Origin of the sequence: Thioclava pacifica DSM 10166 (genome assembly GCF_000714535.1) — a bacterium.
Classification (GTDB): Bacteria; Pseudomonadota; Alphaproteobacteria; order Rhodobacterales; family Rhodobacteraceae; genus Thioclava; species Thioclava pacifica.
The window spans coordinates 56,599-285,310 of sequence record NZ_AUND01000034.1 but is presented as its reverse complement, the minus strand read 5'-3'; the positions used below and the strand labels follow the sequence as shown (position 1 = coordinate 285,310).

At 63.0% G+C, this 228,712-nt stretch carries 208 protein-coding genes, 2 tRNA genes, 1 other RNA gene, 1 pseudogene and 1 riboswitch (2 of these 213 running past the window's edge); of the genes and pseudogenes, 110 read left to right on the top strand and 102 right to left on the bottom strand.

Going from position 1 to position 228,712, the window contains the following annotated elements; translation table 11 throughout:
• Window positions 1-1,030: the 3' end of a sensor histidine kinase NtrY-like gene (locus TP2_RS13405; protein ID WP_038078345.1), read on the top strand. It extends 1,250 nt beyond the left edge of the window; the window shows 1,030 of its 2,280 coding nt (coding positions 1,251-2,280); its start codon lies beyond the left edge, outside the window; it ends in the stop codon at window positions 1,028-1,030.
• Window positions 1,027-2,427 (top strand): nitrogen assimilation response regulator NtrX, encoded by a 1,401-nt coding sequence (ntrX, locus tag TP2_RS13400; protein WP_038078343.1) that lies wholly within the window; start codon window positions 1,027-1,029, stop codon window positions 2,425-2,427. The genes TP2_RS13405 and ntrX overlap by 4 nt, the downstream gene beginning before the upstream one ends.
• Window positions 2,428-2,526: 99 nt before the next feature.
• On the opposite strand, the gene TP2_RS13395 is transcribed toward ntrX, so the two are convergent.
• From TP2_RS13395 to TP2_RS13370, 6 genes are all read right to left on the bottom strand, one after another.
• The gene (locus TP2_RS13395; RefSeq protein ID WP_038078341.1) at window positions 2,527-3,855 is read right to left on the bottom strand and encodes a branched-chain amino acid ABC transporter permease; all 1,329 of its coding nucleotides are present in this window, start codon (window positions 3,853-3,855) and stop codon (window positions 2,527-2,529) included.
• Window positions 3,852-4,859 carry a branched-chain amino acid ABC transporter permease gene (locus tag TP2_RS13390; protein WP_038078339.1) on the bottom strand — a complete coding sequence of 336 codons (1,008 nt, stop codon included), beginning with the start codon at window positions 4,857-4,859 and terminating at the stop codon, window positions 3,852-3,854. The genes TP2_RS13395 and TP2_RS13390 overlap by 4 nt, the downstream gene beginning before the upstream one ends.
• A 3-nt stretch (window positions 4,860-4,862) precedes the next feature.
• Window positions 4,863-5,567 carry an ABC transporter ATP-binding protein gene (locus TP2_RS13385; protein ID WP_038078336.1) on the bottom strand — a complete coding sequence of 235 codons (705 nt, stop codon included), beginning with the start codon at window positions 5,565-5,567 and terminating at the stop codon, window positions 4,863-4,865.
• On the bottom strand, window positions 5,564-6,424 hold the full coding sequence (locus TP2_RS13380; RefSeq protein WP_038078691.1) for an ABC transporter ATP-binding protein: 861 nt from the start codon (window positions 6,422-6,424) through the stop codon (window positions 5,564-5,566). Before TP2_RS13380 ends, TP2_RS13385 begins: the two co-directional genes overlap by 4 nt.
• Window positions 6,425-6,528: 104 nt before the next feature.
• On the bottom strand, window positions 6,529-7,713 hold the full coding sequence (locus TP2_RS13375; protein WP_038078333.1) for an ABC transporter substrate-binding protein: 1,185 nt from the start codon (window positions 7,711-7,713) through the stop codon (window positions 6,529-6,531).
• Between the two features lie 191 nt (window positions 7,714-7,904).
• On the bottom strand, window positions 7,905-8,933 hold the full coding sequence (locus TP2_RS13370) for a GlxA family transcriptional regulator (protein WP_051692610.1): 1,029 nt from the start codon (window positions 8,931-8,933) through the stop codon (window positions 7,905-7,907).
• Window positions 8,934-9,171: 238 nt separating this feature from the next.
• Between TP2_RS13370 and TP2_RS13365 the strand changes: the two genes are divergently transcribed.
• Window positions 9,172-10,542, top strand: coding sequence for a class II 3-deoxy-7-phosphoheptulonate synthase (locus tag TP2_RS13365; protein WP_038078330.1), 1,371 nt, complete (start codon window positions 9,172-9,174; stop codon window positions 10,540-10,542).
• 75 nt (window positions 10,543-10,617) lie between these two features.
• Here TP2_RS13365 and TP2_RS13360 read toward each other — a convergent pair whose 3' ends face one another.
• Window positions 10,618-11,751: an esterase-like activity of phytase family protein gene (locus tag TP2_RS13360; protein WP_084714265.1), complete on the bottom strand. Its 1,134-nt coding sequence runs from the start codon at window positions 11,749-11,751 to the stop codon at window positions 10,618-10,620.
• Window positions 11,752-12,267: 516 nt separating this feature from the next.
• On the opposite strand from TP2_RS13360, the gene TP2_RS13355 reads away from it, so the two are divergent.
• Entirely contained in the window at window positions 12,268-15,156 is a 2,889-nt protein-coding gene (locus TP2_RS13355; protein WP_038078687.1) for an Rne/Rng family ribonuclease, read from the top strand.
• Window positions 15,157-15,224: 68 nt separating this feature from the next.
• On the opposite strand, the gene TP2_RS13350 is transcribed toward TP2_RS13355, so the two are convergent.
• Together TP2_RS13350 and TP2_RS13345 are read right to left on the bottom strand one after the other, a co-directional pair.
• Complete coding sequence (locus tag TP2_RS13350) at window positions 15,225-15,659, bottom strand: 6,7-dimethyl-8-ribityllumazine synthase (RefSeq protein ID WP_038078322.1); 435 nt, start codon at window positions 15,657-15,659, stop codon at window positions 15,225-15,227.
• A 79-nt stretch (window positions 15,660-15,738) separates the two neighbouring features.
• Window positions 15,739-15,895: riboswitch (FMN riboswitch) on the bottom strand.
• 42 nt (window positions 15,896-15,937) lie between these two features.
• Window positions 15,938-16,165 carry a sulfurtransferase TusA family protein gene (locus tag TP2_RS13345; RefSeq protein WP_038078319.1) on the bottom strand — a complete coding sequence of 76 codons (228 nt, stop codon included), beginning with the start codon at window positions 16,163-16,165 and terminating at the stop codon, window positions 15,938-15,940.
• A gap of 94 nt (window positions 16,166-16,259) precedes the next feature.
• On the opposite strand from TP2_RS13345, the gene TP2_RS13340 reads away from it, so the two are divergent.
• Entirely contained in the window at window positions 16,260-17,003 is a 744-nt protein-coding gene (locus TP2_RS13340; protein WP_038078316.1) for a cytochrome c biogenesis CcdA family protein, read from the top strand.
• Between the two features lie 187 nt (window positions 17,004-17,190).
• On the opposite strand, the gene typA is transcribed toward TP2_RS13340, so the two are convergent.
• The 5 genes from typA to TP2_RS13315 all read right to left on the bottom strand — a co-directional run bounded on the left by typA (window position 17,191) and on the right by TP2_RS13315 (window position 21,386).
• A complete protein-coding gene (gene typA, locus TP2_RS13335) occupies window positions 17,191-19,011 on the bottom strand; it encodes a translational GTPase TypA (RefSeq protein WP_038078313.1) in 1,821 nt (606 codons plus the stop codon).
• A gap of 85 nt (window positions 19,012-19,096) precedes the next feature.
• Window positions 19,097-19,432, bottom strand: a complete 336-nt coding sequence (locus tag TP2_RS13330; protein ID WP_038078310.1) for a DMT family transporter — start codon at window positions 19,430-19,432, stop codon at window positions 19,097-19,099.
• Between the two features lie 46 nt (window positions 19,433-19,478).
• Window positions 19,479-19,952, bottom strand: a complete 474-nt coding sequence (locus tag TP2_RS13325) for a YbjN domain-containing protein (protein ID WP_157617130.1) — start codon at window positions 19,950-19,952, stop codon at window positions 19,479-19,481.
• 121 nt (window positions 19,953-20,073) lie between these two features.
• Window positions 20,074-20,694, bottom strand: a complete 621-nt coding sequence (locus TP2_RS13320) for a YitT family protein (protein ID WP_051692608.1) — start codon at window positions 20,692-20,694, stop codon at window positions 20,074-20,076.
• 74 nt (window positions 20,695-20,768) lie between these two features.
• A complete protein-coding gene (locus TP2_RS13315) occupies window positions 20,769-21,386 on the bottom strand; it encodes a YitT family protein (protein WP_038078307.1) in 618 nt (205 codons plus the stop codon).
• 427 nt (window positions 21,387-21,813) lie between these two features.
• On the opposite strand from TP2_RS13315, the gene TP2_RS13310 reads away from it, so the two are divergent.
• Window positions 21,814-22,035, top strand: a complete 222-nt coding sequence (locus TP2_RS13310) for a hypothetical protein (protein WP_157617129.1) — start codon at window positions 21,814-21,816, stop codon at window positions 22,033-22,035.
• 54 nt (window positions 22,036-22,089) lie between these two features.
• Here the strand turns inward: TP2_RS13310 and TP2_RS13305 are convergent, their stop codons facing one another.
• From TP2_RS13305 to TP2_RS13270, 8 genes are all read right to left on the bottom strand, one after another.
• The gene (locus TP2_RS13305) at window positions 22,090-23,304 is read right to left on the bottom strand and encodes an NADP-dependent isocitrate dehydrogenase (RefSeq protein WP_038078301.1); all 1,215 of its coding nucleotides are present in this window, start codon (window positions 23,302-23,304) and stop codon (window positions 22,090-22,092) included.
• Window positions 23,305-23,419: 115 nt separating this feature from the next.
• The gene (locus TP2_RS13300; RefSeq protein WP_038078298.1) at window positions 23,420-25,624 is read right to left on the bottom strand and encodes an NADP-dependent isocitrate dehydrogenase; all 2,205 of its coding nucleotides are present in this window, start codon (window positions 25,622-25,624) and stop codon (window positions 23,420-23,422) included.
• Between the two features lie 109 nt (window positions 25,625-25,733).
• Entirely contained in the window at window positions 25,734-26,159 is a 426-nt protein-coding gene (locus tag TP2_RS13295; protein ID WP_038078294.1) for a hypothetical protein, read from the bottom strand.
• Entirely contained in the window at window positions 26,156-26,725 is a 570-nt protein-coding gene (locus TP2_RS13290) for a hypothetical protein (RefSeq protein WP_038078291.1), read from the bottom strand. Before TP2_RS13290 ends, TP2_RS13295 begins: the two co-directional genes overlap by 4 nt.
• Window positions 26,701-27,294 (bottom strand): HD domain-containing protein, encoded by a 594-nt coding sequence (locus TP2_RS13285; RefSeq protein ID WP_038078288.1) that lies wholly within the window; start codon window positions 27,292-27,294, stop codon window positions 26,701-26,703. Before TP2_RS13285 ends, TP2_RS13290 begins: the two co-directional genes overlap by 25 nt.
• A complete protein-coding gene (locus TP2_RS13280; RefSeq protein WP_038078285.1) occupies window positions 27,291-27,728 on the bottom strand; it encodes a hypothetical protein in 438 nt (145 codons plus the stop codon). The genes TP2_RS13285 and TP2_RS13280 overlap by 4 nt, the downstream gene beginning before the upstream one ends.
• Complete coding sequence (locus TP2_RS13275; RefSeq protein WP_051692606.1) at window positions 27,725-28,021, bottom strand: hypothetical protein; 297 nt, start codon at window positions 28,019-28,021, stop codon at window positions 27,725-27,727. Before TP2_RS13275 ends, TP2_RS13280 begins: the two co-directional genes overlap by 4 nt.
• On the bottom strand, window positions 28,021-28,698 hold the full coding sequence (locus tag TP2_RS13270; RefSeq protein ID WP_038078283.1) for an alpha/beta hydrolase: 678 nt from the start codon (window positions 28,696-28,698) through the stop codon (window positions 28,021-28,023). The genes TP2_RS13275 and TP2_RS13270 overlap by 1 nt, the downstream gene beginning before the upstream one ends.
• A gap of 231 nt (window positions 28,699-28,929) precedes the next feature.
• Here TP2_RS13270 and iscR point away from each other — a divergent pair, with 231 nt between their 5' ends.
• The 11 genes from iscR (at window position 28,930) to TP2_RS13215 (ending at window position 38,618) form a co-directional block, all read left to right on the top strand.
• On the top strand, window positions 28,930-29,388 hold the full coding sequence (gene iscR / locus TP2_RS13265) for a Fe-S cluster assembly transcriptional regulator IscR (RefSeq protein ID WP_038078281.1): 459 nt from the start codon (window positions 28,930-28,932) through the stop codon (window positions 29,386-29,388).
• A gap of 145 nt (window positions 29,389-29,533) precedes the next feature.
• The gene (locus TP2_RS13260) at window positions 29,534-30,577 is read left to right on the top strand and encodes a cysteine desulfurase family protein (protein ID WP_038078278.1); all 1,044 of its coding nucleotides are present in this window, start codon (window positions 29,534-29,536) and stop codon (window positions 30,575-30,577) included.
• Between the two features lie 18 nt (window positions 30,578-30,595).
• On the top strand, window positions 30,596-32,116 hold the full coding sequence (gene sufB, locus TP2_RS13255) for a Fe-S cluster assembly protein SufB (protein WP_038078276.1): 1,521 nt from the start codon (window positions 30,596-30,598) through the stop codon (window positions 32,114-32,116).
• 102 nt (window positions 32,117-32,218) lie between these two features.
• Complete coding sequence (locus TP2_RS13250) at window positions 32,219-32,749, top strand: hypothetical protein (protein ID WP_038078275.1); 531 nt, start codon at window positions 32,219-32,221, stop codon at window positions 32,747-32,749.
• A gap of 46 nt (window positions 32,750-32,795) precedes the next feature.
• Window positions 32,796-33,110 carry a heavy metal-binding domain-containing protein gene (locus TP2_RS13245; RefSeq protein ID WP_038078274.1) on the top strand — a complete coding sequence of 105 codons (315 nt, stop codon included), beginning with the start codon at window positions 32,796-32,798 and terminating at the stop codon, window positions 33,108-33,110.
• A 9-nt stretch (window positions 33,111-33,119) separates the two neighbouring features.
• Window positions 33,120-33,893, top strand: a complete 774-nt coding sequence (gene sufC / locus TP2_RS13240; protein WP_038078273.1) for a Fe-S cluster assembly ATPase SufC — start codon at window positions 33,120-33,122, stop codon at window positions 33,891-33,893.
• Complete coding sequence (sufD, locus tag TP2_RS13235) at window positions 33,893-35,170, top strand: Fe-S cluster assembly protein SufD (protein WP_038078271.1); 1,278 nt, start codon at window positions 33,893-33,895, stop codon at window positions 35,168-35,170. The genes sufC and sufD overlap by 1 nt, the downstream gene beginning before the upstream one ends.
• A 1-nt stretch (window position 35,171) precedes the next feature.
• Entirely contained in the window at window positions 35,172-35,663 is a 492-nt protein-coding gene (locus TP2_RS13230; RefSeq protein ID WP_038078269.1) for a Yip1 family protein, read from the top strand.
• The gene (locus TP2_RS13225; protein ID WP_038078267.1) at window positions 35,663-36,256 is read left to right on the top strand and encodes a YIP1 family protein; all 594 of its coding nucleotides are present in this window, start codon (window positions 35,663-35,665) and stop codon (window positions 36,254-36,256) included. Before TP2_RS13230 ends, TP2_RS13225 begins: the two co-directional genes overlap by 1 nt.
• Before the next feature lie 9 nt (window positions 36,257-36,265).
• Window positions 36,266-37,486: a cysteine desulfurase gene (locus TP2_RS13220; protein WP_038078265.1), complete on the top strand. Its 1,221-nt coding sequence runs from the start codon at window positions 36,266-36,268 to the stop codon at window positions 37,484-37,486.
• A gap of 94 nt (window positions 37,487-37,580) precedes the next feature.
• On the top strand, window positions 37,581-38,618 hold the full coding sequence (locus tag TP2_RS13215) for a patatin-like phospholipase family protein (protein WP_038078263.1): 1,038 nt from the start codon (window positions 37,581-37,583) through the stop codon (window positions 38,616-38,618).
• Here TP2_RS13215 and TP2_RS13210 read toward each other — a convergent pair.
• The 8 genes from TP2_RS13210 to TP2_RS18675 form a co-directional block, all read right to left on the bottom strand.
• Window positions 38,600-39,310 (bottom strand): DUF502 domain-containing protein, encoded by a 711-nt coding sequence (locus tag TP2_RS13210; RefSeq protein ID WP_038078261.1) that lies wholly within the window; start codon window positions 39,308-39,310, stop codon window positions 38,600-38,602. The two genes, TP2_RS13215 and TP2_RS13210, sit on opposite strands and share 19 nt — an antisense overlap.
• A gap of 85 nt (window positions 39,311-39,395) precedes the next feature.
• Window positions 39,396-40,319, bottom strand: a complete 924-nt coding sequence (locus tag TP2_RS13205) for a pseudouridine-5'-phosphate glycosidase (RefSeq protein ID WP_038078260.1) — start codon at window positions 40,317-40,319, stop codon at window positions 39,396-39,398.
• A complete protein-coding gene (locus TP2_RS13200; RefSeq protein WP_038078258.1) occupies window positions 40,316-41,218 on the bottom strand; it encodes a PfkB family carbohydrate kinase in 903 nt (300 codons plus the stop codon). The genes TP2_RS13205 and TP2_RS13200 overlap by 4 nt, the downstream gene beginning before the upstream one ends.
• A 234-nt stretch (window positions 41,219-41,452) precedes the next feature.
• On the bottom strand, window positions 41,453-43,018 hold the full coding sequence (gene guaA, locus TP2_RS13195) for a glutamine-hydrolyzing GMP synthase (RefSeq protein WP_038078255.1): 1,566 nt from the start codon (window positions 43,016-43,018) through the stop codon (window positions 41,453-41,455).
• Between the two features lie 140 nt (window positions 43,019-43,158).
• Complete coding sequence (locus tag TP2_RS13190) at window positions 43,159-44,469, bottom strand: HlyC/CorC family transporter (protein ID WP_038078250.1); 1,311 nt, start codon at window positions 44,467-44,469, stop codon at window positions 43,159-43,161.
• A gap of 33 nt (window positions 44,470-44,502) precedes the next feature.
• Complete coding sequence (locus TP2_RS13185; protein WP_038078246.1) at window positions 44,503-45,468, bottom strand: site-specific tyrosine recombinase XerD; 966 nt, start codon at window positions 45,466-45,468, stop codon at window positions 44,503-44,505.
• A complete protein-coding gene (locus TP2_RS13180; RefSeq protein ID WP_038078242.1) occupies window positions 45,465-47,024 on the bottom strand; it encodes a hypothetical protein in 1,560 nt (519 codons plus the stop codon). Before TP2_RS13180 ends, TP2_RS13185 begins: the two co-directional genes overlap by 4 nt.
• Window positions 47,014-47,181, bottom strand: a complete 168-nt coding sequence (locus tag TP2_RS18675) for a hypothetical protein (protein WP_169739536.1) — start codon at window positions 47,179-47,181, stop codon at window positions 47,014-47,016. The genes TP2_RS13180 and TP2_RS18675 overlap by 11 nt, the downstream gene beginning before the upstream one ends.
• Before the next feature lie 147 nt (window positions 47,182-47,328).
• Between TP2_RS18675 and TP2_RS13175 the strand changes: the two genes are divergently transcribed.
• The 5 genes from TP2_RS13175 to TP2_RS13155 all read left to right on the top strand — a co-directional run bounded on the left by TP2_RS13175 (window position 47,329) and on the right by TP2_RS13155 (window position 51,091).
• The gene (locus tag TP2_RS13175; protein WP_420804616.1) at window positions 47,329-47,940 is read left to right on the top strand and encodes a shikimate kinase; all 612 of its coding nucleotides are present in this window, start codon (window positions 47,329-47,331) and stop codon (window positions 47,938-47,940) included.
• Between the two features lies 1 nt (window position 47,941).
• A complete protein-coding gene (gene aroB, locus TP2_RS13170) occupies window positions 47,942-49,051 on the top strand; it encodes a 3-dehydroquinate synthase (protein ID WP_038078240.1) in 1,110 nt (369 codons plus the stop codon).
• 48 nt (window positions 49,052-49,099) lie between these two features.
• Window positions 49,100-49,176: transfer RNA gene (locus TP2_RS13165), tRNA-Arg, on the top strand.
• A gap of 76 nt (window positions 49,177-49,252) precedes the next feature.
• The gene (gene dusA / locus TP2_RS13160) at window positions 49,253-50,251 is read left to right on the top strand and encodes a tRNA dihydrouridine(20/20a) synthase DusA (RefSeq protein WP_038078238.1); all 999 of its coding nucleotides are present in this window, start codon (window positions 49,253-49,255) and stop codon (window positions 50,249-50,251) included.
• A 24-nt stretch (window positions 50,252-50,275) separates the two neighbouring features.
• Window positions 50,276-51,091, top strand: coding sequence for a sulfite exporter TauE/SafE family protein (locus tag TP2_RS13155; protein WP_038078237.1), 816 nt, complete (start codon window positions 50,276-50,278; stop codon window positions 51,089-51,091).
• 32 nt (window positions 51,092-51,123) lie between these two features.
• On the opposite strand, the gene mazG is transcribed toward TP2_RS13155, so the two are convergent.
• Window positions 51,124-51,966: a nucleoside triphosphate pyrophosphohydrolase gene (mazG, locus tag TP2_RS13150; RefSeq protein WP_038078236.1), complete on the bottom strand. Its 843-nt coding sequence runs from the start codon at window positions 51,964-51,966 to the stop codon at window positions 51,124-51,126.
• A 63-nt stretch (window positions 51,967-52,029) separates the two neighbouring features.
• Here mazG and TP2_RS13145 point away from each other — a divergent pair, with 63 nt between their 5' ends.
• The 5 genes from TP2_RS13145 to TP2_RS13125 all read left to right on the top strand — a co-directional run bounded on the left by TP2_RS13145 (window position 52,030) and on the right by TP2_RS13125 (window position 56,758).
• Window positions 52,030-53,193, top strand: coding sequence for a M20 aminoacylase family protein (locus TP2_RS13145; protein ID WP_038078235.1), 1,164 nt, complete (start codon window positions 52,030-52,032; stop codon window positions 53,191-53,193).
• Window positions 53,194-53,402: 209 nt separating this feature from the next.
• Window positions 53,403-54,530 (top strand): peptide chain release factor 2, encoded by a 1,128-nt coding sequence (gene prfB, locus TP2_RS13140; protein ID WP_038078234.1) that lies wholly within the window; start codon window positions 53,403-53,405, stop codon window positions 54,528-54,530.
• A 4-nt stretch (window positions 54,531-54,534) separates the two neighbouring features.
• On the top strand, window positions 54,535-55,080 hold the full coding sequence (locus TP2_RS13135; protein ID WP_038078233.1) for an AAA family ATPase: 546 nt from the start codon (window positions 54,535-54,537) through the stop codon (window positions 55,078-55,080).
• Window positions 55,081-55,128: 48 nt separating this feature from the next.
• Window positions 55,129-55,866 carry an SDR family NAD(P)-dependent oxidoreductase gene (locus tag TP2_RS13130; protein WP_038078232.1) on the top strand — a complete coding sequence of 246 codons (738 nt, stop codon included), beginning with the start codon at window positions 55,129-55,131 and terminating at the stop codon, window positions 55,864-55,866.
• A gap of 118 nt (window positions 55,867-55,984) precedes the next feature.
• Window positions 55,985-56,758, top strand: coding sequence for a DUF2189 domain-containing protein (locus tag TP2_RS13125; protein ID WP_038078231.1), 774 nt, complete (start codon window positions 55,985-55,987; stop codon window positions 56,756-56,758).
• A 102-nt stretch (window positions 56,759-56,860) separates the two neighbouring features.
• Here the strand turns inward: TP2_RS13125 and htpX are convergent, their stop codons facing one another.
• The 5 genes from htpX to TP2_RS13100 form a co-directional block, all read right to left on the bottom strand.
• On the bottom strand, window positions 56,861-57,805 hold the full coding sequence (gene htpX, locus TP2_RS13120; protein ID WP_038078230.1) for a zinc metalloprotease HtpX: 945 nt from the start codon (window positions 57,803-57,805) through the stop codon (window positions 56,861-56,863).
• 97 nt (window positions 57,806-57,902) lie between these two features.
• On the bottom strand, window positions 57,903-61,043 hold the full coding sequence (locus TP2_RS13115) for an efflux RND transporter permease subunit (RefSeq protein ID WP_038078229.1): 3,141 nt from the start codon (window positions 61,041-61,043) through the stop codon (window positions 57,903-57,905).
• The gene (locus TP2_RS13110) at window positions 61,040-62,392 is read right to left on the bottom strand and encodes an efflux RND transporter periplasmic adaptor subunit (RefSeq protein WP_038078228.1); all 1,353 of its coding nucleotides are present in this window, start codon (window positions 62,390-62,392) and stop codon (window positions 61,040-61,042) included. The genes TP2_RS13115 and TP2_RS13110 overlap by 4 nt, the downstream gene beginning before the upstream one ends.
• 191 nt (window positions 62,393-62,583) lie before the next feature.
• Window positions 62,584-63,327: a triose-phosphate isomerase gene (gene tpiA / locus TP2_RS13105; RefSeq protein WP_038078227.1), complete on the bottom strand. Its 744-nt coding sequence runs from the start codon at window positions 63,325-63,327 to the stop codon at window positions 62,584-62,586.
• 86 nt (window positions 63,328-63,413) lie between these two features.
• Window positions 63,414-63,791 carry a HesB/IscA family protein gene (locus tag TP2_RS13100; protein WP_038078226.1) on the bottom strand — a complete coding sequence of 126 codons (378 nt, stop codon included), beginning with the start codon at window positions 63,789-63,791 and terminating at the stop codon, window positions 63,414-63,416.
• A 173-nt stretch (window positions 63,792-63,964) separates the two neighbouring features.
• Between TP2_RS13100 and TP2_RS13095 the strand changes: the two genes are divergently transcribed.
• Window positions 63,965-65,617, top strand: coding sequence for a SulP family inorganic anion transporter (locus TP2_RS13095; protein WP_038078225.1), 1,653 nt, complete (start codon window positions 63,965-63,967; stop codon window positions 65,615-65,617).
• A 73-nt stretch (window positions 65,618-65,690) separates the two neighbouring features.
• Here the strand turns inward: TP2_RS13095 and TP2_RS13090 are convergent, their stop codons facing one another.
• From TP2_RS13090 to TP2_RS13080, 3 genes are all read right to left on the bottom strand, one after another.
• Window positions 65,691-66,761 carry an alkene reductase gene (locus TP2_RS13090; protein ID WP_038078224.1) on the bottom strand — a complete coding sequence of 357 codons (1,071 nt, stop codon included), beginning with the start codon at window positions 66,759-66,761 and terminating at the stop codon, window positions 65,691-65,693.
• A 191-nt stretch (window positions 66,762-66,952) separates the two neighbouring features.
• On the bottom strand, window positions 66,953-67,318 hold the full coding sequence (locus TP2_RS13085) for an SUF system Fe-S cluster assembly protein (protein WP_038078223.1): 366 nt from the start codon (window positions 67,316-67,318) through the stop codon (window positions 66,953-66,955).
• Window positions 67,319-67,462: 144 nt separating this feature from the next.
• Window positions 67,463-67,888, bottom strand: coding sequence for a rhodanese-like domain-containing protein (locus tag TP2_RS13080; RefSeq protein ID WP_038078222.1), 426 nt, complete (start codon window positions 67,886-67,888; stop codon window positions 67,463-67,465).
• A gap of 154 nt (window positions 67,889-68,042) precedes the next feature.
• Between TP2_RS13080 and prfA the strand changes: the two genes are divergently transcribed.
• From prfA to TP2_RS13065, 3 genes are all read left to right on the top strand, one after another.
• Window positions 68,043-69,098: a peptide chain release factor 1 gene (gene prfA, locus TP2_RS13075; RefSeq protein WP_051692637.1), complete on the top strand. Its 1,056-nt coding sequence runs from the start codon at window positions 68,043-68,045 to the stop codon at window positions 69,096-69,098.
• Window positions 69,095-69,952: a peptide chain release factor N(5)-glutamine methyltransferase gene (gene prmC / locus TP2_RS13070; RefSeq protein WP_038078221.1), complete on the top strand. Its 858-nt coding sequence runs from the start codon at window positions 69,095-69,097 to the stop codon at window positions 69,950-69,952. Before prfA ends, prmC begins: the two co-directional genes overlap by 4 nt.
• A 260-nt stretch (window positions 69,953-70,212) precedes the next feature.
• On the top strand, window positions 70,213-70,833 hold the full coding sequence (locus TP2_RS13065) for a DUF4167 domain-containing protein (protein ID WP_038078220.1): 621 nt from the start codon (window positions 70,213-70,215) through the stop codon (window positions 70,831-70,833).
• Between the two features lie 75 nt (window positions 70,834-70,908).
• Here TP2_RS13065 and TP2_RS13060 read toward each other — a convergent pair whose 3' ends face one another.
• The 7 genes from TP2_RS13060 to lptF form a co-directional block, all read right to left on the bottom strand.
• Window positions 70,909-71,358: a GNAT family N-acetyltransferase gene (locus tag TP2_RS13060; RefSeq protein WP_038078219.1), complete on the bottom strand. Its 450-nt coding sequence runs from the start codon at window positions 71,356-71,358 to the stop codon at window positions 70,909-70,911.
• Entirely contained in the window at window positions 71,355-72,200 is an 846-nt protein-coding gene (gene rsmA, locus TP2_RS13055) for a 16S rRNA (adenine(1518)-N(6)/adenine(1519)-N(6))-dimethyltransferase RsmA (RefSeq protein ID WP_038078218.1), read from the bottom strand. The genes TP2_RS13060 and rsmA overlap by 4 nt, the downstream gene beginning before the upstream one ends.
• 1 nt (window position 72,201) lies before the next feature.
• Window positions 72,202-73,200, bottom strand: coding sequence for a 4-hydroxythreonine-4-phosphate dehydrogenase PdxA (pdxA, locus tag TP2_RS13050; RefSeq protein ID WP_038078216.1), 999 nt, complete (start codon window positions 73,198-73,200; stop codon window positions 72,202-72,204).
• On the bottom strand, window positions 73,197-74,426 hold the full coding sequence (locus TP2_RS13045; protein ID WP_038078214.1) for a peptidylprolyl isomerase: 1,230 nt from the start codon (window positions 74,424-74,426) through the stop codon (window positions 73,197-73,199). Before TP2_RS13045 ends, pdxA begins: the two co-directional genes overlap by 4 nt.
• Before the next feature lie 65 nt (window positions 74,427-74,491).
• Complete coding sequence (locus TP2_RS13040) at window positions 74,492-76,729, bottom strand: LPS-assembly protein LptD (protein WP_051692605.1); 2,238 nt, start codon at window positions 76,727-76,729, stop codon at window positions 74,492-74,494.
• Window positions 76,729-77,847, bottom strand: a complete 1,119-nt coding sequence (gene lptG / locus TP2_RS13035) for an LPS export ABC transporter permease LptG (RefSeq protein WP_038078211.1) — start codon at window positions 77,845-77,847, stop codon at window positions 76,729-76,731. The genes TP2_RS13040 and lptG overlap by 1 nt, the downstream gene beginning before the upstream one ends.
• A complete protein-coding gene (gene lptF / locus TP2_RS13030; RefSeq protein ID WP_038078208.1) occupies window positions 77,844-78,968 on the bottom strand; it encodes an LPS export ABC transporter permease LptF in 1,125 nt (374 codons plus the stop codon). Before lptF ends, lptG begins: the two co-directional genes overlap by 4 nt.
• A 184-nt stretch (window positions 78,969-79,152) precedes the next feature.
• Here lptF and TP2_RS13025 point away from each other — a divergent pair, with 184 nt between their 5' ends.
• Genes TP2_RS13025 through TP2_RS13015 form a run of 3 tightly spaced genes read left to right on the top strand, consistent with a single transcriptional unit; the run spans window position 79,153 to window position 81,645 of the window.
• Entirely contained in the window at window positions 79,153-80,622 is a 1,470-nt protein-coding gene (locus TP2_RS13025; protein WP_038078206.1) for a leucyl aminopeptidase, read from the top strand.
• 14 nt (window positions 80,623-80,636) lie between these two features.
• The gene (locus TP2_RS13020) at window positions 80,637-81,092 is read left to right on the top strand and encodes a DNA polymerase III subunit chi (RefSeq protein WP_038078203.1); all 456 of its coding nucleotides are present in this window, start codon (window positions 80,637-80,639) and stop codon (window positions 81,090-81,092) included.
• A 37-nt stretch (window positions 81,093-81,129) separates the two neighbouring features.
• On the top strand, window positions 81,130-81,645 hold the full coding sequence (locus TP2_RS13015; protein WP_240473766.1) for a GNAT family N-acetyltransferase: 516 nt from the start codon (window positions 81,130-81,132) through the stop codon (window positions 81,643-81,645).
• A gap of 3 nt (window positions 81,646-81,648) precedes the next feature.
• On the opposite strand, the gene TP2_RS13010 is transcribed toward TP2_RS13015, so the two are convergent.
• Entirely contained in the window at window positions 81,649-82,464 is an 816-nt protein-coding gene (locus TP2_RS13010) for an MBL fold metallo-hydrolase (RefSeq protein WP_038078200.1), read from the bottom strand.
• A gap of 193 nt (window positions 82,465-82,657) precedes the next feature.
• Here TP2_RS13010 and TP2_RS13005 point away from each other — a divergent pair, with 193 nt between their 5' ends.
• Window positions 82,658-83,791 (top strand): sugar-transfer associated ATP-grasp domain-containing protein, encoded by a 1,134-nt coding sequence (locus TP2_RS13005; RefSeq protein WP_038078199.1) that lies wholly within the window; start codon window positions 82,658-82,660, stop codon window positions 83,789-83,791.
• A gap of 71 nt (window positions 83,792-83,862) precedes the next feature.
• Here the strand turns inward: TP2_RS13005 and TP2_RS13000 are convergent, their stop codons facing one another.
• Window positions 83,863-85,437: a hypothetical protein gene (locus TP2_RS13000; RefSeq protein WP_157617128.1), complete on the bottom strand. Its 1,575-nt coding sequence runs from the start codon at window positions 85,435-85,437 to the stop codon at window positions 83,863-83,865.
• 216 nt (window positions 85,438-85,653) lie between these two features.
• On the opposite strand from TP2_RS13000, the gene tgt reads away from it, so the two are divergent.
• On the top strand, window positions 85,654-86,781 hold the full coding sequence (tgt, locus tag TP2_RS12995; RefSeq protein ID WP_038078193.1) for a tRNA guanosine(34) transglycosylase Tgt: 1,128 nt from the start codon (window positions 85,654-85,656) through the stop codon (window positions 86,779-86,781).
• Here the strand turns inward: tgt and TP2_RS12990 are convergent, their stop codons facing one another.
• The 8 genes from TP2_RS12990 to TP2_RS12960 all read right to left on the bottom strand — a co-directional run bounded on the left by TP2_RS12990 (window position 86,782) and on the right by TP2_RS12960 (window position 94,519).
• The gene (locus TP2_RS12990) at window positions 86,782-87,672 is read right to left on the bottom strand and encodes an SRPBCC family protein (protein ID WP_038078190.1); all 891 of its coding nucleotides are present in this window, start codon (window positions 87,670-87,672) and stop codon (window positions 86,782-86,784) included.
• Window positions 87,673-87,749: 77 nt separating this feature from the next.
• Window positions 87,750-88,394 (bottom strand): PAQR family membrane homeostasis protein TrhA, encoded by a 645-nt coding sequence (gene trhA / locus TP2_RS12985; RefSeq protein ID WP_038078188.1) that lies wholly within the window; start codon window positions 88,392-88,394, stop codon window positions 87,750-87,752.
• 103 nt (window positions 88,395-88,497) lie between these two features.
• A complete protein-coding gene (locus TP2_RS12980) occupies window positions 88,498-89,718 on the bottom strand; it encodes a multidrug effflux MFS transporter (protein WP_038078187.1) in 1,221 nt (406 codons plus the stop codon).
• 110 nt (window positions 89,719-89,828) lie between these two features.
• Complete coding sequence (locus TP2_RS12975) at window positions 89,829-90,476, bottom strand: DsbA family oxidoreductase (protein WP_038078186.1); 648 nt, start codon at window positions 90,474-90,476, stop codon at window positions 89,829-89,831.
• Window positions 90,473-91,993 carry a class I adenylate-forming enzyme family protein gene (locus TP2_RS12970; RefSeq protein ID WP_038078185.1) on the bottom strand — a complete coding sequence of 507 codons (1,521 nt, stop codon included), beginning with the start codon at window positions 91,991-91,993 and terminating at the stop codon, window positions 90,473-90,475. The genes TP2_RS12975 and TP2_RS12970 overlap by 4 nt, the downstream gene beginning before the upstream one ends.
• A 130-nt stretch (window positions 91,994-92,123) precedes the next feature.
• The gene (locus TP2_RS12965) at window positions 92,124-92,447 is read right to left on the bottom strand and encodes a hypothetical protein (protein WP_038078184.1); all 324 of its coding nucleotides are present in this window, start codon (window positions 92,445-92,447) and stop codon (window positions 92,124-92,126) included.
• Window positions 92,448-92,585: 138 nt separating this feature from the next.
• Complete coding sequence (locus TP2_RS18345) at window positions 92,586-92,702, bottom strand: lipoprotein (protein ID WP_084714259.1); 117 nt, start codon at window positions 92,700-92,702, stop codon at window positions 92,586-92,588.
• Window positions 92,699-94,519 (bottom strand): extracellular solute-binding protein, encoded by a 1,821-nt coding sequence (locus TP2_RS12960; protein ID WP_038078183.1) that lies wholly within the window; start codon window positions 94,517-94,519, stop codon window positions 92,699-92,701. Before TP2_RS12960 ends, TP2_RS18345 begins: the two co-directional genes overlap by 4 nt.
• Before the next feature lie 324 nt (window positions 94,520-94,843).
• Between TP2_RS12960 and TP2_RS12955 the strand changes: the two genes are divergently transcribed.
• Complete coding sequence (locus TP2_RS12955; protein ID WP_038078177.1) at window positions 94,844-95,617, top strand: 3-hydroxybutyrate dehydrogenase; 774 nt, start codon at window positions 94,844-94,846, stop codon at window positions 95,615-95,617.
• Window positions 95,618-95,775: 158 nt separating this feature from the next.
• On the opposite strand, the gene TP2_RS12950 is transcribed toward TP2_RS12955, so the two are convergent.
• Window positions 95,776-96,264 carry a disulfide bond formation protein B gene (locus TP2_RS12950; protein WP_051692602.1) on the bottom strand — a complete coding sequence of 163 codons (489 nt, stop codon included), beginning with the start codon at window positions 96,262-96,264 and terminating at the stop codon, window positions 95,776-95,778.
• A gap of 8 nt (window positions 96,265-96,272) precedes the next feature.
• Window positions 96,273-96,851, bottom strand: coding sequence for a YqaA family protein (locus TP2_RS12945; protein ID WP_038078175.1), 579 nt, complete (start codon window positions 96,849-96,851; stop codon window positions 96,273-96,275).
• 136 nt (window positions 96,852-96,987) lie between these two features.
• Between TP2_RS12945 and ypfJ the strand changes: the two genes are divergently transcribed.
• On the top strand, window positions 96,988-97,851 hold the full coding sequence (gene ypfJ, locus TP2_RS12940; protein ID WP_038078172.1) for a KPN_02809 family neutral zinc metallopeptidase: 864 nt from the start codon (window positions 96,988-96,990) through the stop codon (window positions 97,849-97,851).
• Window positions 97,852-97,897: 46 nt separating this feature from the next.
• A tRNA-Leu gene (locus TP2_RS12935) sits at window positions 97,898-97,981 on the top strand.
• 33 nt (window positions 97,982-98,014) lie between these two features.
• On the opposite strand, the gene TP2_RS12930 is transcribed toward TP2_RS12935, so the two are convergent.
• The 4 genes from TP2_RS12930 to TP2_RS12915 are packed head-to-tail and all read right to left on the bottom strand — an operon-like array spanning window position 98,015 to window position 101,938.
• On the bottom strand, window positions 98,015-98,788 hold the full coding sequence (locus TP2_RS12930) for an SDR family NAD(P)-dependent oxidoreductase (RefSeq protein ID WP_038078171.1): 774 nt from the start codon (window positions 98,786-98,788) through the stop codon (window positions 98,015-98,017).
• On the bottom strand, window positions 98,785-99,723 hold the full coding sequence (locus TP2_RS12925) for an SDR family oxidoreductase (RefSeq protein WP_038078168.1): 939 nt from the start codon (window positions 99,721-99,723) through the stop codon (window positions 98,785-98,787). Before TP2_RS12925 ends, TP2_RS12930 begins: the two co-directional genes overlap by 4 nt.
• On the bottom strand, window positions 99,720-100,622 hold the full coding sequence (locus TP2_RS12920) for a bile acid:sodium symporter family protein (RefSeq protein WP_038078162.1): 903 nt from the start codon (window positions 100,620-100,622) through the stop codon (window positions 99,720-99,722). The genes TP2_RS12925 and TP2_RS12920 overlap by 4 nt, the downstream gene beginning before the upstream one ends.
• Complete coding sequence (locus TP2_RS12915; protein WP_038078159.1) at window positions 100,619-101,938, bottom strand: flavin-containing monooxygenase; 1,320 nt, start codon at window positions 101,936-101,938, stop codon at window positions 100,619-100,621. The genes TP2_RS12920 and TP2_RS12915 overlap by 4 nt, the downstream gene beginning before the upstream one ends.
• 64 nt (window positions 101,939-102,002) lie before the next feature.
• Between TP2_RS12915 and TP2_RS12910 the strand changes: the two genes are divergently transcribed.
• The 4 genes from TP2_RS12910 (at window position 102,003) to TP2_RS12895 (ending at window position 108,277) form a co-directional block, all read left to right on the top strand.
• Complete coding sequence (locus tag TP2_RS12910; RefSeq protein WP_157617127.1) at window positions 102,003-102,683, top strand: TetR/AcrR family transcriptional regulator; 681 nt, start codon at window positions 102,003-102,005, stop codon at window positions 102,681-102,683.
• Window positions 102,677-103,417, top strand: coding sequence for a sulfite exporter TauE/SafE family protein (locus TP2_RS12905; RefSeq protein WP_038078157.1), 741 nt, complete (start codon window positions 102,677-102,679; stop codon window positions 103,415-103,417). The genes TP2_RS12910 and TP2_RS12905 overlap by 7 nt, the downstream gene beginning before the upstream one ends.
• A gap of 865 nt (window positions 103,418-104,282) precedes the next feature.
• Window positions 104,283-107,315 carry a Hint domain-containing protein gene (locus tag TP2_RS12900; protein WP_051692599.1) on the top strand — a complete coding sequence of 1,011 codons (3,033 nt, stop codon included), beginning with the start codon at window positions 104,283-104,285 and terminating at the stop codon, window positions 107,313-107,315.
• 194 nt (window positions 107,316-107,509) lie between these two features.
• Entirely contained in the window at window positions 107,510-108,277 is a 768-nt protein-coding gene (locus tag TP2_RS12895) for a Hint domain-containing protein (protein WP_051692597.1), read from the top strand.
• 154 nt (window positions 108,278-108,431) lie between these two features.
• Here TP2_RS12895 and TP2_RS12890 read toward each other — a convergent pair whose 3' ends face one another.
• On the bottom strand, window positions 108,432-108,620 hold the full coding sequence (locus TP2_RS12890) for a DUF1127 domain-containing protein (protein WP_038078156.1): 189 nt from the start codon (window positions 108,618-108,620) through the stop codon (window positions 108,432-108,434).
• Between the two features lie 87 nt (window positions 108,621-108,707).
• On the opposite strand from TP2_RS12890, the gene TP2_RS12885 reads away from it, so the two are divergent.
• The 9 genes from TP2_RS12885 to TP2_RS12845 all read left to right on the top strand — a co-directional run bounded on the left by TP2_RS12885 (window position 108,708) and on the right by TP2_RS12845 (window position 121,179).
• Window positions 108,708-110,126 (top strand): aminotransferase-like domain-containing protein, encoded by a 1,419-nt coding sequence (locus TP2_RS12885; protein WP_038078154.1) that lies wholly within the window; start codon window positions 108,708-108,710, stop codon window positions 110,124-110,126.
• A gap of 129 nt (window positions 110,127-110,255) precedes the next feature.
• Entirely contained in the window at window positions 110,256-111,152 is an 897-nt protein-coding gene (locus tag TP2_RS12880; RefSeq protein ID WP_038078152.1) for an ABC transporter permease, read from the top strand.
• A gap of 7 nt (window positions 111,153-111,159) precedes the next feature.
• A complete protein-coding gene (locus tag TP2_RS12875) occupies window positions 111,160-111,969 on the top strand; it encodes an ABC transporter permease (RefSeq protein WP_038078150.1) in 810 nt (269 codons plus the stop codon).
• An 11-nt stretch (window positions 111,970-111,980) separates the two neighbouring features.
• Window positions 111,981-113,057, top strand: coding sequence for an ABC transporter ATP-binding protein (locus TP2_RS12870; protein WP_038078149.1), 1,077 nt, complete (start codon window positions 111,981-111,983; stop codon window positions 113,055-113,057).
• 77 nt (window positions 113,058-113,134) lie between these two features.
• Window positions 113,135-114,556, top strand: coding sequence for a glycogen synthase GlgA (gene glgA / locus TP2_RS12865; protein ID WP_038078143.1), 1,422 nt, complete (start codon window positions 113,135-113,137; stop codon window positions 114,554-114,556).
• Window positions 114,553-116,571 (top strand): glycogen debranching protein GlgX, encoded by a 2,019-nt coding sequence (glgX, locus tag TP2_RS12860; protein WP_051692595.1) that lies wholly within the window; start codon window positions 114,553-114,555, stop codon window positions 116,569-116,571. Before glgA ends, glgX begins: the two co-directional genes overlap by 4 nt.
• On the top strand, window positions 116,568-118,193 hold the full coding sequence (locus TP2_RS12855) for an alpha-D-glucose phosphate-specific phosphoglucomutase (protein WP_038078141.1): 1,626 nt from the start codon (window positions 116,568-116,570) through the stop codon (window positions 118,191-118,193). The genes glgX and TP2_RS12855 overlap by 4 nt, the downstream gene beginning before the upstream one ends.
• A 47-nt stretch (window positions 118,194-118,240) precedes the next feature.
• A complete protein-coding gene (locus tag TP2_RS12850) occupies window positions 118,241-120,319 on the top strand; it encodes a 4Fe-4S binding protein (protein WP_038078140.1) in 2,079 nt (692 codons plus the stop codon).
• Window positions 120,316-121,179 carry an FAD:protein FMN transferase gene (locus TP2_RS12845; RefSeq protein WP_038078138.1) on the top strand — a complete coding sequence of 288 codons (864 nt, stop codon included), beginning with the start codon at window positions 120,316-120,318 and terminating at the stop codon, window positions 121,177-121,179. The genes TP2_RS12850 and TP2_RS12845 overlap by 4 nt, the downstream gene beginning before the upstream one ends.
• Before the next feature lie 30 nt (window positions 121,180-121,209).
• On the opposite strand, the gene TP2_RS12840 is transcribed toward TP2_RS12845, so the two are convergent.
• Entirely contained in the window at window positions 121,210-122,088 is an 879-nt protein-coding gene (locus tag TP2_RS12840) for a transporter substrate-binding domain-containing protein (protein WP_240473764.1), read from the bottom strand.
• 26 nt (window positions 122,089-122,114) lie between these two features.
• On the bottom strand, window positions 122,115-122,792 hold the full coding sequence (gene pedF / locus TP2_RS12835; RefSeq protein WP_038078137.1) for a cytochrome c-550 PedF: 678 nt from the start codon (window positions 122,790-122,792) through the stop codon (window positions 122,115-122,117).
• A 191-nt stretch (window positions 122,793-122,983) separates the two neighbouring features.
• Between pedF and TP2_RS12830 the strand changes: the two genes are divergently transcribed.
• Genes TP2_RS12830 through TP2_RS12820 form a run of 3 tightly spaced genes read left to right on the top strand, consistent with a single transcriptional unit; the run spans window position 122,984 to window position 125,413 of the window.
• Window positions 122,984-123,973, top strand: coding sequence for an ABC transporter substrate-binding protein (locus TP2_RS12830; RefSeq protein ID WP_038078129.1), 990 nt, complete (start codon window positions 122,984-122,986; stop codon window positions 123,971-123,973).
• A gap of 4 nt (window positions 123,974-123,977) precedes the next feature.
• Window positions 123,978-124,802: an ABC transporter permease gene (locus tag TP2_RS12825; RefSeq protein ID WP_240473763.1), complete on the top strand. Its 825-nt coding sequence runs from the start codon at window positions 123,978-123,980 to the stop codon at window positions 124,800-124,802.
• A complete protein-coding gene (locus tag TP2_RS12820) occupies window positions 124,799-125,413 on the top strand; it encodes an ATP-binding cassette domain-containing protein (protein ID WP_038078126.1) in 615 nt (204 codons plus the stop codon). Before TP2_RS12825 ends, TP2_RS12820 begins: the two co-directional genes overlap by 4 nt.
• Here TP2_RS12820 and TP2_RS12815 read toward each other — a convergent pair.
• The 5 genes from TP2_RS12815 to TP2_RS12795 are packed head-to-tail and all read right to left on the bottom strand — an operon-like array spanning window position 125,383 to window position 129,469.
• The gene (locus TP2_RS12815; protein ID WP_038078123.1) at window positions 125,383-126,162 is read right to left on the bottom strand and encodes an ABC transporter permease; all 780 of its coding nucleotides are present in this window, start codon (window positions 126,160-126,162) and stop codon (window positions 125,383-125,385) included. The genes TP2_RS12820 and TP2_RS12815 overlap by 31 nt on opposite strands.
• Complete coding sequence (locus TP2_RS12810) at window positions 126,159-126,884, bottom strand: ATP-binding cassette domain-containing protein (protein WP_038078118.1); 726 nt, start codon at window positions 126,882-126,884, stop codon at window positions 126,159-126,161. The genes TP2_RS12815 and TP2_RS12810 overlap by 4 nt, the downstream gene beginning before the upstream one ends.
• A complete protein-coding gene (locus TP2_RS12805; protein WP_169739534.1) occupies window positions 126,877-127,323 on the bottom strand; it encodes a cupredoxin domain-containing protein in 447 nt (148 codons plus the stop codon). Before TP2_RS12805 ends, TP2_RS12810 begins: the two co-directional genes overlap by 8 nt.
• Before the next feature lie 11 nt (window positions 127,324-127,334).
• Window positions 127,335-128,297 (bottom strand): YVTN family beta-propeller repeat protein, encoded by a 963-nt coding sequence (locus tag TP2_RS12800; protein ID WP_038078117.1) that lies wholly within the window; start codon window positions 128,295-128,297, stop codon window positions 127,335-127,337.
• A complete protein-coding gene (locus tag TP2_RS12795; RefSeq protein ID WP_240473762.1) occupies window positions 128,294-129,469 on the bottom strand; it encodes an ABC transporter substrate-binding protein in 1,176 nt (391 codons plus the stop codon). The genes TP2_RS12800 and TP2_RS12795 overlap by 4 nt, the downstream gene beginning before the upstream one ends.
• 151 nt (window positions 129,470-129,620) lie before the next feature.
• Here TP2_RS12795 and TP2_RS12790 point away from each other — a divergent pair, with 151 nt between their 5' ends.
• The 6 genes from TP2_RS12790 (at window position 129,621) to TP2_RS12765 (ending at window position 136,976) form a co-directional block, all read left to right on the top strand.
• Window positions 129,621-130,166, top strand: coding sequence for a tetratricopeptide repeat protein (locus TP2_RS12790; protein ID WP_038078116.1), 546 nt, complete (start codon window positions 129,621-129,623; stop codon window positions 130,164-130,166).
• Between the two features lie 189 nt (window positions 130,167-130,355).
• A complete protein-coding gene (locus TP2_RS12785; RefSeq protein ID WP_038078113.1) occupies window positions 130,356-130,736 on the top strand; it encodes a c-type cytochrome in 381 nt (126 codons plus the stop codon).
• Window positions 130,737-130,882: 146 nt separating this feature from the next.
• Window positions 130,883-132,649 carry a PQQ-dependent methanol/ethanol family dehydrogenase gene (locus TP2_RS12780; RefSeq protein ID WP_038078111.1) on the top strand — a complete coding sequence of 589 codons (1,767 nt, stop codon included), beginning with the start codon at window positions 130,883-130,885 and terminating at the stop codon, window positions 132,647-132,649.
• 217 nt (window positions 132,650-132,866) lie between these two features.
• A complete protein-coding gene (locus tag TP2_RS12775) occupies window positions 132,867-133,574 on the top strand; it encodes a response regulator (protein WP_038078103.1) in 708 nt (235 codons plus the stop codon).
• 22 nt (window positions 133,575-133,596) lie between these two features.
• On the top strand, window positions 133,597-134,766 hold the full coding sequence (locus TP2_RS12770) for an FIST N-terminal domain-containing protein (protein ID WP_157617125.1): 1,170 nt from the start codon (window positions 133,597-133,599) through the stop codon (window positions 134,764-134,766).
• The gene (locus tag TP2_RS12765; protein ID WP_038078102.1) at window positions 134,763-136,976 is read left to right on the top strand and encodes a hybrid sensor histidine kinase/response regulator; all 2,214 of its coding nucleotides are present in this window, start codon (window positions 134,763-134,765) and stop codon (window positions 136,974-136,976) included. The genes TP2_RS12770 and TP2_RS12765 overlap by 4 nt, the downstream gene beginning before the upstream one ends.
• Window positions 136,977-137,060: 84 nt before the next feature.
• Here TP2_RS12765 and TP2_RS12760 read toward each other — a convergent pair whose 3' ends face one another.
• Both TP2_RS12760 and cbbR read right to left on the bottom strand, forming a co-directional pair.
• Entirely contained in the window at window positions 137,061-138,032 is a 972-nt protein-coding gene (locus tag TP2_RS12760) for a quinone oxidoreductase family protein (protein ID WP_038078101.1), read from the bottom strand.
• Between the two features lie 45 nt (window positions 138,033-138,077).
• Window positions 138,078-139,007 carry a LysR family regulator CbbR gene (gene cbbR / locus TP2_RS12755; protein WP_038078100.1) on the bottom strand — a complete coding sequence of 310 codons (930 nt, stop codon included), beginning with the start codon at window positions 139,005-139,007 and terminating at the stop codon, window positions 138,078-138,080.
• A 106-nt stretch (window positions 139,008-139,113) separates the two neighbouring features.
• Between cbbR and TP2_RS12750 the strand changes: the two genes are divergently transcribed.
• The 19 genes from TP2_RS12750 (at window position 139,114) to TP2_RS12660 (ending at window position 158,905) form a co-directional block, all read left to right on the top strand.
• Window positions 139,114-140,109, top strand: coding sequence for a class 1 fructose-bisphosphatase (locus tag TP2_RS12750; RefSeq protein ID WP_038078099.1), 996 nt, complete (start codon window positions 139,114-139,116; stop codon window positions 140,107-140,109).
• 2 nt (window positions 140,110-140,111) lie between these two features.
• Entirely contained in the window at window positions 140,112-140,984 is an 873-nt protein-coding gene (locus tag TP2_RS12745) for a phosphoribulokinase (protein ID WP_038078098.1), read from the top strand.
• A 17-nt stretch (window positions 140,985-141,001) separates the two neighbouring features.
• Entirely contained in the window at window positions 141,002-142,975 is a 1,974-nt protein-coding gene (gene tkt, locus TP2_RS12740) for a transketolase (protein WP_038078097.1), read from the top strand.
• Window positions 142,976-142,988: 13 nt separating this feature from the next.
• Window positions 142,989-143,990, top strand: coding sequence for a type I glyceraldehyde-3-phosphate dehydrogenase (gap, locus tag TP2_RS12735; RefSeq protein WP_038078096.1), 1,002 nt, complete (start codon window positions 142,989-142,991; stop codon window positions 143,988-143,990).
• Window positions 143,991-144,016: 26 nt separating this feature from the next.
• Window positions 144,017-145,081 carry a class II fructose-bisphosphate aldolase gene (gene fba / locus TP2_RS12730; RefSeq protein WP_038078095.1) on the top strand — a complete coding sequence of 355 codons (1,065 nt, stop codon included), beginning with the start codon at window positions 144,017-144,019 and terminating at the stop codon, window positions 145,079-145,081.
• Window positions 145,082-145,146: 65 nt separating this feature from the next.
• The gene (locus tag TP2_RS12725) at window positions 145,147-146,577 is read left to right on the top strand and encodes a form I ribulose bisphosphate carboxylase large subunit (RefSeq protein ID WP_038078094.1); all 1,431 of its coding nucleotides are present in this window, start codon (window positions 145,147-145,149) and stop codon (window positions 146,575-146,577) included.
• 40 nt (window positions 146,578-146,617) lie between these two features.
• Window positions 146,618-146,983, top strand: coding sequence for a ribulose bisphosphate carboxylase small subunit (locus TP2_RS12720; protein ID WP_038078093.1), 366 nt, complete (start codon window positions 146,618-146,620; stop codon window positions 146,981-146,983).
• 77 nt (window positions 146,984-147,060) lie between these two features.
• Window positions 147,061-147,897: a CbbQ/NirQ/NorQ/GpvN family protein gene (locus tag TP2_RS12715; RefSeq protein WP_038078092.1), complete on the top strand. Its 837-nt coding sequence runs from the start codon at window positions 147,061-147,063 to the stop codon at window positions 147,895-147,897.
• A gap of 13 nt (window positions 147,898-147,910) precedes the next feature.
• Window positions 147,911-150,238 carry a nitric oxide reductase activation protein NorD gene (locus TP2_RS12710; protein ID WP_038078091.1) on the top strand — a complete coding sequence of 776 codons (2,328 nt, stop codon included), beginning with the start codon at window positions 147,911-147,913 and terminating at the stop codon, window positions 150,236-150,238.
• Window positions 150,239-150,253: 15 nt separating this feature from the next.
• A complete protein-coding gene (gene rpe / locus TP2_RS12705) occupies window positions 150,254-150,955 on the top strand; it encodes a ribulose-phosphate 3-epimerase (protein WP_038078090.1) in 702 nt (233 codons plus the stop codon).
• A gap of 98 nt (window positions 150,956-151,053) precedes the next feature.
• Window positions 151,054-151,962: an MBL fold metallo-hydrolase gene (locus TP2_RS12700; RefSeq protein WP_038078088.1), complete on the top strand. Its 909-nt coding sequence runs from the start codon at window positions 151,054-151,056 to the stop codon at window positions 151,960-151,962.
• 2 nt (window positions 151,963-151,964) lie between these two features.
• On the top strand, window positions 151,965-152,921 hold the full coding sequence (locus TP2_RS12695; RefSeq protein ID WP_240473761.1) for an MBL fold metallo-hydrolase: 957 nt from the start codon (window positions 151,965-151,967) through the stop codon (window positions 152,919-152,921).
• Between the two features lie 8 nt (window positions 152,922-152,929).
• A complete protein-coding gene (locus TP2_RS12690) occupies window positions 152,930-153,484 on the top strand; it encodes a thioredoxin family protein (protein WP_038078085.1) in 555 nt (184 codons plus the stop codon).
• A complete protein-coding gene (locus tag TP2_RS12685) occupies window positions 153,481-154,140 on the top strand; it encodes a phosphoglycolate phosphatase (RefSeq protein WP_038078645.1) in 660 nt (219 codons plus the stop codon). The genes TP2_RS12690 and TP2_RS12685 overlap by 4 nt, the downstream gene beginning before the upstream one ends.
• On the top strand, window positions 154,134-154,835 hold the full coding sequence (locus TP2_RS12680) for an HAD family hydrolase (RefSeq protein ID WP_051692589.1): 702 nt from the start codon (window positions 154,134-154,136) through the stop codon (window positions 154,833-154,835). Before TP2_RS12685 ends, TP2_RS12680 begins: the two co-directional genes overlap by 7 nt.
• A gap of 48 nt (window positions 154,836-154,883) precedes the next feature.
• Entirely contained in the window at window positions 154,884-155,747 is an 864-nt protein-coding gene (locus TP2_RS12675) for an MBL fold metallo-hydrolase (protein WP_169739538.1), read from the top strand.
• A gap of 70 nt (window positions 155,748-155,817) precedes the next feature.
• On the top strand, window positions 155,818-156,258 hold the full coding sequence (locus tag TP2_RS12670; protein ID WP_038078079.1) for a protein tyrosine phosphatase family protein: 441 nt from the start codon (window positions 155,818-155,820) through the stop codon (window positions 156,256-156,258).
• Window positions 156,259-156,267: 9 nt separating this feature from the next.
• A complete protein-coding gene (locus TP2_RS12665) occupies window positions 156,268-158,019 on the top strand; it encodes a SulP family inorganic anion transporter (protein WP_051692588.1) in 1,752 nt (583 codons plus the stop codon).
• A gap of 151 nt (window positions 158,020-158,170) precedes the next feature.
• Complete coding sequence (locus TP2_RS12660) at window positions 158,171-158,905, top strand: helix-turn-helix transcriptional regulator (RefSeq protein WP_240473760.1); 735 nt, start codon at window positions 158,171-158,173, stop codon at window positions 158,903-158,905.
• Between the two features lie 93 nt (window positions 158,906-158,998).
• Here TP2_RS12660 and tsf read toward each other — a convergent pair whose 3' ends face one another.
• The 5 genes from tsf to TP2_RS12635 form a co-directional block, all read right to left on the bottom strand.
• Window positions 158,999-159,880, bottom strand: coding sequence for a translation elongation factor Ts (gene tsf / locus TP2_RS12655; protein ID WP_038078076.1), 882 nt, complete (start codon window positions 159,878-159,880; stop codon window positions 158,999-159,001).
• 68 nt (window positions 159,881-159,948) lie between these two features.
• Complete coding sequence (gene rpsB / locus TP2_RS12650) at window positions 159,949-160,725, bottom strand: 30S ribosomal protein S2 (RefSeq protein ID WP_038078074.1); 777 nt, start codon at window positions 160,723-160,725, stop codon at window positions 159,949-159,951.
• A 311-nt stretch (window positions 160,726-161,036) separates the two neighbouring features.
• The gene (glgC, locus tag TP2_RS12645) at window positions 161,037-162,308 is read right to left on the bottom strand and encodes a glucose-1-phosphate adenylyltransferase (RefSeq protein ID WP_038078073.1); all 1,272 of its coding nucleotides are present in this window, start codon (window positions 162,306-162,308) and stop codon (window positions 161,037-161,039) included.
• A gap of 22 nt (window positions 162,309-162,330) precedes the next feature.
• Window positions 162,331-164,481: a 1,4-alpha-glucan branching protein GlgB gene (glgB, locus tag TP2_RS12640; RefSeq protein ID WP_038078071.1), complete on the bottom strand. Its 2,151-nt coding sequence runs from the start codon at window positions 164,479-164,481 to the stop codon at window positions 162,331-162,333.
• A 7-nt stretch (window positions 164,482-164,488) separates the two neighbouring features.
• Window positions 164,489-166,924, bottom strand: a complete 2,436-nt coding sequence (locus TP2_RS12635; RefSeq protein ID WP_038078064.1) for a glycogen/starch/alpha-glucan phosphorylase — start codon at window positions 166,922-166,924, stop codon at window positions 164,489-164,491.
• Between the two features lie 132 nt (window positions 166,925-167,056).
• On the opposite strand from TP2_RS12635, the gene TP2_RS12630 reads away from it, so the two are divergent.
• The 3 genes from TP2_RS12630 (at window position 167,057) to TP2_RS12620 (ending at window position 169,788) form a co-directional block, all read left to right on the top strand.
• Complete coding sequence (locus TP2_RS12630; RefSeq protein WP_038078063.1) at window positions 167,057-168,643, top strand: alpha-amylase family glycosyl hydrolase; 1,587 nt, start codon at window positions 167,057-167,059, stop codon at window positions 168,641-168,643.
• A gap of 326 nt (window positions 168,644-168,969) precedes the next feature.
• The gene (locus TP2_RS12625) at window positions 168,970-169,404 is read left to right on the top strand and encodes a DsrE family protein (RefSeq protein ID WP_038078059.1); all 435 of its coding nucleotides are present in this window, start codon (window positions 168,970-168,972) and stop codon (window positions 169,402-169,404) included.
• 108 nt (window positions 169,405-169,512) lie between these two features.
• Window positions 169,513-169,788, top strand: coding sequence for a putative quinol monooxygenase (locus TP2_RS12620; RefSeq protein ID WP_038078057.1), 276 nt, complete (start codon window positions 169,513-169,515; stop codon window positions 169,786-169,788).
• Here TP2_RS12620 and aroQ read toward each other — a convergent pair whose 3' ends face one another.
• The 7 genes from aroQ to TP2_RS12585 all read right to left on the bottom strand — a co-directional run bounded on the left by aroQ (window position 169,789) and on the right by TP2_RS12585 (window position 178,251).
• Window positions 169,789-170,226: a type II 3-dehydroquinate dehydratase gene (gene aroQ, locus TP2_RS12615; protein WP_038078055.1), complete on the bottom strand. Its 438-nt coding sequence runs from the start codon at window positions 170,224-170,226 to the stop codon at window positions 169,789-169,791. It lies immediately after the preceding gene.
• Between the two features lie 96 nt (window positions 170,227-170,322).
• Window positions 170,323-171,879: a trimethylamine methyltransferase family protein gene (locus TP2_RS12610; RefSeq protein WP_038078054.1), complete on the bottom strand. Its 1,557-nt coding sequence runs from the start codon at window positions 171,877-171,879 to the stop codon at window positions 170,323-170,325.
• Between the two features lie 71 nt (window positions 171,880-171,950).
• Window positions 171,951-173,036, bottom strand: coding sequence for an ABC transporter ATP-binding protein (locus TP2_RS12605; protein ID WP_038078052.1), 1,086 nt, complete (start codon window positions 173,034-173,036; stop codon window positions 171,951-171,953).
• Between the two features lie 9 nt (window positions 173,037-173,045).
• Window positions 173,046-174,686, bottom strand: a complete 1,641-nt coding sequence (locus TP2_RS12600) for an alpha-glucosidase family protein (RefSeq protein ID WP_038078049.1) — start codon at window positions 174,684-174,686, stop codon at window positions 173,046-173,048.
• Window positions 174,686-175,840 (bottom strand): carbohydrate ABC transporter permease, encoded by a 1,155-nt coding sequence (locus TP2_RS12595; protein ID WP_038078048.1) that lies wholly within the window; start codon window positions 175,838-175,840, stop codon window positions 174,686-174,688. Before TP2_RS12595 ends, TP2_RS12600 begins: the two co-directional genes overlap by 1 nt.
• Window positions 175,840-176,817 carry a carbohydrate ABC transporter permease gene (locus TP2_RS12590; protein ID WP_038078047.1) on the bottom strand — a complete coding sequence of 326 codons (978 nt, stop codon included), beginning with the start codon at window positions 176,815-176,817 and terminating at the stop codon, window positions 175,840-175,842. The genes TP2_RS12595 and TP2_RS12590 overlap by 1 nt, the downstream gene beginning before the upstream one ends.
• 69 nt (window positions 176,818-176,886) lie before the next feature.
• Entirely contained in the window at window positions 176,887-178,251 is a 1,365-nt protein-coding gene (locus TP2_RS12585) for an ABC transporter substrate-binding protein (protein ID WP_038078043.1), read from the bottom strand.
• A gap of 257 nt (window positions 178,252-178,508) precedes the next feature.
• Here TP2_RS12585 and TP2_RS12580 point away from each other — a divergent pair, with 257 nt between their 5' ends.
• The 11 genes and pseudogenes from TP2_RS12580 to TP2_RS18925 all read left to right on the top strand — a co-directional run.
• Window positions 178,509-179,540, top strand: coding sequence for a LacI family DNA-binding transcriptional regulator (locus TP2_RS12580; RefSeq protein WP_038078042.1), 1,032 nt, complete (start codon window positions 178,509-178,511; stop codon window positions 179,538-179,540).
• 13 nt (window positions 179,541-179,553) lie between these two features.
• Window positions 179,554-180,879, top strand: coding sequence for a GH1 family beta-glucosidase (locus TP2_RS12575; protein WP_038078036.1), 1,326 nt, complete (start codon window positions 179,554-179,556; stop codon window positions 180,877-180,879).
• Entirely contained in the window at window positions 180,879-181,838 is a 960-nt protein-coding gene (locus TP2_RS12570; RefSeq protein WP_038078035.1) for a glucokinase, read from the top strand. Before TP2_RS12575 ends, TP2_RS12570 begins: the two co-directional genes overlap by 1 nt.
• A gap of 114 nt (window positions 181,839-181,952) precedes the next feature.
• On the top strand, window positions 181,953-182,228 hold the full coding sequence (locus TP2_RS12565) for an STAS domain-containing protein (protein WP_038078034.1): 276 nt from the start codon (window positions 181,953-181,955) through the stop codon (window positions 182,226-182,228).
• Window positions 182,225-182,590, top strand: coding sequence for a response regulator (locus tag TP2_RS12560; RefSeq protein ID WP_038078029.1), 366 nt, complete (start codon window positions 182,225-182,227; stop codon window positions 182,588-182,590). Before TP2_RS12565 ends, TP2_RS12560 begins: the two co-directional genes overlap by 4 nt.
• Before the next feature lie 10 nt (window positions 182,591-182,600).
• Window positions 182,601-184,817 carry a chemotaxis protein CheA gene (locus TP2_RS12555; protein ID WP_038078027.1) on the top strand — a complete coding sequence of 739 codons (2,217 nt, stop codon included), beginning with the start codon at window positions 182,601-182,603 and terminating at the stop codon, window positions 184,815-184,817.
• A gap of 3 nt (window positions 184,818-184,820) precedes the next feature.
• Window positions 184,821-185,291: a chemotaxis protein CheW gene (locus tag TP2_RS12550; RefSeq protein ID WP_038078026.1), complete on the top strand. Its 471-nt coding sequence runs from the start codon at window positions 184,821-184,823 to the stop codon at window positions 185,289-185,291.
• Window positions 185,288-186,163 (top strand): CheR family methyltransferase, encoded by an 876-nt coding sequence (locus TP2_RS12545; protein ID WP_038078024.1) that lies wholly within the window; start codon window positions 185,288-185,290, stop codon window positions 186,161-186,163. Before TP2_RS12550 ends, TP2_RS12545 begins: the two co-directional genes overlap by 4 nt.
• On the top strand, window positions 186,154-186,540 hold the full coding sequence (locus TP2_RS12540) for a response regulator (protein ID WP_038078022.1): 387 nt from the start codon (window positions 186,154-186,156) through the stop codon (window positions 186,538-186,540). The genes TP2_RS12545 and TP2_RS12540 overlap by 10 nt, the downstream gene beginning before the upstream one ends.
• On the top strand, window positions 186,537-186,923 hold the full coding sequence (locus tag TP2_RS18560; RefSeq protein ID WP_157617124.1) for a hypothetical protein: 387 nt from the start codon (window positions 186,537-186,539) through the stop codon (window positions 186,921-186,923). Before TP2_RS12540 ends, TP2_RS18560 begins: the two co-directional genes overlap by 4 nt.
• A 96-nt stretch (window positions 186,924-187,019) precedes the next feature.
• Window positions 187,020-187,288: pseudogene (locus tag TP2_RS18925) on the top strand (transposase family protein); the annotation flags it as partial.
• An 80-nt stretch (window positions 187,289-187,368) separates the two neighbouring features.
• Here TP2_RS18925 and TP2_RS12535 read toward each other — a convergent pair.
• The 10 genes from TP2_RS12535 to recA form a co-directional block, all read right to left on the bottom strand.
• Window positions 187,369-187,893 carry a chemotaxis protein CheD gene (locus TP2_RS12535; protein WP_038078020.1) on the bottom strand — a complete coding sequence of 175 codons (525 nt, stop codon included), beginning with the start codon at window positions 187,891-187,893 and terminating at the stop codon, window positions 187,369-187,371.
• Window positions 187,890-188,939 (bottom strand): protein-glutamate methylesterase/protein-glutamine glutaminase, encoded by a 1,050-nt coding sequence (locus TP2_RS18340; protein ID WP_084714253.1) that lies wholly within the window; start codon window positions 188,937-188,939, stop codon window positions 187,890-187,892. The genes TP2_RS12535 and TP2_RS18340 overlap by 4 nt, the downstream gene beginning before the upstream one ends.
• Before the next feature lie 42 nt (window positions 188,940-188,981).
• Window positions 188,982-192,089, bottom strand: a complete 3,108-nt coding sequence (locus TP2_RS19025) for a methyl-accepting chemotaxis protein (protein ID WP_051692586.1) — start codon at window positions 192,087-192,089, stop codon at window positions 188,982-188,984.
• Window positions 192,090-192,231: 142 nt separating this feature from the next.
• Window positions 192,232-192,996, bottom strand: coding sequence for a squalene/phytoene synthase family protein (locus tag TP2_RS12520; RefSeq protein ID WP_038078017.1), 765 nt, complete (start codon window positions 192,994-192,996; stop codon window positions 192,232-192,234).
• A complete protein-coding gene (gene cimA, locus TP2_RS12515) occupies window positions 192,993-194,615 on the bottom strand; it encodes a citramalate synthase (protein WP_038078016.1) in 1,623 nt (540 codons plus the stop codon). Before cimA ends, TP2_RS12520 begins: the two co-directional genes overlap by 4 nt.
• Before the next feature lie 130 nt (window positions 194,616-194,745).
• Window positions 194,746-196,146, bottom strand: a complete 1,401-nt coding sequence (gene cysS, locus TP2_RS12510) for a cysteine--tRNA ligase (protein ID WP_038078015.1) — start codon at window positions 196,144-196,146, stop codon at window positions 194,746-194,748.
• Between the two features lie 141 nt (window positions 196,147-196,287).
• Complete coding sequence (locus TP2_RS12505) at window positions 196,288-197,118, bottom strand: class II glutamine amidotransferase (RefSeq protein ID WP_051692583.1); 831 nt, start codon at window positions 197,116-197,118, stop codon at window positions 196,288-196,290.
• A gap of 28 nt (window positions 197,119-197,146) precedes the next feature.
• The gene (locus TP2_RS12500; protein ID WP_038078014.1) at window positions 197,147-197,452 is read right to left on the bottom strand and encodes a DUF1330 domain-containing protein; all 306 of its coding nucleotides are present in this window, start codon (window positions 197,450-197,452) and stop codon (window positions 197,147-197,149) included.
• On the bottom strand, window positions 197,452-200,106 hold the full coding sequence (gene alaS, locus TP2_RS12495; RefSeq protein ID WP_038078013.1) for an alanine--tRNA ligase: 2,655 nt from the start codon (window positions 200,104-200,106) through the stop codon (window positions 197,452-197,454). Before alaS ends, TP2_RS12500 begins: the two co-directional genes overlap by 1 nt.
• Window positions 200,107-200,230: 124 nt before the next feature.
• Window positions 200,231-201,298, bottom strand: coding sequence for a recombinase RecA (recA, locus tag TP2_RS12490; protein ID WP_038078011.1), 1,068 nt, complete (start codon window positions 201,296-201,298; stop codon window positions 200,231-200,233).
• A 217-nt stretch (window positions 201,299-201,515) separates the two neighbouring features.
• On the opposite strand from recA, the gene TP2_RS12485 reads away from it, so the two are divergent.
• Entirely contained in the window at window positions 201,516-202,112 is a 597-nt protein-coding gene (locus tag TP2_RS12485; RefSeq protein ID WP_038078009.1) for a hypothetical protein, read from the top strand.
• Window positions 202,113-202,118: 6 nt separating this feature from the next.
• Here the strand turns inward: TP2_RS12485 and TP2_RS12480 are convergent, their stop codons facing one another.
• On the bottom strand, window positions 202,119-204,560 hold the full coding sequence (locus TP2_RS12480) for an ATP-binding protein (RefSeq protein ID WP_084714248.1): 2,442 nt from the start codon (window positions 204,558-204,560) through the stop codon (window positions 202,119-202,121).
• A gap of 74 nt (window positions 204,561-204,634) precedes the next feature.
• Complete coding sequence (locus TP2_RS12475) at window positions 204,635-205,801, bottom strand: RsmB/NOP family class I SAM-dependent RNA methyltransferase (RefSeq protein ID WP_038078007.1); 1,167 nt, start codon at window positions 205,799-205,801, stop codon at window positions 204,635-204,637.
• Window positions 205,802-205,999: 198 nt separating this feature from the next.
• On the opposite strand from TP2_RS12475, the gene TP2_RS12470 reads away from it, so the two are divergent.
• From TP2_RS12470 to TP2_RS12450, 5 genes are all read left to right on the top strand, one after another.
• Window positions 206,000-206,389, top strand: a complete 390-nt coding sequence (locus TP2_RS12470) for a TadE/TadG family type IV pilus assembly protein (RefSeq protein ID WP_038078006.1) — start codon at window positions 206,000-206,002, stop codon at window positions 206,387-206,389.
• Window position 206,390: 1 nt separating this feature from the next.
• Window positions 206,391-207,707: a pilus assembly protein TadG-related protein gene (locus TP2_RS12465; protein WP_051692582.1), complete on the top strand. Its 1,317-nt coding sequence runs from the start codon at window positions 206,391-206,393 to the stop codon at window positions 207,705-207,707.
• 142 nt (window positions 207,708-207,849) lie between these two features.
• Window positions 207,850-208,536: a sulfotransferase gene (locus TP2_RS12460; protein WP_038078005.1), complete on the top strand. Its 687-nt coding sequence runs from the start codon at window positions 207,850-207,852 to the stop codon at window positions 208,534-208,536.
• A gap of 9 nt (window positions 208,537-208,545) precedes the next feature.
• Window positions 208,546-209,310 carry a sulfotransferase family protein gene (locus TP2_RS12455; RefSeq protein WP_038078004.1) on the top strand — a complete coding sequence of 255 codons (765 nt, stop codon included), beginning with the start codon at window positions 208,546-208,548 and terminating at the stop codon, window positions 209,308-209,310.
• Between the two features lie 65 nt (window positions 209,311-209,375).
• Window positions 209,376-210,188, top strand: a complete 813-nt coding sequence (locus tag TP2_RS12450) for a hypothetical protein (RefSeq protein ID WP_038078003.1) — start codon at window positions 209,376-209,378, stop codon at window positions 210,186-210,188.
• Here TP2_RS12450 and TP2_RS12445 read toward each other — a convergent pair.
• Both TP2_RS12445 and TP2_RS12440 read right to left on the bottom strand, forming a co-directional pair.
• Window positions 210,185-211,090, bottom strand: coding sequence for a glycosyltransferase family 92 protein (locus TP2_RS12445; RefSeq protein WP_038078001.1), 906 nt, complete (start codon window positions 211,088-211,090; stop codon window positions 210,185-210,187). The two genes, TP2_RS12450 and TP2_RS12445, sit on opposite strands and share 4 nt — an antisense overlap.
• Window positions 211,091-211,198: 108 nt before the next feature.
• The gene (locus TP2_RS12440) at window positions 211,199-212,617 is read right to left on the bottom strand and encodes a mannose-1-phosphate guanylyltransferase/mannose-6-phosphate isomerase (RefSeq protein ID WP_038077998.1); all 1,419 of its coding nucleotides are present in this window, start codon (window positions 212,615-212,617) and stop codon (window positions 211,199-211,201) included.
• A 251-nt stretch (window positions 212,618-212,868) separates the two neighbouring features.
• Here TP2_RS12440 and nusG point away from each other — a divergent pair, with 251 nt between their 5' ends.
• Window positions 212,869-213,375 carry a transcription termination/antitermination protein NusG gene (nusG, locus tag TP2_RS12435; protein ID WP_038077996.1) on the top strand — a complete coding sequence of 169 codons (507 nt, stop codon included), beginning with the start codon at window positions 212,869-212,871 and terminating at the stop codon, window positions 213,373-213,375.
• Between the two features lie 15 nt (window positions 213,376-213,390).
• Here the strand turns inward: nusG and TP2_RS12430 are convergent, their stop codons facing one another.
• Complete coding sequence (locus TP2_RS12430) at window positions 213,391-214,803, bottom strand: cryptochrome/photolyase family protein (RefSeq protein ID WP_038077989.1); 1,413 nt, start codon at window positions 214,801-214,803, stop codon at window positions 213,391-213,393.
• A gap of 209 nt (window positions 214,804-215,012) precedes the next feature.
• On the opposite strand from TP2_RS12430, the gene TP2_RS12425 reads away from it, so the two are divergent.
• Complete coding sequence (locus TP2_RS12425; RefSeq protein ID WP_157617123.1) at window positions 215,013-216,065, top strand: ABC transporter substrate-binding protein; 1,053 nt, start codon at window positions 215,013-215,015, stop codon at window positions 216,063-216,065.
• Window positions 216,066-216,172: 107 nt separating this feature from the next.
• Window positions 216,173-217,354, top strand: a complete 1,182-nt coding sequence (locus tag TP2_RS12420) for an APC family permease (RefSeq protein ID WP_038077988.1) — start codon at window positions 216,173-216,175, stop codon at window positions 217,352-217,354.
• Here TP2_RS12420 and TP2_RS12415 read toward each other — a convergent pair.
• The 3 genes from TP2_RS12415 to TP2_RS18065 are packed head-to-tail and all read right to left on the bottom strand — an operon-like array spanning window position 217,351 to window position 221,029.
• Window positions 217,351-218,364, bottom strand: a complete 1,014-nt coding sequence (locus tag TP2_RS12415; RefSeq protein ID WP_038077987.1) for a sulfotransferase family 2 domain-containing protein — start codon at window positions 218,362-218,364, stop codon at window positions 217,351-217,353. The two genes, TP2_RS12420 and TP2_RS12415, sit on opposite strands and share 4 nt — an antisense overlap.
• Window positions 218,364-219,512 carry a glycosyltransferase gene (locus TP2_RS18070; protein ID WP_051692580.1) on the bottom strand — a complete coding sequence of 383 codons (1,149 nt, stop codon included), beginning with the start codon at window positions 219,510-219,512 and terminating at the stop codon, window positions 218,364-218,366. The genes TP2_RS12415 and TP2_RS18070 overlap by 1 nt, the downstream gene beginning before the upstream one ends.
• A complete protein-coding gene (locus tag TP2_RS18065) occupies window positions 219,509-221,029 on the bottom strand; it encodes a glycosyltransferase (RefSeq protein ID WP_051692579.1) in 1,521 nt (506 codons plus the stop codon). The genes TP2_RS18070 and TP2_RS18065 overlap by 4 nt, the downstream gene beginning before the upstream one ends.
• A gap of 80 nt (window positions 221,030-221,109) precedes the next feature.
• On the opposite strand from TP2_RS18065, the gene ssrA reads away from it, so the two are divergent.
• The 7 genes from ssrA to TP2_RS12375 all read left to right on the top strand — a co-directional run.
• Window positions 221,110-221,464: a transfer-messenger RNA gene (ssrA, locus tag TP2_RS18335) on the top strand.
• 93 nt (window positions 221,465-221,557) lie between these two features.
• Window positions 221,558-221,983, top strand: coding sequence for an ester cyclase (locus TP2_RS12400; protein WP_038077986.1), 426 nt, complete (start codon window positions 221,558-221,560; stop codon window positions 221,981-221,983).
• A 214-nt stretch (window positions 221,984-222,197) separates the two neighbouring features.
• A complete protein-coding gene (locus tag TP2_RS12395) occupies window positions 222,198-222,659 on the top strand; it encodes an SspB family protein (protein ID WP_038077985.1) in 462 nt (153 codons plus the stop codon).
• 217 nt (window positions 222,660-222,876) lie between these two features.
• Window positions 222,877-224,271, top strand: coding sequence for a class II fumarate hydratase (gene fumC / locus TP2_RS12390; RefSeq protein ID WP_038077984.1), 1,395 nt, complete (start codon window positions 222,877-222,879; stop codon window positions 224,269-224,271).
• 189 nt (window positions 224,272-224,460) lie between these two features.
• Window positions 224,461-227,256, top strand: a complete 2,796-nt coding sequence (gyrA, locus tag TP2_RS12385; protein WP_038077983.1) for a DNA gyrase subunit A — start codon at window positions 224,461-224,463, stop codon at window positions 227,254-227,256.
• 572 nt (window positions 227,257-227,828) lie between these two features.
• Window positions 227,829-228,587, top strand: coding sequence for a hypothetical protein (locus TP2_RS12380; RefSeq protein ID WP_038077982.1), 759 nt, complete (start codon window positions 227,829-227,831; stop codon window positions 228,585-228,587).
• A 108-nt stretch (window positions 228,588-228,695) separates the two neighbouring features.
• Window positions 228,696-228,712: the 5' end (the start) of a DoxX family protein gene (locus TP2_RS12375; RefSeq protein WP_051692577.1), read on the top strand. 388 nt of this gene lie beyond the right edge of the window; 17 of the gene's 405 nt are visible here — the first part of the coding sequence; it begins with the start codon at window positions 228,696-228,698; the stop codon falls past the right edge of the window.

Here is a 228,712-nt window from a genome sequence, read left to right as displayed (position 1 = left end):
GAACCGCGCTGCGATGCAACTTCTTGAACTCGATAGCATGCGCGATCACTCGCGAGAACTTGCGAATGCTGTTCCGGAGTTTGATAATCTTTTCCGTCGCTTGCAGGACGGTCTTAATGAGGTGGCTCAGGAAGAGGTGCGCGTGTCGCGCGGCGGGCGGCTGGAGAGCTTGCTCGTGCGCATGGCAGTGCGGCGCAACGATCTGGGAGCGCCCGAAGGCTATGTTGTCGCCTTCGAGGACGTGACGGAACTTGTGTCGGCGCAGCGCATGGCGGCCTGGGGTGATGTGGCACGGCGTATCGCACATGAGATCAAGAACCCGCTCACCCCGATCCAGCTCTCGGCTGAGCGGATCAAGCGCAAGTTCGGCAAGATCACCGAGGGCGAGGACGCCGAGGCGCTGGAGCAACTCACCGGCGTCATCGTGCGCCAGACCAATGATCTGCGCCGCATCGTGGATGAGTTCTCGCGGTTCGCCCGGATGCCCGAACCCAACCGCGCCGATCACGATCTCGCGCAACTGGTGCGTGACTCGGTGACCTTGCAACAGGACGCACTGCATGGAGCGGAGCTGATCTCCGACGTGCCGAGCGAGCCTGTGATCGTTGAGCTCGATGCGACGATGATCTCGCAAGCGGTGACAAACTTGATCAAGAACGCGGGCGAAGCGATTGAATCCTATGTCGAAAAAGGCGCAGAGGACGGGTTCTCCCCACAGGTGCGCCTCACGATGGAGGTCACCCCGGAGCAGGTCACGATCCGCATCGCTGATAACGGGATCGGCCTGCCGCCGGATCGTGCGCGACTGTTCGAGCCTTACGTGACGACGCGCGAAAAAGGGACCGGTCTGGGGCTTCCCATCGTGAAGAAGATCATCGAGGAACATGGCGGGACATTGTCCCTCAGCGACGCGCCCGCCTTCACAGAGGGCGCCCATCGTGGGGCGCTCGCCGAAATCAGGCTACCGCGCGCGCGAGCCGCATTGCGGGCCATCAAGGAGAGGGGCGAGGCCCCCGGGGAACTGACATGAGCGACATTCTGATCGTCGACGACGAGAAAGACATCCGCGAGCTGATCGCCGATATCCTTAGAGACGAAGGCTTCCAGACGCGTCTGGCAGCGAATTCCAACGAGTGCATGGACGAGATCAACGCGCAGGAACCGGCGCTGATGATCCTCGATATCTGGCTAAAAGACAGCAAGATGGACGGGATCGACATCCTCAAGACGGTGAAGCGCGACAACCCCGACGTGCCGGTCATCATCATCTCCGGCCACGGCAATATCGAGATCGCGGTCGCGGCGATCAAGCAGGGCGCCTATGACTTCATCGAGAAGCCCTTCAATATCGACCAGCTGATGGTGGTGATCGCCCGCGCGATGGAGACCGCCCGCCTGCGCCGTGAAAATTCGACGCTCCGGCGTCGCGACATGTCCTCGGGCGAGATGATTGGGGATTCGGCGGCCTTCCGGCGGCTGAAGGACCAGCTCGATAAAGTGACGAAATCCAATGGCAGGGTGATGCTGACCGGCGAGCCGGGTTCGGGCAAGGAGATGGCCGCGCGCTACATCCACCAGTTCTCGACCCGTGCCGCCGGGCCCTTCATCACGGTTGCCTCGGCTTCGATCGAGCCCGACCGGATGGAAGAGGTGCTCTTCGGGCGCGAAACACCGGAGCGCGGCGTCGAGAAAGGCCTGTTGGAGCAGGCCCATGGCGGCGTGATCTATTTCGACGAGGTGGCCGAGATGCCACTGGGGACCCAGTCGAAGATCCTGCGTGTGCTGACCGAACAGCAATTCCTGCGCGTGGGCGGGGCCGACAAGGTGCGCGTCGATCTGCGCGTCATCTCCTCGACGACCCGCGACCTGACCGCGATGATCCGCGAAGGCGGGTTCCGTCAGGAACTCTACGACCGGCTGAACGTGGTGCCGATCGAGGTGCCGCCGCTCTCGGAACGGCGCGAGGATGTGCCGCTTCTGGCGGCGCATTTCCTGCGTGGTTTCAACGAGACGCAAGGCCTGCCGCTGCGCGATGTCTCGGAAGAGGCCGCTGCGCTGATGCAGACGATGGACTGGCCCGGCAATGTCCGCCAGCTGCGCAACGTGATCGAGCGGGTGCTGATCCTCGGTGAAGGCACGGGCCCGATCGAGGCGCGCGAGCTGCCCGGTCAGGAGGCGCCCGCTGAAGAGGGGCGCATCGTGCTGGGCGGCGCGCTCGCCACGCTGCCTCTGCGCGAGGCCCGCGAGCTGTTTGAGCGCGAATACCTCCTGACGCAGATCAACCGCTTCGGGGGCAATATCTCGCGCACCGCGAATTTCGTCGGCATGGAGCGCTCGGCCCTGCACCGCAAGCTCAAATCCCTCGGCGTCGTCACCACGAACAAGGCTGGCGCCCGCGTCGCGCAATTCGAAGGCGACGACGAGTAACGAAAAACGCGCGGGTCTCAGCCCGCGCGTTTCGTCTTCTTCTTGATCCAAATATCTCGGGGTGAGCCCGGAACGGGCGAGGGGCAGCGCCCCTCACGCTCATTTCTCGGGCAAGAGCCCGCGTGGACTGAAGCGCAGCACGCCCAGCAAGATCGCGCCCATCACCAGCATCCGCATATGCGGGGCCGATTGGATCAGGTGCTCCTTGAACCCGCCCTCGGGGAAGGGGGAGGCCAGCGCCGCCATGATATCGGGGCCCCAGTCGCCCGCCTTGACCCAGACATACCAGATCAGCACGCCACCGAGGATCGAGCCCCAGTTGTTCCCCGAGCCGCCCACGATCACCATCACGAGGATCAGGAAGGTGTAGCGCAGCGGGTTGTAGGAGGTCGGCGTCATCTGCCCGTCGAGCGAGATCATCATCGCGCCGGCCAGGCCGATCACTGCCGAGCCCAGCACGAAGATCTGCAAATGGCGGCGGGTGACGTTCTTGCCCATCGCGGCCGCCGAGATCTCGTTGTCGCGGATCGCGCGCATCATCCGGCCCCAGGGCGATTTGAGCGCCTTCTGGGTGAGCCAGATCAGCACCGCGAGCACGACCACGAACAGCAGCAGGTAGGCCAGCTTCACGGTAATCGTCGAGGCAAGCTGCGGATCCATGCCCCAGCTTTGCGCCTTGGCGACGAAGTCGGGGCTGTTTTGCAGGTCGATCTCGTAGGGGACGGGCCAGGGGCGCGGGATTCCGTTCACGTTGAGCACGCCACGGTCGAGCCATTGCTCGTTCTTGAGCACCGCGACGAGGATCTCGGCGATCCCGAGCGTCGCGATGGCAAGATAGTCCGAGCGCAGACCCAAAGCCGTCTTCCCCACCAGCCAGGCCGCACCGGCCGCCAGTACCGCACCGACGGGCCAGGAGATCAGCGTCGGCAGGCCGAGCCCGCCGAGATTGCCTTGTGCCGAGGGGTTGATCGCTTCGATCGCCGCGACCGCCGGATCGAAAGCCCAGCGATAGACGAAGAATCCCACGATCAGCACGGCTGTCACCGCAAGCCCGCGCAGCCGTCCGGTAAGGTTGCGCCAGATCCAGACCGCTGCCAACACCGCGACAATGGCGATGAAGAACGCGAGCATGATGCCGGGCCCACCCGCCTTGAACGCACCGGGCGTGGGCGGCATCGAGATCAGCACGGGCGCCAGGCCGCCAAGCGCGAGGAAGCCCATCGCACCTGCGTTGAACAGCCCCGCATAGCCCCATTGCATATTCACCCCGAGCGCCATGATAGCGCTCAGAAGCCCCATGTTCAGGATGCCAAGCGCCGAGTTCCAGCCCGAGGAGAAGCCCTCGAACAGGATCAGCACAGCCATGATGGCGAAGAAAAGCGGCGCGCGGATTGCGCTCGATCCACCGGGTTGTCGTGTGGTGCTCATACGATTTTCCCCTTGAAGAGGCCGGTCGGCTTGAAGATCAGCACGAGGATCAGGATCGTGAAGCTGACCGCATATTTGTAATCGGTGGACAGAAGCTGGACGAGCCCGTCAGGTTGCCAGTTCGGGATCAGGTAGGTCACGACCTTCTTCCAGGCATAGGTGAGGCCGACCTCCGAGAAGGAGATCACGAAACCGCCTGCGATCGCACCCACCGGGTTGCCGATACCGCCGACGATGGCCGAGGCGAAGATCGGCAGTAGCAGCTGGAAATAGGTGAAGGCCTTGAAGCTCTTGTCGAGCCCGTAAAGCGTGCCGGCGATGGTCGCCAGCGCCCCGGTGATAATCCAGGTGACGGCCACGACACGGTTCGGGTCGATCCCCGACAGCAGCGCCAGATCCTCGTTATCGGAATAGGCCCGCATGGATTTGCCGGTGCGGGTCTTGCCGAGGAACCAGAACAGGGCTGCCACGGTGATGATCGCGGTGACGACGGTGATCACCTGCGTCGAGCGCAGCGTGAGCGGCTCGGAGAGGCCCGTCATTTCGCGCCACTGCCGTGCATTGATGACGAAACGCGCGCCATCGTCGAAATTGATCTGGTCGACGCCGATCAGGAAACGGGTGAGCGCGTTCATCACGAACATCACGCCAACCGAAACCATGACCATGACCACAGGCGCGGCCCGCACCTTGCGGTAATATTGATAGACGACCTTGTCCGTCCCGAGCATGAGCGCGGCGGTGACGATGATGCCGAAGGGCAGGGCGAGCAGCGCGGTCGGCAGCGGGCCGAGGCTGATCCCCATCGCCTGGAAGCCCCAGGTGATCAGGATCACGATCCCGGTTCCGAAGGCCATCGTGTCGCCATGGGCGAAGTTCGAAAACCGCAGGATCGAGTAGATCAGCGTGACCCCGAGCGCGCCAAGCGCAAGCTGCGCACCATAGGCAGTGGCGGGGATGATAACGTAATTGGTGATCGCGACGAGCGCGTTGATGAGATCCATTGCTCAGCCCCCCAGGAAGGTACGGCGGACTTCCGGATCGGCCAAGAGCGCCTGTCCGGTGTCGGTATATTTGTTGGCGCCTTGCACGAGGACATATCCTTTATCCGCGATTTCAAGCGCTTGGCGGGCGTTCTGTTCGACCATCAGGATCGAGATGCCGGTGCGGGCGACTTCGATGATGCGGTCGAACAACTCGTCCATCACGATCGGCGAGACGCCTGCGGTGGGCTCGTCGAGCATCAAAAGCTTCGGTTGCGTCATCAGCGCGCGGCCCACGGCCACCTGCTGACGCTGCCCGCCTGACAATTCGCCTGCGTTCTGGCGACGCTTCTCCTTCAGGATCGGGAACAGCTCGTAAACCTGTTCCATGGTGCCGGCGAAATCGTCGTCGCGGATGAAGGCGCCCATTTCGAGATTTTCCTCGACCGTCATCGTCGGGAAGACGTTGTTGACCTGCGGGACGAACCCCATGCCTTTCTTCACCCGGTCCTGCGGCGAGAGCCCGGTGATGTCGACCCCGTCGAGCGTCACCTTGCCTTCGCGCAGCGACAGCATGCCGAACACCGCCTTCATCGCGGTGGATTTGCCCGCGCCGTTGGGGCCGACGATCACGGCGATCTCGCCCTTCTCGACGGTCAGCGTGCAGGAGTGAAGGATATCGGCCTTGCCGTAGCCGCCGGTCATCTCCGAGGCGTTCAGATAGCTCATTGCGCCTCTCCCTTGCCAGCTTCGTCGCCCAGACCCGGCTGCGCGCCGTGGTCTTCATGCGCGGCGGCCTCGGCCGTTTCCTCGGCCTTGACCTTGTTCTTGAGGCCCGTACCCAGATAGGCCTCGATGACGGCCTCGTTTTCCATGATGTGATCGGCGGAGCCTTCGGCCAGAACCTTGCCCTCTGCCATCACGATCACCGGGTCGCAGAGGCGGCCGATGAAATCCATGTCATGTTCGATCACGCAGAAGGTGTAGCCGCGCTCCTTGTTGAGGCGCACGATCGCATCGCCGATCGTGTTCAGCAGCGTGCGGTTCACACCTGCGCCAACCTCGTCGAGGAAGACGATCTTGGCTTCGACCATCATCGTGCGACCAAGCTCCAGAAGCTTCTTCTGGCCACCCGAGAGATTGCCTGCCTTCTCGTCCTTCAGATGCGAGATCGTCAGAAAATCAAGCACTTCGTCGGCTTTCTTCAGAAGCGCCGTTTCCTCTTCGCGGATCCGTCCACGGCCGAACCAGGTGTTCCAGAGCGTCTCGCCTGCCTGGCCCGAAGGCACCATCATCAGGTTCTCGCGGACGGTGAGCGAGGGAAACTCATGCGCGATCTGGAAGGTGCGCAGCAGCCCCTTGTGGAACAGCTCGTGCGGTGCGAGCCCGGTGATGTCTTCGCCATCCATCGTGACGCGGCCCGAGGTGGGGGCATGCACACCGGCGATGACGTTGAAAAGGGTGGATTTTCCGGCACCGTTCGGGCCGATCAGACCGGTAATCGAACCGGTCGCGATTTCGAGACTCGCACCATCGACGGCGCGAAAGCCGCCGAAGGATTTTACTAGATTTTCAACCCGGATCATGGGGTCCCCTGACTTCATGCTTTGCGCGAACATCGCGCCGCAAGGTCTTGTTCTAATTGGAAACAGCCCGGATCTCTCCGGGCTGTTTCGCGTCTTTGCTCAGATCAACGGTACTGGACCGTTTCCATCTTCCCGTCCTTGAACTCGATCTCGCGGAAGGTGCCCGAAGCTTCGCCATTGCCGATCAGGTGAACGGCGGTTGCGCCTTCGTAGTTGATCGGCTTGCCTTCCTTGATCAGCTCGAGACCCTTGGCCAGCTCACCGGGATAGATCTTTTCGCCATCGCCGTTGGCGATGTCCATGATCTTGTCCTTGTAGACCTTCGGATCGGTCGAGTTCGCAGCTTCCATCGCGAGCAGCATCAGAGCTGCCGCGTCATAGGCTTCGCCCGAATAGACCGAGGTGCCGTCGAAGCCGGCGGCCGTGGCCAGTGCGAGGAACTTGTCATGGCCTTCGCCTTCCGAAGCGGGCATCTGACCGAACGAGCCGTTCACTTCCGAGCCGAAGTTGTCTTCGAGGGTCTGGCTGACCATGCCGTCGGGGAAGACGAACTTTTCGAAGGCGCCGGTGTCGAGCGCGCCGCGCAGGATGCCCGAACCGCCCTGGTCGATATAGCCAGCGATCACGAGCGCATCGCCACCGGCCGAGGCCAGCGAAGCCACTTCGGCCGAGTAGTCACCCTTGCCATCTTCGTGGGCTGCCGAGATCGTCACGGTGCCGCCCTTGGCCTTGTAGGCCTTCTCGAAGCTGTCCGCGAGACCCTTGCCGTAGTCGTTGTTGGTGTAGGTCAGCGCGACGGATTTGATACCTTTTTCAAGGATCTCGTCAGCCATGACTTCACCCTGACGCGCATCAGAGGGCGCGGTGCGGAAGAACAGGCCGTCATCGGGCAGGGTCGAAAGCGCCGGCGAGGTCGCCGAGGGCGAGATCATCACCATGCCATTCGGCATCGCCACGTTTTGCAGAACGGCGGTGGTCGCGCCCGAGCACATCGCGCCCATGATGCCCGACACCTTGTCCGAGGTGACCAGCGTTTCGCCCGCCGCGGTCGCGGCCGCAGCATCGACGCAGGTCGAGTCGCCGCGCACCGGGGTCACGGTGTCGCCGCCGAGCAGCTTGCCGGAGTCCGAGACTTCCTTGATCGCAAGCTCGGCGCCCTGCGCCATCGCCGGTGCAAGGGATTCGAGCGGGCCGGTGAAGCCCAGCAGGACCCCCATCTTCACATCGGCGGCGTAAGCACCGGTCGCGGCAAAGGCGATCGCGGCCGAGGCCAGAAGAATTCTTTTCATTTATTCACTCCCGTGTTGGAACTCGCGTTCTGGCGCGAGGTTAGTGCGCGGTTTTGAAAATGTGAAGAACCGCTGGCGAGGCGATCACGCGAAAAACCGACCCAAAGGTCAAGACTGCCCGAATTCGACGTAACGGCAATGTAAGGGGTCGTGCAAATTCGTGAAAAATCGCGCCTGGTTTTGCGTAATTTTCAGTCTTCGGCGAAATCGGTTTCCGTATCTGCGGTTGTATCGAAATTTCCCTGCTCGCCCATCGCGGAAGTGCCGCGTTCACGATAGGGAGTCGTCTGGTAATGCGCGCGGTAGCATTTCGAAAAATGCGACGGGCTCGCGAAGCCGCAGGCCATCGCGACATTGATCACGCTCATCTCGGTCTGCATCAGCAGGTTGCGCGCCTTTTGAAGCCGCAGTTCCATGTAATAGCGCTTCGGGCTGCGGTTGAGATACCGGCGGAACAGGCGCTCGAGCTGGCGCGCCGACATGCCGACTTCAGTGGCGAGCTGCGCGGGGCTGATCGGGTCCTCGATATTGGCCTCCATCCGCCCGATGACTTGCGCGAGCTTGGGATGACGCACGCCGATCCGGGTCGGGATCGAGAGCCGTTGCGTGTCGCGATCGGTGCGGATCGTCGAATGGATGAGCTGATCGGCAACGGTATTGGCCAGCTCCTCGCCATGATCCCGCGCGATCAGCCGCAGCATCAGATCGATCGAGGCAGTGCCGCCCGCGGTCGTCACCCGGTTGCCGTCGATGACGAAGACCCCCTTGGTCAGTTCGACATCGGGGAAATCCTCGGTGAAGGAATCCGTGTTCTCCCAATGAATCGTGGCCCGCTTTCCATCAAGCAGCCCGGCCTTGGCCAGTGCATAGGAGCCGGTGCACAGCCCGCCCATCACCGCGCCACGCCGCGCCTCGCGCCGCAGCCAGCTCAGAACCGGTTTCGTCACCGCCTCGACCACGTCGATGCCGCCACAGACGAGAACCATCGTGTCGCGTCCAAGATCCTCAAGTCCGATGTCGGTGCGAAACACCGTGCCATTCGAACAGGCCACGTCCCCCCCATTCTCAGCGGCGAGTTTCCACGAATAAAGGGTACGTCCCGAGACCTGATTGGCGAGACGCAGCGGCTCGATGGCGCTGGCGAAGGCCATCATGGTGAAGCGATCGAGCAGCAGGAATACGACCGAACGGTGCCGGCTGTCATCCGCGAGGCGGATCATTCCCTGCGAAGGCGCGGGGCGGCGGGCAGGGCGGGACGTGGAACGGTCAGACATGGGCGATCTCTTTGGAACCTCACGGCTTCTCACGAAAAGCCGAAATTTCTTCGGGGCGCAAGGGGCCGATCCGTCAGGACCGAGGGCGGGACTTCGTGCTGTTAGCGTTAAATTCGGGTTTGTTCTTGGCCGCCCGCGAGTCTATAAGCGCGCCCGGACACGATACCATGCTTTGGAGGATCAGATGGGCAAGGGTTGGAGCAAATCGGACTGGCGCGCGAGACCGCGGGTTCAGATGCCCGACTATCCCGATCAGGCGGCGCTGCACGCGGTGGAGGAAACCCTCTCGCGCATGCCCCCTCTGGTCTTCGCGGGCGAGGCGCGCAAACTCAAGGCGCAGCTTGCCAAGGCCGCCTCGGGCGAAGCCTTCCTGTTGCAGGGCGGCGATTGCGCAGAGGCCTTCGGGGAATTCTCGGCGGACAATATCCGCGACACGTTCAAGGTCATGCTGCAGATGGCGGTCGTGCTGACCTGGGGCGCGAAAGTTCCGGTGATCAAGGTCGGCCGCATGGCGGGCCAGTTCGCTAAACCCCGTTCGGCGCCGACCGAGGTGATCGACGGGACCGAACTGCCCAGCTACCGCGGTGACATCATCAACGGCTTCGACTTCACGACCGAAGCACGCCTGCCCGATCCCAATCGCATGCTGCAGGCCTACACGCAGGCCGCGGCCTCGCTGAACTTGCTGCGCGCGTTCTCGACGGGCGGTTATGCCGATATCCATCGCGTGCAAAGCTGGATCGCGGGTTTCACCGATGCCGAAGAGGCCGAGAAATACCGCAAGGTGGCCGAGCAGATCTCGGATGCGATGGAATTCATGCGCGCCGCCGGCGTGACCTCTGAAACCGCGCATGAGCTGGGCTCGGTCGATTTCTACACCAGCCACGAGGCCCTGCTGCTGGAATATGAAGAGGCGCTGTGCCGGATCGACTCGACCACCGGTCTGCCGGTTGCGGGCACGGGCCACATGCTCTGGATCGGTGACCGTACGCGTCAGGTCGATGGCGCCCATGTCGAGTTCTGCCGTGGGGTTCAAAACCCGATCGGCCTGAAATGCGGCCCCACCACCACCGAGGAAGACCTCAAGGTTCTGATGGCCAAGCTGAACCCGGAAAACGAGGCGGGCCGCCTCACCCTGATCGCGCGTTTCGGCGCGGGCAAGGTCGGCGATCACCTGCCGCGCCTGATCCGCACCGTCGAGGCCGAGGGGGCCAATGTCGTCTGGTCCTGCGATCCGATGCATGGCAACACGATCAAATCGGCGTCGGGCTTCAAGACGCGCCCCTTCGATAGCGTGCTGCGTGAAGTCCGCGAGTTCTTCGCGATCCACAAGGCCGAAGGCACGATCCCAGGCGGCGTTCATTTCGAGATGACCGGCAAGGATGTTACCGAATGCACCGGCGGCGTGCGGGCCGTGACCGACGAGGATCTCTCCTCGCGCTATCACACCGCCTGCGATCCGCGCCTGAACGCCTCGCAATCGCTGGAACTGGCCTTCCTTGTCGCCGAGGAACTTCAGGACCGCCGCAAGCTGGCGAAAGCCGCGTCGCAGTAAGCGTCGCTCCAAGGAAATACGAAAGGCCCGGGATCGCCCGGGCCTTTTTCGTTGCGTCCGGCGAGACGCCGGGCCTCAATCCATCGGCTGCGGCAAGTCCACCGTAAAGAGCTTGAACCGCGTCGCCTGGTGGCGGTTAAAATTGTTGTCGCTCGCGGTGAGCATCGTCTCGCGCCCGCCGATCACCGGTCCGAAGGCGATATCCTCAAGATCATCCACCGCGATTCCGGGCATGCCGGGGGACAGGGCGAACCATAGCGCCTTGTGCACCGGGCGGTCACGGATGCGGTCGATCCGATCCTCGCCCGCGACATTGCTCGCGCCCTTTGTCGAGACGATATAGAAGCGCACCGAATTGCCGACACCGGCGGCATAGCCGCGCTCGACCGTCACGAGCCGCCCATCGGGCAGCGCAGCCAGAGCCGTCAGCCCGTTCGAGGCAGGGCCGTCGAACTTTGTCGGACGGGCCGGGATCGTATCGGTGTAATAGATGTATTCGGCGCGAGGCTGCCCGGTCTCGGAATCGAGCATCAAGAGCCGCACCGGGCTTTGCTCGGAATAGCTCGCGACGGGGCCATCTTGCGCCAGGGCCTCCTCGGTCGCCGCGATCAGCGTGTGACCGTCGGGGCTGAGATCAAGCGCGTCAATCGGGTGTTCCGAGCGGACCCCGTGATCGGGACGCCCTTGCGAGGCGTAGGACGGGGGCAGGGGGATGGCGCGCGCCGCGCCGCCCCCGTTCTGAGCGACAAAGAGCCCGGCGCCCGCGCCCGCATCATCCTCGGCACTCCAGAAAATGCGGTCATGCGCGGGGTCGACCACAACACCGCCTGCGTGGGTCTGCGCCCCGAAGTCCGCGCCCTCCGGGCCGCTCAATGGTTGCATGGAAAGGATGTCGAGCCCTGAGAACCGGCCATTCTCGACCGCGATGCGCAGGTCATAAATCCGCGGTCGACCGGCGTCGCCATGCGCATCTGAAATCGCCACGAATTGGCCCGACCGGGCATCATAGGAGAGATCGGAAAGCCCACCGAACGGCACCCCCTGGATCGAGAGGCCTGTGGGCAGGGTGATCTCGCCGATGAGTTCGGGCGCGGGTAGCGGACCGGCAAGCGCGGGCAGTGGGGCGAAGGCAAGGGCGCAGAGCAGCAGGGCAGGGCGCATCGGTCGGGCTCCTTTCGGGTCGATCCAATGGTAGAGCCACCGTCTCATCTGTCTGCCGACATTCTCCTAACGAAGCTTCACTTTGGCGTGGCGGGTGCGTGTCCTCACGTGAATGAAAACCTGTCGAATGAGGGTGCAATTCACCCTTCCGCAACGAAAATTCGATTGTGTTTCATCCACCCGTGACGCTATTGTCACGGATAGTCGGCTTCGCGCAAAGCGTGCGGGGTCCACGGAATTCGCTGAGATCGGGGCAGAGAACTCGCGCATGGCGCGAAGCAGCCCGGGCTCAACCGATTGGCCGAAAGGCCGCAAGTTTGTCTCCCTCTGCCGCAGTGCGTGGCATGGAGGCCGTCAATTGGATCCGCCCCGCCTGTAAAGGCGACAGGATCTTGGAAAGAACCGCGATGATGCGTGACAGGATTTCGCTGATGGAGACGGGTAGGCCTCGGGCCACCGCCATCTGCGCGCATGTCCGCATGCTCGCCTCAAGGACAGTCCCGGCCCTGCATGCCGCTTCGCCCCCGGGCAGGCGGTCGTCACGGGTCGGCCTATTGGATTTACATGGCAAAGAAGATGCTCATCGATGCCACCCACGCGGAAGAGACCCGCGTCGTGGTGGTGGACGGCAACAAGGTCGAGGAATTCGACTTTGAAACCATCAACAAACGGCAGCTCGCCGGCAATATCTACCTCGCTAAGGTAACCCGCGTCGAACCGTCGCTTCAGGCGGCGTTCGTCGATTACGGCGGAAACCGTCACGGTTTCCTCGCCTTCGCGGAAATCCACCCCGATTATTACCAGATCCCGGTCGCCGATCGCGAGGCGCTGCTCGAGGAAGAGCGTCAGCTCGCCGAGGCTGCTGCCGAGGAAGAGGACAAGCCGAAATCCTCGCGTCGTCGTCGTTCGCGCCGGTCTTCGGCCAAGGCCGAAAAAGCGACGCAGGATGATGCGGTGATCAGCTCGGAAGAAATTCCGGGCATGGCCGTTGTCGATCTGACCGAAGGCGAGGAAGCTCCGGCTGACGACGCTGAGGCCGCGACCGCCGAGGCGGAGACGCCGGTTGACGAAGCAGCGCCCGTTGAGGCCGCTCAGGCTGAAGAGGCTCCGTCCGAAACCGAGGAGGTTTCTGCGGACGAGGCGTCCGACGCGACCGAGACTTCGGAAGAGGCCGACGAGGCGGAAACCACCGACGAAGACGAGGCCGTTTCCGAAGACGAGGCCGACTCCGACGAGGAGACGGACGAGGACGCATCCGACGCCGATAACGGCATCGAATCGGTCGCCGAGGAAGACGTTCACGAGGAAATCCGCCCGGCTCGCAAGCCGCGTCCGCGCCGCTACAAGATCCAGGAAGTGATCAAGGTGCGCCAGATCATGCTGGTGCAAGTCGTCAAGGAAGAGCGCGGCAACAAGGGCGCGGCGCTGACCACCTATCTCTCGCTCGCGGGCCGTTACTGTGTGCTCATGCCCAACACCGCGCGCGGTGGTGGCATTTCGCGCAAGATCACCAACGCCGCTGATCGCAAGAAACTCAAGGAAATCGCAGGCGAGCTCGATGTGCCGAAAGGCGCGGGGCTGATCGTGCGTACCGCTGGTGCACAGCGCACCAAGACCGAGATCAAGCGCGACTACGAATACCTGATGCGCCTGTGGGAGCAGATCCGCGACCTGACGATGAAATCCATCGCGCCGGCGCCGATCTACGAAGAGGGCGACCTGATCAAGCGCTCGATCCGCGATCTTTATTCGAAGGATATCGACGAGGTTCTGGTCGAGGGCGAGCGCGGTTATCGCGCGGCGAAGGACTTCATGCGGATGATCATGCCGTCCCACGCCAAGAACGTGAAGCATTATACCGAGTCGCTGCCTCTGTTCGCGCGCCATCAGGTCGAAAGCTATCTCGGTGCGATGTTCAACCCGACCGTACAGCTCAAATCGGGCGGCTACATCGTGATCGGTGTGACCGAAGCCCTTGTCGCGATCGACGTGAACTCGGGGCGTGCCACGAAGGAAGGCTCGATCGAGGAAACCGCGCTCAAGACCAACCTGGAGGCTGCCGAAGAGGTTGCCCGCCAACTCCGCCTGCGCGATCTGGCCGGTCTGATCGTGATCGACTTCATCGACATGGAGGAGCGCAAGAACAACTCCGCCGTCGAGAAGCGTCTCAAAGACAAGCTGAAAACTGACCGTGCGCGGATCCAGGTCGGCCGCATCTCGGGCTTCGGCCTTCTGGAGATGAGCCGCCAGCGCCTGCGTCCGGGCATGATCGAATCGACGACCCAGCCCTGTCCGCATTGCCATGGCACGGGCCTCATCCGCTCGGATGACAGCCTCGCGCTGACGGTGCTGCGTGCGATCGAGGAAGAGGGCACGCGCAAACGCGCCCGTGAAGTTCTGGTACGCGCGCCGGTGGCGGTCGCTAACTACCTGATGAACGCCAAGCGCGAACATGTCGCAGGCATCGAGGCACGTTACGGTCTGTCCGTCCGCATCGAGGCCGCGCCGGAGCTTGTGTCTCCCGATTTCACCATCGAGAAGTTCAAGACCGCGACCCGCGTCGTGCCGGAAGTGACCAGCCCGGTCGTTTCCGCCTCCGCGAGCCTGATGGCCGAGATCGACGAGATGGAGGACGAGGTCGAGGAAGAGGACGAGACTGAGGCCGAGGCCGAGGTGGAAACCCCGGAATTCGAAGCCGATTCCGATGACCAGCCGAAGAAAAAGCGCCGCCGTCGTCGTCGTCGCAAGAAGACGAACGGCGATCAGGCCGATCAGAACGGTGCCGATGAGAGCTCGGACGAGGAGGCCGCTGAGGGCGCTGTCGCGACCGAAGAGGCTGCCGAAATCACACCTGCTGCGGATGCGGCTGAGGTGAGCGAGACCGCCCAGCCCGAGGAAGAGGCCCCCAAGCCCAAGCGCCGTTCGCGCTCGCGCAAGAAAGCCGAGTCGACCGAGGCCGAAGCAACGGAAACCGCTTCCGAAGAGGCTCAGGCCGAGACCGAGGAAAAGCCCAAGCGCCGGACTCGCTCGCGCAAGAAAAAGGAACCCGAGGCCCAGGCCGTGGTCGAGGGGACTGATGCGCCGGCGGAACTGGTCGCCGAGGAGGCTCCGAAGCCCAAGCGTCGCACGCGTTCGCGCAAAAAGGTCGAGGAGCCCGTTGCCGAGGCAGAGCCCGAGACGCCCGCACCCGACGCGCCGGTCGAACCGGTCGAGGCGCCTCAACCCGACGCCCCGGTCGAGACCCCCGAGCCGAGCCCGGAAGAGACACCCGATGTGACCCCCGAGGAGACGCCCGACGCCCCGGCACCGGAAACACCCTATGAAGAACCCTATGAGATGCCAGAACCTGATGCGCCGGTGGAAATCCCGACGATGAGCGGGGATGGTGAGGGCGAGGTTCTCGTCGAAGACGACACCAAGCCCAAGCGCCGTGGCTGGTGGAGCCGGGGCTGAAGGCTCTGACAGGCTGAAAATGACGAAGGCCGGGCAAAGTGCCCGGCCTTCGCGTTTCGTCTCCCCGATCAGGCGGCTTGCGCCACGCGCGCCGCAGTCTGCTGCAAGGCCGCCCGCGCAGCCTCTCGGCCCTTCTCGATGAAATGGGCGCGAAAGATTCGGGTGTGATGCGCGGTTTCCTGGAACTGATGCGGCGTCAGCGAAACCGAAAGAACCGGAACGCCGGTCTCCAGCCCGACTTGCATCAACCCACTGACGACGGCCTGTGCGACGAAGTCGTGGCGATAAATGCCGCCATCGACCACGAAGGCGGCCGCGGCAATTGCGCCATAGCGGCCCGAGCGCGCCAGCTCCTGCGCCTGCAAGGGCAGCTCGAAAGCTCCGGGAACGTCGAAGATATCGACCTGTTCGGCCGGGATCTCCTGCAAGAAACCGACCAACGCCTGATCGACGATATCGGAATGCCAATTGGCCTTGATGAAAGCGTAACGGGTGTGTGCCATCGTGATCTCCTCTGGTTGCGACACGTCACCCAAGGCGATCACAGGCAGACCTGCCCGCCCGCATCGCGGGCCGGCCGGCTGCTGCTCTCTTCCATCCGGACTATGACCGTCGGCTCAGGCCTCGCACCTGATCTGCTGACCCTTCCGCCAAGAGGCGCAAGGCGCTCGCGGGCTCGCGAAGGGGCATCCCTCCGCATACCGCCGGTGGGGAATTTCGCCCCGCCCTGAGAGTGATGCGAAAGTTTCACGCAAACGCGGATAGCGCAAGGGGGCGCGGCTCAGGCCTTGCGCACGTAATAGACCTTGAGACCTTCCCAGTCTTCGGCCTCAAGCAATTGATGGCCCGTTTGCGCGCAGAAATGCGGGACATCCACCCAGGACGCACCATCGGTCGCCTCGAGCCGCACAACCGTCCCCGAGACAGCCGTTTCCAGCGCCTTGCGCAACCGCAAGACGGGCAGGGGGCAGAGCAACCCCCGCGCGTCGATATCGATGTCAGCCTGCATGTTCAGCGCTTTAGGCCCGACGCGCGGATTTGTCCACGCGGATGTTATCTCACAACCCGGTGACCGCGCCCGCGCAATCGGCTAGAGGAGAGATATGTTTGGAATCGATCTCGTCTCCGCCGCCTTCCTGCCCGCCGCCTTCGTGGCGCTGTTCGCGGGTCTTTTGTCCTTTCTGAGCCCCTGTGTGCTGCCGATCGTGCCGCCCTACCTGGCTTATATGGGCGGGGTCACGATGGGCGATCTGCGCGAGGGCAAACGCTCGGCCGTCGTACCGGCGATCTTCTTCGTACTCGGCCTGTCGACGGTCTTTTTGTTCATGGGATTCGCCGCGTCGACTTTCGGACGGTTCTTCTTGACCAATCAAGTGCTGTTCGGACGGATCGCGGGCGGGGTGATCGTGATCCTCGGCCTGCATTTCCTTGGACTCTTCCGGATCTCGATCCTCGATCGCGAGGCACGGCTCGACGCGGGCGATCGCGGCGGCTCGAGCCTGGGCGCTTATGTGCTTGGCCTCGCTTTCGCCTTCGGATGGACGCCGTGTATCGGCCCGCAACTCGGCGCGATCCTGTCGCTCGCGGCACAAGGCGGCGACCAGATGCGCGGTACGGCCCTTCTGGCGGTCTACGCAATGGGGCTCGGCATTCCCTTCCTGCTTGCGGCCATCTTCATCCAGCGCGCGATTGGCGTGATGAACCGGCTGAAGAAATATATGGGGGTGATCGAGAAGACGATGGGCGCGCTTCTCGTCATCGTCGGCCTTCTGCTTTTGACCAACGCCTTCTCGGCGATCAGCTTCTGGCTGCTCGACACCTTCCCCGGTCTCGCGAAGCTCGGGTAAGCCGGAGAGGCAAGGGGTCTCTGCCCTTGTCTCCTGCGCCGTCTCCCGCGGGAGATTGGATGCAGTTGAAGGGGGAGCAGCAGCGCCCGAACCACCGACGCGCGGTCCACCTCCAACTGCTTGAAATATCCCGGGGGTGAATTTTCCTGAAAGGAAAAGAGGGGGCAGCGCCCCCTCTCTTTTTTTCTCAGCCTTCGGCGCGCGAGGCGCGTTTGCGCTCATGCGGGTCGAGGTGGCGCTTGCGCAGGCGGATCGCCTTCGGCGTGACCTCGACCAGCTCGTCATCGTTGATATAGGCGATGGCCTCTTCGAGCGACATCCGCACCGGCGGGGTGAGGCGGACCGCTTCGTCGGTGCCCGAGGCGCGCACGTTGGTCAGCTTCTTGCCCTTGAGCGGGTTCACTTCGAGATCGTTGTCGCGCGAGTGCTCGCCGATGATCATGCCGGTATAGACCTGCTCCTGGGCGCCGATGAAGAGCTTGCCGCGCTCTTCGAGGTTCCACAGCGCATAGGCCACCGAGACGCCGTTCTCCATCGAGATCAGCACGCCCTGGCGGCGACCCTCGATCGGACCCTTGTAAGGGGCCCAGCCGTGGAAGATGCGGTTCAGGACGCCATTGCCGCGCGTGTCGGTCATGAACTCGCCCTGATAGCCGATCAGGCCGCGCGAGGGGACATGGGCGACGATGCGGGTCTTGCCGTGGCCAGCCGGGCGCATCTCGGTCATCTCACCCTTGCGCGCGCCGGTGAGCTTCTCGATTACCACGCCCGAGAATTCGTCATCCACATCGACGATGACTTCCTCGATCGGCTCCATGCGCTGGCCGTCTTCTTCGCGGAAGATCACGCGCGGGCGCGAGATCGACAGTTCGAACCCTTCGCGGCGCATGTTCTCGATCAGAACGCCCATCTGGAGTTCGCCACGGCCCGAGACCACGAAGGCTTCGCCACCGGGCGTGTCCTCGATCTTGATCGCGACGTTGCTTTCGGCCTCTTTCATCAGGCGGTCGCGGATCACGCGCGACTGGACCTTGGAGCCGTCCTTGCCCGCCAGCGGGCTGTCATTGATGCCGAAGGTCACCGAGATCGTCGGCGGGTCGATCGGTTGCGCGGGGATCGCGGTGTCGACCTCGGGGGCGCAGAGCGTATCGGCCACGGTGGCCTTGGTCATGCCGGCGATGGTCACGATGTCGCCTGCCTCGGCCACGTCGATCGGTTGTTGGCCGAGGCCGCGGAAGGCGAGGATCTTGGTGCAGCGGAACTGTTCGATCCGTTCGCCCTTGCGGCTCAGTGCCTTGAGCTGGTCGCCGACCTTCAGGCGTCCGGCCTCGACGCGACCTGTCAGGATGCGGCCGATGAACGGGTCGGAGGAGAGCGTGGTGGCGAGCATCTGGAACGGCTCGTCGGCGCGGAATTCCTGCTTGGGCGGTTCGACATGCTCGAGGATCAGGTCGAACAGCGCCGAGAGATCCTTGCGCGGCCCGTCAAGCTCGAGATCGGCCCAGCCGCCGATGCCCGAGGCATAGACATGGGGGAAATCGAGCTGCTCGTCGGTGGCGCCGAGATTGGCGAAGAGGTCGAACACTTCGTTGAGCGCGTTGTCGGGGTCGGCTGCGGGTTTGTCGACCTTGTTGAGCACGACAATCGGCTTGAGGCCGAGCGCGAGCGCTTTCGAAGTCACGAACTTGGTCTGCGGCATCGGGCCCTCGGCGGCATCCACGAGCAGGCAGACGCCATCGACCATCGACAGGATGCGTTCGACCTCGCCGCCGAAATCGGCGTGGCCGGGGGTGTCGACGATATTGATGCGCGAGCCTTTCCACTCGACCGAGGTCGCCTTGGCGAGGATGGTGATGCCGCGTTCGCGTTCGATGTCGTTGCTGTCCATCGCGCGCTCCGCGACGGCCTGGTTTTCACGGAAGGCGCCCGATTGGCGCAGGAGCTGGTCCACGAGCGTCGTCTTGCCGTGGTCCACGTGAGCGATGATCGCAATGTTGCGAAGGTCCATGGGAGGTCGTCCTGTTCTTGAGTTGCCCCGCCCATAAGGGAAAAAAACGGGCGCGGCTAGCCCCAGAGGTGCGACTTCGCGACCTTCAGTGGAAATGGGATCGCGAAAAAAGGTTGATGACCATAATTCCGGCAAGGATCAGACCGATCCCGATCAGGGCGGGCGCATCCAGACGCTGGTTGAACAGCAGCCAGCCCACGCCCGCGATCAGCACCATCCCGATCCCCGACCAGAGCGCATAGGTGATCCCGAGCGGCAGAACCTTGAGCACGAGGGTGAAGAAGTAGAGCCCGCCGATAAAGCCGACCGCGACGCCGACGGTCGGCCAGAGCTTCGTGAATTGCTGGCTCGCTTGCAAGCAGGCGGAACCGAAAGTCTCGAAGGCCACGGCGACCAGCAGAAAGAAATAGGTCTTGATCATGGCGCGTACTCTGGACGATCGGTTCGGGACTTGCCAGAGGCGACGATCAGTCGAGAACCTCTTCCTCGAATTGGCTCAGCACGAGGCGCCAGAAATCAAAGGTATCGTCGAGATTGTCGCGGCTCACCCCGAAATCGAGATTGACGTTCATCTCGATCGTCGGGTCGCCATCCTCATCGAGATAGGCCTTGCCGAACCGCATGCCGCTGTTCCAGCCGTTGATCTGAGAGAGCGACACCGCCACGCCCGACCAGCCCGCGGTGAGCTGGATCGAGTTGCAGTTCGCGCCATTGGTGCAGCCGTAGAAGAGAACGATATATTGCGTGCCGTCGATGCGCCCGACGATCTGCGGATCGCCCTCGGAATCGGTCTCCAGCGTGGCAGATCCGTAACCGCTCGCGATGGCGCGGATCGCTTCGGGATCGGAGCCGTCGATCAGGGTCTCGGCCTGAGCCATGGGGGCCCCGAAAGCGAGGGGGGTGGACAGGCACAGGGCTGCAAGTCGGGCGCGCATCGTCATCTCAATCTCCACAATATGTCGAGCGATCAGCTGATCACCCGACCGTGAGCCTAGAGAGAGAAAGGTTCCGCGCCTAGGGCTTGCGGGACGCGTGAGGCGATGCAGCGCATGCGCTGCGCGCTTACTGCGCCACGTACCAGTCGCGGCGGTGGTTCATCGCGATGACGAAATTCAGGATCAAGGCGCCAAGGAGCGACCAGAGAACCAGCGAGGGTTCGAGCACGAAGCTAGCAATGACAAAGAGGCACAGGTCGTGGATCAGCTGCGTCCAGCCAGCGCGGAAACCGAATTTGTCCTGCAAGATCACCGCGACGATGGAGACACCACCAAGCGATCCCTGGTGTCGAAAGAGGCCCAGAAGGCCGACACCTGCCGAGACCCCAAAGAGGGCGGCGGCGACGGCCGGATGGATATGATCGACATGCAGGACCGGTTTCAGCGCCTCGGCCATCAGCGAGACGAGCGTGACGGTGACGAGGCTTTTCAGTGCGAAGCCTGCGCCGCGCGCATAATATGCGAAGGCATAGAAGGGGATGTTGATCGCAAAGAACACCACGCCGAAGCTGAAGCCCGTTACGTAGGACAGGATCAGCGCTGCACCTGCCGTGCCACCGGTTACCAGCCCCGCTGCGCGCAGAAGATGGATGCCAAGCGCGGCTTGAGCCGAGGCCACGACGAGGCCTTGCAGGTCCTCGAAATGGGAATAGTGCGGGCGGTCCGGAATATGAGCGTCAGTGGTCATGACCTAAAAATAGGGCAGAATCACTGACTTTCCAAATCGCTGCGTGCAGAGCCGCCTTGCGCTGCTGGAAAGGCTCAGGTGGCGATATAGCGGTCGCGGCGGTGGTTGATGAGGATGATCACGTTGAGCACCATCGCGCCCAGCAGCGACCAGAGCACCTTGTCGAGCGGCAGCACGAAGAACGCGAAAAGGAACACGCCGCAATCGAAGAGGATCTGCGTGCGACCCGCTTTGAACCCGGTCCTGTCCTGCAAGTAGAGCGCCACGATCCCGACACCGCCGAGGCTCGCCCCGTGCCGGAAAAGCGCCAGCAAACCCGCGCCCGCGGTCACGCCGGCCAGCACGCCTGCCGCGCCGGGATGAAGCGTCGCGAAGCTCAGGAGATGCGGGAAGAGCTCTGTGAAGCTCGAGAGCAATGCGACCGCGAGCACGGTCTTGACCGTGAACCGCTTGCCCATCCGGCGGAAAGCCAGCCAGTAGAAGGGCAGGTTGAGCGTGAAGAAGATCGCGCCGAAGCTCCAGCCGGTTACATATGACAGCACCAGCGACAGCCCCGCGATCTGGCCGGTGAACAGCCCCGCGCCATGCAGCAGCGAGACCGAGAGCGCCACCAGAAGCGTCCCCGAAAGGAGCCCCTGAGTGTCCTCGGGCAGCGTGTGTCGATGCGGGTCTTTGATGCGCGTCTCAGCCATGTGCGCCAGATGCCATGGGTCCGGGTGGGGCGCAAGCACTGCGATGTATGGGCAACAATCCGGGATCAGATCGCTCCGTCACAGTCGCGTGACTTGCTTCATCGGTGGGCATCACGCCAAGTGACGCCATCCGAAACGCCCAATTCAGGAGGAGGGCTCGCATGATCCATCAGCACCAAGCCACCGCCTCGCGTTGCGGATATTTCGTCAGCACCCAAGCTACCGCCATTCGCGTCGCACGACGCCAAGGCTGATCGCTCCCGCTGACACCTCCGGGGCCTAGCCCCATCCCGCAAACCGACCCGATCTGCGCCCCGATTTTCTCGTGACGCCTTCGCCGCCTTCGCGCGGTGCCGTTCGGGTCGTCTTTTCAAACCGACTGAAGGAAAGGCCGGTTGCGGGCGAGGTCCCGTGCCGGAAGATGACGATGACCCAGACTCTTACGCATCCCACGGATGCTTTCACCCTCGACGCCGCGATCGCCAAATATGGCGCGGCCAAAGTTCTGCGCGCGGCGCTGTTTGCGCTGATCACGCGTGGGCCGAAGCCGCGCGCGTTCGATGTCGATGCGCTCAGCGATCACCTGCGGGCCGATATCGGCCTGGGGCCCGCCGAGCCCCCGCCAGAGCCGTGGAGCCTGCTGCGGTAAGAGAAAGGGCCGGGCGTGTGATACGCCCGGCCCCCTCAAACCTCTCTGCGCCGATCAGAGCGTCAGCGACTTGTTGAGATACTCGTCGATCTTCTCGAGGAAGCCCATCGTGGTCAGCCATTTCTGATCCGGGCCCACGAGCAGCGCGAGATCCTTGGTCATGTGGCCGTCCTCGACCGCCTTCACGCAGACCTTCTCGAGCGTTTCCGCGAAGGTCTTGAGCTGGTCGTTGCCATCGAGCTTGGCGCGGTGCTTGAGGCCCCCGGTCCAGGCGAAGATCGAGGCGATGGAGTTCGTCGAGGTCTCCTTGCCCTGCTGGTGCTGGCGGTAGTGGCGCGTGACGGTGCCGTGCGCCGCCTCGGCCTCGACGGTCTTGCCATCGGGCGTCATCAGGATCGAGGTCATCAGGCCGAGCGAGCCGAAGCCCTGCGCCACGGTGTCGGACTGCACGTCGCCATCGTAGTTCTTGCAGGCCCAGACATAGCCGCCCGACCATTTCAGCGCCGAGGCCACCATGTCGTCGATCAGGCGGTGCTCATACCAGATGCCCGCCTCCTTGAACTTCTCGGCAAACTCTTCCTCGTAGACCTTCTGGAACAGGTCCTTGAAGCGCCCGTCATAGGCCTTGAGGATCGTGTTCTTGGTCGACAGGTACACCGGCCAGCCCTTGACGAGCCCGTAGTTCAGCGAGGCCCGCGCGAAGTCGATGATCGACTTGTCGAGGTTGTACATGCCCATCACGACGCCTGCGTCGGGGGCCTGGAAGATCTCCTTCTCGATCACCTCGCCGTCGTCGCCCACGAATTTCAGCGTTAGCGTGCCCTTGCCGGGGAAGCGGAAATCGGTGGCCTTGTACTGGTCGCCGAAGGCGTGACGGCCGACGACGATCGGCTTGGTCCAGCCCGGCACGAGGCGCGGCACGTTGCGGCAGATGATCGGCTCGCGGAAGATCACACCGCCGAGGATGTTGCGGATCGTGCCGTTGGGCGAGCGATACATGCGCTTGAGGTTGAACTCCTCGACGCGGGCCTCGTCGGGGGTGATCGTCGCGCATTTGACGCCGACACCGTATTGCTTGATCGCCTCGGCCGCATCGACGGTGATCTGGTCGTCGGTGCGATCGCGCTCCTCGATGCCGAGGTCATAATATTTCAGGTCGATATCGAGATAGGGCAGGATCAGTTTCTGCTTGATGAAGTCCCAGATGATCCGGGTCATCTCGTCGCCGTCGAGTTCGACGACCGGGTTTTCAACCTTGATCTTGGTCATGCGCGTTCCTTCCTGGTCTTTGGTCCGGATCTGGGGCCCGTTCACGCATCCGTGTTTGCGGCGGGCCGGGAATCGAAAGGGGCGGCTCGGTGCCGCCCCTTCTGTCTCAGTGCTCTCAGCCGATGATGGCGTTGAGCGTTTCGCTCGGGCGCATCACCGCGGCGAGTTTCGCCGGGTCTGCGTGGTAGTAGCCGCCGATATCGGCCGGCTTGCCCTGTACGGCGGCAATCTCCGCCACGATCTTCGCCTCGCCCTCGGCCAGCGCTTTCGCGACGGGCGCGAATTCGGTGGCCAGATCGGCGTCGTCGGTTTGCGCAGCCAGCGCCTCGGCCCAGTAGCGGGCGAACCAGTAATGGCTGTCGCGGTTGTCGGGCTGGCCGACCTTGCGCGAGGGCGAACGGTCATTGTCGAGGATGCCTTGGGTCGCGACATCTACCGCGTCTCCCAGCACCTTCGCCTTGGCGTTGCCCTTGGTCTCGGCGAGGAAGCGGAAGCTTTCACCGAGCGCGCAGAACTCGCCGAGGCTGTCCCAGCGCAGGTGGTTTTCTTCCAGCAGCTGCTGGACGTGCTTGGGGGCCGAGCCACCCGCGCCGGTCTCGAACAGACCACCGCCCTGCATCAGCTTCACGATCGAGAGCATCTTCGCCGAGGTGGCCAGTTCCAGGATCGGGAAGAGGTCGGTCAGATAATCGCGCAGCACGTTGCCGGTGATCGCGATCGTGTTCTCGCCCTTGGTGATGGTCTCGAGCGAGGCGATGGTCGCTTCGCGCGGGGCCATGATCTCGAACTTGTCGGCGACGCCCTTGGCTTCGAGGATCGGCTTCACATAGGCGATCAGCTCCGCGTCATGGGCGCGATTTTCGTCGAGCCAGAAGATCGCGCGGTAGCCGGTCAGGCGCTGGCGGTCGATCGCGAGCTGCACCCAATCCTCGATCGGCGCCTTGCGGGCCGAGGCCGAGCGCCAGATGTCGCCCGCTTTCACCTCATGCGAATGCAGCACCGTGCCGTCGTCGAGCACCATCTTCACCGTGCCATCGGCCGGGATCTCGAAGGTGGTCGGGTGCGAGCCGTATTCCTCGGCCTTCTGCGCCATCAGGCCGATGTTCTGAACGGTGCCCGCGGTGGCGGGGTTCAGCTTGCCATTGGCTTTGAAGAACTCGATCGCGGCATCATAGACGGGCGCATAGGAGTTGTCCGGGATCACGCAGACGCAGTCATGTTCCTGACCATCCGGGCCCCAGCCCTTGCCGCCAGCACGGATCAGCGCGGGCATCGAGGCGTCGATGATGACATCCGAGGGGACATGCAGGTTGGTGATGCCCTTGTCCGAGTTCACCATATACATCGGCGGGCGCTCGGCGCGCACGGCCTCGATCGCGGCCATGATCTCGGGCTGATCCTTCACGCGGGCCAGCAGGTCGCCCATCCCCGAATTCGGGTTCACGCCAAGCGCCTTCATTTCGTCGCCGTATTTCTCGAAGACGGGCTTGAGCCATTCCTTCACCGCATGGCCGAAGATGATCGGGTCCGAGACCTTCATCATCGTCGCCTTCATATGCAGCGAGAACAGGACGCCCTCTTCCTTGGTCTTCGCGATTTCCTCGGCGAGGAACGCATCGAGCGCGTCGGCCGACATGTAGGTCGCGTCAACCACGGTGCCTTCGGGGTAGCTCACAGCTTCTTTCAGGACGGTTTCGCCACTGGCGTTTTCCAGAACGATCTTCGCGGTCGCGGCTTTCGGCAGGGTGGCCGAGGTCTCGTTCGAGAAGAAATCGCCGCCCGACATCGCCGCCACGCGGGTTTTGCTGTCCTTGGTCCACTCGCCCATGCGATGCGGGTTGGCCTGAGCGAATTTCTTCACCGCGGTCGCGGCGCGACGATCCGAGTTGCCCTCGCGCAGGACCGGGTTCACCGCCGAGCCCTTGATCGTATCGTATTTCGCGCGCACGGCTTTTTCGGCGTCGGTCTTCGGCTCTTCGGGGTAGTCGGGCAGGGCGTAGCCTTGCGATTGCAGTTCCTTGATCGCGGCCACGAGCTGCGGCACCGAAGCGGAGATGTTCGGCAGCTTGATGACATTCGCCTCGGGCGTCTTCACCAGTTCGCCCAGCTCTGCCAGGTCGTCCGAGATGCGCTGCTCTTCGGTCAGCGCTTCGGGGAAGGTGGCGAGGATACGGCCCGCAAGCGAAATATCCTTCGTGCCGACCGAGATCCCGGCGGCCGAGGCGAATTTGCGGATGATCGGCAGCAGCGACGCGCTCGCCAGTTCCGGGGCCTCGTCGACCTTGGTGTAAATGATATCAGGAGTGTTCGTATCGGTCATGGCACAGCCCTCTTCGGTTGAAGCCTCGGGATTTGCCGCGTCATACCTGATTCAGATGCGCTTGGCTAGACGGTATGCGATTGTATACGGACGTTCTTCCCTGAGAATTTCAACGCCGCGGCGGACGCATCCTGCATTGATCGGGACCGCTGAGCCTCAGCGCGGTTGCGAAAAGGCACAGTAGGGTCAGGAGGATCAGCAGGAACGGCACGTTGCGCGCCGCGATATTGGCCGGGATCGTCGCGCAATCCGGGATCAGAATGAGAAAGGCGAAGAAAGGTGTGGCCGCGAGGATCAGCACGACCCATTCGAGCCAGTTGAACCAGAGCCCGTTGCGAAACAGCCGGATCAGCGCCGGGATCAGGAGCAGCACGAGAGAGAAGGGGATCGTGTCGTCATCTCCGCCCGAAGACATCGCCTCGCGACACGGCGTGCCCGCGCTGCCCACAAGCGGCGCATCGAACTGAATGAAAAGCGCACCAAGCAGGACGGCGGCAACAAGGAAGGCAAAGAACAGGATGTTCCAGCCGCTCATCGCTCGCCCGGAGCTGCACGCGCCGCCTCGAAAATCGCGAATGGGACGCGAGCCAAGAGTGCGAGACCAGCCCAGCAACCAGCGAGGAACGGCATCGCGAATATGAAAAACCCGGCTTCTGGCCCCTTCCTGTCGCAATCATGCACTGCGTCGGGAGGAAGCAAGATCCACGCCATTGTCCCGAGTAATCCGAGCAACGCAAAGCCAAAGACAAGGCGGGTCCAGCGGGTCGTACCGAAAGACGCGGGCAGGGCAAGAAGAAACGGCGGCAAATAGAGCAGAGCGAAAAGCGCCAGCAACCATTCGGGCGAGCTCATGCCTGTGCCCTGATGGAGCGTGGAAAGTATCTGGGATATAAAACTGTGGTTCCAGACCCCGTCCTGGAAGATCGTAAAGATCTGGCGAAAAGTCATCGTGTCGATTGTGCCCGTCGGCATGCCGGGGGCTGCCTGATATCCGATGCAGGCGCGCCAATCGGCGTCGCTGAGCGCGACCAGCCCATCATAGACCACACCGCAGAGCGCGGCATAAAGGACTGGGACTACAAACCGCGCCGTTCGAACCATGACTCGACCCTTGCGCGCACCCAGTCCCAGACCGCGGGCGCACCGCGCGAGATCTTGGTGCCGATGCGCTCTTCGAGTTGCGGGAAGGTCACGTCATATTCGATCCAGGACCCGCCGCCCGACTGGTGGTTGAGCAGCACCGGCTGCACCCGGTCGAGCGATTTCGCGAAGATCGCGTCGGGGCTCTCATTGGCCTCGAACTCGCGCCAGAGCGCGAGCAGTTCTGCCCCCTGATCCTCGGGCAGCAGTCCGAAGATCCGCTCGGCCGCCGCCGCCTCGGCCTTGAGGATCGCCTCGGCCCCATGCGCCGTCCCGCCCTGCGAATGGATCGGTACATCGCCCACGTCGATCTCGACGAGATCATGGAGCAGCAGCATCCGGATCACCCGGTCGATCGTGACACCCTCGGGCGCCTGATCGGCGAGCGTCAGCGCATAAAGGGCAAGCGACCAGCTATGTTCGCCCGAGTTTTCCGGCCGCGAGGCGTCATGGATCGGCGTTGCGCGCGTGACCGATTTCAGCTTCTCGGCTTCGGCGAGAAAGGCGAATTGGCGATCAAGGCGAGTCACGAGCGTCTCCAGAGTTTCGGCAGCAACAGCAGGAAGGCCACGAAGAGGAACAACCCGCCGATCCGCCACATCATCGCCCGATCCGAAAAGTTCGCGCAATCGATACGTGGAACGGCAAACGCATAGAAAAAGAGCGTGCCGAGGATCGACAGGAGTACGGTGCCAAGCCCCACCACCGGCGGGATCGCACGATTGGCCGCCGAGAGCAGCAACAGCGTCCAGCCGATCCAGAGTGGAAGAACGGAAATCAACAAATGGAACGGGCTGCTCAGGAGACCCGCAAAGCCGCGGATCATCGCCTCGCCGCGCGTGGCAGCTCCGGTCCAGTCGCCCTCACAGAGCATGTGAGTGGCATGGAAGGCCGTGGCGATGACAAGCGACAGGCCGAGCGCGAGCGCCGCGGCATAGAAGGCCGTCATCGCCGGACGGCTCACGCCTCGTCCTCGGGTTTTCCGGGCGTCTTGGCCTGCGCCTCGGCGGCAGCCGCTGCGATTGCAGCCTTGCGCGCATTGGCATCAAGCTCGCGCAGACGTTTCTCGAAATATGTACGCCCGCGCTGCTCGGCCATATGAAGGCGGCAGGCGGTCATGAAGGCCTCCTGCAAGGAGGGTGACGATGTGCCAATATAGTCGCCGACCTCCATGAAGAGGCGGTCGTTGCCATATTTCCGCATCGCCTCCATGGTCTCGGCGGCAAGTTTTTCGGCCAGCTCGTCGATCAGCGCCATCAGCGCGTACCCTCGGTCAGGCGGCGGCGCACATAGGTCTGCACGGTCTCGATCATCGGCTTCATATGGGCTTCTTCGTTCTTGAAGAAGTGATCCGCGCCCTCGACGACCTCATGGGTGATCGTGATGCCCTTCTGCTCTTGCAGCTTGGCGACGAGCTGATCGGTCTCTTTCGGCTGCGCGATCCGGTCGTTCGAGCCGTTGATGATCAGGCCCGAAGAGGGGCAGGGCGCGAGGAACGAGTAATCGTAATTGCCGGGCCCGGGCGACGAAGGGCCGGGCGGCGCGACCGAGATGAAACCAGTGATCTCGGGGCGGCGCATCAAAAGCTGCATCCCGATCCAGGCGCCGAAGGAGTGACCGGCAACCCAGCAATGTTTGGAGTTCGGGTTCATCGCCTGAAGATAATCAAGCGCCGAGGCCGCGTCGCTGAGCTCGCCAATGCCCTGGTCATATTCGCCCTGGCTGCGACCCACGCCGCGGAAATTGAAGCGCAGCACCGTGAAGCCCATCTTGAAGAAGGCATAATGCAGGTTGTAGACGACGCGATTGTTCATCGTGCCGCCGAATTGCGGATCGGGATGAAGGATGATCGCGATCGGTGCGTCGGGAGCGGGCTGCGGATGATAACGGCCCTCAAGGCGACCTTCGGGACCGGGGAAAATGACTTCGGGCATCGTCTCTCGTTTACTGTTGCCAGCTTGGCTCCTGGGCGCGCGCTGCGACCTCGCGTTTCTTGACGGGTCGGCACGTCTGGCCTAGGAGGAAGCCACCCCCGGCGCCATGCCGGGAGATCGGGTATGGGTGGAGGTAATCGGCCCTCGCGCTTGCGTCAATGCTTTCAGCGGTTTTTGCGTGCGTTAGGGGTCGATTTCGGTCAGCTTTAGGGCTCCAGGCGGGAGGGTCGCATGAAACTGTCGACGAAAGGGCGTTACGCGATGGTCGCGCTGGTGGATCTGGCGCTGGCGGGCGAGGGCAGCCGGACCTCTCTGGCCGCGCTCTCGGAACGCCAGGACATTTCGCTGCCCTATCTCGAACAGCTCTTCGTGCGGCTGCGCCGCGCCGGCCTGGTGAATTCGGTCCGCGGGCCGGGAGGCGGCTATCGCCTCGCGCGCTGCCCGTCGGAAATCCGTATCTCCGAGATTTTCGAAGCCGTGGACGAGACGGTCTCGGCGATGCATGTGGGCGCAGGCGCCTCGGGGGCGATCTCGGGCTCGCGGGCACAATCCATGGCGAACCGGCTCTGGGAGAGCCTTTCGGCTCAGGTCTTCGTTTTCCTGCATCAGACGACGCTGGACGACGTGGTGAAGAACCGCCTCAAGCCTTGCCCGGCCGTGCCGAGCCTGTTCTCGGTCGTGGACGAGTAACCCCGGCCGTCGCTCGGGGCTGGCAAGACGCGGACGCTCCGCGGGGGATATTTGATGCAGTTGGAATGTGAGGGTTTGCGTCTTCCAACTGCTTCAAATATCCCCGCCGGAGGCATCCGACCTCTCAACCAAGCGGAGCGCAGGCATGGCGCGAACCTATCTCGACTGGAATGCGACGACCCCTTTGCGGGCCGAGGCGCGCGCGGCGATGATCGAGGCGATGGATGTGGTGGGCAACCCGTCCTCCGTCCATTCCGAGGGCCGCGCGGCCAAGGCGCTGATGGAGCGGGCGCGCGCGCAGGTGGCGGCGGCGCTTGGGGCCGAGGGGCAGGATGTGATCTTCACCTCGGGTGCGACGGAGGCTGCGGCACTGGCGCTAGCCGGGCAGGGGGTGCATTGCGCGGGCGTCGAGCATGACGCGGTGCGCAGCTGGTGCGCCGAGGATCTGCCCGTGGACCGCGCGGGGCGGATTTCGGTTGAGGATCCGGGTCATGCAGCGGTGCAGCTGGCCAATTCCGAGACTGGCGTCGTGCAGGACTTGCCCGAGGGTCTCTATTTCAGCGATCTCACGCAGGCGTTCGGCAAGATCCCCTTCGCTTTCAACTGGCTCGGCCTGACTTGCGGTATCGTCTCGGCGCATAAGCTGGGCGGGCCGAAGGGGGTCGGCGCGCTGGTGGTCAAGCGCGGCACGGATATCGCGGCGCAGCTGAAGGGCGGCGGGCAGGAGATGGGTCGGCGCGCGGGCACCGAGAACCTGATCGGCATTGCCGGTTTCGGAGCGGCCGCCGAGGCCGCCTCGCGCGATCTTGAGCGCGGGAACTGGGATCAGGTGGAAAAACTTAGAAACATTCTAGAGAACGCCATTGCGGATCGGGCAAATGAGACTATTTTTGTCGGGAATGAATCGCGCAGGCTTCCGAACACCTCCTGCTTCCTCACGCCCGGATGGAAGGGCGAGACGCAGGTGATGCAGATGGATCTGGGCGGTTTTGCCGTTTCGGCCGGCTCGGCCTGTTCGTCGGGCAAGGTGAAAAGCTCTGCCGCGCTGGTGGCGATGGGCTTTAGCGAAGAGGAAGCCGGCTCTGCGCTGCGGGTCTCGATCGGGCCCGACACGCGCGAGGAAGATGTGATGCGTTTCGCCGAACACTGGCTGAAATGCGAAGGGAAACACCGCGCGCGGCGCGGGTGAGCGACAGGAGAGGCCGATATGGCGGGTGCGGATCAGGTGGAAGTGCGCGAAGGCGTGGATCGCGAGACGGTCGAGACCGTCCAGAACATGGGCGCCTATAAATACGGCTGGAACACCGAGATCGAGATGGAATACGCGCCCAAGGGCGTGAACGAGGATATCGTCCGCCTGATCTCGGAGAAGAACAACGAACCCGAATGGATGACCGAGTGGCGCCTGAAGGCCTTCGCGCGCTGGCAGGACATGAAGATGCCCGACTGGGCGCTCCTGAACATCCCCGAGATCGACTTCCAGAATCAGTATTATTACGCGCGTCCGAAAAGCATGGTGGAAAAGCCCAAGTCGCTCGACGAGGTCGATCCCAAGCTGCTGGCCACCTATGAAAAGCTTGGCATTCCGCTGAAGGAGCAGATGATCCTCGCCGGTGTCGAAGGCGCCGAGGATATCGACCTCAACGACCGTCAGGTCGCCGTCGATGCGGTGTTCGACTCTGTTTCCGTGGGCACGACCTTCAAGGACAAGCTGGCCGAGGCAGGGGTGATCTTCTGCTCGATCTCGGAGGCGATCCAGGAACACCCGGAGCTGGTGAAGAAATATCTCGGTTCGGTCGTGCCGCAGGCGGACAACTTCTATGCCGCGCTGAACTCGGCGGTGTTCTCGGACGGCTCCTTCGTCTACGTCCCGCCGGGCGTGCGCTGCCCGATGGAACTCTCGACCTATTTCCGCATCAACGCGGAAAACACCGGGCAGTTCGAACGCACCCTGATCATCGCCGACAAGGGCTCCTATGTGAGCTATCTCGAAGGCTGCACCGCGCCGCAGCGCGATGTCGCGCAGCTGCACGCCGCGGTCGTCGAGATCATCATCGAGGAAGACGCGGAGGTGAAATACTCCACCGTGCAGAACTGGTTCCCGGGCGACGAGAACGGCAAGGGCGGCATCTACAACTTCGTCACCAAGCGCGCGGATTGCCGCGGCGACCGCGCCAAGGTGATGTGGACGCAGGTCGAGACCGGCTCGGCGATCACCTGGAAATACCCGTCCTGCATCCTGCGCGGCGATGACAGCCAGGGCGAGTTCTACTCGATCGCCATCGCCAACAACTACCAGCAGGCCGATACCGGCACGAAGATGCTGCATCTGGGCAAGAACACCCGCTCGCGCATCGTCTCGAAGGGTATCTCGGCGGGCAAGGCGCAGAACACCTATCGCGGCCAGGTCTCGATGCACCCGAAGGCCACCGACTCGCGCAACTACACGCAATGCGACTCGCTGCTGATCGGCGATAAATGTGGCGCGCATACGGTCCCGTATATCGAGGTGAAGAACAATTCGAGCCGCGTGGAACACGAGGCGACCACCTCGAAAGTCGATGACGATCAGCTCTTCTATTGCCGCGCGCGCGGGATGGACGAGGAAGAGGCCGTGGCCCTTGTCGTCAACGGATTCTGCCGCGAAGTGCTGCAAGCGCTGCCGATGGAATTTGCCATGGAAGCCCAAAGCCTTGTCGCGATTTCGCTGGAGGGCAGCGTCGGGTGATTTGCACACGTGTAAATTGCGAAATGGCCTTGGATGCGCCCCAATTCGGGCACATTGCTTTAGCATGTCTTATCCCGCCTAGAAGACAGATCGAGGTGGGCCATGACCATATCCAGCACAAGCTTCAACGACCGTCTGATGCGGATCGAAAAGATCTCCGCCAAGAACAAGGGTCGGGTGGTGCTGCATGTGGGCGATCGCGAGATGAACGTGCGCGCGGATTCCGAGATGCTGCGTGGCGCGATTGCCGAGCCGCGAGCCAAGCGTCGCTTCTTCGCCTTTATCCCCGCGCTTGCAACGGGCATGGCTGGCTTCGTGCTCGCCTCGGCGCTGCGCGAGCATTTCATGACGCCGCAGATAGCGGACGCGATCGGCACGCATGCGGATCTCGCGCTCTTCGGGGCAGCGCTTTTTGCCGCCTTCGTGATGGGGCTGTTCTTCAAGCTCCTGTCGAAGAAACTCTTCGTGCTGCAGGCTATCGGGGTCGTCATCGCAATGGCGGGGATTCACAACCTCGCGTTCTGGCAGCCCACCATCGCCTCGTCGGTCTTTTCCGACGCCTGGGTGCAGCAGAAGATGGCCGAGACCGAGCCGGGCACGCTGGCCTATGCCGGGGCCGTGATCCACTTCTGACCTGCGGCGGTGCGGCCCCGCTGGGTCGCTCCATCGGAGGTCGCGCATGATCGTCACCACTACCCCTACCATCGAAGGCCGCCCGATTGCGGCCTATCATGGCATCGTCGTGGGCGAGGCCATCATGGGCGCCAATGTCGTGCGCGACATCTTCGCCTCTGTCACCGATATCATCGGCGGCCGTTCGGGGGCTTACGAATCCAAATTGCAAGACGCGCGCTCCACGGCGCTGCGTGAACTTGAAGATCGCGCCCGCGAACTGGGCGCGAATGCCGTTGTCGGCGTCGATCTCGATTACGAGGTCGTCGGCCAATCCATGCTGATGGTGTCGGCCTCCGGCACCGCTGTCACCGTATCCTGAGGAAGAACCATGCTTGAGATCAAGAACCTGCACGTCAAACTGGAAGAAGAGGACAAGCAGATCCTCAAGGGCGTCAACCTGACCGTCGAGGCCGGCAAGGTCCACGCGATCATGGGGCCGAACGGCTCGGGGAAATCGACGCTGAGCTACGTTCTGTCGGGTCGCGACGGCTACGAGGTGACCGAGGGCGAGGCGGAACTCGACGGGATGGACCTGCTCGAAGCCGAGCCCGAAGAGCGCGCGGCGGCGGGCCTGTTCCTCGCGTTCCAATATCCGGTCGAAATCCCGGGCGTGGGCAACATGACCTTCCTGCGCACCGCGCTCAATGCGCAGCGCAAGGCGCGCGGCGAAGAAGAGATCTCCGCCGGTGATTTCCTCAAGCTCGTGCGCGAAAAGGCGAAATCGCTGAAGATCGACGCCGATATGCTCAAGCGCCCGGTCAATGTCGGCTTCTCGGGCGGCGAGAAAAAGCGTAACGAAATCCTTCAGATGGCGCTTCTGGAGCCGAAGATGTGCATCCTCGACGAGACCGACTCGGGCCTCGACGTGGACGCGATGCGCCTGGTGGCCGAAGGGGTGAACGCGCTGCGCGACGAGAAGCGCTCCTTCCTCGTGATCACCCACTACCAGCGCCTGCTCGACCACATCAAACCCGATGTCGTGCACATCATGGCCGATGGCCGCATCATCGAAACCGGCGGGCCGGAGCTGGCGCTTGAGGTCGAGAAGAACGGCTATGCCGATCTGCTGGCCAAGCACGGGATCTCGGAGGTGATGGCGTAATGTCGGCTGTCGAGAAAATGACCCCCGCCGAGGCGCGGCTTGCCCGCGTCACGCTGCCCGAGGGTTTCGGGCCGCAACGCCGGGCTGCGCTCGAGCGTCTGACCGCGATGGGCCTTCCGGGCCGTCGCGACGAATACTGGCGTTGGACCAACCCCACCGATTTCATCGCGCCCGAGCCGGTTGCCGCAGCACCTTTCGTCGATGACGAGCCGGAACTGTTCGGCGAGATCGACCGTCTGAAGATCGTGTTCCGCGATGGTGTGTTCGATGCAGAGGCCTCGGACGATCTGACCATGTCGGGCGTCGAGATCCTGCGTTTGGCCGAGGCGGGCGATGTGAACTGGGCAAGTTCGCTCTATGGCACGCTGGAGGCCAACGGCCAGAAACCGGTCGTGCGTCCATTCGCGGCGCTCAACACCGCCTCGGCCACCGACGGCGTGCTGATCCGCGTCACGGGCAAGGCCGAAAAGCCGGTGAGCTTGATTTATACTCATGAATCAGAGGCTTCCGACCCAATCTTGCACCACCTCGTGAAGCTCGAGGAGGGTGCCGAGATCACCGTTCTGGAAAACGGCCCGGCCGGTGCGCGCTTCAACAAGCTGATGGAAGTCGATGTCGCCAAAGGCGCGCGTTTCCACCATATCCGCGTGCAGGGCCGCGATCACGAGCTTCGTGCGGTGACCGGCATCTTCGCGCGTGTCGCGGAAGAGAGCCTGTTCAAATCCTTCACCCTGACCTCGAACGGGGTCCTGACGCGCAATGAATGCGTGATCGACATCGTGGGCGACGACGCCAATGCCCATGTCGCGGGCGCGGCGCTTGGCGACGGCAAGACCGGCGCGTTCCACCACGACGACACGATCTTCATCACCCATGACGCCGAACGCTGCGAGAGCCGCCAGGTGTTCAAAAAGGTACTGAAGAACGGCGCGCAGGGCGTGTTCCAGGGCAAGATCCTTGTGAAGCCGGGCGCGCAGAAGACCGACGGTTACCAGATCAGCCAGTCGCTGTTGCTCGACGAGGACAGCCAGTTCCTCGCCAAGCCGGAGCTGGAAATCTACGCCGATGACGTGCAGTGCTCGCATGGCTCGACCACCGGCGCGATCGATGAGACCGCGCTCTTTTACCTGCGCTCGCGCGGGGTTCCGGTCGAGGAGGCAACCGCGCTTCTGGTTCTCAGCTTCGTGGCCGATGCCATTGAAGAGATTGAAGAAGAGCGGTTCCGTGACGCGATTCTGACGCGGCTCGAAGGCTGGCTTTCGCGGCATCGCGGCTGAGATGGCGGCCAGCGACGACATCCTGCGGACCTATCGGCGTCCGCGTGTGGTGATGCGTGAACATCTGGCGCGTCCAGCCTCCGAGCCGCGCGCGCTGGTCTTCTTGCTGCTGGCCCTGACGGTGATCTTCATCGGTCAGTGGCCGCGCCTGTCGCGGGTGGCCCATGAAATGCCCGATCAGCCAATGGTCGGCTTGATGATGGGGACGATGCTTGCGCTTCTGGCGACCGTCCCCATCTTCTACCTGATTGCGGCGCTCGGTCATCTGGTCGCGAAAGTTATGGGCGGTCAGGGTAGCTGGTACGGTGCGCGGCTTGCGCTGTTCTGGGCGCTGCTCGCCGTCTCGCCGATGATGCTCCTGCAAGGGCTTGTCGCAGGTTTTATCGGGATCGGGCCGCAGCTCTCTCTGGTGTCGGTTCTGGTCGGGGTGGCGTTCTTGCTGTTCTGGGTTGCGGGTTTGCGTGTTTCGGAATTCGAAGGAAAAACAAACTGATGCAGGTCGATCTTAAAGACTGGCTGATGCGCAGCTTCACCGAACCTCGTGCGGTCGCGCGCGAGCTCATGGCGCTCAACCTGCCCAACGAGACGCGTTTTCAAGCGATGGTGCTTGTCGTTGTGATGAGCGCGATCCTCGGTACGCTGGCGCAGATGGTCTTCACCGTCATCACCAAGCTCGACCTGGGAGAGTTGACCTCGCCGCTGATGGTGGTCGGGCTTCAGGCCTCGCTGCTGCTCTATGGCGCCTTTGCCATGTCCTTCGTGGGGCAGCGCGCGGGTGGCAGCGGAAGTTATTCCGATGCGTTGCTGCTGCTCACCTGGATCGAGTTCGTGCTGATGATCGGGCAGGTGATCCAGGTCGTTCTCATGGTCTTCTTTCCGATCTCAGCGACGATCATGTCGCTTCTTCTGGTCGGCCTGATGTTCTATCTGCTGGTACAGTTCACGATGGAACTGCACGGCTTCACCAATCCTTTGGCGGTCGCAGTCGGGGTCATCCTGACCTTCCTCGGGTCCGCCCTGATCGCCGGGATCGTGCTGGTCTCGACCGGGCTCGTGCAGATGCCCGCCGCCCCCATGCCGAGCTGAGGTAGAGACATGTATGACATCGCGAAAATCCGTTCGGATTTCCCCATCCTGTCGCGAGAAGTGAACGGCAAGCCCTTGGTTTATCTTGATAACGGGGCCTCGGCGCAGAAGCCGCGCGTGGTGATCGACGCGATGACCCGGATGTATGAGGACGAGTATTCCAACGTCCATCGCGGGCTGCATACGCTCTCGAATATCGCGACCGAGAAATACGAGGGGGTGCGTGCGATCGTCGCCAAATTCCTGAAGGTGAAGGACGCGGATGAGATCGTTTTCACCACCGGCTCGACTGAAGGGATCAACCTGATCAGCTATGCCTGGGCCGCGCCGCGGCTGCAGCCGGGCGACGAGATCGTGCTCTCGGTATTGGAGCATCACGCGAATATCGTGCCGTGGCATTTCCTGCGCGAGCGTCAGGGGGTGAAGCTGGTCTGGGTGGAGCCCGAGGCCGATGGCTCGCTGCCGCCCGAGAAGGTGCTCGAGGCGGTCACCGAACGCACCAAGCTGATCGCGATCACCCATATGTCGAATGTGCTGGGCACGCTGGTCGATGTGAAAACCATCGCCCATGCCGCGCGCGAGAAGGGGATCGCCACTCTGGTCGACGGCTCGCAAGGCGCGGTTCACGGGCCGGTCGATGTCGAGGATCTGGGCTGTGACTTCTATGCGATCACCGGACATAAGCTATATGGACCAAGCGGTTCCGGGGCGATCTTCATCCGAAAGGAGCGGATGGCCGAGATGCGTCCCTTCCTTGGCGGCGGCGATATGATCGACACCGTGACCCGCGACAGCGTCACCTATAACAAGCCCCCGATGAAATTCGAGGCAGGCACACCCGGCATCGTGCAGCAGGTGGGGATGGGCGTGGCGCTCGACTACCTGATGCAGATCGGGATGGAGAATATTGCGGCCCATGAGCGCGGCCTGCGGGATTACGCGCAGGAAAAGCTGACCGGGCTGAATTGGCTCAACGTTCAGGGCAATGCGCCGGGCAAGGGGGCGATCTTCTCGCTCACGCTCAACGGGCCCGCGCATCCCCATGATATCTCGACCATTCTCGACAAGCGTGGCGTTGCCGTGCGCGCAGGCAGCCATTGCGCGATGCCGCTGATGGAGTGGCTCGGGGTGTCCGCGACCGCGCGCGCGTCCTTCGGGATGTATAACACCCGCGAAGAGGTCGATGCGCTCGTCTCGGCGCTCGAACTTTGCCACGAATTGCTGAGCTGACGCGGCGCGCACGGTTTTGAGACGCTCTGTGCGCTTGCCATTGCTGCGATGCAGCATAACTTCTTCACGGTAGGACCGACGAAGAAGGTAAGAGATGAAACGCAAGACCATCAACCTCGCCCTTCAGGGCGGCGGCGCACATGGTGCCTTCACCTGGGGCGTTCTCGATCGTTTTCTCGACGAGGATTGGCTTGATTACGCCGCAATATCGGGGACATCGGCGGGGGCGCTGAACGGTGCGGCGTTTAAGGCGGGCTATGCGCGTGGCGGTCGTGATGGAGCACGTGCCGAGCTTGACCGACTCTGGGGCCAGGTTTCCGAAAGCGTTGATCTCCGTCTCAACCGCATCCTTCCCTCGGAACTTCCCGGCGTAGAGGCGCTCACGCGCTGGTTCGACGCCTTCACCCCGGCCGCCTTCGTCGACGGCATCTCGCGCGTCTTCTCGCCCTATGATTCAGGCCCGTTCTACGTCAACCCGCTGGCCTCGGTGGTCGAGAAATTCCGCTACGAGGATGTCTGCGGTGCGGAAGGCCCGGAGCTGTTCGTTTCGGCCACCAATGTGCGTACCGGCAAGATCCGCGTCTTCGCCCATGAAGAGATCACCGCCGATGCGATCCTCGCCTCGGCCTGCCTGCCCGAGATCTTTCGCGCGGTCGAAATCGACGACCCGAAGACGGGCCGGACCGAAGCCTATTGGGATGGCGGGTTTACCGGCAACCCGCCGCTTTTCCCGCTCTTCGAGCCGCAATATCCGCGCGATGTGGTGATCGTCTCGATCAACCCTCTGCTGCGGGATGAAATCCCGAAGACGCCGGCTCAGATCGACGAGCGGATCAACGAGATCAGCTTTAATTCCTCGCTCCTGCGAGAGCTGCGCGCGATCAATTTCGTGCGCCGGCTGATCGCCGAAGGGCGTTTCCCCGAAGGCGCGATGAAGGATGTGTTGATCCACGTGATCGCGGATGATGACATCATGACCCAGCTCAGCACGAAGTCGAAGATCATGCCCGAATGGGGAATGCTGCAAAAGCTCAAGGATGCCGGGAGGGCGGCGGCCGATCGCTGGCTCGAGGCCCATGCCGACAAGATCGGTAGCGAGGCCTCGACCGATCTTCACTCCTTGTTCGACTGAATCTTCGCCTTGATTTTGCGCCCGTCCTTGCCCTTCGCCTCTTTGGGCTGCGGATAGACGAGGCCGGCCGAGATGATCAGCTTCGCTGCATCCTCGACCGACATGTCGAGATAGGTGACCTGCGATTGCGGTACGAACAGCAGGAACCCCGAGGTCGGGTTCGGCGTGGTCGGCAAGAAGACAGAGATCAGCGGATCGTCATCGTCGGCCTTCGCCGCGATCTCGCCTTTCGCGGTGGAGGAGACGAAGGCGATCGCCTTCAGACCCTCGCGCGGATAGTCGATCATGCAGGCGCGGTCGAACTTGGCCTCCGACTGGCTCAGCACCGTCTCAGCGATCTGCTTGAGCCCGCTATAGACCGTGCGCACCAGAGGCAGCCGGTCGACGATGCTCTCGCCGAAACGGATCATCGTGCGCCCGAAAAAGCCCTTGGCGAGCCAGCCCACGACGACGGTGAAGATCAGGAAGATGATCACGCCGATGCCGCGCACATTTACGCCGATATAGCGTTCGGGGCGCAGTTCTGGCGGCACGAGCGGCAGCACCCAGCCATCGACCCAGCCCGCCATCGTCCACATCAGCCAGATCGTCAGGCCGATCGGCGCGACCACTATCAGCCCGGTGAAAAACGAGGCGCGCAGGGCGGCAAAGCGCGAACGGCGGCGCGGCAACTGATCTTCGGGTTTGGTCATGGGCCTCTCGCGGGCACGGGCGCATCTGGCGCGGGATCTGCCTGCTATCTAGGCACCGCCCGCGCTTTCAGCAATGGCAAAGGTGTCAGCCGCGGCGCGCCGCTGTGATTTCGCCCGCGATTGCAGCAGCCAGGCGAGCGTTGTTCAGAACGAGGGCGATATTGGCCTCGAGCGAGCGGCCTTCGGTCAGCTCGAAGATGCGCGACAGCAGGAAAGGCGTGACCGCCTTCGCGGCGATGCCTTGCGCCTCGGCCTCGGCCAGAGCGGCTTCGATCACCGGCACGATCTCGTCTCGGGCGATCTCGGCCTCGTCGGGGATCGGGTTCGCGATCAATTGCCCGCCGGGCAGGCCAAGGCTGGCGCGGGCCAGCTGCGCCTGTGCGATTTCACCCGCCGTATCGGCCCGCAGCGGTGCGGGCAGGCCCGAGCTGCGCGACCAGAAAGCGGGAAAGTCATCCTGACCGAAGGCAATCACCGGCACGCCATGCGTTTCCAGAACTTCCAGCGTTTTCGGAAGGTCGAGAATGGCTTTGGCGCCCGCTGCCACCACGCTCACCGGGGTCTGCGCCAGTTCCAGCAGATCGGCGGAGATGTCGAAGCTTTCCTCGGCCCCGCGATGAACGCCGCCGATCCCGCCGGTCGCAAACACGTCGATCCCGGCCAGATGCGCGCAGATCATCGTCGCGGCCACGGTGGTCGCCCCGCTCGCACCCTTGGCAAGGCACACCGCCAGATCGGCGCGGCTGACCTTCATTGCATCATTTGTACGTGCGAGCCGCTCGAGCGCGTCCTGTTCGAGGCCAATATGGATGAGCCCGCCCATCACCGCGATGGTTGCAGGAACCGCGCCGGATTTGCGGACTTCCGCCTCGACGCGCTGTGCGGTTTCGAGATTCTGCGGATAAGGCATCCCATGAGTGATGATCGTCGATTCCAGCGCGACGATCGGGCGGCCAGCGGCTTTCGCCTCGGCGACCTCGGCGGAATAGGTGAGGGGGGCGGTCGTCATGTCGCAAGCTCTCCGGAAACATAGCGGGCGGCGGCGAGCAGTGCGCGGTCGAGCGCCTCCGCCCGGGTTCCGCCCTGGCGCTCGGCCACGAGATGCGCGGCCATGAAAGTATCGCCCGCGCCGGTGACGCGGGTCACGAGAACGGGGGGCGGGGCGGCCGAAATCACGCCGCCTGCCGTCGCGCATCCATCGGCAGCCGCCTTGCCGCCATCGGTGACGAGCACCCGATGCGCGCCGCGCGCGAGCAGGGTTTCGGCGGCCGTCTCGGCGCTCTCGAAGCTGCGCTGGCACAGGATGCCCGCCTCTTCGAGATTGACATAGAGCGTGGCGGACGGGTGCGCGAGCAGCGGCATCAGGCGCTCGGCCTTGCCGGGGCTGGCGGGCGCCACGCGCAGATCGGATTTGGCGAAAAGCGGCGAGCTTGCGATCTGGCTCAGCAGCGCCTCGGTCAGGTTGCCGTCGAGCGCCACGGGCCCATCCCAGGGGGCGTCCTCGGTCCCAAGCCGCCCGTCGGACAGCGGCGCCAGGATCTTGTCGCCCGCCGCTTCCAGAGAATGTGCATCCGCGATCGCCGCGATCAGCCCGTTCGCGCCCTCGATCGCCATGTAACGGTCCGTTGGCAGATCGTCCGAGCGATAGAGATAGCGGCAATCGATCCCGAGCACTTCCGCAGCCCGGATCAGATCTTCGCCCTGACTGTCTCGCCCTAGGGCGGTCAGCACCGCGGGCTTGAGACCAAAGCGGCGCAAAGTCATCGCGATATTCATCGCAACGCCACCCGGCAAACGCTCGATCCGGCCCGGCACATCGGCGCCCGCGCGCATGTGCAGGCTGGCGCGCCCGATGATATCCCAAAGGACCGAGCCGATGCAGAGAATGTCAGGACGGGTTTCTGTCATGATCCCTCTGTGGCGCGGTTTGTGAGGCGGGGCAAGGGGGGCTCTTCGCCCGTCGCCGCGGCGCGACAAATAATGGTCGAGCCGGGGTCTCAGAGACGCCCACGGTTTCATGCAGTTGAAAGGATGGAGGCGGCGCCGGGATGGGCCCTGCGCGTATCTGCCTTCAACTGTTCGAAATAGTCTTGGGGAGAGTCTTCCTGAAAGGAAAAGAGGGGGCAGCGCCCCCTCCCGATGTCATTCCCACTCGATCGTGCCGGGCGGCTTCGAGGTGATGTCGTAGGTGACCCGGTTGATCCCCTTCACCTCGTTGATGATCCGCGTCGCGGTCTCGCCCAGGAACTCATGGGTGAACGGGTAGTAATCGGCGGTCATCCCATCGACGGAGGTCACCGCGCGCAGCGCACAGGCATAGTCATAGGTGCGCCCGTCGCCCATCACGCCCACGGTGCGCACCGGCAGGATCGCAACGAAAGCCTGCCAGATCTCGTCATAGAGCCCGTGCTTGCGGATCTGGTCGATATAGACCGCATCCGCCTTGCGCAGGATCTCCAGCTTTTCGCGGGTGATCTCGCCGGGGCAACGGATCGCGAGGCCGGGGCCGGGGAAGGGGTGGCGGCCGATGAAGGAGGCGGGCAGGCCAAGCTCGTGGCCCAGTGCGCGCACTTCGTCCTTGAACAGCTCGCGCAACGGCTCGACCAGTTTCAGGCCCATCTTCTCAGGCAACCCGCCCACATTGTGGTGCGACTTGATCGTGACCGAGGGGCCGCCAGAGAAGCTCACCGATTCAATCACATCGGGGTAGAGCGTCCCTTGCGCGAGGAATTCCGCATCCTCGATCTGGTTGGCGTATTTCTGGAACACGTCGATGAAGAGCCGACCGATCGTCTTGCGCTTCACTTCGGGGTCGGTGACGCCTTCCAGCTCGCCGAGGAACAGTTCGCTCTCATCGGCATGGATCAGCTTGATGTTGTAATGGTCGCGGAACATCGTGACCACTTCCTCGGCCTCGTTCATCCGCAGAAGACCGTGATCGACGAAAACGCAGGTCAGCTGGTCGCCGATCGCCTCATGGAGCAGGATCGCGGTGACCGAGCTGTCGACGCCGCCCGACAGCCCGCAAATGACGTGGGAATTGCCCACCTGTTCGCGGATCTGGCGGATCGCCTCGTCGCGGTAGCCCGCCATCGTCCAGTCGCCGGTGAACCCGGCCATCTGCACGAAGTTCTCGTAAAGCGTCTTGCCATTGGGCGTGTGATGCACTTCCGGGTGGAACTGCACGGCGTAGAAATTGCGGCTCAGATCGGCGGTGATCGCATAGGGCGCGCCCGGCGAGGTTCCGAAGACCTCGAAGCCCGGCGCGAGCCTGGAGACATGATCGCCATGGCTCATCCACACCTGCTCGCGGCCCGTGCCATCCATGAACCAGCCGTTCAGAAGGTCGATGCGCGTCTCGGTCGGCGTCACATAGGCGCGGCCGAACTCGGCGGTGTGGCTCTGACCGGCTTCCACCAGACCGCCCAGATCCTGCATCATCACCTGCTGGCCATAGCAGATCCCGAGGATCGGCACGCCAAGGCTGTAGGCGCTGGCCGGCGGGCGCGGCGATCCCTCGCGGGTGACGCTGTCGGGGCCGCCCGAGAAGATGATCGCCTTGGGGGCGAACTCCTTAAGGAAGGCATCCGTCACGTTCTGATAGGGATGGATTTCGCAATAGACATTGAGCTCGCGAAGGCGACGCGCGATCAGCTGCGTGACCTGAGAGCCGAAGTCGATGATGAGGAGGCGCTGGTGCTGTGTCATGGCTTTGCCATTAGGGCCGGCGCGCCTTCTTGGCAAGAGGGCAGCATATCAGCCGCCCGCCTCGACGCGGAATTCCTTTGCCAGCGCCCTTTGAATTGGCAATTCGCCCCTCCGGGGCGGCTGCGACGCCAGAGCCTTACTCAGGCGTCGGGGATCAGCGGGCGGATCTTGATCCGGGTAAGGCGGTTGTCCTTGCGCGTGAGTACCTCAAAACGGAAGCCATGGAAGGAGAAGACCTGGCCTTCGGTCGGGATCGTCTGAGCTTCGTGAATCACCAGACCCGCGATCGTGTTGGCCTCGTCATCGGGCAGGCTCCAGTCGGTCTCCCGGTTGAGGTCGCGGATCGTCATCGCACCATCGACGATGTAATCACCGCTTTCCGTGGGTTTGAGGCTGCGCTCGGCCTTGGGGTCGAACTCGTCCGTAATTTCGCCCACGATTTCCTCGAGAATATCTTCGAGCGTCAGCAAGCCGCGCAGATCGCCATATTCGTCCACGACAAGGGCGAAATGCGTGCGGCGCTTGAGAAATTCCTGCATCTGCTCGTCCAGCGGCGTCGTCTCCGGGACGAAATAGGGCTTCATCATTACCTTGGTGATGTCGAGGTCGGAGACGCTCTCGAGCGTACCGTCGCCACCGCGCACGACCTTTTCCACCGCGCGCAGCAGGTCCTTGGAGTGGATCACGCCGACGACGTTCTCGCGCTCGCCGCGATAGAGCGGCAGGCGCGTATGGGGCGAGGAGAGCACTGCCGTCAGGATCGAATCCGGATCCTGTTCGATGTCGAGCATCTCGATCTGCGAGCGATGCAGCATGATCTCCTCGACCGTGCGATTGCCCAGATCGAGAGCGCCCAAAAGGCGATCGCGGTCTTCCTTGTCGACCGTTCCCTCGGACTGACCCAGTGCGAGCGCACCCGCGATTTCCTCGTGGATCGAAAACATGTGGGTGTTCTTGTCGGTGCGCATCCCGAACGCGTAAAGGATCCCGCGCACGATCATCCGTACCACCGCGACGATCGGGGCGAGCACGAATGTCACGACGCGGATCGGACCGGCGACCTTGGCGGCGACCTTCTCGGGCAGGGTGATTGCATAGGTCTTCGGCAGAACTTCGGAGAAGATCAGCACCAGCAGCGTCATCACCAGCGTCGCCAGCGCCACGCCCGATTGCCCGAAGATCCGGGTCAGCAGCGCCGTGGCCAGCGAGGCGGAGAGGATATTGACCACGTTATTGCCCAGCAGGATCGCACCGATCAGCCGCTCGCTATCCTCGGTGACCTCCAGAGCGGTCTTCGCGCCCGTCTCGCCCTTGTCGGCCTGCGCGCGCAGTTTGGCGCGGCTCGCCGCCGTCAGTGCTGTTTCAGAGCCCGAGAAAAAGGCCGAAAGCGCCAGAAGCAGTACGATCGCACCGGCGGTGATCCAGAACGCAATATCGAGAGAGTTTTCCATGGGCTTAGGTTATGGGGGCGCGCCGGGGCGCATTCAAGCGTCCCCATGACGTTTGCCGCGACCTTTCGCAAGCGGGTGGTGTTGAAGCACCAATTCCTTGAGGCGTTCATCAAGCACATGGGTGTATATCTCGGTGGTCGAGAGATCGGCATGGCCCAGAAGCATCTGGATCGCACGCAGATCGGCGCCGCCTTGCAGAAGATGCGTTGCGAAGGCGTGGCGCAGGACGTGGGGGGTGACCTTTGCCGGGCTGATCCCCGCATTCACCGCGATATCCTTCAGCAGCCGATGAAAGGCCTGCCGGGTCAGGTGACCCTCCTTGCCGGGCGAGGGGAAGAGAAACCGTGAGGGCGGGGCCCGATGCTGGAGTCGCGCCTCTTCCTCAATCGCATCGCGCGTGCGAAGCCAGTCGGTCAGTGCCTCACGCGCAGGCGGCGAGAGCGGGACCATGCGCTCCTTGTCGCCCTTGCCGCGCACCAGGAGCATGCGCGGATCGCCCCGCGCGGCGGAAACTGGCAGCGAGACGAGCTCTGACACCCGCATCCCTGTCGCGTAGAGCAGTTCCATCAGGCAACGGTTTCGGATTTGGTCTTTCTGCGACCGGCCCTGATCGCGGGCGGCCTCCAGCAATGCCTCGACCTCTTCGAGCGAAAGTGTCTTGGGCAGCCGTTGCGCACGCCCCGGGCCGGAGATGCGGATCGCAGGATTGTCGGCACGCCAGCCTTCTTCATAGGCGAAACGGAAGAGTTGGCGGATCGCGCTCAGGCGCCGCGCGCGGGTCGATTTCGCGAGCCCATCCGCTTCGCATCGGATCAGGTAAGTCTCGATGTCCTCGCGGGTGAGGGTCGCATAACTCAACCCTTTTTCCTGAAGAAAACCTGCGAAGTCATTGAGATCGCGCCCATATCCGAGAATGGTATTGCGTGCGGCCCCGGCCTCGGCGGCTTGTGCCTCGAGAAAGGCGGGGAGCCAGCGTGGGTCGGATGGCGCCTCGCTCATCCGCGCCGCTCCAACACCAACAGCTCGATCGCTGCGCGTCGCGCCGTCGATTCCAGACCGACGAAGCGGAGCAGACGCAGCCCGTCCTGCACTCGCGGATAATCACCCTTCGCGCCTTCGGTGACATCGCCGATCGCCTCGATGATCGCAAGACCGAGCTGGTCGGGCAGAAGCCCCTCATAACGGTCTGCGGCGGCGGTGGGCGGGGTGTCGAACACGTCCTTGAGGGCGCGGCCCAGACTGCTGCGGGCACGCGCCTGCGACGTATCGCCCTGCGCCAGTCCCGCAAGCAGATCGCCGCGCGGATCGGCCTCGGCGCCGGTGCGGGCGTTTTCCTCGTAAGCGGGGGTGAGCAGGCTCAATTCGAATGCCAATCGGGCGGCTTTGCCCGACAGTGCCATGCCCGAAAGCTGATCGCCAAACAGCGCGGCGAGAACCGGTTCAAGCTCTTCCTCCGCCATTGCAGTGTAGGCGCGGGGCAGAGCGCGCGAGACAGCTTTTGCATCGCCCGCGGCCAGCGCCTTGTCGAGGTCTGAAACCGCCGAGACCCGGTCCCAGAGTGCGCCCGACGCGGCCGCCTTGCGTTCCGTGTAGAGCCCCAGCAGGCGGTTCGGATCGAGCACGCCCGCGCGCGCCAAACGCTCTGCCGCCTCAAGCTGCGATTTCCAGCCGTTATTCTCGGTGAGATCGGCCTGCGCGAAGGCCAGCGGCAAGACCGAGGTCGGCAGCGGTTGGCCGATTGCTTCCATCATCTTGTAGCTCAGCGGCGTGACGGGATCGGGCGGCGTCATCTCTTCGGCGCTCTCGGCCAGCATCGGGTCGAGAAACTGCTCCAGGAGGCTCACTTCAGAGGCCGGAATTTGCCCGAGTACCTTTCCGGTGCCGAACGTCAGCTCGGCGAGATCCCATTGCCCGTTGCGTGCAAGACAAAAGATCCGCGCTGCGTAGGAGGGCGCAATCGAGGGGCTGCGTTCGATGATCTTGCAGGCCCGGCGCTCCTGCCCCAGCAGCAGCGCCACGTCGAAACTGCGCCGGAAGATCTCGGGATTGTTCGTCCCGGCCTGCGAGAGTAGCGCATGGGCCTGATCGAGCGCACCCATGTCGAGAAGCCTGTCCACGCGCGCCAGAAAAAGCTGGTTGCGCTGCGACGGCTCGGCGATTTCGGGCGGGTTCAGCTCGGCCAGGAGGAGTGTCATCGTCAGGCTTTGCAGCGCGGGGAGCTGATCGAGCGGCATCGCTCGCAATGCCTGTGCCAATTCGGGCTCGGGCGTCTTGCCCCAGAGCGTGCGCGGCAGCCCGGTGCGTTCGGCCGGCAACAACCCCAGCGTATCGGCCGAAGGCGCATCGAGCGAGAGCACCGCGATATCCTCGATCCCCCCCGTGCCGGTAATCGTCTCATCGGGGATCTGGCCGCTGCGCGGCGCGTTGGCCACGGAATGCGAGAGCCAGTCGATCGCGGACATGGGTTGAGAGACCTCGGCGCGCGGCGCGCTGGCCGTCGCGAGGATCAGGAGACCGGCAAGGCTCGCCGCGAGCGCGCGGCGCTCAGTTCCCACCCGTTCCCCCGCTGCCTGCGCCGATCCCGCCGGGCAGGGTGACTTCGATACGCTGCTGCTGGCTGTCGGGGCTCATGTCTCCGAGATAGGCGAAGCCGATCACGCCGATCGTGCCAAGGATCAGGAGGATGACGATGAGCTTGAAGATGCGCCCCATTTTCTCTCTTTTCTGCCGTCTGTCGCGGCCCCTTCCCGGTCAGGCGGGCCGTTCTTGGTTGCGGTTTCGCATTGATCATATATGGCATTTCAGGGAAGTTCACGCCATTCAAGGGGGTCCGCGTCACGTTTGTGCAAGGCTCCGCCGATGCGCGAGATGGGACCGGAAGACGGGATTGACAAGGTGAGAGCCGGGGCAGAGCAGGATCAACCGGTGCTGGGGCATCTGACGCGCTCTATCGTGCTGGTGGGCATGATGGGCTCGGGTAAGACGGCCGTCGGCACTGCGGTGGCGCGCTTTCTCGGTGCGCCCTTCCTCGATAGCGACCATGAAATCGAACGCGCGGCGCAGATGACGGTGGCGGAAATTTTCGCCCGCGATGGCGAACCGTTCTTCCGTGCACGCGAATCGGAAGTGTTGGAACGGCTTCTGTCCGGGCCACCCGGTGTGATCTCGACCGGAGGCGGGGCTTTCCTGTCGGAGACCAATCGAGAGATGATCGCGCGGCTTGGGGTTTCGGTCTGGCTCAAGGCCGATCTGGAGCTGCTCTGGAACCGGGTGCGCCACAAGAATACCCGACCGCTCCTGCGCACGGCTGATCCGAAGAAGACGCTGACCGATCTGCTCGCGCAGCGCCTGCCGCATTATTCCAAAGCGCAGGTCGTGGTCGAGGCAGAGCAGGGGCTTTCGGTGCCGGATATGGCGCGCAAGGTGATCGCGCATCTGCGCGTGGTCGATGGTTTGATCGAAGAGGTGTAAGATGCGTGAGATCGTTCCGGTCGAGTTGGGCGAGCGGTCCTATGAGGTGCGCATCGGCACCGGGCTGCTGGAGAACGCGGGCGCCGAGATCGCGCCCTTGCTGCGCCGTCCGCGTGTCGCGGTCGTCGCTGATCAGACGGTCGCCGATCTGCATCTGGAAACGCTGCGCCAGGGGTTGGGCGATATCGAGATGGTCGCGCTGACCCTTCCGCCGGGCGAGGCCACGAAGAGCTGGCCGCAGTTCACCCGCACCGTCGAATGGCTGCTGGAACAGAAGGTCGAGCGCAAGGATATCGTCATCGCCCTGGGGGGCGGCGTGATTGGCGATCTGGTGGGCTTTGCGGCGGCCGTGCTGCGCCGGGGCGTGCGGTTCGTGCAGATCCCGACCTCGCTTCTGGCGCAGGTGGACAGCTCCGTGGGCGGCAAGACCGGGATCAACGCGCCGCAAGGCAAGAACCTGATCGGCGCCTTTCATCAACCCTCGCTGGTGCTGGCCGATCTCGGCGTTCTGGGCACGCTGAAGCCGCGCGATTTCCTCGCTGGCTATGGCGAGGTGGTGAAATACGGGCTGTTGGGAGATGCTGCGTTCTTCGATTGGCTGGAGGCCAATGCGCCGGCAATGGCCGCAGGCGATATGGACAAGCGCCTACACGCGGTAAAACGCTCGGTCGAGATGAAAGCCGAGATCGTGGCGCGCGACGAAACGGAAGAGGGCGACCGGGCGCTGCTGAACCTTGGCCACACCTTCTGTCACGCGCTCGAGGCCGCAACGGGCTTTTCGGACCGGCTGTTGCATGGCGAGGGCGTCGCGATCGGGTGCGCGCTGGCCTTCGAACTCAGCCAGCGCCTCGGCCTGTGTTCACAAGAGGCCCCAAGCCGCGTGCGCGCCCATCTGCGCGACATGGGCATGAAAGTCGATCTGGCCGATATTCCGGGCGCATTGCCCGATACCGAAGGTCTGATCGCGCTGATGGCGCAGGACAAGAAGGTGCTCGACGGAAAACTGCGCTTCATCCTCGCACGGGGCATCGGTGACGCCTTCGTCACCTCGGACGTGCCGCGCGATGTCCTGGCGGGCGTTCTTGATGACGCGCTGGCCGCGAAGGGCTGAGAATTCGCAGTTGCGGCGCGCGCACGGCTTCTCTATATCCGCGCTCAGGCACCCGTAGCTCAGCTGGATAGAGCGCTGCCCTCCGAAGGCAGAGGCCACAGGTTCGAATCCTGTCGGGTGCGCCACCTCCCTCTCATCGGTAGACTTTTCGCCTTGGGGGCGGGGGCGACGCATTAACGACGGTCCACGAGGCAAGCCGCCATGACGACATCCGACGCCCTGACCCGTGCCGCGCGCCTGTCCGTCGCGCCGATGATGGACTGGACGGATCGGCATTGCCGCTATTTCCACCGTCAGATCAGCTCTCAGGCGTTGCTCTATACGGAGATGGTTACGGCGCCTGCGGTCATTCATGGCGATCGCGAGCGGCTTCTGGGATTTGATGCCGCCGAGCATCCGGTCGCGCTGCAGTTGGGCGGCTCGGACCCGGAGGAGCTTGGTGCGGCGGCGCGCATCGGCGCGGATTTCGGATATGACGAGATCAATCTCAATTGCGGCTGCCCCTCGGATCGCGTGCAATCGGGCGCGTTCGGGGCTGTTCTGATGAAAACGCCCGATCTCGTGGCCGACTGCGTCGCAGCGATGATCGCCGCGCAACCCGTAGAGGTGACGGTGAAATGTCGGATCGGCGTCGATGATCAGGACCCGCAGGAGGTGCTGCCCGCGTTTCTGGAAAAGATCGCCGCCGCCGGCGTGACCCGCGTCACGATCCACGCACGCAAGGCCTGGCTGCAAGGTCTCTCGCCGAAAGACAACCGCGAGATCCCGCCGCTCGATTACCCGCTCGTCCACGCGATGAAGGCAGCGTTCCCGCAGCTTCATATCTCGATCAATGGCGGGATTGCCGATCTGGCTGGCGCCGAGGCGGAACTGGCACAGGGGCTCGACGGGGTGATGGTGGGACGCGCCGCCTATCACCAACCGATGGAGGTTCTGGGCGCGGCCGATGCACGGCTCTGGGGGCAGGGTGCGCCGCGAGATGCGTTCGAGGTGGCGGAGGCGATGATCCCTTATATCGCAGATCACCTCGCAAAAGGTGGTCGCCTGCACCAGATCACGCGCCACATGCTCGGTCTCTTCCATGGAAAACCGGGCGCGCGCCGCTATCGCCAGATCCTCTCGGAAGGGGCCACCCGCGATGGTGCCGGGGTTGAACTTTTCGAGAGCGCGTTGTCACCGCTGCGTGAACGGGGTAACTGAGCGGAAATCAAGGAGTTTCCGCGCATGCCCGATCTGTCCACCCTCGTGCCCCTCGTGCTGATCCTGATGGGGGTCGGCGCATTCGCCGGGGTTCTCGCGGGCCTTCTGGGTGTCGGGGGCGGGATCGTCCTCGTGCCGGCCTTCTTCTATCTTTTCAAAGGCCTGGGCTATGCGTCCGACGATCTGATGCAGGTCTGCGTCGCGACGTCGCTGGCGACGATCATCGTGACTTCGATCCGATCTGTGATGGCACATAACCGCAAAGGCGCGGTCGACTGGGTGATCCTCAAGCAATGGGTGGTGCCGATCGTGATCGGTGCGGTGATCGGCGTTCTGGTGGTGCATCAGCTGCGGTCGTCCACCATGCAGATCATCTTCGCGGTGATGGTTATGGTGATCGCGCTTTACATGATGTTCGGCAAGTCGAGCTGGCGGATCTCGGACGGTCTGCCGGGCGGGGTGTTCCGCGCCTGGTTCGGGCCGCTGATGGGGTTTCTTTCGGTGCTTCTGGGGATTGGCGGCGGGTCGATCGGTACGCCGATGCAGACGTTGCACGGTATCCCGATCCACCGCGCGGTGGCAACTTCGGCGGGCTTCGGCGTGACCATCGCGCTACCCTCTGCGATCGGGTTCCTGCTGACGCCGGTGGCCGACGCGCCGCCCTATTCGATCGGGGCGGTGAACATCCCGGCCTTCCTGATCGTCATTGCGATGACGACTTTCACCGCGCCGCTCGGGGCCGCGCTGGCGCACAAGCTTGATCCGAAGAAACTCAAGCGCGTCTTCGCGGTTTTCCTGATGCTCGTCGCCCTGAACATGCTGCGCAAGGCGTTCCTCTAAGAGCCTTGCCGCTTGGGTGAGTAGCCCAGGGCCTATTTCACACCCTTCGTCTTCGCTTCCTCCCAAAGCGCATCCATCTCGGCCAGATCGCTTTGGGCAGGATTCTTGCCGCGCGCTTCAAGCGCGGCCTCTATATAGTTGAACCGGTTTGTGAATTTCAGGTTGGCCGCGCGGAGCGCACCTTCCGGGTCGAGCCCCAGATGGCGTCCGAGATTGACCATCACGAAAAGCAGATCGCCATATTCCTCGGCCAGTTCCTCCGGTCCCAGCTGATCGCGCGCCTCTTCCAGCTCGCGCGCCTCCTCGACGATCTTCTCCAGAACCTCATCCGTCGTGGGCCAGTCAAACCCGACCCGCGCCGCGCGGTTTTGCAGCTTGATCGCCCGGGTCAGCGCGGGCAGCCCCAACGCGACACCATCGAGAACCCCGACGCGCTCGGTCTTGCCCGCCGCGGCGCGCTCGGCCGCCTTGATCTTCTCCCAATCCGCGGTTTGCTGTTCGGCAGACTTGTTGCGGCTCTCATTGCCGAAGACATGGGGGTGGCGCGCCACCATCTTGGCGTTGATCGCCCGCAGGACATCGGCGATGTCGAACCGATCCTCCTCCGAGGCCATCTGGGCGTGATAGACCACCTGCAAGGCCAGATCGCCCAGCTCGCCGGGCAGTTCCTCCCAGGCCTGCCGCGCAATCGCATCGGCAACCTCGTGAGCCTCTTCGATCGTGTAGGGCGCGATCGAGGCGAAATCCTGTTCGAGATCCCAGGGACAGCCCGTCTCCGGGTCTCGCAGACAGGCCATGATTGCGATCAATCGCTCGAACTGATGCGCCGCCTCCCCGGTCTCGTCAAAGATCAGCGCGTCATCGGGTTTGGCCATTGCAGCGTGCCTCCTGCCATGCGATTGCCTCTGGCCTAACCATCCGCGCGAGGGAAGTCCACCATGCCCGTCATCAATCGAATCGCCGCTCTCGGAGAGCAGATGACTGAATGGCGGCGCTGGCTGCATCGCCATCCCGAGCTGGAATTCGACCTGCCGCAGACCTCTGCCTTCGTGGCCGAGCGTCTGCGCGAGATCGGTGTCGACGAGATCCATGAAGGCATTGCCCAAACCGGGATCGTGGCGCTGATCAAGGGGCGCGCTTCGGGCCCGGTGGTGGGCCTTCGAGCCGATATGGACGCGCTGCCGATCACCGAGGAAACCGGGGCGGACTATGCTTCTGAAACCCCCGGAAAGATGCATGCCTGCGGCCATGACGGCCATACGACGATGCTTCTGGGCGCAGCGGCTTACCTTGCCGAAACGCGCAATTTCGCGGGCACCGTCGCGCTGCTCTTCCAACCTGCCGAGGAAGAGGGCGGTGGCGGCGAGGCGATGGTCCGCGAGGGCGTCATGGACCGTTTCGACATCTCCCGCGTCTTCGCGATCCACAACGCGCCGGGTCTTCCCTTTGGCCATTTCTACACCACGCCGGGGCCCTATATGGCCTCTGTCGATACCGCCTGGGTCACGGTGCGCGGCAAGGGCGGGCATGGCGCCACGCCGCAAGATTGCATCGACCCGATCGTCGCGATCACCGGCATGGTCAATGCGCTGCAAACGGTGGTCGCGCGCAACATCGGCGCGGGCGACGAACTTGTCGTCTCGGTCACTCAGATCCATGTCGGCTCGGCCTCGAACATCATCCCCGAAGAAGGATGGTTCTGCGCCACGATCCGCGCCTTCGATCCCGCCATCCGCGACCTTGCAGAGACGCGCTTCCGCGAGATCGTTGCGGGGCTCGCGGCGGCGCATGGTGTCGAGATCGAAATCACCTATGAGCGTGGCTACCCGCCCACGGTCAATGATGCCGAAGAAGCGGAATTCGCCGCCACAGTGGCCGAGGAGATCGCGGGTTCAGGCCGCGTCGAGCGGCGTGCCGCCCGCGAAATGGGTGCGGAGGATTTCTCCTACATGCTGGAAACCCGCCCCGGCGCCTATCTCTTCATGGGGACGGGTGAGGGCGCGGGCCTCCATCATCCGCGCTACGATTTCAACGACGAAGCCGCCCCGGTGGGCGCGTCCTTCCTCGCGCGGCTGGCCGAGCGCGCGCTGCCGATCGGTTGAAGGGGGCGCTGCCCCCATCCGCTGACGCGGATTCCCCGAGATATTTTCGTCAAGAAGAAGCAGGCGCGATTTTGCCTTCTTCTTGATCTAAATATCTCGGGGGAGTCTGCCGATAGGCAGGCGGGGGCAGAGCCCCCTCCGACGCCGGTGCTTGCGGGCGGGCTGTCGATTTCGTATCACCCGCAGCAAGATATCACGAAGGACGACACATGCGCGCCGAGACGCAGAATATCGTGGAGCAGATCCGCAAATCGCTGGCCTTGCTGGGGCAGCGCATGGATCTCGAAACCGCGCCGCACCGGATCGAGGAATTCAACGCGATGATCGAGGACCCCACCTTGTGGGATGATCAGGCGCGCGCGCAGAAGCTGATGCGGGACCGCCAGCAGCTGATGGACAAATTCGAGACCTATCAGCGCATCGATCAGGAACTCACCGACAATGTCGAGCTGATCGAACTGGGCGAGATGGAAGACGATGCCGAGATCGTTTCGGAGGCCGAGAAATCGCTCAAGGCGCTGAAAGAGGAGGCCGCCGCGAAGGAACTCGAGGCGCTTCTCGATGGCGAGGCCGACGGCAACGATACCTACCTCGAGGTTCATTCTGGCGCGGGCGGCACGGAGAGCTGCGACTGGGCGTCGATGCTCGCGCGGATGTATGTGCGTTGGGCTGAGAAGAAGGGGTACACGGTCGAGCTCGAATCCGAGAGCCCGGGCGAAGAGGCGGGGATCAAATCGGCGACCTACAAGATCTCTGGCCCCAATGCCTATGGCTGGTTGAAATCGGAATCGGGCGTACACCGCCTCGTGCGGATTTCGCCTTACGATTCGGCGGCACGCCGGCATACGTCTTTCAGCTCGGTCTGGGTCTATCCGGTGGTGGACGACAACATCGACATCGTGGTGAACCCCTCCGATATCCGCGTCGATACCTACCGGTCCTCGGGTGCGGGCGGTCAGCACGTGAACACCACCGACTCGGCTGTGCGGATCACCCATATCCCCACCGGAATCGTGGTTACTTCATCGATGAAGTCGCAGCACCAGAACCGCGAAATTGCGATGAATGCGCTGAAATCGCGCCTCTACCAGATGGAGCTCGACAAGCGCACGGCTGCGATCAATGAGGCGCATGAAAACAAGGGCGAGGCGGGCTGGGGCAACCAGATCCGGTCCTATGTTCTGCAGCCCTACCAGATGGTGAAAGACCTCCGCACCGGCTTCGAGACCTCCGACACGCAGGGCGTGCTCGATGGCGATCTCGACGGCTTGATGGCGGCGACGCTGGCCATGGGGGTCGAGGGCAAGTCGCGCGCCGACGCACAGGCAGCGGACTAAGATCATGGCGGCGCGGGTTCATATCACCGGCGCCGCAGGGTCCGGAACCTCGTCTCTGGGCCGCGCGCTGGCCGAACGTCTGGATGTGCCGTTTCTCGACACAGATGCCTTTTACTGGGCAGTGAGCGATCCGCCCTATACCGTCAAGCGCCCCCCCGAAGAGCGTCTTGAGATGATGGAAGAGGCAAAATCGTCCGAGGGTTGGGTGATTTCCGGCTCGCTCGATGGCTGGGGAGAGCCTGCGATCGCCGGGGCCGATCTGATCATCTTTCTCAGCGCGTCGACACCGATCCGACTGGCCCGCATCCGCAAGCGCGAGGCGATGAAATTCGGCGACCGGATCCGGGCGGGAGGCGATTTCTTCCACAACCACGCCTCCTTCCTGAAATGGGCGTCGAGCTATGACGACCCCTATTTTTCGGGGCGGTCTCTGTCGCGCCATCGCGAATGGCTGGCAGGACGATCGGAGCCGGTGCTGAACCTCTCGGGCGCGCGCCCGGTGGAGGATCTGGTGGGCGAGGCACTCTCGGTGCTCGGGATGAAACCATAAGCGATCCGCACGCGTAGTCCTTCGGAAACGAAAGGGCAGGACGGGCGCATGGAGTTCAAAGACAAGCGGATCTGGATCATCGGGGCGAGTTCCGGGATCGGGCAGGCGCTCGCACGGGAACTGGCGGCACGCGGGGCACGGCTGGTGCTTTCGGCGCGCTCGGTCGATCCGTTGCAAGACCTGGCGAGCGACCTGGGGCAGGGTGAGGTTGTCCCCGTCGATATTTCCGATCCCGAGAGCCTGGCCGATGCGCGCGCCGAGATCCTTCTGAAAGGGCCGCTCGATACGATGATCACGACCGCCGCGCTCTACGATCCGGGGCGTGTCGACGAGATCGAACGCGATGCGGCGCGCAAACTTATCGAGGTGAATCTGCTTGGAACGCTGTGGTTTGCGCAGGCCGCGCCGGGGCTGTTGCGTGAGGGCGGGAAGCTGGTGATCTTCGGTTCGGTTGCGGGCTATTTCGGATTGCCGAAGGGTCAGCTCTATTCCGCCTCCAAGGCTGCGGTAATCAACCTCGTCGAGAGCTTGCGCGTCGAATATGCGCCGGGGATCGATGTACGGCTGATCTCGCCGGGATTCGTGAAAACGCGGCTCACGGAAAAGAATGATTTCGACATGCCCTTCGTGCTCGAACCCGCAGAGGCCGCGCGTCGGATTGCCGACGGACTGGCCTCGTCCCGGTTCGAGACGCATTTTCCGCGTCGCCTGACCTGGCAACTCAAACTGTTGAAACGATTGCCTTACGCGATCTCGCTTTGGATGACGGGCCGTCTCGGCGGCTGAAGCTTGCGGCAGCGCAGCGAGGAATTCTCTGGACAGCTCACGAGAGCGTGACGCAACGTTATCACGTGAGAGATCACACGGGCCTTGGGGAGAGGGCCTGTCTGTCAGGGAGAGAAGAATGCAACAAGTGATGTCTGAGCCGTCCGAGCTGCCGCATTTTCGCGACATGCCGGTCTCGGCAATCCCGGAGGTTCTGCGCGAGGGCTGGCGCGATTTTCTGCGCGCCCCCGCGTTCGGGCTGGTGTTTTCGGGCTTTTACGTCCTCGGTGGAATTGTGCTGTGGATGGTGTTCTCGGCACGTGGCGAGGAATGGTGGCTCATTCCCTTCGCGCTCGGTTTTCCGCTGCTCGCGCCTTTCGCGGCCATCGGGCTTTACGAGATCAGCCGCCGGATCGAGGGAGGGGAGCCCTTGGTCTGGGGTGAGGTGATGGCCTGCTGCATCTCGCAGAAAGATCGGCAGATCCCCTCGATGGCGATGCTGATCCTGATGATGTTCATGTTCTGGGTCTTCGTGGCCCATACCACCTTCGCGCTGTTCATGGGGCTGTCGGCCTTCACCAATGTCAGCTCTTCGCCGGAGATCCTGTTCACCGGGAACGGTCTTGCGATGCTGGCGATCGGGTCCCTCATCGGTGCGGTCTTCGCTCTAACGCTGTTTTCCTTCACCGTCGTCGGCTTGCCGCTTCTGATGGAGCGCGAGATCGACATCATCACCGCGATCCTGACCTCGATGCGCGCGGTGATCGCGAACCCGGTTTCGATGGGAGTCTGGGGGCTGACGATCGCGGCCAGCCTGTTCATCGGGATGATCCCGATGTTCCTCGGGCTTCTGGTGGTGCTGCCAGTGCTTGGCCATGCGAGCTGGCATATGTATCGCCGTCTCACTTACTGACGCCGAGGCGACCTTGCGTCCCCCGCCTGTGTGTCGCCTCTGCGGCCCGGGCCGCGCCCGACCGTTCCCGCGGTCGGGCGCTCTAGCTACTGGTCGCCGGGATCAGCCCCAGGGGCCCGAGCGATCCTTGCGCCGCACCGGCGGCACGGAACTGTCGCGGAAGCCTCTCATCTCGGTTTGCGGTGCCGGACGGGCTGGGATCGGAACAGCGCCGGACCCGCCTGCCATCTGGCGCAGCGCGGCGACGCGGTTTGCGGTCGATGGATGCGTGGCAAAGAGCTTGTCCGCACCCTGACCGTGCAGGGGATTGATGATGAACATATGCGCCGTCGCCGGATTGCGTTCGGCCGTGAGGTTGTCGACGCGCGCAGCCCCCGCCTCGATCCGTTCAAGCGCGGATGCGAGCCAAAGCGGGTTCCGGCAAATCTCCGCGCCCGCCTTGTCGGCGGCATATTCTCGGGTGCGCGAGATCGCCATCTGCACCAGTGCCGCCGCCATCGGCGCGAGGACCATCATCGCGAGTGTGCCAACGATCCCCATCCGTTCGCGTGAGCCGCCGAAGAACAGTGCGAAATTCGCGAGCATCGAGATCGCACCGGCAAAGGTCGCCGTGACCGTCATGATCGCCGTGTCGCGGTTGCGGATATGGGCGAGCTCATGGGCGATCACGCCCGCAAGCTCCTCGCGCGAGAGGTTGTGCATCAGGCCCGTCGTCACCGCGACGGCTGCGTTTTCCGGGTTCCGGCCCGTGGCGAAGGCATTGGGCTGGGGTGTGTCGAGCAGATAGACCGCGGGCATCGGCAGACCGGCGTTGCGCGCGAGTTGCGCGACCAGCTCGGACAGGCCCGAGCGGTCATTTGGCCCCACCGGATGGGCGTTGTGCATCCGCAGGACCATCTTGTCGGAATTCCACCACGAAAAGGCGTTCATCCCGGCGGCCACGACCAGCGCGATCATCATCCCGCCGGTGCCGCCCAGCAGGTAGCCCAGCCCCATGAACAAGGCCGTCATCGCGGCCATCAGCATCCCGGTCTTGACGTATCCCATGCGCTCTCGCGTCCTTTCACCTGAGGTGATCCAAGCGAGGCAGATATAGGTGACGCGCGGCGCCATGCAATCGGCGCCGCGCGCAGAAGCGCAGGGTTCAGGCCTTCGTGACAGGGTCGGGCAGCGGCGGCGCGGTGTCGTCGTCCTTATCCTTCGCCGCCAGTTTCACCCCGAAATCCTCGAGGATCGCCAGCAGCGCTGGGGTGACGAAGAGCGACAGGATCGTCGCCGCCGTCAGGCCGAAAGCGAGGCTCGCAACGATGGGGCGCAGGAATTGCGCCTGCGTGCTTTGCTCGAAGAGGAGCGGCCCGAGACCGACGATCGTCGTCAGCGAGGTCAGGAAGATCGCGCGGAAGCGATCGCGCACGGCCTCGCGGCCTGCCTCGATGATATCGGCCCCGGCGGCGCGCCGCTCGCCGATGAAAGCGTCGAGCAGGATCGAGTTGTTCACCACGACGCCGGCGAGTGTCGCAAGTCCCACGAGGCTCGGCAGCGAAATCTGCATGCCAAGGGCCATATGTCCCCACATCACGCCCACGAGGCTCAGCGGCACTGCCGCAATGACCGCGATCGGGCGGATGAAGCTCGACATGTAGAAGGCCAGCAGCAGATAGACGCCCACCACGCCTGCCGTCATGTAGCGCGCCAAAGAAGCCCCGGTCGTTGCCGTGTCCTCCTCTTCGCCCAGAACGAGTACCTTGATGCCGGGACGTTTCTGCGCCAGTTGCGGCAGGTAATCGGCACGCATCGCCGCCATCAGTTCACGCGCATTGGCGACCGCCGGATTGATCGAGCCTTGCACAGAGACCGCGCGCTGTCCGTTCACGTGGGTGATTGTGTTGAACCCGCGCGTTTCGGTGACATTGGCCACCGCCGAAAGCGGCACCAGCGCACCATTCGCGCCCGGTACGCGCAGCGCCAGCACGTCGCTCAGCGTCTGACGCTCGGACGGTGCCAAGCGTGCCACGACATCGACCTGCCCATAGGCATCGGCAAAGCTCACCGCGCTGTCGCCCCGAAAAGCCGCGCGCAGCTCGGTCGCGAGCGCCTGTGGCGTCACGCCCAGGAGGTTCGCAGCCGCCGGACGCATCCGCACCACGATCTCGGGTTTGCCGGGTTGCAGATCGAAAGTCACATCGCGCACGCCATCGAAGCCCCGGAAGAACTTGCGCAACTCGCGTGCGGTGATCGCGAGATCATCAAGGTTATCGCCCTCGAGCAGAAGGTCGATCGGCTTGCCGCCCGCGCCGCGTTCCTTGTCGGTGATCCGGAAGGCGGCCATGTCGGGCATCTGCCCCACGAGCTTCTTCCAGGTGTCGAGGATCTTGCCCACCTCGGTCGTCCGCGTGCCCGCTGGCAGCAGCGCCGCGCTGACGGTGGCCATATTGGGCCCGCTGCTCGGGCTGTCGGCATTGACGCCATAGGTGATCGTATAGCTCTGCACCAACTGCTGGCCATCGGGCTGCTCGGGGGTGAGCTCTTCATTGAGCTGTTCGAGCGCTTTGACCACCTTGGCGACCCGCGCCTCTGTGCGGACGAGCGGCGAGCCTTCGGCCAGAAGCAAGCGCGCCTCGACCGTGTCGCTTTCCAGTGTCGGGAAGCTCTGGAACTTGATGAAGCCCCCGGTGAACGGCGCGACCGAGAGGGAGACGACCAGGATCGCGAGCCCGATCGTCAGGTAACGATAGCGTAGTGCGCGTTCGGCCAGTGGCACGATGATCCCGTCGCGCAGCTTGTCGAAGGCGCCATTGACCGCACGGTTGACCCGGCCCGGACGCAGATCGCCATGCAGCGAGTGGCGCATATGGGCCGGCAGGATCAGGAAGGCTTCGATCAGCGAGATCGTCAGCGTCAGCAAGAGCACGATCGGGATGTATTTCAGAAGCGCCCCGATATTGCCCGACAGGAAGCTCAGCGGGCCGATGATCATCGCGGTCGTCAGGAACGAGGCCAGCACGCCGGGCCCCACCTGCATTACCCCGTTGACCGCGGCCTTTTGCGCGCTCTCGCCCATTTGGCGCCGGCGCACGATGTTTTCCGAGATCACGATCGCATCGTCCATCAACAGACCCGTCGCAACCAGAAGCGCCACCATCGTCATCATGTTGATCGTGTAGCCCAGCATCTGCATCGCGAAGATCGCGCCGAGGAAGCTCACCGGCAGGCCCATTGCGACCCAGAAGGACATGCGCAGCCCGAAGAAGAGCCACATCGCCACCAAGACGAGGATCAGACCCTGAAAACCGTTCGTGCCGATGATGCGAAGGCGCTCGCGGATGTTCTGGGTGGAATCCTGCGAGATCGAGAGGGTGATATTGCCAGGCGCCTCGGCGCGGGCCTTGTCGAGCTGCCGATCGAGGGCGGCTTTCACCTTCAGCGCATCCTGCGAGGCGGTCTTCGACACCGCCACGATCGCTGCGCGCTGGCCATCGAAATAGGTGGCCTGCGCGGGGTCGGAGAACCCGGCGGTGATCTTGGCCACGTCGCCCAGGCGCACTTCGCCGCCCGTTGCGCTGCCCGCGATCGGGATTTGGCCCAACTCCTGCGGGGTGCGTTTTTCACCAAGGAAGCGGATCGCGGTGTCACCCGAGCGCCCCTCCAGTGTACCCGCGGGCATATCGAGGCTGTAGCGCGCGAGCGCTGTGCCGATCTCGGTCATGTCGAGGCCGTAGCGCTCCAGTGCCGCGCGGTCGAACTCGATGGCGATCTCACGATCGGAGAACCCGTTCACGTCGACCTGCGAGATCGCGGGATCGGCGCGTAGCTGATCGGCGAGATGCTGGGCATAGGCGTAAAGAACCGCCGGATCCTTCGGTCCGGTCACTGCGACAGAGGACACCGAGGCCACCCGCTCGACGATCTGCGTCACCGGATCATCGACCTTCGCGGGGAAGGAGGTCACCCCGTCCACCGCATCCTTGATGTCGTTGTAAAAGCGCGTCATGTCCGCGCCTTCGATCATCTCGGCGGTGACCTGGGCTGCGTTTTCGCGTGCGAGACATGTCAGCTTGGCGAGGTTCTCGACCTTCATCAGCACCGGATCGAGCACGGTACAGATCCCGGTCTCGACCTCGGCCGGGGCCGCGCCCGGATAGGTGATGCGCACCGAGACATCAGAGGGCGGCGTCTCGGGGAAGGTGTCGCGCTGCATCAACGGCAGGGCAAGCAGCCCCAGCCCCGAGATCGCGATCATCAGGATATTGGCCGCCGTGCGGTGGCCCGCAAACAGACGGATCATTGCGCGGCCTCTTTGTTCTTGCCGCCGCCTGCGCCGCCGCCCGAGCCGGGCTTGGGCGCCTGCGCTGCCTGTCCCAACGCCTCGGCAATGATCTCGGCCTTGCGCGCATCATCCTCGAGCGGCTTCACCGCCATGCCCGGGACCGCTATCGACGGGTCGGTTACGACAAGCTGATCGCCCGGCTTGAGCCCGTTCGTCACCACCGCGATATCGCCCGAGACGAAACCGGTCGTCACAGGGCGCTTCTCCAAAACACCTTCAGCCGAGACGACGAGCGCCATGCCGTTTTGCACCGCTTCGACCGGGACCACGAGCGCCTTGCGCTTGGGGGCGGAAAGCTCGACCTCCATGACCATGTTGCGGCGCAGAGGAGGGCGCTCGCCCGCCACGCTCTGGCTCTGCGGGTCTTCGACACGGACGACGACAGGGGCGCTTTGCGTGCGCTCATCAATTGCTTCGCCCATCCGCTCGACTTTTGCATGCCAGACGACCTGATGCTCGGGCGCGGGAAGTTTCACCTTCGCCTTGAGATCCGTGACTTCGGTTCCCTCACCGGCAAGCCGCAGCAGTGGGCCGATCCGACCAATCGGGAATTGCGCCGAAATATCAACGGCCTCGGTGCCTTCGCCGGTCATCATGACCTGACCGCGACTGACATATTGCCCCAGATCGGCGCTGATCGAGGCCACGCGCAGATCATAGGGTGCGCGGATCTCGGCAAACCCGATCGAGCGTTCGAGAGAGGCGCGTTGGGTGCCCAGAACCTCGCGTTCGGCACCGTTCAGGGTGATCTGGTTTTCAAGTTCGGTAACCTTGGTGCGGGCGGTCAGTTCCTGCCGGCGCGTGGCCTCCAGTGCGGCTTGGGTCACCACGCCCTGGCTGTTGAGCCGCTCTTGACGCTTGAGATCTTCCTGCACCAGCGCGAGATCGGATTGCGCCAGCGCGAGGCTGGCCGTGACCGTGTCATCCTTCACCTTCGAGGCAGCCAGTTGCGCGTCGATATTGGCCAGATCGAGTTTCAGATCGCTGTCGTCAATCCGAAACACGAGCGTTCCGGCCGGCACGATATCTCCGGGCGCGAGCGGATGGGCGACCTCGGTCACCTCTCCCTCGATCCGCGCCACCGCGCGCCATTCGCGCACCGGCGCGATCGTGCCATAGCCGCTGACACGCGGCACCAGATCGATCGGTTCGAGCGTGATGACCCGCACCGGCGTCGGATTGCGCTTCACCTCGGTGGGTTCGGGCAAGCTCTTGAGATTGCCCGCGTAATAGATCGCGACCACGCCAAGTGCCGCCGGCACCGCCACCATCAAAGCCCGCCGAACGAATCCGCCCGCTGTCGTCATCTGTCTTGTCCGCCCTGTTGCATGTCCTTGCCGGCACTATGGTCGAAGAGATCCCACTTGGCGACCCCGATATGTGCTTTGACATGATCGCTCAAACCCGAGTTGGACTGACCCAAATATGGCTACGGCAACAAAAAACCGCCCGGCCTGAAGACCGGGCGGCAAGACGTTGGTCGGGTGTAAATGCCCGGTCAGCTGGCCGAAAGCGCCTCGATGATGGCGCCGAAATCTGCGGCCTTGAGCGAGGCACCGCCAACCAGCGCGCCATCGACATTCGAGACCGCGAAAATCTCGGCCGCGTTCGACGGCTTCACAGAGCCACCGTAGAGCAGCCGCATCCCGTCACCCTCCGAGCCGAAGCGTTTGATGAGTTGTTCGCGCATGAAATCATGGACTTCCGCGATCTGTTCGAGCGTCGGGGTGCGGCCAGTGCCAATCGCCCAGACGGGCTCGTAGGCGATGACGGTATTGGCGGCGGTCGCGTGATCGGGCAGCGAGCCCTTGAGCTGGTTGCCGATCAGGGTCAGCGTTTCGCCCGCATCGCGCTGTGCCTCCGTTTCGCCCACACAGACCACCGCGACGAGTTCCGCCTCGATCGCGGCCTCGGTCTTTGCACGCACGATCACGTCGGTTTCATGGTGATCGGCACGGCGCTCGGAATGGCCCAGGATCACGTGGGAGCCGCCCGCATCGCGGATCATCTGCGCGGAAATGTCGCCCGTATGCGCGCCCGAGCTGCGCATGTGGCAATCCTGGCCGCCCACCGCGATCCGGCCCGCCGCCGTCATCGACATCCCCGCAATAAGGGTCGCGGGCGGGCACAGCAGCACGTCGCATTTCGGGTGGGGATGGGCTTCGATCAGCGCCGAGACCTCGTGCAGGTCGGCCTTGAGCCCGTTCATCTTCCAGTTGCCGGCAGCAAGTTTCTTGCGCATGTGGTCTCTCTCTCCCTGATATCGTTACGCGGGAGATTAGGACAGGGCGCGTCCGCTCGCAAAGGGCAAATTGGCGCGGGCGCGGATCAGCTCTCTTGCGCCGTCTCGTCCGCTTCCATGTCGCGGAACTTGATCGACTCGCCACAGCCGCAGGCTTCGACCACGTTCGGGTTGCGGAACTTGAAACCGCTCTCCAGCAGACCGGTCTCGTAGTCGATCTCGGTGCCGAGCATGAACATCTGCGCCATCGGCGCGATGAGAACCCGGGCGGGCCCTTTCTCGACGACGATATCCATGGGCCCGGCCTCGGCCGCGACTTCCATCGTGTATTCCATGCCCGCGCAGCCGCCCTTTTTGACGCCGATGCGGAAGCCGGCCGCGTTTTCACGCGACATGAGCTTGGCGATCTGCGCGACGGCGGCATCGGTCAGGGTGACGGGATCTTGTCCGGGAACGTTGAACATGGGGCGCGGTCTCCTTCGCCCCCAAACCTAATGCGCGCAGAGGGAATTTCCAAGGGTCGCTCTGCGTGCGGGGTTGCACAGGCAAGCTGAGCGCGGTGAGGCGATGGACCGATCCTGCGCGATGGCCTAACACGTCATGAAGACCCCCGGTTTTTGCGGAGCCCTGCCGAAAGATGCGCCCGAGCCTGCCCGTTTTCCCGAGCCTGCGGAGCTTTGCGCCGCGCGCGGATCTGTTCGCCGCGCTGACACTGGCCGCGATCGCGATCCCCGAACAGCTCGCCACCGCGCAGCTCGCGGGGCTTCCCGCAGCGCAGGGGCTGATCGTCTTCGCCGTGGCGTCCGTGGTGATGGTGCTGGTCGGGCGCAACCCGACGCTCTCCGTCGGCGCGGATTCGACCATCGCGCCGCTCATCGCCACCGCGCTCGCCACGATAGGCGCGCTTCCGGGCGATGCGGCGCTTCTGGCAGGTATGGTGGGGGCAATGTTGCTCGCGGTCTGGCTTTTGCGCCTCGAATGGGTGGCAGAGCTGTTGTCGAAGCCCGTGACCGCCGGGATGCTCGCCGGCATCGCGGTGCATATCCTGGTGGGCCGTCTGCCGGTGGCGCTGGGGCTGTCGCTGCCGCCCGGAAGCCCGATCGAGACCATGCGCGCGCTTTGGCACGCCTTCGGTGAAGCCCGGCTCGCGCCCTTCGTCATGGCTGCATTGATCACGCTGGCCTGCGTCATCGGCGCCTCCGTGAACCGCCGGTTTCCTGTTCCGCTGATCGCTTTGATCTGTGCGATCGCCGTTGCTATCTTCGCCGACCCGACGGGCGAGATCTTCCCTCGCATCCGCGGCGTTGCGGGCGATGCGGGGCTGCATTGGCCCTCTTCGTCCGCCGCGCGTGCAATCGACCTGCTGCCCGCGGCCATCTCCATCGCGTTCCTGTGCCTGTCGCAGACCACGGTCGTGCTGCGCGCGAGCGGCGCCGATTCCCCGACCGAGAGGCGCAACGCATTCGGCGCATTGGCACTTGCCAATCTGGCGGCGGCCGGGGCAGGCGGGTTCGGCGTCAATTCGAGCCCGCCGCGTACCCAGATCCTGCGCGAAAGCGGCGCGGGCTCGCAGCTCGCAGGGCTCGCGGCGGCGGTGATCGGCGTGGTGCTTCTCGTCTTCGGCGCGGGGATACTCAGCGATCTTCCTGCCGCCGCCCTCGCAGGTGTATTGAGCTATATCGCGCTGCATCTGCTGAGCTCGGCGCATTTGCCCGACCTGATCCGGCGCAGTTCCTCGGAAGGGGCGATCGCGGTGGCGACAACTTGGCTCGTCATCCTTCTGCCGCTGCAATACGGCCTGCCGATCGCGATCCTGCTGTCGCTCGTCTATGCCTCGATGCCGCTCTTCCAGTCGCAGGTGGTCGAACTGCATAACGTGCCCGGCACGACCGTCTGGTGGCGGCGCCCGGCAAGCGACGAAGAGCCCGAGCGCTATGAAGGCGTTCTGGTCCTTGGCATCACCTCGCCGATCAATTTCGCCAATGCTTCGGGCATCATGAGCGGGATCCGTCGCCACGTTGCGGCGATGCCGGGGGCGCATCTCGTGGTGCTGGAATGCGCGGGCGTGCTCGCGGTAGACCTGACCGGCGCGGACCGTCTTCGTGCCCTGATCGAGGAGTTGCGTGGGCGCGGTCTTGTTGTCGCCTTGGCGCGGCTCGAAGCGCCCCATGCGCAAGAAGACCTCGCCCGGAGCGGATTGCTGACAAGCCTCGGCGCGAAATTCGTCTTTCAATCCGTGGATGAGGCAATCGGACTGCTGGGCGGCCCGGCGGATAAACCGCTTTCCTGAGCCGATCGATCAACCGGCTCGGAAACGAAAATGCGGGCCCGAAAGCCCGCATTCATCGAGACGTTCAAGCGTGTCAGTCGAGGAAAGGATAATCCGTATATCCTTCGGCCCCGCCACCATAGAAGGTCGCCGGGTTCGGCTCGTTGAGCGCGGCGCCGGTCTCGAAACGCTTCGGCAGGTCCGGGTTCGCGATGAAGAGCTTGCCAAAGGCCACCGCCGTGGCCCCGTCGGCCAGCGCCGCTTCGGCCATCTCCTTGGTGAAGCCGTTATTGGCGATGTAAGGCGCCTTGATCTGGGCGCGCAGCGTCTCGATCCCGCCCTCCGGCCACTCGCGCGGGCCGCCGGTCTGGCCTTCCACGAGATGCACGAAGGCCATATCCTGCGTATTGAGGAAATCGACCACCGCCGCGAACAGCGCGGGCGTATCGCTGTCGATGCCGACATTGTTGGCATTTGACCAGGGCGAGAGACGGATACCGACCCGGCCCGGACCCCAGACGCCCACGACGGCCGCAACCGCTTCGCGCAGGAAACGCGTGCGGTTCTCGATCGACCGGCCATATTCGTCCGCGCGCGTGTTCGAGGTGTCGCGCAGGAACTGATCGATCAGGTAGCCATTTGCCGCGTGGATCTCGACCCCGTCGAAGCCCGCGGCTTTCGCGTTCTCGGCCGCCTTGCGGTACTCCTCGATCGTCGCCGCGATTTCCTCGACGCTCAGCGCATGGGGCGTGGTCGTTTCGACGAAGCCTTCACCGTCAAAGGTCTTGGCGCCTGCCGAGATTGCCGACGGCCCCACCGGGTCACGTCCGTTCAGCAGCTGCGGCACCGAGATCCGGCCGACATGCCAGAGCTGCGCCACGATCTTGCCGCCCGCGCCATGCACGGCCTCGGTGACCTTCTTCCAGCCCGCGACCTGGTCGTCGTTGTAAATCCCCGGCGTCCAGGCATAGCCCTGACCCATCGGCGAGATCTGCGTCCCCTCGGTGACGATCATCCCGGCGCCAGCGCGCTGACGATAATATTCGACCGTCAGATCGGTCGGGACGAGATCGGGCGCGCGGTTGCGGGTCAGCGGCGCCATCACGAAACGGTTCGCGATCTCGATCGCGCCGAGCTTGGCGGGGGTGAAAAGCGTATCGGTCATGCAAGTCCTCTCATTGGGTTTGCGCATCGGCACGTTGAAATGGGGCGGGACGGGCGACGGACAAGCGCACCCGCGCGCGACCCCTTGTGCGAAAATGCAAAAAGGGAGCGCGACCGCCCCCTTCTTCTTGATGAAAATATCTCGGGGGGGCTCGCGGCACGCGAGCGGGGGCAGAGCCCCCACGCCCCAAGTCACATGAAGCCCAGCTCCAGACGCGCTTCGTCCGACATCATGTCCATGCCCCATTGCGGATCGAAGGTCATCTCGATGTCGACATCACGCAGCCCCTCCACGCAGGCCACCGCATCATGCACCCAACCCGGCATCTCGCCCGCCACCGGGCAGCCCGGCGCGGTCAGTGTCATGATCACCTTCGCGTCATTCTCGGGGCTGATCTCGATCGTGTAGACAAGGCCCAGATCATAGATATTCACCGGGATTTCCGGGTCATAGACCGTGCGGCAGGCCTCCACGACCTTCTCGTAGAGCGGGTGATCGGTGGTCGAGGGCTTGATCAGCGGCGTGCCTTCGAGCGGCTCTTCTGGCGTGGCGGTCATCGGGGCCTCTTTCGCGGTTTGCGCCCGGTGCAATCAATCGGGGCGCCTATTTCTCGACTGTTTATCTAGGTCATTGCGCGAGAAGCGTAAAGGGAGGCGCGGTCGCTGCCCGTCGAGATGTGATCGCAGGCAAGGCAAACCGCCTCACTCGGGCTTGTAGGCGGCCCATTCCTTCCAGCCGTCAAAGCCGTTCTGCATCACGACGACATTCTTACGCCCTGCCACGCGCAACGCGAAAGTCGCCTGCGACGAGCGCGCGCCGGTATTGCAGAACACGATGGTCTTTTGCGTTTCCGGGATCTCATCGATCCGGTCGAGAACTTCGCGCCAGCCGATATTGACCGCGCCGGGGATGGATCCGGTCTCGAATTCGTCGGGGGTGCGCACGTCGATGAATTGAACGCTGTTGAAAATCGCCTCGTCGATCTGTTCGGGCAGGATGATCCCGTCGAATTCTTCCGAGAACATCAGATATTCGTTCATCGCCTCGATGGCGGCCAAGTTATCCTGCGCAAGCGCGGGCGTCGCGGTGAGCGCGAACAGGCTCGCGGCGATCAGGTTGCGGATCATCTCATTCCCCCCTCGGATCTTTCCCGGTGGCGGTGTAGCAGAGGGCAGGGGGCTGCGTCATCTCTTTGTTACGCGGTGGCTCCCGCGAAAGGCTCGTGCCCCGTGACGCCATCGCGGCTTGACGCCCCCCGCGCTTCGCGCCAAACCGATGCCCATGTTGCCTGAAGAGAAACTCGACCAGATCCTCATGCGCTTCGAGTACCTCGAGGCGCAGCTCAACGCGGGCGCGGATCCGGGCAAGATCGCCGAAATCAGCCGCGAATATTCGGAACTCAAACCGGTCGTGACCGAGATCGAAGCCTGGCGACAGGCACGGGCCGATCTGGCCGAGGCCGAGGGCTGGCTCGCCGATCCAGAGATGCGCGATCTCGCCGAAGAAGAACTGCCGCGCCTCAAATCTCGCATCCTTGAGATGGAACAGGCCCTGCGCCTTGCGCTCTTGCCGAAAGATGCCGCGGATGCGCGCCCCGCCATTCTCGAAATCCGGCCTGGCACGGGCGGCGAGGAAGCCGCGCTCTTCGCAGGTGACCTGCTGCGGATGTATCAGAAATATGCCGAGAAACATGGCTGCCGTTTCGACCTGATGGAGCTGACCGAGACAGAGCTGGGCGGCGTCAAGGAAGCGGTGGCCCGGATCGAGGGCGAGGGCGTCTTTGCACGCATGAAATTCGAGAGCGGCGTGCACCGGGTTCAGCGCGTGCCCGAGACCGAAGCCGGGGGACGGATCCACACCTCTGCCGCTACCGTGGCGGTTCTGCCCGAGGCCGAGGACGTCGATATCGAGATCCCCGCCTCCGATATCCGGATCGACACGATGCGGGCGTCCGGGGCGGGTGGCCAGCACGTCAATACCACCGACTCGGCGGTGCGGATCACCCATATCCCGACCGGGATCGTCGTCACCTCTTCCGAGAAATCCCAGCACCAGAACCGCGCCAATGCGATGGCGGTGCTGCGCGCGCGGCTCTTCGAGGCCGAACGCGATCGCGCGGCCTCCGAACGCGCCGAGACGCGCAAGTCGCAGGTCGGCTCGGGGGACCGTTCGGAACGCATCCGGACCTATAATTTCCCGCAAGGCCGGCTCACGGATCATCGCATCAATCTCACCCTCTATTCCCTTGATAAAGTAATGGAAGGCGAGATCGACGAGGTGATCGATGCACTGATTTCGGACGATCAGGCGGCCAAGCTCGCGGAGATGGAAGGGTGAAGGCGCAAGAGGCGCTGATCGCCGCGACCCGACGCCTGAAAGAGGCGGGGATCGAGGGCGCGCCGGGCGATGCCCGCAGGCTGTTGGCGCATGCGCTTGGCATTGGGCCCGACCGCCTGACACTTGCGTTGCACGATCCGATGCCCGAGGACGCCATTGGCCGCCTCGATCTTGCGATCGCCGCGCGCGAGGCCCATCAACCCGTTGCCCAGATCACCGGCAAACGCCTGTTCTGGGGGCATGAATTCCGCGTGACCCGCGATACGCTCGACCCGCGTCCGGAGACCGAAATCCTCGTTCAGGTGGCGCTCGAACGACCTTTCGTCCATGTGCTCGATCTGGGAACCGGTACCGGCTGTATCCTGATCTCGCTCCTGAAATCCATGCCCTTCGCCGCGGGCACCGGCATGGATCTTTCGCCCGCAGCGCTCGACGTCGCGAGAGAAAACGCCACCGCGCTTGGGGTTGTGAAACGCGCGAAGTTCCAGCAATCCGACTGGTTTTCCGCCGTGCCCGGACGGTTCGACCTGATCGTGTCGAACCCACCCTATATTGCGCAAGCCGAGATGGACGGGCTTTCGCGCGATGTGCGCGAGTGGGAGCCGCACTCCGCGCTGACCCCCGGCGGTGACGGTCTCGATGCCTATCGCGCGATTGCGCGCGGCGCGCCGGCGCGGCTCATGGCGGGCGGGCGGATCGTGCTCGAGATCGGCCCGACGCAGGCGGCCGCAGTCACCGACCTTCTGGCCGAGCAAGGGTTTGAACAGATCGAGACGCGGAAGGATCTCGACGGGCGCGACCGCGTCATCTTGGCGCACAAGCCCGGCAAGACCGACGATTGTGGTGCCAGTTGAGCGCAAATTCGCGCAAAACCTATGGAAATCCGGGGAAAACGTGGAATTGACACATTTTCCGACTTGAAAGCCCACCCTACGCATGTTTAGTCAAAACTGTGCAGCGTGGATTGCTATCCCCCGCACAGCTCAGCTTCACAGCGCGGGTGACGATGCCAAACCGGGCAATATTGCTCAGGACGGCGCGCCCTCACGCAAGGCCAGTTTCCTTCGGCCAGATTCCTCAAGCCCGGCGTAACCGGGCCAGAAAAACGAAAGCCATGAGATCTTCGAAATCCCGTTCGCGTAACAAGTCGAACCGTCAGCGGTCGATGGGCAACATCGTCAACCGGGTGTTTGACAGCTCCGGTCCCGAGGGGAAAGTGCGTGGCACGCCCCAGCAGATCATCGACAAATACCTCGCGCTCGCCCGTGACGCGCAACTTGGCAACGACCGCGTGGCCGAGCAGAACTTCCTTCAGCATGCCGAACACTACACCCGCATGCTCGGCGAGGCCCAGAAAGAGCAGGCCCGCGAACAGGAAGCGCGTAACCAGCAGCGTCAGCAGAACCAACAAAACCACCAGAACAACGGTCAGGGTGGCAACGGCCAGGACGGCCATCGCAACGAGCGCCCCGAGCGCGAGGAGCGGAGCCAGGAGACCGCTGATCAGGGCGCCTCGATGATGCCGCCGATGCCCGAGCCCGAAGAGGATGGCTCGAGCCTCGTCGAGACCCCCGAAAGCCGCGCCGAAGCCGCTCCGACAGAGGCTCCCGCCGAGAAGGCGGAAAAAGCCGAGAAGCCGAAACGCCCGCGCGCACCGCGCAAACCGCGTGCGCCCAAAGCTGAAAAGGCTGAAGTGGCAGTGGAAACCGCGCCCCCCGAGGCATCGGGCGAATAAGCGGTTTCCCTGACGAACGAGATAAAAGGCCCGCCGGACTGGCGGGCCTTTTTTGATGTCGTAACTCGCCTTGGGTCACCGAGGCAGGGCTTTTTCAAGAAAGACCCGGTCAAACCCGTCTTCCACACGGCGATCGGTCTCGAGAAAGCCGAGATGCGCATAGAGCGCGCGGCTCTCGCTCATTGCGGCATTGACGTACAGCATCAAGCGGTCGGCCCCGAGTGAAAGAGCGTGCGCCTCGGCGAAGGCCATCATCTTCCCACCGATCCCTTGCCCCTGCTTCGCAGGATCAACAGCAATTGGCTCGATCTGCAAGGCGACACGCGGCCCGTCCTGGGCGATCAGGCCGACATAGCCAACGATTTCATCGGCATTTTCGCAGACCCAGAGATGCGCAAGCTCAGAGCGACGATCGGCCAACATCGGTGCGGGCGGGCGACCGATGCGCGCAATATAGGGGCGAAAGGCTGCTTCGGTGATTACCACGATGCGATCTAGATCTTCCGCACGAGCCGCGCGGATCATTCCTGACCGTCGACGATCCGCGCCAGTCGGCAGAATTGCTCCAGTGTCACCTTCTCGGCCCGCTCCGTGGGCGCGATCCCGGCTTGCTCGAGTTTCGCCTCGATATCCGGTGCCACGCCCTTGAGCGAGGCGCGCAGCATCTTGCGGCGCTGATTGAAGCCCGCGGCCACGACGCGGCTCAGGGTCGCGGCATTGGCCGGGTAGCGCGGCTCGGGCAGGGCGCGCAGATGCACCACCGCCGAATGGACCTTTGGCGCCGGGGTAAACGCCTCGGGCGGCAGGCTCATCACGATCTTCGCCTCGGCACGCCACTGCGCGAGGATCGCAAGGCGGCCGTAATGGTTGGTGCCGGGTTTTGCGACGATCCGCTCGGCCACCTCTTTCTGGAACATCAGCGTCAGGCTCTCCCAGAAGGGCGGCCAGTGTTTCGGCGTTAGCCAACGCACCAAAAGCTCGGTGCCCACGTTATAGGGCAGGTTCGCAGCGATCTTGATCGGGGGCGTAAGATGGGCGAGCGGGTCGACCTCCAGCGCATCGCCATTGATCACTTCAAGACGACCCGGATAGGCGGCCGCGATTTCGGCCAGCGCGGGCAGGCAGCGGCTGTCCTTCTCGATCGCGAGCACCTTGCGTGCCCCCTCAGCCAGAAGTCCACGCGTCAACCCGCCGGGGCCGGGCCCGATCTCCAGCACATCCGCGCCCGTCAGATCGCCCGCCGAGCGCGCGATCTTTGCCGTCAGGTTCAGATCCAGCAGGAAGTTCTGCCCGAGGCTCTTCTTCGCCACGAGATCATGCGTTTGCAGAACCTCGCGTAGCGGCGGCAGCCCGTCGATCGTGGCCATCTCAGCCCCTCCGCGCCGCGCCCATGCGCGCGGCCATTTCGAGCGCCGCAATCAGCGAGGCGGGGTTCGCACGCCCCTGACCGGCGATATCGTAGGCCGTGCCGTGATCGGGGGAGGTGCGGATGAAGGGCAGGCCAAGCGTGACGTTCACGCCGCCATCGAAATCGAGCGTCTTGATCGGGATCAGTGCCTGGTCGTGATAAGCGCAGATCGCCGCGTCATAGCCCTGACGCGCGCGCTCGTGGAACAGCGTGTCGGCGGGCAGCGGCCCTGCGAGCGCATAACCCTCTTCACGCAGCCCCGCGATCGTGTCGGCGATCCAGTCGCGCTCCTCGCATCCCATCGCACCGCCTTCTCCGGCATGGGGGTTGAGCCCGGCAATCGCGATGCGCGGCGTCTGGAGCCCGAAATCGCGCCGCAATCCTTCGGCGGTGATGCGGACGGTCTCGCGCAGCAGAGCCGGGGTGAAGGCCTCGGGCACATCGCGCAAAGCGATATGGATCGTGGCGGGCACGACCCGAAGCGGCGGCGTGCTGCGCGAGCTGGCGAGCATCATCACCACGCGGTCGACCCCTGCGAGATGGGCGAGAAATTCTGTGTGACCGGGAAAGGCAAAACCCGCCCCGTCATGCAGCGCCTTCTTGTTGATCGGTGCGGTGGTGAGCGCCGCGCCCTCGCCACGCATCACCAGATCGACACCACGCGCGATCACGTCGACGACCGATTTTGCATTGGCGGGATCGGGCTGACCGGGAATGGCGGCGGCGGGAAAGGCGTGCGGCAGCACGGGCAGGCCCGCGCTGGCATGGGTCACGGCGTCAGAGACGCGCTCGATCTCGCGGATCTTCGTGCCGCGCGGCAGGTGAGAAGGGTCACCGATCCAAACGAAAGGCAGACGCGCACCGAAATGCTCCCAGGCGCGCGCGGCCAGTTCCGGGCCAACCCCGGAGGGGTCACCGCAGCTCAGGATGACCGGGCGGTCTGTGTCGCGCGGGCTCATTTCCGCACGATCACCGCTTCGGCCTCGAGATCAGCGAGATAGCCCGTCGCGTAAGCGCCGAGCGCCTGATCCTCGAGCGAGGCGCGAACCTGCTTGCGGTCGGGGGCGGGCGCGTCCTTGGTGTCGGCCACGTTGCGTGCGCACAACATCACGAGCACATCGCTGCCACCGCGCTTCAGGATCTGGGTCTCGCCCGGATCGAGCTGAGCGAGGGCAAGCGCCTCATCGGTCGGGATCTCCGATTGCGCTACCTTCGCATGCAACGTGATCGCGGTTTCGGGCAGGCCTTTCGCGACGGTGTAAAGCTGGTTGCACACGCGCGCATCGGCAGCGGCCTGCGCGGCGAGCTTCGCCGCCTGCGCGCTGCCCGAGGCGCCGAGGTTCAGCGTCATGTAGCTCAGGTCCTGCGGGGCGGAGGGCGCATCGCCATCGCCGATCGCGCGCAGCATGAACACGGCCACAGCCCCGTTGAGCTGGATCGGGCCAGTAGCATTGCCGGGCTTGAGCGCGAGGACAGGACCGCGCAGCTGCGCGGGCAGCTTGTCGATCGGCATCCATTCGAGGCGCCCGCCACGATCGCGCGTCGGCGCAGCCGAGTATTTCCGCGCGAGCGCAGCGAAGGCGCCATCGCCTTTGGCCGCCGACAGCTCGCGCGCCTGCGCCATCGCCGCCGCTTCCTGACCCGGCGGGGCGGGGATGATCGCTTCCGAGATCAGAACCTTCACGCCCTTGCCGGTCTGGCTTTCGGGCATCATGGCGCGATCCACTTCGGCCGAGGTGACATTGATCAGCGGTGCGAAACGCGCACGCACCACTTCGCGCCAGATCACCCCGGCGGACACGAAATCGCGGAAGGTGTTCGGGTCGATGCCATTCTGGCCAAGCAGCGTGATGAATTGTTCGGTCGAGAGTTTGCCCCGGCTGGCAAACTCGGCCATCCCGCGCGTGAGCGCCTCGTCATTCATTTTCATGCCAAGCTGCTTGCCCGCCCACATCCGCAGCCGATCCTCGATCAGTGCCTTCTCGGCATCCTCACGGGTCGATTGGGGCGTGCCGAGAAGCTTGAGGAATTTCTCGCGCTGGTCGATCTCGTAATCGGTGATGCCAAGGCCGTTCACGGTGATCACCGGGGTGTAATTGCCCGCTTGCGCCATTGCGACACGCGGCGCGAGTGGCAAGGTCAGTACCAGAGCCAGAAGGGTGAGCAGTCGGGTCATCATCGTCATCGCGTGCCTGTCCGTTTCGTCTCGTTCATTCGCGGCCTGGCCGGCCTGTTGTCTTCTCGTTCGCCTCAGCGTCCGCAGGTCTGGCGCACCGGACCGCCGTCGCCCGCCCCGAAGCCAACCAACTGGACCGAGAGTCCGAATGCGGTCTCGGGGCTTACACTAGTAGAGGAAGTGAAGCGGCGCGAGAGGGAAAGATCAACCGCGAGGCATTCATTGGTGTAGCGCAGGCCGAGGTTGGCCTTGGCCGCACGCTCTGCGGTGAAGTCGTAGCGGGTGCCGAATGTACCCGACCAGCCATTGCCCCAATTCCAGCCGGTATCGAGCATCAGTTCGGACATGTCGGTGTCGCGCCCCTCGGCGGGGTTTGCCTCGAGCCAAAGATAACCCGCAGCGATATCGTACCGATCCGTTGCCCAGGCGAGGCGCAACTCGTCTCGCGACATTGTGAGCGTGTCGTCGAACAGCGCCCGGTTCGAGAGCGTCAACCCGTTCGCGGTGCTCAGATGGGTCGAGAGAAGCCAATCCGAACGAATTCCGGCGAGACCGGTGCCGGGGGTGAACTGGTCAAGATCGCGCTGGCGAAAGACACGCCCCGCCGCGATGCCCAGCGACCAACCCGAGCTGTCATAACGGGTCCAGCTCAGACCAAGATTGGCGCGCAACCCCGTCTCGCGCAGATCCTCGCCGGGAAAGCGGGTAAGCGAGAACAGGTTGCCTTCGTCGAATTCGGGCAACTGGCTGTCCTCGTTGGGCGAGGCGCTCAATCGGTTCGGCGCCCAGACGACCTGCGCGATCGGCTCGATCACGTAGGCGGCGCGCCCGCTCGTCTTCACCCAGGGCCAGCGCAGCTCGGCCGCAAGCGTCGGCTGTCCGCGCAGCACGGTTTGCGGATAAGCGGGATCGTCGTTGGTCTCGATGATATCGCCTGCAAACTGCGCCTCGATCGAGCCGAGCATCCCCGGTCCGAAAAGCCAGTTGCGCCGCCAGTCGGCGGTGAGCGAGCCGCGCAGCACATCACGCCCGTCCGGGATGCCATCGCCATCGGTATCGAGCACGCTCGAGGCCGCGCGCCGGCTGCCGAGCGTCGAAAGCCGCAGCGTGGCGATCCCGCCGAGCGCCGCCGGCTCGAACCGCTTTACCCATTCTGCGGTGCCGCTCAGCATCGGCTGCGTCGCATTGCTCTCGCCATCGCGGATCGAATGGGTGTTGCCGAAGCGCGCCCAGATCATTTCGTCGGCGCGGATCCGTTCCAGCGTGACGCCCGACCAGAGACGATCCTCGTCGGAGATGCCGTAATTGAGCAGGTAGGAGCGATCGCTCACCAGTCGCAGCTGCGCGGTCAGTTTGAAATCGCGGGGCAATTGCGCCTCGAGATCGGCAAAGAGATAGCCGCGGGTCTTGTCGGCGATGATATCGTCTTTGCTCAGTGCGCCCGACCATTCCATCTTGCCCCAATCGAAGGCCTGCCGATACCGCAGTTCGAGCGTGCGGGTGCGCGAAGCGGCCACGTAAGGCGTGATCGTCAGGTCACGGCTGGGCCCGAGCGCCAGGAAATACGGGAGCTTGAGGCCGGGGCCGAGGCCGGTGGTGGTCCGAAACTCGGGTTGAAGGAAGCCCGACATGCGCTTGACGCCCGGTTCCGGCATGCGCAGACGCGGAATATAGGCAATCGGCACGCCCATTGCGCGCAGTTGCGCATCGCGAAAGACGATCTGGCGGGTCTGTGCGTCATGGATCACGCGGCTCGCGCGGATCTCCCAAAGCGGGGTCGGGTTCGTTGCGCAGACCTGGCAGGAGGAGGCGACGACCTTGTCCATCACGGTCAGTCGCCCGTCGCGCCGTTCGATCTTCGCGGCCGCCAGCTGCAATTCGCGCGCCATCACCATTCGTGCGCTCAGCAGCAACCCGTTTTGCAGATCGGTCGACAGTTCGGCCGAGGAGGCGAGGATCACCGCGCTCGATTGTCCCGGCTGCACCAGCCGGATCGGACCGTCGAGATAGAGCTTGTCTTCCTTCTGGTCGTAGATCACCCGCGTCGCGGAAAGCCGGTTCGATTTGTAGAAAACCTCGACATTGCCCTCGGCGACCAGCTTGCCGCCGTCCTCGATGCGCACCCGATTGGCCAGCAGCGTCGCAAGCTCCTCGCTTGCGGGAATCGCGTTAGGATCCGCCACGTCCTGGGCGGCCGTTGTTTCGGTGACCTGCGCGGGGGCGGGATCAAACCCGACAAGCCCGAGCACGCAGGCCAGCGCCAAGGCACTGACACGCCCAGCCCAGGGCTCAGAGCGCAACCGCCGCCGCATCAACCATCCTCCCGGTGCAAGAGCCGCGCGAGCGGCAGCATCAATCCGATCACCGGCGGCGCCCAGGCCGCCAGCAGGATCGGAATCTGTCCGTTGTCGCCCAGAACTTGCGCGATATTGCGCAGGAAGAACAAGCCCAGACCGGCAGCCAGAGCCAAAAGAACTTTCGTCCCCGTGCCGCCGAAGCGCGCATGATCCATCGTGAAGCTTGCCGCGATCATCACCATCGCCACCAGCAGTACCGGTAGCGCCAGCTCCATCTGGAACCACATGATATGGCGGCGCGCCGAGAAACCCGCCTCTTCGAGGGAGGCGATGAAACCGGGCAATTGCCAGATCGGCACGGAGGAGGGCTTGCCGAAACTGTCACGGATACGCGCCACCGTCAGATCCGAAGGCAGCGTGAGGCTTGCGACTGCCTTGGCGTCCCGCTCGGGATTAGTCGAGGCGCCCAGCGCCCAGTCCTTCGCATCCGTCAGCACCCATTGACCGGGTTCCAGAACGGCCTTTTTCGCGTCGATCCGGCGCACGGGACCGCGCTCGGGGTCGAAAATCAGAAAGGTCACGTCGCGCAGTGTGGTCGCATCGCCATTGGCGCTTTCGGCATGGATCACGGCTTGGGCGAGCGATTTGCCATCCGAGCCCAAGCCCGCGCTCTGACGCATCCAGACGCCCTCACGCCCGATCGAGACGGTGGAATTGCCGCCCGACGTGTAGTGGTCGACGAGGCTCTCATAGCGTTTCGAGGTGGCCGAGACGAGTGGATTGCCGACGAAGAGCGCAAGAAGCCCAAGGATCAGCGCGACCCCCAAGGGGGCGGCGAGCATCCGCAAGGCCGAGCGGCCCGCCGCGCGGATCACCACCAGCTCGGAGCTGCGCGCGAGCGCGATGAACAGCGCCACCGCCGAGAGCATCACGATCAACGGCAGGATGTTGTAGACGGTGGAGGGAATGTTGAGCGCCGAGAGCACGGCAAGCTGCACCAGCGTCAGACCCTCGTCGGAAAAGCGGCGGATTTCCTCGACGATATCGATCAGGAAAAGAATTCCCCAGAAGCTGCCGGCAACGACAAGGAAGCTCTTGGCGAAGCGCCGGGCGAGGTAGAGCGCGATGGTCATGCCGCGCCCTCCCGTAGCGTCCGGACGCGCCGGGGTCGCCCTGACCACCAGAGCATGAAGAGCGCGATCACCGCGCCACCCACCGCGGGCACGTAAAGCAAGGGCCAGAGCGTCGGGTCACGGTTGGCCGCGCTTTCGGCCGCGTTTTGCAAGACCTGCACGAAGATCAGTCCGCCGATCGCGAGCGTCATCTGACGCCACATCCCGAACCGTGAAAACGTTCCCATCATCAGCGCGGCAAACCCGATCAGCGCTGCAATCGGTGCGAGCAGCGGCTGAGCGATGCGCCGCGCCAGTTCGAGCCTGACGCGTGGTTCCACGCCTTCGCCAAGCGCCGCAATGGCCGCGCCACCCTTGATCAGCTCGGGCGTCATCATCTCTTCTAGGCTCGGCTTGCGGGCCTTGCCACCGCTCAGGAAACTGCCGATGTCATAGGTGAAATTGGAAAACCGCGTCACGTCGAGTCGACCCGTGTCGGGGCGCAGCGTTTCGGCCATACCCTCGAACATGATCAGCTTCGGTCCGGTTTCGGTCTTCACGATCAGGGCTTTTTCCGAGGTGTAGATCGTATGCGCCTTCGGGTTGCGGCGATCCGAGAGGAACACATCGTAAAGCTCACCCAGATCCGAGATGCGCCGGATATAGATCGTGATGCCGCTCGCCGGATGCTGGAAGGTGCCCTCGGTAAGGAATTTCGCCGTCATGTTCTGCGACACCTGCTGCTGGCGATCGGCCAGCCGGGCCTTGGCCGCGGGCACGAGGAAATTCACCAGAACCGCCATCATCAGCGACACGATCAGCCCGAAGACCAGCACCGGCCGCCCCAGCCGCCAGTTCGAGGTTCCGGTTGCGCGCATCACGACAAGCTCACTGTCCTGATCGAGCCGGTTGACCGCGTAGATCGTGGCCGCGAAGGCCGCGACCGGCAGCACGATGCGGATCACGTAAGGCAAGGTGAGGGCGGTGAATTCCAGAACGACCGCTGCCGTCTGCCCATCCGAGATCAGGCTGTCGAACATCAACACAGCCCGGTTCACCCAATAGACCGACACCAGCACGAGCGCGAAGAACCCGAACAGAGCCATCAGCTTTGACAAGACATATCTGTCCAGCCGCGTCACTTGTCTTCCCATCCCCCCGGAGGTTTCCCCTCTCTCTAGCCTGTCGGATCGGGTGAGGGAAGACCACGTTCGGAGCGCTTTTCATTTTCCGGGCGCCCCGTTAGGCTCGCGCGCAATTTGATGCCAATCGCGGGCGCCTCCAGAGTGCAAAACGCACCGGTTCGGCCCGCCAAGGGAGAGCTCCATGACCCAACCTGTCGCCATCGCCTTCAAGGAAACCGATCCCGAAGTGTTCGCCACCCAAACCGGGCGGATCGCTCTGATCGTGGGCGGGGATGGCAAGCTCGGTCCGGCGGGGCGCAAGCTCGACCGGGCGATGAAGGGCGCTTTGAGCCGCGCGGTCGGCTCGGAGGCGTTCAACGGGCTGGGGCAGGGGGATGCGATGGAGCTGAGCTGGCCTGCCGGGATCGAAGCGCAGGCGGTGCAGGTGGTGCGACTCGATCGCAAATCCACCGCCGATGAGGCGCGCAAGGCAGGTGCTGCGATCGGCGCAAAGCTGGGCTCGGAAGGCGCACTCGTCGTCGCGCAGGGGCATCCGCGCGCGGCGGATCTCTCTCTTGGTCTTGCACTGCGCGCGTACCGGTTCGACTACCATACCGGCGAAGACAAGAAGGGTTACGGCCCGGTTACGATCATGGTCGCCAAACCCGAGGAGGTCGCCGCGGCGGCCGCTCCGCACGCAGCACTGGCCGAGGGCGTATTCTTCACCCGCGACCTGGTGAACGAGCCCACCAACATTCTGACCACGGACGATTTCGCCGCGCGCCTCGCGGCGATGCACGAATTGGGCCTCGACGTGGAAATCCTCGAAGAAGAGGACATGAAGAAGCTCGGAATGGGCGCGCTGCTGGGCGTCGGTCAGGGCTCGGAGATGCCGTCGAAACTCGTCGTCATGCAATGGAACGGCGGCGCGAAGGACGAGGCGCCGTTCGCGCTGGTCGGCAAGGGCGTCGTCTTCGATACCGGGGGGATTTCGCTCAAGCCCGGTGCGGGCATGGAAGAGATGACGATGGATATGGGCGGCGCGGGCGTTGTGGCGGGCGTGATGCGCACGCTGGCACTGCGCAAGGCCAAGGCGAATGTCGTGGGGCTGGTGGGGCTCGTCGAGAATATGCCCGACGGCAAGGCTCAGCGCCCCGGCGATATCGTGACCTCGATGAAGGGCGATACGATCGAGGTAATCAATACCGATGCCGAAGGCCGCCTCGTGCTGGCCGATGTGCTATGGTATGCGCAGGACCGGTTCCAGCCCAAGGCGATGGTGAACCTCGCCACGCTGACCGGCGCGATCATCGTCGCACTCGGACATGAGAATGCGGGACTTTTTGCCAATGACGACAAACTCGTAGCGGACATTCTTGATGCGGCGAAGGTCGAGGGCGAGGGCGCCTGGCACATGCCGCTCCAGCCCGCCTACGACAAGCTGATCAAGTCGCGGCTGGCGGATATGAAGAATGTCGGCGGTCGTTGGGGCGGCTCGATCACCGCCGCGGCCTTCCTCAAGCGCTTCGTGAAACCCGAGGTGCCGTGGTGCCATATCGATATCGCGGGCGTGGCGCTGCCGCCTTCGGAGACCACGCTCGCGCCGAAAGGCCCGACCGGCTGGGGCGTGCGTACGCTCGACCGGCTGATCCGTGACAAGTTCGAAGCCTGAGACGGGGGCCCGAGATGGGGCAAGTCAATTTCTACCATCTGACCCGGTCGAGCCTCGAGGAAGTGGTTATGAACCTCTCGTCGCGCGCGCTTGAGCAGGGCTGGAAGGTGGAGTTGCGTGGCAACAGCCCCGACCGGCTCGACTGGCTCGACCAGAAGCTCTGGCTGATGGGCGATGAAAGCTTTCTGCCGCATGGGCTCGCAGGCGGGCCGCATGACGCGCTGCAGCCGATCCTGCTCAGCACCAGGCCCGCTGGCGATGGACGCCAAGCGATGATGGCCGTGGACGGGGCCGAGGTGGCCGCAGAGGAAACCGACGCGCATGAACGGGTCTGGATCCTCTTCGACGGTAATGATCCCGGCGCTGTGAACCACGCGCGCGGCCAGTGGAAAGCACTGACCGGAGCCGGGGCGAAGGCGATCTACTGGTCCGAGGAAGGTGGCCGCTGGGAAAAGAAGGCGGAGAGTTGAGCGATTGGGGCAAGTGATTTTCCAAACGGGCAGGGGTGTGGACGACAACGCCTTCGTGACCCTGTTCGAGCAGGTTTTTACAGCCTCGGAAGGTACTGAGGAGGGTCGGCTTCTCGGCGATCTCGTGCGCGCGATCCTAGACACGACCTCGCAGGACGATCTCCATGTATTCTGTGCGCTCGATGGGCGTGAACTCGTCGGTGCGGTCTGTTTCTCCCGGCTTCTTTATTCGGAAGACCTGCGCACCGTGTTTTTGCTATCTCCGATGGCGGTGCATGCGGATCGACAAGGCGAAGGGATCGGGCAGGCGCTCATCCACCATGCGCTCGAAGCGTTGCGATCCGCAGGCGTCGATGTCGTCCTGACCTATGGCGATCCGGCTTTTTACAGGCGGGTCGGATTTTCACCAATCACCGAGGCAATCGCCGCAGCGCCCTATGATTTGTCGATGCCGCAGGGCTGGCTTGGGCAATCGCTGAGCTCAGCCGCGCTGGAGCCGCTCAAGGGCGAAGCGCATTGCGTGGCGGCCTTTGCGCGTCCGGAAATCTGGTAGCTCTCAGCGCAGCCGTTCCGGTTCCAGCACCACCACCGTCGGCTGACGCGGCAGTGTCTTCAACGACACGACGAGATCGCTCGACAAGGGGCGCTCGATCTCGAACGTGCCGCGCATCCCGTCGAGGAAGCTTTGCAAGGTCGGCTCACCGAACCAGTGGACCGGGATCACGACGCGTGAGCGCAGCCGGTCGAGGATACGGATCATCGTCGGCTGATCGACCGTCATCGACCCGTCCACAGCGGCCATCACAACATCGAGCCGCCCGAGTGCCGCGTATTGCGCGGCATTCGGTTCGTGATGGAGGTGCCCGAGATGGCCAATACAAAGCCCCGCGACCTCGAAAACGAAGATCGAATTGCCGTTCTCTTCGACCCCGCCAAAGCTGCGGATCGCGGTCGGCACATTGCGGATCAGCAGCTCGCCAAGATCGAGGTAATGCTCGGCGGCGATGCCGAATTGGTCCGACCAACCCTTCAACGCCACCGTCCCTTCGGGAACATCCTCGCTCATATGGCTCGAATGGGCGTGGTTCATCGTGACGTAATCGGGCGCAAAGCGCGATCCGCCGACCCAGCCATTGTAATCGGTGATCACGGAGATCCCGCCCTCGGTCTGAAGCAGCACCATCGAGTGGTCGATGTAATGCAGTCGCACCGATTGCTCGGGGACGGGATCCGTCCAACTGGCCTTGTGCAGGTATTCGATCCCAGGGGCGGATTGCGCGATCGCGATGCAATGACTGATGCGCGGGCTTTGCGCGAGCGTTGGCAGCGGCGCGAACAGGGCGAGCGTCAGGGCGAGGAAAGCACGGAACATGACGGGTCTCCTTTGACCCAGCGTAATCGCAAAAACCGATTCCGGTCCATCGGGCACATGACAAACCGGTCACGCCTGCGCGAATTGAGACGGTCAAACGGCAAAATGACACCGGCGCGCCCAATTTCTGCCGTGTTTCGCATTAGGATCAAATCAACTGAAAACCCAGCTGATTGTTTCTATCGGAGCCGACATGTCCCTCGCTACCCTCGATGAAACCAACTACACGGCCGCGCGCGACAGTTCCACTCAGGATCTTCTCGTTTATGCGGCGAAGAAGTCCGGCCGCTCCGTTCTTCAGGTCCTGCGCGATTACCGCCAGATGGCGAAATCGGAAACGCGGATCAACCTCGTGGAATACGTGCGCTTCGGTCTCTACGATCAGGCGCGGTTTCAGGCGCAAGAGCGGGCCGCGTTTTTGTCCAACGACCTTCACTGGCCGATCGCCAACAAGGTGAACAATCGCGGGTGGTACAGCGCGGCCGAGGACAAATCGGTCGCGACCACGCTCCTGAGCGCGGCTGGCGTGCCGGTGCCTGAGATCGTAGCGGTGCTCGACAGCTCGCAACGGATCTATCCCGGCGACGGGGAACGGATCACCTCGGCTGACGAACTCCGCGCTTTCCTGCTTGCCCGTCCGGGCCAGCAGTTCTTCGGAAAAATCAACGACGGCATGGTGAGCTTCGGCGCGTTCCGCATCGAGAGGGCCGACGCGGAAATGATCTCCTGCTCCGGCCATGACCCGATGAGCTACGAGGATTTCGCGGCGCAAACGCTGGCGCAGAATGCTTATATCCTTCAGCCGGTGATCGAGAACCACAGCGCGCTGAAACCCTTCGCCTCGGCGCTGGCGACGATCCGCATGGTGAACCTGATCACCGATGACGGGCTGCGCGTGCCGATGGCCGCGATCAAGCTGCCGCAGGGCGACAATATCGCGGATGCGTTCTGGCGTCCGGGCAACCTCGCCTGCGCGATCGACGTCGAGACCGGCCGGATCCGCACGGTCGCGCGGCGCGGGATCGAGGTGGAGTTCCTCGAAGATCACCCCGATCAGGCCGGGCTCATGGGGATGATTCTGCCGTTCTGGTCGGAGGTGCTCGAGATCAACGAACGCGCGGCGCGCAGCTTTGCTCCGATCCGCTACCAGTCGACCGATATCGCGATCACCGAGACCGGGCCGGTCGTGGTGGAAATCAATGCCGGTGGCGGCTTCGATCTGCCGCAATATTCAAACGGGAAGGGCATGCTCACCCCCGAGGTCCGCGCCTTCTTCGAAAGCTGCGGCGTCGAGTTCAAGCCGAAGAAATCGCTCCTGCCGTTCTGAGTAGCGAACTCTGAAATCGCGATCCGAAATGACGCGCCCCGGCGGCCTGACTGGCTCCGGGGCGCGTTGTCTCATTCGGCGGCATCCTCGCTGATCGCGGTCTTTGGGGCCCACTTGCCCGCCTTGATCAAATCGCGCACGCCGCCGCGATAGGGCTGGTTCGCAAGCCGCGGATCTGCCGCTTCGAGGAACATCTCGTTGAGGGTTCCGGCGAAACGAACCTCGACCGGGAAGCGCAGCGAGGTCTCGATCAGTTTCCGGTCGGAGAAGGGGCAGATGTAGAAATTGCGCTCATAGCCGTAATATTTCGCGCTCGATACATGCAGGAACAGCTCAAGGAAGATGAAGTCATAGACCAAAGCCTGTGCGTTCTCGGGCAGCGTCAGTTTCCAGCGGATATATTCTTCGGCCCATTTTGCGATGACCGCCTTGGAGGGCGACCCCGTCAGGAAGAGCGAGCCGATCTCCTGTTCAAGATTGAGGCTCACCATTTCGCCACGGTTGGCGAAGCTGCCCCACCAGACCCCGCGCATCACATCCATCACATTGCCGCGCAGATGCAGGTGGCCGGGCGGGGTGAGATCGGTCAGACCCCGGCTGTGCTCGTTCGGGGGCGGTGCAACCGAGGAGGTTCGCATCCAGAAGAGCCGCTTGGCCTGCCGTTTCTCGAAGGGGCGCTTGGCAGCGTGTTCGACGGCATCGAGCTCGGTATAGCGCCGGAAGGGTTTGCCAAGCAGTTCGGTGACGACATATTCGCCCGCCGTCGCATCGAGATCGGCATAGCGGGTGTGCTGGAAGGCGAAGAGCTCACCGATCTGGTCGAGCTTGTCCGTGACGCAGGCGACGAGCTTGCGTGAATCCGTCCCGCCGGAGATCGGCATGATCGAGGGGTGATTGTCCACGAGCGCATGCAAGATCGCACGAAGCCGCTCGACCATCTCACCCACGAGCGGTTCATGGTCTTCCGGCGCGCAGGGCGGAAAACTGTCGGGCAAGGGCCAGATCCGCTCGGGTGTGAAACTGTCGAGGTTCAGCCGGTGGTTCGGCATGCAGAACTTCACCTGCGCGTCACGGCTATGCCCGAGCAGATAGGCGATTTCCGTATCGCCCCGCGCGCGCCCGTTGCCGATCGCGGTGGTGTCGAATAGCTGGTTCTCGATGATCGGCCGGGTCAGCGCGAGCATCACCGAGGAAGCCGCGCGCCGGGTCTGCGGATCATAGACCGTACTCAGATGAGCCACCGGATCGAACAGCATCTCATGGGCGCGCGGGCAGTCGATGACGACGGCATAGCGCCCCGCAGTATAGGCGATATAGGCCTCGAGATCGGTGACGAAGCTCTTCGCGTCGAGATTAAACCGCGCGAAACTCTCTTCGGTGATCAGGGTGCCATCGGGGTCCACACCGATGCCCATGAACACGCCAAAGATCCGCCCCTTCTTGTCGCGCATTTCGACCCGCGGCATCTCGCGGCCGAGCTGGAGCGTGAAACGATCAAGCGCGATCGTTTCGAGGCCGGGCACCGGGTCGGTCGGGTTTTCACTCAGAAGGAACTGCGTGCTGAGCGCATCTGCCGGGTCGAACCCCTGCTGGGCACAGATTTCATGCGCCTGGGTCGGCGTGTCGGGAGGGGAGGTGTCTGCCATCATCTGCTCGTGAGAAGGCGTCGGGAAAAGCGAATATCCGGAATGGAAATCAACGGGAGGACCAACGCGCAGGTCAATTGTTATGACGGCATTGTCGGAACGCTCCTCTGAACTGTCAATTGACTTCGCGCTGTGGAATGCCGCAATCCGCGCCGGTGCTTTTCTTTCGCATCACTTCGGTCTAAACCCGCGCCCTGACCGCTCAGGAGCGCCCGGATGACGAAATTCAGTTTCACCCTCAAAGCGACCGATGGCCGAGCCCGTACGGGCACGATCTCGACACCGCGCGGCGAGATCCAGACGCCCGCTTTCATGCCCGTGGGCACAGCTGCGACCGTGAAGGCGATGATGCCCGAGAGCGTGGCCGCGACCGGGGCCGATATCCTGCTGGGCAACACCTATCACCTGATGCTGCGACCGGGCGCCGAGCGGGTGGCGCGTCTGGGCGGGCTGCACAAGTTCATGAACTGGAACAAACCGATCCTGACGGATTCGGGTGGGTTCCAGGTGATGAGCCTTTCGAGCCTGCGCAAGCTGACCGAAGAGGGCGTGACCTTCGCAAGCCATGTCGATGGCTCCAAGCACATGCTCAGCCCCGAACGCTCGATGGAGATCCAGAAGCTTCTGGGCTCCGACATCGTGATGTGTTTCGACGAATGCCCCGCGCTGCCGGCGACCGAAGACGAGGTCGCCAAGTCGATGCGGCTTTCGATGCGGTGGGCGCAGCGGAGCCGCGATGCGTTCGGTGATCGTCCGGGCCATGCGCTTTTCGGCATTCAGCAGGGTGGCGTGACGCGTGAGCTGCGCGAGGAAAGCGCCGAGAAACTCAAGGAAATCGGGTTTGACGGCTACGCGGTCGGCGGTCTCGCCGTGGGCGAGGGGCAGGAGGCGATGTTCGGCGTGCTCGATTACGCCCCCGAAATGCTTCCCACCGACAAGCCGCGTTACCTGATGGGCGTCGGCAAGCCCGACGACATCGTCGGCGCGGTCGAGCGCGGTATCGACATGATGGATTGCGTGTTGCCCTCGCGCTCCGGGCGGACCGGGCAGGCCTGGACGCGTCGCGGTCAGGTCAACATCAAGAACGCGCGCCATGCCGATGACCCGCGGCCTCTGGACGAGGCTTGCACCTGCCCCGCCTGCCAGAACTATTCGCGCGCCTATCTGCACCATGTCTTCCGCGCGGGCGAGATGATCTCGGGCATGCTGCTGACTTGGCACAACCTGCATTACTATCAGGAACTGATGGCAGGTCTGCGCGCGGCGATCACCGAGGGTGAGCTTGCGCGTTTCGTGGCGGAGTTCCACGAAACCCGCGCGATGGGCGATATCGAACCGCTCTGATCAGGCCGGAAAGGGCGTGGCTTTCGTGCCCACTCGCTTGCCTTTGCGGATCTGACGGCCGAGCATCGAGAAGTCGCGTTTTCCGTCGAGGCGCGCTTTGAGACACATCGCAAGGTCGCGGTGGATCGAATAGAAGCTCAGGTGCTTCCACGTTCCAAGCGTGATCCCCTCGTAGCGGATCGTCAGAGTGACTTTGCTGCCGTGGCCCTCGGGCGTGATCTCGTAATCTATGATCTCGCGCATCGTCTTGTCTTGATTGTGCAGCGTATCCTCGACGACGCGCGCGCGGTGGGGGGCTTCGAGCAGCGGGCGGTGCACCAGCGCGGTTGTGTCGGAATAGCCCTGACGGCGGGGGCTTGCGAGGATGAACTCGGCGTCGCTGCCTTCGGGCGGCGGCAGGATGAGCGAGCCGGGCTGGTAGTAACGCCCGATCGTGGCCGGGTCCGGTACGATCCGCGCCCAGACCTCTTCAGGTGGGTGCGAGGTGTGAAACTGCACCCGGCGCGGGCCAAGGCTCACCGTGGGCAAAAGATGGGCCAGCCGCCCATTCAGCAAGTGCTCCAGCGCCATGAACACGACGAGGAATATCAGGGCATTTGCGAAGCCCGATACTCCGAGGCCTTGCGCGAGTTTCAGCAGCGGTGCGCTGAGGATCATGGTGGCGGGCGTCAGCTCGATCAGTGCGAGCAGAGACGGCAGGAACAGGGTGAAGATCACAAGGGGCACGCCGACGAAGATCGCGCAGGCAAGCACGAGACTGACCCACCCCAATGGCGTCGAGAGCAAGGTTTGAGCCTCGGGAATCCGTGTGACATTGATGAGCATCGCGCCCAACAGAAGCACCGTTCCTGCGACGAAGCGGGGCCATTGATTCATCAACCGGCGCAGCATGGCGGCTCCTCTCGGGCAACATCCTCTTACCTAAGGTCAATACCGCGAGATTCGGGCCGAAAAACGACCGGGACCGTTCAGTTGTGCGAAATCAAGATGACGGCGGCATAATGGGTGGCGGCGGCCGCCAGCACATGCGTATGCCAGATTGCGCGCGAGAAGGGGATGCGCTCGACATGGTAGAAGATCACGCCCACCGTGTAGGTCAGCCCGCCCACGACCAGAAGGATCAGCGCCGGAAGCGGCAGGGCCGAGACCAGCGGCCAGACCGCGATCATCCCAAGCCAGCCCATCGCGAGATAGAGCCAGAACCCCGCGCGCTCGGAGCGGTGGAAGAAGCCGAGCTTCATCACGATCCCGACCGTCGCGAGCCCCCAAACCGTCGCGGTCAGCACCCAGCCCGCAACGCCGCCGAGCCCGATCAGAGCCATCGGCGTATAGGTGCCCGCGATCAGCAGATAGATAGCGGCGTGATCGAACCGCCGGAGCACGGCCCGGGTCGGGGCATGCAACGTGAGGTTATAGGCCGCCGAGAGCGAGAAGGACGCGACGAGCCCCACCGAATAGATCGCAAGCGGCCAGATCCGCCCCGCAGGCGCCGCGAGCGACGCCCAGACGATCAGCGCGCTTACACCCGCCACGGCGAACGCAACGCCGAGCACATGGACGATGCCGTCGGCAAAATGCTCGCGAAAACTGTGGCTCAGGTGGTGGCGCGTCATGCTTGGATCTCCGGTCTCCCTTCATCCAAGATAACAACGATCGGTGGATCTCCCAAGTCTGCGGCGGATTTGACGCAGGGTCAGAGACCGCAGCAGGGCCTTCTTAGCTGTCGCGGCTGGTGTTCCGCATCAGCCACCACGCCAGCGCCGAGCACAGGAAGGTCGCGACCACGATCGGCAATGCCGTGCCGTTGAAGGCCAGACCCACGGGGGCAGCGATCAGAACCGCGCCGACTGTCGCGATCGCGGTCACGATCGAGGCCGCCATACCTGCGATATGGCCCATATGCTCGAGCGCCAGCGCATTGAGATTGCCGAAGGTCACGCCCGCCATCCAGAACACGCTCACGGTATAGAGAAAGATCAGCGGAAAACCCGCCCCGCCATCAGTCATCCCGGTCACCACCAAGACCAGCATCACGCCCGAGACGATGATCTGCATGATGTAGCTGCCCTTGACGATCTTGCGCATGCCCAGATGCATCACGAACCGCGCATTGAAGATCGACCCGGTCCCGGCCATCAGCGCGCCGACCGCGAACCAGATCGGAAACGTGTCGGTCACGCCATGGACCGCGTAGAACTGCTGCGCCGAGGACAGGAGCGCGAACATCTGCCCGAAACCAAGTGTCATCGTGATGATGTAGAGCCGCACATCCGCGTGCGAGAGAACTTCCCGCGCGGCCGCGCTCAGCTTGCTCACGCTCAGCGGGCGACGATGTTCAGGCGCAAGCGTTTCGGGCTGACGGATATTGAGCCAGCTCACCCCGATCAGGCCAAAAACCATGAAGGCCCAGAACACGCCGCGCCAGCCGGCAAAGCTGATGACGACAGCGCCGATCGACGGGGCGACCGCCGGCACGAGGATGAAGATCATCATGATGAAGGAGGTCACGCGCGCCATCTCGCGACCTGCGAACAGATCACGCACCAGCGCCATCACGGTGATGCGCGGCCCCGCCGCCCCGATCCCTTGCAGGAGGCGCGCGGCCAGAAGCGCCTCGAGGCTCTGTGCATGGGCCGCGACGAAGGCGCCCACAAGGTAGATCGCGATCCCGCCGGTGATCGTCTTCTTGCGACCGATCGCATCCGAGATCGGGCCTGCGAAAAGCGTGCCCACGCCCATACCCAGCACGAAAGCGGTCAGCACCAGCTGCGCTCGGTTGATCGCGTCAGGGCTCAACTCGGCCGCGATCTGCGGCAGCGCGGGCAGCATCGCGTCGATCGAAAAGGCGACCGTCGCGGTGAGCGAGGCCAGCATCACCGTGAGTTCAGGCAGCGAAAGGGGCGTGCGCGCACGCGGCGCGGCGGACATCTGGGCCATGACGGGGGGCTTTCCGAAAGACGGAGTGGTACGGGCGCGACAATACGGAAAACGCGGGCAAAGGCCAGAGGGCAGGGCGCGCAGAGCCATGTGCGCTCACGCGGAGGTGATCAGTGTCGGGTGGCCTCGGGCGGGGCGCCGGAAAGCTCGTCGATCACCTGCAACCACAGCTCGGTCGGCTGCGCGCCGCTCACCAGATGGGCATTGGCGACGATCACGCTCGGCACGGCGGTGATACCATGCTCGCGCGCGTACGCTTCCTTGGCGATGATCGTGTCGCGATCGGCATCCGAGGCGAGCAGGCGCTGCACGAGCGAACGGTCCATCCCCGCAGCCTCGGCAATCGCGCCGAGCGTCGCGTGATCGCCGATATTGCGCCCCTCCTGCCAATGGGCGTTGAGCAGGCCTTCCATCACGGCCTCCTGCGCCTCCTCGATCCCGGCCCAGTAGAGAAGGCGATGCGCATCGCGCGTGTTGGGCTGGTGGGTGACGCGTTCGGGGTGGAAATCGAACCCTTCGGCCTCGGCGATCTCCAGAAGCTGCACATGCATTTTCGCGGCCCCGTCCTGTCCGAATTTCGCCTGCAGATAAGCCGCGCGGGACATGCCCTCGGCATGCATCGTCGGGTTGAGTTCAAACGGCTGCCAGGCGCGCACGAAGGGATGGCCGGGGCGTTGCGCGAAAGCGCGATCCAACCGTGCCTTGCCAATGAAGCACCACGGGCAGACGGGATCGGCAAAGATATCCAGCGTGATCATGGCGTCACCTCCTCTTGCAGCCGCGCACGGATTTCCGAGCGCAGGATCTTACCGTTGCGGTTGCGGGGCAGGGCGTCGATATGGCGAAACATTCGCGGCTGCTTGTACCGCGCCAGCACCTGTTGCGCGTAGGCCTCCAGCGCCTCGGGCGAGGCGTCGCCGGTATAGGCCAGCGCGATCACCGTCGCATCCGCCTTCACCGCCACTTCAACCGCGGCCACATCGCCCGCGCCGGGACAATCATGCATCGCGTCCTCGACCTCGATCGGCGAGACCCGGAAGCCGCCCGCATTCATCATATCATAGCCGCGCCCGAGATAGGTGATCGCGCCATCCTCGGCCATCGACACCGTGTCGCCGGTCACGAACCATTCGCCCAGACGCCGTGCCGCCGTCTCCTCGGGGGCGTTCCAATAGCCGAGATAAAGCCCCGGATCGCTTGCTTGGATCGCAAGCTGCCCTGGTTCCCCGCGCGAAACGGGCAGGCCATCCTCTCCCAGCACCGCAACAGTGCGCCCGTCCTGCGGATAGCCGGTGGTGCCGGGGGGCGCAGGATGATCGGGGCTGCCCGAAATGAAGGTCGAGCATTCCGACATGCCGAGCGCCTCGTAAATCTTCGTCCCGGTCGCCGTATTCCACGCCGCGCGCGTCGGCTCGGGCAGGGCCTCGCCCGCGCTGAGCCCGTGGCGCAGCTTCGGCAGAGACAGGACCTCGTGATGCTTCAGGATCTGGCGGTAAACACCGGGCGCGGCGGCAAAGATCGTCGCATCGAAGCGCTTGAGCAAAAGCGGCAACGCGCGCGCCTCGACCCCCTCGGCGGGGATCAGCGCGCTGGCACCCAGCGTCCACGGGTCCATCAACCCGGTCCCGAGCGTATAGGTCCAGTTGAACGCGCCAGCATGCATCAGACGGTCTTCCGCGCCCATCCCGTACCAGCCGCGATACATCATCTGCCGCGCCCAGATCGCACGATGGGCATGCATGACAGCGCGCGCCGATCCGCCCGTACCCGAGGTGAAGATCATATAGCCAAGACGGTTCGGGTCGCCGAGATCGAACGCGCAAGGCTCGACCTCCTCGGCATTTCGCAGCGCCTCGGCACCGATCACACGCGCGGGATGATCGGGCAGGGCAATGCCTTCGCCCGCCACCACGGCAGAAGGGGCGAGATCGCGCGCAAGTTTGGAGATCTCCGTCTCGGTCAGTTGCGACGAGGACGGCACGGGCACCAACCCCGCCGCGATCGCGCCCAGAAACGCCACCGGAAATTCCGGCCCGTTGCCGAGCCGCAAAAGCACACGATCCCCCGGCACAAGCCCCGCGCGCAAAAACACCGAGCCTGCCCCGCGCACCGCCGCCGTCAGCCGCGCGTAGGACCAGCGTTCCGCCCCAGAGGGTTTCACGATTTGCATTGCGAGTTTGTCGGGCGTGGAAGCGCCTGCCGCCAGAACATGAGCCGCCATGTTAAAGGCTGCCGGCGGGGCGGGGATCGGGTCGGTGCGATAAAGCGAGTTCATGCCGTCTAGCTAGGCCGCCGCGCGCGTCCGAGCAAGACCGAACCCCTCCCCTTCTTCTTGATGAAAATATCTCGGGGGGCGGCGAAGCCGCGGGGGCAGCGCCCCCTCGACCTCTCAGCCGAGACGCCGCTCACTCCTTTTCATCATCCCCGAAGCGGGCATCGTCGTCGTATTCATCCTCGCCTTCGCCGACATATTTCGCGGAAAGGGCGATCGAATGCCCGTCATGGCCGGGATCCATCACGACATCGGAGGGCAACTCGCCGCGCATCCAGTCGAGGATCTCCTCGCGCGCATCGGCTGGCTCCTGCTCGGTCAGTTCGGCGATATATTTCACGAAAGCACGCTGGTCACCGTCGATCTCGTCCAGCTCGGCCTCATCGGCCTCGGGCCATTTATCGACGATCGCCTCGTAGAAGGCCGCCCAGTTTTCTTCGATATGGTGCCATTTCATCAGTCTTCTCCATCCTGAGCGCAGAACGCTTTTGCCGCGTGCTCCTTTTTACGAGAAAGGATCGCGCGGGCAGGTTTGCAAGGCAAAAGGAAATTTTCCGGTCGGCGGTTCCGTCACACGCCTTTCAGCGGACCGTGATCAGAACCAGCTTTGCACCGTGCGAGCGCCCGAGGAGACATCGTCGCCCACGCCTGCAACCGTATTACAGCCTGCCAATGCCGCAGCCAGCGCGGCGAGAAGGACCAGTTTCTTCATTTTCCTGCCTCGTCATACCACCAAACATCGGGTTGGAACCCGGGCCAAGCCCCGTAGAGCGGGGTCTTCTCCGGGAAACGAAGTTGCTTGATATGGGCGATGCGGTCAACCGGTGGATACCACATCGGGATCACGTACCGACCCGACGTGAGTATCCGATCGAGCGCGCGGGTCGCGGCCACGAAATCCTCGTGGCTGCGCGCATTCAGCATCGCCTGGATCATTGCCTCCGCCGCCGGCGAGTTCATGCCCATCCAGTTGCGCGAACCCGGTTCCGTCACCCCCTTCGCCCCCCAATACAGCATCTGCTCGTTGCCGGGGCTTAGCGAAAGCGCGCGCCAATACCAGGCCATGTCGAAATCATAGGCGTTTGTGCGCTGCGAATATTGCGCATCGTCGATCACCGTGACTTTCGGGAAGATGCCGAGCTTCTTCAGCGCCTCGACATAGATGTCGACGATGCTCTGGGTCTCGGCTGCGCCCTGTTGCAGCACGATCTCGAAGCTGAAGGGCTGACCATTCTTCTTGAGCACTCCGTCGCTGTCGACCTGCCAGCCCGCGTCTTCGAGCAGTTTCGTCGCCGCGCGCATGTTCTTGCGGTTGCGCACGCCTCCATCCGATTGCGGCAAGGCGTATCCGTCGATCGTGCCGGGCGGGAGCTGACTTGCGAAAGGCTCCAGCAGCGCCTTGACCTTGCCCTCAGCGGGGCCGGGCTTCATGCCCAGCTCCGAGTTCGAGAAATAAGAGGTGATGCGCGGCTCGGCCCCGCCATTGATCGTGGTGTTGATGAATTCGAAGTTGAACGCGTCGATCATCGCCTGACGCACCCGCCAATCCGCGAAGATCGGGTTGCGGGTGTTCATCACCAGCCCCTTGATCCCCGAGGGTCGCCCGTTCGGGATCTCGGATTTCACGACCTCGCCGGATTGCACCGCCGGAAAATCATAATTGCGGCCCCAATCAGCGGCGTTCCATTCGGTATAGCTGTCAGTCTCGCCGCCCTTGAAGGCCTCGAACACCACGCCGCCATCGCCGAAGAAATCATAGCGGATCACGTCGAAATTGTTCCGGCCCTTGTTGAAGCCCAGATCGCGCCCCCAGTAATCGGGGTTTCGCTTGAGTTCGATGAACTTGCCCGGATCGACGCGACCTACCGTGTAAGGCCCGGATCCGATCGGCACGATATCGGTGGTCGAGGCGAAATCCTTGTCCGCCCATTGCGCCTTTTCCAGGACCGGGCGCATCCCCATGATCAGCGCCAGCTCACGATCAGGCACCTTGAAAGTGATCCGCAGTTTGCGCGGCCCGGTCTGCTCGATCTTGGCGACCTTCGACCAGGCATTCTGGTAACGCGGATGGCCCTGCGTGCCGAGCGTCTCGTAGGACCAGATCACGTCTTCGACCGTGACCGGATTGCCATCGGAGAATTTGGCATCCGGGCGCAGCGTGAACTCGACCCAGCTGCGCGCGTCGTCCGTTTCGACCGATTCCGCGAGGAGCCCATAGAGCGTGAAGGGCTCGTCCATCGACCGGCCCATTAGCGATTCGGTCACATAGCGGCTGATTCCCTCCGCCGGGCGTCCGTTCAGGATCCAGGGATTGAGCGAATCGAACATTCCCGAGACCCCGAATCGGATCTCGCCCCCCTTCGGGGCGTCAGGATCGGCATAGGGAAGATGGGTAAACCCCGCGGGCAGGGCCGGCTCGCCATACATCGCAATCGCCGGTTGTGGCTCGGCCCAAGCGCGGCCTGTAAATACAGGGGCGAGCCCCAATGCCAGCGCCGCGACGCCGTGGAAAAACATCGATGCCCGCATGTCAACAATTCCCCGTCTGCCCGTATTTTATGACGCCAAGCTAGCGAGAGGTTTGAAACTGCGCAAACTTTTCCCTTGGAGAGTGGCACGCGATTGCTTATAAAGGGGGCACTGCTCGATAGGTTTCTTGCCTGTATGAAACCTGCCTCATGACTTGACGCCCGCTTTGCGCGGGCGTCTTTTTTCTTTCCGCTCACCGTTTTTGCAAGCTGCCCCGTCACCGCTTCACACGCATGTGCACGTGCAGCATGGTCTTTGCGCTGGCCGCGCGCCATGATCGCGCCAAATCGAGACTCAGTATCCAGTCACCAGGAAGGAGAGGACATGTCGCTCAAGGGAAAAACCGCCGTCATCACCGGCTCGAATTCGGGGATCGGCCTCGGCGTCGCACGCGAACTGGCCCGCGCAGGCGCGGATGTGGTGCTCAATTCCTTCACCGACCGCGAGGAAGACCACCAGCTCGCCGCCGATCTGGGCAAGGAATTCGGTGTCACGGCGCGCTACATCAAGGCGGACCTGTCGAAAGGGGCCGAGGCGCGCGCGCTGATCGAACAGGCGGGCAAATGCGATATCCTCGTCAATAATGCGGGCATCCAGCATGTCTCGCCGATCGACGAATTCCCGGTCGAGAAATGGGACGCGATCATCGCGATCATGCTGACCTCCGCTTTCCACACCACCGCCGTGGCGCTGCCGATGATGCGCAAGGCGGGCTGGGGGCGCGTCGTCAATATCGCCTCCGCTCACGGGCTGACCGCCTCGCCCTATAAATCGGCCTATGTCTCGGCCAAGCATGGCGTCGTGGGCCTGACCAAGGTCACCGCACTCGAGACCGCGAAGGAAGACATCACCGCGAACGCGATCTGCCCGGGTTATGTGAAAACCCCGCTCGTCGAGGCGCAGATCCCCGACACGGCGAAGGAATACAACATGACCGAGGAAGAGGTGATCGAGAAGGTCATCCTCGCACGCCAGCCCTCGAAGGATTTCGCCACCACCGAGCAGATCGGCGGCACGGCGGTCTTCCTGTGCTCGGATGCGGCCGCGCAAATCACCGGCACCACCATTTCGGTCGATGGCGGCTGGACAGCGCTCTGATCCCTGGCGGGCGCGGGGGACAATCCCCCCGCGTTTCCGCGCGCCCCCGCAATACTAGGCGCAGTGGACCGAAAGCGATCTGCCCTTCAACGGCATGAATTTTCTCAGGGGTGAATGGCCGAAGGCCGAAAGGGGGCAGCGCCCCCTTTTTCATGGCTTCAAGCGGCGCTGCGGCGCGATTTCAGGAAGGCCCAGAACCAGATCCCGGCCAGGACCAACGAGCCCACGGCATTGAGGTTGGCCATGGTGATGCCGAAGATGTCCCACGGAATCTCGTCGCACCGCACGAGCGGGGCATCGTTGATCTGCTTCATCAGATCGGCTGCCGAAAGCGTCGTGTTCACCGCGCCGGAGGTGCAATCGACCGGGCCGGCGAAAATCTTGCGCTCGACCCCGGAGTGGTAGAAGCCGAGACCGGAGGTGGTCAGCGCCGCGACCATGCCCAGAAGCGCGGTCCAGCCGGGCAGGCGGAAGGCAAGGATCGCGAGCCCGATCAGTGCGGCGGCAAGGTGCGGCCAACGTTGCAGCAGGCACAGGTGACAGGGCGCATAGCCTATCGCCTGAAACATCAGCGCCCCGGCAAGGACGAATGCGGAGCCAGCGGCGGCGTATCCAACGAGCATACGGAAATCGAGCCGGGTTTGCATGAGCGTCCTCAGAGATATTTCAACAGGTAGAATCCGCCGATTAGCAGAACGACGAAAAGCGTGAAGAGCAGGCCGAGCCAGCGCTCGATGAAGACTTTGATCGGCGCGCCGAATTTCCACAAGAGCGCAGCCACGACGAAAAAGCGCAGAGCCCGTGCGATGACGGACACTCCCAGAAAGAGCGCCGGATTGAGATGGGTCGCGCCGGAAAAGATCGTGATCACCTTGTAGGGGAAAGGTGTGACCCCGGCGATCAGCACCGCCCAACCGCCCATTTCGTTGAACCGTGCGGCCAGTTCGTCGAAGGCGCCCGCCTTGCCGTAGAACTCCAGTACAGGCTGACCGATCGCATCCATGAACCCGTAACCGATCAGGTAGCCCAGGCAGCCTCCCAAAACTGAGCCGAGTGTCGCCACCAGCGCGATGCGCCAGGCCGCCCAGGGCCGCGCGAGGATCATCGGGATCATCAGCACATCAGGTGGGATCGGGAAAACCGAGGCCTCGATGAAGGCGACGGCGGCCAGAAACCACATCGCCTTTGGATGGCTCGCGCGGGCCATCGTCCAGTCATAAATACCGCGGATCATCGGCGCCTCATCTGTCCTGCTCGGCTGCTTCGTGCCTCTCCTGCGCGCCGAGGTCAAGCCGGAGGGGGCGCTCTCGGCCTTTGCTTTTGTCTCGCTTGCGCTAATCTGCACGAAAGTGAGACGGGAGGTCGGGGCTATGCAATGGCGTGGACGGCGGGGCAGCCGCAATATCGAGGACCGGCGCGGGCAGCGATCTGCGGGTGGCGGCGCGATCCGGCTCGGGGGCGGCGGACTTGGGGTGCTGGCGATCGTCGTGATCGGCTATTTCCTTGGCGTCGATCTGACTCCTCTTCTCGAGGGCACGACATCGTCCGGCCCGGTCGTGACTCAATCGGGCGAGCTGAGCGAACGCGAGAAGGCGATGGGGGATTTCGTCTCCGTGACGCTGGCTGATACCGAAGATGTCTGGGACGGGATCTTCCGCGACCAGCTTGGGCGGCAATATCATCCGGTGACGCTGGTTCTCTATAGCGGCATCACGCGTTCCTCTTGCGGCAATGCAAGCGGGGCGACGGGTCCGTTTTACTGTCCGGGCGACAAGAAGGTCTATCTCGACACTGCCTTCTTCGACACGCTCAGCCAGCAGCTCGGGGCCAAGGGCGATTTCGCGGCCGCCTATGTCGTGGCCCATGAGGTCGCGCATCACGTTCAGGACGAGCTGGGCATTCTCGGCAAGGTCAACCAGATCCGCGCGCAAAGCTCGCAGGCGCAGTCGAACGCGCTCTCGGTGCGCATCGAGTTGCAGGCCGACTGCTTCTCGGGGATCTGGGCGCGACAGGCGCAGGAGCAATTCGGCTCGATCGAGCCGGGCGATATCGGCGAGGCGATGAATGCCGCGGCGCGGATCGGGGATGATACGCTGCAGCGCAATGCAGGCCGGGTGCCGATGCCCGACAGTTTCACCCATGGCAGCTCCGCCCAGCGTCAACGCTGGTTCGAGCGTGGCTATCAAAGCGGCGATCTCAAGCAATGCGACACGTTTTCTGTGCGCAACCTCTGAGGGCGCTTGCCAGCGCCGAGACGGCGCGCTAGAGGACGGGAACTGGGCCCGAGTGGCGGAATGGTAGACGCAGCGGATTCAAAATCCGCCGCCGCAAGGCGTGTCGGTTCGAGTCCGACCTCGGGCACCAGTCATCCTTACATATCAGACGCGACGGTCGATCCTAACCCTGACCCGAGTTCGCGATCGAGCGCTCCATCAACCGCTGAAACAGTCTTGGAGAAAGGCTGTTGATCCACCATGCCAGTCGCGCCACGCGACCCACCGGGATCATTGGCCGGCTGGATTTCAAACCTTTCAGGATTTCGCGTGCGGCGTTTTCGGGCGTCATGTAATCCACGCCGTCCGGGGCCGATCCCGGTCGGGCAATGCCGCCCGATGCAGGTGCTTCACGGCCGATATTGGTCGCGACGAAGGATGGGGCCGCGATCTGAACACGCACGTGATGTGGGGCTTCCTCCGAACGCAGCGACTTGAAGAACCCTTCGAGCGCGTGTTTCGACGCCGCATAAGCCGTTCGGTGGTAGAGCGGCGAAAACCCCGCGACCGAGGAAATCGCCAGATGCGTCCCGTGGCTTTGCCGGAGCGGCTCGAGAAAGTGTCGCGCCATTGCGGTTGCCGCGAAATAGTTGATTTCGAAGACTTTACGATGCGCCGCCTCGGTCAGGTCGGAGAATGCTCCGATCTGGGTGACGCCTGCATTGTAGATAACGAGGTCGATCCGGGGATGGCGGGCGAGGATGTCATTGCACGCCCTCTCCAGTTGCAGGGGATCGGTGAGATCGCAGGCGAAAGCCTCTTCATCGGGCGCGTCCGCAAGCCCTGAGAAATCGAGGTCGAGCAGAACCACATGCCAACCCTCGGCCCGCAGCGCCGCCGACAAAGCCCGGCCGAGCCCCCCGGCACCGCCTGAAATCACCGCAACCCGCGCGCTCATAGGCCTGCCTCGCGGGCCCAGAGGTCGAAAACCTCGGCGCTGGTCAGCTCGGGCGTGTACCCGAATTCCGCTTTCAGCGCGTCATTTGCGAGCACGGGGCGGTATTGCAGGAAGCGCACCTGCTCTGGCCCGTAGCGGCTCAGCCCCAGCGGATGGGCGAGGGCCAGCGCCGCCTTGATCCCAAGCGCGGGCAGGCGGCGCACCGGTTTGCCCAGACGACGTGCGAGATCCGTAACCCCCAGCGCGCCGTCGCCCGCGACATTGAAGATGCCGGGCGGCCCATCGGTCGCCGCGCGGATCAGGATGCGCGCGAGGTCGCGGGTCCAGATAAAGACGAAGGGGCTCTCGCAGCCCCGGATCGCGAGCAGGCGCGGCTTGTGGAATAGCGCGGTGATCTGGTTCTCCGTGCCTTTTCCCAGCACCGTGCCGACCCGCAGAACGACCTGCTCGAGGGCAGGGTGGGAAGCGCGCGCCTCGGCCAGCATCTCCTCGACCTGCCGCTTGTGATCGGCATAGGCAAACTCGGGATTGCCGCGCACCGGATCGTTTTCGCGCAGCGGCACGGGATTGTCTGCGTGATAGCCATAGGCCGCGCCCGACGAGGTCACGACGAGCCGCCGCACGCCGTTTTCCAGCGCCGCCTCCAGCACTTTTCGCGTGCCCTCCACATCGACCTGGTAGGCCAGCTCGCGCCCCATGCCGGGGCCGGGGGTCACGATGGAAGCGAGATGCACGATGACCTCGGGGCGCTCCTGCGCGATGACCTTGGCGGGGGCGTCACTCGTCACATCCATCGCCACGAAGCGCACGCCCTCGGGCAGCGCATCCGGGGCCGCGAGATCGGTCGCGATGACCTCATGGCCGCTTTCGGCAAGCTCGGTCGTGAGCACGCGGCCGATCATGCCGCTAGCACCGGTGATCAGGATCCGGGTCATCGGGCGGCCTCCTTTCTGCTCATGACAGTCGAGATCGTGAACCCGGCGATGATGTGCCAGATCCCCCAGAAGGCCGCGACGATCGCCATACCGCCCAGCCCTCCGAAGAAGGCGAAGATCAGCACGAGGCCGAGGCCCGAATTCTGAATGCCCGTCTCGATGGTGATCGCCCGCCGGTCGAAGGGCGAAAGCCGCGCGAGCGTCGCCGTGCCGTAACCGCCCGCGAAGGCCAGCGCGTTGTGCATCACCACCATCCCCGCGATCAGCCCGACGAACTGAACGAAATAGGACCAGTTTGCACTGAGCGAGAGCGCCACGAAGGCCACGAAAATTGCCATCGACACCCATTTCAGCGGGTCGCGAATGCGCGTGGTCAGGTCATAGCGGTAATGGTTCAGCGCAATCCCCGCGATCAGCGGCAGCAAAAGCATGACGCCCACGGTGATCGCCACGCTCACCGGGTCGATATGGGTCGCGTGCAGCAGCGTCCGCGTCGGCGGATAGAGGCTGCCCCAGAACGCGATATTGAGCGGCGTGAGCACGATCGCGGCCACCGTGGCGAAGGCGGTCAGCGAGACCGACAGCGCCGTGTTCCCGCCCGCCCGATGGGTGAAGAAGTTCGAGACGTTCCCGCCCGGGCAGGCCGCGACGAGGATCAGCCCGAGCGCGATCGAGGGGCTGGGCTTGAGCGCCAGCACCAGCCCGAAGGTCAGCGCCGGAAGCACCAGGAATTGCGAGGCGAAGCCCACGATCAGAGCCCACGGTCTGCGCACCAGCGGACGGAAATCGCGTGGGGATAGGTCGATCGCGACCGAGAACATGACGATGCCGAGGATCGCGTTGAGCAGATGCAGGGCGCCGGGGCTGAAATTCAGCCGAACCGCGTCGAGCCCGGTCATGCGGCAGCCTTCCCGCCTAGCGCCTTGATCCAGCCGGTGACCGCCTTGCGATAGGTCGCCTTGTCCACGTAATAGGCCATCCGTGCGAGCTTGAGATATCCCATGCCGCCGGTCGCGCGCTCGAACCCAGAAGATTTCTGTGCTTTCAGGCGCTTCGCGGCCTCGGCGCCGTCGCGCAGTCCGCGAATGTAGCGCGCCACCATTTCGGCCTGCTCGTGACGGCCCTGCCAGCCGAGCCCGCTCGCCTCCAGCATGCCCAGCACGAAGAGATCGTCGCGCTTGGGATGCATCGCGTTTAGATAGAGATGCGGCGCATCGCCCTGCCAGTTCAGCAGCTCGGGCGCGATGAACGGGTAGTGCAGCTTGTAGCCGGTGGCCGCGAGGATCATGTCATACTCCGCCTGCGAGCCATCCTTGAAATGAACGGTATGGCCGTCGAGCCGTTCGATGTCCGGGCGCACTTTCAGATCGCCATGACCTGCGTGGAACAGCACCAGCGAGTTCACGACCGGATGGCTCTCGTAGAGTTTGTAGTCGGGCTTGGGAAAGCCGTATTTCTGCGGATCGCCCACGAACCATTTCAGCAACGCCCCGTCGACCTTGCGCTTGAGCCACATCGGCAGCTTGACCGCGCCGCCCAGCGTGTCGGCGGGTTTGCCGAAGACGTATTTCGGCACGAAGTAATAGCCGCGCCGCATCGACAGATCGCAGCTCTTGCCGTGATGGATCGCGTCCACCGCGATGTCGCAGCCCGAATTGCCCGCGCCGACGACGAGCACCCGCTTGCCGGTGAATTGCGACGGATCGCGATAGGCCGAGGAATGGATCTGCTCGCCGTCGAACTGGCCCGGGAAGTCCGGCATGTTCGGCTCGGAGAGCGTGCCATTGGCGATCAGCACGCCCGCATAGATCTCCGAATGCTCGCCCTCGGCATCGCGCCAGCTCACCCGCCAGCCCTCGCCATCGCCGCCGAGCGGTTCCACTTTCGTGACCTCGGCGCCGAAGTGGTAATGGCGGCGAATGTCGAAATGGTCGGCGAAATCGCGGAAATACTGGGCCATCTCGCGGTGGCTCGGGTACTCCGCCACGTCGTCGCGCATCGGAAAATCGGCGAATTCCGTCATCCGCTTCGACGAAATCAGATGCGCACTTTCATACATCGTCGAGCGCGCGCCCTCGATGTCCCAGAGGCCTCCGACATCGCTGTGCAGTTCGAAACCCTGATAGTCCACTCCCTGTTCGCCCAGCACCTTGGCCGCGGCCAGACCCATCGGGCCTGCACCGATCAGGGCGAACGTGCCCTTCGTATTTGTCATGTTGCGTCTCCTCCCAGACGCCCTTAAATTGAACCATTGTTCAAAATAAGCAAGCCCCGATCTGATGACGAAAAAGACGACAGAGAAACAACGGCTTAGGGCGCCATCCAAGCGATCCCTCGCGAGTCGCTCACGGATTCTCGATGCGGCCGAAACGGTGTTTGCGCGAGATGGATTCGAGGGCGCAAAGGTTCGCGACATCGCCGCACTCGCCGATGTGCCGTTGGGGTTGGTGAACCATCACGGGGGCTCGAAAGAGGCTCTGTTTCGCGAAGTCGTGGAGCGGCGCGCGGAGGAGCTGACCCAGCTTCGTCTTGAGGCGCTTGCGCAGGCGAAAGGGCAGGGGGCGCTCGATCTCAAAGCGATCCTTGATTGTTTTTTCCGTCCCTATCTGGCGAAAGCCGCGGGCAGCGATCCGCAATGGTTGGCCTATGCACGTCTTGTGGCGATGGTCTCGGCCGATCCGGCCTGGGCGGATATCTCGGCCGATCTTTTCGACCCGACCGCACAACTGTTCATCAAGGAGATTTCTGCGCTTTATCCAGGAGTGCGCTCTTCAGTCGTGGCGGAAGGGTTCGTCTATTCGGTCGCCGCACTTCTCGCCTTTCTGACCTCGGAGTGGCGTGTCGCCGCGCTGGCCGGAACGACGGGCCGGCAGGCGTCCGTCGAAGGGTTGATCGCCTTTTGCGCCTCGGGATGCGCGGCAAGGATCGCACAAGCCGAGGCGGAGGCGCGGCAATGCTGAGCACGACCACGGCGCTCGTCATCGGAGCGGTCTTCTTTTCGGCTTTCCTGCGCGGGGTCGCGGGGTTCGGCTTCGCGCTTGCCGCAGTGCCGATTGTTTCGCTTCTGTTGCCACCGGTCGAGGCGGTCGCACTGGCGGTCTTGCTCCAGGTGGTGGTGGGGCTGCGTGATATCTTCACGCTGCGGGGCGATGCCCATATGCCGTCGCTGATGCGATTGAGTGCGGGCGCTGTACTGGGCACGCCGCTGGGGATCTTTGCATTGACCGCGCTGAGCCCGGATGGCGCGCGGGTGATCATCGCGGCAGTCGTTTTGGCGGGATTGGTGGTGCTGGTGCGCTACCGGCCGACCCACGCGCATCCCCATGGCGGACTGGCCGTGATCGCTGGCATCGCCTCGGGCGCATTTTCGGGCCTTGCGGCGATGCCCGGTCCTCCGGCGGTGGCCTATTATCTGGGGGGCGGGACGAGCTCGGTGCAGACCCGCGCCTCATTGCTTTTGTTCTTTTTTTTCGCTTCGCTGATGGCGACGCCGGGGCTTGCACTGGCCGGAGCGATCGACGCAAAGACGCTGTGGCTGACCGTCGTGTCGATCCCGGCGCTGGCGCTTGGAACCTGGGTGGGAACGCGCGCCTTCGCGCGGCTCGATCATGGGCAATACCGGATGCTGGCGATCGGGGTCATGGCCTTTTCGGGCCTGCTCGCAGGTTGGCGCGGGCTTTCGGCTTTTCTCTGAAGTTTGCACCGCAAGATCACGCGCTCTCACGGATCGTGAGCCCCCGCGAGGACGGGCCTTCAGGGGCATGCTCCCGGTTGAGGCGGTCGCGGCCCGGCACACTGCGCGTCACATTTGCCTCAATTGTGGTTACCAAATGGTGATTCGAGCCGGCGCGGCGAATGAGGCCGGAACAAAATGCGTATCCCTATGATTTTGGTGCGTGTTCGAGAACAATCTGGGCGGATTGATGGCGAGAATAAGGCAGGCCATTGGTCGCAGTCTGGAAACGATGTCATCAGCTAATTGTTTCGGTTTTGCGAACAACCGCGCCCATAATTGTCTCGCATTTTGAAAAGATCCGCAGACACCGCGAGCGCCAGCCCTGTTTTTCGGCACATTCCAGAGCGGCCGTTCGGTTTTCGCGGTTGCAGTTTCGAAACAATTCGCCTTTTCAATCACTTTCCGCATCGCAGCGATTACTGCTCAATTAGCAGGCAATTTCCGCAAATGCGGCAGGAACGTGGCAAATTCCCCTTTCTTTGTGGCAAAGCCGCGGGCAAATTGTGTTCATGCCCGACTGGGGGGGCAACTCGGCCATGGGGGTGGCCAGTGAAAGGGGACTTCGGCGCAAGACCTCACCCGGTGCTGCCAGGATGACGCGGGGACAAGCCGTCAATCCGACCGACAGATGGGAAAACATCGGAGCGATCCGAACCCGCCAGTCAGCGGCCGCACCGGTGTGAGCGCGTCACATCTCATTTCACGAAACATCATCGGATCGCGAGGTCCGCAAACCATTTGGGCGCTGCCACTTCGCGCCGTGAAATCGGGAAACCAAGGCGCAGCGGCCGGGACAGCGGCGGGCGGCGAAGGAGAGTTCGGGATGACGTATTATACGACCTGCAATCATGATCCCTATGCCAAGGACGACTCGGCAACGGTGAGCTACAACAGCTCGGTCGTGATCAATGTGCTGGCCAATGACAGCGATCCCGATTGCGATCCGCTCAAGGTTTGTCAGGTGACCGATCCGGCGCATGGCTCGGTGACGCTCAATGCCGATGGCACCATCACCTACACGCCCGATCCCGACTACTACGGTTCGGACACGTTCTATTACCAGATCTCGGATGGCCATGGCGGCTATGACTGGGCGACCGTCACGATCAACGTCGAGGAGCCCGAGCTCGACGGGATCGTGGAAGGCACCGCTGGCGACGATCTGATCGATGTGGCCTACACCGGCGATCCGCAGGGCGACATGGTCGACAATAACGACGCGATCCTGCCAGGCCAGGTCGGCGATGACGACATCATCCTCGCGGGCGACGGCAATGACACCGTCTATGCCGGTGCGGGCAATGACTCCGTCGACGGCGGCGAGGGCAATGACCTGCTCTATGGCGAGGGCGGCAGCGACACGATCAATGGCGACGCGGGCAATGACACGATCTGGGGCGATGGCAATACCTCCGACGGTCCGGTCGTCGATCCGGTATCGCAAACTGTCGACTGGGGCGACTTCCAGGACGATTGCGGCAAGCTGACCGATCAGACCGTCGATCTCGGCGACACCAAGGTGACGTTCGACTTCACCTCGCAGGACTACGGTGCGACCGCGAAATTCGTCACCTCGACGCAATATGTTGCCCCCGGTGAGACCTTCGACAGCCATTCCGCGCTGGAACTTTACGGGTGCGGCGGGGAAGGCGGGATCGACCCGACCTCGACCACCACTCTGAGCTTCGCCTCGGACAATCCCGATTACACGGGCGAGGTGCAGAACGTCTCCTTCCGGATCAATGATATCGACCGTTCGGACAGCTGCGATGACCATGTCGATGTGGTGACGCTCTCGGCGCTCGATGCCGATGGCAATCCGGTCGACATCACGATCACGCCCTCGGGCAACCAGACCGTCACCGATAATGGCGATGGCACCTATACGATCACCGCGGGCGATCAGGATACCGGTTATCTTGGGTCCGATGACGCGATCGGTTCGGTGCTCGTCGAGATCGCGGATCCGACCGCGAAGATCACGATCGCTTATGCCAACGGCGGCGATACCGATCAGAAGATCACCGTGACCGACATCCAGTGCGAGACCGTTCCGGTCTATGACGGCACCGGCGAGCCCGGCGATGACAGCCTCGACGGCGGGCTTGGCGATGATGTGATCTATGGCCAGCAGGGCAATGACACGCTGGCCGGTCGCGAAGGCAATGACGACCTCTATGGTGGCGAGGGGGATGACTACCTCTCGGGCGGCGAGGGCGATGACACGCTGCATGGCGGGGACGGCAATGACACGCTCGATGCGGGTCAGGATGGCGACACGCTTTACGGCGATGCGGGCGATGACCGCCTGCTCGGTGGTCCGCGCGAAGATCTGCTCGATGGTGGTGACGGCAACGACACGGTCATCGGGGGTAATGCCGCGGATTCGATCATCGGCGGTGCGGGCAATGACTATGCCGAAGGCAATGACGGCAATGACCTGATCGACACCGGCGACGGCACCTTTGCGCCTGATCGCGGTTATCCCGGCGTCTTCGCGGGCGATACCGATCCGAACAATGACCTGGACACCGTTTATGGCGGCGCGGGCAATGACACGATCTCGACCGGCGACGACCGCGATTTCATCGACGGCGGTACCGGCGATGACAGCATCGACGCGGGCTGTGACGATGACACCGTGATTGGCGGCGACGGCAATGATTACATCATCGGCGCCGAGGGCTCGGACAGTATCGACGCGGGCGCAGGCGACGATACCGTCTATGGCGGCCTCTCGCCGATCTATCCGGATGCGCTCAACATCCCCGACTCGATCGACCTCGTGCCCGATAACGGCATGGACACGATCTATGGCGGCGACGGCAATGACGTGATCTTCGGCGAAGATGACGATGACTGGATCTCGGGCGGCAACGACAATGATACGCTCGATGGCGGCATCGACGACGATACGCTGATGGGCGATGCAGGCGATGACAGCCTGCTCGGCGGCGACGGCTCGGATAGCCTCGACGGCGGCACTGGCAGCGATACGCTGCTCGGCGGCACCGGCGAGGACTATGCCTATGGCGGCGACGATCGCGACTTCTTCTTCGTCGATGCGCCCGAGAACGGCACGGGCGATACGCTCGATGGCGGCGAGGGCGGCGACGACTGGGATACGCTCGATCTGCGCGGCGCCGGCCCGCTGCGCGTTGACAGCTACATGACCGACCCGACCACCTATGCGGGCACGGTGAGCTTCCTTGATGGCGACGGCAATGTGACCGGCACGCTTGAATTCTCGAACATGGAGCAGATCATTCCCTGCTTCACCCCCGGCACGCTTGTCGCGACACCGAAGGGCGAGGTTCCGGTCGAGCTTCTGTGCGAAGGCGACAAGGTGCTGACCCGCGACAACGGCATTCAGGAGATCCGCTGGGCTGGTCGCGCCGACATGACTCGCGAGCAACTCGCCCATGCCCCGCATCTCAAGCCGGTGCTGATCAAGGCGGGGTCGCTCGGCAATGATCTCCCCGAGCGCGACATGCTGGTCTCTCCCAACCACCGCATGCTGGTCGCCAATGACAAGACCGCTCTCTATTTCGAGGAGCATGAGGTTCTTGTCGCGGCCAAGCATCTGGTCGCGAATGAAGGGGTTTCGACCGTCGAGACGCTGGGCACCAGCTACCTTCACTTCATGTTCGACCGTCACGAGGTCGTCCTCGCCAACGGCGCCTGGACCGAAAGCTTCCAGCCCGGCGATCAGACGCTCGGTGGCATGGGCAATGCGCAGCGTCAGGAGATCTTCGAACTCTTCCCGGACCTGCAGACCGCGAAGGGGCGCGCCGATTACCAAGCCGCCCGCAAGACGCTGAAGCGCCACGAGGCTGCGGTGCTGCTGCGCGGCTGAGCAAAATAGAGAACGGCCCGGGAGATTTTCCCGGGCTGTTGTCTTCCGACGGGACAGAGTGTTTCGCAACACGAAACCTACTGTTTCCTGCCATTCGGTCTACGATCGGATCTATTTACGTTTCTTTATAGATCGATGCGCCATACCATGGCTGAGTGGATGTCCACACAGGCCACTGGCCCGGCGAGGACCGAATGACAACGCAAACCCGAGAGATCTTCGACACGGCAATTCGGTGTTTTCCTGCGCCGGCATTCGCGCGGCGCATACGGGAGCGTCTGAACGACCTGCGTCTCGAATTCTCGGATTACGACTCCGCGAATGGGCAGATGACGGGGTTCGATGCGCAGGGAGAGGCGCTGTTTGCCGGAGCGATCAGCGATTTCGTCGCCGCAATCCCCTGCTTTACGCTCGACACTCTCCTGACCACTGAAAGCGGCCCTTGCCGCGTGGCTGATCTTGCGCCCGATGCGCGGCTCGTCACCCGAGACAATGGCATACAGCCCCTGCGTTGGATTGGCGAACGGGTCTTCGCCGCGCGCGATCTGGCACTGAACCCGCTGTTGCGACCGGTGCGAATCCGCGCAGGGTCGCTTGGTCCGGATATCCCGCAAAGCGATCTGGTCGTATCGCCCAACCATCGCATTTTGTCGCTTGGCTCTGACGGTCAAAGAGAAGCCATGGTCATGGCGCGCGATCTCGTGGGGAACGACGGCGTGGAAATCATCGCACCCACAGATGGGGTACGCTACCTGCAACTGCTTTGCGATCATCACGAGATGATCATGGGGGAGGGCGCCTGGGTCGAGACATTCCGTCCGACTCCCGACAGCCTTGCCGCGCTTGAGCAAGGTTCGCGTGCCGAGTTGCTCGCGCAACGGCCCGACCTGTTCGAGACCTCCGATTACCGCCCGGTCCGCCACGATCTTTCAGCGCCTCAACGGATCCTCCACGACGCATAGGGCTGAGCGGTACTCGCCGGTCGTTTGTCTGGTGAACAACGCGAAGCCCATTGCGTTTGCGCCTGTCCAGTTCGCGACGCGCGCAACAAAAAAGGCCGGGCGCACGGCCCGGCCAGATAACGATCCGTTCAGGGGAATGACCGGATCGCCCGCGTCACAGGAAGCGGCGCTCCTCTTGCCGGGCGGTGCTCCGGCTGATTCCGATATCGTCCAGCAGGCGAGCGTCGAGTTTCCCCAGCGCCGCGCGAGTGCGACGGGTTTCGAGGACGCGCGCGACGCGCGCAATCAGGCTGAGCGAGCCGTGACGGGCGATGGCGGGACGGGTCCGCGACAGGGTCAACATTGCAGTGCCTTTCTGTATTGATACAATCTGTGTTTCCTTGGTATAAGCGTGATACATTGTGTCGATTTTCGCAGCTAGAGAAATATTGTGACTGATACAAGCTGGTCTCCTGAACTCGCCAAACTGAGCGGCCCCAAATATCTCGCTCTCGTGCGCGCTCTGCGCGAAGGGATCCGGCGCGGGGATCTTCCGCCCGGAACAAAACTCCCTACTGTCAGAGACTTGGCTTGGAAACTCGGGGTAACTCCGGGCACCGTTGCCCGCGGATATCAGATCGCTACGCAAGAAGGGTTGCTTGAGGCGCAAGTCGGGAGGGGTACATTTGTATCGACACAAAACCAGCGACTCGGCCCCCGCGAGCCTTTGTATCGCCAGACGGGTGAAGAGGTCGAACGCGCGCCCGACAGCGTGGTCGACCTGCGCTCGCCGCAGCTCCCGGATGTCGGCCAGACCAAGGCGCTGGCCTGGGCGATGCAGGAAGCCGCACGCGATATCGGCAAGACCTATCTGCAATATCCGGGCCTTCGCCGCGACGCCTATTGCCGCGAAGCCGTGCTCGACTGGTTCCCGAAGGATTGCTCGCTCCATGCCGAGCTGACCGCCGATGATCTCGTGTTGACCCATGGCGGGCAGAATGGGATCAACCTCGTAATGCAGACCTGCCTGCGCGGCGACCGGCCAGGCGTATTCATCGAAGAGCTCGCCTATCCCGGCTTTCGCCATGCCGCGCGGCTCAACCGCGCCGAGATCCATCCGGTCGCAATCGACGAGCAGGGGATGATCCCCGAGGCGCTCGATGCCGCGTGCCGCCGCCATCGTGGTCAGATCGTCTGCATCACGCCCGATGCGCAGAACCCGACCGCCGGGCGGATGGACGAGGCGCGCCGGGTGGCACTGGCCGAGGTCGCGCGCCGCCATGACCTCCAGATCATCGAGGATGACTGTTACACGGCCCCCGTGACCGGCCTGCCGAGCCTGCGGGTGATCGCCCCCGAACGGTGCTGGCACGTCACCTCGCTGTCGAAGACGATCTCGGCCGGGATGCGGTTCGGGATCGTCGCGGCGCCTGAGGGGATGGGCGAGGTGGGGCGTCTGGCCGCCCAGCACAGCTTCTTCGGCCTTGCGCGTCCGATTACCGACATGGTGGCGCGTCTGTTCGAGAGCGGTGAGGCGATGCGCCTGCGGTATGCGGCCCAAGAAGAGATGGGGCGCAGGCTTCAGATGACGGTCCAGGCGCTTGGCGGGCAGGATATCTCCTGGCTTCCGGGGCTGAGTTTCCTCTGGCTCAAACTGCCGATGGGCTGGCGCGCCTCGACCTTCGCGCGCATGGCCGAGGCCGAAGGCGTGCTGCTGCGCTCGGCGGATGAATATGTCGTGCAAGACGGGCAGGCGCCCAATGCGGTGCGCATCGCGATGGCGGGCTCGGCCCCGGAAGAACGGTTCCGCTCTGCATTGCGCACGCTCACCGGATTGCTCGAGCGGATGCCGGACGATCTGCCGGTCTGATTGCGTAAAATTAGGGCAACTGCCCGCCTCGCACGCGCGTGATGGGGATGGCCTCTTTTCACGCCCGCGCCCATGTGCTTTCGTGGCCTCAAGGCAGCGCCGAACACAGGTGCGAATTGGGAGACAGGCATGGCCACGAAAGGTGAGAGCTGGTTGCGCAGCGAGTCGGCGCAAGGCTATGCGCTGATTTCCCCACCGGCGATCTACGCCCTTCTTTTATTGGCCGCGCCGCTCGCGACGATCCTCGCCTATTCCTTCTTCAAGGATGGCTATCTCACCGTCATCCACGAATTCACCCTCCAGAATTACGTCGCGACCTGGTCCGACCCGATCTTTCGCGTGATTCTGATCCGTTCGCTAATCGTGGCAGGGCTGGTGACGCTGGTCACGGTGGGTCTGGCCTTCCCGATTGCCTATTATCTGAGCTTCGGCCTCGCGCCGAACCAGAAGGCGCGCTGGATCTTCCTGATCACGATTCCCTTCTGGACCTCCTATCTGATCCGCGTGTTCCTGTGGAAAGTGATCCTGGGCTATAACGGCGTGATCAACTCGGCGCTGGAGGGGATCGGGATCATCGGCCCGAACGGGTTGATCGCGGACCCGCTGCAGATGCTCAATTCCGTGGGGGCGATCGCGCTGACGCTGGCCCACGCCTATGCGCCTTTCGCGATCCTGCCGATCTTCGTGAGCCTCGAAAAAATCGACCGCTCGCTGCTGGAGGCGGGGCAGGATTTGGGGGAAAGCCGCTGGCGCACCTTCCTGCGCGTGACCCTGCCGCTGGCGATGCCGGGTGTGGTCGCTGCCACCTTGATCGTCTTCATCCCCACCGTGGGCGATTACGTCACGCCCGAACTGATCGGGGGCGGCAAGATGCCGATGGTGGCGAACCTCATTCAGGCGCAGATGCTGCCGCTGGACAACCGGCCCATGGGCTCGGCCATCGCGGTCAGCTCGCTTCTCGTGGTCGCCGCGCTGTCGCTGGTCTTCCTGTGGCTCAACCGCCGCTTCCTCCGGGTCGGAAAGTGAGCCGCGCATGAAGATCTCCTCGCTCAAACTCTATGCGCTGGCCTATCTGGTCTTTCTTTACGCGCCGATCTTCCTGCTGCCGCTCTTTGCCTTCAATGACGGCACGATCATCGCCTTCCCGCTGAAGGGCTTCACGACCGACTGGTTCGCGAAGATGGCCGAGAATGACACGCTGCGCCATGCGCTGACGAACTCACTGATCATCGCGGTGACCTCGTCAGCCGGGGCCACGATCCTCGCGGTCTTCGCCGCCCGCGCCTCGACGCGCTACAAGTTCAAGGGCAAGGGCGGGATCATGGGGCTGATCATGCTGCCGATGGTGCTGCCCGATATCCTGATGGGCATGTCGCTGCTCTTGGTGATGCTCGAAGTGCTGCGGGTGAACCTCTCGATCGCGACGGTGATCCTCGGCCATGTGATCATCTCGCTTCCTTACGCGATCGCGGTGCTGCAAACGGCGTTTGCAACGCTCGATCAGTCGCTCGAGGAGGCGGCAGTGGATCTGGGCGAGACGCGGATGTCCACCTTCCGCCTGATCGTGTTGCCGCTGGTGATGCCGGGCATCATCTCGGCCTTCCTGATCTCCTTCACGATCTCTCTGGATGAGTTCATCGTGGCCTTCTTCCTCGCGGGCAACCAACCGACACTGCCCACCTACATCTTTTCCCAGCTGCGTTTCCCCTCAGCGATCCCGGTCATCATGGCGCTTGGCACCTGCCTCGTCGCGGCCTCGATCCTGCTGCTGAGCGTGGCCGAATTCTTCCGCCGCCGCGGTATCAAGCGGACCGGCGCAAAGGATACCGGAGGTTTCCTGTGACAGATAACCCGATGATCGCCTTCCGAGACGTTCAGAAATATTACGGCGATTATCACGCGCTGCGCGGCATCTCGGCCGAGATCCGCGCGGGCGAGTTCTTCTCGCTTCTCGGCCCCTCGGGCTGCGGCAAGACCACGCTTCTGCGCACCATCGCGGGGTTCGAGGATATTTCCTCGGGCGCGGTGCTGATCGACGGCAAGGACATGGCCAACGTGCCCGCGAACAAGCGGCCGACGAACATGGTGTTCCAGTCCTACGCGATCTTCCCGCACCTGACGGTGGCGCAGAACGTGGGGTTCGGGTTGCGGCGCGATCCGCGCTCGAAGGCGGAGAAAGACAAGCTGGTCGAGGAATCTCTCGAGATGGTCGGCCTCACGGGCTATGGCGCACGCGCCGCCCATGCGCTTTCGGGCGGTCAGCGCCAGCGTGTGGCTCTGGCCCGCGCGCTGATCCTCAAGCCCAAGGTGCTGCTGCTCGACGAGCCGCTCTCCGCGCTTGATCGCAAGATCCGCGAGCAGATGCAGGTCGAGCTGATCAAGCTGCAGCGCGAAGTGGGCATCACCTTCGTGCTCGTGACCCACGATCAGGAAGAGGCGCTGGTCATGTCGGACCGGATCGCGGTGATGTTCGAGGGGGAGATCGCCCAGCTCGCCGACCCCGAGACACTTTACCGCCGTCCGAATTCGCGCCGCGTCGCGGATTTCATTGGCGTGATGAACTTCCTGCCCGCAAAGGTGACGGGCGAAAGCGGCGACACGATCACGGCCGAGGTGGCGGGTCTGGGCACGCTCGACGTCGCCACCTCGCAGGTCTCGATGGCGCCTGCCGGAGACAATGCGGCTGTCGGTTTCCGCCCTGAAACCCTCACAATTCTCTATGAAGGCCAGCAGGCCACCGATCGCGAAGCGCCCGGAACGATCGATGAGGTCGTCTATTATGGCGACATGACCTATTATGATGTACGTCTCGACGGGATGGAGAAACCGGTGCGCATCTCGATGCGCAATGTCTTTGGGCGTCCGGTACTCGATGTCGGCACGCGTACCCGTGTTTCCTGGTCACCAGGTGCATTGGTTCTATTTCGGTAACGGGGCAGGGAGAACGTCCCCGTAACTGCATCGCGCCCCCGCGTGCACCCCGGATTGGTTTGAAGAAGGGGAAGGTCATGAAACATGTTCTTTCGGTCGCCTCCGAAGCGGTGCCGCTGGTCAAGACCGGCGGGCTGGCAGATGTCGTAGGCGCGCTGCCTGCGGCGCTGGCCGAGCAGGGCTGGAACATGCGGGTGATGATCCCGGCCTATCGCGGTATTCTGAAAAAGCTGAAATCTCCGAAAAAGGTTTGGGAAAGCGCCAATCTCTATGGCGGTCCGGCACGGCTGATGCTGGGCAAGGCGGCCGGGATGGAGGTCTTGGCGCTGGTGGCCGATCACCTCTTCGACCGCGATGGCGGCCCCTATTCCCAGGACGGCAAGGATTACGGTGACAATGCCGAGCGCTTCGCCGCGCTGAGTTTCGTCGCCGCCGAGATCGCGCGCGAAGGTCTGGGCAAATGGCGCCCCGATCTCTTGCATTGCCATGATTGGCAGACGGGGCTCGTGCCTTGGTATCTCCGTGGCTCGGGCATCCCGACGGTGATCACGATCCACAACATCGCCTTTCAGGGGCGCTTCGGGCGCGACAAGCTCGCGGCGCTCGGCCTTCAGGCCTGGGATTTCAACCGTGACGGGGTGGAGTTCTGGGGCGATATCTCGACGCTCAAGGCCGGTCTCGTGGCCGCCAATGCGATCACCACGGTCAGCCCGCGCTATGCCGAGGAACTGATGCGCGGCGAATTCGGGCTGGGGCTGGAGGGGCTTTTGCAGATGCGTGCAGGCGATTTGCACGGCATTCTCAACGGCATAGACGCAAGTGTCTGGAACCCCGAGGCCGACCCCGAGATAACGCCGTTCGCAGCGAACAAGATGGGTGGTAAATCCAGCAATCGCAAAGCATTGGAAGCCGAGTTTGATCTGGATGTGCCGGGTCCGCTGGCGATCCTGATCTCGCGTCTGACCTCCCAGAAGGGGATCGACCTGATCGCACCCGCGTTGGGGCCGTTTCTTGCGGCGGGCGGCGGATTGGCTGTGCTCGGATCGGGAGATGGTTGGGCCGAACACGCCATGCGCGAGCTCGCCGCGCAGAACCCCGGCCGTGTCGGGGTGAAGATCGGCTATGATGAGGCGCTCAGTCACCGGATGTTCGCGGGTGGCGATGCGGTTCTCGTGCCTTCACGGTTCGAGCCCTGCGGGCTGACCCAGCTTTACGGGTTGCGCTACGGTTGCCTGCCGGTCGTGGCGGCCGTGGGTGGTCTTGCCGACACGGTGATCGGGTCGAGCCCTGCGACCGAGGCCGCCAATGCCTCCACCGGCGTCGTCTTTCACCCGGTCGACGATCTCGCGTTGAGGCAGGCGCTCATGCGGCTCGTAACGCTCTACGAGGATCGCAAAGGGTGGAGCGCGATGCAGCGTCGCGCGATGAAAACCGACTGGGGCTGGGCGCGATCTGCCGAACGCTACGCAGCCCTTTACGACCAGCTTTGCGTGCAATGAAGATCGAGTCCGGACGCCCAGATCCGCTCGGCGCGACCCCCGGCGATGGCGGTGTGAATTTCGCGCTCGCCTCGGCCCATGCCGAGGCGGTGGAGCTGTGCATCTTCACCAAGACCGGCGAGACGCGTCTGGAGTTACCCGGGCGGGCGGGACCGATCTGGCATGGCTTCGTGCCCGGCCTGAAACCGGGGGCGCGTTACGGATATCGGGTGCATGGCAAATGGGCACCGGAAGAAGGCCATCGTTTCAACCCCGCCAAGCTGCTGATTGACCCCTACGCCCGCGCTCTCGACGCGAAGATCACCTGGCAAGCGCCTATGCAGCCGGGAAAAACCAAACCCGACCGGCGCAACAGCGCGGAGGTTATCCCAAAATCGCTGGTGTCCGAAATCGTGCAACCAGATTGGCAGCGCCCGCGTCATTCCTGGACCGAAACGGTGATCTACGAGGCCCATCCCAAGGGCCTGACCATGACCCATCCGGATGTTCCCGCCGAGCTGCGCGGACGGTGGACGGGGCTTGCGTCGGAGCCGATCCTTGCGCATCTGCGCAATCTGGGCGTCACTGCGATCGAGTTGCTGCCGACCTGCGCCTATCTCGACGATCGTTTCCTCGTCGAGAAGGGTCTGTCGAATTATTGGGGGTATCAGCCGATCGGCTTCTTTGCTCCCGAACCGCGCTATTCCGGCGCAGATCCGCGTGAGGAATTTCGCGAGATGGTGCGGCGTTTTCATGCCGCCGGGATCGAAGTGATCCTCGACGTGGTCTTCAACCATACGGGCGAGGGTGATACGCGCGGTCCGATGCTCAGCCTGCGCGGGATCGACAACGCGAGCTATTACCGGCTTGGCCCCGAGGGCGCGTATATCGACGAAACGGGGACCGGCAACACGCTCAACCTCGCAAATCCACTCGCGCTCCGGCTCGTGATGGATTGCCTGCGCCACTGGGTCGAGGAGATGGGGGTGGACGGGTTCCGCTTCGATCTCGCGGCGACGCTGGCACGTGGTGCATCCGGCGCGGTCGAACCGCACGCGCCTTTCCTGACCGCGATCGCGCAGGATCCGGTGCTGCGTGAGGTGAAGCTGATCGCCGAGCCCTGGGATATTGGACCGGGGGGCTACTACCTCGGCGGCTTTCCTCATCCGTTCAGCGAGTGGAACGATCGGTTTCGCGATGATGCCCGGCGGTTCTGGCGCGGCGATCGCGGCATGACGGGGGATCTCGCACGCCGGGTCGCTGGCTCGGCGGAACTATTCGACCAACACGGGCGCCCGGCAACAGCCTCGGTGAATTTCATCACCGCCCACGACGGCTTCACCTTGCAAGATCTTGTATCCTTTGGCGAAAAACACAACCACGCGAATGGCGAAAACAACCGCGACGGCCATGATGCGAACTATTCCGAAGCGCTCGCGGATCCGCAAGCTCAGGCCGCGCGCAAACGCGCCTTGCTGGCCACGATGATCCTTAGCCAGGGCGTTCCGATGCTTCTGGCTGGCGACGAGATCGGCAATTCACAGAGCGGCAACAACAACGCATATGCGCAGGATAACGAGATCGGCTGGATCGATTGGACCGCACCTGACGAAGGTTTAATTTCCTTCGTCAAGCGTCTGATACAGATAAGAAAAGATCACAAGGTTCTTCGTCAGTGCCGGTTTCTTCACGCCTTGGAACGCAAACAGGACGGCATTCGCGATCTGATCTGGCGGCTCTGCCCCGGAGGAGAGCCGCAGCCCAATGACTGGAACGATCCGGAGCTGCGCTGCATCGGGGTCGAGATCCGCGGGGCGGCCGAGGGACCGGCAGGCGATGCGGGCTATGAAGCGGTCTATCTGCTTCTCAATGCCGGCCCGACTTGTAAGGCAGCGCTGCCGAACGGGCAATGGACGCTGCTTCTCGACACGGCGCGACCCGAGGCCGCGGAGGAGCAATTCTCCGCTGCCGAGACTTGCCTTGCCGCCCAATCCGTTCAAGTCTTCACCCGCGCGACACCGCAGGAGACATCATGACCCGCCACGCCACCCGACCGATCGACGGCCAGAAACCCGGCACTTCCGGCCTGCGTAAGAAAACCCGCGTCTTCATGCAGCCGGATTTCCTCGAGAATTTCGTTCAGGCGACATTCGATGCGGTTGGCGGTGTGAGGGGCAAGACTCTGGTTCTTGGCGGCGACGGGCGCTACTTCGGGCGCGAAGCCGCGCTGACGATCCTGAAGATGGCGGCGGCGAATGGCGCTGCGCGTGTCATTGTCGGGCAGGGCGCCTGGCTCTCGACCCCTGCCGCCTCGAACCTGATCCGCCAGCGCGCCGCAGATGGCGGGGTGATCCTTTCGGCCAGCCATAACCCCGGCGGACCGGACGAAGATTTCGGCGTGAAATACAACATGTCGAACGGCGGGCCTGCGCCGGAATCCGTGACCGCTGCGATCTACAAACGCACGCAGGAGATCACTGAATATCTCAAACTCGACGCGCCCGATTCCGACCTCGACAGGCTGGGTGAGAGCACACTTGGCGATATGGTTGTCGAGGTCGTCGATCCGGTTTCCGCCTATGCGGAGCTGATGGAATCTCTTTTCGATTTCAAAGCCCTGCGCGGCCTATTTGATGCTGGCTTCCGGATGCGGATGGATTCGATGTGCGCAATCACCGGGCCTTATGCGGTCGAGATTTTCGAAAACCGCCTCGGCGCACCGAAAGGCACGGTGACCCATGCAACGCCACTGCCGGATTTCGGCGGCATGCATCCCGATCCGAACCCGACTTGGGCGCATGAACTGATGGACGAGATGATGGGCGAGACCGCGCCCGATTTTGGCGCTGCCTCCGACGGCGATGGCGACCGGAACATGATCCTCGGCGCGGGCACCTATGTCTCCCCCTCGGACAGCCTCGCAGTGCTGGCGGCGAATGCGCATCTCGTGCCGGGGTACAAGGACGGGCTGAAGGGAGTTGCGCGCTCAATGCCGACTTCGGCTGCAGCGGACCGCGTCGCTGAGGCGCTGGGGCTTGATTGCTACGAGACGCCGACAGGCTGGAAATTCTTCGGCAATCTGATGGATGCGGGCCGCGTGAGCCTGTGCGGTGAGGAGAGTTTCGGGACCGGCTCTGACCACGTGCGCGAGAAAGACGGGCTCTGGGCGGTCCTGATGTGGCTGAATATCCTGGCCGTGCGCAAGATGTCGGTGGCCGAGATCCTGTCCGATCACTTCGCACGCTATGGTCGAAACTACTATTCGCGCCATGATTACGAGGCACTGCCTATCGATGTTGCCGAAGCCATGCTGGGCGATCTTCGTGGTAAGCTCGGGACTCTGAAAGGTACGCAAACCGAAGGGCTTACGGTCGAAAGCTCAGACGAATTTTCCTATACTGACCCGGTCGACGGTTCGATCTCCGAGGGTCAGGGTTTCCGTATTCTCTTCGAGGGAGGCTCTCGCGTCGTGCTCCGTCTCTCGGGCACCGGCACGGAAGGGGCGACGCTGCGCGTCTATCTTGAACGTTACGCTCCCGGACCCGATGGACTCGACCACGATCCGCAACAGGCGCTGGCTCCGATCATCGCTGCAACCGAGGCGCTGGTGGGCATCCGTGCCCGCACGGGCCGTGCAGGTCCCGACGTCATCACCTGAGACCAAGGTCGAATTTCGCCGCGCCGTCCATCCGCTAGGCTGGGCCCATGTTACGCGCGGCATTTTTCTGGTTGATGACGGCTTTTCCCGCACTCGCGGCCAGCCTGACGCATGACCAGGTCGCCGATATGGTCGTCGCCCCCTATGCGGTCGGCGACGAGATTAACGACAAGGGTGTCTGGCAGCTATTGAACTCGGGTGGCGGCGAGGCCGGCTACGTGTTCGAGACCGGAGAGCTTGCGCCGCTTCCGGGATTTTCGGGCAAGCCGATCAACATGCTGGTGATGCTCGATCTCGAAGGCCGGTTCATTGCGGTCAAGCTGATCAACCAGCACGAGCCGGTCTTCGTGTCGGGCCTTGGGGAGGCGCCGTTTCGCGATTTCCTCGAACAGTATCGCGGTCACTCGATCAATGAACCCCTCGTCGTCGGAACGCCCTATGGGGGTGCTGGCTCTGGCTCGGATCTGGTTTATCTCGACGGGGTGACGAAGGCGACGGCGAGCGTGCGGATCGCCCATGAGTCAATTCTGGCCGCAACCTTGGCCGTGGCACGCGAGAAGATGCAAGGGATCCGCGCCGGGCCACCGCCAAAGCCCGACCCGGACCATGCCGAGGAACTGGACTGGCAAGGGCTGGCTGACGCGGGGTTGATCGGGCGGCTGCGGATCACGAACGCGCAGGAGGATGCCGCCTTCGAGGGCACGAAATGGGCCCATGATGATCCCGAAGGGGCTAACGATCCCAATGGGATGTATCTTGACCTTTACGTGATTGATCTCGGCCCGCCATCGATTGCGAAAGCCGCGCTTTCGCCCGAGACCTATGCCGAGACGCGGCGCTTTCTATCGCGTGCACCCGATGACGAGCTGTATCTCCTGATCGAGGCTGGGCGGCAGGGGCTGGTGAGCGAGGATTTCGTGCGCAACACCGCGCCGGATCGGATTTCGGCGCAGCAGGACGGGCTACCGCTGGCGCTGCGCGATGCGGATATCCTTGCACATCTCTCGAAGGGCGCCCCGGAAGGTCTTGACGATGCGACAAAACTCGTTGTCCGCCTTGATCGGAGGCTGGGCTTCGATCCGACCCGAGATTGGTCGCTTTCAGCCCAGGCCGTGCGCCTGCACGGAATGTTCCAGCCGGAGGCGGGCGAGGCGCATTTCACGCTCAACCTCAAAACGCCGCAGCGGTTCTTCAGCTTCCCCGAAGCACCTGAGGCCCTGCCGCCCTGGCGTGAGGCATTGCGCAATCGCGCGACGGATATCTGGGTTCTGGCCGGGTTTCTGACTCTGCTGTTTGGCGCGCTCCTGATGCAGTCGAAACTGGCGGCGCTGAAGCTTTTCACGCCGGTGCGGCTTGGCATCCTCGCGATCACCATCGGGTTTGTGGGCTATTGGGGGCAGGGACAACTCTCGATCGTCACGCCGCTTGCGGTACTCCGGGCACTGACCGGGAACGGCTCTCTGGAAGTGCTGCTATATGACCCGTTTTCGCTTCTGATCTGGGCTGCAACACTCCTCGGGTTCATCCTTTGGGGGCGCGGTTTTTTCTGCGGCTGGCTTTGCCCTTACGGGGCGATGCAGGAATTTGCCCATCACATCGGGCGCTTCTTGAACTTGCCGAAATGGGAGCCGCCGCGGTCGCTGGCGCAGGCGCTGCTATGGACGGGGCCACTCGCGCTTGTCGCGTTGGTCGGCATTGCACTTCTCGCGCCCGATCACACGGAAAAAGCGGTCGAGATCGAACCCTTCAAGACCGCCATCACCACCCATTTCGACCGCCCCTGGCCCTATGTGCTCTGGGCCGGCGGATGGATTGTGGTGTCCGCAGTCTGGTTCAAGGGGTTCTGTCGTTCGGTCTGTCCGCTGGGAGCGGCGATGCGGCTCGGGGGGCTGTTGCGCATGCGCAGATGGATCCCGCGGCGTCAGGACTGCGGCTCGCCCTGTCAGCTGTGCAAGGTACGGTGCAATTACGGTGCCATCGCGAAAACCGGCGAAATCAGGTATTCAGAATGTTTTCAGTGCCTTGATTGCGTCAAAATTCATGACGACCCGGCGCTGTGCGTGCCGCTGGTACTTGAGGCGAAACGCGCGCAGCGGGCACAGGTGATCTCGGAGGCGGCGGAATGAAACGGCGGCGGTTCTTGCAGATTTCGGCAGCGGCGGCGTTTGCGGGACGCCCGGTGCATGCCGCCCGGTGGCAGGGGCAAGCCTTCGGGGCTGAAATCGGGATCGACATACGCGGCGCGGAAACGAAAGAGCACGATATCAATAGGCTACGTGCCGATATTGAGATGATCGAAGCCACATTTTCTCTGCATCGCCCATCAGAGCTGACCGCCTTGAATGCCAAAGGGTCGGCACGACCGTCAGAGGCGATGCGCGAAGTTCTGGACCTGGCCCGCCGTGTCCATGCCGCGACGGCGGGGGCTTTCGATCCGACGGTGCAACCGCTTTGGCAGGCCTTGGCCGAGGGGCGAGCCGGGGCTGATATGCGCCCCAAGATCGGCTTCGAGCATGTTGAAATAAATTCGGAAATTCGCCTTGGTGCAGGGCAGGCCATGACCCTCAACGGAATCATTCAGGGCTATGCCGCCGATCGCATCCGCGCGCTTTTGATCGCGCGTGGCTATCGCGATGTGCTGGTCGATATGGGCGAATTCGCAGCGATTGGGGGGCCGTTTACGCTTGGGGTGGCCGATCCGGTGGCGGGACTGCTCGGACGGCTAGTGCTTCGAGACGGGCAGGCGGTCGCGACGTCGTCGCCGGGGGCACTCGCGCTGCCCGGCGGCAGCCATATCCTCGGGCCGCAGGGGCAGCCGCCGCTCTGGTCGACCGTCACCGTCGAGGCGTCGAGCGCAGCACTTGCCGATGCGGCCTCGACCGCGTTCGTGCTCATGGACCGGAACGCGATTGCCCGCAGCGCGAAGACGCTCGGGCTGTCGGAGGTTCATCTCGTGGATTTTGAGGGAAATTACGGGCCGCTCTGACCTGGGATCAGCGCGGCCCGATTTGCCGTTTCACTGCGTGGGTGGGGTAAACTCCACGCCATATTCGGCAAAGGCCGTGGCGATCCGGCCATCCTGAAGCGCCGCCGCGATTGCATCGTCAACGGCATAGGCAAGGGGGCGATGCTGCATCGAGAGCGCTACGCCGATCACCCATTTCGAACGCGGCAGGCCCAAGGGCGGCTCGTGGATCTTGATCCCCGGCGCCATCGCCGCTTCCAGTTCGGCGCGCGGCCCCATTACAGCCATGACCTCGTGATCGGCCAAGGCCTGCATCGCGAGCGCCGTTGTGCGAAAGCGATGAACTTTGTCAGCAGAGGGACCACGCGTCACATCGCTCATGTAGAAATCCGAGATCGAGTCATTCTCGACCCCGATCGGATCGTAGCGAAACACCGCCGGCGTCGGCCCCTTGTCGGGATAGCTAGCGGCATCATAGGCGATGGCGATATGCTCCTCGCCATAAAGCCCTGTGAAAACCACCTGATCGAAGCGACAGGCATAATCCACATCATAGGGCACATGCAGCATGACATCCGAGACACGCCCATTCACCACCGCGCCCTTGTAGACGTAATTGCGCAGATCCGCATCGAGCGTCTCGCCCGCACTCACCAGCCGGAAACGGGGCTGTACCCCGAGATCCTCGGCGATGATCTTGCCGATCTCGACGTCTATGCCCTTCGCCTTGCCACCCTCTTCATAGGACCAGGGTGCGTAATCCTCGTAGAGGGCAAACTCGATGTAGCCATCCGCGATGATCCGGTCGAGGCCACGCCCGATATCCTGTGGCGCGGTGTTCTGGAGTTTCTGCTCGGGCGCATAGCCCTCACAGGCCGAAAGGGCGGGTGTGGCCAAAGCCACCCCGCCCAGAAGCGCCAGGGTCAGCACCCCGGTCCTTATCCGACGCACAAGCATCACTCGGCCGCCGAAATGCCGATCGACAGCATATCGGCCGCTTCCTTCTGCTTGTCGGGGCTCTTTTCGAGCTCATGGGCCGCGCGCGAAACCGCGCTGTCAGCAACAGGCGCGCCCGATGCGGTCTCGACCTTGCCCGCGATATCTTCAAGCGTCGCGATCACGGTCGGCACATCGGCGTCGCCCTCAGCCAGTTGATCGCGGATCGTGTGGAGTTGGTCGGAATAGGGATCAAGCGCCCCGTCATCGGGCCGCGTCTCGATATAGGTGCGGATCGCCCAAGCCGCTTTCTGACCGAGGATATCGCCGAAAGCGGGCATCTTGGTAATGCCGTTCTGGGTCATGCCATGGCGGAAACGTTCGACGAACCACTCGTCGCCATATTCCTCGGCCTCGAGATAGCGCAGGTCAGGGGCGAGACCGCCCGAGACCGCGCCAAGCCCGTGACAGCGCGCGCAGTTCTGGTTGAAACCGCTATCGCCAATCTGCACGGCCTTCGCCCAGACCTCTTCGCCCGCAGTCGCGGCCCGATAGGGGTTTTCGCTAAGCCACTCCTCGCCCACATCGGGCAGAGCATCGGTATTGACCGGCTGCGGGGTCACATCGCCATGGGCAAAGGCAACCGCCGGGGTCAGAGCGCAGAGCGCGGCCAACAGGGTCTTGCGGGTGTCGAGCATCTGAACCTCCCAAAAAGATCTCGCTTGCTCTCTGGATAACGCGGCGGTGCAGCACGCCACCATTCGACCTTGGTCTTGGTCAGGCCCGGATCGGCGGGGTTCGGCATTGTCCTTTGGTCGAATAGGCGGGCGCGAGCGGGCTGCTACTCTGATCGCGGAGGCGTGATCGCGATTGCGCAAGGGAGGATGAGATGGCGTTTGAAGGATGGGCCCGCTTGGCGGGCGCGGCGTTGGTTTCGGTCGTGATGGGGCTTGCGGGCGCGGGCGCCACGGTGGCCGGTGATCTGCCGGTGTTGAAAGTGGCGGCGCTCGAGGGCGGCACGGTCAATTGGGAGCTCGACACGATCCGCCATTACGGCCTCGACCGCGCGAACGGATTTACCCTGGAAGTCGTGCCGGTCGCGGGCAAGTCGGGCTCGGACATCATGCTTCAGGGCGGCGCGGTGGATGCGATCGTGACCGATTGGTTCTGGGTCGCGCGGATGCGCGCAGCCGGTGAGGATTACCGCTTCATCCCGTACTCGAAGGCCGTGGGCGGGCTGATGGTGAAGGCCGACAGTCCCGCGAAACGCCTTGCAGATCTGAAAGGCAAGAAAATCGGGATCGCGGGAGGGCCGATCGACAAGAGCTGGCTGATCCTGCGGGCCTATGCGCAAAAGTCCGAGGGGATCGATCTGGCTGCCGAGACCGAGCAGGTCTTTGGCGCACCGCCCCTGATCATGAAGGCCGCGCTCTCCGGCGAGGTCGATGGGGCGATCAATTTCTGGCATTTTGCGGCAAAGATGGAGGCGGCGGGCATGGTGCCGCTGGTTACCGTCAGTGAGGCGGCGCGCGAACTGGGCCTTTCACCCGAAACGCCGCTGCTGGGCTATGTGCTGCCCGGTGATCTGGTCGACACGAGGCCCGAACTTGCGCAGGGCCTGGCAGTGGCCTCACGCGCGGCGAAGGAAAAGCTCGCGACCGACGATGCGGCTTTCGTACGGCTGCGCCCGATCATGCGCGCAGGCGATGATGCGCAATACGCAGCCCTCGTCGCGGGGTTCCGCGCGGGTATTCCCGCCCCCGGTCCGGTCGATGAAGACGCCGCCGACCGGATGTTGCGCCTGATGGCGGAGCTGGGCGGCGCGAAACTCGTGGGCGGGGCGACCTCGCTGCCCAAGGGCACTTTCCTGTCGAACTGAACCGATGATGCGAGCAGGCGTGATTACACAGGGACATGAGCGCGAACAGGTCGAGCGGCGACCGGAGCAGGAGGCCAATCGGCGTCCCGACGTGCCGGTCGCGCTGGCCTCGCTGATCGCGCTGGTTCTGGTCTGGGCGGGCGGGGCATGGCTCCTGAACGACCCGCGCCTCGCTCCCGGACCGCAAATCGTCTTCCCGACACTCTGGGAGGCTCTTGTCTCAGGCCAGCTCTGGCCCGACCTGAGTGCGACGCTGATCCGTGTTCTCTTCGCCTTCACCCTTGCTATGGGGATCGGCGCGGCCATCGGCATCGCACTTGGTGCGAGTGAGCGCGCGGATCGTTGGTTCGGACCCTGGCTGACAGTTGCGCTCAATGTCCCGGCGCTGGTGACGATCGTGCTGTGTTATCTCTGGATTGGCCTTAACGAGTGGGCCGCGATCGCCGCCGTTGCGGTCAACAAGATCCCGATGGTCGCGGTGATGCTGCGCGAAGGGATGATCGCACGCGATCCGGACCTCTCCGACATGGCACGGCTTTACCGGATGGGGGTGGTTGCACGGCTGCGTCACATACTGATCCCACAACTTGCGCCGCAGATCATGGGAGCGGCGCGGGCGGGGCTCGCACTGATCTGGAAGATCGTGCTCGTCGTGGAATTTCTCGGTCGGTCCAATGGGATAGGCTTTCGTATTCATCTGGATTTTCAAATGTTCGATATCGCAGGCGTGCTGGCCAATGCGCTGGCTTTCGTGGCGGTGATGCTTGCCGTGGAATGGGGCATCCTCGCCCCCCTCGCGCGCCGCGCCGCAAGCTGGAGGCAGAGATGATCCGGCTCGATCTGTCAGAAAAAGGCTATGGCGGCGTGCCGGTTCTGGGACCGATGCAGCTGCGCGTCGGTCGCGGCGAGGTTCTGGGCCTGTCGGGGGCCTCCGGAGCGGGCAAGACGACGCTGTTGCGCATTCTCGCGGGGTTGGACAGCCGGTTCGCAGGCACGCTGGAAATCGATGGGCGCAGCGCGATGGTGTTCCAGAACCCGACCCTGATGCCCTGGCGACGCGTGATCGACAACGTGACGCTGCCGACCTCGGCCACCGAGGAACAGGCGCGAGCGATGTTGGCGCGGGTCGGGCTCGAAAGCGTCGCGGACCACTGGCCGGGCCAGATCTCGGTCGGGCAGGCGCGCCGGGTTGGCCTCGCACGGGCCTTCGTCACCAAGCCCGACGTGTTGCTCATGGACGAACCCTTCGCCTCTCTCGACGGCGCGCGAGTCGGGGATCTGTTGGAGCTGACCGCAGCGCTGATCGCCGAGACCAATGCTGCCGTGGTCATCGCAAGCCATGCGGCGGGCGAACTCGACGCCCTGGCGACGCGGTTTGCCCGTGTGGATGGCCGTCCGGCGCGGCTCTTTCAGGAAGAGCGGGTGCGGGCGGGTTCGTAACCCCTAAGGGCGGCTACGAAAAACACGACTGTCGCAAGCGCCGTCCAGCCAAGCGCCTCGAGGTTCAACTGGCCATAGAACGCGAAGCGAACCAGTTCAACTGCATGCGTGAAGGGATTGATTTCGCATAGCTTTGCAAGAAGAGGCGAGCTCTCCTGCATCTTCCAGATCGGATAGAGCGCCGAGGAACAGAAGAACATCGGGAAGATCACGAAATTCATCACCCCGGCAAAATTTTCGAGCTGCTTGATCCGCGCCGAGAGCAGCAGACCGAGCGCCCCGAGCATCAGTGCCGAGAGCAACAAAGCCGGCAGGGCCGTCGCATAGCCGGTGGCGGGAACGCGCAGCCCGAATAGCGCCGCGATGACCAGAAAAGCCGCGACCTGCACAAGACCGACCAACGCCCCGGCCAGCAGTTTCGCGCCCAGCATGAACCAGCGTGGCAAGGGCGCCGTCAGCATCAGACGCATCGCCCCGTTTTCGCGGTCATGCACGAGGCTGAGCGAGCTTTGCATGCCCGAAAACAGCAAGATCATCGCGCAAAGACCCGGCAGGATATAGGTCTCGTAGGAGATATAGGTCTTGTAGGGCGCGATAATCGACAGGCCCAGAGCGGCCCGGAACCCGGCGGCGAAAATGAACAGCCAGACCAGCGGACGCACGAGCGCGGCGAGGAAGCGCTCGCGTTGCGTGACGAAGCGGGCCAGTTCGCGTGTGGCGATGGCCGAGGCGGCGGAAAGCGCGCTCATGCCGCCTGCTCCATAGCCACGTTAAACCAATCGGTTACGGGTCTTCCTTCAACCAACGTCCTGACCTCGCCGCTTGCCATCACGACGCCCTTATGAAGCAACACAACCTGATCTTCAGCGCGCAACTCATCTGCCAGATGGGTTGCCCAGAGCACGGTAATCCCCTCGCGGGCAAGCTGATGAACATGCGCAGTGATCGCGCTCCGGGCAGGCGCATCAAGGCCGACGGTCGGTTCATCGAGCAACAACAGGCGGGGGCGATGCAGCAACGCGCGAGCAATTTCCATGCGCCGCCGATGGCCGCCATTGAGCGCTCGAAGTTTCTCATCTACCCGTTCGTCCATGCCCAGGAGCTCGAGCGCTTCTGCGATCCGCGCATCTGCCCGCTTGCGGCCCAACCCGTGCAGCGCCGCGAAATAGCGCAGGTTTGCACGCACCGAGCGATCGAGATCGAGCGTCGGCTGCTGGAACACCACACCGATCTCGGCCAAAGCCGCACGGCGGTTGCGCGCCATATCATGCCCTGCGACCGCGACGACGCCCGGGGCGGGGCGGATCAGCCCCGTCAGCACCGACATCAGCGTGGACTTGCCCGCGCCATTCGGCCCAAGAAGCGCGCAGAACCGGCCCCGCGCGACGGTGAAGCTCACATCGCGCAGGGCAGGCTTGCGGCCCCAGTCATGGCTGAGGCCTCGGACCAGAAGGGCGGGCGCGTCACTCAATCACGATCTCCAGCCTTTGCGTGGAGCCGGTCGCGCCGGGGATATGCAGGTCGTAGCGGCCCGGCTTGATCGCGATGAAGCCGATCTCCATCGTGCCTGCGCGGTCGAACTCGATCGAATGAAGCCCCATCGGACGGACCTCCAACCCGCGGATCACCACCTCGTCGACCCAGATCGCCCGAAAGAAGCCTGCGCCTTCCAGCCCGATCTCGCCCGAGCCATCGGCGGTGATCTCGACCTCGTAGTACCGGCCCGATTTCAGATGCCACGGTTCCCCGAGCGGTTCCCCCACCGACAAGATCACGTCGGGCAAGTCTTCCTTATTCTTCCCCGCGAGCAATCCCGCCGGAGGTGATGCGTCATCGCCATCGTCATCGGCCCATGCAGGGCCCGCGCAAAGCGCCGCGAGAAGGCTAACTTTCAGGATTTCGGAAAACACTGGAAACCTCGTTAGTTTTGCGTCGGTCGTGCCGCGGCGCCCCAGGGAAAGCGGCCGACCTTCACGGTGTCGATGGGATTGAGCGAGGCAATGTCGATAACCGTCACATCCCCCGAAACCCCGTTGGTGGTGAATAGCCGGGTCTGGTCGGGCGAGATCGCCATATGCCAGACCCGGCGCCCGACGAGGATGTATGTCTCGACCTCGAAGGTTTTCGCATCGACCACCGCAATATGGTTCGCGGGGCCAAGCGCGATGAAGACCTTCGAGGCATCGGGAGAAAATCGCATCCCGACCGGCTGGATTTTCTCGGGGCGCACGCCCTTGAGCTGGAAGGAAATCTTGCCGATCTGGCTTTGATCCGTCGTATCGAAGATCGCGACCGTTCCTCCGATCTCGGAACTGACCCACAGCTCTTTGCCGTCAGGGCTGAACTCGGCATGGCGGGGGCGCGGATCGACCAGCGAATTCGCGATGATCTTGTGCGTTTGCGTGTCGATCCAATGCGCCATGTTGGTCGTTTCGGAGGTCGTCACCTGCACTTTTCCGTCCGGTGATATCCCCATACCCTCGGGCTCCACACCCACGTCGATCTGCGAGACGACCTTACGGGTCTGGGTGTCGACGACCGTGGTGATCGCGTCATCTTCATTGGCGATGTAGAGAAGGCGATCATCCGGCGCGATCACGAATTGCTCGGGGTCTTCGCCAGAGGGCAGGTCATGCAGGATCTTGCCGGTATCGGGGTCCATCACCTGCACCGCATCGCTGTCTGACGCACAGATATAAAGGCGCTTGAAATCGCGACTGAAAGTGATCCCGCGCGGGCGCTCGCCGGTCTCGTAGGTATGCAGCACCTCAAGCGTCTGCGCGTCGATCACGCTGACCGTATCGTCCATCTCATTGGTCACCCAGATCTCGTCCGCCATCGCGGGCGAGACAAGCAGGGTCGTAAGCAGTAACGCGCGGATCATTTGGCGTCTCCGAAAGCGGTGCAGGGGGACTCGGGCGCATCCACGCCCAGAGTGTCGAGTTCGTTGGCCTGGTGCAGGAAGCCTTCAAGCGGCGCGAGGGCGGCCACTGCGCGCTCGGTCACGAGCGGGATAGGCTGGCGCAGCTGTCCGTTCCAGTTACGGAAAGACAGGGGACGGCCAAGGAAACCCGCGAGGCGAAATTCGTCTGACAGCATATAGGCGCGAAGCGTCGCCGGATCGGTCGCTTGCGTGCGGGTGAAAGCCTCACCAAGGGCTGCGACGGCGATCCAGGCGGCAAAATCGGCCTGTTGCATTTCGCGACCCGCCGCCTCGCGAAAGCGGTTTTGTAGCTGCGCCGCGCCATATTGCTCGACCACGCCCGACCAACCCACGGGTTTGAGCCCTTCCGAGCCAGCCAACGGGCGCGCAGTCCAGGTGTTATAGGCGATGTAGCGGGCGAAATCGCCGGGCTCATCCGAAACGAGCAGCAGATCATGGGCGGGCAGGTCTTGCGTGAATAGCGGGACCTCGGCGGCGGCGGCACGGCGCATATTGGCGTCGAAATCCCAGGTTTTCTCGCCCTCAAGGCTCAGGCCGAACTTCGCCAGCGAATGTTTCAGCGCCGCGGTGAAAGCCTGATCTTCGGGCAATTGTCCCGCGATCAGGGCCAGTTTGCGCCATTGCTTCTTGAGCAGGAACTGCGCCAGCGCATCGGTGCGCATCGCATAGCTCGGCGCGGTATGCAGCACATTCGCGCGGCAGTCGGCGCCCCGCAGCGCATCGTCTTGCGCATAGGCATCGAGGATGAGCGCGCCTTGCGCATCGGGCAGATCGGCGAGGTCCAGAAGATCCGGGGCAGGGGCCTTGACCACCAGAACGCGCGCACCCTCTGCCAGCGCGGATTTCGCAGCTTTCAGAAAATCCGCATCGGGAGAGACGACGGTCTCGTGCAGATCATAGCTTTGCCCGGTAAAACGCCCTGTCGTTGCGATGTCACGCTCGGCCAGCCGCGCGCCGTCGAGACCCAGCGTCGGGGGAATCGCCGCCATGTTGGACAGGACCGGTGGCGGCGTGACTTGCCGCTCGATCCAGTCGATGCGCAGCACCTCCGCCTGCGATTGGGACGCAAGCGCAAGCGCGGCGCAAGCGCCGATGAGCCATTGAAAAGCCAAAGAATTCCTCCCGCACCGGAACTTTTCCGATCCACTCATGCTGCGAATGCGGGGTCGTATGCGCAATACGACCAATGTCTAGGGGGGCCGGCGATCCATTGAACGCGCGCGCGTGATAGGCTGATTTCGGACGATCGAGGGAGGTCAGAGGATGCGTAAGACTACCATCATCGCTGCGCTGGTGGCGGCACTACCCGTTTGCGGCGCCGCTCAGGACGCCGAGAGCTATGGCGATCTGAACCCCGAAGAGCTGTCGCTTGATCGGGCGCTGCGCGATGTCGGGCGCGGCGAGACCTCGATGACGAATTGCGCGATGGGATATCTGATCACGAAGTCTGGCCGTCATGCCGAGGCGCGGATGCTCTTCGAGCGCTGCTCGCAAGATGGCTGGACCGGCGCGATGACCTGGATGAGCCAGCTTGAGGATAACGGGCTGGGCGGGCCGCTCGAGCCCGGTGCCGCGGCCGATTGGGACAAGCGCGCGGCGGATCTGGGCGATCCGGTGGGCATGTTCAACCGTGGGCTCGACCTTATGCGCGGACGCGGCGTGGCCAAGGATGAGGCCGCGGGCAGGGCCCTTGTGGACCGCGCTGCCGAGGCTGGCCTGCCAACCGCGAAACGTTTGCAGGGCGCGGGTTACGATCTCGATGAGGTCACGCCCGACGCCGACAACTGGAAATACGCGCCTCTGTCCTGAGATCGCGTATCAGGCGGCCGGGGGTCCTCTCTCTCGTCTCGGCCCGGCCGCCTCCATTTTTCCCGTGACCGCGGCAGTATTCATCCCGAATTACGACCAAGGTCGGGGGGGGAGCTTGATCCGTGTCAAGCCCCTCTCGCCCGTGCGGAGGCAGTCTCGCCGGTGACATTCGCCACAGGAGACAAGCCAATGATCCGCCCGATCTTTTCCGCCCTCGCCCTGATCTGCCTGAGCCTGCCCGCGCAGGCCGAGACCTTCGAAAAGGTCAAGGTCGATGCCGGGGCCGAACTGTTCGAGACCGCCTGCAAGCGCTGCCATTCCGTCGATGCCGACAAGGCGAGCTACGGCCCGCTCCTGAACGGTGTCGTCGGGCGCAAAGCCGGCACCAAAGACGGGTATCCCTATTCTGAAGCCCTTGAAAATGCAGGTTTCGTCTGGACGCCGGGGGCGTTGCGCGCCTGGATGGAAGACAATGACGCATTCGTTCCCGGCACCAAGATGCGCCATGTCGGGATCGAGGATCCGACCGTTCAGGACTTCATCGTAAGCTATCTCACGACCCTGCATTGAGGCCCGCCTCCCGCATCTGCGGCAGGGTCGCATGGGGCGTAAGACCAATGGACAATATACGCCACGAGCCTGCCGTCGATACTTGATCCGTGATGCACCGTGAGCCGGAGGTGAGCCCACGGTGGGGAGATCAACGGGAGGACATGATGAACAGATTCGTACTGGCCGCCGTCGTTGCCATCTCCTGCCTCGGGACCGCCGCCACGGCGGGCGTGACCGAGCAGGATCTGGCCAATGACCAGAACAGCACCGGTGATGTGCTGACCAACGGGATGGGCCGCCATCTCCAGCGCTATTCGCCGCTCGACACGCTCAACAAGGACAATGTGAAAAACCTTGTCCCGGCCTGGGCCTTCTCGCTTGGTGGCGAGAAACAGCGCGGCCAGGAGAGCCAGCCGCTCGTCTATGACGGCGTGATGTATATCACCGGCTCCTATTCCCGGATGTGGGCGGTCGACGTGAAAACCGGCGAGGAGCTCTGGCAATACGACGCGCGTCTGCCCGAAGGCATCCTGCCCTGCTGTGACGTGATCAACCGCGGTGCCGCGATCTATGGCGACAACGTCTATTTCGGCACGCTCGATGCACGCATCGTCGCGCTCGATCGCAAGACCGGCAAGGTGAAATGGAACAAGAAGATCGCCGATTACAAGGAAGGCTATTCCTACACGGCGGCCCCCCTGATCGTGAACGGGCTCGTCATCACCGGCAATTCGGGCGGTGAATTCGGGATCGTCGGCGAAGTGCAGGCGCGTGATGCCGAAACCGGCGAGCTGGTCTGGACCCGTCCGACCATCGAAGGCCATATGGGCACGCTGAACGGCAAGGAAAGCACGATGACCGGCACGCTGAATGCGAGCTGGCCGGGCGATATGTGGAAGACCGGGGGCGGGGCGACCTGGCTCGGCGGCTCCTATGATGCCGATACCGACACGCTGATCTTCGGTGCGGGCAACCCGGCGCCGTGGAACTCGTGGCTGCGCAATGCGGGCGAGAAGAACGACGGCACCGGTGACAACCTCTATGCCGCCTCGCGTCTGGGCATCGACCCGAAGACCGGCGAGATCAAGTGGCACTTCCAGACCACGCCGCGCGAGGGCTGGGACTTTGACGGCGTGAACGAGGTGATCGCCTTCACCGACAAGGACGGCAACAAGCGCTTCGCCACTGCCGACCGCAACGGCTTCTTCTACATCCTCAACCGCGACGACGGGAAATTCATCGCAGCCTATCCGTTCGTGAAGGATATCAGCTGGGCCAAGGGCATCGATGAGAACGGCCGCCCGATCTACAACGAGGACAACCGTCCCGGCGCGCCCAATGCCAGCTCGGATGACGGCAAGGGTCAGCAGGTCTTCGCGGTGCCCTCCTTCCTGGGCGGTAAGAATTGGATGCCGATGAGCTACAGCCAGAAGACCGGCCTGTTCTACGTGCCCTCGAACGAATGGGGCATGGATATCTGGAACGAGCCGATCTCCTACAAGAAGGGCGCGGCCTATCTGGGTGCGGGCTTCACCATCAAGCCGCTGTTCGAGGATTACATCGGTTCGCTCAAGGCGATGGACCCGAACACCGGTGAGGTGAAGTGGGAGTACAAGAACGACGCGCCGCTCTGGGGTGGCACGATGGCGACCGCTGGCGGACTGGTGTTCTTCGGCACGCCCGAGGGCAAGTTCATCGCGCTCGACGACGAGACCGGCGAAGAGCTGTGGTCCTTCCAGACCGGCTCGGGCATCGTCGGCCAGCCGATCACCTGGGAACAGGATGGCGAGCAATACGTGACCGTGATGTCGGGCTGGGGCGGCGCGGTTCCGCTCTGGGGCGGCGAGGTGGCCAAGCACGTCAACTACCTCAACCAGGGTGGTATGGTCTGGACATTCCGCCTGCCCAAGCAGCTTGCCTCGGCGAACTGATCCTAAACTGAGAGATACGAAGGCGCGTGGGAAACCTCGCGCCTTTTTCTTTGGGCACGGCAAGAGCGGGCCAAGTGACTCGACCGATCCGGACGCGAGGATGAGCCTCGCGGACCTCCATATCCTACTTTTTGCCAGTATCCCTCGCACCGCCACGCGCGTTAGGCTGGGAGAAAGCGGGGCCTTAACCCTCGCGATGCAGACCGAAGGACGCCCCATGAAGGATCGCGCAGCTCCGCAGCACCGAACCGAGTTCACCTCGGCCCTCATCGTCGAGGATCACCCGCTCTTTTGCGATGCGCTCGCGATGACCTTGCAGGCAGTGGCGGGGATCGAAACGGTGATCCATGCCGAACGGCTCGCCGAGGCGCTCGACAAGATCGAAGAGGGTGCCACCCCCGATGTGATCGTGCTCGACCTCAACCTGCCGGATGTGAACGGGCTCGACGGGCTGATGCGGCTCAAGCAGGCGGCGCCCGAGCTGCCGATCATGGTGGTTTCGTCGCTTGATGAGCCGCGGGTGATCCGCTCGGCGATCCTTGCGGGCGCCGCAGGTTTCGTGCCCAAACATTCGCGCCGCGAGCTGTTCCGCGCCGCCTTCGCCGCAATCGGGCGGGGCGAGGTCTTCGTGCCCGAAGCCAATGGCGAGGCGCTGGCCGAAGGCAATGGCCTCAGCCCGCAGGATGAGGCGATCCGCCGACTGAGCCAGCTCACGCGGCAGCAGGCCAACATCCTCGAGCAGATCTGCGAGGGCAAGATGAACAAGCAGATCGCCTACGACCTCAACATCGCCGAGACCACGGTGAAAGCCCATGTCACCGCCATCATGCGCAAACTCGGCGTCTGTTCGCGTACCCAGGCCGTGTTGATCGCGCGCGAGGCGCAGAGCATGTCGGGATTGCCGGAAAGCTGGCGAACGGGCTAACCTCCCGATGTTGGGAGGAGCCATGCGAGAAACTTTGACCAGACCGGCGGGGCCCGGCTGTCCGCGTTCGGCCTGCGCGCCGGCGGACGCCCCTGACGCGCTGCGCCAGATCGCCGAGGCGATGGGCCCGGGCAAACTCGCACAGGTCTTTCTCTTTGCCGATGCACAGGCCGATATCGAGAGCCTCGCGCGCGAAGGCCAGGTCCTGTGGCCCGAGGCCGAAGTCGTCGGCTGCACCACAGCCGGGGAGATCACGTCGCGCGGCTATGATGCAGGCCAGATCGTCGCCTTCGCGCTGCCATCCGCCGGATTTTCGACCGAGATCCTCGTCATCGAAAACCTTGATGAGCTGGACACGAAAGCCCTCGTCTCGGACCTGCTGCGCGCACGCCAAAGCCTCGCGCGGCGCGCCTTTGCGCGGGCCAGCGAGTTCGCGGTTCTGCTGGTGGATGGCTTGTCCGGGCAAGAAGATGCACTGGTCTCCGCGCTTTCGGGTGGGCTCGGGCCAGTGCCGCTGTTTGGCGGATCGGCGGGCGACGGGATCCGCTTTGAGCGCACCGAACTCTTCGCGCGGGGGCGGCGGTTTTCCAACGCCGCGGTGCTGAGTATCGTGCGCTCGGCCTGCGATGTGCAGCTTTTCACCTTCAACCATCTGAAACCCACGATGTCGCGCATGGTCGTGACCCGCGCCGACCCGGATGCCCGCGCGGTCATGCGCATCAATGACGAACCGGCCGCGCGGGAATACGCACGGCTTCTGGGGCTCCAGGTCGAGGATCTGTCGCCGACGGTCTTTGCCGCGAACCCGGTGCTGGTGCGCGTGGGCGGACGCTATCACGCGCGTTCGATCCAGCAGGTCGGGGCAGGGGACTCGCTCGTGTTCTTTGCTGCGATCGACGAGGGTCTTGTGCTGACGCTGGGCGAACCCGAAGACATCTCGGCCCATCTCGCGCGCGAACTCGATGCGCTTTCGGCGCGCCGACAGCCCTCGGCGGTGCTGGGCTTTGATTGCATCTTCCGGCGTTTCGAGGCCGAGGGACGCCAATCCGCGCGGGCCGTCTCCGATACGCTCGCGCGCCACGGGGTCGTGGGCTTCTCGACCTATGGCGAACAGATTGGCGCGATGCATGTGAACCAGACGATGACGGGCGTGGCCTTCTTTCCGCCCGAACCGGTGGACGCCACGCCATGAAACAATCCCTTGCCACGTCGCTCCTCGATCCGGCCGATACGCTGGAACGGCAGAATGCGAAACTTCTGACCATCGCCGAGGCGCTGATCCGCCATTCCGAAGAGATGAACGAGGATCGCGGCGCCGCATTCGCGCAGTTCCAGCGTGCTGCGATGTTGGAAGATCAGGTGCGCGAACGCACCCGTGACCTCGAACGTGCGCTCGATCTTCTCAACGCGTCGAATGCGCGGCTGGCCGATGCGAACCGCGAGACCGAGACTGCCCGTCAGAACCTCGCCGCGGCGATCGAGACGGTGCAGGACGGGTTTGCACTGTTTGACGCGCAAGATGTGCTGGTGATGGCCAATTCGCGCTTCAATGCACTGCTGAGCGACGTGCGCGACCGGATCGTGCCGGGGCTGAATTTCCATGCTTATCTCGATCTGGTCGCGTCCTCCGAACATCTTCACATGCCCGCCGGGATGACGCGCATCGAATGGATCGCGATGCGGCGGGCGCGCCATGCCGAACACCATTTCATCCTCAACCAGCCGATGGGAGATGGTCGCTGGATGCAGGTCTCGGAACACCGCACCCATGATGGCGGCACGGTGATCTTGCAAACCGAGGTGACCGACCTGATCCGTGCCGAGCGCGAAGAGCGGGGCAGGCTCCTTGATGATCAGGCACAAATCCTGCGAGCGACGCTCGAGCATCTGAAACTCGGTGTCTGCATTTTCGATGCGGGACTGCGTCTGCTTGGCTGGAACGCGCGGCTCAGCGAGTTCCTTCTTCTGCCGCGCAACCGGCTTCGGCAGGGGATGCATTTCGACACCATACTCGATCAGGTGCGCGACCAGTTCATCTTTCCCAACGGGCTCTCGGCGCATCGTCTGGGCGATTGGGTGCGCCGGGCGCTGCGCCGCGATCATTTCCAGGTCGAGGTGACGCAGGACGGCGGCAAGGTCTTCGAAATCTTTGCGCAGGAATTGCCCGACGGCGGCTTCGTGATGTCGCTTTCGGATATCTCCGCCGAGCGTCATGCGATCGAGGGGCTGAGCCGGATCAACGAGACGCTCGAGGCGCGTGTGACAGAACGCACGCTGGAGCTGGAAGACGCGCTGGCCCGTGCGGAGCGCGCGAATGCCTCTCGCGCGCGTTTCGTTGCGGCGGCAAGCCATGACCTTTTGCAACCGCTCTCGGCAGCGAAGCTCTATCTTGCCTCGCTCGGCGAGGAAAACACCGCCGAAATGGCCGCCCGCACGGTCGAGAAAGCGCATAACGCACTCCTGTCGGTCGAGGGCATCCTCGGCGCGCTTCTCGATATCTCGCGATTGGAATCCGGGCATGTCTCGGTCGATCCGGGACCTGTGGCCTTGGGACCGATCTTCGCCGCGCTGCGCGACGAATTTACGTTGCATGCGCAGATCAAGGGGCTGAAATTACGCATAAAACCGACCGATGCGGTGGTCATTTCCGACCGGACTTACCTGCGTCGGATATTGCAAAACCTGATTTCTAACGCGGTGCGGTACACGAATTCCGGAGGCGTCTTCGTCGCGCTGCGCCAGCGTCGGGATGGGGTCTTTGTCGAGGTGCGCGACAGCGGGCCGGGGATCGCCGAAGATGATCAGGACGTGATTTACCAGGAATTCCAGCGCCTTAACGCCAAAGCCTCAGCCTCCGAGGGTATGGGCCTGGGACTTGCGATCGTCGAACGCGCTGCGGCTGTGCTGGGCCATCCGCTGACACTGCGCTCGGCACCTGGCTGTGGCTCGACCTTTTCGCTGGGCTTGAAGCCTGCGCTCGGACAGATTGCACGCCCCGAGGAAGATCAGATCGCAGTCGCACGTGATCCGGAAGGGGGCGATATTGTCGTGCTGCTGGTCGAAAACGATGCCGAGCTGTCGCGCGCGATGACTCAGTTGCTGGAGAAATGGGGCGTGACCGTGCTCGACGTAAGTTCTGGCGAAGAGGCCTTGGAGTTGCTTGAGGCAACGGAACTCGAGCCCGATGCCTGTCTTATCGATTTCCAACTCGGTGACGGAATGGACGGGCTTACGCTGATCGAGGTATTGCGCGCGCGTCACAGCGACGTTCCCGTACGGCTGGTCACCGCGGATCGCTCCGAGGCACTGCGCAAAAGGGCTCAACCAGCTCAAGTTGAGATCCTCACGAAACCCGTGCCAACGGCACAGTTGGCGGCATTTCTCTTTGGATCAGGTCGCTAGGGGGCGCATAATGCGCCATCCCTTTGCTCGTCCGTAAAGCGCATAATCAGTATTATGTAACGTTAAAGTGCTATTTTGACGCCTTTACGGGATCAAAACCGTGCTCCCCACCGTTTTACGGCCTTCCAGAGCCTCATGCGCAGCGGCCACATCACCGAGATCGAACCTCTGAGCAATCTCAATCTTGATCGCGCCTTTCGCAATCATATCAAAGAGTTCTGCCGAGGCTTTGAGCAACCATCCCGGACGCGTCGTGTGATGAAACAGCGTCGGGCGCGTCAATCGCAGTGAATTGCGCGTCAGATCGCCGACCTTGAACTGATCCGGCGGCCCAGAACTTTGACCGAAGCTCACGAGCGTTCCGAACCGTTTGATCACATCGAGCGATTTCATCAACGTATCGGCACCAACGGAATCATACACGGCCTCAACACCAGCGCCGTCCGTCAATCGCATGACTTCCTTGACGAAATCCTCGCTGCGATAGTCGATGACATGCGCATAACCATGATCACTTGCGAGCGCGCATTTCTCCGGACCGCCAGCCGTACCATAAACCGTCACGCCCTTGGCCTTGAGCCATTGCCCGGCGATCAACCCGACGCCACCCGCCGCAGCGTGGAAAAGAACATGATCCCCGTCACTTACCTCAAAAGAATGATGTATCAGGTAATGTACCGTGAGGCCTTTGACCATAACGGCCGCGGCAACCTCGTCGGAGATCGCGTCGGGCACAGGCACAAGCTGGTCGGCCGCAACAACCCTATGGCTCGCGTAAGCGCCGTTCGGCAGCGTGTAAGCAACGCGCTGGCCCGGTTTCAGGTCGACGCCCTCGCCAACCGCCTCGATTACGCCCGCAGCCTCGGCCCCGGTGACGAGATCGCGCTCCACCGGCCAGGGATAAAGCCCGGAGCGGAAATAAACATCAATGAAATTCAATCCGATAGCGGTGTGCCTTAACGTGACCTCACCGGGGCCCGGCTGCGGCGGCTCGATCTCGATCCGATGGAATTGATCGCGCCCACCGGGCGCCTTGATTGCCATTGCATATGCCATGAGCACCTCCCTTTTGCGACAGAGTTAACTCAGCCGCGGGCAAGGTCAATCTTGGGTCATCCGCGGGAGGAAAGAGCCGTTCATCTCGACGATCTCCTCCCAGACCCGCAGCGCGAGTTCGCGCGTGCGTTCCTCTTCACGCCGCACCAGGAACCAGTGGCGCATCAGCGGCAGCCCCGGCGCCTCGATCTGCACCAAACGCCCGGTCGCCAATTCATCCATCACCGTGTGCAGGCTCAGAAACGCGATCCCGAGCCCGGCCATGACCGCTTGCTTGATCGTTTCGTTGCTATCCATCTCGAGCGTGTCATAGATCCGACCATCTCCGATGCGGTCCAGCCAGCGCGACATCACGATCCGCGTGCCCGAGCCTTGTTCGCGGGCGAGGAAAGTCTGGTCGAACAGAAGATCGAGCTGCATCCCCTGCCCGATCAGCGGATGGCCCGGCGGCACGATCAAGCCATGCGGATGCTCGCCGATCGGCTCCGCGATCACCGGCGGATGGCGCGGCGGACGCCCCATGATCGCAAGATCGAACGTGCCGCGCTCGACGCCTTCGATGATGCTGGACCGGTTGCCCACGCGCAGCGCCACCTCGATCTCGGGATGCGCGTCTTGAAGCATCTTCACCAATCGCGGCGCGAAGTATTTCCCCGTCGAGACGACACCAAGCGTGACCCTGCCAGATTGCCCACGCTGGATCGCGAGCAGGTTTGCGGCAGCCTGCGACAAGTTGTCCTCGATTCGCCGCGCCGTCTCGCGCAGTGCCATGCCGGCTTCGGTCAACTCCGACCCCGAGCCGTCCGCAGCGCGCTGAATCAGCTTCATTCCGAGCGCTTCTTCCAAGCCCTTGATCTGCGTGTGAATTGCCGGGGTCGTCAGGCCGAGCGCCTCCCCGGCAGCCGTTAACGAACCGCCGCGCGCCACTGCATCGAGCGCGCGCAGTTGTTTCAGCGTCAAGGCATTCATCCGCATGGTGTTTCAACTTTCTTTAACGCGACTTCCTAAGATTTAAATTTCATAAAACGTTTTCTTTCGCAATGCTCCACCTCGACAGCACATCGTCTTGGAGGAGGGACCGATGTCAGTAAGCTTCGACGGCCTGGGCTTGTCGCCCGAATTGGCCGACACCATGACACGCCTGACCAGCGTTGGCGCCACCCTGGCGCGGATCATCGCCCGCAATGGCCTTGAGGGAAATCTCGCCGAGGCGGCCGGCACCAATGCCGGCGGCGACGGTCAGAAAGCCCTCGACGTGATCGCCGATGAGGCGTTCATGGATGCGCTGCGCGATGGCGCCGTGCGCTACTATGCATCTGAAGAGCAAGATGACGTGGTCGATTTCGAGACCGGCACGCTGGCGCTCGCCATCGACCCGCTCGACGGCTCGTCCAATATCGACGTGAACGTCTCGATCGGCACGATCTTCTCGATCTTCCCGAAGGCGGAGGGACCCGATGAGAGCTTCCTGCGCCCGGGCACCGAACAGATAGCCGGCGGCTATATCATCTTCGGGCCGCAGACCGCGCTGGTCGTGAGCTTCGGCAAAGGCGTGCAGCAATGGGTTCTTGAACCGGGCACCGATATCTGGACCCGCGTTGCCGACCCGAAGCCGCTGCCGCCCGAAACCTCGGAATACGCGATCAACGCCTCGAACTACCGCCACTGGCCGCAACCGATCCGCGCCTTCATCGACGACATGGTCGCCGGTGCCGAAGGGCCGCGCGGGCGCAATTTCAACATGCGCTGGATCGCCTCGCTGGTGGCCGAAACGCACCGCATCATCTCGCGTGGCGGCGTCTTCCTCTATCCGGGCGATGATCGCGAAGGCTATGAGCGCGGTCGCTTGCGCCATGTCTATGAATGCGCCCCGATCGCCCTGTTGATCACGCAACTTGGCGGCGGGGCCACGGACGGGGCCGACCCGATCCTGAACGCCCTGCCCGACCGCCTGCACGCCCGCACGCCTTTCGTCTTCGGTTCGAGCACGAAAGTCGCCCGCGTCGCTGCCTATCACGACCTGCCGCATGACGAGAGCCACGCGCTCTTCAATTCCCGCGGCCTGTTCCGGAGCTGAGAATGTCCAAGAAACACCCCATCATTTCTGTTGTCGGCTCGTCCGGCGCCGGCACGTCGACCGTCAAGAACACCTTCGACCAGATCTTCCGCCGCGAAGGTATCAAGGCGGTTTCGATCGAAGGCGATGCCTTCCACCGTTTCAATCGCGCGGACATGAAGACGGAACTTCAGAAGCGTTATGACGAAGGCGATCAGGGCTTTTCGCATTTCTCCTATGAAGCCAACGAACTCAAAGAGTTGGAGCGCGTCTTTCGGGAATATGGAGAGACCGGCAAAGGCAAGACCCGCCATTACGTCCATGACGATGTCGAAGCCGAGAAATGGGGCACGCCGCCGGGCCATTTCACCGAATGGAGCGATTTCGACGATGGCTCGGACGTGCTCTTCTACGAAGGCCTGCATGGATGCGTCGTCAACGACGAGGTGAACCTGGCAGAGCATGCGGATCTCAAGATCGGCGTGGTTCCGGTGATCAACCTCGAATGGATCCAGAAGATCCACCGTGACCGTGCTTCGCGCGGCTATACCACCGAGGCCGTCACCGACGTGATCCTGCGCCGCATGCACTCCTATGTGCATTGCATCTGCCCGCAATTCACCGAGACCGACATCAACTTCCAGCGTGTGCCGGTCGTCGACACGTCGAACCCGTTCGTGGCGCGCTGGATTCCGACGGCCGATGAAAGCCTCGTCGTGATCCGCTTCAAGAACCCGCGCGGGATCGATTTCCCCTACCTGACCTCGATGATCAACGGTTCCTGGATGAGCCGTGCCAATTCGATCGTCATTCCGGGCAACAAGCAGGATCTCGCGATGCAACTTATCCTGACCCCGCTGATCGAGCGCATGGTGCGCGACAGCAAGCGTGCTTGAGGGAGGTTAAGACCGTGATGAAAGACATTCATATCACTCAGGAAACCCGCATGGCGAACGCGATCCGCGCATTGGCGATGGATGCGGTTCAAAAGGCAAATTCCGGCCATCCCGGGATGCCGATGGGCATGGCCGATGTGGCGACGGTTCTCTTCAACCGTTTCATGAATATCGATCCGACCGCGCCGAAATGGCCTGATCGCGATCGCTTCGTGCTCTCGGCCGGTCACGGTTCGATGCTGATCTATGCGATCAACCATCTGCTGGGCTATGCCGATATGGATATCGAGCAGATCAAGGCTTTCCGCCAACTCGGCAGCCGCACCGCTGGCCACCCGGAATATGGCCATGCCGACGGGATCGAAGTCACGACCGGCCCGCTCGGCCAGGGCATCGCAACCGCCGTCGGGATGGCGATTGCCGAGAAGATGAAAAACGCACGCTACGGCAATGATCTTGTTGATCATTTCACCTATGTCATCGCGGGTGACGGCTGCCTCATGGAAGGCATCAGCCACGAAGCAATCGACCTCGCGGGGCATCTCAAGCTCGGCAAGCTGATCGTGATGTGGGACGATAACGCGATCACCATCGACGGCGACACCGATCTTTCGACCTCGATGGATCAGAAAGCGCGTTTTGCCGCCGCTGGCTGGCATGTTCTGGAATGCGACGGCCATACGCCGACCGAGATCGCCGACGCGATCGAGGCTGCGCGCAAGGATCCGCGCCCCTCGATGATCGCCTGCCGCACCATCATCGGCTTCGGTGCGCCGAACAAGCAAGGCAGCCACGATGTGCATGGGGCTCCGCTCGGCGATGACGAAATCGCCGCCGCGCGCAAGCAACTGCACTGGGACCATGGTCCCTTCGAAATTCCCCAGGCGATCTATGACGAATGGGGCCGGATCGCGTCGCGAGGCGCGCAGGCGCGGGCGGAGTGGGAGCAGCGGTTGAACACCGCAACCGCCCGCGCCGAATTTCTCGCCGCCGAAGAGGATGAGGTCGGGACGCTGCCCGCCGCGATCGAGGCCTACAAACGCAAGCTGTCCGAAGACAAGCCCAAGGTCGCGACCCGCAAGGCGAGCCAGATGGCACTGGAAGTGGTCAACGCCACCCTGCCCTTCACCGTGGGCGGTTCGGCTGACCTGACCGGGTCGAACCTGACGAAATCCTCGGGGATGAAGTCGATCACTCCGAACGATTTCACCGGCGACTACCTGCATTACGGCATCCGCGAGCACGGCATGGCCGCGGCGATGAACGGGATCGTGCTTCATGGCGGGCTCAAGCCCTATGGCGGCACCTTCATGGCCTTCGCCGATTACTGCCGCCCCGCGATCCGCCTCTCGGCGCTCATGGGGGTGCCGACCTGCTATGTCATGACTCATGACTCGATCGGCCTCGGCGAGGACGGTCCCACCCATCAGCCGGTTGAGCATCTGGCCTCGCTTCGGGCCATTCCGAACCTGCTCGTCCTCCGCCCGGCTGATGCGGTGGAGACCGCCGAGGCCTGGGAAATCGCGATGACCTCGAAGACCACGCCGACGATGATCGTGGCTTCGCGTCAGAACCTTCCGACCGTGCGCACCGAGCACGTGGTCGAGAACCTGACGGCACGCGGCGCGTATCTGCTGCGCGATCCGGGCGCGCGCGATGTGACGATCATCGCCACCGGCTCCGAGGTCGAGATTGCGATGGATGCGGCCGACAAGCTCGCCGCTGAAGGGATCAAGGCGGCCGTGGTTTCGGCACCCTGTTTCGAGCTCTTCGAGCAGCAGGATGCGGTTTACAAGGTCGAGGTCATGGGCACCGCGCCGAAGATCGGCTGCGAGGCCGCGATCCGCCAGGGCTGGGATCTGTTCCTGGGCCCGCGCGACAGCTTCGTCGGCATGACGGGCTTCGGCGCCTCGGCCCCTGCCCCGGCCCTTTACAAGCACTTCAACATCACCGCCGAAGCGATTGTTTCGGAAGCCAAAGAACTGATCTGAGGGACATAAGAGAATGACGGTTAAAGTTGCCATCAACGGGTTTGGTCGGATCGGCCGCAACGTTCTGCGCGGGATCATCGAATCCGGCCGCACCGACATCGAAGTCGTTGCAATCAACGATCTGGGCCCGGTCGAGACCAACGCGCATCTGCTGCAATTCGACAGCGTCCACGGTCGCTTCCCGCAGACCGTGACCACGGGTGAGGACTGGATCGACGCCGGCCGTGGCCCGATCAAGGTCACCGCGATCCGCGATCCGAAAGAACTGCCCTGGGGCGATGTGGATATCGCGATGGAATGCACCGGCATCTTCACCGCGCGTGAAAAGGCCGCCTTCCACCTCGAGAACGGCTCGAAGCGCGTGCTCGTCTCGGCCCCGGCCGCGGGTGCCGACAAGACCATCGTCTATGGCGTGAACCACGGGTCGCTGACCAAGGACGACATGATCGTGTCGAACGCGTCGTGCACCACGAACTGCCTCTCGCCGGTCGCCAAGGCGCTCAACGATGCGATCGGCATCTCCAAGGGCTTCATGACGACGATCCACTCCTACACGGGTGACCAGCCGACGCTCGATACGATGCACTCGGACATGTACCGCGCCCGCGCTGCAGCACTCAGCATGATCCCGACCTCGACCGGCGCCGCGAAGGCCGTGGGCCTCGTACTGCCGGAACTCAACGGCAAGCTCGACGGCGTCGCGATCCGCGTGCCGACCCCGAATGTCTCGGTCGTCGATCTGGTCTTCGAAGCCGCCAAGGACACCACCGTCGAGGAAGTGAACGCCGCGATCCGCGCAGCGGCGAACGGCCCGATGAAGGGCATCCTCGGCTATACTGACAAACCCAATGTTTCCAGCGACTTCAACCACGATCCTCACAGCTCGGTCTTCCACATGGACCAGACCAAAGTGATGGACGGCCGCATGGTCCGCATCCTGAGCTGGTACGACAACGAATGGGGCTTCTCGAACCGCATGGCCGATACGGCCGTCGCGATGGGCAAGCTGATCTGAAGCGCGAAAGGTAAGGAACGACTGATATGGCACTGATTACGCTCAGACAACTGCTCGACCACGCTGCCGAAGAAGGCTATGGCGTGCCGGCCTTCAACATCAACAACATGGAACAGGGCCTTGCGATCATGAAGGCGGCGCAGAAATGCGACTCGCCGGTGATCATGCAGGCGAGCCGCGGCGCGCGCTCCTATGCGGGCGACATCATGCTGCGCCACATGATCCAGGCGCTGTCCGAAATGTTCCCGAAGATCCCGCTCTGCATGCATCAGGATCACGGCAATAACGAAGCGACCTGCCTTTCCGCGATCAAGCATGGCTTCACCTCCGTCATGATGGACGGTTCGCTGAAGGAAGACATGAAGACCCCCGCCGATTGGGACTACAATGTGGGCATCACCAAGCGCGTCGCCGACATGGCCCATTGGGTCGGCGCCTCGGTTGAAGGCGAGCTCGGTGTTCTCGGCTCGCTCGAGACCGGCGAGGCCGCGAAGGAAGACGGCTCGGGCGCGGAAGGCAAGCTGAGCCATGACCAGCTCCTGACCGATCCCGACGAGGCGCTCGACTTCGTCAAGCTCACCAAGGTCGATGCGCTGGCCATCGCCTGCGGCACCTCGCACGGCGCCTACAAGTTCAGCTCGAAACCGACCGGCGACACGCTCGCGATCAGCCAGATCGAGAAGATCCACGCCAAGATCCCGTCGGTCCACCTGGTGATGCACGGCTCCTCGAGCGTGCCGCAATACCTCCAGGATCTGATCAACGATTTCGGCGGCGAGATGCCTCAGACCTATGGCGTCCCGGTCGAAGAGATCGAGCGCGGCATCAAGTCGGGCGTGCGCAAGGTCAATATCGACACCGACAACCGGATGGCGATCACCGGCCAGTTCCGCAAGGTCGCGATGGAGAAGAAGAAAGAATTCGATCCCCGCAAGTTCATGATCCCGGCCATGGAAGAGATGGAGAAGCTCTGCCTCGACCGGTTCGAACGCTTCGGCACCGCGGGCAATGCCAGCAAGATCGATGTCATCGACATGGATGACATGGCCAAACGCTATGCCAGCGGGTCGCTCGACCCGGTCGTGGCCTGACACATCGTGCCCGGCCGGCCGCCGGCCGGGCACATTGAGATTTAGGGAGAGAAGGAGACCCTCAGATGAATCAGAACGCACCGGGCAAATATTCCGCCGGCGTCAAGGAATACCGCGAAACCTACTGGGAGCCGAACTACACCCCGAAGGAGAGCGACGTTCTCGCCGTCTTCAAGATCACGCCGCAAGCGGGCGTGCCGCGCGAGGAAGCCGCTGCCGCTGTGGCCGCGGAAAGCTCGACCGGCACCTGGACCACCGTCTGGACCGACCTGCTGACCGACCTCGACTACTACAAGGGCCGCGCCTACGCGATCGAAGACGTGCCGGGCGATGACGAGAGCTACTACGCCTTCATCGCTTACCCGATGGGCCTCTTCGAAGAAGGCTCGGTGGTCAACGTCTTCACCTCGCTTGTCGGCAACGTGTTCGGCTTCAAGGCCGTGCGTGCGCTGCGTCTGGAAGATGTGCGCTTCCCGCTGTGGTTCGTGACCACCTGCGACGGCCCGCCCCACGGCATCCAGGTCGAGCGCGACAAGATGGACAAATACGGTCGTCCGTTCCTGGGCTGCACGATCAAGCCGAAGCTGGGCCTTTCGGCCAAGAACTACGGCCGTGCGGTGTACGAAGCCCTGCGTGGCGGTCTCGACTTCACCAAGGATGACGAGAACATCAACTCGCAGCCCTTCATGCGCTGGCGCGACCGCTTCGAGTTCTGCCAAGAAGCAATTGAAAAGGCAGAAAAAGAGACCGGTGAACGTAAAGGCCACTACCTCAACGTGACCGCGCCGAACATCGAAGAGATGTACAAGCGCGCCGAGTTCGCCAAGGAGATCGGCTCGCCGATCATCATGTCGGACTACCTCACGATGGGCTGGGCCGCGCAGGCGTCGCTCTCGCGCTGGTGCCGCGACAACGGCATGCTGCTGCACGTCCACCGCGCGATGCACGGCGTGATCGACCGTCACCCCAAGCACGGCATCAACTTCCGCGTTCTCGCGAAGATGCTGCGCCTTCTCGGCGGCGACCACCTGCACTCGGGCACCGTTGTCGGCAAGCTCGAAGGCGACCGGGCCGCGACGCTCGGCTGGATCGACCTGATGCGCGACAAATACGTCAAGGAAGACCGTTCGCGCGGCATCTTCTTCGATCAGGACTGGGGCCAGATGCCGGGCGTTCTGCCGGTGGCCTCGGGTGGCATCCACGTCTGGCACATGCCGGCGCTCGTCAACATCTTCGGCGATGACAGCTGCCTTCAGTTCGGCGGCGGCACGCTGGGCCACCCGTGGGGCAACGCCGCCGGTGCGGCCGCGAACCGTGTGGCGGTCGAAGCCTGCGTCAAGGCACGCAACGAGGGCCGTGAACTCGAGAAGGAATCCAAGGACATCATGACCGAGGCGGCCAAGCACAGCCCCGAACTCAAGATCGCCATGGAAACCTGGAAAGAGATCAAGTTCGAGTTCGACACCGTGGACAAGCTGGACGTGTCGCACCGCTAAGGTGCGCCACTTCACGAACGCCTGAGAAAGGATTGAAAACATGAGCGGAATGCAAGATTACAGCTCGCGCATCTCGGACCCGAACAGCCGCAAGATGGGTACGTTCTCCTATCTGCCGCAACTGACCCCCGAGGAGCTGCGCAAGCAGGTGGAATACATCGTCTCGAAGGGCTGGAACCCGGCCATCGAGCATACCGAGCCCGAGAACATGCGCTCGAACTACTGGTACATGTGGAAGCTTCCGATGTTCGGCGAGACCGACGTGGACGCGATCTTCCAGGAGATCGAGATGTGCAAGACCGCCAACCCGGGCAACCACGTGCGCCTTGTGGGCTACGACAACTTCAAGCAGACGCAGGGCACCTCGATGGTGGTGTACCGCGCCGACATGTCGGCCTCTGCCTGATCTTTCCGGGCGGGCTGCCGGTTCGGTGGCCCGCCTTTCCCCATTCTTGGATTTCCCAGCGCGACGGAGAGCCAGCCATGAGCGATATCGACCCCGAACAGTTCCGGATCAAGTCCGAGCCCTATTACCGGCCCGTAGGCAACGAGATCGAACAATATGCCGCCGCCTACGACGTGCGCATGCCGGTCATGCTCAAGGGCCCCACGGGCTGCGGCAAATCCCGTTTCGTCGAATACATGGCCTGGAAACTCCAGCGTCCGCTGATCACCGTCGCCTGTAACGAGGACATGACCGCCTCGGACCTGATCGGGCGGTTCCTCTTGGATATCAACGGCACCAAGTGGCAGGACGGCCCGCTGACGATCGCGGCGCGGATCGGCGCGATCTGCTATCTCGACGAGGTCGTGGAAGCCCGTCAGGATACCACCGTCGTCATCCACCCGCTGACCGACCACCGCCGCCAGCTGCCGCTGGAGAAGAAGGGCGAGCTGGTCGATGCCCATCCCGATTTTCAGGTCGTGATTTCCTACAACCCCGGCTACCAGTCGATGATGAAGGATCTCAAGCAATCGACCAAGCAGCGCTTCGGCGCGATGAGTTTCGATTACCCTCAGGCCGCGACCGAGGCCGAGATCGTGAGCCACGAGGCCGGGATCGACCTGAAGACCGCCGAGAAGCTGGTTCAGGTGGCCGAACGCTCGCGCAACCTCAAGGGCCACGGGCTCGACGAAGGCATGTCCACGCGCCTGCTGGTTTACGCAGGCCAGCTGATTTCGCAGAACATCGCGCCGCCCGCCGCCTGCCAGATGGCGCTGGTGGAGCCGCTCACCGACGACCCGGATATGCGCGACACGCTGCAAGCCGCCGTGCAGACCTTCTTTCCCGAAGTAACCGACAGCTCGAAGGTCGCGTGAGGGGGCCTGTCCCATGAAGGTCGATCTCGAAGATTACCGCGAGGAGCTGGTCAAGACCGCGCCCGAGTTGGAAGAAAGCCTCGAGGGGCTCTTCCACGAGGCCGCGCGGCTGATGTCGCCCGCCGGTCTGAAGGACTACATGGACGGCGCCCGCGCGATGATCTCGCTCGGCAAGGGGCCGCGTCTGCTGATCTCCTATCTCGACGAGATTCCGCAAGTGGTGAAGGAATGCGGCGAGGATTCGATCCGCGACGTGGTCGGTGCCGTACTGAAGCTTGCCTCGATGGTCTCGGGCGAGGTGCTGATCCTGATGATCGACACCCTGCCCGGCGCGTCGCGGCGCTTCGGTGACCCGGAGCTTCTGCGCGGCTACCTGGCTCTGCTGCACCGTCTTGCGGCGATCGCGCCGCGCGGTCTGCGCCCGATGTTCGGCGTGCTCGAAGAATTGCTGGCGAAACTCACCCTCTCCGGGCTGCGCCGCTGGGTGGATTTCGGCGCAGAGGCCTATCGGCGCGACCTGCCGAAACAGGCGGATTATTTCGGGCTGGTCTCGGAAGACAGCCGCGCGGTTCTCAAACAGGAGCGCCGCGGCACGCTCTTCATCGATAGCCAGCGCCGGCTCAATTTCTACCTGCGCGCCTTCTGGGGCCGTGATTTCTTCCTGCGCCCCTCGGCGGCCGATTTCGCGGGTTTCCGCCCCTTCATCGAAGACGGTGCGCTGCACCTGCCCGATGCGGTCGATGGGGTCGGCGGCGTCTCTGGTCTCGATCTCTACCGCGCGATGTGCGCGCATATGGCCTCTCATATCGTCTATTCGGATCAAGGGCTTGGGCAGGAGGCGCTCAACCCCGCGCAAATCTTCCTGATCGGCATGATCGAGGATGCCCGCGTCGAATATTGCGCCACCCAAGCCTTTCCGGGGCTGCGCACGATGTTTGGCAATCTCATGCCCGAGACCCCGCCCGGGAAATACGAGCATGAGACGATGTATCTGCTCGAAAAGATCGCGAAGGCGCTCAATGAACCGGGGCTGCGCCTCGGTGATCCCGAGATCGACAATCTCGTGCAGACCTTCCATGACGAGGTGCCCAACAACCCGCGCGCAACCATGCTGAGCTGGTCGCTGGGGGTCGAGCTTTTCAACATCCTCGCGCAGCGCCGCGCGGTGCCGAGCCTGCGCATCCTCGAACAGCTCGCTATCCCCTATCGCGACGACAACCGCTTCATCTGGGCGCTCGACGGTTATGACTGGGACAACCAATCCGCCTATCAGACCGGTCAGGCGCAGGTGCGCAAGCGCGTGGGTCTGATGGAATTCGTCAACGAGGTCGATGTCGAGACCGCGGGCGACGATGCGCAGGAGGTCTGGGTCCTGTCTTCGGAGCTTTTCCCCTACGAGGACGAGGGCGTCTCCTATAACGAGATGGAGGGCAAGGAGCCTGTCTCGGATCCGTTCCACTATGGCGAATGGGACTACAAGGTTCAGCTGATGCGCCCGAGCTGGTCGACCGTCTACGAACGCCGTCAGGGCAAGGACGACCCGGACATCATCGACAAGATCCTGACCGAGCATCGCGGCATCCGTCACCGGATCAAGCAGATCGTGGATCGGCTGCGCCCGCAGGGCGTGTCGCGCCAGCGGCGGCTGGAGGATGGCGACGAGCTCGACATCAATGCCGCCGTCGATGCGATGGTCATGAGCCGCATCGGCATGCAGCCCGATACTCGCATCACCATGCGCAACGTGATCAACCGGCGCGATCTGGCGGTGGTCATCCTGCTCGATCTGTCGGAATCGACAAATGAAACCGTGCGCGGATCGGACAAGACCGTTCTGGAACTGACCCGCGAGGCTTCGGCGCTCGTGGCCTCGGCGATCTCGGGCATCGGCGATCCGTTCGCGATCCACGGCTTTGCCTCGGATGGCCGCCACGACGTGCATTACTACCGCTTCAAGGATTTCGAGCAGCGTCTCGACGAAGAGGCCAAAGGGCGGCTTGCGGGGATGAAGGGTGGGCTTTCGACCCGAATGGGCGCGGCGATGCGGCACGCCGCCCATCACCTTGCCGGACGCTCGGAGACGCACAAGCTCCTGCTGATCGTCACCGATGGCGAGCCCGCCGATATCGACGAGCGCGATCCGCAATATCTGCGCATGGACGCCAAGAAGGCGGTTGCGGAACTGCAGCAAATGGGCGTTAACAGCTATTGCCTGACCCTCGACCCCGAGGCCGACCGCTACGTGTCGCGCATCTTCGGGGCGAATAACTACACGATCATCGACCAGGTCGAACGCCTGCCCGAGAAACTGCCGACGCTGTTTGCGCAACTGACGAAATGACCCCCGGAGGACCCCATGAGCTTTGACCGTTCCATCAAGATCGCGCCCTCGATCCTGTCGGCCGATTTCGCCAATTTCGGCGCCGAGATCCGTGCTATCGAAGATCAGGGCGCCGATTGGGTCCATATCGACGTGATGGACGGGCATTTCGTGCCGAACCTCACCTTTGGCCCGCCCGCGGTGAAGGCGTTCCGCCCGCATGTGAAGACCTTCATGGACGTTCACCTGATGATCGCGCCGGTCGATCCCTACATCGAGGCCTATGCCGAAGCGGGCGCCGATATGATCGTCGCGCATTGGGAGGCCGGTCCGCACCCGCATCGCACGCTTCAGGCGATCAAGGCGCAGGGCGTGAAATGCGGCATCTCGCTCAATCCCGGCACGCCCGCGAGCGTGATCTCGGAGCTTCTCGACCTCGTCGACATGGTGCTTGTGATGAGCGTGAACCCCGGTTTCGGCGGTCAGAAATTCATCCCCGGCAGCGTCAACAAGGTCCGCCAAGTGCGCGAAATGATTGGCGATCGTGAGATCCACATCCAGGTCGATGGCGGCGTCGATCCGACCACCGTGGGCCCGCTGGTCGAGGCCGGCGCGGACTGCTTCGTCGCGGGCTCGGCCGTCTTCAAAGGTGGCTCGGTCGACAAGCCCGAAGTCTATGGCCAGAACATCGCGGCCATTCGCGCGGCGGCAGAAGGGGCGCTCAAGGCGGCCCAGTGAGGGTGAAAGTTGATCGCGTTCGCGTGAACTGACCGCTTGCCCTGCGACATTCTGTCGTTCATATTCGCAGAATTGAATACCAGTAAGGGAGGACTGGCATGAAATTCACGCGACGCACCATTCTGCGCGGCGCCATGGCCGCGGGCGCCCTGAGCGCCCTGCCCCGGCTGAGCTTTGCCGCCACCTCGCTCGAGATGGGCACGGCCCGGATCGACACGCTGTCCGATGGCAATCTCGTGCTGCCGCTCGGCTTCGTGACCGACAACCCGGATGCGAAACCGATTCTCGAGCGTTACGGGATCACCGGCGATGCGGTCGAGCCGCCCTGCAACGTCACGCTCTATCGTGACGGCACGAATACGGTTCTGTTCGACGTGGGCTCGGGCAATGACTTCATGCCCACCGCAGGCAAGCTGACCGAGGCGATGGACGCGCTTGGCGTGGCCCCCGAGGATGTGACCCATGTCGTCTTCACCCACGGCCACCCCGATCACCTCTGGGGCGTGCTCGACGATTTCGACGAGCCCTTCTTCCACAACGCTCAGCACATGATGGGCAAGACCGAGTTCGATTACTGGATCGACCCGGCGACGCTCGACAGTATCGACGATGGCCGCAAGACCTTCGCCGCTGGCGCGTTGCGCCGCCTGGAAACGCTTCAGGATCAGATCGCAACCTTCGGGGATGGCGAGGAAATCCTGCCCGGCATCATGGCGCAGATGACTCCCGGCCATACGCCCGGCCACATGTCCTATCAGGTGAAGAACGGCAATGCGCAGGCCTTCATCATCGGCGATGCGATCGTGAACCACTACCTCGCTTTTGCCGCGCCCGGCATGGCGGCGGGCTCGGATCAGGACCCGGATCTGGGCGCGAAGACCCGCACGGCGCTGCTCGATCAGCTGGCTTCGGAAAAAATGCCGATCGTCGGTTTCCACCTGCCCGAAGGCGGTCTTGGCCATGTCGAGCGTGACGGCGATGCCTATCGCTACGTGCCGGAGGTCTGATCGTGAAAAAATTCATCCTGACCAGCGCCTTGGCGGCCCTTCTTAGCGCGGCACCCGTGCTGGCCTCCGAAGATGTGCCGGACATGTATCCGGGCTCGGTGCTCTATTCGAAACCCTATGAGGTGATCCCCGGCGTCTGGACCTCGATCGGGGCGACCGCGCCGCCGACCTATGAGAACGCGGGCCATAACAACAATCTCAGCTTCATCGTGACCGGCGATGGCGTGATCGTGGTAAATTCGGGCGCTTCCTATCAGCTTTCGAAGGCGCTGCATGACGAGATCAAGGCCGTCACCGATCAACCGGTGAAGCTGGTGATCAACGAGAACGGCCAAGGCCATGCGATGCTCGGTAACAATTACTGGATCGCGCAGGGCATTCCTGTGCTTGCCCATGTCGATGCCGCCGAGGAGTTCAAGCATGACATGGCGGGCGCCTGGGAGGCGCTGAAGCGCTACGGTCAGGAAACGGCCGAGGGCACCGACCCGATGCTGCCCACTGAGACGTTCGAGGACAAGCGCGTCATCGAGATGGGAGATTTCACCATCGAGGTGCTCCATCTCGGCCCCGCGCACAGCCCCGGCGACACGCAGGTCTGGCTGCCCGAGCAGCGCTTCATGATCGCGGGCGATATCGCATTCTCGGAACGGATGCCGCCGATCTTCTCGGGCACCTGCACGAGCTGTTGGATCGAAACGTTTGAAACCAAGTTCATCCCGCTCGATCCGCTCTTCGTGATCCCCGGCCACGGTCACCCGACGAATCTCGAGAAGGTCACGCTCGGCACCACCGGTTACCTGCATTACCTTCGCGACAAGATCGGCGAGCATATCGACGATGGCGGCGATCTTGCCGGGGCTTATTACGTCGACCAGAGCCCCTACAAGAACCTCGACACGTTCGAGGAGCTGGCGACGAAGAACGCCGGTGTCGTCTACGAGGAAATGGAATTCGAATAGGAGAGAGCATGGCTGTCACACCCCCCGTCTGCGATTTCGGCTGGAAGGCTCCGGGCTTCACCCTGCCCGGCACCGATGGCAAGCAATACAGCTTCGATGACATCCGCGGTCCGAACGGCACGCTGGTGATGTTCATCTGCAACCATTGCCCCTATGTCCAGTCGATCCTTGACCGCATCCTGCGCGATGCGGCCGAGTTGCAGGCGGCAGGGATCGGCGTCGTGGCGATCTCGGCCAACGATGCAGACGACTACCCCGAAGACGGCTTCGAGAACATGGCCAAGCTGGCTCAGGAGAAAGGCTTCACCTTCCCCTATCTCTATGACGAGAGCCAGGCAGTCGCGAAGGCCTATGGCGCGGCCTGCACCCCCGACTTCTTCGGCTTCAACGCCGAGGACGGGCTGCAATATCGCGGGCGTCTCGATGCCTCGGCCAAGCAGGCGGGGCCTGCGGATGCGCGGCGCGAGCTTTACGAGGGGATGATGATGGTGGCCGAGACGGGCGTTGGGCCGAAGGACCAGATCCCCTCGATGGGCTGCTCGATCAAGTGGAAAGCCGCATGAGCGCGCCCTCCGTCATCTTCGATCTTGACGGAACCCTGATCGACTCGGTCCCGGCGATCCATGCGGTCTCGAATGCGGTGCTGAACGATATGGGCTTTGAACCGCTCTCGCTTTCGACGATCCGCAGCTTCGTCGGCAAGGGCGTACCGAACCTCGTGCGCCAACTTCTGATCACTTCGGGTGAAGACCCCGACGGGCCGCTGTTCGCCCGCGTCGAGCACGCGCTGATCGCGCGCTACGAGACGGATGTGGAGGGCAATGTCCCTTATCCGGGCGTGATCGCGGCCCTCGATGCATTGAAGGCGATGGGCTGCCGGATGGCGGTCTGCACCAACAAGCCCTTTGCGCCGGCCGAGGCGGCTTTGCGCCATGTCGGGCTCTGGGACTATTTCGAGCTGACGCTGGGGGGCGACTCGATGCCCACGCGCAAGCCCGAACCGCAGATGCTGCACCATTGCCACGAGGCACTTGGCGGCGGGCGGATGATCTATGTGGGCGACTCGGAGGTCGATGCCGAAACGGCGGTGAACGCGCAGGCCCCCTTCGCGATCTATTCCGAAGGCTATCGCAAGACGCCGCTGCACGAGGTGCCCCATGACGTGGCCTTTTCGGATTGGGCGATGGTGCCCGGTCTGGTGGAGGGCTGGAAATGGTGAGCGCGCTGATCTTCGACGTGGACGGGACACTCGCGGAAACCGAAGAAGCGCATCGCCGCGCCTTCAACGAGACCTTCGCCGCGCAGGGCATCGACTGGGACTGGTCGCAAGACGATTACCGCGAACTCCTGAAGACCACAGGTGGCAAGGAGCGCATGGCACGTCACCGCGACGAGGTCGGCTTTGGCCCGTCCGACGCGGAGATCGCCGATCTGCACAAGATCAAGACCGCGCGTTACGTCGAGATCATCGCCTCTGGCGAAGTGCCGCTGCGCCCCGGCGTGGCCGAACTGATCGGGGCCGCCCGCGAAGCTGGCATCCCTCTCGCCATCGCCACCACCACGAACCGTCCCAATGTTGACGCACTCATCCGCGCGACGCTGACACTCGAGCCCGACACGATCTTCGAGGCAATCGCCGCTGGCGATGAGGTGACCGCGAAAAAACCCGCACCCGACGTGTTCGAGCTCGCTCTGAGCCGCCTGAACCTGCCCGCCGGGGCCTGCATCGCTTTCGAAGATAGCGAGATGGGCCTAAAATCGGCGCAAGGCGCTGGGCTGCGCGTGGTGCTGACACCATCTGCCTATACCGACGGCGGGGATTTCTCCTCCGCCGATTGGATCATCCCCGATCTCTCGCATCCCTTACCGTCCGAGATCCGGCAAGGGCTGGGACAGAGTGCCGCAATTTCATAGTCTGTCGCCCCGCTACATATCCGGGGCAGGTTAACGGAGGCCGCCATGATCAAACCTGACGTCAAAGCGTTTTTCGACACCGCGACTTTCACCGTCTCCTATGTGGTGAAAGATCCCGGTAGCAAGGCTTGCGCCGTTGTCGATAGCGTACTCGATTTCGACTATTCCTCGGGCCGGACGGATACCAAATCCGCCGATGAGGTCATCGCCTATGTGCAGGAACAGGGGCTCGAGGTGGAATGGATCCTCGAGAGCCACGTCCATGCCGACCACCTCTCGGCCGCGCCCTATATCCAGGAGCGCGTCGGCGGCAAGATCGGTATCGGCGACCGCATCCAGGTCGTGCAGGACACGTTCGGCAAGATCTTCAACGAAGGCACCGAATTCCAACGCGACGGCTCGCAATTCGACAAGCTCTTCCAGGAAGGTGACACCTTCTCGGTGGGCGCGCTGGAGGGCAAGGTTCTGCACACGCCGGGTCACACGCCCGCCTGCCTGACTTACGTGATCGGTGACGCCGCTTTCGTGGGCGACACGCTCTTCATGCCCGATTTCGGCACTGCGCGTTGCGACTTCCCGGGTGGCTCGGCGGAAACGCTCTATGCGTCGATCCAGAAGATCCTCACCCTGCCCGACGAGACCCGCATCTTTGTGGGCCACGACTACAAGGCGCCGGGCCGCGACGAATACGCGTGGGAAACCAGCGTGGCCGAGGAAAAGGCCCGCAACATCCATATCGGTGGCGGCAAGTCGGAGCAGGAGTTCGTCAAGATGCGCACCGAGCGCGACGCGACGCTGGCCATGCCCAAACTGATCATCCCGTCCTTGCAGGTGAACATGCGCGCAGGCCAGATGCCGCCCAAGGACGAGAAGGGCAATACCTATCTCAAGGTACCGGTGAACGGGCTCTGAGACGGAACAAGGGGGCGGGAGGCGAACACCCGCCCCGATTTTTTGACAGGCAGGACATACAGGAAACCGAATGGAACCGCGCAAACTCTCCGACAATTTTTCGGTCGCGCCGCAGATCGAACCCGAAGACGTGGCCAAACTCGCCGAGATGGGCTTCCGCACGCTGATCACCAACCGCCCCGATGAAGAGGTGGATGAGGAGCACAGCTCGGCGGTGATGGCCAAGCTCGCCGCGAAACACGGGATGAACTATCACTACCTGCCCTATTATCCCGGCGAGATGACCTTCGATCTGGTTGCCGACTATGAGGCGATCATGAAATCCGCGCCCAAACCCGTCTTCGGCTATTGCCGTTCGGGCACGCGCTCGTCGCATCTGTGGGGGATGAGCGAGGCGGGCAAGATGGATCTCGACAAGATCATCGAGACCGCCGCCCATGCCGGATACGATCACAGCTCGCTGATCCCGGTTTTGAAATTCTACGCCACGCGCCGTGGCAAGATCCTCTGATAAATCCTGATGCTCAAAAGATATTTCCCGATCCTCACCTGGGGGCGCGAGTATAACCGCGCCACCCTTGAGGCCGACCTGATCGCAGCGATCATCGTCACGATCATGCTGATCCCGCAATCGCTCGCCTATGCGCTGCTCGCGGGGCTGCCGCCCGAGGTCGGGCTCTATGCCTCGATCTCGCCGCTCGTCATCTATGCACTGCTGGGCACGTCGCGCCCTCTCGCGGTGGGGCCGGTGGCGGTCGTGTCGCTGATGACCGCAACGGCGGTGGGCGATCTCGCGGCCAAGGGGACGCCGGAATATCTGGGCGCGGCAATCGCGCTCGCCTTCATCTCTGGGATCATGCTTCTCGTGATGGGCCTGCTGCGGCTCGGCTTCATCACCTCTTTCCTCAGCCATCCGGTGATCGCGGGTTTCATCTCGGCCTCGGGCATCCTGATCGCCGCCGGGCAGCTCAAGCATTTCCTTGGCATCAAGGTTCCGGGCAAGACGATCCCGGAAGTCGCCGAAGGCATTTGGGCGAATATCCATCAGATCAACATCCCGACTGTGCTGATCTCGATCTTCGCGATCGGCTTTCTCTACTGGTCGCGCAAGGGGCTGAAACCGGTGCTGATCAAGCGCGGCCTCACGGAACGGCTCGCCTCGGTGCTGGTGCGCGCAGCACCGGTGGTCGCGGTCATCGTCACGATCCTCGTCACCTGGGCGCTCGGCCTTGAGAATTGGGGCGTGAAGGTCGTAGGCGAAGTGCCCGAGGGCCTGCCCGCCCCCACCCTACCCCCGTTCGATCCCGCGCTCTGGGGGCAGCTCTTCGTGCCTGCGCTGCTGATCTCCATCATCGGCTATGTCGAGACCATCTCGGTCGCTCAAACACTCGCCGCGAAGAAGCGCCAGCGCATCGATCCCGATCAGGAACTCGTGGCGCTGGGTGGCTCCAATATCGCGGCCTCGATCTCCGGCGGTTTCCCCGTGACCGGCGGTTTCGCCCGTTCGGTTGTGAATTTCGAGGCCGGCGCGGCCACCCCCGCCGCCGGCGCCTTCACCGCGATCGGCATGGCGGTCGCGACCTTCACGCTGACGCCCGCGCTCTATTTCCTGCCGCAGGCAACGCTAGCCGCGACGATCTTCGTTGCGGTGCTGACGCTGGTCGATCTCGGCGCGATCAAGCGCATCTTCACCTATTCGCCCGGTGACGCGATGGCGATGGTCGCGACGATCGTGGTGACGCTTCTCGACGGGGTCGATGTCGGCATCGCGACCGGGGTGATCCTGTCGATCGGGTTGCACCTGTGGCGCAGCTCGCGCCCGCACGTGGCCGAGCTCGGCCAGGTTCCGGGCACCGAGCATTTCCGCAATATTCGCCGCCACCGCGTCGAAACTGCACCGGGCGTGCTGAGCCTGCGGGTCGACGAAAGCCTCTGGTTCCCCAATGCGCGTTTCATCGAGGAGATGATCTACGACCGCATCGCGGCCGACAAGTCGATCAAGCATGTCGTGCTGAATTGCCCTGCGATCAACCATATCGACTCCTCCGCTCTCGAAGCGCTCGAACAGGTCAACGAGCAGCTCAAGGATGCGGGCGTGCGGCTGCACCTGTCGGAGGTGAAAGGCCCGGTGATGGATCGCCTGACCCGCTCGGACCTGATCACCCATCTCTCCGGGCAGATCTATCTGACGCATTTTGATGCGCTCGCGACCCTCGCCCCCGAGACAACGCGCGACTGTGCCGATCTGTCACGCTGCGAAACTCATCGTTAACAAGGGATTGCACTCCGCATAGCAAAACATGCAGTGACAAGCGTGACGTTAGGTTATGATTGTTGCGTCAAAGACCTCCCTTTTGCTACGCATGAGCAACGGGGAGGCCGACGCGGGGCTGCGTAGGATGCTGAGTTTTTGTGAAACCATTTTGAGATCTCGTGACATCAAGGAGATCTGGGACGCGCATTGCCGGGAGATGGCGAAATACGGGTTCACCCGGGTCATTTATGGCTTCACGAGTTTTCGCACCGCCAATAGCCTTGGCGATGTCGACGACATGCTGATCCTCGCAAACCATGAACCTGAATATCTCGAACTCTTCGTGGGTGGCGGGCTCTATCGCGATGCGCCGATGGTGCAATGGGCGGCGGCCAATGATGGCGCGGCCTCCTGGCGCATGCTGGCCGAACGGATCAACCGCAACGAATTGACCCCGGCCGAGATCGCCGTGATCGACCTCAACAACCGTTTCGGAATCCGTGCGGGCTATTCGATCGGTTTCGGCGACGCCTCGAGCCGGTCGCGCGGCGGCATGGGTCTCGTCGGCCGTCCGGGGCTGAGCCAGGATGATGTCGATCGGATCTGGGCCGAGAACGAGCGCGAGTTGATGGTGAAGAACAGGCTCGTGCATCTGCGCATCTCGACCATGCCCTTCGCGACCGCGCGCCGGGCGCTGACCAATCGCCAGCGCGAAGTGCTCGAATGGGTCGCCGATGGCAAGACCACGGCCGATATCGCGATCATCATGGGGCTGACGGCTTCGACGGTGGAAAAGCATCTCCGGCTTGCGCGCGAGGCGCTTGATGTCGACACGACCGCGCAGGCCGTGATGAAGGCCTCGCTGCAAAAGCAGATTTTTATCAACGCGAAGCTGGCGCGCTGAGACCGGCAACACAGCCTCACCCCTCGCGCCCTGTAACGAAAAACGCCGCCCCCGAGGGAACGGCGTTTCGTTTTTGGATCAGAACGCTTCGGCTCAGTTGCCGGCGGCGGTCTTCGCGACTTCGGCAGCGAAGTCTTCTTCTTTCTTCTCGATGCCTTCGCCGACTTCCATGCGCACGAAGCCGGTGACTTCGACGCCAGCCTCTTTCGCAGCCTGACCGACGGTGATGTCGGGGTTGACGACGAATTGCTGATTGAGCAGCGTCACTTCGGCCACGAACTTGTTCATGCGGCCTTCGATCATCTTCTCGATCACCTGCTCGGGCTTGCCCGATTCACGTGCGATGTCGATCTGAACCTGCTTTTCCTTCTCGACCACGGAGGGGTCGAGATCGGCTTCGGACAGCGCGGCCGGGTTGGTCGCGGCGATATGCATCGCGATCTGCTTGCCGATGCCATTGTCGGCACCGTTCATCGCGACGAGCACACCGATCTTGCCCATGCCTTCAGCAGCCGCGTTGTGCACGTAATGCACGAGGCTCTCGCCTTCGAGCAGGTGCATCCGGCGCAGCGTCATGTTCTCACCGATACGCGCGATGGCGTCGGTCAGCACGTCCTCGACGGTCTTGCCATTGAGATGCGCGGCCTTCACGACCTCGATGTCCTCACCGGTTTCCAGAGCGACTTCGGCGATATCGGCGACGAGCTTCTGGAAATCAGCGTTCTTCGCAACGAAGTCGGTTTCCGAGTTGATCTCGATCGCGACGCCCTTGCCGCTGTCGACGGCCACGGCCACCAGACCTTCGGCGGCCACGCGGCCCGATTTCTTGGCAGCCTTCGCGAGGCCCTTGGTGCGCAGCCAGTCAACGGCGGCTTCCATGTCGCCATCGGTCTCGGTCAGCGCTTTTTTCGCGTCCATCATGCCTGCGCCGGTCGATTCGCGCAGTTCCTTCACCATTGCAGCGGTAATCGCCATGGTCGGATCTCCTTTGAAGAAGTCAGCGAGGGCGGGGTAACCCGCCCTCATGTCATTGCGGTGACGGCTCAGGCCTCAGCTTCGACGCCAGCCTCGGCGAGGGCTTCCTCGACCGGGGTCTCGGCCAGCGCGCCGAGGTCCACACCAGCGGCACCCATCTGGGCGCTCATGCCGTCGAGCGCCGCACGCGAAGCGAGGTCGCAATAGAGCGCGATGGCGCGGGCCGCGTCATCGTTGCCCGGGATCACGTAATCCACGCCTTCGGGCGAGCAGTTCGAGTCGACCACGGCCACGACCGGGATGCCGAGCTTCTTGGCTTCCGCGATGGCGAGGTCTTCCTTGTTCACGTCGATCACGAACAGCAGGTCCGGCAGACCGCCCATTTCGCGAATGCCGCCCAGCGAAGCCTGCAGCTTGGCCTGGTCACGCTCCATGCCCAGACGCTCTTTCTTGGTCAGACCACCAGCGCCCGACTCGAGCTTCTCGTCGATCTCGTTCAGACGCTTGATCGACTGCGAAACGGTTTTCCAGTTGGTCAGCGTGCCGCCGAGCCAGCGGTGGTTCATGTAGTACTGCGCGCATTTCTCGGCAGCGTCCGCGATCGGCTTGGCAGCTTGACGCTTGGTGCCGACGAAGAGAACGCGGCCACCCTTGGCAACGGTGTCACGAACGACCTGCAGAGCCTGATCGAGCATCGGCACGGTCTGGGTCAGATCGAGGATGTGGATGCCGTTACGGTCGCCATAGATGTACTGGCCCATACGCGGGTTCCAGCGCTGCGTCTGGTGACCAAAGTGAACGCCAGCTTCCAAGAGCTGACGCAGGGAGAATTCGGGAAGCGCCATGTCCATTTCCTTTCCGGTTTGCGCCTGAGCGGAGGTTTTCAGGGATTTCCCCCAACCGGTGGACCTTTGGGGATGTCTCCCCCATCGGCCCGCCTCCGCCTGTGAAGTGCGCGCGATATAGACGCTTGAGCCGGATAAGGCAAGCCCCGGTTTGGATCGACGGGACAGGGGCGCTGCCCCTCTTCGGCTTCGCCGAATTCACCCCGAGATATTTGGATCAAGAAGAAGCGGGCCTGTCTCTTCTTCTTGAGATAAATATCTCGGGGGTGAGGCGCGGCACGCGCCGAGGGGGCTGGCCCCCTGCCCGGCGCTCACTCAAGCGCTGCGGCGCGCTTGTCGAGCATGCTCTGCGTGATGAGCACCACCCCGCCTTCCGAGCGGCGGAACCATTTCGCGTCCTCTTCCGGATCCTCGCCCACGATCAGGCCTTCGGGGATGGTCACCCCGCGATCGATCACGCAGCGCGTCAGCCGCGCTTTTCGGTTGACCGTCACATAGGGCAGCAGCACCGCATGTTCGAGCGAGGAGAAGCTGTGCGAGCGCACACCGGTGAACAGCAGGGAATTGCGCACCTCCGAGCCCGAAACGATGCAATCGCCCGAGATCAGCGACGAAATCGCGGTGCCGCGCCGGTTTTCCTCGTCATGGATGAATTTCGCGGGCGGCACGATCTCCGCATAGGTCCAGATCGGCCATTCGGTATCGTAAAGGTCGAGCTTCGGAGTGAAATCGGTCAGGTCGATATTGGCCTGCCAGAATGCATCCACCGTTCCAACATCGCGCCAATAGGGTTCGGTCTCGAGCCCTGTCGTCACGCAGCTGTCGGAGAACTTATGCGCCATCGCCTTGCCGTGCTTGACGATCTGCGGGATCAGGTCATGGCCGAAATCATGGCTCGAGTTCGGATCCTCCATGTCGCGCACCAGCAACTCGCGCAGGAATTGCCAGTCGAAAACATAGATCCCCATAGAGGCGAGCGCATGATCGGGATCATCGGGCATCCCGGGCGGATTGGCGGGCTTTTCCAAGAAGTCGGTGATCTGGCCCGCCTTGTCGACGGCCATCACCCCGAACGCGGTTGCCTCCATCCGCGGGACCGTGAGGCAACCGATCGTGACATCGGCCTGCGTCTCGACATGCTGGCGCAGCATCACCTCGTAATCCATCTTGTAGATATGATCACCCGCGAGGATGACGACATATTTCACGCCATAATCCTCGATGATGTCGATGTTCTGGGCGACCGCATCCGCAGTTCCCTGATACCAGCGGCTTTCGGCCACACGCTGCGAGGCGGGCAGGATGTCGAGATATTCGTTGCGCTCGGCGCGGAAGAAATCCCAACCGCGCTGGATGTGGCGGATTAGCGAATGGGCTTTGTATTGCGTCGCGATCGCCATCTTGCGAATGCCCGAATTGAGCGCATTCGACAGCGCGAAGTCGATGATCCGGGTTTTACCGCCGAAATAGACGGCGGGTTTTGCGCGCCGGTCGGTGAGCTCCTTCAATCGGCTCCCACGGCCACCGGCCAGCACGAAGGCCATCGCCTGGGCGCTCAGTCGCGTATTGGGTTGCGGTTTCATGCTTTCCCCCCTTGCTGGTCCTTCAATTCGAATGCGGCGCGAACATCACCACCGAGAGCGGTGGCAAATAGACCTCCGCACTGTAATCGCGATGTGACTGGGTAAAGGTCTCGGCCTCCACCGCGCCAAGATTGCCTCGGTTCTCGCCGCCATAATGGCCTGAATCCGTGTTCAGGATCTCGACCCAATGCCCGCCCTGCGGCAGGCCGATCCGATAAGTGCGCTCGACCGGCGTGAGATTGGCCGCGATGACGACGGGTTCACTGCCGGGCGCGTGCCGCTCGAAGACGTAGACCGACGCTTCGGCATCGTCGGCGGCGCTCCATGAAAACCCGCCCGGATCGCAATCGCCCCAATGCAAAGCGGGCGTCTCGCGATAGAGCCGATTGAGATCACGCACGAGATTGCGCATCCCCGCATGGCGCGGATCATTGAGGAGATACCAGTCGAGCTCGCGCTCGTGGCTCCATTCCGACCATTGTCCGAATTCCTGACCCATGAAGAGCAGTTTCTTGCCCGGATGCGCCCATTGGAACGCGTAAAAAGCGCGCAGGTTGGCAAATTTCTCCGGGTCGTCGCCCGGCATCTTGCCCAGCATCGAGCCCTTGCCATGGACGACCTCGTCATGGCTGATCGGCAGGATGAAATTCTCGGAAAACGCATAGGAGCTGGCGAAGGTCAGCTCGTTATGGTGGTGCTTGCGATAGATCGGGTCACGGGCGAAATAGCGCAGGCTGTCATTCATCCAACCCATGTTCCACTTGTAGCCGAACCCCAGCCCCCCTTCATGGACCGGCATCGTCACACCCGGAAAGGCGGTGCTTTCCTCCGCCACGGTCATGATCCCCGGCGCGCCGCCATAGGAGGCCGCATTCATCGCCTTGAGGAACTCGATCGCTTCGAGATTTTCGCGCCCGCCATATTTGTTGGGAACCCATTCACCCGCGGCGCGCGAATAGTCGCGATAGAGCATCGAGGCCACCGCATCCACACGCAGGCCATCGAGGTGATATTCCTCAAGCCAGAAAAGCGCATTGGCGAGCAGGTAGTTCGAAACCTCCCGTCGCCCGTAATTGTAGATCAGCGTGTTCCAGTCCTGATGGAACCCCTCTTTGGGGTCGGCATGTTCGTAAAGCGCCGTGCCATCGAACTCCTTGAGCCCGTGATCGTCGGTCGGGAAATGCCCCGGCACCCAATCGAGGATAACGCCAAGCCCGCGCTTGTGCGCCGCATCCACGAATTCCGCGAATTCCTCGGGGCGACCGTGACGGATCGTCGGCGCATAAAGACCGATGGGCTGATAACCCCACGATCCGTCGAACGGGTGCTCGGTAATCGGTAGCAGCTCGATATGGGTGAAGCCCATGTCGCAAACGTAATCCACGAGCTTCTCGGCGAGTTCGTGATAGGAGAGCGGGCGGCCTCCCTCATCCCAGACCCGCACCCAGCTCCCCAGATGAACCTCGTAGATCGAAATCGGCGCATGACGTTCCTGAGCTTGCGCGCGGGTCCCGCACCAGGCGCCGTCACCGAAGCGGTGCAGGCCAAGCTTGCGCACGACCGAGGCCTGCGCGGGGGGATGCTCGGCCCCGAACCCCACCGGGTCGGCCTTGAGCGGCAGAACCTTTCCGGAGGCGTCCAGCAGTTCGTATTTGTAAAGCGCGCCCTCATGGATACCGGGCACGAAGATCTCCCAGACGCCAGTCGCGCCGAGCCGCCGCATCTGGTGATGCCGCCCGTCCCAGAAATTGAACTCGCCCACAACCGAGACACGCCGCGCATTGGGGGCCCAGACCGCAAAATGCACCCCTGCAACACCCTGATGGGTAATGGCATGCGCGCCAAGCTTTTCCCAAAGCCGCTTATGCGTTCCCTCGCCGATCAGGTATTCGTCCATCGCGCCCAGAACAGGCGCAAAGGCGTAGGGGTCGTCAAAATCCCAGGTTGCCTGAGCATTCTGTGCGCGCAAGCGGTAGCTGGGTTCGCCCCATTCTCCCGCGAAAATCCCGGGCACGACCTCGGTCAACTCGACCTCGGCATCACCGAGCGCCCAGACGCGGTCCGCGCCGGGCACGAGGGCCACGACCTCTCCGCCATGCAGGCCCAGAACGGAAAACGGATCGGGGTGTTGCGCCTCGATCAGGGTTCGGGCCTGCTCCGGGGTCAGTTTCATGTCGCTCCTAGGCCTTGAGGGCCGATTGCGTGTTCCAGATTTCGTCCATGTAGCCGCGGATCGCCCGGTCGGAGGAGAAGAACCCCATCCGCGCCGTGTTCAACACAGCCTTCTCGGCCCAGCTTGCGCGATCAGCGAAGGCGGCGTCCACCTCTTTCTGCGCGGCTGCGTAGGCTTCGAAATCGGAGGCGACGAGGAAATAGTCGCTATGCCACATGTTATGAACCAGATCGTGATAACGCTCAGGCTCTTCGGGCGAGAAGCGACCTTCCGCAATCATCTGGAGCACGTCCTGCAAGGTCTGGCTATTCATGATCGCGTGGCGCGCGTGTTCGGGATCCTTGCGCCGCTCCATCACCTCGTCGGCGGTCATCCCGAAGAGGAAGAAGTTCTCTGCGCCGACCTGCTCACGGATCTCCACATTCGCGCCATCGAGCGTGCCGATCGTCAGCGCCCCGTTGAGGGCGAATTTCATATTGCCCGTGCCGGAGGCTTCCTTGCCCGCCGTCGAAATCTGTTCCGACAGGTCCGCCGCCGGTATCAGGCGCTCCGCCATCGAGACGTTGTAATTGGGCGGGTAGACGATCTTCAGACGCCCATCGACATAGGGATCGTTATTCACCACCTCGGCCACGTCATTGATCAGCCGGATAATCTGCTTGGCGGTGTAATAGCCAGGCGCCGCCTTGCCGCCGAAGAACTTCACGCGCGGCTGGTAATCGGCCTGCGGGTTCTCGCGCATCTCATGCCATTCCGCGATGGTTTGCAGGATGTTCAGAAGCTGGCGCTTGTATTCGTGGATACGCTTCACCTGGATATCGAAAATCGCATCGGGGTCGATGGTGATGCCCTGCGTCTCGGCCACCCACTGCGCGAGCCGTTCCTTGTTGCGCCGCTTCGCCCCCATGAACGCATCGCGGAAGGCGGCATCCTGCGCGTAAGGCTCCAATTCACGCAGCCGATCGAGATCGGCCTCCCATCCGTCTCCGATCGTGTCGATGATCAGGTGCGACAGCTCCGAGTTCGCCATGCGCAACCAGCGACGCGGGGTGATCCCGTTGGTCTGGTTGATAATCCGCCCCGGATGAAGCTTGTCGAGCTCCGGGAAGAGGTTGCGCTTGATCAGCTCGGTATGCAGCGCCGAGACCCCGTTCACCTTATGCGAGGTAATGAAGGCCAGCTCGCCCATCCGCACTTCCTGATGCTTCACGATACCCACGTAATGCGGGCGCTTGGGGAACATCTTGAGATGCCAGGCGTCGATCTGCTCGATGATCTGCATGTGACGCGGCAGGACCGTCCCCATCAGATAGGTCGCCCAGCGTTCGAGCGCCTCGGGAAGCAATGTGTGGTTGGTATAGCCCAGACATTCCAGGGCGATACTCATCGCCTCGTCGAACTCCATCCCGTGCAGATCGGTCAAAATCCGTATCAGCTCCGGCCCCGCGATTGCCGGATGCGTATCGTTCATCTGGATCGCGACATAATCCGAAAGTTTCGACAGCGGGCGATCGGCTGCAAGGTGACGGCGGATGATGTCCTGAAGCGCGGCCGAGGTCAGGAAATACTCCTGTTTCAGCCGCAGCTCCTTGCCCGCGAAGGTCGTGTCATCGGGATAGAGGACACGGCTGAGCGTGCGCGCCAGCGCCTCGGGTTCGGCCGCGGCCGCGTAATCGCCGTGGTTGAACCGCGCGAGGTCGAACATCTCGGTGGGCTTGGCCGACCAGAGCCGCAGCGTGTTGGCCCATTTCCCGTCCCACCCCACGACCGGCATATCATAGGCTTCGGCGATCACCGTTTCGGCGGGCTCCCAGACGGGTTTTCCGTCGACCATCGCGACATGGCCCTTGAACCCGATCTCATAGGCCGCTTCGGGGCGCTCGAACTCCCACGGATGGCGCTGCTTGAGCCAATCCTCGGGGCTTTCGACCTGACGCCCGCCCTCGAAACGCTGCTTGAACAGGCCATGTTCGTATCGGATGCCGTAGCCGTAGCCCGGACAACCCAGTGTCGCCATGCTTTCCATGTAGCAGGCCGCCAGACGCCCCAGACCGCCATTGCCCAGAGCCGCATCGGGTTCGTTCTCGACCACCGCGTCCCAGTCCTGACCAAGACTCTCGATCGCTTCACGGCAGGTCGAACGGATCCCGAGATTGATCGCGGCATCTTCCAGCATCCGTCCGATCAGGAATTCCATCGACAGGTAATAGACGCGCTTGCGCCCCTCGTCCCAGGTGCGCCGGGTCGCGGCGAACCACGGCGCGACCACCCGGTCACGGATCGCGAGGCTCAGCGCCATGCGCCAATCGTAGACCGAGGCATGATCGGGGTCCTTGCCCATCGAATAGGTGATGTGATGAAGGATTTCGTCGCGCAGAGTTTCAGCGGAGGGCAATTGAGTGTCTTTCACTGGGGGAGGTCTCCGAAAAACGGCAGATATCATTTGATTGATGGGGCGCGCCCCGGGCAAGGTCAAGCCAGCGGACCGAAACCCGCGGAGAAGCGGTTGCCGTTTGCGCTAACAAACCTATGCTTGCCGCGAGAACGGGCAACAGGAAAATTTCAGGAGCGTTTCATGGCCAAGGATTGGTGGCGCGGCGCAGTGATCTACCAGATCTACCCGCGCAGCTTTCAAGACGACTCGGGAGACGGCATCGGCGATCTCAAAGGGATCACCCGCAGGCTCGATCATGTCGCCTCGCTGGGCGTGGACGCGATCTGGTTAAGCCCGATCTTCACCTCTCCGATGGCCGATATGGGCTATGACGTGTCAAACTATCGCGACATCGACCCGCAATTCGGCACGCTCGAAGATTTCGACGCGCTCGTCGCCAAGGCCCATCGCCTCGGCCTCAAGGTGATCATCGATCAGGTGATCTCGCACAGCTCCGACCAGCATCCGTGGTTCAAGGACTCGAAGAAAGGCGGCGCGAAGAAGAACTGGTATGTCTGGGCAGATCCCAAACCCGATGGAAGCCCGCCCAATAACTGGCAATCGGTCTTCGGCGGGTCGAGCTGGGAATGGGCGCCCGAGCGCGGCCAGTATTACCTCCATAATTTCCTGATCGAGCAACCGGACCTGAACCTGCACAACCCCGAGGTGCAGGATGAACTCCTCGACGTGCTGCGCTTCTGGCTCGAACGCGGCGTTGACGGGTTCCGGCTCGACACGGTGAATTACTATTTCCACGACACGGAGCTACGCGACAATCCCGCGATGACGCCCGATCCCGAGCGCTGGCCGCCGATCTCGACCTATGACATGCAGGACCACGCTTTCGACAAGAACCGCCCCGAGAACCTGCCCTTCCTTCAACGGATGCGCGCTTTGATGGATGAGTTCGAGGCTCGCACGCTGGTCGGCGAAGTGGGCGAAGCGCCCCATCGCGCGCTGGGCATCATGGAGGAATACACTTCCGGCAACGAGCGGCTGCACATGGCCTATAGCTTCGACATGCTGGGCCCGAAATTCTCGCCTGCCCATTTCCGTTCGAAGATCGAAGGCTTCTTCAAGGGCGCGCCCGATGGCTGGCCGAGCTGGTCTTTTTCCAACCACGACGTGCAACGCCACGTCACGCGCTGGGCGAAATACGGTACCGAGGACGGCATCGCCAAGCTTGCGATCGCCATGCTCGCCTCGTTCCAGGGAACCATCGGGATCTATCAGGGCGAAGAACTGGGCCAGACCGAAACCGATCTCGAATATCATGAACTGACCGATCCGCCGGGCCTGCGCTTCTGGCCCGAGAACAAGGGTCGCGATGGCTGCCGCACGCCAATGGTCTGGGACGAGAGCCCCAATGCCGGTTTCTCCACGGTGAAACCCTGGCTGCCGGTGAAGCCGCCTCAGGCCGCCCGCGCCGTCTCGCTGCAAGACGGCGACGACGGCTCCGTGCTGGCGCATTACCGGAAGGTCCTGGCCTTCCGGAAAGAGCACCCGGTCCTGCGCTCGGGGCGCACCGATTTCCTCGACCTCCCCGATCCGGTGCTTGGCTTCACCCGCGACGATGGCGAGACCCGCCTGACCTGCCTTTTCAATCTCGGCCCCGACACGGTGGAGCTTGATCTGCAAGGCGTGCTGACCGGGCCCTGCCTTGCCGCCACATCGGATGACGGTAGGGTCTCGCTCGGCCCGAATGGCGCGGCCTGGCTGATCGGCTAAAAAAGGGGGCACTGCCCCTTTTTACTTTCCGGACAATTCCTCCCCGGGGTTTTGCGTGCCGTTGACGGCACGCCGCGCGTTTGATCGAAGCGACATCAAACCCTCTAGAGCTGCTCGCAATATCTCGGGGAGCTTCCACCAAAGACGGCGGCAAAGCCCCCACCTGGCTTTGAACAATCGCCATCAGACAACCGGGAGACCTTGCGGTTTACCCCTGTGCGCATCCGCCGCGCGTCACCCTGCCACGGCGGCACTCACGAAAACGTTTCCTATCTCGGAGGTTCATTTGAACCGGCCCTTGGCCCCCATTTTTTCTGGAGACCGTGATGAAATCCACCATCCTCGCCGGCGCGCTTGCGCTTGCTGCCGCTCTGCCCGCCGCAGCCGAGACACCGAACAAGCTGATCACCATTCTCACCGCACCCGAGCCGCAGACGCAGCTCATGGCGATGGTGCTGACGATGAATGCCGTCGCCAAGGGAGCCGAGGCGCAGGTTCTGCTCTGCGGTCCGGCCGCCGATATCGCGCTCAAGGAGGCCCCCGAGACCGCTACCGCCGGCCAGCCGCCGAAAGGCGCCAGCCCGCAGGGTCTGCTGAAGATGATGATCGAGAAGCAGGGTGTGACGGCAGAGGTCTGCGCGATCTACCTGCCCGGCAAGGGGGCCGACGCCTCGGTGCTGATGGAAGGTGTCACGCCTGCCAAGCCCGATGTGATGGGCGCGGAGCTCGTGGCGCCGGGCACCACCGTAATGAGTTTCTGAGCGCGCAAGCTCTCGACAGGATCAGGGCTGCGCGAATAGGCTCGCCCCGATCCCCAAGACCGACGCCCGGAGGATCCTCCGGGCGTATTCAATTTCCGGAGTTGCCCAATGCCCCTGTCGCTCACAGGCCAACTGATCTGCACCACCGACGCCCAGGCCGAGATCGTGCGTGAATATCAGCCCGAACATATACGGCTTACGCGCGCGGAGCCCGGCTGCGAGCTCTTCGAGGTCACGCAAGGCGATGATCCGCTGATCTGGGAGCTCAACGAGCGCTTCACGACCCGAGCCGATTTCGAGGCGCATCAGGCACGCACCAAGGCCTCGGACTGGGGCCGCGCGACGCAAGGGATCACGCGCGATTTCCGGATTTTCGAGGGCTGATCAGCCCAGCAGCGAGCAGACCCGGCGCGTGGCCAAGGCATAGCCTTCGATCCCGAAACCCGCGAGCACGCCATCGGCGCGGATCGAGACATAGGAGTGATGGCGGAAGCTCTCGCGCTTGTGCACATTGGAGATGTGGCACTCGAAAACCGGCCCCTCGAAAGTGTTGAGCGCATCGAGGATCGCAACGGAGGTATGGGTATAGGCGCCCGGATTGATCACGATGGCGCAGGCCTTCTCGCGCGCCTCGTGGATCTGATCGACGATCGTACCTTCGTGGTTGGACTGGAACAGCGCGACCTCGAACCCCTTCTCGGCGGCCACTGCACGGCAGTTTCGTTCCACATCCTCGAGCGTGTCCGAGCCGTAGATCTCCGGCTGGCGTTTGCCGAGCAAGTTCAGGTTGGGGCCGTTCAGGATATAGATAAGGCGCGACATCGGATCCTCGGGGTAAGTGCCGCCCCAAATGGCCCCAAATGCCGCGCCGTTACAAGTCCAACTGCGCAGATAACCCGCCGTCGCGGCCCGCGCGCCTCACATGAAGGCGTCGGGTTCGGCCGCTTTCCTGCGCGCAACATAATCGGAGAGCGCCTCGGCGATGCCGGGGTCGAGCGCAGGCGGCTGGTAATCGCCCAGCATCTTCGCCACGCGCTTCTCGGCCAGCGCCATCGTGTCGGGTGCGCCCTGCTCTTCCCAGGTCTCGAAGGGCCGGTAATCGAGCAGGTTCGTGCGCCAGAACGCTTCCTTGAAATTGGCCTGGGTATGGGCGCAGCCAAGGTAATGACCGCCGGGGCCGACCTCGCGGATCGCGTCCATCCCCTGCCCGTTCTCCGAGACATCCACGCCCTGGGCAAGACGGTGCAGGATGCCAAGTTGATCGGCATCCATCACGTATTTCTCGTAGGACGAGACCAGACCGCCTTCGAGCCAGCCGCAGGCATGGAGCATGAAATTCACGCCCGCATAAAGACCGTTATTGAGCGTGTTCGCGCTCTCATAGGCGGCTTGCGCGTCGGGCAGTTTCGAGCCGGTAAAGCCCCCCGCCGAGCGATAGGGCAGGTTCAGACGCCGTGCGAGCTGGCCCGCGCCGAGCGTGATCAGCGAGGCTTCAGGCGTCCCGAAGGTCGGCGCGCCCGAGTTCATGTCGATCGAGGTCACGAAAGCGCCGAAGATCACCGGCGCACCGGGGCGGATCAGCTGGCTATAGGCCACGCCAGCCAGCACCTCGGCGAGCACCTGCGTCAGCGTTCCCGCGACCGAAACCGGCGCCATCGCACCGCCCACGATGAAGGGCGAAATGATGCAGGCCTGATTGGCCCGCGCATAGACTTCCAGCGCCCCCATCATCGTCGCATCGAAGGTGAGCGGCGAGTTGATGTTGATGAGCGAGGTCATCACCGTGTTCTGGTCGACGAAATCGGACCCGAAGAGGATCTTCGACATCTCGACACTGTCAGCGGCGCGGGAGGGCTCGGTGACCGAGCCCATATAGGGTTTGTCCGCGAGCGTCATATGCGCGTGGAGCATGTCGAGATGGCGCTTGTTCACCGCCACGTCGGTCGGTTCGCAAACCGTGCCGCCCGAATGGTGCAGCCATTTCGACATCTGCCCAAGCTTCACGAAATTCCGGAAATCGGTGATCGTCGCGTAACGGCGACCACCCTGATTGTCGCGCACGAAGGGCGGACCATAGACCGGGGCGAGCACGAGGTTGCGCCCGCCGATCTCGACATTGCGCTCGGGGTTGCGCGCATGTTGGGTGAATTGAGAGGGCGCGGTGGCGCAAAGCTTGCGCGCAAGGCCGCGCGGAATGCGCACACGCTCGCCATCGATATCGGCGCCGGCCTCGCGCCACAGATCGAGGGCGGCCGGGTTTTCGACGAAATTGACACCAATCTCCTCGAGCACGGTTTCCGCGTTATGCTCAATGATCTGGAGCGCTTCCTCGTTCAGGATCTCCATATCCGGAATATTGCGCGTGATGTAACGGGCGAATTCCATCCGTACCGCCGTGCGCTCGGCGCGACGCGCAGCCCCGCCGCCACCCCGGGCGCGACGCCCTACACGTTCTGCCTGTTCCGAATCGGCCATGATGCCCTCCGCCCGTTATTCCGACCCCAAACTAACGGGCCGAGGGAGGCACGATGTCTTGTTTGCGTCCGTCAGCGGTAAAGAAGCGACCGCCCGTCCGCAAAGAGATGTACCTTCGCCGGATCCGCCGTAAGCGCAAGTTGCGAATGGCGGCGGTCGTGATGAATGCCCGGCAGTTTCGCGATCACCGGGTCGGCCTCTCCGTCGGGTTCGAAGTAAAGCAGCGTGACCTCGCCCAGAGCCTCGACGATATCGACATGGCCCGTGTAGATCGCCTCGCCCTCGGCTGGCACGAAATCCTCGGGGCGCACGCCGATATTGACCTTGAGCCCCATATCCTCCGGGCGCGTGGGCACGGTGGATTTCGCAACGCCTCCGCCCGCGAGTTTCACCGTGGTCATCTCGCCCGTAGCGACCACTTCGCCCGGCAGCAGGTTCATTGACGGGCTGCCGATGAACTGCGCGACGAACTCGTTTTCAGGGCGTTCATAGAGATCAAGCGGCGTGCCGACCTGCGCGATGCCCTTATTGGCGAGCACCACGATCCGGGTCGCCAGCGTCATCGCCTCGACCTGATCGTGGGTGACGTAGATCATCGTGCGATCGGGCATCGCCTCCTTGAGCTGGGCGATCTCGATCCGCGTGGCCACACGCAGCGCCGCATCGAGGTTCGAGAGCGGTTCGTCGAAGAGATAGACCTTCGGATCGCGCACGATGGCGCGGCCGATCGCGACGCGCTGTCGCTGCCCGCCCGAGAGCGCCTTCGGGAGACGATCCAGATAGGGTTCGAGCTGGAGCATCTTCGCGGCCTTCCCCACGGCGGCGTCGATCTCCTCCTTGCTCTTCTTCGCGATCTTGAGCGCGAAGGCCATGTTGTCGCGCACGGTCATGTGCGGATAGAGCGCGTAGGACTGGAATACCATCGCGATGCCACGGTTCGCCGGGGGCACGTCGTTCATGCGAACCCCGTCGATCTCGAGCGTACCGCCCGAAATCTTCTCAAGCCCCGCGATCATCCGCAGAAGCGTCGACTTCCCGCAGCCCGAAGGGCCGACGAAGACGATCAGCTCACCCGCCTTGATGTCGAGATTGATGTCCTTGAGGACAGAGACCTCGCCGTAGCTCTTCGCGATGTTTTCCAGTTTCAGATCGGCCATTTTCCCCCCTCAGGCCCCGTGATCATCGAGGCGCAAAATACTTGGCTGCCACGGGCCCAGATGCAGCGTGTGATCGGGCATCGGCCGGATCGAGCCCAGCTCGCCCCCGATCGTCACCCAGTTCCCCGGCGGCACGGTGGCATTCACCGGCTGGTCGGAGAGATTGAAATAGCAAAGGATCGTCTCGTCCTCGTCCTTTCGGGTGAAGACCAGCAGATCGCCCGAGCAATACATGTCTTCCATCGCGCCCTTGCGCAGCACCTCGTGGTTGCGGCGGAACGCGATGGCGCGGCGGTAGTGATGCAGCAGAGAGGCCGGGTCATGCTCGGCCACGTCGGCCGCGATGTTGTGATGCACCGACGGAACCGGCAGCCAGGGGCGCGCCTGCGAGAAACCGCCATAGGCGGCATCGCGTTCCCAGACCATCGGCGTACGGCAGCCATCGCGGCCCTTGAACTCGGGCCAGAACTCGATGCCGTAAGGGTCTTGCAGATCCTCGAAGGCCAGTTCCGCCTCGGGCAGCCCCAATTCTTCGCCCTGATAGAGGCAGACCGAGCCGCGCAGGCACATCATCAGCGTCGTATACAGCCGCGCGGCTGCAGGCGTCAGGTGCCAGCGCGAGATATGGCGCTCGACATCGTGGTTTGAATAGGCCCAGCAGACCCAGCCATCCTTCGCCACTTCGTCGACCTTGTCGAACACCGCCTTGAAGAAGCGCGCATCGAGCGGCTCGTGGCCCGACAGAAGCTCGAAAGCATAGGACATCTGCATCTTGTCCGTGCCGGAGGTGTATTCGCCCAGGATCTCCAACCCGCGCTGACTGTCGCCCACCTCGCCCACGGCGGCCGCGTTGTAATTGTTCATCAGCGTGCGCAGCTTGCGTAGGAAGCGCAGGTTCTCGGGGTGGTTCTTGTCGTAAATATGGCGCTGGTGATTGTAGGGGTTCACCTTGGGCGCGGTCTGGTCGTTGCGCTCCTCGGGCGGCAACGGAGGATTGTCGCGCAACTCCTTGTCATGCATGTAGAAATTGATCGTGTCGAGGCGGAACCCGTCGACGCCGCGCTCCAGCCAGAACTGCGCGACATTCAGCAGTTCCTGCTGCACTTCGGGGTTATGGAAATTCAGGTCGGGCTGCTGCACGAGGAAGTTGTGCATGTAATATTGCTCGCGCCGGCCGTCCCAGTGCCAGCCAGGCCCCCCGAAGATCGACAGCCAGTTATTGGGCGGCGTGCCATCGGGTTTGGGATCGGCCCAGACATACCAGTCGGCCTTCGGATTGTCGCGGCTCGACCGGCTTTCCTGAAACCACGGGTGCTGATCGGAGGTATGGGACAGCACGAGGTCGATCATCACCTTCAGCCCCAGCGCATGGGCGGTCGCGATCACCTGGTCGAAATCCGCGAGATTGCCGAAGAGCGGATCGACATCGCAGTAATCGGCCACGTCATAGCCGAAATCCTTCATCGGCGAGGTGAAGAAGGGCGAGATCCAGACCGCATCCGCGCCAAGGCTCGCCACATGCGGCAGCCGCCGGACGATGCCGAGCAGATCGCCCACCCCGTCATTGTTGCTGTCCTGAAAACTGCGCGGATAGATCTGGTAGATCACCGCACCGCGCCACCAATCGTCTTTCTTCGTGAGGGTCTTCATCAACCACCTTTAACCGAACCCGCCAGCAGACCGCGGACGAGATATTTCTGCATTGCGAAGAAGACCCCGAGCGGAACCGCGATCGACACGAAGGCCGCTGCGGCCAGAATGCCCCAGTCGCCCCCGCGCGACCCCAACAGGTCGTCGGCGATCTTCACCGTCATCACCTTGGTCTGATCGTTGGCCGGCAGGAACACCTTGGCGACAAGAAGATCGTTCCAGACCCACAGGAATTGGAAGATTGCAAAAGAAGCGAGCGCCGGGAATGACAAAGGCAGCACGATTTTCATGAAAATCTGGAAATCCGTTGCCCCGTCGACCTTTGCACTCTCGATGATGTCGCGCGGCAGACCGACCATGTAGTTGCGCAACAGATAGATCGCGAGTGGCAGGCCAAAGCCGGTATGCGCCATCCAAATCCCGAGGAAACTCTGCCCGATCCCAACATCCTGATGCAGCCGAAGAAGCGGCACCAGCGCCAGTTGCAACGGCACGACCAACAGGCCCACGACTGCGGCAATCAACAGCCCACGGCCCGGAAATTCCATCCAGGCCAGTGCATAGGCCGCAAAGGCCGCGATCAGGATCGGGATGATCGTCGCCGGGATCGTCACCGTCAGCGTGTTCATGAAGGCCTGCCCCATGCCGTCGGAGAACAGCACCTGACGGTAATTGGCGAGCGTGAAGGCGGGCGGCATGTCGGCCACGAAATAGACGCGCGGGCCGTCCCCCTCGAAGCTCGCGCTGCCGGTCACCTTGTAGCTGCCATCGGCATTGACGGTCATCGTGCCATTGTCGGTCTGCGCGGTCTCGCCTGCCTTGTAGGCGCCCGGCTTGATGCCCGAGGTTCCGAAGGCCGTGATCGTCGTGCCCGATTTCAGGTCGGCCGCGTTCTGGCCGTTCGTGAGCAGGTTTCCGGTGAGCACATAGACCCCGCCCTCCTGCGTCTCGCCATCACCCGGAATGCGGTCGCGGAAGGCCTTTTCGACCGAGAAGGCCGCGTCCCACCAGCCCGACTGGCTGATCTGGTCGGTGGTGCGGAACGAGCTGACCAGCAGACCCACCGTCGGGATCAGCCACAGCACCACCATCACCACGACCGAGAGATGCACCGCCCAGGTCAGGCGCGATTTTTGTCCGGCGATCATGGCCATCAGCGCATCTCCTTGCGGGCTTGAACGATGTTCCAGATCATCACCGGCAGCACGATAATCATGATCACGAAGGCCACTGCCGTCGCGCGCCCGTCATCGCGGAACATGTATTGCATCATGTAGCTCGGCAGGATCTGGGTTCCGAAATTGCCCCCTGTCGTCGCGTAGACGATATCGAAGACCTTCAGCACGAGGATGGTGATCGTCGTCCAGACCACCACGATGGTCGGCATGATCTGCGGCACCTTGATCTTGAAGAACAGCTGGAAGGGGTTCGCGCCATCAAGCACCGCGGCCTCGACCGTCTCCTCAGGGATGCCACGCAACGCCGCCGAGAGGATCACCATCGCGAAACCGGTCTGGATCCAGATCAGGATCACCATCAGGAAGAAGTTGTTCCAGAACGGCACCTGCAGCGGATCGAGCGGTTGCAGCTGGAACGCCACGCGGATCGCGTTGATCATCCCGATCTCGGGATTCACCGCATAGACGAACTTCCAGATCAGCGACGCGCCCACGAAGGAAATCGCCATCGGCATGAAGATCAGCGATTTCGCGACGCTGCCCCATTTGATCCGATCGGTCAGCTGCGCGGCCATCAGTCCGAAGAAGGTCGCCAGCGCCGGCACGACCAGCACCCACAGAAAGTTGTTGAACACCGCTTGGCGGAAGGTGTCGTCACCCGCGAGCTTTTCGTAATTGCCGAGCCCGATGAACTCGGACCCATCGCGATTGAACAGCGAGCGCCAGAACGAGCCCACCACCGGATAGGCGAGATAGAGCCCCAGCGCCGCGATCGCCGGGAACAGGAACAGCCACGGCCGGACCATATTCGCACGGTTGATATTGCGGCCCGGATCGGCACCGCGCGGCGGGAAGATGACTTTGTCGAGAACCAGGTTCGAGGCGTAGAAATAAGCGATGCACCCGCCCACGCCGAGCGCGATCGTGATGATCCCTTGCAAGATCGGTGACATCTGGCCCCTCCCCGAACCGTTTACGCGAAACCGCGCCCCCGGAATGTGCTCCCGGGGGCGCGAGTGTCGTTACTTCTCGATGCTGTCCCAGCGCTTCTGGACCGCATCCGCCGCTTCCTGCGCGGTCTCGTCGCCGGTCGTGTAGGCCACCATCGCCTTCCAGAACGCATCCGTGCCGATCTCGCCCGGCATCTGGTCGGAGCCGTCGAAGCGGAACGTTGTCGCATCCAGCAGGATCTTGTTCATGTTGCGCTGAACGTCATTGGCGAAGGCTGCCGGGTTGACGTTCTTGTTGGGCGTCAGGAAGCCCGATTGCGCCATCCAGATCTCGGAGGCGATCGGCGTTTCTAGGAACTTGATGAAGGCCTCGGCGGCCTTGCTGTCCTTGGTGATCCCGAACATCGTCCCCGCGCCCAGAACCGGCTTGCCCAGATCCTTGCCCGCATAGGCCGGGAAGTAGAAGAAGTTCACGTCCGAGCCCACCTTGGTCCCGTCGGGGAAGAAGGTCGGGATGAAGCTCGCCTGCTTGTGCATGTAGCATTTCGGCGGGAAGTCGAAGAGACCTTTCGGGCTGTCGCGGAAATCGGTCGTGGCGACGGCCTGCGGGCCACCTTCGGCGAAACCGGGGGTCTTGGCGAACCAGCCGTAATCCTTGATCGCATCGACGACTTTGGGATCGTTGAACTTGAGCTTGTTCGAGACCCAGTCGTCATAGGTCTCCGGCGATTGGGTGCGCAGCATGATGTCTTCGACCCAGTCGGTCGCGGGCCAGCCGGTCGCGGCGCCCGAACCAAGCCCGATGCACCACGGCGTGCCGCCATCGGCCTTGATCTGCTCGGTCAGAGCTTTCAACTCCTCCATGGTCTCGGGCACCTTGTAGCCCGCTTCTTTGAAGTTCTCGGGCACATACCAGACGAGCGACTTGAGGTCCGCCTTGAAGGGGAAGGTGAAGGTCTGCTTCGCGCCGTCCTTGCCGGTATAGGTCGAGAGATCCTCCCAGCTCTGACCGGCGGCATAATTGTCCTTGATCCAGGCGCCCGTGCCCTCGGGCATCGCGGTCAGATAGCCCTGCTTGGCCAGATCCGAGGCGAGACCCGGCTGCGGAAAGACCGCGATATTGGGTGGCGTGCCGCCTTTCGCCGCGATCACGATATCCTGCTCGAAGCTTTCCGACCCCGAATAGTCGACTTTCGCGCCGGTCGCGGCTTCGAAATAGGCCAGGACGCTCTCGAAGAGTTTCTTGTCATTGCCCGTCCACGGCCCGGTGATGGTGAGCGTCTGGCCGCTCAGATCGGTGTCCTTGGCGAATTGATCATAGCTCGACCAGTCGAAGCGGTCGGGCTCGCTCCCCGGCTTGAACTTGAGCTCCTGCGCCGAGGCAAGCCCCGTCGACAGCGCCAGCGCCGCGATGCCAAGCATCAGATGTTTGGTCATGAAATCCTCCCGGTAAATGGCGCTTCGGACCGACACGACTCACCATGTCCAAAGCGCTTTGGACTTGACCGACCGTCTCAGAGCGTCACGCAGATGTCAATTGCCGCACCTCACGAGCAAATCAATTTCCCTTTATTTATCTGAGCATTCCTCAGACCTCCGCGCCGCACCGCGGCATCGCACTTGCCGCAGCCGCAGCATTGACGCGCCAAACGCGCGCGACTAACCTCCGGACGTATCCAAAGCGGTTTGGGGCGATGAATCTCAAGACACTGGCACAGGAACTCGGGCTGTCGCCCACGACGGTGAGTCGCGCGCTCAACGGCTATCCGGAGGTCTCGGAGGCCACCCGCATCCGCGTGATGAAGGCTGCCGAGGCGGCGAATTATCGTCCCAACACGCAGGCAAAACGGCTTGCCACCGGCCGCGCGATGGCGATCGGCCATATCATCCCGATCTCTACCCGCCACGAGATCGTGAACCCGGTCTTTGCCGATTTCATCGCCGGTGCCGGCGAGGTCTATGCGCGACGCGGCTACGACATGGTGATCACCATCGTGCCCGACGATCAGGAAGCCCGCGCCTATGCCGAGCTGCGCTCGAAAGGCAATGTCGACGGGGTGCTGGTACATGCCCCCAAGGTCGAGGATCACCGTATCGCGATGCTCGACCATCTCGGCCTGCCCTTCGTGCTGCATGGGCGCGTCAGCGGGATCGAAAGCTCCTATAGCTGGGTCGATGTGAACAATGTCCGCGCTTTCACGCGCGCCACCAATTTCCTGCTCGATCTCGGCCATCGCCGGATCGCGCTGATCAACGGGATCGGCAATATGGATTTCGCCCGCAGACGGCGGCGCGGCTATGAACAGGCACTGACGGCGCGCGGGATCGCACCCGATCCGGCGCTGATCACCGAGGGCGAGATGACCGAGGCGCAGGGCCACGATGCCGCCCGCGAGATGCTGCAACTGTCGAACCCGCCTACGGCCTTCCTCACAGCGTCGCTGCTTTCCGCGATGGGCGCACGGCGCGGGATCGAGGAGGCGGGCCTCAAGATGGGGCGCGACATCTCGATCGTGACCCATGACGACGAGCTGGGCTACCTCAAGAATGGCACGGCCGAAGAACCGATCTTCACCGCGACACGGTCCTCGGTGCGCGAAGCGGGACGGCGGTGCGCGGCGCTGCTGATCGATCAGATCGAGAGCGGCGATCGCACGCCCCGACACGAGCTGATGGAGGCGGTTCTGGTGCTCGGCCAATCCACGGGCCCTGCCCCCACAGCTTGAAAACAGGATGAAGATGCTCCCTAAACGCACTGATTTTCCGAGTGATTTTCAATTCGGCGTCGCAACCTCCGCCTATCAGATCGAGGGTCATTCCTATGGCGGCGCAGGCCCGTCGCACTGGGACACTTTCGCCGCGACACCCGGCAATGTCGTGCGCGCCGAAAACGGTGCAATCGCCTGCGATCACTACCATCGCTGGGAAGAGGATCTCGACCTGATCGCGGCGGCTGGGTTCGATTGCTATCGCTTCTCGACCTCATGGGCGCGGGTCATGCCCGAGGGGCGCGGCGCGGTGAATGCGGAGGGTCTGGATTTCTATGACCGGCTCGTCGACGGGATGCTCGAGCGCGGACTGAAACCCGCCCTCACCCTCTATCACTGGGAACTGCCCGCAGCGCTTGCCGACAAGGGCGGCTGGCGCAATCGCGATATCGCCTTCTGGTTTGCCGATTTCGCGAAGGTCATCGCGGATCGTCTGGGAGACCGGATCTGGTCCGCAGCCCCGATCAACGAGCCCTGGTGCGTGAGCTGGCTAAGTCATTTCGAGGGCCATCACGCACCCGGGTTGCGCGACATCCGTGCGACCGCCCATGCAATGCATCACGTCCTGCTCGCACATGGTTACGCGATCCGCGTGATGCGCAATCACGGCATGAAGAACCTCGGCGCAGTGTGCAATTTCGAAGCCTCACTTCCCGCCGATGACAGCCCCGAAGCGCAGGCGGCGGCCGCCCGCCACGACGCCTATTACAACCGCTTCTTCGTCGAAGGGATGTTCAAGCGCCGCTATCCCGAGGAGGTCATGACGGCTTTCGCGCCGCACATGCCCGCCAATTGGGAAGATGATTTCGCGGTGATCGGTGAGCGGCTCGACTGGTTCGGGCTCAATTACTACACCTGCAAGCGGGTCGCGTCCGCAGACGGCCCCTGGCCCGCGCTGCGCGGTGCCGATGGCCCCCGGCCCAAGACCGCGATGGGCTGGGAGATCTATCCCGAAGGCCTCCATCATTTCCTCACCCGCCTCGCACGCGACTATACAGGGGAGCTGCCGCTTTATGTGACCGAGAACGGCATGGCCTCGTTTGATGCGATCGAAGGCGGCCATGTCGAAGACCATCAGCGCATCGCCTATTACCGCGACCACCTCGCTGCGATGCAACGCGCCATGGCCGAGGGCGTACCCGTGAAGGGCTATTTCTGTTGGTCGCTGATGGACAATTACGAATGGGCGCTGGGTTACGAGAAACGTTTCGGCCTCGTGCATGTCGATTTCGAAACCTTGCAGCGCACCCCGAAAGCGTCCTATCTGGCATGGCAGGACGCATTGGGGAGCCGTTGATGAGCGAACAGATCACGCTGCTGGCCGATATCGGCGGCACCAATACCCGCGTCGCCATGGCCCGCAATGGCGCGCTGTGCCCGGAAACGATCCGCCGCTTTGCCAATAAGGGGCGTCCCTCGCTCGAAGCGATCCTGGCCGATTACCTTCAAGAGGAAGAGTGCGACCAACCGATCGCGGGCGCCTGTGTCGCCGCCGCCGGGCCCGTGCGCGACAACCGCGCCGAGATGACGAACCTGTCCTGGGTGATCGAGGCGGAAAATATCGCGGCACTCACCAAGGCCGATCAGGTCTTCGTACTCAATGACCTTCAGGCGCAGGGCCATGCTCTGGGCCATCTCGCTCCCGAAGCGATCCGTCCGATCCTGCCGGGTGAGCCGGCGCGCGAGGGCTCGGCCCGGCTCGTCGTCGGCATCGGCACCGGGTTCAACGCTGCCCCCGTGCATGAGGGCCCGGGCGGCCGCGTCGTGCCGCCCTCGGAGGCGGGACACATTACCATGCCCTGCACCACCGAGGCCGATTTCGCCCTCAAGACCTATCTTGAGGCAAAACACGCCTTCGCCAGCGTCGAACATGTCGTGGCAGGGCGCGGGCTCGAGCGGATCTACGCCTATCTCAAGGACGAGGAACACGCGACCACGCCCGGCGAAGAGATCCTGACGCTGATCGAAGCCGGGGATGAAACCGCCGTAGCGGCGGGTCGCTTCTTCGTACAGATGTTGGGCAAGGTGGTTGGAGATCTGGCGCTGACCCACCTGCCCTTCGGCGGGATCTACCTGATCGGGGGCGCGGCGCGCGGGGTCGTGCCCTGGCTCGAGCCTTTCGGGTTCGCCGAGGCGATGCAGGCCAAGGGCCGCTTTTCCGAGTTCCTGCGCGCGTTTCCGATCTCGGTGATCGAGGATGATTACGCCGCCCTTCACGGCTGCGCAGCCTTCCTGAAGGCGCGGTTGTCGCAATAAACGTTCCGGCGTCAAACCTATTTTAACGGCTGGGCGCTAAGCCTCTTTCTCGACAGTTGTTGAAAAGAGGTTTCCGATGCGCCCGTATCCCCTCCCATACCCGGTGGCCCGCGCATGACGGTGCTCGCCCTGCCCGACCGCATCGATCTTGTCGCGGTGTCTGCGTTGCATGCCGCGCTCGGCCCCGTGACGGAAGGGCCGACCGTGATCGACGCCTCCAACGTCAGACATCTCGGGGCGCTTGGGGTGCAATTGCTAGTCTCGGCGGCACTTAGCGCGCGCGCCAGCGGTCACAGCCTGACAATCACGCCCCGCTCCGCGGCGTTTGACGAGGCGTTGGACCGTTTCGGCATGACCCTCGACGATCTGCAAAACACGGAGGCGGCATGAGCCTGAAAATCCTCGCGGTGGATGACAGCCGCACGATCCGAGACATGCTGAAACTCACACTCAACGATGCGGGGATGGAACTTTACCTCGCCGAAGACGGGGTGCACGGGCTCGAAGTGCTCGACGGGATCGAGCCCGATGCGATCATCTCCGACATCAACATGCCCCGCCTCGACGGGTTCGGCTTCATAGAGGCCGTGCGGGGCCAGGATCGCCATCGCGCGACGCCGATCCTTGTGCTGACCACCGAATCCGCGCCCGAACTGAAAGCCCGCGCCCGCGCCGCAGGGGCTACAGGATGGATCGTCAAACCCTTCGACCCGGTCAAGCTGGTCAAGGCGCTCAACATGGTCGCCGGCTGAGGAGAGCGAGATGCCCAACGACCCGATGGCCGAGATCAAGGCCTCCTTCTTCATCGAATGCGACGAGCTGCTCGAAAGCCTGCAAGACGCGCTGACCGAGATTGACGAGGGCGCGCATGATGGCGAGACGATCAATATCGTCTTTCGTGCAGTCCATTCGATCAAGGGTGGCGCCGGCGCCTTCGGTCTCGATGCGCTTGTTGGGTTCGCGCACCGCTACGAAACCGTGATGGATGAGATCCGCTCGGGGCGGCTCGACATCAGCCCCGAAGCGGTGAAACTCTTTTTCCAGGCCGCCGATCTCCTCGCCGACGAGGTTCACGCCGCGCGCGACGGCCTCCCCGAGCCAGACGGCGCAGAGGCATGTCTGAAAGATCTCGAAGCGCTCCTGGGCACGGATCGCATGATCGAGGAAGAGGCCACCGAAGAGGTCTCGGATTTCCAGCCAATGGGGCTCTCGCTTGATCTGGATCTCGATTTCGATCTGTCGCCGGACCCCTCTGGGTCCGCGACATCCGATCCGCATCTGCTGCGCTTCAAACCACATGCCGAACTCTACGCCTCGGGAAACGAGCCGCTGCACCTCCTGCGCGCGCTCGCAGAGCTCGGCCCGCTACAAATCGCAGCCGATCTCGCCGCGATCCCGTCGCTCGATGCCATCGATCCCGAAGCGGCTTATCTCTCCTGGGAGATGCAAATCGATCCCGTTATCGAAGAAAGCGCCATTCTCGATGTGTTCGATTTTGTCGAGGATGTCTGCGACCTTGAATTCGGATCTCAAGAGACCTCTGCCGATCGCGTCACGTCCCTTGCTTCGCGGCCGCTAAACGACCCGAGTTTCGCGCAGCCAGACGACATCCCGTCTCCCGATTTTGATCCATTGCTGACCGCTCTCTCCACCGCGCGCGATCTGCCCGAGTCCGTTGCGACCGCACCCGCGGCGCCTGAAATGCCGCAGGAGGATGCCCCCACACCGCCTGCCGCGACCGCGCCCCCACGCGCGCCTTCGACGCCGGTCGCGGAACCCGGCGCAACGGTGCGGGTCGATCTCGAGCGCATCGACCGCCTCGTCAATCTCGTAGGCGAGTTGGTCATCAACCAGGCCATGCTGGCCCAGTCGGTGACCGAGGCCGGCCTGCCGCCCAATTCGCCGGTCATGACCGGTCTCGAAGCCTTCATGATGCTCACCCGCGACATCCAGGATAGCGTGATGATGATCCGCGCACAGCCCGTAAAGCCTCTCTTTCAGCGCATGGCCCGGATCGTCCGCGAAGCCTCATCGGCGGTCGGAAAAGAGGTCAAACTGCGCACCGAGGGCGAGGCAACGGAAGTCGACAAGACCGTCATCGAACGCCTCGCGGACCCTCTGACCCACATGATCCGCAACGCCGTCGATCACGGGCTCGAAGCCCCAGAAACGCGCGTCGCGGCCGGAAAACCACGCGAAGGCGTGATCACCCTGTCCGCCCAACATCGCTCCGGTCGCGTCGTGATTGAGGTGACCGACGATGGCGGCGGCATCAACCGCAAGAAAGTCTTCGCCAAGGCGGTCGAGAAAGGTCTCGTGCCCGCGGATGCCCAGCTCAGCGACACCGAGATTGACAATCTCCTCTTTCTCCCCGGTTTTTCGACCGCCGATCAAGTTTCGGCCCTCTCCGGGCGCGGCGTCGGAATGGATGTTGTCAGAAGTTCAATCCAGGCTTTGGGCGGTCGGATTTCGATCTCATCCGCACCCGGTTCGGGGACGAGTTTCTCGATCTCACTGCCGCTGACGCTGGCTGTCCTCGACGGGATGGTCGTCACTGTCGCCGACGAAACCCTTGTTGTCCCACTCTCCGCGATCCTCGAAACGGCGACCCTGACAAGCGAAGACATCCGCGCGCTCGGGCCCGAAACCCATGTAATTCACGTCCGCGGCGCATTTGTGCCCCTCTACGATCTCGGGGCTGAACTCGGCTATCGCGCCCCAAAGTCGAATTACGAGGGTGGGATCGTGTTGCTAACCGCCCAGGAAAACGGTGAGCGCTCCGCTCTCGTCGTCGACACGATACTCGAACAGCGCCAAGTCGTGATCAAGGGTCTCCAGCAATCCTACGGCCACATTCCCGGCGTCGCCGCCGCCACCATCCTCGGGGACGGCCAGATTGCGCTGATCCTCGACCCAGCCGACCTTGTGCATAACGCCTCGGGTCGCACCCGCATCCCTGACCTCACGCTCGCAGGATAAGCCATGACCGCACCGACCAAGACCCAGACCGTCTCCAGCGAAATCGAACTTCTGTCCTTTCGTCTCGGCAAAGAAGAATACAGTGTCGACATCATGTCGGTGCGTGAAATTCGCGGCTGGACTCGCGCCACCCCCCTCCCGCACGCACCAGACTTTGTGCGCGGCGTGATCAATCTGCGCGGAACCGTCCTGCCGGTGGTGGATCTGTCGGTGCGGCTCGGGATGCAACCCGTCGCAGGTGACGCCCGTAACGTCATCATCGTTGTGCAGACCGGCGCTCAAACGGCAGGTCTGCTGGTTGATGCGGTGTCGGATATCCTCGCGCTGCCTGCCAGCGAGTTGCAGCCGCCCCCAGATCTCGCGGCCGATACGGCGCAACGCTATATCTCCGCACTCACCATCGTCGAAGGCCGGATGATCCGCGTACTCGATCTGATGGCGGTATTGCCTGATGATGACGCCGAGGCCGCATGAGCACGACATCACCAAACCTTGGCCAACTCTCGCCAGCGCCCGATGAACTCGAAATCATCGCGCGCATTCTGCATGATGCGACCGGTATCGTCATCGCGCCGGGAAAAAGCTCGATGGTGCAAAGTCGGCTCGGCAAGCGGCTTCGTGCACTCGGGATAAATGACTACGCGAGCTACATCGCTCATGTGACGTCCCAGGGTGGCGTAGATGAACGACGTAATATGATCTCGGCGCTCACGACGAACGTCACACATTTCTTTCGTGAAAATCATCATTTCGAGACGCTCCGCGCAACCGCCATGCCCCCGCTGCTCGAGCGCGCGCGAGCGGGGCAACGCATCAGGATTTGGTCGGCCGGTTCATCGAACGGACAAGAAGCCTATTCGATCGCGATGATCATCGCCGAAGCAGCGCCGGACTACACAAATCTCGACGTGCGAATCCTTGCCAGCGACATCGACCCACAAATGGTGGCGGCCGGTGCAACAGGCATTTACGAAGAAGCCGCACTTGCGAGCGTACCGATCGACCTGCAACGCAAGTATTTTTCTCGAACGGGCGAGCAGGTCCAAATCGTCGCGCCGCTTCGGAACCTTGTCAGTTTCCGCGAGTTGAATTTGCATGAACGATGGCCGATGCGCGGTCAGTTCGACATCATCTTCTGTCGGAACGTCGTCATCTACTTCGCCCCGGACGCCCAGACAAAGCTCTGGCGGCGGTTCGAGACGCAACTTGCCCCGGATGGTTGGCTTTTTGTGGGGCACTCCGAGCGCATTTCGGATCTTTCACATTCAAATCTCGTGAATGCGGGCGTCACGACCTACCGGTTGTCCGCAAAAACGACCAGCAGGAACACCGGCCAATGGCATTGAGAGACCAGCTCCGCATCCTCGTCGTCGATGACATGTCTACGAGCCGCGGGCTCTTGACACAAGCACTCGACGCGATGGGCATCCGCCAAGTCGGATATGCCGTCGACGGTCCCAGCGCTCTCCAAATCCTTGAAAATACGCCCGTCCACCTGGTCATTTCGGACTACAACATGCCCGGCATGGACGGGCTGCAACTTCTGCATGCGATGCGCACCAATGCGCGTACGAAAGGCCTTGGGTTCATCTTGATCACCGGTCGCGCAGACCGCGAGATCATCGAAACTGGCAAACGCTTGGGAATGAACAACTTCATCAAAAAACCCTTCGCACCCCAAGACCTGAAAACGTGTATCGAAGCCGTGGTCGGTCGACTATGACGGAGGACGTGACCCGGCTCCACGGTCAAACCGATAGCGCTATTAGCGCAGCCGAGCTCCTTCGCCGTGTCGGCTTGGAGATTGAAGGTCTTGCCCGACTGTCACTCGCGGTCGAGCGCGCCTTGACGGAGATCGAATTTCCAGACCATACACCAGCCGGTATTATCCGAGATCTTCAAGGGATCGATCGGATCAGCCAAACGCTAGAGGATCTCGGCACTCTGCTCTTCGCAGTGAGCGCAGGCATGTCTCCAGCGACATCACTGGCTCGTACCGATCTATTTTCACAACTTCGCCTGAAGGAACTCGTGCACAATCTTGATCCTGAGAAGCAAAACAAAATCGAAAAACGTGAAGAAGATGGAGCAATTCAATGGTTCTGAGGTCAGAACGCACTGATTTCAGGCCCGCTGCGCGTTTCACGTGTTCGAAGCCGGAGCGGTGACACGAGCGATCTTTTCTCGCTGAGCGACGCGCAGATGGCGCGTCTGAAGGACTGCTTTTCGAAATTGCACTGCCAGCCTAGGGTCGATTAAGGGCGGGTTCTGAGCGCTATAATCTTTATCGATCGCAATAGCTTGGACTGATGCGATGCACCGAAGGAATACGGCCCACCCAAAACACTCTACAACCGCTGGAGCGAGATGGACGTGTTCGCCAAATTTTCGAAGGTCTTGCAACCGAAGCTGAAAAACCGCCGACCATCATGATCGACGCGACCTGTGTGAAGAAACATCAAACGGCGACCTTCATAGCCGCCGCCCCAAAGTCTTCCTCTCAGCCATCGCCCTCCCGGCCGCCGGCATCTACTAGTTATGAACTCTGACCCTAGCAGAACAATTCAACATCGACTGCCGGCTCGGGTATAATTTCAGCTTCGATTATGGAGGCTTCGCCCAACAATCGTTGACGCGCACGCCCCGTATCTGGCCAGAACTCTATCCGCCGTGCTTGCGTGCCCCCGAGGCTCTGACTCATGCACAATATGCCCTCTCGTTGAAGGAACGCGAGCGCAAAGTCCCCATTCTTCCTTCCGACATCAGAGAGCCCCGCAATCATGCGTGCTCCTCCGAAAAGTTTCGCCTTGAGCGCTGTTCGGCGAGCACCGAGCTTGATCAAATCGTTAATCAGGAGCTCCATGGCATTGACCCCGAAGCTCGCAGCCTGGATCGCAGAGCCAGATCGTTCCGGAAGAAGAAAATGGTTCATGCCGCCGACCTTCGCGCCCTCATCATAGAGGCAGCAGGCAACGCAGGAACCGAGGATCGTCGTGATCGAGCGCGAACCCGCCGTGCCTGCGATGAACTCACCCTGCGAAATATGTTGCGGGCGAAAATCTTGCCGAGATGTCATGGCTGCCTCTTTTGATTTGCGAGCAGACCTGTGCTCTCACGGCAAAGTTCCAAAACGTCGTCCGCAATCTTCTCGAGTGGGACCGCACGTTCAGCGCCCCCATTCTCGAGCGCGGCGCGCGGCATGCCAAAAACCACCGAAGTCTCTTCATCTTGCGCCAGACAACGAGCCCCGGCGCGACGCAACTTCAGCATCCCATCCGCACCATCGCGTCCCATTCCTGTCAACATTACCGCCACGCATCGTTCGGCATGTTCCAAAGCAGAATTAAAGAGAACCTCCACCGATGGGCGATGCCCATTGCGTTTATCTCCCTCCATGAGTCGGCAGAAGAGCGCTGCGCGCCCATCCAGTTCAAGGTGGAAACGTCCCCCAGGCGCGAGATAGATATGTCCTTGCGTGATGGCCGTTCCATTGGATGCCAGAAGAACCTTAGGTGCGACCTGACGATCGAGACGCTTGGCGAAACTCGCCAGAAAACTTTCCGGCATATGCTGGGTGATAAGCGTCGGTGGGCTGTTTTCCGGAAAGGATTTGAGAAGAGTTTCCAACGCGTCGACACCACCAGTAGAGGATCCGATGAGAACAATTTTCCCATTCCAGGAAAACTCTTGAGCAGCCGCGATCGGCAAGCGTTTGATTTGGGATCTAAGGCGCGCCGACCCTGCCGCAACGAGCAGATCCGGCAACGTCGCAAATGGTTCTTCGACACCGTCGAACCGGGGCTTTCCAATACACTCGATCGCTCCAAGAGACAGAGCTTCCAGAGCGGCGGCTGAACCTTTATGGGTTTCAGTCGAAACCATCACGACTGGCATCGGCCGCAAACGCATGAGCCTTTCGAGAAACGCGAGCCCATTCATTCGCGGCATCTCGACATCGAGGGTCAGCACATCTGGGTTAAGCGATTTGATTAGAGCGCGCGCCTCATAGGGATCGCCGGCCTCACCCACCACTTCAAGTCGAGGATCAGACAGAATGCGTCGCCGGATCAAGTGGCGAATTGTTGCAGAATCGTCGACAATGAGGACGCGTTTGGGCTTCATGATTTTTGAACTCAAATTGCAAAAAGTCGGAGAGCCGAGACGTCAAAAGTCTTCCCACTCCTCTTCATGCCGGTCTGTCACTTTGAGTACATTTCCAGCGACTTCGACATCGGTGTTCCACTGCGTGCGCATTTGCAGGGTGTCCGCTTCGTGCCCACGTGTCACTCTCTCCTCTGGCGAGCTTTCATCGGCATTTCGCTGAGGGTTTCGCCGCGTGGTTTCCACGTCCGTGCGCCGCGTTTCTTTCATTGGAACTCGAAATTGCGAGGTCGTATCTCGCAGGGCCGTCGCGCTCGCATTGAGGGCATGGCTTGCCGCGGTGGTTTGCTCGAACATCGCGGCATTCTGTTGCGTGACTTGATCGAGCTGATTCATCGCTGAATTAATTTCGTTGAGCCCCTGAGCCTGCTCTTGAGCCCCTGAGGCAATCTCGGAAACACGGGCAGCAATATCGACGACGGATGAGAGAATGCCTTGGAGGGCACGACCGGTCTCGCCCACGAGCCCTACGCCCCGTGACACTTGCTCCGAAGAGGCGGTGATCAAGGTTGCGATTTCTCGCGCGGCATCGGACGATCTTTGCGCAAGCGCGCGAACTTCGGAAGCCACGACTGCGAACCCTCGTCCGGCCTCGCCCGCGCGGGCAGCTTCGACCCCGGCATTGAGAGCGAGAAGATTCGTCTGGAAGGCGATCTCGTCGATGACTCCGATGATCTTGGAAATCTTTTGCGAGCTCGTTTCGATCTCACTCATCGCAAGGATCGCCTGCTTCACGACCACGCCGGAATTTTCGGCGCTGGTTCGCGCCTGCGACACAACCGTGTCCGCTTCAGAAACGCCCTTTGCTGAAGCGCTTACGGAAGAGGAAAGCTCGTCAAGCGCCGCGGCGGTCTGCTCAAGTGTCGCGGCCTGCTGCTCTGTGCGCTTGCTCAGGTCGTCAGAGGCGGACGAGATTTCGCGGGCCTCAGTATCGATCGCGGCGGCATTGTCGATCACCGCCTGCATGGCCCCGGAAAGATTGATCACGGCAGCGTTGAAATCCGTGCGCAAAGCTTCGTAATCAGGCGGGAACACCGTTTCAATTGTGGTCGAAAGATCCCCTTGCGACAAATTGCTGAGCCCCTCTCGGAGTGCATCAACGACCGATTGCTGCGCCGCCATCATGCGTTCATTTTCGTCCTGAGCGGCCGCGAGGGCCGCAACCGCCTGTGTGACATCGTTTGCGATCAAAACGATTTTCATCATTCGGTTCGCGCGATCCGCAACGGGATTCAGCGTGCCTTCAAGAATATATGCGGCGCCTTGCGAGGTGCGCAGAATGAATCGCCCGCTCACCGGATGCCCTCGATGAACCTCGGGCCAGGGGTCGCTGTCATTTTCAGGGCGAAGCATCTCTTCGATCTGCGCCCCGAGAACCCCCTCGGCACTGCTGCCGAGCAATTCGCGCAGACGATCATTGAGACGCGTCACGGTACCGTCGGGGAGTGTCTCGCAGACGATCTGATTGGCATCGATCGAGTCGATCAGCGCGCGTTGCATCCGAAGTTGGGTCACATCACGCCATTCGACCACGAGCCCGAGCGTGCCGCCATGCTCGTCGATGATCTCGGACACATCGACACCGAAGCGGCCGTCTCCCACTTTGATATCGACATGCAGCGGGAGGCGATCACGGTCCGTGAGGAGACGACGCGCGGTTCCCGGAACAGCGTGAAACTCGTCCATACAGCGCCCGATCAGGCGATCGGCTGAAAGATCGGGCGTCACCTTACGGAATTCATCGATCCTACTATCGATCAGTGTCACGACCGCCGCATTGGCATGGATAATGCGAAAGTCGGCATCGACGAGCATGAGTGCGGCAGAGGCAGTATTGAAGGCGGTCCCTTGCAGACGCGCGTCGCGCTGGATCTCATCGGCAGCGGCGAGATCGTGGCGCAACCCATCGAGCGCCTTGGCGATCACGCCGACCTCATCGCCACGGGTCCGCCCTTCAACGGTGCTGTGATGGTCTCCACCAGCGATCGCACCGATGGCAATGCCCAAGCGCTGCAAGGGCCGCGAGACGGAGCGTGCCATCCATGCCGAGAGACCCGCGAGCAACAGAACGAGCCAACTCGCATGAAACAACATCGACCTGGCAAGGGCCTGTGCCGGTGCGAAGAGCTCCACGCGATCCTGCTCAACAACCGCGGCGTAACGCTCACCGAACAGCTCGAGCGGCATAAAGGCTTCGATCGCCGGATGGCCACCCAGAGAGGTGCCCTCGACACGCCCCGCCCCAGAGGAAAACACTTCCGCGACAACCGGATTGGTGATCACCGCACCGGGGCCGAGTCCTTCGACCGGATTGCGCAGATGTCCAAGCAGCCGGCCCCCCTCATCCGTGACATAGCCCTGCCCGGTCTCGCCCAGACCGCGCGCGCTCCCCATCACCCGGCCGATCTCTGTTGCAGGCACACGCAGGACAAGCGCGCCGAGTTCCAGCCCGTTCGCGCTGATCACGGGCATAGCCGCATAAAGATGAGGCGCGCCGGAATTGGTCAGGATTTTCGAAAAGATGACACTGCTTACGCCAGTGTTGATTTCATCAAGAGCCGCCTGTGCGGTCGTTGAGAAATCGGGCGAAGCATCGGCGATCTGATGCGCAAACGCATCACCTTTGCGCACCGAATAGACCACCCGCCCGTCACGCGCGACGAGATAGAGGTCGTCATAGCCCTGCTCCGCAAGTGCTTGCCGAAACCCGGGGTGATATCGCCGGTGCTGAATCGCGTAATCAAGAACGCCCTCTATCTCTTCTCCAATTTGCTGACTGCCATCGGGATCGGCCTCAAATAGCTCCACAAGTCGCGTGCTCGCCTCTTCTCCGAGGCGCGACAGCCCCTTGTCGAAATCGTAAAGTGCGCGCGCCGTCGTCGGGTTGCCCGCCAGTTGCCGCGTGCCGGATTCGACCTGTCGCGACCAGGCTTCGAGCTGGCTCACGCGCGATTCAAGTGTCCGGCCAAGCCGCTCTTTTCCTTCACTTTCCAACAGGCCATAGGCTTCCCGGTAAGCGGAGGCCCCCATGATCGTCAGCGCGATCATCGCGATCGCTACCAGCATCAGGGGCAGTTTGATCCCGAGTTTGAGATTTTCGAGCAGGCGCATCGCAGTCCTCCGCAGCGAAGGGTCGTCAAAACGAACCGCCCCAAACAGGCAGTTCGGCTTAACCATCGCGGCAAGGGCTGAAGATTTGTTAAATCACACTCCGGAAAGCGCGGGCCTGTTCGATAAAATTCGCAACGCCTTGTCAGAGGCCGAAAAAAGCCGCGCGCAACAGGCCGATGCGGCGGGAAAACTCTGACAGCTCAAGCGCCCCCGAAGCGAATGGATCGGGGGCAGTGCAGGCGCGTTCGAGCTGCGCACGGGCCTGCCAACCTGGCAGAAGTGCGGCACGCGCGTCCCCTTTGAGCGCGCGTCGTCCCGCCTTGAGACGCGCCTGCCCCTCTTCGGCGAGCGCGCGCACGCGATCAGACGAAAGGCCCGCAAGCGGCGGGCGGTTACGCGCGATCAGTTCTGGCCAGGCCTTGAGCAAAGCCGCCAGCCCCGCCCCGGCACCGAAACTGCGCACGGCGGGTTCCGCGTCGGGCGCAGCGCCGAGCGCCTCTGCCGCGGCCCAGTAAAGAGCCCCCGCCGTCTGATCGAGATAGGCCCAAAGGGCGGAGGTATCCGCGAAAGGCTCGGGCCAGCAATCGGCGCGGCGCGCCTCGGCCACCGCGATCAGGTGGCTTGCATGCGGAGCGACCGGCGCGAGGGCAGGACCGATCTCATGCGGCGGCTCGCGCCCTTCCGATAGCCCCTCCAAGGCATCGATCCACCATTGCAGGCGCATCTCGGCCACCATCGGCTCGGCCGAGGCCCAAGGTGCGCGGGCGATTTCGAGGTTGGCGGCGTAGAGCGGCCAGAGGCGTTCGCGCAGCTCGGCAGGCGCGGCCATGGTCGCGGCAAAGCGATCGGGATCGCCGCGGCGCACGGCCTCGGCGGCGGCTTGCAGGCTGGCGGCAAGATCGCTCACGCAGGCACCGCCCCGTCGCGCAGGAGTTTCCAGATCATCGCATCGAGCAGCGCCTCGAACGACGCATCGACGATGTTCGGCGAGACGCCAACGGTCGACCAGCGCTGCCCGGCCCCGTCCTCGCTGTCGATGATGACGCGGGTCACGGCCTCGGTGCCGCCTTGGGTGATACGCACGCGGAAATCGACCAGCTTCATGTCGTCGATCAGGTGCTGATAGGGTCCGAGATCCTTCGTCAGCGCTTTTGAGAGCGCATTCACGGGGCCGCGGTCATGGCCGTGCTCGTCCATGCTTTCCGAAACCGAGAGCATCTTTTGCCCGCCGACCTTCACCACCACGACCGCCTCGGAGATCGAGACCATCTTGTCGTAGCGGTTCTTGCGGCGCTCGACGGTGACCTTGTAGCGCTTCACCTCGAAGAACTTGGGCAGTTGCCCGAGTTCCGCCCGCGCGAGTAGCTCGAAACTCGCCTGCGCGCCGTCATAGGCATAGCCCTGATCCTCGCGCTCCTTGATGATCTCGAGGATGCGGGCGAGGCGCGGGTCGTCTTTCGCCACCTCGATCCCCATCCCCTTGAGCCGCGCGCGCAGGTTCGACTGGCCCGCCTGGTTGGACATCGGGATGAGGCGCGTATTCCCCACCAGCGCGGGGTCGATATGCTCGTAAGTGTCGGGGTTCTTGAGGATCGCGCTCGCATGCAGCCCCGCCTTATGGGTGAAGGCCGAGGCGCCGACATAAGGCGCCGAGCGCAGTGGCACCCGGTTCAGGATGTCGTCGAGCTTGCGCGAGAGGCGCGTGAGGTCTCGCAGCTTCTCGTGGCTGATGCCGGTGGCGAGCGTGGAGGCGTAGGGCTCCTTGAGCATCAGCGTGGGGATCAGCGAGATCAGGTTGGCATTGCCGCAGCGCTCGCCCAAGCCGTTGAGGGTGCCCTGCACCTGACGCGCCCCCGCCTCGACCGCCGCGAGACTGCCCGCGACCGCGTTGCCCGTGTCGTCGTGGCAATGGATGCCGATCTTGTCACCGGGGATACCCGCCGCAATCACCTCGCGAACGATCTGCCCGATCTCGCCCGGCAGCGTCCCGCCATTGGTATCGCAGAGCACGATCCAACGCGCACCGGCCTCATGCGCAGCGCGGCAGCACTCGAGCGCATATCCGAGGTTCGCCTTGTAGCCGTCGAAGAAATGCTCGGCATCGAACAGCGCCTCACGGCCCTTGGCCACCATATGCGCGACCGAAGCGCGGATGTTTTCGAGGTTTTCCTCCAGCGTGATCCCGAGCGCGGTGCTCACATGGTAATCATGGGTCTTGCCGACGAGGCAGACGGCGGGCGTGTTCGCGTTCATAACGCCAGCCAGCACATCGTCATTCTCGGCCGAGCGCCCTGCCCGTTTCGTCATCCCGAAAGCGGTGAACGTCGCCCGCGTCTGCGGCCGCGCTTCGAAGAAATCGCTGTCGGTCGGGTTCGCCCCGGGCCAGCCACCCTCGATATAGTCGATGCCGATGCCGTCGAGCGCCTTGGCGATCTCGATCTTCTCGGGGACGGAGAACTGCACCCCCGCCGATTGTTGGCCATCGCGCAGCGTGGTGTCGTAGAGATAGAGGCGTTGTTTGGTCATTGGGGGCCTCCATTGAGCTTACGTCCCGCCCGGCGGCACGCCGGGCCGCGCCCGACCCGCCCCCCAGGGCGGGCGCGATTGCGCCCCCCCTCGGGTCCGGCGCGTCCCTTATCTCTGGATGCAACCGCCATCACAGACCCTCCAGTTTGGTGGGGTCGAAATCCGGACCCGGGAGCAATTCCACCCCGGCCTTGGACATGCGGACCTCAACGCCAGCGGCAACCAGCGCCTGTTTCATCGCATCGACTGGGGCGAAGTCTTTGGTTTGCATCGCGTTCTCGCGGAGAGCGGCGAACTTGTCAGCAAGACCCGAAAGGTCTGCCTCTGGCGCCGCTGCCCAGTCGCCCATCGCATCTTCCAGGAGCCCCAACATCGCCGCCGAAGACTTCAAAACCGCCGGGTCTGCGATCTGATGCAGCGCAGCGATCGCGCCCGCCGTATTCAGGTCATCGGCCAGCGCCGCGATTACCTCGGGCGCCGCGCTCGGCGCGGGCTCGATGCCCGCGGTGAGCGCACGCCACTTGCGCAACGTCGCCTCCGCCTGACGCGCCTTCTCCGCCGTCCAGTCCATCGGCTTGGTGTAATGCGTCTGCAGGAACACGAAGCGGATCACCTCGCCCGGGATGCCCTTCTCGCCGTCATGGCCATCCAGCAGATCGCGCACGGTGAAGAAATTGCCCAGGGACTTGGACATCTTCTTGCCCTCGACCTGCAGCATCTCGTTGTGCAGCCAGTAGCGCGCAAACGAGCCCTCGGGATGGGCGCAGCAGCTCTGCGCGATCTCGTTCTCATGGTGCGGGAATTGCAGGTCGATGCCGCCGCCGTGGATGTCGAAACTCGCACCGAGCAGCTCGTAACTCATGGCCGAGCATTCGATATGCCAGCCTGGACGGCCGCGCCCCCAGGGGCTCTCCCAGCCCGGCAGCTCGTCATCGGACGGCTTCCAGAGCACGAAATCCATCGGGTCTTCCTTGAAGGGCGCCACCTCGACCCGCGCCCCCGCGATCATGTCATCGACCGTGCGGCCCGACAGCGCGCCATACTCCTTATACGAGCGCACCCGGAACAGCACATGGCCCTCGGCGGCATAGGCATGCCCATCCGCGATCAGTTGCTCGATCATCGCGATCATCGCGCCGATATAGTCTGTCGCGCGCGGCTCGTGATCGGGGCGCAGCGCACCGAGCGCATCCATATCCGCGTGATACCAGCCGATGGTTTCTTCGGTCCGCGCGCGGATCAGATCCTCGAGCGAGCCCTCGGCCCCGGCCTCCTTGCGCGCCAGCGCGGTTGCGTTGATCTTGTCATCCACATCCGTGAAATTGCGCACATAGGTGACGTGGTCCGGCCCGTAGACATGGCGCAGCAGCCGGTAGAGCACGTCGAACACCACCACGGGCCGCGCATTGCCTAAATGCGCGCGGTCATAGACGGTCGGGCCGCAGAGATACATGCGCACATTCTCGGGGTCGATGGGTTGGAAATCCTCGACTTTCCGGGTCAGGGAATTGCGCAAACGGATCTGGGTCATGTGTCCTCGCAAAGGTCGGCGGCACCTGCCGGCGGGCTTACAAGGTCATGTGGTTTTTGGAAAGAGAAGACCGGCCCGCGTGAGAGATGTCAGCGGATAATGCAGCAAATGGTGAGGGTCTTCGTCGTCATGAGGGAAGTGTTACGCCCTTCGCGCCGCTGCGTCCAGCGCGTTCTCGGGCGTGCGCGCGGCGCAGCGGAAGGGCTCGAAGGGCGAGATCTCGACGCGCTTGCCGTCGAAGATGCAGAACGAGCCGGGCGGGATCTCTTCCCAATCGCCTTCCTCGACCTCGAGCGGCTCGGACACCAGCGCCCGCCCCCGCCGCGTCTCGGACCAGCGGTGATAGAGCGAGGGCGCGTGTTCGTCGCTCGCATAGCGCGCCGCGTAAAGCCGCACGCCATCGGAAAACGCGACCGTCAGGCGCATATGCGGCGTGGTCCCGCGTTCGCGCGAGAGCGTCTCGAACCGCGCCACCGCCCGCTCCAGCGCGGCTTGCGGCTCGGCCTCCAGCCCCTCGGCCAGCGCGATCAGGAACAGCGCCTCGCTATCGGTGGCGCCCTTGCGCTGACAATAGAGGCTGTCGGGGATCATCATCTCGCCCGCGCGACGGAAATCATCGTAACCGCCGATCTGGCCGTTATGCATGAAGCTCCAGCGACCCACGACGAACGGATGGCAATTGTTGCGGCTGGTGGCCGTGCCGGTCGAGGCGCGTACATGGGCGAGAAACAGCGGTGATTTTACCGTGGCAGTCAGCGAGCGCAGGTTCGGATCGGACCAGGCGGGCATCACGTCGCGATAGAGCCCCGGCTCGGGCTTCTCGCCATACCAGGCGACCCCGAACCCATCTGCGTTGATCGCGGTATGGCCAAGGGTGGCGGATTGGCTCTGGTGAATGAGCGAATGGCTGGGCCGCGCGACGATCTCTTCGAGAAAGATCGGTTCTCCGATATAGGCGGCCCAACGACACATTTCAGATCAATACCTTACAGAGCAAAGCTCAACCGAAGGACACGTCTTCCATCGCTTCGACGATGACCAGATCGCGCTCGGATGCGCCCTTCGCATGGGCAAGCGCGGCCTGATACTCGTCGGAGTGATAGCAGGTCTCGGCGGCCTCCAGCGAGGGGAACCACGCGACCACATTGCGCGCCCGGTCATTGCCTTCGAGCTGCACATACCGCGCGCCGCGCGCCAGGAAGCGCCCGCCATGTTTCGCAATCGCCGGTCCCGCGCCTTCGGCATATTTGCCGTAAGCCTCGGCATCAAGAACCTTCACATGTGCAATCCAGAACGCACCCGCCATCACAGCCCCTCCAGAACAGTTTTCACAGCCGCCACGGCCTCATCGGCCTTGGACGGATCGGCCCCACCGGCCTGCGCCATGTCCGGACGGCCACCGCCGCCCTTGCCGCCAAGCGCCTGCGCCGCAGCCTTCACGAGATCAACGGCGCTGACCTTGTCGGTCAGGTCCTTGGTGACGCCAGCCGCCACCGCCGCCTTGCCGCCCGCATCCGCGACCACGAGGATCACGCCCGAGCCGATCTTCTCCTTCAGCTCGTCAACGATACCGGGAAGATCCTTGCCGGTGACGCCCGAAACCACTTGAGGAACGAACTTCATCCCATTGATTTCAATGACCTCTGGGCCACCCGAGGCACCGCCGCCCATCGCCAGTTCGCGACGCAGTTGGGCCACTTCATTGGCAAGCGTCTTGCGCTCATCGAGGATCGCCTGAAGACGCGCGAGCACGTCCTGCTCGGAAGTCTTCATCAACCCCTCGATCTCGCCCAGCAGCGCATCGCGGCGGCGCAGCTCGGCCATCGCGACATCGCCGGTGAGCGCCTCGATCCGGCGCACACCTGCCGAAGACGCGCTCTCGCTCGTCAGAACGAAGGTGCCGATATCGCCGGTGCGCTTCACATGGGTGCCGCCGCAGAGTTCGAGCGAATAGACATTGCCATTCGTGCCCTTGCCGGAATTGCTCAGCTCGCCCATCGAGACAACACGGACCTCATCGCCGTATTTCTCGCCAAACAGCGCCTGCGCGCCCAGATCGCGCGCATCGTCAGGCGTCATGATCCGCGTTTCCACGGGCGTGTTTTGGCGAATGAATTCATTCACTTCACGCTCGATCTTCGCAATTTCCTCGGGCGAAAGCGCCTTGTTATGCGAGAAGTCGAACCGCAGACGATCCTCGGCATTGAGCGAGCCGCGCTGTGCCACATGCTCGCCCAGAGTGCGGCGCAGCGCCTCGTGCAGAAGATGCGTCGCCGAGTGATTGGCCCGGATCGAGCTGCGGCGGGTATGATCCACCTCCAGCTTCGCGCCCTGCCCCTTGGCGATCTCGCCCTCGGTCACGCGCGCGAAATGGATGAAGACGCCCGCAACCTTCTTCGTGTCGGTCACTTCGGCCTTGCCCGTCTCGGTCACGATCCAGCCGCGATCACCGACCTGGCCACCGCTTTCGGCATAGAACGGGGTCTGGTTGACCACGATCTGAACCTCGCCATTGCTCTTGGCAATCTCGGCCCCGTCCGCCACCAGCGCGGTGATCTGACCTTCGGCCGTCTCGGTGTCGTAGCCCAGGAATTCGGTCGTCCCGAGCTTTTCGGCAAGGTCGAACCAGATCGCGGCATTCGCCGCCTCGCCCGAGCCCGACCAGCTCGCGCGCGCCTTGGCCTTTTGTTCCTCCATCGCGGCGTCGAACCCTTCGGTATCGACCTCGCGATCCCGCTCACGCAGCGCATCCTGCGTCAGATCGAGCGGGAAACCGTAGGTATCATAAAGTTTGAACGCGGTCTCGCCGGGCAGCTTGTCGCCCTCGGGCAGGTCCACCAGCGCCTCGTCGAGCAGCTTCAGCCCGCGATCGAGCGTGGTCTTGAAGCGGGTCTCTTCCGAATGCAGCGTTTCCTCGATCAACGCCTGCGCACGGCCAAGCTCGGGGTAAGCCGCGCCCATCTCGCGCACCAGCGCCGGGACCAGACGGTGCATCACCGGGTCCTTCGCACCCAGAAGATGGGCATGCCGCATCGCGCGGCGCATGATCCGGCGCAGCACATAGCCGCGCCCATCGGCCGAAGGCATCACCCCATCCGCGATCAGGAAGGAGGTCGAGCGCAGGTGGTCCGCGATCACGCGGTGATGCACGTTGCCCGGCCCGTCCGGCGCACCGTCCGTGACATTGGCCGAGGCTTCGATCAGGTGGCGCATCAGATCGGAGTCGTAATTGTCATGCTTGCCCTGCAGCAGCGCGCCAATCCGCTCGAGCCCCATACCGGTGTCGATCGACTGCATGTCGAGCGCGCGCATCGAGCCATCCTCGAACTGCTCGTTCTGCATGAAGACGAGGTTCCAGATTTCGATGAAGCGATCGCCGTCTTCTTCGGGCGATCCCGGCGGGCCGCCCCAGATCTTGTCGCCGTGATCGAAGAAGATCTCGGTGCAGGGGCCGCAGGGGCCGGTCGGGCCCATCTGCCAGAAATTGTCCGAGGTCGGGATGCGGATGATCCGCTCGTCGGGCAGGCCCGCGACCTTCTTCCAGATCTCGGCCGCCTCATCATCGGTATGGTAAACCGTGACAAGCAGGCGATCCTTCGGAATGTCGAAATCCTTCGTCAGCAGCTCCCAGGCGAAGGGGATCGCGCCTTCCTTGAAATAGTCGCCGAAGGAAAAATTCCCCAGCATTTCAAAGAAGGTATGGTGGCGCGCGGTGTAGCCGACATTGTCGAGGTCATTGTGCTTGCCGCCCGCGCGCACGCATTTCTGTGCGGTCGTGGCGCGGTTGTAATCGCGCTTCTCCACCCCGGTGAAGCAGTTCTTGAACTGCACCATGCCGGAATTGGTGAACATCAGCGTCGGGTCGTTGCGCGGAACGAGGGGCGAGCTGTCAACGACCCGATGGCCGTTGCGTTCGAAGAAATTGAGGAAAGTGGAGCGGATTTCGTTAAGGCTGGGCATATCGTCCTGTCTCGCCTGATCGGGCTGGTTCGAACCCGTTTAACGCCGCCCCCGCGCCCTGTCCAGCAATCGAAAAAGGCCGGGACGTTGTGGTCCCGGCCTTTGCTATCGCTCTGCGCGCCGATCAGTCTTCGGTCAGCGCATCATCCTCGGACATGTTGTCGAACTCGAGCCCGTGGCTAGCCCGGATCTTGTCCTCGATCTCATAGGCGATATCGGGATGTTCGCGCAGGAAGGTCTTGGCGTTTTCGCGGCCCTGACCGATGCGCTCGTCACCATAGGAATACCAGGCGCCGGACTTCTCGACGACCCCGGCCTTCACGCCCAGATCGACCAGCTCGCCCATCTTCGAGATACCCTCGCCATACATGATGTCGAACTCAACCTGCTTGAAGGGCGGCGCGACCTTGTTCTTCACCACCTTCACGCGGGTCTGGTTACCCACCACCTCGTCGCGATCCTTGATCGCGCCGATGCGGCGAATGTCGAGACGCACCGAGGCGTAGAATTTCAGCGCGTTGCCGCCCGAGGTCGTCTCGGGCGAGCCGAACATCACGCCGATCTTCATGCGGATCTGGTTGATGAAGATCACCATGCAATTCGAGCGCCCGATCGAAGCGGTCAGCTTGCGCATCGCCTGGCTCATGAGGCGGGCCTGCGCGCCGACCGTGTGATCGCCCATATCGCCTTCGATCTCCGATTTCGGCGTGAGCGCCGCGACCGAGTCGACCACCACGAGGCTCACCGCGCCCGAACGCACCAGCGTATCGACGATTTCGAGCGCCTGCTCGCCCGTGTCGGGCTGCGAGATCAGCAATTCGTCGAGATCGACGCCAAGCTTGCGCGCGTAATGCGGATCGAGCGCGTGTTCGGCATCCACGAAGGCGCAAACGCCACCCTTCTTTTGCTCTTCCGCGATCGCATGCAGCGTCAGCGTGGTCTTACCCGAGCTTTCCGGCCCATAAATCTCGACGATCCGGCCTTTGGGCAGACCGCCGATCCCGAGCGCGATATCGAGGCCCAGAGAGCCGGTCGAAGTTGCCTCGATCTCGCGCGCGGGCGTGTCGCCGCCGAGCTTCATGATCGAGCCCTTGCCGAATTGCCGCTCGATCTGCGCCAGCGCCGAGTCGAGCGCCTTCTGCTTGTCTGCCTTGGAATTCTTGTCCATCTCGAAAAGCTTCGCTACTGCCATTGTCCGCTTCCTTATTCCATAACCGAGGCGTGGCGGCAATGCAGCCCGGGCGCCCTCGTGTTTCTCTTATGTTCTCCTTCTGGACTATGCGCACGAAACAAGAACATTTCAATCAAATTCTGAGAACTTCATCCTGCACCCTCATAGTTAAAGAACGGTTTACGCGCTCTGGCTCGACAATTAAGACAAAGGCGAAGGTTTTTGAGACGCGGGACAGATGCTGATTTTCTGGAAACAACGACTGGCTTTTCTCGCGACCCCCAAGGCGGGCTCTTCGGCGGTCGAGGCCGCTCTGGAACCGCTAGCCGAACTCGCTGTCACGCGGCCACCCGAACTCAAACATGTCAGCGGGCTTGATTTTCGGACCCATTTCGCTCCGTTTCTGAGCGCACAGGCGGGGGCTCCATTCACGACGATTGCCTTGATGCGCGAACCGATTGACTGGCTGCGGTCCTGGTATCGGTTTCGACTGTTCGATGTCGGCGCGAACGGGCCAGAAGTCTCGCCCAGCTGTAGTTTCGAGCAATTCGCGCGAGATTTCATATCGTATCCAAGGCCGGAAATTGCCGATTTTCCAACCCAGTCAGAGTTTCTTTGCGACGGGTCCGGTACTCCGCTGGTCGATCGTATTTTTCCCTATGAACGCATTGGCGACTTCGTGCATTACCTCGAGGATCAACTCGATTTCGCGATCACCCTCCCGCGGGTGAACGTGCCCCCTGCCGCCGATGTCGGGCTGAGCGCCGCGACCGAAGAAGCGCTGCGCGACACGATGGCCCCCGATATTGCCCTCTATGCGCAGATCTGCAGCTGAGCGTTCTCAACCAAGCTGATCTTGCACCGTTGCCGTCAATTCACTCAGCGAGAAGGGCTTCGGCAGGAAGACCGAATTTTCGACCGGTGATGTTCCATCCTGGAACGCATCCTCTGCATAGCCAGACATGAAGACCGTACGCGTCCCGGGGCGAACCTTGAGCGCCTCGCGCACCCAGCTTGGGCCATCGAGGCCGGGCATGATCACGTCAGTGACGAATATATCGACCGTCAACTCCGGATCTTCGAGCAATTCGAGCGCTTCCTCCGCGCTATCTGCCTCAAGCACGGTGTAGCCCCGAAGTTTGAGCGCGCGTGAGGCGAAAGCGCGGACCGGCGCTTCGTCTTCGACCAGCAGGACAGTCGCGTCGGCGCGCGCAGCGTGAGCGGGTCTCGCGTTGCTGCCAGGCCCGTCGGCTTCGGCCTCGGCACGTCGAGATGCGAAAGCCGGGCCGGAGGGTTTAGCATTGGTCGCGAGCCGATCGGCGGTCAGACCAAGTGGCGGTTCCTTCGGCTCGGGATCGCTCGCCTCGGCGAGCTGATCATAGGCTGGCAGCAGGATCGTAAAAGTGGTGCCCGATCCGACAACCGAGTCACAGAAGATGTATCCGCCGGTCTGTTTGACGATCCCGTAGGCGGTCGACAACCCGAGCCCGGTCCCCTCGCCTGTGCGTTTCGTCGTGTAGAACGGCTCAAAGATCTTGCCGCGCTTATCGGCCGCAATTCCGATCCCCTCGTCACTCACCTTGATCACCACGTAATCGCCCATTGGCACGGTCACACGGTCACGTTGCTTGTCGCCGTCGATCCGAAGAAGCTCCGTCTCGACCTTGATCTGCCCCCCTCCGGGCATGGCGTCACGCGCATTCACGACAAGGTTCATGATGACCTGTTCGAGCTGGCGTTTATCGGCGCGGACGGGTTGCAATTCGGGCGCGTGCGAGACGCTGAGCGAAACCTTTTCCCCAACGAGGCGATTGAGGAGATGGGTCAATTCTGACAACGTATCACGCAGGTCGAGAATTTGGGGCTTCAGCGTCTGCTTGCGCGAGAACGCGAGCAACTGCCCTACCAGGGCAGCCGCCCGGTTCGCATTCTGGCTGATCTGGTCGAGATCGGCGTAGTCGGAATCGCCCTTGTCATGGCGCAACATCAAGAGGTCGCAATGGCCCGAGATGGCCGTAAGCAGATTGTTGAAATCATGCGCGACGCCGCCTGCGAGCTGACCGATGGCCTGCATCTTCTGGCTCTGCACGAACTGCGCCTCAAGCGTCTTGAGCTGGGTCGCATCCGAAAGGACAGCAAGCAGGCCCGCCCGCCCGTTTTCGAGAATGCGCGACAGGGTAACTTGCAGGAAAACCTCCCGATCACCGCGCCGGACGCGCAACACCTCGGGGCGCCCGTCCGCCCGCCCTGCGAGCGCCTCGTTCACCCAATCGGAGACCGGTCGCCCGAGCCCCTCAAGGAGATCGGAGAGGCGCAATTGCGGCTCGACCCGGCCCAGCAACCCGCGCGCCGCGCGGTTCGCCGCGCGCACCTTCCCATGTGCACTGAGCTTCAAAAGCGCCACCGGAAGCGCCTCGAAATTCGCCCCCTCAGCGCCACGTCGCGGGCCCGCAATGGGCAGAAGGTACACTTCAGAGCGCCCCGCCGCGCCTTCAATCTGGGCGACAACGGCGCTCACCGCACCGTCTTCTGTCCGGATCTCGTGTTCCTCACCGGAGCGCAGCGGCAAATCGGTGAAGATTCTGTCGAGAGAGCGAACCCGCTCCCCCACGAGCCGTCGCAGCGCCTCGTTCATGAACAGGATCGTTCCGCCCTTGGAGACCGTCAGCATCGGCAGGCTGATCGTTTCGGCGCCGCGCCCGCCAATCACCCTCTCAGCCATATCTTCGAGCCGCCATAAGAAGCCCGCCTCGCCGATACGATGGACCGAAAGGCGCAAATGCCCACGCCGGGTGACCAGATCCTCGCGCGCGGCCCCCATCGCATCAGCCTTGTTCTGCAACCGCCGCAATACACCGGCGGGATCAGCGAACAGTTCGGCCAGAGTGCGCGCCAGAGCCTGCCCCCCACGCGAGCCGAACCGCTCCAGCGCGGCGCGGTTCTGATACCCGATCTCCCCGGCCTCGTCGGTCGTGAAACTGGGCGAGGCATCATGCGAGATGAATTGCGCCAGCGCATCTTGCAGCTTCGACTGGCGCGCGCGCTGCGCGAGAAACGTCCCTCGCATCACCAATGAGGTCACAAGCAGCGTCCCCGCCACTGAAAGCAACAGCCATGTCGTCAACCGGTCGGGTACGACAACCGCCGCCCCCGCCGCGAGCAACGCCGCGAGCGCGAGATAAACCGCCCCCGGCGCTAAAGTCGCCAAGGTTTTCGACAGGGGTTGCAGCGCCAGCTCGTTTCGCGCCACGCGAACCTCCTTGGATGAATCGTCTCGCCCCATAGCGGGCCAAAAGCATTAAGGCCGCATTAACAAGAGCAGATATTCAACCTAGGGGCGAGTCTTTTGGGGCAAGTTTACGCTTTGCGCTCAAATTGAGCGACGAAGAAACCATCGCCGCCTGTGACCGGACTGTAGGCACGCTGAAAGGTCAGTTTCCACCCCGTGCGCGCGGCGAACAGGGCAGCCTGAGCTTCGTTTTCAACCGCGAGAAGCGAACATGTCATATAAACCAACCGCCCGCCCTGCGCGACCAGAGCGGACGCCTCTTCGAGGATCCGCCCCTGAAGCGCGACGAGATCGTCGAGCCGTTCCGGTGTCAGCCGCCATTTCGCCTCAGGCGTGCGTCGCCAGGTGCCCGAGCCCGAGCAGGGTGCGTCGACAAGCACGAGGTCATAACCTGCGCCAGGCGTTCCGGGAGCGCAGATCGCGATCCGGGCCCCTGCCCGTTCGGCACGCAGCGGCAAATCGCGCATACGGGCGGGATCGATATCATGCGCATGAATTTCGCAATCCGGGCAAGCCGCGGCGAGTGCGAGCGACTTGCCCCCACCACCCGCACAATAGTCCAGCACTTGCATCCCCGGCGCGAGCTCGATCGTCCCCACCGCCGCCTGCGACGAGACATCCTGCAATTCCACGCACCCATCCTGATAGGCCCGCGACTGCTGAATCCGGCGCGCGCCATCGCCGAGTTGCAGCGCCGTGGTGCTGAGCGGATGCGGCACAGCGTCGATCCCGTCCTCCGCCAAGGCCGCGATCGCTGCGTCCCGCGTCGCGCGCGCAACATTCACCCTGACGAAAACGGGCGCGCGGGCGCGCATCGCTTCGGAGACCGTATCGAAATCGGCTCCGAGCCTCTCGCTCAGAGGCGCAATCAACCAATCAGGCCAATCGCGCCGGGCCAGATCGGGCGGGACGGGCTGGGCGAGCACCGCGCGCTCTTCCTCGGACAGCGGCTCTGGAGCGAACCGTTCGCCGGTAAAAATCGTCGCGGGATCACAGCTCTGGGCGCGCAGCAGACCCAAAATCAACGCCCGACCGCCCTGCCCTCCCCCGAGCGCTGCAAAGCTGCCACGGCACCGCAAGGCGTCGAATACATGATCGCGGATCGCGGCGCGATCCTTCGACCCGGCGAAACGATGCGCTCGCGCCCAGTTGGTCAGCGCCTTTTCGGCCGGGTCACCCGTCCCGATCCGGTCGAGGATCTCGATTGCGGCGGAGATGCGCGCGGCTGGTGTCATGGCTGCTTTCCCGATGGTCTCGGCTGTCTCTAGCCCTCGCGCTCCGCCCGCGCAACGGATCGGAACGACGAACCTCCTCCCGCATACTTGATGAGTTGGTCAAAAAAATTCTCAATTTCGCCACATTTCGGACCCTCTCTCGCTTTTATTCATCCGCAGATTGAACGGAACGCAATGAAAGTGAGTCAGGGGTCAACCATGCGTATCCTGCGACGCATATTCAGAGACGAAGAGGGGTCGGCAACGATCGAAGGCCTGCTTTGGTTGCCGCTGTTCGTTGGTCTGATGGGGATCACCGTCGACGTGTCGATGGTCTTCAACGCGCATGCGCGAATCAAAGGTGTTTTGGAGGATGTCGACCGCGCCTATTCGGTGGGTCGCCTTGAATCGACAACTCAGGTCGAGGAGCGCGTCTCCGCCCTGCTGGCGCATTACGGCGACAACGTCACCGTCACGACGACCGAGATCGACGGCATCATCGGCACCACCGTCACGGTTCCCATGTCCAAACTCGTGGCGACGAAATTTCTTCCCAAACTTCTCGACATGAACCTCACGGTTCAGGATTACCGGTATAAGGAGGCGTAACGTGTCCAGCGGCGATCTCAAACATTTCGCGCGATCCGAAGACGGCGCGATCACGCAATTCTCCTTGCTCTGGCTCATTTTGACGCTCGCCGTCGGCGGCCTCGCCGTCGATGTGTCGAACGGCTACCGCGAGCGGGCCCGCATGCAGGACGCAGCCGATTCGGCCGCGCTCGGCGCGATCTATCTCGCCTCCGATCCCACCACGACGATCCAGGCCGCGACCGACAAGGCGATCGCACTGGCTCAACAGAATCTCGGGAACGGTTCGGACCAGGTCGTGACCAACAGCGATGTCGTCTTTGGCTATTTCAACGAGGACACCGGCCAGTTCCAGACGAATTACAGCGACGATGAGAACCTCAATCGCGCCGTCAAGGTGACGGCGAACCGGACCTCGGATCGCCAGAACGAAACGCCGACCTTCCTGACGCGTTTTGCCGGCCATGACGGTTGGGAAATCAAGACCTCCGCCGTCGCCGAAGCCTACATCCCCGCCTGCCTCATCGAGGGGCTCAGCGCGAATGGCGTGATCGACCTGCAATCGGGCAACACCTTCGCCTCGGGCTTCTGCCTCTACGCCAAGGATTACGTTTCGCTCAACCAGAACAACGTGTTCGAGCCAGGTGCAATCGTGTCGATGCCGGATGTCAGCAAGCTCGACATCCCGGCCTCGGGCTTCACGAAGAATGATGGCTTGAAAGAATCGCTGCGCACCGCGTTCTACAAGCTTCGGATCATCGAACGCATCAACCAGGTCATCAACTCGCTTGAGGCCGGCACCACGTTCCTGCCCGATTACATCACCGACAAGACGATCTACACCCTGACGCCGACAGCTGGCAAAGTGCAGACCTCGAGCTTCGAACCCGGCAAGATGTATCGCATCTCCTGCTCAGACAAATCGGTGACCATCGATGGCGATCTGCTCAGCGAGAACGTCATCTTCGCAAGCTGCCCGATCAAATTCGGCCAAGCTGCGGCGCTGGAGGACGTGATCTTCGCCAACACCTCGACCGACGCGTCAAGCTTCTCCGCTCCCAGCGGCCTGCGCCTCGGCAAGGACGACGATTGCGCCACCGGTGGCGGAGCCCAGCTCCTCACCTTGGGCGGTGTGTCGAACGCGGCCAAAATGGAGTTCTATGGCGGCCAGATCATCGCGGCGGGCGACGTGTCCTTCTCGGCGCAATCGAGCGGCATCGACGGGATCGCAATCGTCTCGGGCGGCGGCATCGACGGTACCTCGAACTCGACCTTCGGCCATTGCGGCTCGGGCATGGAAGACAATATCTCGCTGAGCTACTTCCGCCTGCGCCTCTGATCACATCAGTCAGATCCAGCTTCGAGAGGCCCGCCCCATCGGCGGGCCTTTTGCCATGCAACTATCCCGACGCTTGCGCGATTGCGTCATGGGGCCAAGAATGAGATAGCTGCCCGCGGCCCCCGCAAGACGAAAGACCCGGATGACCGAAACTGCCCAGAGCCAAGCCCTGCCCCGCGTCGTTGCGATCGGCTTCAACAAGTGCGGCACCCGATCACTGGCCGAATTGTTTCGTACAGCCGGCCATAGGGTCATACACCACAAGATCCGCGACCGCTGGCCGGTTCCGCGCCGGATCGGCAAGGTGATGCGCGAAAATCTCGACGCCGGCCGCAAGATCTTCGACAGCGCCGACGATTACACGTTCTACTGCGATCTGATCGTGAATGACGGGCACTCCACCTGGGATGGCGCAAGCGCTTTTCGCGAGATCCTGCGCGACTATCCCGATACGATCTTGCTGTTGAACCTGCGCGACCGTGAGCAATGGATCGCCTCGCGGCTCAACCACGGCCATGGCGAGTTCGCCAAGCGCGAAATGGCCGCGCGAGGGTTGAACGATCTTGAGGCGCTGAAAGACCAATGGCGCGCCGAGTGGGATCAGCATCTCGCCGAGGTACGCGCCTTCATGGCCGACAAGCCCGAGCATTACATCGAATTCAATTTCGACGATGACGATCCGGCCGATCTCGCCACCCGCCTGCCCGCCTATCACCTCGATCCGAGTTCACTTCCGGATATCGGCCGCAGCCGCGGCAAGAAGATGAGCTCGCTCAAACGGGCCGCAAAGAAGCTCAACGCGCATCTGCGCCCGCGTTTCTTTCGTTAGGAGACCGCGATGATCCTCAGCCACGCCCATCGCTTCATCTTTCTGCACAATCGCAAGACGGCCGGGAGTTCGATCTCGGTCGCTCTCGCGCGCTATCTCGGCCCCGAGGATCTCCAGCTCAGCGCGATCGTCGAGACCCTGCGCGAAAACATCCCTCTCACTGCGCGTGTCAAGCGTGAGGCAAACCGCCAGATGAACGGCACGCTACCGCTCTTTCGCTTGCTCGGACCGAAACTCTATGGCCGCGCGGTAACCCGCGCGATCGACCATGCCTATCGCCCGGTGCTGGGACGAAAACCGCCCCACAGCCCCGCCGAAAAGAACGCGAAAGCGTTTCCAAACGAATGGCAGGCTTACACGAAATTCTGCGTTGTCAGAAACCCTTGGGACAAGACGGTCTCGGATTACTTCTGGCGGATCAAAGGAGAGAGCGACCCGCCAAGTTTCGAAGCCTATATTCACGCTCTCGCCGAGGGTGACACGCTCGGTGGCATTGTCCCGCTCGAGTTTCACGACAATTGGCCACTCTACACGATCGACGACCAGATCGTGGCCGATCACGTCATCCGTTACGAAACTCTCAAACAGGGCCTCAACGAGACGCTCTGCGCAATCGGGATCGAGTGGGATGGCTGGCTGCCGCATGCAAAGGGCGGCACCCGGAAGACGTCGGCGCGCAAAGGCGACTATCGCGCCCAATACAATGACGAAACCGCAGGCATCGTGGCCAAGCTCTACGCGCGCGAAATTGCCGCGCATGGCTACAGCTTCTGAGCCCATGCCATTGCCTCTGCCCGCCCCGCAAGGGTAAGCAGAGCCCGACAAATATGAGGCGCGACATGAAAAAACAGGTCATCTGCATCCGTTGGGGCGAGAAATACGGCGTCGATTATGTCAATCGCCTCTACTCGATGGTCGCGCGCAACATCACGCCACCCTTCGATTTCTACTGTTTCACCGACACGTTCGAAGGGCTCGATCCGGGCATCACCGCGATGCCCCTCCCTGATCTCGACTGCGAGATGCCCAAGACCCGACAGGGGATCTGGGGCAAGTCCCGGCTCTGGCGCGCGGATCTCGGCGGGCTTTCGGGCCCGGTGCTGTTTCTCGATCTCGACGTCGTCGTGACGGGCAATCTCGACGCGATGTTCGAACATGGCTCGCCTGATGACGTGATCCTCACGCGCAACCCGAACACCCCGTTCGAGCGTCTCGGCCAGACCTCGCTCTATCGTTTTCCGGTCGGAAAACTGGCGCCTCTGCGTGAAGAGTTTCTCGCCGATCCCCAGGGTACGGCCGAGAAATATGTCTTCGAGCAGCGCTTCGTGACACGGCGCGCGCCGGGCGGGGTCAAATTCTGGCCCAAGGGCTGGGTCGCCACATTCAAATGGCATTGCGTCCGTCTCTTTCCGATCAATTTCTTTGCCCAGCCAAAGCTGCCCAAGGGAACGAAGGTCGTGATCTTCCCCGGCGCACTTAATCCACCCGATGCGATCGCGGGGCGCTGGAACAAGCGCACACATCACATGCGCCCCTGGGAACATCTCAAGGCGGGTTTGCGCGGCGAACGCGAAGGTAGCCTCTTCCGGCATCTGCGCCATTTTCTCTGGCCCACGACCTGGGTCGAGGAGGCCTGGCGCAAGAAACCCTAAGCGATCAGGCCAAGTTTGCGGGCGAGATCGCGGGCGCGGGTGTCCTCAACCGTCTCGGCCTCGATGCTGTTCACCGTACGCATCACCTTGCGCCGATATTGATCGGTCTTTGCCACGAGGTTCGGACCGCGCGAGATTTTCGCCTCCAGATCCGCTTTCGAGCGCGTGTAGTAGTGGTTGAGCTGCACCGCGGCGGTCGAATAGAACTCCGGTTTTTCGCGCGCCTCGATCGAAGCCTTGGTGCCCGCGTCATTCCAGGTCTCGCTGGTGCCATCCGTCTCCATCGAATGCACGCGAAGGGCCGTCAGTCGGCAAGGATCGACGAGCATCTTGAAGGCGCGAATGCCGGGCGCATCGCTCATCGGGTCGCGCACGCGCATGCGATAATTCTCCAGCACTCCGCCTTCGGGCGGCGTTTCATGGCCGGAAAATCCGAACATGTGCCAAGGCAGCGAGACATTCGGGATATCGCCGAGAGCTTCGAGCGATTGCGGCAGGGTGTCGGAGGCGGTCGGCACAAGGAACTCGTCGACATCGACAAAGGCCATCCAGCGGAAATGAGGGCCGAAATTCCCCGCTGCATGGGCGTAGGCGAGCACCTGATTATGGATCTCGCGACCGAGGCGAATATCGCTCAGGCGCTGCGCCCAAGGGACGATCGTCAGCGCTTCGGCGGGCAGAACGTCACGCAGGATCTCACGCGTGGCATCGGTGCTCGCATCGTCATAGATCACGAAATGACGCACGCCGACGGCGTGGTGAAACCGCACCCATTCTTCGATGAAACGCGCCTCATTGCGCACGATCGCCGCGATGGCGATGCCTTGGCGGTCCGGTGCGGGCTGCGGCGTGCGCAGGCCGAGTTTCGAAATCTTGGCCCGGCTGAGCAGTTTTCGCAGCATCGCACGCCCCTTGCTTCGCGGGCTCGGATGGGCCCGACGGATATCCCTCGACCCTCCCTATAGCGCGACGCGGCGCGTGCCGCCATAAGCGGCGGACGACTTCGCGGCTCAGGCGCGGGCGTAGACATCCTCGTAACGAATGATGTCATCCTCCCCGAGATAGGCGCCAGTCTGCACTTCGATCAGTGTCAGCGGAACTTTGCCGGGATTTTCCATCCGGTGAACGGCGCCGAGCGGAATGTAGATGGATTGATTTTCCGACACGAGGCTCACGCGTTCATCCACGGTCACCTTCGCCGTCCCTTGCACGACGATCCAATGCTCGGCCCGGTGGTGGTGGCTTTGCAGTGACAGGGCCTCGCCAGGGTTCACAACGATCCGTTTGACCTGAAAGCGGTCACCGGTCACGAGGCTTTCGAACCATCCCCAGGGGCGATGGTCACGCGGGAAGGTCGTTGCCTGCCCGGCATTGCGGGCCTTGAGCGCGCTGACCGCCTGTTTCACGTCCTGACTGCGCGAGCGGTCGGCCACGAGCACCGCATCGGGCATCGCGATGGCAATGATGCCTTCGAGCCCGATCCCGACGATCTCGAGCCCCTCATCTTCCGAGCGAAGCAAACTGTCGCGACAGTCGATCGCGGTGGCAGGTCCCGACAGCGCGACCCCGTCGCGCGCGCCCGGCAGGCTGCGCCGCACCGCCTCCCAGTCGCCGAGATCGGACCAGCCCCCCGCAAAGGGCACGACAACAAGATCGGGCGATTTCTCCATCACCGCATAGTCAATCGAGATCTCCTCGGCCTTGGCCCAAGCCTCCGGATCGAGGCGCAAAAACCCCAGATCGGGACGCGCAGCCGCAACCGCGTCAGCTACCGGCGCCATGAGTTGCGGCGCGAAGCGCTCAAAAGTGGCCAGAATCGCCTTTGCGCTGAACAGGAAAATCCCGGCATTCCAAAGGTGGTGACCACTGTCGCACATCCGCTGAGCACTGGGCGCATCGGGTTTCTCCACGAAGCGGCGCAGCGGGATCGGGCCGGGCCGGGCCCCTGCCTCTTCCACAAGCTCGAGATAGCCATAGCCGGTCTCGGCCCGGTCTGGCGTGACGCCGAAGGTCACGAGTTTGCCGGCCCGCGCGGCGGGTATGCCGCTCTCGATCGCGGCCCAAAAAGCCTGCGCGTCGGAAATGACATGATCGGAAGGCGAGACCAGCATCAGCGCCTCGGGATCACGTTGCGCTAGCCAGAGCGCCGCAGCGAGGATCGCGGGCGCGGTATTGCGCCCTGCAGGTTCGAGCAGCACCGCCCCGGGGTCTTGCCCGATGGCGGAAAGCTGTTCCGTCACGATGAAGCGAAACTCAGCATTGGTCAGCACCACGGGATCGGCAAACCCTGTGCCGGAGAGCCTGCGCGCGCTGGCCTGAAACAGCGTTTCCTCTCCGATCATCGGGGTGAATTGCTTCGGATAGGAACGCCGCGAGAGCGGCCAGAGCCGGGTTCCGGATCCGCCCGCCAAGAGAATCGGTGTGATCAAAATCGTCTCCCGCTTTCGCACCGGCGCGGTCTGCGCCCTAAGGGGAGACTGGCACACGCATCCCTAACGCAACGTTAACACACGCATGGTCCGCTAAAGTTCCGAGCAAAGCGCCGCGAAATGCGCGCAGCTTTGCTCAGCAGATCCTCCTGCGGCGATAACGTTGCGAAACCGTTAATTGACATGTGCCGTCGGATCGCTCACCCATGACGGTATTGAACCAACTCCGTCTTGCCTCAAAAGCAGAGCCAATGAGTTTCCTGAGTACCGAAACACCGTGGTTTGCCGCGCAGTTCAAACCCAATTGCGCCGAGATCGCCCGGCGCAACCTGACGCGGCAAGGGTTCCAAAGCTTTCTTCCGATGCATGAAGTAACGCGTCGCCGCGCGGAGCGGTTCGAGACGCGCAAGGTGCCGCTCTTTCCCGGCTATCTCTTCTTGCGCCCCACGAGCCGAAAGATCCGCCTCGCCGCAGCCAATTCGACCTACGGGATCACACGTCTCGTCACGCTCGGATCGGAGCCGACACCCCTGCCCTTCGAGATGATCCACGGCCTGATTGCACGGTGCGACGCCGACGGGCTGTTGATGCCGCAGCGAGACTTCGCGCCCGGCGACGAGGTCACGATCCGCTCGGGCCCCTTCTCCGATTTCGTCGCGCAGATCGAGACGATCGACTCCGAACAGAGGATCTGGCTGTTGCTCGACCTGATGGGGCGAAAGACGCGGATCAGCGCGACGCCGGAAATGCTGGGCTGACGCTTTGAAGCCGCATTACCCCTTGTGGCGCTGATAGGCCGCGAGGGCGCGTTCGCGGCCCTCCTTCAAATCCACGATCGGCTCGGGATAGCCTGCTTTGGGCGACAGATCCCAGCTTTCTGGCACCGCATCGAAATAGGACAACGCGGTTTTCGTCGGATGCGCGCGCCCCTCGGCGATGAAATCACGGCGATAGCGCTGGTCGGGGTCGAATTTCTCGGCCTGTGTCGCGGGGTTGAACACCCGGAAATAGGGCGCGGCATCGGGTCCGGGCCCGGCCACCCATTGCCAGCCCATCGCATTCGAGGCCGGATCCCAATCGATCAGGCAATCCTCGAACCAGCGCAGACCCACCCGCCAGTCCGTCATCAGGTGCTTGGTGAGGTAAGAGGCCACGATCATACGCGCGCGGTTGTGCATCGTGCCGGTCACATACATCTCGCGCATCGCGGCATCCACGAAGGGCTCTCCCGTCATACCGCGCCGCCACGCCTCGGCATCATTGTTGTCGGGGCGCCACTCGAACCCGTTCCATTCTTCTCGCCAGTTTCTCGAGGCCATGTCGGGCCAGTGATAGAACAGGTGCCAGGCGAATTCGCGCCAGACTAACTCCTTGAGGAAATGCTCGGCGCCTTGCGCGCCCTCCTCCATATGCCGATATCCCGCATGCCAGATCGTGCGCGGGGAAATCTCGCCATAGGTGAGGTTTTCCGACAGGCCCGAGGTCGCGCCCGAGGACGGAAAATCGCGTTCGGATCTATAATGCCCGATATGATCGCGCAGGAACACCGCAAGCCGTGACTGGGCCGATTTTTCGCCGACATGGACATGCTCACCCACCACTGCCGCGCCCCGGCGCATGGCGGCGCCCATCCTCCAATCTTCCAGTTTTTCACTTTCAGGCCAATGCATTGGAGCACGAAGCTCAGATACCGTATCGATCTCCGGGGAAATCTCACGTCCCTTCACCGCGCGCCAATAGGGGGAATAGACCTTGTAAGGCTCCCCCTGGCCGGTCTCGACCGTCCAGGGCTCAAAAAGCAAATGTCCCGCATGGCTCTCAGCGGTGATCCCATCTTCCTTGAGTGCTGATTTGACCTCCGTGTCCCGATCGCGGCTGGGCTTGTCGTAAAGGCGCGACCAATGCACCGCACCGGCCCCGGTCTCCTCGATCAGCGCGCGCAGCACCGCAAGCGGCTCGCCCCGGCGCAGGATCAGTCGTGACCCCTTCTCCTCGAGCGCCTTTGCAAAGGCTTCGATCGCGAGCCCGAGCCGCCATTTCGCAGCCGCCCCCAGCGCCTCAACCTGTGCATCATGAATGAAGACCGGGATTACCGGACCGCCCGCCTTGACCGCTGCCGCCATCGCCGCGTGATCGTGAAACCGGAAATCGCGGCGCAGCCACAACAGGACGGGTGTTTCGCTCATTCTTGTCTCCATTGCCTTTCCAACCCTTACGCTCGGCATGTGTTCCGGTTCATTCGCGCCCAAAATTTCACCAATGCATACCGGAGCGGCATCTCGCGTGAGCGCCCCGAAACCAATTCTGCCTAGCGATCACGCAAATGCCTCTTGCGAGGGCGAAAGAGCCGCTCTAGCGTTCTCACAAAACCATGACGACCAACAGGGAAAACGTGATGAAAAAAACTGCACTCCTTCTGGCTGGCATCGCCGTTGCCGCGCTGAGCACGCCGGCACGCGCTGCCGACCCCGAGCTGACCGTGTTCGACTGGGCCGGCTTTGAAATTCCGGGCCTGTTCCAGCCCTATATCGACAAATACGGCGACAGCCCGACCTATGCTTTCTTCGGCGACGATGACGAGGCCTATCAGAAGCTCGCCTCGGGCTTCAAAGCCGACACCGCGCATCCCTGCTCGCAGATGATCTCGAAATACAAGGATGCCGGGCTGATCGAGCCCTGGGATGTCTCGAAGATCCCGCAATTCAAGAATATCGACCCCAAGTACCTGAACTCGAAGATCTTCGTCGATGACGACAAGAACGTCTGGTACATCCCGACGGATTGGGGTGCGACCGCGATCGCCTACAACCCCGAGAAGGTTCCGGCTGAAGACGTGGCCAGCCTCGACGTGTTCGTGAACCCGAAATATGCCGGCCGCACCTCGCTGCCTGACAGCTCGGACGATGTCTGGGCGCTGGCCTATCTCGCCACCGGCGTGACCGACTGGACCGACGTTACCGACGAGCAGTTCCAGGCCGCTGCCGCCTGGCTGCGCGAGGCCAACAAGAACGTGCAGAGCTACTGGACCGACCCATCGCAGCAGGCTCAGTTGATGGCCTCGGGCGAGGTTCTGGTCGCCTGGTCGTGGAATGACGGCGTGGCTTACCTTCAGGATGACAACTACCCTGTCGCCTTCCAGCGCGAAGCGAAAGAGGGCTCCTCGACCTGGTTCTGCGGCTTCGTGAACCTCAAGGACGGCCCCGGCTCGGAAGACAAGCTCTATGATTTCATCAATGCCTGGACGCGCCCCGAAGCGGGCCCGGTACTGGTCGACGAAATCGGCTATGGTCACACCAATACCGAAGCGATGAAGCTCGTGCCGGAAGAAGAGCTCGTGACCGCGGGTCTGACCCCGATCAAAGCGCCGATCCTCGCCCAGACGCCGAACTCGCCCGAACTGCGCGAGAAGCAACTGGCCGAGTTCGAGAAAATCAAGGCCGGCTTCTGATCAAGCCATGATGCCGACATTGCGAAGGGCCGCGGGAGACCGCGGCCCTTTTTCATTGCCTCAGCCATGCTAAGTATCGCAAACCACTCTCATCAAAGCCCGACCTGATGCTCCTCGACACCGCCATCTTCCTGCTCGCCCTGATCGTTCTCGGGAGCATGTATCTGCCGAAGCTGCGCAAGCTTCCCAGATGGCGCGCGATGGTTACCCCGCTCGCATCGATCATCGGATCAGGCTTTCTCGTTCTCGGCCCCATTCTCGAGGTTCGTTTCGGAGCCTTCGCCCCGCTGGCGATGGCGTCGTTATGCATCGCGGCCTGGCTCTTCGGCGCCGCTGTTCGGCGCAACATCGCCTCTGAGACGCAGACCGGCACACCACTGACCGCCCGGATCGAGGCTCTGTCCCAGATCGCGCTGGCTTTCGCTTATGTGATCTCCGTCACCTATTACCTCAATCTCTTTGGGGCCTTCGCGGTTTCGCTCACGCCGTGGAACAGCCATGTCACGGCGCGGATCGTCACGACCTCCATGCTCGCGCTCGTCGCCATCACCGGGTTCACCGGAGGGTTCCGGGCGCTCGAACGGATGGAATATGCGTCGCTCTCGCTCAATCTCGCGATCATCGCGGGGCTCCTTCTTGGCCTCGCCGTCTATTTCGGCAAGACCGCCGTCGCCGGGGCGCTTGTCATCGACGCGCCGACCTTGGGTACATGGGACGCGGTGCGGCTCCTCTTCGGACTGATCGTGATCGTTCAGGGGTTCGAAACCGCACGCTATCTCGGAGCGAGTTACGACCCGCCCAGCCGGATCGCCGCGATGAAATGGGCCCAACTCATGTCGAGCGCGATCTACATGGTCTATATCCTGCTGCTTGCCTATATCTTCGCGCCCAATGCCCATGACCTGACCGAAACGGCGATCATCGACATGATGCGGGTCGTCTCCCCGATCTTGCCCGCAATGCTGGTCGCCACCGCACTGGCGGCACAATTCTCCGCAGCCGTCGCCGACACCGAGGGCGCGGGCGGGCTGGTTTCGGAGTTCTCGCGCGGGCGGATCGCACCGAAACTTGCCTATCCCGTCTTGATCGCCGCAGGCATCACGCTGACTTGGACCACTGATCTCTTTGCGATCATCTCCTACGCGTCGCGGGCTTTCGCGGGCTATTACGCGCTGCAGGCGGCGCTCGCGGCGATCCGAAGCACCGGACCGAAACGCTACGCTTTCGTGGCACTCACGGGGCTCGGGGTCGCGATGACACTCCTCGGCACCCCGGCCGAAAGCGGCTAGCTCTCGGCGCGCGCCTTCTCGTGAAGCTGGAAATCGAGCGCGTAATAGTCGCCGATGAAGCCGTGGATATCCTCTGTCAGAAAGGCCGCATAGGGCGGGTTGCGATCTGCAAGCCACTCACCCGGCAGCGCATCGGAGAGATCTGCCACGTGAGACTTCGCCGCCTTTTCGACGGCGTTTGTCATTCCCAAGCCAATCTCGCGCAACGCGGGCGGCAGACGATCACGCAGGAAGGCCTCGAAACTCTCGATCTTCTCGAGCGCAAAGAGCCGGTCCCAGCGGCGGTTCTGCAAATAGCTCCACTGCGCGGCCCAATGCGAATCCTGTACCTCGCGCGCGGTGGCGTTGATGTAGAAACAGAACTGCCGAAAACTCAGCCCGCGTTGGACCATATCGGTATCGGGCTCCATGCCTCCGTTGAAGAAAGCATAGACCGCGCGGGTGTGATGAAGCACCGACTCCTGCGCGCGATTGCGCCCGAACTTGTCGCAATAACAGCTCACCAGACGATCCACCGGATTGCGCAGCAGCGCCACCGAGGCCCAGTCTGGATCGCGCGCCACCCGGTCCCGCAAGGCGAACGCCCAGTGGCGCGCCTGCATCTTGTTCTGTCCGGAGTCGAGCCAGTAGTGCGACGAGCCCGGATTGGGCCGCCCATCGCCCGAAAGCCTGAGCGCCCAGTCCTTCACCGAGGTATTCGCCACTTTCGCGATCGGACAGAACATCACCCGCGCTGGCGCAATATAAAGCATCGCACCATCGTATTGTGTGCGATCCTGATCCCGCAGGAGCCGTGCCGTGCGTTGATATTCCTGCGATCCGCGCAGCTCGCGCTCGACCTGCGCGACGTTGGCCTGGCGGTCTTTGAGCGCTGCCTGCGCCCCCTCTTTCGCTGGCCGTCCGAGCCAGGCACGAAACAGCGCGTCGATCACTTCGGGGCTTGCAGCCGCGCGCGTCTCGAAACCGGGATCTGAAAAATCGACGCTCGGTATCAGGGGAAAGTCTTTCATCACAGCACACTCTCGTAACGGGTGATCAGGGGGGCGAGCTGCGCGGACCAGCCGTAGCGCGCGGTCTCGGCCACGCTGCGCAGCGAGCCGAGCGCCCCGGTCATTGCCTCGCGCAGCAGGGTTCGGAACTGCACCGGATCATCGGCGACATAGACACCGCTCATCGCTTCGGCTTCCTCGAAGCCACGCAGCGCCGGGCGCATCGCGACAATCGGCTTGCCCCACATCAGCGCTTCGGCGGTCTTGAGATTGGTGCCGCCCCCTTCAGTGATCGGAAGGCAGATGACCCGCGCATGATGGAGAAGAGCGCTCAGCACATCCTCCTCGACGGTGCCGAGCATGGCGATGAACTCCGCGTTCATCCGCTGGTAGCGTTGAAACCGGTCATCGGCGGTGATCAGATGGCTCATGCCCCCCGCGATTGCCAGGCGCGAACCGGGCGGCAGGAACCCGGCGATCTCACCGAAGCTTTCCCAATAGCCTGTCGCATTGGGCGGATGGGCCGAGCCCGCAACAAGCGCGAAGGGACCGTCAAGAGGTGCCGGTGGCACAGCGGCAAGATCGGGTGGCCAGCAGCCATTCGAGGCGATTATGCAGGGACGCTGCTTTGGCGCACGCCAACCGTCAAAGACCTGCGCATCCGCGGCGCTGACCGCGATCACGAGGTCGGCGCGGGCAACGAGGTCACGTTCGAGCCTCAGAGCCTCTGCGCGCCAGCGCGGGTCGATCAGCTTGGCCTCGACGTTATGGGCCGAATAGATCAGCTTCGCTTGACGCAACGCGGGATCATGCTCCAGCGCCTCCGCGAAAAGCGGGTACAGCCAGGGATGTTCGAATTGGACCGCGTCGGGCGCAAAGCGGCGCAGATCGTCAAGCAGCCGCTCGACCAGCGGGTCATCCGAGAGCATTTGCGCCAAATGAAGATCCTCGCGCCGTTGCGGATCATGCAGCTGGTCCAACCGCGCCTCTGGCACGGCGGTCTTGCGCTCATCAGGCGAGCCGTCGGGATAGCCGCGGGTGGAATAGACCGGCACATAGCGAAAGACATGGCCCGCCGCGCGCGCCTCGCTTGCAATCGCCGCAACTCTGCGCTGGCCGCCATGGAGCGGGCGGTGGATCGGGTAATGACCGAAGGCTGCGATCTTCATGCGGCATCCTCCCTAACCTGAAACTTGGTTGCGCTGTCCAAAGCCTCGAAACTGGAGGTGAGATCTTCGCGAAATGCCCCCCAGCCGCGCGCCCGAAACCGTGCCGCGCGAGCGAGCGCGCCCGCATAGGCGGCCTCATCCGTCATCAGGCCGTGACAGCGAGCAAGCCAGCGCTCGCCCTCGAAAAGCCCGATCGGCTCTGATGCCCCGCCGCCCGCTTCAATCAGCGCAGGTGCATCAGATGTCAGGCACGGCTTGCCATGCGAGAGCGCCTCGACCACCGGCAAGCCCCAACCCTCGTAATGAGAGGCGTAGATCGTGAAGCGGCACGCGCGGTAAAGCTCGGCCAGTTCAGCATCCTCGACATCGGCGAAAATCCGGATCGCACCATGGGGCAGCCCGGTATCGTTGCGCACCATCTCCAGCAGCGGCCCGATCAACCAGCCCGGCTGCCCGACCCAGACCAGCGGCATTACCTCGCCCGGATGACGCTCATTCAGCGCCCGCCAGAGCCTGTAGACAAAATCGTAATTCTTGCGCGGCTCCTGCGTGCCAACCATCAGAACGAACCGTCCCGGCTCCAGCTGACGATGCACGAAGATCCCGGCTCGTATCGCCGCCTCGCTTGCCCCGAGCGCGGCATCGGCCCCGAGAAGGATCGGCTCGACCTTCTCGGGATCAAGCGCGGGGTAGCCGTGGGCCTGAGCATGAGCCAGAAGATCGCACCGGGTCGTCTCGGAGTTGGTCCAGACCTGGTCGACACCCCAGAGCATCCAGTGCAGCGCCGGGGGATAGGTCTTGCGCGTCGTCGGTTCGGCCAGATGGCCCCAGAGCACCGGGATCAGGTCGTGGATGTAATAGCGCACGCGCCAGCCATGCTCGGTCCGCATCCGGTAGGCGCAGCGATAACGATCATCCGACCAGAACCCGCCCGCCGAGACGTAATCTCCCACCTCTCGAGGGTCGATCCGGTTCGCGGGGGTGCAGATATCCTCGTGCACCGTGCGCAACAGGCCATAATGTGCCCGGTGGTGGAGCGCATCGAGCTGTTGGATCCTCACCGCAAGCGCCGGGAATACACGCTCAAGCGCAACCAGGGCTCGGCGCATCAATCCGTATTCCTGCACGCTGAGGTGCAAGAGCTCACCTGCGATCGCCTCTTCACGGGAGGACCGCGCGGCCTCATGCGCGCCGCGAAACCGCTTGCGGCTACGCTGCGCGCGCCAAAGGAACCGCCCGATCCGCATCCAGCTGCGCCAGCGGCTACGTGCACTCACCGCGCGCTCCGGTGCGACCGGGTGACAGCCATTGCGAAAGATCAACTCGTCAAAGATCTCTTGCGGAATGCGATAGAACCCATCGCGTGCGCCGTCATAAATGACGCCACAGGCACGCGCCCCGAAATGCGCTTGAAAACCCCGCCAGACTTCGTGCTCGACGCGCAGAATACCCATCGGCTTCCAGTGCCGGAACGCATAGCTTGTCGTCAGGTCGATCAGGATCGTCTTTTCGGTCATCACCCGTCCTCGCCAGCCAATTCTTGACCTCGACTCGGTGATAGACCTGCATTGGTTAACAAACCGCTCAACGCGATCCACGCCTTGAAGCCCGCCTCGCGCCCGCCTATATTCGCACTGTTCCCGATCTCGGGGACTATGGACATAAACGCGCTCGTAATAAGCGGATCGGACCCGGGGGCGGTACCCGGCGGCTCCACCAAAACTCCTTCGTTGGGGGCACATGGGGCCGAAACAGGATCGACGAACGTCTAAAGGGGTTTGCTTTGTCCCGGTGAGCCACCACCGTTATCGGTGCAAAACGTACAGTTGCCAACGACAACCGTGCTCCGGTCGCTCTGGCTGCGTAAGCAGCTCGGGTAACCGAAACCTAACTCCTTGCGCTTAGCAGCGTAAGGCGGGGCCCGCAGGAGCCTTGCAACAGAATCCTGCACTTTCCCCCTCTCTTTGCGAAATGCGACCGGCGTTAACCGAACCGCAAGCTTACGCGGCGATGCTGCTCCAATCCGAAGATGAGAGGAGTGCGACATGGCCCGAAGCGATGAAATCGAAGCCTGGCTGAACGCCGTCTGGGGCGCAGGAGAGCTCGACCGGATCGATACGCTCTTCGACACGGCCGCGCAGGCCAACGGGCTGATGCCGGGGTTGGAATTGCGGCCCGAGGAATTTCACGAACTCGTTCCCGCGCTGCGCGCTCATCTTACCGATATCAAGATCACCGTCTTGCGCCATTTCGAAGCCGGGGACTGGCTCTGGTTGCTATTGCAGATTGACGGGCGCTCCTCACAGACCGGTCAGCCTGTCGTTTTTTCCGGGCAGGTTGCGATGCGCTTCGCGAACGACAAGATCGTCGAGGCTTACAACAATTACGATGTGATTGCCCTGTTCGAGGCACTGGAATTGATGCCACAAGACACCGCGGCGCTGTGCCTGTCGGGAGAAAGCCTGAGATAACGGCGCTCTCGTACCTCGTCGTCTTTGCCGTTGCTTGCCAATCCCGCTCCACGATCCTTTGTGAACCTGCGGGGCGGCTTGCATATCAGGCATACTTGGCTTCGATCTCGTCCCTCGAGCGCTCTCATCGAGACGAGCCCTCGCGGCGCCGCTCACCCCCCTTTCCTCTTCCAACGAATCCCCTATGCTGAGCCCGAGACGAGAGGGACCGGCCATGACGCGATCGATCGAATACGGCAACCTGATGCACGACGCGATGCGCGGGCTCATCCAGACCGTGCTGCGCGATATTGCGGATAACGGTTTGCCGGGCGAGCATCACTTCTTCATCACTTTCGACACCCGCCATCCTGACGCCGAACTGGCGGACTGGCTGCGCGAGCGCTACCCCGAAGAGATGACCATCGTGATCCAACACTGGTATGACAATCTCGAGGTTCGGGAGGACGACTTCTCGATCACGCTCAATTTCGGCAATTCGCCCGAACCGCTGGTCGTGCCCTTCGATGCGATCACCACTTTCGTCGACCCTTCGGTCGAATTCGGCCTGCGTTTCGAGACGCAGGATTACGATGACGAAGAAGACGAAGACGATCTCGAAGAAGATGAGGCTTCCGAGGACACTCCGCCCCGCGGCGAGGCCGAGGTCGTCAGCCTCGACAAGTTCCGCAAGTAAGCGCGGGGCCGCATCGGCTTCATTCCGGTTCGCGGCGCACGCTTTGCATGCGCCGCGAAAATCCGGACGCCTCGGGTCTTTCCCAGTTGACCAACGCGGATCTTCGAGAGCGGAATGCGGGCCCGCAGATTTACCGTATACCTTCGCATACCGATTGCAGAATCCTCGCCATCGTCCTATGACCTGCGCGACCTAGTTGCTTATTGGAGGCCCACCGATGACCGCGACCCGTACCGAAACCGACAGCTTCGGCCCGCTTGAAGTTCCCGCCGACAAATATTGGGGCGCGCAGACGCAGCGCTCGATCCTGAACTTCCCGATCGGCTGGGAGCGCCAGCCCGTCCCGATCATCCGCGCGCTCGGCGTGATCAAGAAAGCCTGTGCGATGGCCAACAAGGCCCAGGGCAAGATGGACGCGAAGATCGCCGATGCGATCATCGAGGCCGCCGGCGAGGTGATCGAGGGCAAGTTCGACGACAACTTCCCGCTCGTCGTCTGGCAGACGGGCTCGGGCACGCAATCGAACATGAACGCCAACGAAGTGATCGGCAACCGCGCGATCGAGATCCTCGGCGGCGTGATGGGCACGAAAGACCCGGTCCACCCGAACGATCACTGCAACATGGGCCAGTCCAGCAACGACACCTTCCCGACCGCGATGCATGTCGGCATCGCGATGCAGGCGCGCGACGTGCTTCTGCCGGGTCTGCGCAAGCTGCACGCGGCCCTCGAGGCCAAATCCGAGGCCTTCAGGGACATCATCAAGATCGGCCGCACCCACACCCAGGATGCGACGCCCCTGACGCTGGGCCAGGAATTCTCGGGCTATGCGCATCAGGTCAAGAAGGGCATCGAGCGCGTCGAGGCTTGCCTTGGCGACATTTATGAACTCGCCCAGGGCGGCACCGCCGTCGGCACCGGCCTGAACACCCAAAAAGGCTGGGCGGAAACGGTCGCCGCCAACATGGCCGAAATCACGGGCCTGCCCTTCGTCACCGCGCCCAACAAGTTCGAAGCGCTCGCCGCACATGACGCGATGGTGATGTTCTCGGGCGCGCTGAAGACCGTGGCCGCCTCGCTCTTCAAGATCGCCAACGACATCCGCCTGCTGGGCTCGGGCCCGCGCTGCGGTCTGGGCGAGCTGATCCTGCCGGAAAACGAGCCGGGCTCCTCGATCATGCCGGGCAAGGTGAACCCGACCCAGGCCGAGGCGCTGACCATGGTCTGCGCCCATGTCATGGGCAACGACGCGGCGGTGGGCTTCGCCGGCTCGCAGGGCCATTTCGAGCTCAACGTCTATAACCCGATGATGAGCTACAACGTGCTGCAATCCATGCAGCTTCTGGGCGACAGCGCCTCGGCCTTCACCGACAACATGGTCGCGGGCATCGAGGCCAACGAGCCGCGTATCGAGAAGCTGCTGCACGAGTCGCTGATGCTGGTCACCGCGCTCGCGCCGACGATCGGCTACGACAACGCCACCAAGGTCGCCAAGACCGCGCATAAGAACGGGACCACGCTGAAGGAAGAAGCGATCAAGCTCGGCTTCGTCGACGAGGAAACCTTCGACCGCGTCGTGCGCCCGGAACAGATGATCGGCCCGAAAGGCTGATCCTCTCCCGAAACTATCGGAAGGGCGGTCCTGCGGGGCCGCCTTTTTTCATTCTCAACGCGACAAAATGGATGGCGTGGCACCTTCCTGACGCGACGCGCGCCCCGCTTGCGCCCTATCGACGATTGCGCCAGCCGCTTGCGGCCTTTATAAGGTCCGACAACAATATCTAGAGAATTCGAGGCGCGCGTGACCGACACTCCTGAAACGCCGGAAACCGAAGAAAACGGCCCCGAGACGCCTCAGCGTCCGACCTATCTCGGCCCCACCGTTTCCATCGCCGACGAGATGAAAACCGCCTATCTCGATTACGCGATGAGCGTGATCGTGAGCCGCGCGATTCCCGATCTGCGCGACGGTCTGAAACCCGTGCACCGGCGCATCCTTTTCGCGATGCACGAAACCGGGAACACCTTCGACAAGCCTTACCGCAAATCGGCACGCCCGGTCGGCGACGTGATGGGTCAGTATCACCCGCATGGGGATGCCGCGATCTATGACGCTTTGGTGCGCATGGCGCAGCCCTTCTCGATGTCGCTGCCGCTGCTCGATGGTCAGGGCAACTTCGGCTCGATGGATGGCGATAACGCGGCGGCGATGCGCTACACCGAAGTGCGCATGGCGAAACCGGCCAATTACATTCTCGCCGATATCGAGAAAGACACGGTCGATTTCCAGGACAACTATGACGGCAAGCAACAGGAACCGACGGTTCTGCCCGCCCGCTTCCCGAACATGCTGGTCAATGGCGCGGGCGGGATCGCGGTCGGCATGGCCACGAACATCCCGCCGCATAACCTCGGCGAAGTGGTCGATGCCACGCTCGCGCTGATCGAAAACCCCGACATGTCGGACGAGGCGATCATGGAGATCGTGCCCGCCCCCGACTTCCCGACCGGCGGTCAGATCATGGGACGGGGTGGCGCGCGCAAGGCTTACCTCGAGGGCCGCGGCTCGGTCATCATCCGCGCCAAGACCCGGATCGAGGAGATCCGCAAGGACCGCTACGCGATCGTCGTCGACGAGATCCCCTATCAGGTGAACAAGGCCGCAATGATCGAGAAGATCGCGGATCTCGTGCGCGAGAAGAAGCTCGAGGGCATCTCGAACATCGCTGACGAATCCGATCGCGTGGGCGTGCGCGTCGTGATCGAGCTCAAGCGCGACGCAACGCCGGATGTGGTGCTCAACCAGCTCTACCGTTTCACGCAGCTGCAGACTTCTTTCGGCTGCAACATGCTGGCGCTGAACGGCGGTCGCCCCGAGCAGCTGACGCTGCGCCAATTCCTGAGCTATTTCATCACCTTCCGCGAGGAAGTTGTCGCACGCCGCACCGCCTTCGAGCTGCGCAAGGCGCGCGAACGCAGTCACATTCTCTGCGGTCTCGCCGTGGCTGTCTCGAACGTGGACGAGGTCGTGGCGACGATCCGCAGCTCGGCCGATGCGGCCGAGGCGCGTACCCGCCTGATGGAGCGTCGCTGGCCCGCACATGAGATCGTCGAATATCTCAAGCTGATCGACGATCCGCTGCACCCGGTCAACGACGATGGCACCTATAACCTGTCGGAAACCCAGGCCCGCGCGATCCTCGATCTACGCCTGCAGCGCCTGACCCAGATCGGCGTGAAGGAAGTCACGGACGAACTGGCCGAACTGGCCGAGAAGATCCGCGACTACCTCGCCATCCTCGCCTCGCGCGAGCGGATCATGGCGATCATCTCGGACGAGCTGCGCGAGGTGCGCGAGCTTTTCGCCGTGCCGCGCCGCACCGAGATCATCGACTGGGCGGGCGATCTCGACGACGAAGACCTGATCGAGCGCGAAGACATGGTCGTGACGATCACCCAGGGCGGCTATATCAAGCGCACGCCGCTGGCCGATTTCCGCGCCCAGAAGCGTGGCGGCAAGGGGCTTTCGGGTGGCGCGCTGAAGGATGACGACACGGTCACCACCCTGTTCGTCGCCAACACCCACACGCAGCTTCTGTTCTTCACCACCGACGGGATGGTCTATTCGCTCAAGTGCTGGCGCCTGCCGCTCGGCTCGCGCCAGTCCAAGGGCAAGGCGATCGTGAATATCCTGCCGATCCCGACCGGGGTCTCCATCGCCGCGATCATGCCGGTCGATGCGCCCGAGGAGGAATGGGAAAACACCCAGGTCTTCTTCGCGACATCGGATGGCTCGGTGCGCCGCAATGCGCTCTCGGACTTCACCAATATCAAGCGCAACGGCAAGATCGCGATGAAGCTGCCCGAGGGCGTGAGCCTCGTGAACGTGCGTCCGTGCACCGAAGAGGATGACGTGATGCTGGTCACCGCGAAGGGTCGTGCGATCCGCTTCCCGGTGCCGGAGGTCCGCATCTTCAAGGGTCGCGACTCGACCGGCGTGCGCGGCATCCGTCTGGCCGATGACGATATCGTCGTGTCGATGTCGGTGATCCGGCACTTCGAGGCCGCCTCGGAAGAGCGCGCCGCCTATCTCAAGCAGCGCCGTCTGATGGCCGGCGTGACCGAGGACGAGGTGGACGAGGACGAAGAACCCGTGGCCGAGGGGCAGCTCAGCCCCGAGCGCTATGCCGAAATGTCGGCGGCCGAGGATCTGATCCTCACGATCACGGCGGGCGGCTCGGGCAAGATCAGCTCAAGCCACGACTACCCGACCCGCGGCCGCGGCGGCCAAGGCGTCACCGCGATCGACAAGGCGATGCGCGGCGGGGCGCTGGTGGCCTCCTTCCCGGTCGAAATGGGCGATCAGATCATGCTCGCCACCTCAACGGGCCAGTCGATCCGTTGCCCGGTGGAGGATATCTCCTTCCGCTCACGCTCGGCCGGTGGCGTGCGGGTGTTCAACACGGCAAAGGGCGAGCATGTGGTCTCGGTCGCGCGGATCGCCGATCAGGGTGACGAGGAAGACCTGCTCGAAGAGGATGGCAGCGCGGCGGCGGGCGAGACCTCTCCGGACACGCCCCCCGAAGCCGATAGCTGATATCGGCGCCGGGGCGTCATCCCTGTTCCCATTCAGCGACGCATCCGTGCAAAGCAAATTTCAAAGCCCCCGTTCCATGAGAACGGGGGCTTTTCGTGTAATCTAACCCCCTCAAGAAACGCGAAATAACTCATAGATGGCATTACAACCAACGCGGGCTCGAAGCGCTCAATACGCCGGGCCGCTGGAAGATTGAGGCGCGTGCAGGGCCTGATTTCAGCTCGCAAGTCCCGCTCGATATGGCGGCGCTCGATCTGCATTACGGCGAGACTGACCGCATCACGCTCAGCGCCATGCACCATGGGTGGTTCTATCCAGATGGCGGGAAATAGGCGAACTCTTCCACTACCGCCCGACCTTCTGAGGTTTCAGGATTCAGAAAAAGGTCCGGCTCAGCGCCGGACCTCTCTATACCGGGCCGACGCACCGGACATTAACCCTTTGTAAAGTTTAAGCCTTCTTTAACGCTTCCCGATCTGACACAACGAGAGCAGATAGTCGCGCACCTTCCCTCGCAGGTGGCCGCGCAGCCGGCGAAGACCGGCCTTGCCGCAAATGTCGAGGTAGCACACATGTTCAAAGCCCTCCTTCCCGCCGCCCTCCTGCTCACGGCCCTGCCCCAGAACGCCACGGCGCAGAGTTCGCTCGGCTTCACTGCCGTCAGCTTCTCGCTCGAGAAAGGCAGCGGCGATTTCGGTGTCACGCGTGCCGATCTGAACGCCGATTTCGCCATCACCGATGTGCATGGGCTGCAAATCGATCTGGGCGCTTCGGATGCGGGGCCGCGCTGGCGGGGCGATCTCGCAGCGCATCTCTACATGGCACCAACCGAACGCGCCAAATACGGGCTCTTCGCGGCGGTCGGAGATACCAGCCATGAAAGCCAGACATCCTGGGCGATCGGCGCCGAGGGGATCTGGGCGGTCGGCGCGCGCGGCTCCGTCTCTGCGCGCGCCGGCCTTGGCAGCGTAAAGCCGGGCAGCAATGATTTCGTCTTCGCCCGCCTCTCCGCGCGCTACGCGCTGAGCAGCCGCACGGCACTCACCGCCAGTCTCGCGGCCACCGATATCGACGAATTCAGCTATTCCGCCCGCGAAACCACCGCGAGCCTCGGCCTGCGCCACCGCATCGGTGACGGCCCCGTGACCCTCTCGGCGCGGATAGAACATTCCGCCTTTTCGGGCAGCTTCGCCTCGAAAGACGAAACCCGCGTAGTGATCGGGCTGACGACCCGTTTCGGCGCAACGGGTCATGGCGTGCGCAACCAGCCCTTCGCGCCCGTGCGCCCGCTTGACGGCCTCTTCGCGCGCGGAACGTTCGCGCTGGACTGATCCTCGGCTGCGCGCCTGCGTCACATGGCCGGGCGCGCTCCCCCGCGCTATCAGGCGGCACCGCCACCGGGACGCAACCTCGGCGGGACCAACTGAAAAGGTGATCTGATGGAGCGTTTTCTCCT

What these genes read in the sequence shown, in the direction of transcription:
- ntrX (WP_038078343.1), top strand. Translation starts at nt 1,027, where the DNA reads ATGAGCGACATTCTGATCGTCGACGACGAGAAAGACATCCGCGAGCTG.
- TP2_RS13395 (WP_038078341.1), bottom strand. Translation starts at nt 3,855, where the DNA reads ATGAGCACCACACGACAACCCGGTGGATCGAGCGCAATCCGCGCGCCG.
- TP2_RS13390 (WP_038078339.1), bottom strand. Translation starts at nt 4,859, where the DNA reads ATGGATCTCATCAACGCGCTCGTCGCGATCACCAATTACGTTATCATC.
- TP2_RS13385 (WP_038078336.1), bottom strand. Translation starts at nt 5,567, where the DNA reads ATGAGCTATCTGAACGCCTCGGAGATGACCGGCGGCTACGGCAAGGCC.
- TP2_RS13380 (WP_038078691.1), bottom strand. Translation starts at nt 6,424, where the DNA reads ATGATCCGGGTTGAAAATCTAGTAAAATCCTTCGGCGGCTTTCGCGCC.
- TP2_RS13375 (WP_038078333.1), bottom strand. Translation starts at nt 7,713, where the DNA reads ATGAAAAGAATTCTTCTGGCCTCGGCCGCGATCGCCTTTGCCGCGACC.
- TP2_RS13370 (WP_051692610.1), bottom strand. Translation starts at nt 8,933, where the DNA reads ATGATCCGCCTCGCGGATGACAGCCGGCACCGTTCGGTCGTATTCCTG.
- TP2_RS13365 (WP_038078330.1), top strand. Translation starts at nt 9,172, where the DNA reads ATGGGCAAGGGTTGGAGCAAATCGGACTGGCGCGCGAGACCGCGGGTT.
- TP2_RS13360 (WP_084714265.1), bottom strand. Translation starts at nt 11,751, where the DNA reads ATGAGACGGTGGCTCTACCATTGGATCGACCCGAAAGGAGCCCGACCG.
- TP2_RS13355 (WP_038078687.1), top strand. Translation starts at nt 12,268, where the DNA reads ATGGCAAAGAAGATGCTCATCGATGCCACCCACGCGGAAGAGACCCGC.
- TP2_RS13350 (WP_038078322.1), bottom strand. Translation starts at nt 15,659, where the DNA reads ATGGCACACACCCGTTACGCTTTCATCAAGGCCAATTGGCATTCCGAT.
- TP2_RS13345 (WP_038078319.1), bottom strand. Translation starts at nt 16,165, where the DNA reads ATGCAGGCTGACATCGATATCGACGCGCGGGGGTTGCTCTGCCCCCTG.
- TP2_RS13340 (WP_038078316.1), top strand. Translation starts at nt 16,260, where the DNA reads ATGTTTGGAATCGATCTCGTCTCCGCCGCCTTCCTGCCCGCCGCCTTC.
- typA (WP_038078313.1), bottom strand. Translation starts at nt 19,011, where the DNA reads ATGGACCTTCGCAACATTGCGATCATCGCTCACGTGGACCACGGCAAG.
- TP2_RS13330 (WP_038078310.1), bottom strand. Translation starts at nt 19,432, where the DNA reads ATGATCAAGACCTATTTCTTTCTGCTGGTCGCCGTGGCCTTCGAGACT.
- TP2_RS13325 (WP_157617130.1), bottom strand. Translation starts at nt 19,952, where the DNA reads ATGACGATGCGCGCCCGACTTGCAGCCCTGTGCCTGTCCACCCCCCTC.
- TP2_RS13320 (WP_051692608.1), bottom strand. Translation starts at nt 20,694, where the DNA reads ATGACCACTGACGCTCATATTCCGGACCGCCCGCACTATTCCCATTTC.
- TP2_RS13315 (WP_038078307.1), bottom strand. Translation starts at nt 21,386, where the DNA reads ATGGCTGAGACGCGCATCAAAGACCCGCATCGACACACGCTGCCCGAG.
- TP2_RS13310 (WP_157617129.1), top strand. Translation starts at nt 21,814, where the DNA reads ATGACCCAGACTCTTACGCATCCCACGGATGCTTTCACCCTCGACGCC.
- TP2_RS13305 (WP_038078301.1), bottom strand. Translation starts at nt 23,304, where the DNA reads ATGACCAAGATCAAGGTTGAAAACCCGGTCGTCGAACTCGACGGCGAC.
- TP2_RS13300 (WP_038078298.1), bottom strand. Translation starts at nt 25,624, where the DNA reads ATGACCGATACGAACACTCCTGATATCATTTACACCAAGGTCGACGAG.
- TP2_RS13295 (WP_038078294.1), bottom strand. Translation starts at nt 26,159, where the DNA reads ATGAGCGGCTGGAACATCCTGTTCTTTGCCTTCCTTGTTGCCGCCGTC.
- TP2_RS13290 (WP_038078291.1), bottom strand. Translation starts at nt 26,725, where the DNA reads ATGGTTCGAACGGCGCGGTTTGTAGTCCCAGTCCTTTATGCCGCGCTC.
- TP2_RS13275 (WP_051692606.1), bottom strand. Translation starts at nt 28,021, where the DNA reads ATGGCGCTGATCGACGAGCTGGCCGAAAAACTTGCCGCCGAGACCATG.
- TP2_RS13270 (WP_038078283.1), bottom strand. Translation starts at nt 28,698, where the DNA reads ATGCCCGAAGTCATTTTCCCCGGTCCCGAAGGTCGCCTTGAGGGCCGT.
- iscR (WP_038078281.1), top strand. Translation starts at nt 28,930, where the DNA reads ATGAAACTGTCGACGAAAGGGCGTTACGCGATGGTCGCGCTGGTGGAT.
- TP2_RS13260 (WP_038078278.1), top strand. Translation starts at nt 29,534, where the DNA reads ATGGCGCGAACCTATCTCGACTGGAATGCGACGACCCCTTTGCGGGCC.
- sufB (WP_038078276.1), top strand. Translation starts at nt 30,596, where the DNA reads ATGGCGGGTGCGGATCAGGTGGAAGTGCGCGAAGGCGTGGATCGCGAG.
- TP2_RS13250 (WP_038078275.1), top strand. Translation starts at nt 32,219, where the DNA reads ATGACCATATCCAGCACAAGCTTCAACGACCGTCTGATGCGGATCGAA.
- TP2_RS13245 (WP_038078274.1), top strand. Translation starts at nt 32,796, where the DNA reads ATGATCGTCACCACTACCCCTACCATCGAAGGCCGCCCGATTGCGGCC.
- sufC (WP_038078273.1), top strand. Translation starts at nt 33,120, where the DNA reads ATGCTTGAGATCAAGAACCTGCACGTCAAACTGGAAGAAGAGGACAAG.
- sufD (WP_038078271.1), top strand. Translation starts at nt 33,893, where the DNA reads ATGTCGGCTGTCGAGAAAATGACCCCCGCCGAGGCGCGGCTTGCCCGC.
- TP2_RS13230 (WP_038078269.1), top strand. Translation starts at nt 35,172, where the DNA reads ATGGCGGCCAGCGACGACATCCTGCGGACCTATCGGCGTCCGCGTGTG.
- TP2_RS13225 (WP_038078267.1), top strand. Translation starts at nt 35,663, where the DNA reads ATGCAGGTCGATCTTAAAGACTGGCTGATGCGCAGCTTCACCGAACCT.
- TP2_RS13220 (WP_038078265.1), top strand. Translation starts at nt 36,266, where the DNA reads ATGTATGACATCGCGAAAATCCGTTCGGATTTCCCCATCCTGTCGCGA.
- TP2_RS13215 (WP_038078263.1), top strand. Translation starts at nt 37,581, where the DNA reads ATGAAACGCAAGACCATCAACCTCGCCCTTCAGGGCGGCGGCGCACAT.
- TP2_RS13210 (WP_038078261.1), bottom strand. Translation starts at nt 39,310, where the DNA reads ATGACCAAACCCGAAGATCAGTTGCCGCGCCGCCGTTCGCGCTTTGCC.
- TP2_RS13205 (WP_038078260.1), bottom strand. Translation starts at nt 40,319, where the DNA reads ATGACGACCGCCCCCCTCACCTATTCCGCCGAGGTCGCCGAGGCGAAA.
- TP2_RS13200 (WP_038078258.1), bottom strand. Translation starts at nt 41,218, where the DNA reads ATGACAGAAACCCGTCCTGACATTCTCTGCATCGGCTCGGTCCTTTGG.
- guaA (WP_038078255.1), bottom strand. Translation starts at nt 43,018, where the DNA reads ATGACACAGCACCAGCGCCTCCTCATCATCGACTTCGGCTCTCAGGTC.
- TP2_RS13190 (WP_038078250.1), bottom strand. Translation starts at nt 44,469, where the DNA reads ATGGAAAACTCTCTCGATATTGCGTTCTGGATCACCGCCGGTGCGATC.
- TP2_RS13185 (WP_038078246.1), bottom strand. Translation starts at nt 45,468, where the DNA reads ATGAGCGAGGCGCCATCCGACCCACGCTGGCTCCCCGCCTTTCTCGAG.
- TP2_RS18675 (WP_169739536.1), bottom strand. Translation starts at nt 47,181, where the DNA reads ATGGGGCGCATCTTCAAGCTCATCGTCATCCTCCTGATCCTTGGCACG.
- TP2_RS13175 (WP_420804616.1), top strand. Translation starts at nt 47,329, where the DNA reads ATGCGCGAGATGGGACCGGAAGACGGGATTGACAAGGTGAGAGCCGGG.
- aroB (WP_038078240.1), top strand. Translation starts at nt 47,942, where the DNA reads ATGCGTGAGATCGTTCCGGTCGAGTTGGGCGAGCGGTCCTATGAGGTG.
- dusA (WP_038078238.1), top strand. Translation starts at nt 49,253, where the DNA reads ATGACGACATCCGACGCCCTGACCCGTGCCGCGCGCCTGTCCGTCGCG.
- TP2_RS13155 (WP_038078237.1), top strand. Translation starts at nt 50,276, where the DNA reads ATGCCCGATCTGTCCACCCTCGTGCCCCTCGTGCTGATCCTGATGGGG.
- mazG (WP_038078236.1), bottom strand. Translation starts at nt 51,966, where the DNA reads ATGGCCAAACCCGATGACGCGCTGATCTTTGACGAGACCGGGGAGGCG.
- TP2_RS13145 (WP_038078235.1), top strand. Translation starts at nt 52,030, where the DNA reads ATGCCCGTCATCAATCGAATCGCCGCTCTCGGAGAGCAGATGACTGAA.
- prfB (WP_038078234.1), top strand. Translation starts at nt 53,403, where the DNA reads ATGCGCGCCGAGACGCAGAATATCGTGGAGCAGATCCGCAAATCGCTG.
- TP2_RS13135 (WP_038078233.1), top strand. Translation starts at nt 54,535, where the DNA reads ATGGCGGCGCGGGTTCATATCACCGGCGCCGCAGGGTCCGGAACCTCG.
- TP2_RS13130 (WP_038078232.1), top strand. Translation starts at nt 55,129, where the DNA reads ATGGAGTTCAAAGACAAGCGGATCTGGATCATCGGGGCGAGTTCCGGG.
- TP2_RS13125 (WP_038078231.1), top strand. Translation starts at nt 55,985, where the DNA reads ATGCAACAAGTGATGTCTGAGCCGTCCGAGCTGCCGCATTTTCGCGAC.
- htpX (WP_038078230.1), bottom strand. Translation starts at nt 57,805, where the DNA reads ATGGGATACGTCAAGACCGGGATGCTGATGGCCGCGATGACGGCCTTG.
- TP2_RS13115 (WP_038078229.1), bottom strand. Translation starts at nt 61,043, where the DNA reads ATGATCCGTCTGTTTGCGGGCCACCGCACGGCGGCCAATATCCTGATG.
- TP2_RS13110 (WP_038078228.1), bottom strand. Translation starts at nt 62,392, where the DNA reads ATGACGACAGCGGGCGGATTCGTTCGGCGGGCTTTGATGGTGGCGGTG.
- tpiA (WP_038078227.1), bottom strand. Translation starts at nt 63,327, where the DNA reads ATGCGCAAGAAACTTGCTGCCGGCAACTGGAAGATGAACGGGCTCAAG.
- TP2_RS13100 (WP_038078226.1), bottom strand. Translation starts at nt 63,791, where the DNA reads ATGTTCAACGTTCCCGGACAAGATCCCGTCACCCTGACCGATGCCGCC.
- TP2_RS13095 (WP_038078225.1), top strand. Translation starts at nt 63,965, where the DNA reads ATGCGCCCGAGCCTGCCCGTTTTCCCGAGCCTGCGGAGCTTTGCGCCG.
- TP2_RS13090 (WP_038078224.1), bottom strand. Translation starts at nt 66,761, where the DNA reads ATGACCGATACGCTTTTCACCCCCGCCAAGCTCGGCGCGATCGAGATC.
- TP2_RS13085 (WP_038078223.1), bottom strand. Translation starts at nt 67,318, where the DNA reads ATGACCGCCACGCCAGAAGAGCCGCTCGAAGGCACGCCGCTGATCAAG.
- TP2_RS13080 (WP_038078222.1), bottom strand. Translation starts at nt 67,888, where the DNA reads ATGATCCGCAACCTGATCGCCGCGAGCCTGTTCGCGCTCACCGCGACG.
- prfA (WP_051692637.1), top strand. Translation starts at nt 68,043, where the DNA reads ATGTTGCCTGAAGAGAAACTCGACCAGATCCTCATGCGCTTCGAGTAC.
- TP2_RS13065 (WP_038078220.1), top strand. Translation starts at nt 70,213, where the DNA reads ATGAGATCTTCGAAATCCCGTTCGCGTAACAAGTCGAACCGTCAGCGG.
- TP2_RS13060 (WP_038078219.1), bottom strand. Translation starts at nt 71,358, where the DNA reads ATGATCCGCGCGGCTCGTGCGGAAGATCTAGATCGCATCGTGGTAATC.
- rsmA (WP_038078218.1), bottom strand. Translation starts at nt 72,200, where the DNA reads ATGGCCACGATCGACGGGCTGCCGCCGCTACGCGAGGTTCTGCAAACG.
- pdxA (WP_038078216.1), bottom strand. Translation starts at nt 73,200, where the DNA reads ATGAGCCCGCGCGACACAGACCGCCCGGTCATCCTGAGCTGCGGTGAC.
- TP2_RS13045 (WP_038078214.1), bottom strand. Translation starts at nt 74,426, where the DNA reads ATGACGATGATGACCCGACTGCTCACCCTTCTGGCTCTGGTACTGACC.
- TP2_RS13040 (WP_051692605.1), bottom strand. Translation starts at nt 76,729, where the DNA reads ATGCGGCGGCGGTTGCGCTCTGAGCCCTGGGCTGGGCGTGTCAGTGCC.
- lptG (WP_038078211.1), bottom strand. Translation starts at nt 77,847, where the DNA reads ATGACCATCGCGCTCTACCTCGCCCGGCGCTTCGCCAAGAGCTTCCTT.
- TP2_RS13025 (WP_038078206.1), top strand. Translation starts at nt 79,153, where the DNA reads ATGACCCAACCTGTCGCCATCGCCTTCAAGGAAACCGATCCCGAAGTG.
- TP2_RS13020 (WP_038078203.1), top strand. Translation starts at nt 80,637, where the DNA reads ATGGGGCAAGTCAATTTCTACCATCTGACCCGGTCGAGCCTCGAGGAA.
- TP2_RS13010 (WP_038078200.1), bottom strand. Translation starts at nt 82,464, where the DNA reads ATGTTCCGTGCTTTCCTCGCCCTGACGCTCGCCCTGTTCGCGCCGCTG.
- TP2_RS13005 (WP_038078199.1), top strand. Translation starts at nt 82,658, where the DNA reads ATGTCCCTCGCTACCCTCGATGAAACCAACTACACGGCCGCGCGCGAC.
- TP2_RS13000 (WP_157617128.1), bottom strand. Translation starts at nt 85,437, where the DNA reads ATGGCAGACACCTCCCCTCCCGACACGCCGACCCAGGCGCATGAAATC.
- tgt (WP_038078193.1), top strand. Translation starts at nt 85,654, where the DNA reads ATGACGAAATTCAGTTTCACCCTCAAAGCGACCGATGGCCGAGCCCGT.
- TP2_RS12990 (WP_038078190.1), bottom strand. Translation starts at nt 87,672, where the DNA reads ATGCTGCGCCGGTTGATGAATCAATGGCCCCGCTTCGTCGCAGGAACG.
- trhA (WP_038078188.1), bottom strand. Translation starts at nt 88,394, where the DNA reads ATGACGCGCCACCACCTGAGCCACAGTTTTCGCGAGCATTTTGCCGAC.
- TP2_RS12980 (WP_038078187.1), bottom strand. Translation starts at nt 89,718, where the DNA reads ATGGCCCAGATGTCCGCCGCGCCGCGTGCGCGCACGCCCCTTTCGCTG.
- TP2_RS12975 (WP_038078186.1), bottom strand. Translation starts at nt 90,476, where the DNA reads ATGATCACGCTGGATATCTTTGCCGATCCCGTCTGCCCGTGGTGCTTC.
- TP2_RS12970 (WP_038078185.1), bottom strand. Translation starts at nt 91,993, where the DNA reads ATGAACTCGCTTTATCGCACCGACCCGATCCCCGCCCCGCCGGCAGCC.
- TP2_RS12965 (WP_038078184.1), bottom strand. Translation starts at nt 92,447, where the DNA reads ATGAAATGGCACCATATCGAAGAAAACTGGGCGGCCTTCTACGAGGCG.
- TP2_RS18345 (WP_084714259.1), bottom strand. Translation starts at nt 92,702, where the DNA reads ATGAAGAAACTGGTCCTTCTCGCCGCGCTGGCTGCGGCATTGGCAGGC.
- TP2_RS12960 (WP_038078183.1), bottom strand. Translation starts at nt 94,519, where the DNA reads ATGCGGGCATCGATGTTTTTCCACGGCGTCGCGGCGCTGGCATTGGGG.
- TP2_RS12955 (WP_038078177.1), top strand. Translation starts at nt 94,844, where the DNA reads ATGTCGCTCAAGGGAAAAACCGCCGTCATCACCGGCTCGAATTCGGGG.
- TP2_RS12950 (WP_051692602.1), bottom strand. Translation starts at nt 96,264, where the DNA reads ATGCAAACCCGGCTCGATTTCCGTATGCTCGTTGGATACGCCGCCGCT.
- TP2_RS12945 (WP_038078175.1), bottom strand. Translation starts at nt 96,851, where the DNA reads ATGATCCGCGGTATTTATGACTGGACGATGGCCCGCGCGAGCCATCCA.
- ypfJ (WP_038078172.1), top strand. Translation starts at nt 96,988, where the DNA reads ATGCAATGGCGTGGACGGCGGGGCAGCCGCAATATCGAGGACCGGCGC.
- TP2_RS12930 (WP_038078171.1), bottom strand. Translation starts at nt 98,788, where the DNA reads ATGAGCGCGCGGGTTGCGGTGATTTCAGGCGGTGCCGGGGGGCTCGGC.
- TP2_RS12925 (WP_038078168.1), bottom strand. Translation starts at nt 99,723, where the DNA reads ATGACCCGGATCCTGATCACCGGTGCTAGCGGCATGATCGGCCGCGTG.
- TP2_RS12920 (WP_038078162.1), bottom strand. Translation starts at nt 100,622, where the DNA reads ATGACCGGGCTCGACGCGGTTCGGCTGAATTTCAGCCCCGGCGCCCTG.
- TP2_RS12915 (WP_038078159.1), bottom strand. Translation starts at nt 101,938, where the DNA reads ATGACAAATACGAAGGGCACGTTCGCCCTGATCGGTGCAGGCCCGATG.
- TP2_RS12910 (WP_157617127.1), top strand. Translation starts at nt 102,003, where the DNA reads ATGACGAAAAAGACGACAGAGAAACAACGGCTTAGGGCGCCATCCAAG.
- TP2_RS12905 (WP_038078157.1), top strand. Translation starts at nt 102,677, where the DNA reads ATGCTGAGCACGACCACGGCGCTCGTCATCGGAGCGGTCTTCTTTTCG.
- TP2_RS12900 (WP_051692599.1), top strand. Translation starts at nt 104,283, where the DNA reads ATGACGTATTATACGACCTGCAATCATGATCCCTATGCCAAGGACGAC.
- TP2_RS12895 (WP_051692597.1), top strand. Translation starts at nt 107,510, where the DNA reads ATGACAACGCAAACCCGAGAGATCTTCGACACGGCAATTCGGTGTTTT.
- TP2_RS12890 (WP_038078156.1), bottom strand. Translation starts at nt 108,620, where the DNA reads ATGTTGACCCTGTCGCGGACCCGTCCCGCCATCGCCCGTCACGGCTCG.
- TP2_RS12880 (WP_038078152.1), top strand. Translation starts at nt 110,256, where the DNA reads ATGGCCACGAAAGGTGAGAGCTGGTTGCGCAGCGAGTCGGCGCAAGGC.
- TP2_RS12875 (WP_038078150.1), top strand. Translation starts at nt 111,160, where the DNA reads ATGAAGATCTCCTCGCTCAAACTCTATGCGCTGGCCTATCTGGTCTTT.
- TP2_RS12870 (WP_038078149.1), top strand. Translation starts at nt 111,981, where the DNA reads ATGATCGCCTTCCGAGACGTTCAGAAATATTACGGCGATTATCACGCG.
- glgA (WP_038078143.1), top strand. Translation starts at nt 113,135, where the DNA reads ATGAAACATGTTCTTTCGGTCGCCTCCGAAGCGGTGCCGCTGGTCAAG.
- glgX (WP_051692595.1), top strand. Translation starts at nt 114,553, where the DNA reads ATGAAGATCGAGTCCGGACGCCCAGATCCGCTCGGCGCGACCCCCGGC.
- TP2_RS12855 (WP_038078141.1), top strand. Translation starts at nt 116,568, where the DNA reads ATGACCCGCCACGCCACCCGACCGATCGACGGCCAGAAACCCGGCACT.
- TP2_RS12850 (WP_038078140.1), top strand. Translation starts at nt 118,241, where the DNA reads ATGTTACGCGCGGCATTTTTCTGGTTGATGACGGCTTTTCCCGCACTC.
- TP2_RS12845 (WP_038078138.1), top strand. Translation starts at nt 120,316, where the DNA reads ATGAAACGGCGGCGGTTCTTGCAGATTTCGGCAGCGGCGGCGTTTGCG.
- pedF (WP_038078137.1), bottom strand. Translation starts at nt 122,792, where the DNA reads ATGCTCGACACCCGCAAGACCCTGTTGGCCGCGCTCTGCGCTCTGACC.
- TP2_RS12830 (WP_038078129.1), top strand. Translation starts at nt 122,984, where the DNA reads ATGGCGTTTGAAGGATGGGCCCGCTTGGCGGGCGCGGCGTTGGTTTCG.
- TP2_RS12825 (WP_240473763.1), top strand. Translation starts at nt 123,978, where the DNA reads ATGATGCGAGCAGGCGTGATTACACAGGGACATGAGCGCGAACAGGTC.
- TP2_RS12820 (WP_038078126.1), top strand. Translation starts at nt 124,799, where the DNA reads ATGATCCGGCTCGATCTGTCAGAAAAAGGCTATGGCGGCGTGCCGGTT.
- TP2_RS12815 (WP_038078123.1), bottom strand. Translation starts at nt 126,162, where the DNA reads ATGAGCGCGCTTTCCGCCGCCTCGGCCATCGCCACACGCGAACTGGCC.
- TP2_RS12800 (WP_038078117.1), bottom strand. Translation starts at nt 128,297, where the DNA reads ATGATCCGCGCGTTACTGCTTACGACCCTGCTTGTCTCGCCCGCGATG.
- TP2_RS12790 (WP_038078116.1), top strand. Translation starts at nt 129,621, where the DNA reads ATGCGTAAGACTACCATCATCGCTGCGCTGGTGGCGGCACTACCCGTT.
- TP2_RS12785 (WP_038078113.1), top strand. Translation starts at nt 130,356, where the DNA reads ATGATCCGCCCGATCTTTTCCGCCCTCGCCCTGATCTGCCTGAGCCTG.
- TP2_RS12780 (WP_038078111.1), top strand. Translation starts at nt 130,883, where the DNA reads ATGAACAGATTCGTACTGGCCGCCGTCGTTGCCATCTCCTGCCTCGGG.
- TP2_RS12775 (WP_038078103.1), top strand. Translation starts at nt 132,867, where the DNA reads ATGAAGGATCGCGCAGCTCCGCAGCACCGAACCGAGTTCACCTCGGCC.
- TP2_RS12770 (WP_157617125.1), top strand. Translation starts at nt 133,597, where the DNA reads ATGCGAGAAACTTTGACCAGACCGGCGGGGCCCGGCTGTCCGCGTTCG.
- TP2_RS12765 (WP_038078102.1), top strand. Translation starts at nt 134,763, where the DNA reads ATGAAACAATCCCTTGCCACGTCGCTCCTCGATCCGGCCGATACGCTG.
- TP2_RS12760 (WP_038078101.1), bottom strand. Translation starts at nt 138,032, where the DNA reads ATGGCATATGCAATGGCAATCAAGGCGCCCGGTGGGCGCGATCAATTC.
- cbbR (WP_038078100.1), bottom strand. Translation starts at nt 139,007, where the DNA reads ATGCGGATGAATGCCTTGACGCTGAAACAACTGCGCGCGCTCGATGCA.
- TP2_RS12750 (WP_038078099.1), top strand. Translation starts at nt 139,114, where the DNA reads ATGTCAGTAAGCTTCGACGGCCTGGGCTTGTCGCCCGAATTGGCCGAC.
- TP2_RS12745 (WP_038078098.1), top strand. Translation starts at nt 140,112, where the DNA reads ATGTCCAAGAAACACCCCATCATTTCTGTTGTCGGCTCGTCCGGCGCC.
- tkt (WP_038078097.1), top strand. Translation starts at nt 141,002, where the DNA reads ATGAAAGACATTCATATCACTCAGGAAACCCGCATGGCGAACGCGATC.
- gap (WP_038078096.1), top strand. Translation starts at nt 142,989, where the DNA reads ATGACGGTTAAAGTTGCCATCAACGGGTTTGGTCGGATCGGCCGCAAC.
- fba (WP_038078095.1), top strand. Translation starts at nt 144,017, where the DNA reads ATGGCACTGATTACGCTCAGACAACTGCTCGACCACGCTGCCGAAGAA.
- TP2_RS12725 (WP_038078094.1), top strand. Translation starts at nt 145,147, where the DNA reads ATGAATCAGAACGCACCGGGCAAATATTCCGCCGGCGTCAAGGAATAC.
- TP2_RS12720 (WP_038078093.1), top strand. Translation starts at nt 146,618, where the DNA reads ATGAGCGGAATGCAAGATTACAGCTCGCGCATCTCGGACCCGAACAGC.
- TP2_RS12715 (WP_038078092.1), top strand. Translation starts at nt 147,061, where the DNA reads ATGAGCGATATCGACCCCGAACAGTTCCGGATCAAGTCCGAGCCCTAT.
- TP2_RS12710 (WP_038078091.1), top strand. Translation starts at nt 147,911, where the DNA reads ATGAAGGTCGATCTCGAAGATTACCGCGAGGAGCTGGTCAAGACCGCG.
- rpe (WP_038078090.1), top strand. Translation starts at nt 150,254, where the DNA reads ATGAGCTTTGACCGTTCCATCAAGATCGCGCCCTCGATCCTGTCGGCC.
- TP2_RS12700 (WP_038078088.1), top strand. Translation starts at nt 151,054, where the DNA reads ATGAAATTCACGCGACGCACCATTCTGCGCGGCGCCATGGCCGCGGGC.
- TP2_RS12690 (WP_038078085.1), top strand. Translation starts at nt 152,930, where the DNA reads ATGGCTGTCACACCCCCCGTCTGCGATTTCGGCTGGAAGGCTCCGGGC.
- TP2_RS12685 (WP_038078645.1), top strand. Translation starts at nt 153,481, where the DNA reads ATGAGCGCGCCCTCCGTCATCTTCGATCTTGACGGAACCCTGATCGAC.
- TP2_RS12680 (WP_051692589.1), top strand. Translation starts at nt 154,134, where the DNA reads ATGGTGAGCGCGCTGATCTTCGACGTGGACGGGACACTCGCGGAAACC.
- TP2_RS12670 (WP_038078079.1), top strand. Translation starts at nt 155,818, where the DNA reads ATGGAACCGCGCAAACTCTCCGACAATTTTTCGGTCGCGCCGCAGATC.
- TP2_RS12665 (WP_051692588.1), top strand. Translation starts at nt 156,268, where the DNA reads ATGCTCAAAAGATATTTCCCGATCCTCACCTGGGGGCGCGAGTATAAC.
- tsf (WP_038078076.1), bottom strand. Translation starts at nt 159,880, where the DNA reads ATGGCGATTACCGCTGCAATGGTGAAGGAACTGCGCGAATCGACCGGC.
- rpsB (WP_038078074.1), bottom strand. Translation starts at nt 160,725, where the DNA reads ATGGCGCTTCCCGAATTCTCCCTGCGTCAGCTCTTGGAAGCTGGCGTT.
- glgC (WP_038078073.1), bottom strand. Translation starts at nt 162,308, where the DNA reads ATGAAACCGCAACCCAATACGCGACTGAGCGCCCAGGCGATGGCCTTC.
- glgB (WP_038078071.1), bottom strand. Translation starts at nt 164,481, where the DNA reads ATGAAACTGACCCCGGAGCAGGCCCGAACCCTGATCGAGGCGCAACAC.
- TP2_RS12635 (WP_038078064.1), bottom strand. Translation starts at nt 166,924, where the DNA reads ATGATATCTGCCGTTTTTCGGAGACCTCCCCCAGTGAAAGACACTCAA.
- TP2_RS12630 (WP_038078063.1), top strand. Translation starts at nt 167,057, where the DNA reads ATGGCCAAGGATTGGTGGCGCGGCGCAGTGATCTACCAGATCTACCCG.
- TP2_RS12625 (WP_038078059.1), top strand. Translation starts at nt 168,970, where the DNA reads ATGAAATCCACCATCCTCGCCGGCGCGCTTGCGCTTGCTGCCGCTCTG.
- TP2_RS12620 (WP_038078057.1), top strand. Translation starts at nt 169,513, where the DNA reads ATGCCCCTGTCGCTCACAGGCCAACTGATCTGCACCACCGACGCCCAG.
- aroQ (WP_038078055.1), bottom strand. Translation starts at nt 170,226, where the DNA reads ATGTCGCGCCTTATCTATATCCTGAACGGCCCCAACCTGAACTTGCTC.
- TP2_RS12610 (WP_038078054.1), bottom strand. Translation starts at nt 171,879, where the DNA reads ATGGCCGATTCGGAACAGGCAGAACGTGTAGGGCGTCGCGCCCGGGGT.
- TP2_RS12605 (WP_038078052.1), bottom strand. Translation starts at nt 173,036, where the DNA reads ATGGCCGATCTGAAACTGGAAAACATCGCGAAGAGCTACGGCGAGGTC.
- TP2_RS12600 (WP_038078049.1), bottom strand. Translation starts at nt 174,686, where the DNA reads ATGAAGACCCTCACGAAGAAAGACGATTGGTGGCGCGGTGCGGTGATC.
- TP2_RS12595 (WP_038078048.1), bottom strand. Translation starts at nt 175,840, where the DNA reads ATGGCCATGATCGCCGGACAAAAATCGCGCCTGACCTGGGCGGTGCAT.
- TP2_RS12590 (WP_038078047.1), bottom strand. Translation starts at nt 176,817, where the DNA reads ATGTCACCGATCTTGCAAGGGATCATCACGATCGCGCTCGGCGTGGGC.
- TP2_RS12585 (WP_038078043.1), bottom strand. Translation starts at nt 178,251, where the DNA reads ATGACCAAACATCTGATGCTTGGCATCGCGGCGCTGGCGCTGTCGACG.
- TP2_RS12580 (WP_038078042.1), top strand. Translation starts at nt 178,509, where the DNA reads ATGAATCTCAAGACACTGGCACAGGAACTCGGGCTGTCGCCCACGACG.
- TP2_RS12575 (WP_038078036.1), top strand. Translation starts at nt 179,554, where the DNA reads ATGCTCCCTAAACGCACTGATTTTCCGAGTGATTTTCAATTCGGCGTC.
- TP2_RS12570 (WP_038078035.1), top strand. Translation starts at nt 180,879, where the DNA reads ATGAGCGAACAGATCACGCTGCTGGCCGATATCGGCGGCACCAATACC.
- TP2_RS12565 (WP_038078034.1), top strand. Translation starts at nt 181,953, where the DNA reads ATGACGGTGCTCGCCCTGCCCGACCGCATCGATCTTGTCGCGGTGTCT.
- TP2_RS12560 (WP_038078029.1), top strand. Translation starts at nt 182,225, where the DNA reads ATGAGCCTGAAAATCCTCGCGGTGGATGACAGCCGCACGATCCGAGAC.
- TP2_RS12555 (WP_038078027.1), top strand. Translation starts at nt 182,601, where the DNA reads ATGCCCAACGACCCGATGGCCGAGATCAAGGCCTCCTTCTTCATCGAA.
- TP2_RS12550 (WP_038078026.1), top strand. Translation starts at nt 184,821, where the DNA reads ATGACCGCACCGACCAAGACCCAGACCGTCTCCAGCGAAATCGAACTT.
- TP2_RS12545 (WP_038078024.1), top strand. Translation starts at nt 185,288, where the DNA reads ATGAGCACGACATCACCAAACCTTGGCCAACTCTCGCCAGCGCCCGAT.
- TP2_RS12540 (WP_038078022.1), top strand. Translation starts at nt 186,154, where the DNA reads ATGGCATTGAGAGACCAGCTCCGCATCCTCGTCGTCGATGACATGTCT.
- TP2_RS18560 (WP_157617124.1), top strand. Translation starts at nt 186,537, where the DNA reads ATGACGGAGGACGTGACCCGGCTCCACGGTCAAACCGATAGCGCTATT.
- TP2_RS12535 (WP_038078020.1), bottom strand. Translation starts at nt 187,893, where the DNA reads ATGACATCTCGGCAAGATTTTCGCCCGCAACATATTTCGCAGGGTGAG.
- TP2_RS18340 (WP_084714253.1), bottom strand. Translation starts at nt 188,939, where the DNA reads ATGAAGCCCAAACGCGTCCTCATTGTCGACGATTCTGCAACAATTCGC.
- TP2_RS19025 (WP_051692586.1), bottom strand. Translation starts at nt 192,089, where the DNA reads ATGCGCCTGCTCGAAAATCTCAAACTCGGGATCAAACTGCCCCTGATG.
- cimA (WP_038078016.1), bottom strand. Translation starts at nt 194,615, where the DNA reads ATGACCAAACAACGCCTCTATCTCTACGACACCACGCTGCGCGATGGC.
- cysS (WP_038078015.1), bottom strand. Translation starts at nt 196,146, where the DNA reads ATGACCCAGATCCGTTTGCGCAATTCCCTGACCCGGAAAGTCGAGGAT.
- TP2_RS12505 (WP_051692583.1), bottom strand. Translation starts at nt 197,118, where the DNA reads ATGTGTCGTTGGGCCGCCTATATCGGAGAACCGATCTTTCTCGAAGAG.
- TP2_RS12500 (WP_038078014.1), bottom strand. Translation starts at nt 197,452, where the DNA reads ATGGCGGGTGCGTTCTGGATTGCACATGTGAAGGTTCTTGATGCCGAG.
- alaS (WP_038078013.1), bottom strand. Translation starts at nt 200,106, where the DNA reads ATGCCCAGCCTTAACGAAATCCGCTCCACTTTCCTCAATTTCTTCGAA.
- recA (WP_038078011.1), bottom strand. Translation starts at nt 201,298, where the DNA reads ATGGCAGTAGCGAAGCTTTTCGAGATGGACAAGAATTCCAAGGCAGAC.
- TP2_RS12485 (WP_038078009.1), top strand. Translation starts at nt 201,516, where the DNA reads ATGCTGATTTTCTGGAAACAACGACTGGCTTTTCTCGCGACCCCCAAG.
- TP2_RS12480 (WP_084714248.1), bottom strand. Translation starts at nt 204,560, where the DNA reads ATGGGGCGAGACGATTCATCCAAGGAGGTTCGCGTGGCGCGAAACGAG.
- TP2_RS12475 (WP_038078007.1), bottom strand. Translation starts at nt 205,801, where the DNA reads ATGACACCAGCCGCGCGCATCTCCGCCGCAATCGAGATCCTCGACCGG.
- TP2_RS12470 (WP_038078006.1), top strand. Translation starts at nt 206,000, where the DNA reads ATGCGTATCCTGCGACGCATATTCAGAGACGAAGAGGGGTCGGCAACG.
- TP2_RS12460 (WP_038078005.1), top strand. Translation starts at nt 207,850, where the DNA reads ATGACCGAAACTGCCCAGAGCCAAGCCCTGCCCCGCGTCGTTGCGATC.
- TP2_RS12455 (WP_038078004.1), top strand. Translation starts at nt 208,546, where the DNA reads ATGATCCTCAGCCACGCCCATCGCTTCATCTTTCTGCACAATCGCAAG.
- TP2_RS12450 (WP_038078003.1), top strand. Translation starts at nt 209,376, where the DNA reads ATGAAAAAACAGGTCATCTGCATCCGTTGGGGCGAGAAATACGGCGTC.
- TP2_RS12445 (WP_038078001.1), bottom strand. Translation starts at nt 211,090, where the DNA reads ATGCTGCGAAAACTGCTCAGCCGGGCCAAGATTTCGAAACTCGGCCTG.
- nusG (WP_038077996.1), top strand. Translation starts at nt 212,869, where the DNA reads ATGAGTTTCCTGAGTACCGAAACACCGTGGTTTGCCGCGCAGTTCAAA.
- TP2_RS12430 (WP_038077989.1), bottom strand. Translation starts at nt 214,803, where the DNA reads ATGAGCGAAACACCCGTCCTGTTGTGGCTGCGCCGCGATTTCCGGTTT.
- TP2_RS12425 (WP_157617123.1), top strand. Translation starts at nt 215,013, where the DNA reads ATGAAAAAAACTGCACTCCTTCTGGCTGGCATCGCCGTTGCCGCGCTG.
- TP2_RS12420 (WP_038077988.1), top strand. Translation starts at nt 216,173, where the DNA reads ATGCTCCTCGACACCGCCATCTTCCTGCTCGCCCTGATCGTTCTCGGG.
- TP2_RS12415 (WP_038077987.1), bottom strand. Translation starts at nt 218,364, where the DNA reads ATGAAAGACTTTCCCCTGATACCGAGCGTCGATTTTTCAGATCCCGGT.
- TP2_RS18070 (WP_051692580.1), bottom strand. Translation starts at nt 219,512, where the DNA reads ATGAAGATCGCAGCCTTCGGTCATTACCCGATCCACCGCCCGCTCCAT.
- TP2_RS18065 (WP_051692579.1), bottom strand. Translation starts at nt 221,029, where the DNA reads ATGACCGAAAAGACGATCCTGATCGACCTGACGACAAGCTATGCGTTC.
- TP2_RS12400 (WP_038077986.1), top strand. Translation starts at nt 221,558, where the DNA reads ATGGCCCGAAGCGATGAAATCGAAGCCTGGCTGAACGCCGTCTGGGGC.
- TP2_RS12395 (WP_038077985.1), top strand. Translation starts at nt 222,198, where the DNA reads ATGACGCGATCGATCGAATACGGCAACCTGATGCACGACGCGATGCGC.
- fumC (WP_038077984.1), top strand. Translation starts at nt 222,877, where the DNA reads ATGACCGCGACCCGTACCGAAACCGACAGCTTCGGCCCGCTTGAAGTT.
- TP2_RS12380 (WP_038077982.1), top strand. Translation starts at nt 227,829, where the DNA reads ATGTTCAAAGCCCTCCTTCCCGCCGCCCTCCTGCTCACGGCCCTGCCC.